General features: G+C 65.8%; 209 protein-coding genes, 1 tRNA gene and 1 pseudogene (1 of these 211 only partly in view). 114 read left to right on the forward strand and 97 right to left on the reverse strand.

Translation table 11 applies throughout. The annotated features are described in order from the left end of the window. Positions 1–181: 181 nt before the first annotated feature. The 3 genes from cgtA to rplU all read right to left on the reverse strand — a co-directional run bounded on the left by cgtA (position 182) and on the right by rplU (position 2018). Positions 182–1240, reverse strand: a complete 1059-nt coding sequence (gene cgtA / locus H4O11_RS07830) for an Obg family GTPase CgtA (protein ID WP_182338868.1) — start codon at positions 1238–1240, stop codon at positions 182–184. A gap of 185 nt (positions 1241–1425) precedes the next feature. Further along, positions 1426–1689 (reverse strand): 50S ribosomal protein L27, encoded by a 264-nt coding sequence (gene rpmA, locus H4O11_RS07835; RefSeq protein WP_042615145.1) that lies wholly within the window; start codon positions 1687–1689, stop codon positions 1426–1428. 11 nt (positions 1690–1700) lie between these two features. Continuing rightward, positions 1701–2018: a 50S ribosomal protein L21 gene (gene rplU / locus H4O11_RS07840; protein WP_182338869.1), complete on the reverse strand. Its 318-nt coding sequence runs from the start codon at positions 2016–2018 to the stop codon at positions 1701–1703. Between the two features lie 338 nt (positions 2019–2356). On the opposite strand from rplU, the gene uvrA reads away from it, so the two are divergent. Together uvrA and H4O11_RS07850 are read left to right on the forward strand one after the other, a co-directional pair. Next, entirely contained in the window at positions 2357–5350 is a 2994-nt protein-coding gene (uvrA, locus tag H4O11_RS07845) for an excinuclease ABC subunit UvrA (RefSeq protein WP_182338870.1), read from the forward strand. Continuing rightward, entirely contained in the window at positions 5350–5757 is a 408-nt protein-coding gene (locus H4O11_RS07850) for an acyl-CoA thioesterase (protein ID WP_182338871.1), read from the forward strand. Before uvrA ends, H4O11_RS07850 begins: the two co-directional genes overlap by 1 nt. A 315-nt stretch (positions 5758–6072) precedes the next feature. Here the strand turns inward: H4O11_RS07850 and H4O11_RS07855 are convergent, their stop codons facing one another. Next, entirely contained in the window at positions 6073–6519 is a 447-nt protein-coding gene (locus tag H4O11_RS07855; RefSeq protein WP_182338872.1) for a copper chaperone PCu(A)C, read from the reverse strand. Positions 6520–6553: 34 nt separating this feature from the next. Between H4O11_RS07855 and H4O11_RS07860 the strand changes: the two genes are divergently transcribed. The 6 genes from H4O11_RS07860 to H4O11_RS07885 all read left to right on the forward strand — a co-directional run bounded on the left by H4O11_RS07860 (position 6554) and on the right by H4O11_RS07885 (position 13511). After that, positions 6554–7333: an enoyl-CoA hydratase/isomerase family protein gene (locus H4O11_RS07860; RefSeq protein ID WP_182338873.1), complete on the forward strand. Its 780-nt coding sequence runs from the start codon at positions 6554–6556 to the stop codon at positions 7331–7333. An 81-nt stretch (positions 7334–7414) separates the two neighbouring features. After that, positions 7415–8323, forward strand: coding sequence for an acyl-CoA thioesterase II (gene tesB, locus H4O11_RS07865; protein WP_182338874.1), 909 nt, complete (start codon positions 7415–7417; stop codon positions 8321–8323). A 13-nt stretch (positions 8324–8336) separates the two neighbouring features. Next, positions 8337–8831: a pathogenicity-like protein gene (locus H4O11_RS07870; protein ID WP_182338875.1), complete on the forward strand. Its 495-nt coding sequence runs from the start codon at positions 8337–8339 to the stop codon at positions 8829–8831. 292 nt (positions 8832–9123) lie between these two features. After that, positions 9124–11550: a S9 family peptidase gene (locus tag H4O11_RS07875; protein WP_425506026.1), complete on the forward strand. Its 2427-nt coding sequence runs from the start codon at positions 9124–9126 to the stop codon at positions 11548–11550. Between the two features lie 96 nt (positions 11551–11646). Continuing rightward, positions 11647–12867, forward strand: a complete 1221-nt coding sequence (locus tag H4O11_RS07880; RefSeq protein WP_182338876.1) for an RNA polymerase sigma factor — start codon at positions 11647–11649, stop codon at positions 12865–12867. Positions 12868–13130: 263 nt separating this feature from the next. After that, positions 13131–13511 carry a hypothetical protein gene (locus tag H4O11_RS07885; RefSeq protein ID WP_182338877.1) on the forward strand — a complete coding sequence of 127 codons (381 nt, stop codon included), beginning with the start codon at positions 13131–13133 and terminating at the stop codon, positions 13509–13511. A gap of 49 nt (positions 13512–13560) precedes the next feature. On the opposite strand, the gene H4O11_RS07890 is transcribed toward H4O11_RS07885, so the two are convergent. After that, positions 13561–14139, reverse strand: coding sequence for an EF-hand domain-containing protein (locus tag H4O11_RS07890; RefSeq protein ID WP_182338878.1), 579 nt, complete (start codon positions 14137–14139; stop codon positions 13561–13563). A 154-nt stretch (positions 14140–14293) separates the two neighbouring features. Here H4O11_RS07890 and H4O11_RS07895 point away from each other — a divergent pair, with 154 nt between their 5' ends. Beyond that, a complete protein-coding gene (locus tag H4O11_RS07895; protein ID WP_182338879.1) occupies positions 14294–15049 on the forward strand; it encodes an arginyltransferase in 756 nt (251 codons plus the stop codon). 38 nt (positions 15050–15087) lie between these two features. Next, a complete protein-coding gene (locus tag H4O11_RS07900) occupies positions 15088–16293 on the forward strand; it encodes an endonuclease/exonuclease/phosphatase family protein (RefSeq protein ID WP_182338880.1) in 1206 nt (401 codons plus the stop codon). Between the two features lie 78 nt (positions 16294–16371). Here the strand turns inward: H4O11_RS07900 and purT are convergent, their stop codons facing one another. Beyond that, a complete protein-coding gene (purT, locus tag H4O11_RS07905; protein WP_182338881.1) occupies positions 16372–17559 on the reverse strand; it encodes a formate-dependent phosphoribosylglycinamide formyltransferase in 1188 nt (395 codons plus the stop codon). Positions 17560–17687: 128 nt separating this feature from the next. On the opposite strand from purT, the gene H4O11_RS07910 reads away from it, so the two are divergent. The 6 genes from H4O11_RS07910 (at position 17688) to H4O11_RS07935 (ending at position 21816) form a co-directional block, all read left to right on the forward strand. After that, complete coding sequence (locus tag H4O11_RS07910) at positions 17688–18569, forward strand: SPFH domain-containing protein (protein ID WP_182338882.1); 882 nt, start codon at positions 17688–17690, stop codon at positions 18567–18569. 74 nt (positions 18570–18643) lie between these two features. Further along, complete coding sequence (locus H4O11_RS07915) at positions 18644–18823, forward strand: type II toxin-antitoxin system antitoxin (protein ID WP_182338883.1); 180 nt, start codon at positions 18644–18646, stop codon at positions 18821–18823. Further along, complete coding sequence (locus H4O11_RS07920; protein ID WP_182338884.1) at positions 18820–18999, forward strand: DUF4177 domain-containing protein; 180 nt, start codon at positions 18820–18822, stop codon at positions 18997–18999. The genes H4O11_RS07915 and H4O11_RS07920 overlap by 4 nt, the downstream gene beginning before the upstream one ends. A 2-nt stretch (positions 19000–19001) precedes the next feature. Next, the gene (locus tag H4O11_RS07925; protein WP_246333368.1) at positions 19002–20288 is read left to right on the forward strand and encodes an alpha/beta hydrolase; all 1287 of its coding nucleotides are present in this window, start codon (positions 19002–19004) and stop codon (positions 20286–20288) included. Further along, positions 20285–20866 (forward strand): PH domain-containing protein, encoded by a 582-nt coding sequence (locus tag H4O11_RS07930; RefSeq protein WP_182338885.1) that lies wholly within the window; start codon positions 20285–20287, stop codon positions 20864–20866. Before H4O11_RS07925 ends, H4O11_RS07930 begins: the two co-directional genes overlap by 4 nt. A gap of 146 nt (positions 20867–21012) precedes the next feature. Continuing rightward, the gene (locus H4O11_RS07935; protein ID WP_182338886.1) at positions 21013–21816 is read left to right on the forward strand and encodes a M15 family metallopeptidase; all 804 of its coding nucleotides are present in this window, start codon (positions 21013–21015) and stop codon (positions 21814–21816) included. A gap of 69 nt (positions 21817–21885) precedes the next feature. Here H4O11_RS07935 and H4O11_RS07940 read toward each other — a convergent pair whose 3' ends face one another. From H4O11_RS07940 to H4O11_RS07960, 5 genes are all read right to left on the reverse strand, one after another. Then, entirely contained in the window at positions 21886–22560 is a 675-nt protein-coding gene (locus H4O11_RS07940; protein WP_182338887.1) for a DNA-3-methyladenine glycosylase family protein, read from the reverse strand. Next, entirely contained in the window at positions 22561–22932 is a 372-nt protein-coding gene (locus H4O11_RS07945) for a DUF423 domain-containing protein (RefSeq protein ID WP_182338888.1), read from the reverse strand. An 88-nt stretch (positions 22933–23020) separates the two neighbouring features. After that, positions 23021–24100: a polyketide cyclase gene (locus tag H4O11_RS07950; RefSeq protein ID WP_182338889.1), complete on the reverse strand. Its 1080-nt coding sequence runs from the start codon at positions 24098–24100 to the stop codon at positions 23021–23023. A 229-nt stretch (positions 24101–24329) separates the two neighbouring features. Continuing rightward, positions 24330–24971 carry a response regulator gene (locus H4O11_RS07955; RefSeq protein WP_182338890.1) on the reverse strand — a complete coding sequence of 214 codons (642 nt, stop codon included), beginning with the start codon at positions 24969–24971 and terminating at the stop codon, positions 24330–24332. Beyond that, the gene (locus H4O11_RS07960; protein WP_182338891.1) at positions 24971–26161 is read right to left on the reverse strand and encodes a sensor histidine kinase; all 1191 of its coding nucleotides are present in this window, start codon (positions 26159–26161) and stop codon (positions 24971–24973) included. Before H4O11_RS07960 ends, H4O11_RS07955 begins: the two co-directional genes overlap by 1 nt. Positions 26162–26301: 140 nt before the next feature. On the opposite strand from H4O11_RS07960, the gene H4O11_RS07965 reads away from it, so the two are divergent. The 5 genes from H4O11_RS07965 to H4O11_RS07985 are packed head-to-tail and all read left to right on the forward strand — an operon-like array spanning position 26302 to position 29323. Continuing rightward, positions 26302–26898 carry a GNAT family N-acetyltransferase gene (locus H4O11_RS07965; RefSeq protein WP_182338892.1) on the forward strand — a complete coding sequence of 199 codons (597 nt, stop codon included), beginning with the start codon at positions 26302–26304 and terminating at the stop codon, positions 26896–26898. A 13-nt stretch (positions 26899–26911) separates the two neighbouring features. Further along, a complete protein-coding gene (minC, locus tag H4O11_RS07970) occupies positions 26912–27691 on the forward strand; it encodes a septum site-determining protein MinC (RefSeq protein WP_182338893.1) in 780 nt (259 codons plus the stop codon). Between the two features lie 36 nt (positions 27692–27727). Beyond that, the gene (minD, locus tag H4O11_RS07975; protein WP_182338894.1) at positions 27728–28537 is read left to right on the forward strand and encodes a septum site-determining protein MinD; all 810 of its coding nucleotides are present in this window, start codon (positions 27728–27730) and stop codon (positions 28535–28537) included. Positions 28538–28539: 2 nt separating this feature from the next. After that, on the forward strand, positions 28540–28800 hold the full coding sequence (gene minE / locus H4O11_RS07980; RefSeq protein WP_182338895.1) for a cell division topological specificity factor MinE: 261 nt from the start codon (positions 28540–28542) through the stop codon (positions 28798–28800). A 55-nt stretch (positions 28801–28855) separates the two neighbouring features. After that, positions 28856–29323 (forward strand): hypothetical protein, encoded by a 468-nt coding sequence (locus tag H4O11_RS07985; protein ID WP_246333369.1) that lies wholly within the window; start codon positions 28856–28858, stop codon positions 29321–29323. A 123-nt stretch (positions 29324–29446) separates the two neighbouring features. On the opposite strand, the gene H4O11_RS07990 is transcribed toward H4O11_RS07985, so the two are convergent. After that, on the reverse strand, positions 29447–31525 hold the full coding sequence (locus tag H4O11_RS07990) for an alpha/beta hydrolase family protein (RefSeq protein WP_182338897.1): 2079 nt from the start codon (positions 31523–31525) through the stop codon (positions 29447–29449). 210 nt (positions 31526–31735) lie between these two features. Next, positions 31736–33703 (reverse strand): OPT family oligopeptide transporter, encoded by a 1968-nt coding sequence (locus H4O11_RS07995; protein WP_182338898.1) that lies wholly within the window; start codon positions 33701–33703, stop codon positions 31736–31738. A gap of 143 nt (positions 33704–33846) precedes the next feature. Here H4O11_RS07995 and H4O11_RS08000 point away from each other — a divergent pair, with 143 nt between their 5' ends. Both H4O11_RS08000 and H4O11_RS08005 read left to right on the forward strand, forming a co-directional pair. Further along, positions 33847–34998: an acetyltransferase domain-containing protein gene (locus H4O11_RS08000; RefSeq protein WP_182338899.1), complete on the forward strand. Its 1152-nt coding sequence runs from the start codon at positions 33847–33849 to the stop codon at positions 34996–34998. 101 nt (positions 34999–35099) lie between these two features. After that, the gene (locus H4O11_RS08005; RefSeq protein WP_182338900.1) at positions 35100–36848 is read left to right on the forward strand and encodes a peptide MFS transporter; all 1749 of its coding nucleotides are present in this window, start codon (positions 35100–35102) and stop codon (positions 36846–36848) included. Positions 36849–36899: 51 nt separating this feature from the next. Here H4O11_RS08005 and H4O11_RS08010 read toward each other — a convergent pair whose 3' ends face one another. The 3 genes from H4O11_RS08010 to H4O11_RS08020 all read right to left on the reverse strand — a co-directional run bounded on the left by H4O11_RS08010 (position 36900) and on the right by H4O11_RS08020 (position 41692). Further along, the gene (locus tag H4O11_RS08010) at positions 36900–38843 is read right to left on the reverse strand and encodes an alpha/beta hydrolase family protein (RefSeq protein ID WP_182338901.1); all 1944 of its coding nucleotides are present in this window, start codon (positions 38841–38843) and stop codon (positions 36900–36902) included. Between the two features lie 81 nt (positions 38844–38924). Beyond that, positions 38925–40904: an alpha/beta hydrolase family protein gene (locus H4O11_RS08015; RefSeq protein ID WP_182338902.1), complete on the reverse strand. Its 1980-nt coding sequence runs from the start codon at positions 40902–40904 to the stop codon at positions 38925–38927. A 152-nt stretch (positions 40905–41056) separates the two neighbouring features. After that, positions 41057–41692, reverse strand: a complete 636-nt coding sequence (locus H4O11_RS08020; RefSeq protein WP_182338903.1) for a LysE/ArgO family amino acid transporter — start codon at positions 41690–41692, stop codon at positions 41057–41059. 139 nt (positions 41693–41831) lie between these two features. On the opposite strand from H4O11_RS08020, the gene H4O11_RS08025 reads away from it, so the two are divergent. From H4O11_RS08025 to H4O11_RS08040, 4 genes are all read left to right on the forward strand, one after another. Then, complete coding sequence (locus tag H4O11_RS08025; RefSeq protein ID WP_182339168.1) at positions 41832–42737, forward strand: LysR family transcriptional regulator ArgP; 906 nt, start codon at positions 41832–41834, stop codon at positions 42735–42737. 191 nt (positions 42738–42928) lie between these two features. Continuing rightward, positions 42929–44635 (forward strand): malate dehydrogenase (quinone), encoded by a 1707-nt coding sequence (mqo, locus tag H4O11_RS08030; RefSeq protein ID WP_182338904.1) that lies wholly within the window; start codon positions 42929–42931, stop codon positions 44633–44635. A gap of 271 nt (positions 44636–44906) precedes the next feature. Further along, positions 44907–47075, forward strand: coding sequence for a TonB-dependent siderophore receptor (locus H4O11_RS08035; protein ID WP_182338905.1), 2169 nt, complete (start codon positions 44907–44909; stop codon positions 47073–47075). A gap of 112 nt (positions 47076–47187) precedes the next feature. Beyond that, positions 47188–48135, forward strand: coding sequence for a nucleoside hydrolase (locus tag H4O11_RS08040; protein WP_182338906.1), 948 nt, complete (start codon positions 47188–47190; stop codon positions 48133–48135). Between the two features lie 130 nt (positions 48136–48265). Here H4O11_RS08040 and H4O11_RS08045 read toward each other — a convergent pair whose 3' ends face one another. Next, positions 48266–49168, reverse strand: a complete 903-nt coding sequence (locus tag H4O11_RS08045) for a LysR family transcriptional regulator (protein ID WP_182338907.1) — start codon at positions 49166–49168, stop codon at positions 48266–48268. Between the two features lie 98 nt (positions 49169–49266). Between H4O11_RS08045 and H4O11_RS08050 the strand changes: the two genes are divergently transcribed. Continuing rightward, entirely contained in the window at positions 49267–50115 is an 849-nt protein-coding gene (locus H4O11_RS08050; protein WP_182338908.1) for a type 1 glutamine amidotransferase domain-containing protein, read from the forward strand. A gap of 35 nt (positions 50116–50150) precedes the next feature. Here the strand turns inward: H4O11_RS08050 and H4O11_RS08055 are convergent, their stop codons facing one another. The 5 genes from H4O11_RS08055 to H4O11_RS08075 all read right to left on the reverse strand — a co-directional run bounded on the left by H4O11_RS08055 (position 50151) and on the right by H4O11_RS08075 (position 55002). After that, positions 50151–51407, reverse strand: a complete 1257-nt coding sequence (locus H4O11_RS08055; RefSeq protein ID WP_220466658.1) for an MFS transporter — start codon at positions 51405–51407, stop codon at positions 50151–50153. A gap of 108 nt (positions 51408–51515) precedes the next feature. Beyond that, positions 51516–52862, reverse strand: a complete 1347-nt coding sequence (locus H4O11_RS08060) for a sensor histidine kinase (RefSeq protein WP_343042801.1) — start codon at positions 52860–52862, stop codon at positions 51516–51518. After that, positions 52859–53599, reverse strand: coding sequence for a response regulator (locus H4O11_RS08065; RefSeq protein WP_182338909.1), 741 nt, complete (start codon positions 53597–53599; stop codon positions 52859–52861). The genes H4O11_RS08060 and H4O11_RS08065 overlap by 4 nt, the downstream gene beginning before the upstream one ends. 61 nt (positions 53600–53660) lie before the next feature. Further along, complete coding sequence (locus tag H4O11_RS08070) at positions 53661–54206, reverse strand: redoxin family protein (RefSeq protein WP_182338910.1); 546 nt, start codon at positions 54204–54206, stop codon at positions 53661–53663. Position 54207: 1 nt separating this feature from the next. After that, positions 54208–55002 carry an alpha/beta hydrolase gene (locus tag H4O11_RS08075; protein WP_182338911.1) on the reverse strand — a complete coding sequence of 265 codons (795 nt, stop codon included), beginning with the start codon at positions 55000–55002 and terminating at the stop codon, positions 54208–54210. Positions 55003–55299: 297 nt separating this feature from the next. Here H4O11_RS08075 and H4O11_RS08080 point away from each other — a divergent pair, with 297 nt between their 5' ends. The 6 genes from H4O11_RS08080 to H4O11_RS08105 all read left to right on the forward strand — a co-directional run bounded on the left by H4O11_RS08080 (position 55300) and on the right by H4O11_RS08105 (position 59830). Next, positions 55300–55950, forward strand: coding sequence for an HvfX family Cu-binding RiPP maturation protein (locus H4O11_RS08080; RefSeq protein WP_182338912.1), 651 nt, complete (start codon positions 55300–55302; stop codon positions 55948–55950). Positions 55951–56036: 86 nt separating this feature from the next. Beyond that, positions 56037–56510, forward strand: a complete 474-nt coding sequence (locus H4O11_RS08085) for an HvfA family oxazolone/thioamide-modified RiPP metallophore (protein WP_182338913.1) — start codon at positions 56037–56039, stop codon at positions 56508–56510. Positions 56511–56565: 55 nt separating this feature from the next. Beyond that, positions 56566–57420 carry an HvfB family MNIO-type RiPP peptide maturase gene (locus tag H4O11_RS08090; protein WP_182338914.1) on the forward strand — a complete coding sequence of 285 codons (855 nt, stop codon included), beginning with the start codon at positions 56566–56568 and terminating at the stop codon, positions 57418–57420. Continuing rightward, on the forward strand, positions 57413–58174 hold the full coding sequence (locus H4O11_RS08095; RefSeq protein WP_182338915.1) for an HvfC family RiPP maturation protein: 762 nt from the start codon (positions 57413–57415) through the stop codon (positions 58172–58174). Before H4O11_RS08090 ends, H4O11_RS08095 begins: the two co-directional genes overlap by 8 nt. Then, entirely contained in the window at positions 58171–58824 is a 654-nt protein-coding gene (locus tag H4O11_RS08100) for a cytochrome b family protein (RefSeq protein WP_182338916.1), read from the forward strand. Before H4O11_RS08095 ends, H4O11_RS08100 begins: the two co-directional genes overlap by 4 nt. A gap of 58 nt (positions 58825–58882) precedes the next feature. After that, the gene (locus H4O11_RS08105; protein WP_343042802.1) at positions 58883–59830 is read left to right on the forward strand and encodes a TIGR03571 family LLM class oxidoreductase; all 948 of its coding nucleotides are present in this window, start codon (positions 58883–58885) and stop codon (positions 59828–59830) included. A gap of 56 nt (positions 59831–59886) precedes the next feature. On the opposite strand, the gene H4O11_RS08110 is transcribed toward H4O11_RS08105, so the two are convergent. Further along, positions 59887–61017 (reverse strand): metallophosphoesterase, encoded by a 1131-nt coding sequence (locus H4O11_RS08110; RefSeq protein ID WP_182338918.1) that lies wholly within the window; start codon positions 61015–61017, stop codon positions 59887–59889. 173 nt (positions 61018–61190) lie between these two features. Between H4O11_RS08110 and H4O11_RS08115 the strand changes: the two genes are divergently transcribed. Beyond that, positions 61191–61850 (forward strand): NAD(P)H-binding protein, encoded by a 660-nt coding sequence (locus H4O11_RS08115; RefSeq protein ID WP_182338919.1) that lies wholly within the window; start codon positions 61191–61193, stop codon positions 61848–61850. 55 nt (positions 61851–61905) lie between these two features. Here H4O11_RS08115 and H4O11_RS08120 read toward each other — a convergent pair whose 3' ends face one another. The 8 genes and pseudogenes from H4O11_RS08120 to H4O11_RS08150 all read right to left on the reverse strand — a co-directional run bounded on the left by H4O11_RS08120 (position 61906) and on the right by H4O11_RS08150 (position 69084). After that, positions 61906–62436, reverse strand: coding sequence for an energy transducer TonB (locus H4O11_RS08120; RefSeq protein WP_182338920.1), 531 nt, complete (start codon positions 62434–62436; stop codon positions 61906–61908). Positions 62437–62626: 190 nt separating this feature from the next. Next, positions 62627–63619 (reverse strand): aldo/keto reductase, encoded by a 993-nt coding sequence (locus H4O11_RS08125; RefSeq protein ID WP_182338921.1) that lies wholly within the window; start codon positions 63617–63619, stop codon positions 62627–62629. 10 nt (positions 63620–63629) lie between these two features. Further along, positions 63630–64190 carry a flavodoxin gene (locus tag H4O11_RS08130; RefSeq protein ID WP_343042803.1) on the reverse strand — a complete coding sequence of 187 codons (561 nt, stop codon included), beginning with the start codon at positions 64188–64190 and terminating at the stop codon, positions 63630–63632. Positions 64191–64380: 190 nt separating this feature from the next. Next, positions 64381–65550, reverse strand: coding sequence for an aldo/keto reductase (locus tag H4O11_RS08135; RefSeq protein ID WP_343042804.1), 1170 nt, complete (start codon positions 65548–65550; stop codon positions 64381–64383). A 52-nt stretch (positions 65551–65602) separates the two neighbouring features. Beyond that, the gene (locus H4O11_RS19550; protein WP_425506027.1) at positions 65603–66190 is read right to left on the reverse strand and encodes a carboxymuconolactone decarboxylase family protein; all 588 of its coding nucleotides are present in this window, start codon (positions 66188–66190) and stop codon (positions 65603–65605) included. Positions 66191–66268: 78 nt separating this feature from the next. Beyond that, positions 66269–66721 (reverse strand): annotated as a pseudogene (locus H4O11_RS19555) ((R)-mandelonitrile lyase); the annotation flags it as partial. A 32-nt stretch (positions 66722–66753) separates the two neighbouring features. Further along, the gene (locus H4O11_RS08145; protein ID WP_182338924.1) at positions 66754–67812 is read right to left on the reverse strand and encodes an alpha/beta hydrolase; all 1059 of its coding nucleotides are present in this window, start codon (positions 67810–67812) and stop codon (positions 66754–66756) included. A 264-nt stretch (positions 67813–68076) separates the two neighbouring features. After that, a complete protein-coding gene (locus tag H4O11_RS08150; RefSeq protein WP_182338925.1) occupies positions 68077–69084 on the reverse strand; it encodes a LacI family DNA-binding transcriptional regulator in 1008 nt (335 codons plus the stop codon). A gap of 95 nt (positions 69085–69179) precedes the next feature. Between H4O11_RS08150 and H4O11_RS08155 the strand changes: the two genes are divergently transcribed. The 5 genes from H4O11_RS08155 to H4O11_RS08175 are packed head-to-tail and all read left to right on the forward strand — an operon-like array spanning position 69180 to position 73827. Then, a complete protein-coding gene (locus tag H4O11_RS08155; protein ID WP_182338926.1) occupies positions 69180–70232 on the forward strand; it encodes a sugar phosphate isomerase/epimerase family protein in 1053 nt (350 codons plus the stop codon). Between the two features lie 27 nt (positions 70233–70259). Next, a complete protein-coding gene (locus H4O11_RS08160; protein WP_182338927.1) occupies positions 70260–71477 on the forward strand; it encodes a nucleoside permease in 1218 nt (405 codons plus the stop codon). A 12-nt stretch (positions 71478–71489) separates the two neighbouring features. Further along, a complete protein-coding gene (locus tag H4O11_RS08165; protein ID WP_182338928.1) occupies positions 71490–72614 on the forward strand; it encodes a Gfo/Idh/MocA family protein in 1125 nt (374 codons plus the stop codon). A gap of 19 nt (positions 72615–72633) precedes the next feature. After that, a complete protein-coding gene (locus tag H4O11_RS08170) occupies positions 72634–73500 on the forward strand; it encodes a sugar phosphate isomerase/epimerase family protein (RefSeq protein WP_182338929.1) in 867 nt (288 codons plus the stop codon). A 30-nt stretch (positions 73501–73530) separates the two neighbouring features. Continuing rightward, entirely contained in the window at positions 73531–73827 is a 297-nt protein-coding gene (locus H4O11_RS08175; RefSeq protein ID WP_182339172.1) for a c-type cytochrome, read from the forward strand. Positions 73828–73929: 102 nt separating this feature from the next. Here the strand turns inward: H4O11_RS08175 and H4O11_RS08180 are convergent, their stop codons facing one another. From H4O11_RS08180 to H4O11_RS08205, 6 genes are all read right to left on the reverse strand, one after another. Beyond that, positions 73930–74673, reverse strand: a complete 744-nt coding sequence (locus H4O11_RS08180; protein WP_182338930.1) for a 3-keto-disaccharide hydrolase — start codon at positions 74671–74673, stop codon at positions 73930–73932. Between the two features lie 14 nt (positions 74674–74687). Further along, the gene (locus H4O11_RS08185; protein WP_182338931.1) at positions 74688–75263 is read right to left on the reverse strand and encodes a gluconate 2-dehydrogenase subunit 3 family protein; all 576 of its coding nucleotides are present in this window, start codon (positions 75261–75263) and stop codon (positions 74688–74690) included. Further along, positions 75263–76951, reverse strand: a complete 1689-nt coding sequence (locus H4O11_RS08190; RefSeq protein ID WP_182338932.1) for a GMC oxidoreductase — start codon at positions 76949–76951, stop codon at positions 75263–75265. Before H4O11_RS08190 ends, H4O11_RS08185 begins: the two co-directional genes overlap by 1 nt. A 30-nt stretch (positions 76952–76981) precedes the next feature. Beyond that, a complete protein-coding gene (locus H4O11_RS08195) occupies positions 76982–77884 on the reverse strand; it encodes a hydroxypyruvate isomerase family protein (RefSeq protein ID WP_182338933.1) in 903 nt (300 codons plus the stop codon). A gap of 199 nt (positions 77885–78083) precedes the next feature. Further along, positions 78084–78629 carry a single-stranded DNA-binding protein gene (locus H4O11_RS08200; RefSeq protein WP_182338934.1) on the reverse strand — a complete coding sequence of 182 codons (546 nt, stop codon included), beginning with the start codon at positions 78627–78629 and terminating at the stop codon, positions 78084–78086. A gap of 242 nt (positions 78630–78871) precedes the next feature. After that, positions 78872–79405 (reverse strand): hypothetical protein, encoded by a 534-nt coding sequence (locus tag H4O11_RS08205; RefSeq protein ID WP_182338935.1) that lies wholly within the window; start codon positions 79403–79405, stop codon positions 78872–78874. 473 nt (positions 79406–79878) lie between these two features. Between H4O11_RS08205 and H4O11_RS08210 the strand changes: the two genes are divergently transcribed. Beyond that, the gene (locus tag H4O11_RS08210) at positions 79879–80910 is read left to right on the forward strand and encodes a LacI family DNA-binding transcriptional regulator (protein WP_182338936.1); all 1032 of its coding nucleotides are present in this window, start codon (positions 79879–79881) and stop codon (positions 80908–80910) included. A gap of 25 nt (positions 80911–80935) precedes the next feature. On the opposite strand, the gene H4O11_RS08215 is transcribed toward H4O11_RS08210, so the two are convergent. From H4O11_RS08215 to H4O11_RS08230, 4 genes are all read right to left on the reverse strand, one after another. Next, complete coding sequence (locus H4O11_RS08215) at positions 80936–81316, reverse strand: SseB family protein (protein WP_182338937.1); 381 nt, start codon at positions 81314–81316, stop codon at positions 80936–80938. Between the two features lie 83 nt (positions 81317–81399). Then, positions 81400–83115: an alpha-amylase family glycosyl hydrolase gene (locus tag H4O11_RS08220; RefSeq protein ID WP_182338938.1), complete on the reverse strand. Its 1716-nt coding sequence runs from the start codon at positions 83113–83115 to the stop codon at positions 81400–81402. Continuing rightward, a complete protein-coding gene (locus tag H4O11_RS08225; RefSeq protein ID WP_182338939.1) occupies positions 83115–84599 on the reverse strand; it encodes an MFS transporter in 1485 nt (494 codons plus the stop codon). The genes H4O11_RS08220 and H4O11_RS08225 overlap by 1 nt, the downstream gene beginning before the upstream one ends. Next, a complete protein-coding gene (locus tag H4O11_RS08230; RefSeq protein WP_246333370.1) occupies positions 84596–86962 on the reverse strand; it encodes a glucosidase family protein in 2367 nt (788 codons plus the stop codon). The genes H4O11_RS08225 and H4O11_RS08230 overlap by 4 nt, the downstream gene beginning before the upstream one ends. Positions 86963–87199: 237 nt before the next feature. On the opposite strand from H4O11_RS08230, the gene H4O11_RS08235 reads away from it, so the two are divergent. Together H4O11_RS08235 and H4O11_RS08240 are read left to right on the forward strand one after the other, a co-directional pair. Continuing rightward, complete coding sequence (locus H4O11_RS08235; RefSeq protein ID WP_182338940.1) at positions 87200–89254, forward strand: glycoside hydrolase family 97 protein; 2055 nt, start codon at positions 87200–87202, stop codon at positions 89252–89254. Between the two features lie 238 nt (positions 89255–89492). Further along, entirely contained in the window at positions 89493–92246 is a 2754-nt protein-coding gene (locus H4O11_RS08240) for a TonB-dependent receptor (RefSeq protein WP_182338941.1), read from the forward strand. Positions 92247–92305: 59 nt separating this feature from the next. Here H4O11_RS08240 and H4O11_RS08245 read toward each other — a convergent pair whose 3' ends face one another. Together H4O11_RS08245 and H4O11_RS08250 are read right to left on the reverse strand one after the other, a co-directional pair. Beyond that, the gene (locus H4O11_RS08245; protein ID WP_182338942.1) at positions 92306–92623 is read right to left on the reverse strand and encodes a hypothetical protein; all 318 of its coding nucleotides are present in this window, start codon (positions 92621–92623) and stop codon (positions 92306–92308) included. 211 nt (positions 92624–92834) lie between these two features. Then, positions 92835–94451, reverse strand: a complete 1617-nt coding sequence (locus H4O11_RS08250; protein WP_182338943.1) for an alpha-glucosidase family protein — start codon at positions 94449–94451, stop codon at positions 92835–92837. Between the two features lie 222 nt (positions 94452–94673). Between H4O11_RS08250 and H4O11_RS08255 the strand changes: the two genes are divergently transcribed. Continuing rightward, positions 94674–95672: a polyprenyl synthetase family protein gene (locus H4O11_RS08255; RefSeq protein ID WP_182338944.1), complete on the forward strand. Its 999-nt coding sequence runs from the start codon at positions 94674–94676 to the stop codon at positions 95670–95672. A gap of 75 nt (positions 95673–95747) precedes the next feature. On the opposite strand, the gene murD is transcribed toward H4O11_RS08255, so the two are convergent. From murD to H4O11_RS08270, 3 genes are all read right to left on the reverse strand, one after another. Next, positions 95748–97157 carry a UDP-N-acetylmuramoyl-L-alanine--D-glutamate ligase gene (gene murD, locus H4O11_RS08260; RefSeq protein WP_182338945.1) on the reverse strand — a complete coding sequence of 470 codons (1410 nt, stop codon included), beginning with the start codon at positions 97155–97157 and terminating at the stop codon, positions 95748–95750. Next, complete coding sequence (murL, locus tag H4O11_RS08265) at positions 97138–98490, reverse strand: UDP-N-acetyl-alpha-D-muramoyl-L-alanyl-L-glutamate epimerase (protein ID WP_182338946.1); 1353 nt, start codon at positions 98488–98490, stop codon at positions 97138–97140. Before murL ends, murD begins: the two co-directional genes overlap by 20 nt. A gap of 68 nt (positions 98491–98558) precedes the next feature. Continuing rightward, complete coding sequence (locus tag H4O11_RS08270; protein WP_182338947.1) at positions 98559–101153, reverse strand: bifunctional aspartate kinase/diaminopimelate decarboxylase; 2595 nt, start codon at positions 101151–101153, stop codon at positions 98559–98561. Positions 101154–101231: 78 nt separating this feature from the next. On the opposite strand from H4O11_RS08270, the gene H4O11_RS08275 reads away from it, so the two are divergent. Together H4O11_RS08275 and H4O11_RS08280 are read left to right on the forward strand one after the other, a co-directional pair. Next, entirely contained in the window at positions 101232–102104 is an 873-nt protein-coding gene (locus H4O11_RS08275; protein WP_182338948.1) for a PhzF family phenazine biosynthesis protein, read from the forward strand. A gap of 93 nt (positions 102105–102197) precedes the next feature. Further along, positions 102198–103073, forward strand: a complete 876-nt coding sequence (locus H4O11_RS08280) for a PhzF family phenazine biosynthesis protein (protein WP_182338949.1) — start codon at positions 102198–102200, stop codon at positions 103071–103073. 12 nt (positions 103074–103085) lie between these two features. On the opposite strand, the gene H4O11_RS08285 is transcribed toward H4O11_RS08280, so the two are convergent. Both H4O11_RS08285 and H4O11_RS08290 read right to left on the reverse strand, forming a co-directional pair. Then, on the reverse strand, positions 103086–104759 hold the full coding sequence (locus tag H4O11_RS08285; protein WP_182338950.1) for an amidohydrolase: 1674 nt from the start codon (positions 104757–104759) through the stop codon (positions 103086–103088). Positions 104760–104845: 86 nt separating this feature from the next. Beyond that, complete coding sequence (locus H4O11_RS08290; RefSeq protein WP_182338951.1) at positions 104846–105280, reverse strand: OsmC family protein; 435 nt, start codon at positions 105278–105280, stop codon at positions 104846–104848. Positions 105281–105629: 349 nt separating this feature from the next. Between H4O11_RS08290 and H4O11_RS08295 the strand changes: the two genes are divergently transcribed. The 4 genes from H4O11_RS08295 (at position 105630) to H4O11_RS08310 (ending at position 107851) form a co-directional block, all read left to right on the forward strand. Next, on the forward strand, positions 105630–106028 hold the full coding sequence (locus tag H4O11_RS08295) for an HU family DNA-binding protein (RefSeq protein WP_182338952.1): 399 nt from the start codon (positions 105630–105632) through the stop codon (positions 106026–106028). A gap of 264 nt (positions 106029–106292) precedes the next feature. Next, positions 106293–106601, forward strand: a complete 309-nt coding sequence (locus tag H4O11_RS08300) for a DUF3861 family protein (protein ID WP_182338953.1) — start codon at positions 106293–106295, stop codon at positions 106599–106601. A 45-nt stretch (positions 106602–106646) separates the two neighbouring features. Then, the gene (locus tag H4O11_RS08305; protein WP_182338954.1) at positions 106647–107174 is read left to right on the forward strand and encodes a hypothetical protein; all 528 of its coding nucleotides are present in this window, start codon (positions 106647–106649) and stop codon (positions 107172–107174) included. 80 nt (positions 107175–107254) lie between these two features. Next, a complete protein-coding gene (locus tag H4O11_RS08310) occupies positions 107255–107851 on the forward strand; it encodes a DUF1439 domain-containing protein (protein ID WP_182339173.1) in 597 nt (198 codons plus the stop codon). A gap of 45 nt (positions 107852–107896) precedes the next feature. On the opposite strand, the gene H4O11_RS08315 is transcribed toward H4O11_RS08310, so the two are convergent. Beyond that, the gene (locus H4O11_RS08315) at positions 107897–108364 is read right to left on the reverse strand and encodes an SET domain-containing protein (RefSeq protein WP_182338955.1); all 468 of its coding nucleotides are present in this window, start codon (positions 108362–108364) and stop codon (positions 107897–107899) included. A gap of 185 nt (positions 108365–108549) precedes the next feature. Between H4O11_RS08315 and H4O11_RS08320 the strand changes: the two genes are divergently transcribed. The 7 genes from H4O11_RS08320 (at position 108550) to H4O11_RS08350 (ending at position 114866) form a co-directional block, all read left to right on the forward strand. Further along, positions 108550–109005: an SUF system Fe-S cluster assembly regulator gene (locus H4O11_RS08320; RefSeq protein WP_182338956.1), complete on the forward strand. Its 456-nt coding sequence runs from the start codon at positions 108550–108552 to the stop codon at positions 109003–109005. A 16-nt stretch (positions 109006–109021) separates the two neighbouring features. Further along, on the forward strand, positions 109022–110497 hold the full coding sequence (sufB, locus tag H4O11_RS08325) for a Fe-S cluster assembly protein SufB (RefSeq protein WP_182338957.1): 1476 nt from the start codon (positions 109022–109024) through the stop codon (positions 110495–110497). Between the two features lie 71 nt (positions 110498–110568). Then, positions 110569–111333, forward strand: a complete 765-nt coding sequence (gene sufC, locus H4O11_RS08330) for a Fe-S cluster assembly ATPase SufC (protein WP_182338958.1) — start codon at positions 110569–110571, stop codon at positions 111331–111333. Further along, complete coding sequence (gene sufD / locus H4O11_RS08335; protein WP_182338959.1) at positions 111333–112595, forward strand: Fe-S cluster assembly protein SufD; 1263 nt, start codon at positions 111333–111335, stop codon at positions 112593–112595. The genes sufC and sufD overlap by 1 nt, the downstream gene beginning before the upstream one ends. Beyond that, positions 112592–113848: a cysteine desulfurase gene (locus tag H4O11_RS08340; protein ID WP_182338960.1), complete on the forward strand. Its 1257-nt coding sequence runs from the start codon at positions 112592–112594 to the stop codon at positions 113846–113848. Before sufD ends, H4O11_RS08340 begins: the two co-directional genes overlap by 4 nt. A 149-nt stretch (positions 113849–113997) precedes the next feature. Continuing rightward, positions 113998–114537, forward strand: a complete 540-nt coding sequence (locus H4O11_RS08345; RefSeq protein WP_182338961.1) for a GNAT family N-acetyltransferase — start codon at positions 113998–114000, stop codon at positions 114535–114537. Further along, positions 114534–114866: a Rieske 2Fe-2S domain-containing protein gene (locus tag H4O11_RS08350; protein WP_182338962.1), complete on the forward strand. Its 333-nt coding sequence runs from the start codon at positions 114534–114536 to the stop codon at positions 114864–114866. Before H4O11_RS08345 ends, H4O11_RS08350 begins: the two co-directional genes overlap by 4 nt. Here H4O11_RS08350 and H4O11_RS08355 read toward each other — a convergent pair. Next, positions 114863–115951 (reverse strand): ornithine cyclodeaminase, encoded by a 1089-nt coding sequence (locus tag H4O11_RS08355; RefSeq protein ID WP_182338963.1) that lies wholly within the window; start codon positions 115949–115951, stop codon positions 114863–114865. The two genes, H4O11_RS08350 and H4O11_RS08355, sit on opposite strands and share 4 nt — an antisense overlap. 283 nt (positions 115952–116234) lie before the next feature. Here H4O11_RS08355 and H4O11_RS08360 point away from each other — a divergent pair, with 283 nt between their 5' ends. From H4O11_RS08360 to H4O11_RS08410, 11 genes are all read left to right on the forward strand, one after another. Continuing rightward, positions 116235–116561, forward strand: coding sequence for a hypothetical protein (locus H4O11_RS08360; protein ID WP_182338964.1), 327 nt, complete (start codon positions 116235–116237; stop codon positions 116559–116561). A 113-nt stretch (positions 116562–116674) separates the two neighbouring features. Then, positions 116675–118999 carry a catecholate siderophore receptor Fiu gene (locus tag H4O11_RS08365; RefSeq protein WP_182338965.1) on the forward strand — a complete coding sequence of 775 codons (2325 nt, stop codon included), beginning with the start codon at positions 116675–116677 and terminating at the stop codon, positions 118997–118999. A 55-nt stretch (positions 119000–119054) separates the two neighbouring features. Then, entirely contained in the window at positions 119055–119732 is a 678-nt protein-coding gene (locus tag H4O11_RS08370) for a Fe2+-dependent dioxygenase (RefSeq protein WP_182338966.1), read from the forward strand. A 255-nt stretch (positions 119733–119987) separates the two neighbouring features. Next, positions 119988–121646 (forward strand): phosphoinositide-specific phospholipase C-related protein, encoded by a 1659-nt coding sequence (locus tag H4O11_RS08375; protein ID WP_182338967.1) that lies wholly within the window; start codon positions 119988–119990, stop codon positions 121644–121646. Positions 121647–121874: 228 nt separating this feature from the next. Further along, positions 121875–122279 (forward strand): hypothetical protein, encoded by a 405-nt coding sequence (locus tag H4O11_RS08380; protein ID WP_182339174.1) that lies wholly within the window; start codon positions 121875–121877, stop codon positions 122277–122279. A gap of 150 nt (positions 122280–122429) precedes the next feature. Beyond that, positions 122430–124811 (forward strand): TonB-dependent receptor domain-containing protein, encoded by a 2382-nt coding sequence (locus H4O11_RS08385; protein WP_182338968.1) that lies wholly within the window; start codon positions 122430–122432, stop codon positions 124809–124811. A 175-nt stretch (positions 124812–124986) separates the two neighbouring features. Beyond that, positions 124987–125625, forward strand: a complete 639-nt coding sequence (locus H4O11_RS08390) for a PepSY-associated TM helix domain-containing protein (RefSeq protein WP_182338969.1) — start codon at positions 124987–124989, stop codon at positions 125623–125625. Between the two features lie 31 nt (positions 125626–125656). After that, positions 125657–126175 carry a DUF2271 domain-containing protein gene (locus tag H4O11_RS08395; protein WP_182338970.1) on the forward strand — a complete coding sequence of 173 codons (519 nt, stop codon included), beginning with the start codon at positions 125657–125659 and terminating at the stop codon, positions 126173–126175. Positions 126176–126257: 82 nt separating this feature from the next. After that, positions 126258–127061, forward strand: a complete 804-nt coding sequence (locus H4O11_RS08400) for a DUF4198 domain-containing protein (RefSeq protein WP_182338971.1) — start codon at positions 126258–126260, stop codon at positions 127059–127061. A gap of 58 nt (positions 127062–127119) precedes the next feature. After that, positions 127120–128079, forward strand: coding sequence for an FAD:protein FMN transferase (locus H4O11_RS08405; RefSeq protein ID WP_182338972.1), 960 nt, complete (start codon positions 127120–127122; stop codon positions 128077–128079). After that, positions 128076–129680 carry a sulfite reductase subunit alpha gene (locus tag H4O11_RS08410; protein ID WP_182338973.1) on the forward strand — a complete coding sequence of 535 codons (1605 nt, stop codon included), beginning with the start codon at positions 128076–128078 and terminating at the stop codon, positions 129678–129680. The genes H4O11_RS08405 and H4O11_RS08410 overlap by 4 nt, the downstream gene beginning before the upstream one ends. Positions 129681–129725: 45 nt before the next feature. Here H4O11_RS08410 and H4O11_RS08415 read toward each other — a convergent pair whose 3' ends face one another. The 4 genes from H4O11_RS08415 to H4O11_RS08430 form a co-directional block, all read right to left on the reverse strand. After that, complete coding sequence (locus H4O11_RS08415; protein ID WP_182338974.1) at positions 129726–130352, reverse strand: HutD/Ves family protein; 627 nt, start codon at positions 130350–130352, stop codon at positions 129726–129728. 123 nt (positions 130353–130475) lie between these two features. Then, complete coding sequence (locus H4O11_RS08420; protein WP_182338975.1) at positions 130476–131174, reverse strand: murein L,D-transpeptidase catalytic domain family protein; 699 nt, start codon at positions 131172–131174, stop codon at positions 130476–130478. Between the two features lie 28 nt (positions 131175–131202). Beyond that, on the reverse strand, positions 131203–132279 hold the full coding sequence (locus H4O11_RS08425; RefSeq protein WP_182338976.1) for a L,D-transpeptidase: 1077 nt from the start codon (positions 132277–132279) through the stop codon (positions 131203–131205). Positions 132280–132618: 339 nt separating this feature from the next. Beyond that, positions 132619–132975 carry a ComEA family DNA-binding protein gene (locus H4O11_RS08430; RefSeq protein WP_220466660.1) on the reverse strand — a complete coding sequence of 119 codons (357 nt, stop codon included), beginning with the start codon at positions 132973–132975 and terminating at the stop codon, positions 132619–132621. 305 nt (positions 132976–133280) lie between these two features. On the opposite strand from H4O11_RS08430, the gene H4O11_RS08435 reads away from it, so the two are divergent. From H4O11_RS08435 to murU, 4 genes are all read left to right on the forward strand, one after another. Then, positions 133281–134774, forward strand: a complete 1494-nt coding sequence (locus H4O11_RS08435) for a M20 family metallopeptidase (RefSeq protein WP_182338977.1) — start codon at positions 133281–133283, stop codon at positions 134772–134774. 69 nt (positions 134775–134843) lie between these two features. Beyond that, positions 134844–135116, forward strand: a complete 273-nt coding sequence (locus tag H4O11_RS08440) for a GlsB/YeaQ/YmgE family stress response membrane protein (protein ID WP_182338978.1) — start codon at positions 134844–134846, stop codon at positions 135114–135116. A gap of 52 nt (positions 135117–135168) precedes the next feature. Next, positions 135169–136191 (forward strand): aminoglycoside phosphotransferase family protein, encoded by a 1023-nt coding sequence (locus tag H4O11_RS08445; RefSeq protein ID WP_182338979.1) that lies wholly within the window; start codon positions 135169–135171, stop codon positions 136189–136191. Then, entirely contained in the window at positions 136188–136898 is a 711-nt protein-coding gene (gene murU / locus H4O11_RS08450; RefSeq protein ID WP_182338980.1) for an N-acetylmuramate alpha-1-phosphate uridylyltransferase MurU, read from the forward strand. The genes H4O11_RS08445 and murU overlap by 4 nt, the downstream gene beginning before the upstream one ends. A gap of 930 nt (positions 136899–137828) precedes the next feature. Here murU and hda read toward each other — a convergent pair. Genes hda through H4O11_RS08465 form a run of 3 tightly spaced genes read right to left on the reverse strand, consistent with a single transcriptional unit; the run spans position 137829 to position 140838 of the window. Then, positions 137829–138539, reverse strand: coding sequence for a DnaA regulatory inactivator Hda (gene hda / locus H4O11_RS08455; RefSeq protein WP_182338981.1), 711 nt, complete (start codon positions 138537–138539; stop codon positions 137829–137831). Next, complete coding sequence (locus H4O11_RS08460; RefSeq protein ID WP_182338982.1) at positions 138536–139705, reverse strand: AI-2E family transporter; 1170 nt, start codon at positions 139703–139705, stop codon at positions 138536–138538. Before H4O11_RS08460 ends, hda begins: the two co-directional genes overlap by 4 nt. Continuing rightward, entirely contained in the window at positions 139702–140838 is a 1137-nt protein-coding gene (locus H4O11_RS08465) for a DUF2066 domain-containing protein (RefSeq protein WP_182338983.1), read from the reverse strand. The genes H4O11_RS08460 and H4O11_RS08465 overlap by 4 nt, the downstream gene beginning before the upstream one ends. Before the next feature lie 98 nt (positions 140839–140936). Between H4O11_RS08465 and purM the strand changes: the two genes are divergently transcribed. The 5 genes from purM (at position 140937) to H4O11_RS08490 (ending at position 144769) form a co-directional block, all read left to right on the forward strand. Next, positions 140937–141998: a phosphoribosylformylglycinamidine cyclo-ligase gene (purM, locus tag H4O11_RS08470; protein WP_182338984.1), complete on the forward strand. Its 1062-nt coding sequence runs from the start codon at positions 140937–140939 to the stop codon at positions 141996–141998. A gap of 94 nt (positions 141999–142092) precedes the next feature. Next, the gene (locus H4O11_RS08475; RefSeq protein ID WP_246333371.1) at positions 142093–142530 is read left to right on the forward strand and encodes a hypothetical protein; all 438 of its coding nucleotides are present in this window, start codon (positions 142093–142095) and stop codon (positions 142528–142530) included. After that, positions 142527–143180, forward strand: coding sequence for a phosphoribosylglycinamide formyltransferase (gene purN, locus H4O11_RS08480; RefSeq protein WP_182338986.1), 654 nt, complete (start codon positions 142527–142529; stop codon positions 143178–143180). Before H4O11_RS08475 ends, purN begins: the two co-directional genes overlap by 4 nt. 66 nt (positions 143181–143246) lie before the next feature. Next, positions 143247–144083: a DUF3108 domain-containing protein gene (locus H4O11_RS08485; protein ID WP_182338987.1), complete on the forward strand. Its 837-nt coding sequence runs from the start codon at positions 143247–143249 to the stop codon at positions 144081–144083. 2 nt (positions 144084–144085) lie between these two features. Further along, the gene (locus H4O11_RS08490) at positions 144086–144769 is read left to right on the forward strand and encodes a DUF3108 domain-containing protein (RefSeq protein WP_182338988.1); all 684 of its coding nucleotides are present in this window, start codon (positions 144086–144088) and stop codon (positions 144767–144769) included. A 115-nt stretch (positions 144770–144884) separates the two neighbouring features. Here the strand turns inward: H4O11_RS08490 and H4O11_RS08495 are convergent, their stop codons facing one another. Genes H4O11_RS08495 through H4O11_RS08505 form a run of 3 tightly spaced genes read right to left on the reverse strand, consistent with a single transcriptional unit; the run spans position 144885 to position 146704 of the window. After that, complete coding sequence (locus H4O11_RS08495; protein ID WP_182338989.1) at positions 144885–145184, reverse strand: EF-hand domain-containing protein; 300 nt, start codon at positions 145182–145184, stop codon at positions 144885–144887. Continuing rightward, positions 145181–146452 carry a UDP-N-acetylglucosamine 1-carboxyvinyltransferase gene (gene murA / locus H4O11_RS08500; protein ID WP_182338990.1) on the reverse strand — a complete coding sequence of 424 codons (1272 nt, stop codon included), beginning with the start codon at positions 146450–146452 and terminating at the stop codon, positions 145181–145183. The genes H4O11_RS08495 and murA overlap by 4 nt, the downstream gene beginning before the upstream one ends. Before the next feature lie 21 nt (positions 146453–146473). Further along, positions 146474–146704 (reverse strand): BolA family protein, encoded by a 231-nt coding sequence (locus H4O11_RS08505; RefSeq protein WP_182338991.1) that lies wholly within the window; start codon positions 146702–146704, stop codon positions 146474–146476. 53 nt (positions 146705–146757) lie between these two features. Between H4O11_RS08505 and H4O11_RS08510 the strand changes: the two genes are divergently transcribed. From H4O11_RS08510 to H4O11_RS08585, 16 genes are all read left to right on the forward strand, one after another. After that, entirely contained in the window at positions 146758–147771 is a 1014-nt protein-coding gene (locus tag H4O11_RS08510; RefSeq protein ID WP_182338992.1) for a KpsF/GutQ family sugar-phosphate isomerase, read from the forward strand. A 77-nt stretch (positions 147772–147848) separates the two neighbouring features. Beyond that, positions 147849–148400 (forward strand): KdsC family phosphatase, encoded by a 552-nt coding sequence (locus H4O11_RS08515; RefSeq protein WP_246333372.1) that lies wholly within the window; start codon positions 147849–147851, stop codon positions 148398–148400. Continuing rightward, positions 148397–148957 carry an LPS export ABC transporter periplasmic protein LptC gene (lptC, locus tag H4O11_RS08520; RefSeq protein ID WP_182338994.1) on the forward strand — a complete coding sequence of 187 codons (561 nt, stop codon included), beginning with the start codon at positions 148397–148399 and terminating at the stop codon, positions 148955–148957. Before H4O11_RS08515 ends, lptC begins: the two co-directional genes overlap by 4 nt. A gap of 65 nt (positions 148958–149022) precedes the next feature. After that, positions 149023–149532, forward strand: coding sequence for a lipopolysaccharide transport periplasmic protein LptA (gene lptA / locus H4O11_RS08525; protein ID WP_182338995.1), 510 nt, complete (start codon positions 149023–149025; stop codon positions 149530–149532). After that, positions 149532–150251 carry an LPS export ABC transporter ATP-binding protein gene (gene lptB, locus H4O11_RS08530; protein WP_182338996.1) on the forward strand — a complete coding sequence of 240 codons (720 nt, stop codon included), beginning with the start codon at positions 149532–149534 and terminating at the stop codon, positions 150249–150251. The genes lptA and lptB overlap by 1 nt, the downstream gene beginning before the upstream one ends. A 40-nt stretch (positions 150252–150291) precedes the next feature. Then, positions 150292–151746: an RNA polymerase factor sigma-54 gene (locus tag H4O11_RS08535; protein WP_182338997.1), complete on the forward strand. Its 1455-nt coding sequence runs from the start codon at positions 150292–150294 to the stop codon at positions 151744–151746. Between the two features lie 55 nt (positions 151747–151801). After that, on the forward strand, positions 151802–152140 hold the full coding sequence (hpf, locus tag H4O11_RS08540) for a ribosome hibernation-promoting factor, HPF/YfiA family (protein WP_182338998.1): 339 nt from the start codon (positions 151802–151804) through the stop codon (positions 152138–152140). A 21-nt stretch (positions 152141–152161) separates the two neighbouring features. Next, the gene (locus tag H4O11_RS08545; RefSeq protein WP_182338999.1) at positions 152162–152614 is read left to right on the forward strand and encodes a PTS sugar transporter subunit IIA; all 453 of its coding nucleotides are present in this window, start codon (positions 152162–152164) and stop codon (positions 152612–152614) included. Then, positions 152611–153561: an HPr(Ser) kinase/phosphatase gene (hprK, locus tag H4O11_RS08550; protein WP_182339000.1), complete on the forward strand. Its 951-nt coding sequence runs from the start codon at positions 152611–152613 to the stop codon at positions 153559–153561. Before H4O11_RS08545 ends, hprK begins: the two co-directional genes overlap by 4 nt. A gap of 110 nt (positions 153562–153671) precedes the next feature. Continuing rightward, positions 153672–154553, forward strand: a complete 882-nt coding sequence (rapZ, locus tag H4O11_RS08555) for an RNase adapter RapZ (protein ID WP_182339001.1) — start codon at positions 153672–153674, stop codon at positions 154551–154553. Positions 154554–154711: 158 nt separating this feature from the next. Next, positions 154712–155104 carry a PTS sugar transporter subunit IIA gene (locus H4O11_RS08560; protein ID WP_182339002.1) on the forward strand — a complete coding sequence of 131 codons (393 nt, stop codon included), beginning with the start codon at positions 154712–154714 and terminating at the stop codon, positions 155102–155104. Then, positions 155097–155366: an HPr family phosphocarrier protein gene (locus tag H4O11_RS08565; RefSeq protein ID WP_166925165.1), complete on the forward strand. Its 270-nt coding sequence runs from the start codon at positions 155097–155099 to the stop codon at positions 155364–155366. The genes H4O11_RS08560 and H4O11_RS08565 overlap by 8 nt, the downstream gene beginning before the upstream one ends. Positions 155367–155368: 2 nt before the next feature. Then, complete coding sequence (gene ptsP / locus H4O11_RS08570; RefSeq protein WP_182339003.1) at positions 155369–157123, forward strand: phosphoenolpyruvate--protein phosphotransferase; 1755 nt, start codon at positions 155369–155371, stop codon at positions 157121–157123. 192 nt (positions 157124–157315) lie between these two features. Further along, positions 157316–158677, forward strand: a complete 1362-nt coding sequence (gene mgtE / locus H4O11_RS08575) for a magnesium transporter (RefSeq protein ID WP_182339004.1) — start codon at positions 157316–157318, stop codon at positions 158675–158677. Positions 158678–158744: 67 nt separating this feature from the next. Further along, positions 158745–159011, forward strand: a complete 267-nt coding sequence (locus tag H4O11_RS08580; protein WP_182339005.1) for a hypothetical protein — start codon at positions 158745–158747, stop codon at positions 159009–159011. A 70-nt stretch (positions 159012–159081) separates the two neighbouring features. Continuing rightward, positions 159082–159882, forward strand: coding sequence for a carboxylesterase family protein (locus H4O11_RS08585; RefSeq protein ID WP_182339006.1), 801 nt, complete (start codon positions 159082–159084; stop codon positions 159880–159882). Between the two features lie 88 nt (positions 159883–159970). Here H4O11_RS08585 and H4O11_RS08590 read toward each other — a convergent pair whose 3' ends face one another. The 3 genes from H4O11_RS08590 to H4O11_RS08600 are packed head-to-tail and all read right to left on the reverse strand — an operon-like array spanning position 159971 to position 161967. Further along, positions 159971–160921, reverse strand: coding sequence for an aspartate carbamoyltransferase catalytic subunit (locus H4O11_RS08590; RefSeq protein WP_182339007.1), 951 nt, complete (start codon positions 160919–160921; stop codon positions 159971–159973). 19 nt (positions 160922–160940) lie between these two features. Beyond that, a complete protein-coding gene (gene ruvX, locus H4O11_RS08595; RefSeq protein WP_182339008.1) occupies positions 160941–161408 on the reverse strand; it encodes a Holliday junction resolvase RuvX in 468 nt (155 codons plus the stop codon). Next, the gene (locus H4O11_RS08600; RefSeq protein ID WP_182339009.1) at positions 161401–161967 is read right to left on the reverse strand and encodes a YqgE/AlgH family protein; all 567 of its coding nucleotides are present in this window, start codon (positions 161965–161967) and stop codon (positions 161401–161403) included. Before H4O11_RS08600 ends, ruvX begins: the two co-directional genes overlap by 8 nt. Before the next feature lie 75 nt (positions 161968–162042). Here H4O11_RS08600 and H4O11_RS08605 point away from each other — a divergent pair, with 75 nt between their 5' ends. After that, positions 162043–163839: a DUF4153 domain-containing protein gene (locus H4O11_RS08605; RefSeq protein WP_182339010.1), complete on the forward strand. Its 1797-nt coding sequence runs from the start codon at positions 162043–162045 to the stop codon at positions 163837–163839. Further along, a complete protein-coding gene (locus H4O11_RS08610) occupies positions 163836–164372 on the forward strand; it encodes a DNA-3-methyladenine glycosylase I (protein ID WP_182339011.1) in 537 nt (178 codons plus the stop codon). Before H4O11_RS08605 ends, H4O11_RS08610 begins: the two co-directional genes overlap by 4 nt. Positions 164373–164443: 71 nt before the next feature. Here the strand turns inward: H4O11_RS08610 and H4O11_RS08615 are convergent, their stop codons facing one another. The 6 genes from H4O11_RS08615 to H4O11_RS08640 all read right to left on the reverse strand — a co-directional run bounded on the left by H4O11_RS08615 (position 164444) and on the right by H4O11_RS08640 (position 173254). Next, positions 164444–165151: a YitT family protein gene (locus H4O11_RS08615; RefSeq protein WP_182339012.1), complete on the reverse strand. Its 708-nt coding sequence runs from the start codon at positions 165149–165151 to the stop codon at positions 164444–164446. Positions 165152–165243: 92 nt separating this feature from the next. Next, positions 165244–166968 carry a type IV-A pilus assembly ATPase PilB gene (gene pilB, locus H4O11_RS08620; RefSeq protein ID WP_182339013.1) on the reverse strand — a complete coding sequence of 575 codons (1725 nt, stop codon included), beginning with the start codon at positions 166966–166968 and terminating at the stop codon, positions 165244–165246. A 149-nt stretch (positions 166969–167117) separates the two neighbouring features. Next, the gene (locus H4O11_RS08625; RefSeq protein ID WP_182339014.1) at positions 167118–168701 is read right to left on the reverse strand and encodes an N-acetylmuramoyl-L-alanine amidase family protein; all 1584 of its coding nucleotides are present in this window, start codon (positions 168699–168701) and stop codon (positions 167118–167120) included. 224 nt (positions 168702–168925) lie between these two features. After that, positions 168926–172075, reverse strand: a complete 3150-nt coding sequence (locus H4O11_RS08630; RefSeq protein WP_182339015.1) for a fused MFS/spermidine synthase — start codon at positions 172073–172075, stop codon at positions 168926–168928. Positions 172076–172254: 179 nt separating this feature from the next. Next, positions 172255–172671, reverse strand: coding sequence for a pilin (locus tag H4O11_RS08635; protein WP_182339016.1), 417 nt, complete (start codon positions 172669–172671; stop codon positions 172255–172257). A gap of 157 nt (positions 172672–172828) precedes the next feature. Next, a complete protein-coding gene (locus tag H4O11_RS08640; protein ID WP_182339017.1) occupies positions 172829–173254 on the reverse strand; it encodes a pilin in 426 nt (141 codons plus the stop codon). Positions 173255–173604: 350 nt separating this feature from the next. On the opposite strand from H4O11_RS08640, the gene H4O11_RS08645 reads away from it, so the two are divergent. The 4 genes from H4O11_RS08645 to H4O11_RS08660 all read left to right on the forward strand — a co-directional run bounded on the left by H4O11_RS08645 (position 173605) and on the right by H4O11_RS08660 (position 178131). Next, positions 173605–174864, forward strand: a complete 1260-nt coding sequence (locus tag H4O11_RS08645; protein WP_182339018.1) for a type II secretion system F family protein — start codon at positions 173605–173607, stop codon at positions 174862–174864. A 3-nt stretch (positions 174865–174867) separates the two neighbouring features. Further along, positions 174868–175731, forward strand: a complete 864-nt coding sequence (locus H4O11_RS08650; RefSeq protein WP_182339019.1) for a prepilin peptidase — start codon at positions 174868–174870, stop codon at positions 175729–175731. After that, on the forward strand, positions 175728–176336 hold the full coding sequence (gene coaE, locus H4O11_RS08655) for a dephospho-CoA kinase (RefSeq protein ID WP_182339020.1): 609 nt from the start codon (positions 175728–175730) through the stop codon (positions 176334–176336). The genes H4O11_RS08650 and coaE overlap by 4 nt, the downstream gene beginning before the upstream one ends. 697 nt (positions 176337–177033) lie before the next feature. Further along, positions 177034–178131 carry a PDDEXK nuclease domain-containing protein gene (locus H4O11_RS08660; protein WP_182339021.1) on the forward strand — a complete coding sequence of 366 codons (1098 nt, stop codon included), beginning with the start codon at positions 177034–177036 and terminating at the stop codon, positions 178129–178131. A gap of 62 nt (positions 178132–178193) precedes the next feature. Here the strand turns inward: H4O11_RS08660 and H4O11_RS08665 are convergent, their stop codons facing one another. The 6 genes from H4O11_RS08665 to H4O11_RS08690 all read right to left on the reverse strand — a co-directional run bounded on the left by H4O11_RS08665 (position 178194) and on the right by H4O11_RS08690 (position 184726). Next, entirely contained in the window at positions 178194–179540 is a 1347-nt protein-coding gene (locus H4O11_RS08665) for a sensor histidine kinase (protein ID WP_182339022.1), read from the reverse strand. Further along, entirely contained in the window at positions 179533–180210 is a 678-nt protein-coding gene (locus H4O11_RS08670; protein ID WP_057687381.1) for a response regulator transcription factor, read from the reverse strand. Before H4O11_RS08670 ends, H4O11_RS08665 begins: the two co-directional genes overlap by 8 nt. A 146-nt stretch (positions 180211–180356) precedes the next feature. Further along, positions 180357–180851 carry a hypothetical protein gene (locus tag H4O11_RS08675; RefSeq protein ID WP_182339023.1) on the reverse strand — a complete coding sequence of 165 codons (495 nt, stop codon included), beginning with the start codon at positions 180849–180851 and terminating at the stop codon, positions 180357–180359. 250 nt (positions 180852–181101) lie between these two features. Next, entirely contained in the window at positions 181102–181980 is an 879-nt protein-coding gene (gene rimK / locus H4O11_RS08680; RefSeq protein WP_182339024.1) for a 30S ribosomal protein S6--L-glutamate ligase, read from the reverse strand. Positions 181981–182134: 154 nt separating this feature from the next. Beyond that, on the reverse strand, positions 182135–183634 hold the full coding sequence (locus H4O11_RS08685; RefSeq protein WP_182339025.1) for an OprO/OprP family phosphate-selective porin: 1500 nt from the start codon (positions 183632–183634) through the stop codon (positions 182135–182137). A 54-nt stretch (positions 183635–183688) separates the two neighbouring features. After that, complete coding sequence (locus H4O11_RS08690; protein WP_182339026.1) at positions 183689–184726, reverse strand: alpha/beta hydrolase; 1038 nt, start codon at positions 184724–184726, stop codon at positions 183689–183691. 274 nt (positions 184727–185000) lie between these two features. Between H4O11_RS08690 and H4O11_RS08695 the strand changes: the two genes are divergently transcribed. After that, positions 185001–186482, forward strand: a complete 1482-nt coding sequence (locus H4O11_RS08695; RefSeq protein ID WP_182339027.1) for a serine hydrolase domain-containing protein — start codon at positions 185001–185003, stop codon at positions 186480–186482. A 35-nt stretch (positions 186483–186517) separates the two neighbouring features. Here H4O11_RS08695 and H4O11_RS08700 read toward each other — a convergent pair. Both H4O11_RS08700 and H4O11_RS08705 read right to left on the reverse strand, forming a co-directional pair. Next, positions 186518–186591 (reverse strand) — tRNA-Gly (locus H4O11_RS08700). A 112-nt stretch (positions 186592–186703) separates the two neighbouring features. Next, the gene (locus tag H4O11_RS08705; RefSeq protein ID WP_182339028.1) at positions 186704–188518 is read right to left on the reverse strand and encodes an autotransporter outer membrane beta-barrel domain-containing protein; all 1815 of its coding nucleotides are present in this window, start codon (positions 188516–188518) and stop codon (positions 186704–186706) included. Positions 188519–188705: 187 nt separating this feature from the next. Here H4O11_RS08705 and thiS point away from each other — a divergent pair, with 187 nt between their 5' ends. The 4 genes from thiS to H4O11_RS08725 all read left to right on the forward strand — a co-directional run bounded on the left by thiS (position 188706) and on the right by H4O11_RS08725 (position 192382). Next, positions 188706–188906: a sulfur carrier protein ThiS gene (gene thiS, locus H4O11_RS08710; protein ID WP_182339176.1), complete on the forward strand. Its 201-nt coding sequence runs from the start codon at positions 188706–188708 to the stop codon at positions 188904–188906. A gap of 64 nt (positions 188907–188970) precedes the next feature. Next, on the forward strand, positions 188971–189765 hold the full coding sequence (locus H4O11_RS08715; RefSeq protein ID WP_182339029.1) for a thiazole synthase: 795 nt from the start codon (positions 188971–188973) through the stop codon (positions 189763–189765). Beyond that, a complete protein-coding gene (trmB, locus tag H4O11_RS08720) occupies positions 189765–190499 on the forward strand; it encodes a tRNA (guanosine(46)-N7)-methyltransferase TrmB (RefSeq protein WP_182339030.1) in 735 nt (244 codons plus the stop codon). The genes H4O11_RS08715 and trmB overlap by 1 nt, the downstream gene beginning before the upstream one ends. A 35-nt stretch (positions 190500–190534) precedes the next feature. Further along, positions 190535–192382, forward strand: a complete 1848-nt coding sequence (locus H4O11_RS08725; protein ID WP_182339031.1) for an SLC13 family permease — start codon at positions 190535–190537, stop codon at positions 192380–192382. An 87-nt stretch (positions 192383–192469) separates the two neighbouring features. Here the strand turns inward: H4O11_RS08725 and H4O11_RS08730 are convergent, their stop codons facing one another. Beyond that, complete coding sequence (locus tag H4O11_RS08730; protein ID WP_182339032.1) at positions 192470–192802, reverse strand: Rieske (2Fe-2S) protein; 333 nt, start codon at positions 192800–192802, stop codon at positions 192470–192472. 180 nt (positions 192803–192982) lie between these two features. On the opposite strand from H4O11_RS08730, the gene H4O11_RS08735 reads away from it, so the two are divergent. The 4 genes from H4O11_RS08735 to H4O11_RS08750 all read left to right on the forward strand — a co-directional run bounded on the left by H4O11_RS08735 (position 192983) and on the right by H4O11_RS08750 (position 196162). Beyond that, positions 192983–193258, forward strand: coding sequence for a hypothetical protein (locus H4O11_RS08735; protein WP_182339033.1), 276 nt, complete (start codon positions 192983–192985; stop codon positions 193256–193258). 112 nt (positions 193259–193370) lie between these two features. Further along, complete coding sequence (locus H4O11_RS08740; RefSeq protein WP_182339034.1) at positions 193371–194078, forward strand: fumarylacetoacetate hydrolase family protein; 708 nt, start codon at positions 193371–193373, stop codon at positions 194076–194078. A 54-nt stretch (positions 194079–194132) separates the two neighbouring features. After that, complete coding sequence (gene mscL / locus H4O11_RS08745) at positions 194133–194546, forward strand: large-conductance mechanosensitive channel protein MscL (protein WP_182339035.1); 414 nt, start codon at positions 194133–194135, stop codon at positions 194544–194546. Between the two features lie 194 nt (positions 194547–194740). Next, a complete protein-coding gene (locus tag H4O11_RS08750) occupies positions 194741–196162 on the forward strand; it encodes a M28 family peptidase (protein ID WP_182339036.1) in 1422 nt (473 codons plus the stop codon). Between the two features lie 307 nt (positions 196163–196469). Here the strand turns inward: H4O11_RS08750 and H4O11_RS08755 are convergent, their stop codons facing one another. Together H4O11_RS08755 and H4O11_RS08760 are read right to left on the reverse strand one after the other, a co-directional pair. Beyond that, positions 196470–197936 (reverse strand): alanine/glycine:cation symporter family protein, encoded by a 1467-nt coding sequence (locus H4O11_RS08755; protein WP_182339037.1) that lies wholly within the window; start codon positions 197934–197936, stop codon positions 196470–196472. Between the two features lie 124 nt (positions 197937–198060). Beyond that, entirely contained in the window at positions 198061–198480 is a 420-nt protein-coding gene (locus H4O11_RS08760; protein ID WP_220466661.1) for a hypothetical protein, read from the reverse strand. On the opposite strand from H4O11_RS08760, the gene H4O11_RS08765 reads away from it, so the two are divergent. Further along, positions 198479–199720: a YcaO-like family protein gene (locus H4O11_RS08765; RefSeq protein WP_220466662.1), complete on the forward strand. Its 1242-nt coding sequence runs from the start codon at positions 198479–198481 to the stop codon at positions 199718–199720. The two genes, H4O11_RS08760 and H4O11_RS08765, sit on opposite strands and share 2 nt — an antisense overlap. Positions 199721–199733: 13 nt before the next feature. Then, complete coding sequence (locus H4O11_RS08770; protein WP_182339040.1) at positions 199734–199877, forward strand: hypothetical protein; 144 nt, start codon at positions 199734–199736, stop codon at positions 199875–199877. A 227-nt stretch (positions 199878–200104) separates the two neighbouring features. On the opposite strand, the gene H4O11_RS08775 is transcribed toward H4O11_RS08770, so the two are convergent. The 8 genes from H4O11_RS08775 to H4O11_RS08810 all read right to left on the reverse strand — a co-directional run bounded on the left by H4O11_RS08775 (position 200105) and on the right by H4O11_RS08810 (position 211266). Beyond that, the gene (locus H4O11_RS08775; RefSeq protein WP_182339041.1) at positions 200105–200932 is read right to left on the reverse strand and encodes a TrmH family RNA methyltransferase; all 828 of its coding nucleotides are present in this window, start codon (positions 200930–200932) and stop codon (positions 200105–200107) included. Further along, positions 200933–202438 (reverse strand): amino acid carrier protein, encoded by a 1506-nt coding sequence (locus tag H4O11_RS08780; RefSeq protein WP_182339042.1) that lies wholly within the window; start codon positions 202436–202438, stop codon positions 200933–200935. It abuts the gene before it with no gap. A 165-nt stretch (positions 202439–202603) separates the two neighbouring features. Beyond that, positions 202604–203149: a GNAT family N-acetyltransferase gene (locus tag H4O11_RS08785; protein ID WP_182339043.1), complete on the reverse strand. Its 546-nt coding sequence runs from the start codon at positions 203147–203149 to the stop codon at positions 202604–202606. Continuing rightward, complete coding sequence (locus H4O11_RS08790; RefSeq protein WP_182339044.1) at positions 203142–206267, reverse strand: efflux RND transporter permease subunit; 3126 nt, start codon at positions 206265–206267, stop codon at positions 203142–203144. The genes H4O11_RS08785 and H4O11_RS08790 overlap by 8 nt, the downstream gene beginning before the upstream one ends. Continuing rightward, positions 206267–207406 carry an efflux RND transporter periplasmic adaptor subunit gene (locus H4O11_RS08795; RefSeq protein WP_182339045.1) on the reverse strand — a complete coding sequence of 380 codons (1140 nt, stop codon included), beginning with the start codon at positions 207404–207406 and terminating at the stop codon, positions 206267–206269. Before H4O11_RS08795 ends, H4O11_RS08790 begins: the two co-directional genes overlap by 1 nt. 211 nt (positions 207407–207617) lie before the next feature. After that, positions 207618–209690 carry a TonB-dependent copper receptor gene (locus H4O11_RS08800; protein WP_182339046.1) on the reverse strand — a complete coding sequence of 691 codons (2073 nt, stop codon included), beginning with the start codon at positions 209688–209690 and terminating at the stop codon, positions 207618–207620. 68 nt (positions 209691–209758) lie between these two features. Next, positions 209759–210187, reverse strand: coding sequence for a DUF2946 family protein (locus H4O11_RS08805; RefSeq protein ID WP_182339047.1), 429 nt, complete (start codon positions 210185–210187; stop codon positions 209759–209761). 95 nt (positions 210188–210282) lie between these two features. Further along, positions 210283–211266 carry a LysR family transcriptional regulator gene (locus H4O11_RS08810; protein WP_182339048.1) on the reverse strand — a complete coding sequence of 328 codons (984 nt, stop codon included), beginning with the start codon at positions 211264–211266 and terminating at the stop codon, positions 210283–210285. A gap of 205 nt (positions 211267–211471) precedes the next feature. Between H4O11_RS08810 and cysK the strand changes: the two genes are divergently transcribed. Both cysK and H4O11_RS08820 read left to right on the forward strand, forming a co-directional pair. Continuing rightward, complete coding sequence (cysK, locus tag H4O11_RS08815; protein WP_182339049.1) at positions 211472–212431, forward strand: cysteine synthase A; 960 nt, start codon at positions 211472–211474, stop codon at positions 212429–212431. Positions 212432–212637: 206 nt separating this feature from the next. Continuing rightward, positions 212638–213234 carry an O-acetyl-ADP-ribose deacetylase gene (locus H4O11_RS08820; RefSeq protein ID WP_182339050.1) on the forward strand — a complete coding sequence of 199 codons (597 nt, stop codon included), beginning with the start codon at positions 212638–212640 and terminating at the stop codon, positions 213232–213234. A gap of 58 nt (positions 213235–213292) precedes the next feature. Here H4O11_RS08820 and H4O11_RS08825 read toward each other — a convergent pair whose 3' ends face one another. The 8 genes from H4O11_RS08825 to gap form a co-directional block, all read right to left on the reverse strand. Then, the gene (locus H4O11_RS08825; RefSeq protein WP_182339051.1) at positions 213293–214297 is read right to left on the reverse strand and encodes a class I fructose-bisphosphate aldolase; all 1005 of its coding nucleotides are present in this window, start codon (positions 214295–214297) and stop codon (positions 213293–213295) included. 143 nt (positions 214298–214440) lie between these two features. Further along, the gene (pyk, locus tag H4O11_RS08830; protein ID WP_182339052.1) at positions 214441–215907 is read right to left on the reverse strand and encodes a pyruvate kinase; all 1467 of its coding nucleotides are present in this window, start codon (positions 215905–215907) and stop codon (positions 214441–214443) included. Between the two features lie 169 nt (positions 215908–216076). Continuing rightward, on the reverse strand, positions 216077–216721 hold the full coding sequence (locus H4O11_RS08835) for an HAD hydrolase-like protein (RefSeq protein ID WP_425506028.1): 645 nt from the start codon (positions 216719–216721) through the stop codon (positions 216077–216079). 66 nt (positions 216722–216787) lie between these two features. Beyond that, positions 216788–217963, reverse strand: a complete 1176-nt coding sequence (locus H4O11_RS08840; protein ID WP_182339054.1) for a phosphoglycerate kinase — start codon at positions 217961–217963, stop codon at positions 216788–216790. Between the two features lie 115 nt (positions 217964–218078). Further along, positions 218079–219431 carry a DUF3999 domain-containing protein gene (locus tag H4O11_RS08845; RefSeq protein ID WP_182339055.1) on the reverse strand — a complete coding sequence of 451 codons (1353 nt, stop codon included), beginning with the start codon at positions 219429–219431 and terminating at the stop codon, positions 218079–218081. Then, positions 219428–222037, reverse strand: coding sequence for a DUF2339 domain-containing protein (locus H4O11_RS08850; protein ID WP_182339056.1), 2610 nt, complete (start codon positions 222035–222037; stop codon positions 219428–219430). Before H4O11_RS08850 ends, H4O11_RS08845 begins: the two co-directional genes overlap by 4 nt. A 90-nt stretch (positions 222038–222127) precedes the next feature. Beyond that, positions 222128–223279, reverse strand: coding sequence for an N-acetylmuramoyl-L-alanine amidase family protein (locus H4O11_RS08855; protein ID WP_182339057.1), 1152 nt, complete (start codon positions 223277–223279; stop codon positions 222128–222130). A gap of 144 nt (positions 223280–223423) precedes the next feature. Further along, the gene (gene gap, locus H4O11_RS08860) at positions 223424–224428 is read right to left on the reverse strand and encodes a type I glyceraldehyde-3-phosphate dehydrogenase (protein WP_182339058.1); all 1005 of its coding nucleotides are present in this window, start codon (positions 224426–224428) and stop codon (positions 223424–223426) included. A 192-nt stretch (positions 224429–224620) separates the two neighbouring features. On the opposite strand from gap, the gene H4O11_RS08865 reads away from it, so the two are divergent. After that, positions 224621–225250: an OmpW/AlkL family protein gene (locus H4O11_RS08865; protein WP_182339059.1), complete on the forward strand. Its 630-nt coding sequence runs from the start codon at positions 224621–224623 to the stop codon at positions 225248–225250. A gap of 11 nt (positions 225251–225261) precedes the next feature. On the opposite strand, the gene soxR is transcribed toward H4O11_RS08865, so the two are convergent. Then, positions 225262–225696: a redox-sensitive transcriptional activator SoxR gene (gene soxR / locus H4O11_RS08870; RefSeq protein WP_182339060.1), complete on the reverse strand. Its 435-nt coding sequence runs from the start codon at positions 225694–225696 to the stop codon at positions 225262–225264. 66 nt (positions 225697–225762) lie between these two features. Here soxR and H4O11_RS08875 point away from each other — a divergent pair, with 66 nt between their 5' ends. Further along, positions 225763–226851 carry the 5' portion of an MFS transporter gene (locus tag H4O11_RS08875; RefSeq protein WP_182339061.1) on the forward strand. 273 nt of this gene lie beyond the right edge of the window, so only the first 1089 of its 1362 coding nucleotides appear in the window; the start codon lies at positions 225763–225765; the stop codon falls past the right edge of the window.

Raw genomic sequence — 226851 nt, forward strand, 5'->3', positions numbered from 1 at the left:
ACGAGGCCCGCAGGATGCGGCTCTTGCCGTCCCCCACGAACCCCTCCCGCCCGGCCCCAACCCAGAAATCCGGCTTTTCGCGCGACCCACCACGAGGGGCTTCGCCGTTCGCCGCCAACCACCAGCCAACAAAAAAACCCGGCCGAAGCCGGGCTTTTCGCGTCCAATCAAACGAAGACGATTACTCGCCAGCGGCGTGGCGCGCCTGCAGCTCGTCTTCCTTCTGCCGGTCGAAGAACGCCATGATCTTGCTCATGATCGGGAACGTGCCTTCCCGGCCCAGCGCGGATACCAGGAACCACGGCTCCTTCCAGCCCAGCTCGGCGACGATCTGCTCGGCAGCTGCCTGGGCCTCGTCCTCGAACATCAGGTCAGCCTTGTTCAACACCAGCCAGCGTGGCTTGGCCAGCAGTTCCGGATCATGCCGCTCCAGCTCGCGTTCGATGGCACGCACCTGCTCCACCGGCGAAATGCCCTCCACCCCACCTTCCATCGGCGAGATGTCGACCAGATGCAACAGCAGGCGGGTGCGCTGCAGGTGGCGCAGGAACTGCGCACCCAGGCCGGCGCCATCGGCAGCGCCTTCGATCAGGCCCGGAATGTCGGCGATCACGAAGCTGCGGTAGTTCTCCACCTTCACCACACCCAGGTTCGGGTACAGCGTGGTGAACGGGTAGTCGGCCACCTTCGGCGTGGCGGCGGACACGGCGCGGATCAGCGTGCTCTTGCCTGCGTTGGGGAAGCCCAGCAGGCCCACGTCGGCCAGCAGCTTCAGCTCCAGCTTCAACGAACGCTCTTCGCCCGGCTCGCCCGGCAGCGCCTGGCGCGGCGAGCGGTTGGTCGAACTCTTGAAATGCATGTTGCCCAGGCCGCCGCGGCCGCCCTTGGCCACCAGCAGGCGATCGCCATGCGCGGTCATGTCACCGATCACTTCATCGGTGGCCACGTTGATGACCGTGGTGCCGACCGGCACGGTGATGACCAGGTCTTCCCCGCCCTTGCCATAGGCCTGCCGGCCCATGCCGTTCTCGCCGCGCTGCGCCTTGAAGATGCGGTCATGGCGGAAGTCGACCAGGGTGTTGAGATTCTCGTCGGCGCGGATCCACACGCTGCCACCGCCGCCACCGTCGCCACCGTCGGGGCCACCGAGCGGGATGAACTTTTCGCGACGGAAGCCGACACAGCCATTGCCGCCGTTGCCAGCGAACACTTCGATTTCTGCTTCGTCTACCAGTTTCATTGTTTCGATGCCTGCGATGGGCGCGGCAGCCTGCCGTCGCCTTGGGATTCTACTGCCCCGACGTCGCCAGGGCTCGGCCACCTGTGCGGTGGACCGGGATGTACTTCATTCAACGAAAAGCCCCGCCGAAGCGGGGCTCTTCTGCAGCGTACCCATGACCGGCATGGGCGCCAGCCGCGCCGGGATCAGGCTTCGGCCGAAACCACGCTGACGGTGCGACGCTTCTTGGCGCCCTTGACCGAGAACTCCACCTTGCCGTCCACCAGGGCGAACAGGGTGTGGTCACGGCCGAGGCCAACGCCGGTACCCGGATGGAACTGGGTGCCACGCTGGCGCACGATGATGTTGCCGGCGTCGATGGCCTGGCCACCGAAGATCTTCACGCCGAGGTACTTCGGGTTGGAGTCGCGACCGTTGCGCGAAGAGCCTACGCCTTTTTTATGTGCCATGACCTATCTCCTTACTTGCTGCCACCGGCAATGCCGGTGATCTCGATTTCGGTGTAGTACTGACGGTGACCCTGACGCTTCATGTGGTGCTTGCGGCGACGGAACTTGATGATCCGGACCTTGTCGGCACGACCCTGGGACAGGACGGTGGCGGTGACCGAAGCGCCGCTCAGCGCGTCGCCGATCTTGATGCCATCGCTGTCGCCCAGCAGCAGGATGTTGTCGAACTTGATCTCGTTGCCGACTTCGGCTTCGAGCTTTTCCACGCGGAGCTTTTCGCCCTGCGCGACGCGGTATTGCTTACCGCCGGTGACCAGTACTGCGTACATGACCAGACTTCCTCTGTAGTTATTGTGGTCTATGGACTGTCGCCATCGAGGGCGGACAGAAGCGGGATTTTACCGGCTGACCCTGTCCCGGGTCAACCCACCCCTAGGTCGGGCAAAGCCAGGCCCGGCAAGGCCTTCAGGCCGGGGTCAGATCGCTTTTCCCGCCAGGAAAAGCGATCTGACCCCTATATGACCGCCAGTCTCAGCCGCTGCGACTCACCGCTGGCATTGTGGGCCATTGCCCCCATCTGATCAGCTCGGTAGGCTGACCGATTGCCGTTCCCGACGCCCTTCCTGCTGGCCGGGCCCCAGCCCAAGCCCCCACAACCGGATCCCCCATGGCGATGGATTTCATCCGCATCCGCGGCGCGCGGACGCACAATCTCAAGAATATCGACCTCGACCTGCCGCGCGACAAGCTGATCGTGATCACCGGCCTGTCCGGCTCGGGCAAGTCCTCGCTGGCGTTCGACACCATCTACGCCGAGGGACAGCGCCGTTACGTCGAATCGCTTTCGGCATACGCGCGGCAGTTCCTGAGCGTGATGGAAAAGCCTGACCTGGACCATATCGAAGGGCTGTCCCCGGCGATCTCCATCGAGCAGAAGTCGACCTCGCACAATCCCCGCTCGACCGTCGGCACCATCACCGAGATATACGACTACCTGCGCCTGCTGTATGCGCGCGTGGGCACCCCCCGCTGCCCGGACCACGGCTACCCGCTGGAAGCGCAGACGGTCAGCCAGATGGTCGACCATGTACTGGCGCTGGACCCGGAGCAGCGCTACATGCTGCTGGCCCCGGTGATCCGCGACCGCAAGGGCGAACATGCGCAGGTGTTCGACCAGTTGCGTGCGCAGGGCTTCGTGCGCGTGCGCGTGGATGGCGTGCTGCATGAGATCGATGCGGTGCCGCCGCTGGCGCTGCGCCAGAAGCACACCATCGAGGCCGTCATCGATCGCTTCCGCCCGCGCGAGGACATCAAGCAGCGCCTGGCCGAAAGCTTCGAGACCGCGCTGAAGCTGGGCGACGGCATGGCGTCGGTGCAGTCGCTGGACGCCGCGGACGCCGCCCCCTCGCTGTTCTCCTCGAAATACTCCTGCCCGGTCTGCGACTACTCGCTGCCGGAGCTGGAACCGCGGCTGTTCTCGTTCAACGCACCGATGGGCGCCTGCCCCGGCTGCGATGGCCTGGGCATGGCCGAATTCTTCGACCCGGCACGCGTCGTGGTGCACCCCGAGCTGCCGCTGTCGGCCGGCGCCGTGCGTGGCTGGGACCGCCGCAATGCCTATTATTTCCAGCTGATCGCCTCGCTGGCAAAGCACTACAAGTTCGATGTCGATGCCGCCTGGAACACGCTGCCGGCCAGCGTGCAGCAGGCCGTGCTGTACGGCAGTGGCGATGAGACCATCAGCTTCACCTACTTCACCGAAGCCGGCGGGCGCACCCAGCGCAAGCACCGCTTCGAGGGCATCATTCCGAACCTGGAACGCCGCTACAAGGAAACCGAATCATCGGCGGTGCAGGAAGAACTGGGCAAGTACATCAGCGAACAGAGCTGCCCGGAATGCAAGGGCGCGCGCCTGAACAAGGCCGCACGCAACGTGTTCGTCGCCGACCGTCCGCTGCCGGACCTGGTGGTGATGCCGATCGACGAGGCGCTGAAGTTCTTCAGCACCCTGAGCCTGCCGGGCTGGCGGGGCGAGATCGCCAGCAAGATCGTCAAGGAGATCGGCGAGCGGCTTGGCTTCCTGGTCGACGTCGGGCTGGATTACCTCACCCTGGAACGCAAGGCCGACACCCTGTCCGGTGGCGAAGCGCAGCGCATCCGCCTGGCCTCGCAGATCGGCGCAGGCCTGGTAGGCGTGATGTACGTGCTGGATGAGCCCTCCATCGGCCTGCACCAGCGCGACAACGAGCGCCTGCTGGGCACCCTGACCCGCCTGCGCGACCTCGGCAACACGGTGATCGTGGTCGAACATGACGAAGATGCGATCCGCCTGGCCGATTACGTGCTGGATATCGGCCCGGGGGCTGGCGTGCACGGTGGCGAGATCGTCGGCCAGGGCACGCTGCAGGACATCCTGGATGCGCCGCGCTCGCTGACCGGCCAGTACCTGTCGGGCAAGCGTGCGATCGAGATCCCGGCGCGCCGGCACCGCCCGAACCCGAAGATGACATTGCACCTGCGCGGTGCCAGCGGCAACAACCTGAAGAACGTCGACCTGGCCATTCCGTCAGGCCTGATGACCTGCATCACCGGCGTATCCGGTTCGGGCAAGTCGACGCTGATCAACGACACCCTTTACTCGCTGGCCGCCAACGAGATCAATGGGGCCTCGCACCAGATCGCGCCGTACAGGGAAATCGACGGACTGGACCTGTTCGACAAGGTGGTGGACATCGACCAGTCGCCGATCGGGCGTACGCCGCGCTCGAACCCGGCCACCTACACCGGCCTGTTCACGCCGCTGCGCGAACTGTACGCCCAGGTGCCCGAGGCGCGCGCGCGCGGTTATTCGCCGGGCCGTTTCAGTTTCAACGTGCGTGGTGGCCGCTGCGAAGCGTGCCAGGGCGATGGCCTGATCAAGGTGGAGATGCACTTCCTGCCGGATGTGTACGTGCCTTGCGACGTCTGCCACGGCAAGCGCTACAACCGCGAAACGCTGGAGATCCTGTACAAGGGCTACAACATCAACGACGTGCTGCAGATGACCGTCGAAGATGCGCTGAAGCTGTTCGAGCCGGTGCCGAGCATCGCGCGCAAGCTGGAAACGCTGGTCGACGTGGGCCTGAGCTACATCAAGCTGGGCCAGAGCGCGACCACCCTGTCCGGCGGTGAAGCGCAGCGCGTGAAACTGTCCAAGGAGCTGTCGCGGCGCGATACCGGCCGCACGCTGTATATCCTCGACGAGCCGACCACCGGCCTGCATTTCCACGACATCGAGGCGCTGCTGGGCGTGCTGCACAAGCTGCGCGACGAAGGCAACACGGTGGTGGTGATCGAGCACAACCTGGACGTGATCAAGACTGCGGACTGGATCGTCGACCTCGGGCCGGAAGGCGGCCATCGGGGTGGCACCGTCCTCGTCACCGGCACGCCCGAAGACGTGGCCGCGCATCCGGATTCGTATACCGGCCAGTTCCTGGCCAGGATGCTGCCCTCCACCAGCGCGCGCCCCGGGCAGCCGGCCGCGGTGGCCAACAAGCCCGATGCACGCCCACCCCGCAAGGTGAAGCCGGAGAAGCCGGCCAAGAAGGCCGCTGCTGCCCGGACCACCGACAAGGCCAGCAAGACCAGCACCGTCAGCAGGAAGAAAAAGGAAGCTTGATGAGCACCGAACACAGGATCCTCGCCCGCATCCCGATCAGCGTGCGCTGGCGCGACATGGACAGCATGGGCCACGTCAACAATGCCAAGTACATTTCCTATCTGGAAGAAGCGCGCGTGCGCTGGATGCTGGGCGTGGAAGGGGTGTCGATGACCGACCGGATTGCGCCGGTGGTGGCCGCCACCAACGTCAACTACCGCCTGCCGATCGTGTGGCCCAACGACATCCTGGTGGAGCTGTTCGTGGAACGCCTGGGCAACAGCAGCGTCACCATCGGCCACCGCATCGTCGACCAGCAGGACGAATCACGCCTGTACTCCGACGGCAACGTCGTGGTGGTGTGGATGGACACCCGGACCGGCAAGAGCGCCCCCCTGCCCGAAGCGATCCGCAGCGCCTCGAGCTGACCGTGGCGCCGGGCTATTCCCGGCCGCCGTTGCCGCTGCGCTCGCCGAGCATGGCTCGGCGCTACCAGCTCCTGCAGCGCCTCGAGCTGACCGTAGCGCCGGGCCATGCCCGGCGGCCGTTGCCGCTGCGCTCGCCGAGCATGGCTCGGCGCTACCAGCTCCTGCAGCGCCTCGAGCTGACCATGGCGCCGGGCCATGCCCGGCGGCCGTTGCCGCTGCGCTCGCCGAGCATGGCTCGGCGCTACCAGCTCCTGCAGCGCCTCGAGCTGACCGTAGCGCCGGGCCATGCCCGGCGGCTGTTGCCGTGCGCCCCCGTTACCGGTTGGGCGCGCGCACCTGCAGCGTGCCCTGCACTTCCTCGCCGCCTGCCAGTTCCAGCACCAGCGGCAGCGCCTGCCCTTCCGTCAATGCGCCCTTGCCCTGCATCAGCATCAGGTGCAGCCCGCCAGGCTTGAGCTCGACGCTGGCACCGGCCGCGATCGGCAGTTGATGCACGTGCTGCATCCGGCTCACGCCATCGGTCACGGTGGTTTCATGCAGCGACACGTCGCCGAAGCTACTGCTGCGTGCGCCGATGACAGTCACCGGCTGGTCGCAACCGTTGTGGACCGTCGCATAGCCGGCAGTCATCGGCATCGTGGCCACTGCGGGCAGGCGTGCCCAGCCCTCTTTCACCTGCACGCAACCAGCGCCTGCAGCGGCCACCGGTGCTGCAAATGCACATCCCGCCAACAGTACGCCAACGAATGGTTTGGTTATCATCGGTCCACGCTCCCTCCCTGCAAGAGACTGCAGCATGACTACGCTCATCGAGGTGTACAACCACGGCCCGATCCGCGAACTGCGGCTGGCGCGGCCACCGGTCAACGCGCTGGACACAGACCTCTGCCGCCAGCTGATCCATGCCATCGAACAGGCCATGGCCGAGGATGTGCACGGCCTGGTGTTGTCAGGCAACGAGCGGGTGTTCACCGGCGGCATGGACGTGCCGCACCTGCTCTCCCATGGCGATGACCGGCACGCGCTGCTGGACAGCTGGAATGCCTTCTTCGGCGCGGTGCGTACCCTGGCCGAAAGCCGCATCCCGGTGGTGGCGGCCTTGACCGGGCATGCGCCTGCAGGTGGCTGCGTGCTGGCATTGTGCTGCGATTACCGGGTGATGGCGCGCAGTACCGACCCCGCACAGCCCTTTGCCATCGGCCTGAACGAGGTGCAGGTCGGGCTGGTGGCGCCAGAAGGCATCCAACGCCTGCTGCGGCGGGCAGTCGGCGTGCATCGCGCTGGAATCCTGCTGTCCACCGGCGCGATGGTGCCGGCCGAACAGGCGTTGCAGATCGGCCTGGTGGACGAACTTGCCGACGGCGAACTGGTGGTCGCGCGCGCCGTGGCCTGGCTGCAGCGACTGCTGAAAATGCCGCAGCAGCCCATGTTGCTGACCCGTGCCATCGCCCGCGCCGACCTGCACGAAGCGCTGCATCCGGACCTGATCCGGCTCGACCGCTTCGTCGAGGCCTGGTACGCAGCTGACGCACAGCAGGCCCTGCACGCCTTGGTGGCGCGGCTGGGCAAAAGCTGAGCGCCAGCGTGCCCCTCCGAAAAGGGATCCGGCCCCACAGGTCCTATAATCACGGTCTGTCCCGACACCGGCTGCACCGCCTTGAACGACACGCCCGAACCCGTCGTCTCCGAACTGATCGACCTGCTCACCCTTGAGCGGCTGGAAGACAACCTGTTCCGCGGCCAGAGCCGCGACATCGGCACCAAGTACGTATTCGGCGGCCAGGTGCTGGGGCAGGCGCTTGCCGCTGCCCAGGCCACGGTGGAGAACGGCCGCCATGTGCACTCGCTGCATGCCTACTTCCTGCGTGCCGGCAACATCGACCACCCCATCGTCTACGACGTGGACCGCACCCGGGACGGCGGCAGCTTCTCCGTGCGCCGCGTCACCGCCATCCAGCATGGCAAGGTGATCTTCTTCTGCGCAGCCTCGTTCCAGCAGGTCGAAAGCGGTGCAGAGCACCAGCAGAAGATGCCCGAAGTACCACAGCCGGAAGACATCGAACCGAATCGTCCACTGCCGCCGGATGTACTGGAACGCCTGCCGATCAAGGTCCAGCGCTGGCTTTCGCGCGGTGGCCCGTTCGAATTCCGCCACGTCTACCCGCGCGATGAACTCAATCCGCCCAAGCGCCCGCCTTACCACCAGGTCTGGTTCCGCCTGACCGAGCCGGTTGGCGATGCTCCCGAGCTGCACCAGGCGCTGCTGGCTTATGCCTCGGATTTCCACCTGCTGGGCACCGCGACCTTCCCCCATGGCATCAGCTATTACCAGCCTCATGTGCAGATGGCCTCGCTGGACCATGCAATCTGGTTCCATCGTCCGTTCCGCGCCGACGATTGGTTGCTGTACTCGCTGGACAGCCCCAGTGCGCAGGATTCGCGCGGCCTGGCCCGCGGACAGTTCTTCACCCGCGATGGCGTGCTGGTGGCCAGCACGGCGCAGGAGGGCCTGATCCGCGTGGTCCATGACAGCGCGGCGGCGGCCGCCGTGCCGGCCAAGGATTGAAGGACAGCGAACGATGAGACAGATTTTCAGCAGCCAGCGCGTGGAAACCGTGGAAGGCGTGGCCGAGCTGCTGCGCAGCCACCAGATCGACGTGCGCGTGACCGACGGCCGTACCTACCACACCCGCCGCGGCGGGCAGTTCAGCTACCTCGACCCTGGCAAGGGCAAGCGCTTCCCCACGGTGTGGGTGGTGCGTGCCGACGACCAGCCACGCGCGCGTGAAATCCTGCGTGATGCCCGCCTGCTCGATACCACGCGTCGTGACCACCCCACTGCGGAGTTCGCCTTCGGTGACGTCGCCACCGCGCCGGCGAGCGGCCGCAGCTGGGCCTGGCGGATCCGCATCGCGCTGCTGGTGGTGATTGCCGCAGTGGCCCTGGTGATCGGCCTGCGCCATCGCGGCGCCCCGGCTCCGGCGGCCCCTGCCCCGGCACCGCAGGCGCAGCCAGCCCCGCCGGCCGCACCGGAAGAGGAAGAAGTGCGAGTCCGCATCCAACCCTCGAAGTAACCCAGGGGGTAGCGCCGGGTCAGGGGCGGTGGCGCCGGGCCAGAGGGGTAGCGCCGGGCCATGCCCGGCGGCTCTTCTTTCAGGCGTCGCGGCCGCTGATGCAGGCCGCTGCGCTCGCCGGGCATGGCCCGGCGCTACCGCGAAAAAATCAGCGTCGCCCCATGGGGGGACGCCGCATGCCGCCGTCCCGCCCCGGTTTGACCGCGTGGCGTCCTCGAAACAATACTCGGCGTCATCGCGCCGCCCTGACGACGGCGTGGCGACAGCGGAGGTCACATTGCGATTTCATGGCATCACCGGCACTTCGACGCGCCTCCTGTCCTGCGTACTCCTGGGAGGGAGCGTCATTTCCGCCCACGCAGCAACGCCCGACGCCACGGCCTACGCACGCGCCGAGCGCGTCCTCGACTACAACCTGCGCGGCAAGGTCCTCAATGCGAACGTCTCCCCACGCTGGCTTGCCGACGGGCGATTCTGGTATTCGCGGCAAGAGGCGTCGGGTACGACAAATGTACTGGTCAGCCCCAGCACCCGCTCGCGCAGCCTGCTGTTCGACGATGCCCGCCTGCGCCTGGCGATGCGTGAACTGGTTGATGCGGACACCTCCATGGCAACCCAGGCGGTCGAGACTGTGTGGAGCACGGAAGGTTCCGGCTTGCGGATCCGGCTGCGCCTGCCGCAAGGAAACGCGATCGACTGCGAGATTCCTGCCTACACATGCAGCCATGCCGACGCACTCCCGAACGACCCGCGCTTGCTCGCATCACCCGACGGCGGACACGCGGCGTTCGAGCGGGACAACAATCTCTGGCTGAGATCCACGGAATCAGGCCATGAGCATGCACTTACCAGTGACGGCACGGCTTCACATGGTTACGGGGTCCTGCCGGACTTCGCATTGCGCGGTATCCCCCGCAGGCAGGGGCGGATGCATATCCCACCGTTCGCGGTCACCTGGTCGCCGGATGGGCATCGCATGTTCGGTACCCGGTACGACGAGCGCAAGGTGGCGCCCTATCCTTACCTGGCGAACGCGCCGCGGGGTGCTTTTCGTCCCGTCGTGCACGAAGTGCGGCTGGGACTACTCGGCGATGCCGAACAGGTCCGCGATGCCTGGTTCACCCTCGATACGGGCGGCGCCGGCGCCAAGGAGATCCCCGTTCCGGAGGGCTGGAGCACCCTGCCCGAAGCAGGCGTGCTCGGCTGGTCGCCGTCGACCGACAAGGTCTACACGGCGATCGTCCGCTACGATCGGCCTGCCCGGCTTCGGCTGGTAGAAATCGACCTGCGCGGGGGGAGTGTCCGCACCGTCCTGGAGGAGCGCTCGGATACGCGCGTGCAGCTCAACTCCTACACCTATGGCCGGGCCGCAGTGAACATCCTGCAGGAGGCCCAGCAGGCGGTATGGTTCTCGGAACGTGACGGGTGGGGCCACCTGTACCTGGTCGATCTTCGCAACGGAAGCGTGGTGCGCCAATTGACCTCCGGGGCGTGGCTTGTGCGGGATGTCGTCGGGGTCAACGAAGCGCAACGCCAGGTGTTCTTTACCGCTGGCGGACGCGAGGAGGGCGATCCCTACCAGCGACGCTTGTACCGGGTTTCCCTTGACGGCGGCGATCCAGTCCTGCTGACACCGGAGCCCGGCGATCATGCCATCGACGGTGGCAGCGGCGCCCTCATGGGCGGCAAGCCTTCCAATCTGCTCTCACCCAATGCGGACTTCATCGTCGACAGCTACTCGACGCACGCGAATCCGCCGGTGACCGTGCTCCGCTCGACCACTGATGGTCGTGTACTGATGGAACTGGAACGCGCGGACGCTGCTGGCGTCCTCGCCGCTGGCTGGAGGGCCCCCAGGCGGGAACGCGTCACCGCGGCGGATGGCGAGACCACGCTCTACGCTACTGTCTATCTCCCGGCGGGCTATACACCGGACGGTCAGTATCCCGTCATCGACGCAATGTACGGCGGTCCGCATATCACGAATGCGCCGGTCGGCTTCGTAGAGGCAACGTCGGCGATGAATCCGGTATCGAAGTCGAGCCTGGCCGAACTCGGCTTCTTCGTTGTCGTGGTCGACGCGCGGGGCACCCCTGGACGATCAAAGGCCTTCCATGACACCAGTTTCCTGACCGCCGCGGATACCCAGCTGGAGGATCATGTCGTTGCGATCCGCGAACTGGCAGGCCGGTACCCGGGGATGGATCTCGACCGCGTCGGGATATATGGACACTCTTTCGGCGGATACAGTGCGACGCGCGCGCTTCTGCGGCATCCCGGGTTCTACAAGGTCGGCGTATCCTCGGCGGGCAGCCACAGTTTCCAGGGCATGTATGGCGGCGCGATCCACGGCATGGACCGGCTCGTGGGTGGCCAGCCGGTCTACGCGGACGGAGGGTCGATCCGTCCGGCGGCAAACCTCGTTCCGGAGACATTCCGGATGCTGGACAACAGTGCGCTCGTTGATCGTCTCACGGGCAAGTTGATGCTCGTATATGGCGATCTTGACGAGAACGCCATGCCCGCGCTGACGCTGCAGCTCGCTGCCGCGCTCACCGAGGCGAACAAGGACTACGACCTGCTCTATCTGCCGAATCAAGACCATGAGCTGTTCCGCAACGACACATACTTCACGCGGCGGCTCTGGGACTATTTCGTCCGTCACCTGATGGGCAGTACGCCACCGGCATATCGCATCGCCCCACCGACTGCGGGTTAGTGGTCGCTGCCGGCGATGCCGCACCGCAGCAGCATGGTTGGTCACATCCTGCACGCCACCTCGTCTTGGGACACAATCACTGCAGGAGCGCTGCCCATGACCGTTGTCGCCGCAAGCATCGATGAAACCCTGCACCGTGAACTGCGCGCCGCCGCAGGCGGATGCCAGCACGCCTACGGACGCATCGTGCTGGCGTGCCAGAACACGGTCACTGCCATTGCACTGGCCATCACCGGCGACCGCCAGGCCAGCGAGGACATCGCGCAGGACGCTTTCGTGCGCGGCTGGCAGCAACTGCACCAACTGCGCAACCCGTCCAGCTTCCTGCCCTGGCTGCGCCAGATCACCCGCAACCTGGCCCGCGACTGGCTGCGCTCGCAGCGGGGCCGGCCATTGTCCGGGGAGGCCGCCGAGCTGGCCATCAGCATGGCCGCCGACCCGGCACCCGACGCCGCCGATCGCTTGCAGCGCATAGAAGAAGAGGTCGCCGCCGAAGACATCATTTCCGCGCTGCCCGAGGACAGCCGCGAAGTGCTGCTGCTGTATTACCGCGAAGGCCAACGTTCGCAGCAGGTGGCGGGGCTGCTGGGGCTCAGCGACGCGGCGGTGCGCAAGCGCCTGTCGCGCGCACGTGGCATGGTCCGCGATGGCCTGCTGCAGCGCTTCGGTGAGTTCGCGCGCAGCACCGCACCCAGCGCAGCCTTCGCCACCACGGTGGTATCGATGCTGATGGTGGTCGCACCAGGCACGGCCAGCGCAGCCATCATCCTAGGTACCACCGTCGGCGTCGGCGGCAGCAAACTGGGACTGGGAGGAGCCAGCGCAACCGGCGGTACGGCGCTGGGGTCACTGACCGCTGCCGCCAGCCAGGTGCCGCTGCTGGCGGACAACGTCAACGTCGGTGGGATCGCCATCGCCGTGGTCGTCGGCACCGCGGCCGGTTATCTGGGCGGACGGTATCTGATGGCATTTGCCGAAACGCCGGAAGAACGCACGTGCATCCGCCGCTTCGTACACGTCAACACCTTCACTGCGCTGGCCGTATGCCTGAGCGTACTGCTGGTGACTTTGCTGGCGCTGCCGGTATGGATCGGCCTGACGGTACTGATAGCCGGGCTGGCGCTCGTCTGCTGGCAGTGCCTGGTACCGTTGCAGCGGATCATGGCGCCGCTGGTGGCACGCGATTCAGCGCGGCGCGGCCGTCGCGGGAAGAACTGGAAATATGAAGCGATGTACGGACGTCCCGCCGTATTTGCATCCGCTGTACTGGTGCTGCTGGGCATAGGATACGTCCTGTGGAAGAACGGCGTCCTGTAAACGCTGCGACCGGTCGCGGCCCCGCCCTGCGGCAACGCCGTCTTGCTGTTCCGGGCAGCACGCTGCTGCGCCTGCCCGGCTGAATCACGCCGGGCGCATTCGCCGTGGGCACAAGGGCACCTTCGTGCGGCTCTACAGCAGGACTGCCATGATTGCGATGGACCTCGCCGTGCTGCCACCGTAGTGCAAGCGTTGCATGGCGCTGGGCTGCGCTGGACAGGCACCATGAACAGGTCGGATGAGCCGCGCCAACAAACTATCCAATGACGAAAGATTTCTTCGATCTTCCTTTACAGCAACCTGTAGGGCGCGCCGGGAGGACGAGTCATATCGTGGATGCGTGCAGCAGTGCCGAACGCTGTCGCACGCATCCACACACCAATATGGAATCGCTCATGTCATTACGCATAACAACACTCGCCTTGTTATTGATCTCCTGTTCGGCTGCATCAGCCACTGAACGCGCATCACCCTACTCATGCTGGGACACCAAATACCTCTCTCTCAAGGTCGAGGTCCTGGCCGATTCCCTGGAAGACGCACGCGAGAAAGGATATCGCAGGCTTCTGGCAAGCCCAATGGGCTTCCCCATCGAAAAAAAACGCGTGGTATGCCAGCCGGGATCCATCTTCCCGTTGCCGTGAAACGTCTGACTCCCGTCGCCGCGCAGGCGACGGGAGTCAGAGGGGCGCGTTATTTCGTCAGCGGCGCCACACCGGGGCGGCCTTCATGGCCTTCACGGCCATGGCGTGGCCCGTGCATCGGGCCCTTCGCGGCATCGAACTCGGCCTTGCTCAGCTGGCCATCCTTGTTGGTATCGGCAGCTGCAAACCACGCATCACGATGCTGCTTCATGCGCAGCTCGCGGTCGGCCTTGTCCAGGAAGCCGTCCTTGTTGAGGTCCATCTGATCGAAACGCTCGGCCAAGCGCGGATCAGCCTTGGCTTCCTCCCGGCTGATGCGACCGTCCTTGTTGACGTCCAGCTTCGCCAGCTGCTCGCCGTGGCCACGGCCCGGGCCACGATGCCCGTGCTTGCCGCGCGGCATTTCCTCGCGTGACAGCTTGCCGTCCTTGTTGGTGTCCAGCTGGTCGAACTTCGCCAGCAGGCGTGGCGACGAAGCAGCTTCGGTACGGTCGATGAAACCATCGTTGTTGCTGTCCAGCTTGGCTGGACGCTGGGGCGCGGCGGTCGGGGCATCAGCGGCCAGCGCGATACCGGTGGCGGAAGTGCCCAACAGCAGGGCCAGCAGCAGGGGGGTACGCAGGGTCATGGTGTCACTCCAGTAGAAGGGATACGCCGGGGTGATTCGATCACCCACGGGTAACAACAACGCCCGGCTGCAGCGACGGTTTACCGCCCTGCCCGCCGCGTTCATCGGGCAGACAGTCGCGGCCGCTGAGACACCCAGCCGCTATGCTGTGCACATGGCGATCCACAGCGACCGAGACGACGACCTGCGACTGTTCCAGACCGGCGAGCACCCCTGCGGTTACTGGCCAGACCGGACCGCGCGCGACCTGGTGCTGGATCCCCACGACCGGCGCCTGGGCGGGCTGTATCCGATGGCCCTGGGCTGGGGCTTCCGGCGCAGTGGCGACCTGGTCTACCGGCCGCACTGTGCACAGTGCCATGCCTGCGTGGCCGTACGCATCCCGGTGCAGCGCTTTGCCGCTGACCGCAGCCAGCGCCGCTGTGCTGTCCGCAATGCGGATCTGGAAGTACGCATCACCGCGGCAGCCGCCAGCGACGAGCTGTTCGCCCTGTATCACCGCTACCTCGCCCATCGGCATGCCGATGGCGGCATGGACGACCATGGTCCGCACGAGTTCGAGCAGTTCCTGATCGGCAGCTGGTCGCATACGCGGTTCATGGAAATGCGCCTGCCGCCAACGCACGGTGGGCCGGGTGAACTGATCGGCGTGGCGGTCACCGATGTCACCGACAGCGGCCTGTCGGCGGTGTATACGTTCTTCGACCCTGACCATGCCCAGCGTGGCCTGGGCACCTTCGCGATCCTGCAGCAGATCGCCTGGGCCCATCGCGAGGGCCTGCCCCACCTGTACCTGGGTTACTGGATCCGCGACCACCGCAAGATGGACTACAAGCGCCGGTTTCATCCGCTGGAGGCATACGACGGCCGCCGCTGGATCGATTTCGACCCCGAACAGGCCGGGCGCTGACAAACCACTGACACCGGCGCCAGTGCACAATATCGCGCATGAACGCTAAAGCCCTGATCACCGCCCTGGCCCTGCTGTGCAGCGCCTGCGCGCAGATACCCGAACGGACCGCCGCAATGGCCGAATCCACTCCTGCCACGCTGCGGCTGGCCACCTACAACACCTCGCTGTATTCGGACGAAAGCGGTGGGTTGATCACCGAACTGCAGGGCGACAGCGCGCATGCGCGCAAGATCGCCGCGGTATTGCAACAGGTCCGCCCGGACCTGGTCCTGCTGAACGAATTCGACTACGACGATGCGCACCGGGCTGCCGATCTCTTCCAGCAGCGGTATCTGGAAGTGGCCCAGCCGGGCGGCGGCGAGCCCCTGCATTTCGCCTACCGCTATCTCGCACCGGTAAACACCGGCGTGCAGAGCGGACTGGACCTGGACAACAACGGCGAGATCGGCGGCGAAGGCCGCAACCGCGGCAACGATGCCTGGGGCTACGGGTTGCACCCCGGCCAATACGGCATGCTGGTACTGTCGCGCTACCCGATCGACGAAGCCCAGGTGCGCAGCTTCCAGTTGCTGAAGTGGAACACGCTGCCGGGTGCGATCCGGCCGCTGGACCCGCGTACCGGCAAGAGTTTCTACAGCGACGAAGTGTGGTCGCAGCTGCGCCTGTCGTCCAAGTCGCATTGGGATGTCCCGGTGCGCACGCCGTCCGGCGTGGTGCATGCACTGGTGTCCCACCCCACCCCGCCCGTCTTCGATGGCCCGGAAAAGCGCAATGCCGCACGTAACCACGACGAACTGCGGCTGTGGCAGGAATACCTGTCGGCAGGCGACAAGCCCTGGCTGTGCGATGACCAGCAGCGTTGCGGCGGGCTGGCCCAGGATGCGCGCTTCGTGATCCTGGGTGACCTCAACAACGACCCGGTGGACGGCGACGGCCGCCACGAGGGCATCCTCGAACTGATCGAGAACCCGCGCGTGCTGCGCCATGCCACGCCCTCCAGCGTCGGTGGTGAGCAGACCAGCCAGGCCTATGCAGCCAAGGGCATCGCCCGTCGCGGCGCGCCGCAGCATGCGACCGGCGATTTCGGCCCGAAATCCGGCACCATGCGGCTGGATTACGTGCTGCCCTCGGTCGGCTTCGACTACGTCGGCGGCGGCGTGTTCTGGCCGGCTGAAGGCACCGCCGAAGCGAAGATTGCCGACGGCAGCGACCACCACCTCGTCTGGGCCGACGTCAAATAAGAAAAGGAGACGGAGGGGATCAAGGCGTTCTTGGCCAACTCTGGCCAAGAACGCCTTGATCCCCTCCGTCTCCTTTTTTCAGGAGCGCAGTTCCACGCCGATGATGGCGGCGGCATCGCGTGCGGTGGCGCGTGCCTGGTCGACATCTTCACCGCGTGCCAGCGTTACCCCGACGCGGCGGTGGCCGTGCACGCTGGGCTTGCCGAACAGCCTGACGGCCGTGTCGGGCACCTGCAGCGCCGCCGCCACGTTGTTGAAGTACGGTACGCCCTCGCCATGCGCCAGCAGTGCGCAGGATGCCGACGGTCCCTGCTGGCGGATCACCGGGATCGGCAGCCCCAGGATCGCGCGCGCATGCAGCGCGAACTCACTCAGTTCCTGCGATACCAAAGTCACCAGGCCGGTATCGTGCGGGCGCGGCGACACCTCGCTGAACCAGACCTCGTCGCCCTTGACGAACAATTCCACTCCGAACAATCCCCAGCCGCCCAGGTCATCGGTGATGGCTCGGGATATCTGCTGCGCACGCTCCAGCGCCTTGGCCGACATCGCCTGCGGCTGCCAGCTTTCGCGATAATCACCATCCTTCTGCAGGTGCCCGATGGGGTCGCAGAATGACGTGCCACCCGCATGGCGCACGGTCAGCAGGGTGATCTCGTAATCGAAATCGATGAAGCCCTCGACGATGCAGCGCCCTGCACCGGCACGGCCACCGGTCTGCGCGTATTCCCAGGCGGGCCCGATATCGGCGTCCCGGCGCAGCGTGCTCTGGCCCTTGCCTGAAGAGGACATCACCGGCTTGACCACGCAGGGCACGCCGATAGCCTTCACCGCGTCGCGGTATTCCGCTTCGGTATCAACGAACCGGTAGGCCGATGTCGGCAGGCCAAGCGTCTCGGCCGCCAGCCGACGGATGCCTTCGCGATCCATGGTCAAGCGGGCCGCGCGCGCGGTTGGAATGACCCGCAGGCCCTGTTCCTGTTCCAGCTGGACCAGCGTTTCGGTGTGGATGGCCTCGATCTCCGGGACGACCAGGTGCGGCTTCTCCAGCGCGATCAACTCGCGCAGCGCCATCGCATCGAGCATGTCGATGACGTGCGCGCGATGGGCTACCTGCATCGCCGGCGCATCGGCGTAGCGGTCGGCCGCGATCACTTCCACCCCCAACCGCTGCAGTTCGATGGCCACTTCCTTGCCGAGTTCGCCCGAGCCCAGCAGCAACACGCGGGTGGCGGAGGGGGACAACGGGGTTCCGAATGCAGGCATGGCAGCGATCCAACGGCAATGTGAAGGCGGGTGGGCATTCTATCCGCTCAGCCGCGAGCCGACGGACGGTACTTGCCATGTGATATCACTTTGATATCTTCATATTGGACCCTCAAGGACGTATCGCCATGAAAGAGAAGCCCATCCGCTCCCTCAACGGCCTCGGCGTGGTTGCTGCGGCACTGGCCGCCGGCGCCGTCGCCGCCCTGCTTTTCCTGTATGCGGTCAGCACCACCGGGGGCACCCGCGCGGCCGCCCTGGTGGTGATACTGGCGATGATCGTGCTGGCCGCCGTCGCCGTGTTCGCCCTGGCGGGCCTCTACACCGTCCAGCCCAACCAGGCTGCCGTGCTGAGCCTGTTCGGCAAGTACGTGGGTACGGTGAAAGACAACGGCCTGCGCTGGAACAACCCCTTCTATGCCAAGCGCCGGGTCAGCCAGCGCGTGCGCAATTTCGAGAGCGGCAAGTTGAAGGTCAACGAGCTGGACGGCAGCCCGATCGAGATCGCCGCCGTGATCGTGTGGCAGGTCGTCGACGCCTCCGAAGCGGTCTACAACGTGGACGATTATGAAAGCTTCGTGCACATCCAGTCCGAGTCCGCCCTGCGTGCGATGGCCACCAGCTACCCCTACGACCAGCACGAAGAGGGCCAGCTTGCCCTGCGCAGCCATGCCAGCGAGATTTCCCTGCACCTGAAGAACGAGCTGGCCGAACGCCTGGCCGATGCGGGCGTACAGATCATCGATGCACGCATCAGCCACCTCGCCTACGCCGCCGAGATCGCCCAGGCGATGCTGCAGCGCCAGCAGGCCAATGCGGTGATCGCCGCGCGTACCCGCATCGTCGCCGGTGCGGTAGGCATGGTCGAAATGGCGCTGGCCGAACTGCAGAAGAACGGCGTGGTGCAACTGGATGAAGAGCGCAAGGCACACATGGTCAGCAACCTGCTTACCGTGCTGTGCTCGGACCGCGGCACCCAGCCGGTGGTCAACACCGGATCGTTGTACTGATATTGATTGGACGATGACAGGCACGCCCCGGCCCATGGCTGGGGCGCACTGGAACCGTCGCCGCAGGAGTTTTCATGAGCGAGAAGAAAGCCTACCCGCTACGCATCAACGCCGATGTCCTGGCCGCGGCGCAGCGCTGGGCCGACGACGAGCTGCGCAGCCTCAATGCCCAGATCGAATACGTGCTGCGCGATGCGCTGCGCAAGGCCGGGCGTCTGCCAAAACCCACTCCATCGCAGGAGAGCAAGGAATGAGCAAGCGTTGGAATTACCTCAGCATCGAGATCAAGCCCGGGATGATGGGCGGCTTCAAGAACGAAGAAGTGCAGGCGGAACTGACCCGCCAGGGGCAACTGGGCTGGGAACTGGTGAACATCGTCTTCGCCGCGCCGCTGACCCCGGCGATCCTTGTGTTCAAGAAGGAGGCCTGAGCATGGATGCGATGAGGACGATGATGGGCGCCGCGCTATGCCTGCTGGGCGGGATGGCCGGGGCGGCCGAGCCCACCCAGGTTGCCACCCGGCTGCTGGAGCACCTGCAGGCCGGACGTGTGGATGCGGCCGAAGCCATGCTCACCCCGCAGATGGCCCAGGCGGTGCCTGCCGACAAGCTGCACGGCATCTGGCAGTCGCTGGGCGAGCTGCAGCAGCGCGGTGAGCCGCGCGTCAGTGCGCAGCAGGGCATGCAGCTGGTGGAAGTTCCGCTGCAATTCGCCAGTGGTGCGGTGGTGGCGCAGGTAGCCGTGGATGCCCAGGACAAGGTGGCAGGCCTGTTGCTGCGTCCGGCACCGGCAGGGAAAGCTCCGCCGCCGCCCACCGACGCGACGTACACCGAAAACGACTTCAGCGTGCCCGAGGCCCGCGGCGCGCTTCCGGGAACGCTGGCCCTGCCCAAGGGCAAGGGCCCTTTCCCGGCCGTGGTGCTGGTGCACGGTTCCGGCCCGCAGGATCGCGACGAAAGCATCGGCGGCAACCGCCCGTTCCTTGACCTGGCACGCGGCCTGGCCGCACGCGGCATCGCGGTCCTGCGCTATGACAAGCGCACCTTCGCCCGCCCGCAGGACTTCCAGCAACCGTTCGACGTGGACGATGAAACCACCGACGATGCCGTGGCCGCGCTGGCGGCCCTGGCAGCCGATCCGCGCATCGACGGCAGCCGTGTGTTCGTGCTCGGCCACAGCCAGGGCGGCATGTTGGCGCCCCGCATCGCCTCGCGCTGGCCACAGGCGCGCGGCGCCGTGCTGTGGGCAGCCCCCTCGCGCGGGCTGCTGGACCTGCTACCGGAACAGAACCGCTATCTGTTCCAGCTGGATGGCACCATCAGCGCGGAGGAACAGGCATTCCTGGATACGCTGGATCGCCAGATCGCCGCCGCCCGGGGGGACGCTGCCGTCGCTGCCAGCGAGTTGCCGTTGGGCGTGCCGCAAGGCTTCTGGAAGAGCATTGAAGCCGTGGATGCCCGTGCCGATGCCAAGGCGCTGCGCAAGCCACTGCTGATGCTGCATGGCGGGCGGGACTTCCAGGTCCCCGATACGGACTGGATGTTGTGGCAACAGGCGCTCCAGGGCCGCGAGGATGTGCAGTGGAAGTCCTATCCGGCGCTCAACCACATCGGCATCGCCGGCGATGGCCCCGGGTCGCTGAAGGAATACGCCCAGCCCGGGCATGTCGATGCGCGGCTGGTCGATGACGTGGCGTCCTGGGTGGAGTCGCAGCGGTGAGGGGCGCAAGCGATCCACGCCGTTTCGAGGTCAGCGAGACCTCCACGCTGCGGCTGCTGTGGATCCTCCTGCCGATGCTGTCGTTCCTTGCGCTGACCGCTTACTACGCCCGCGATAGGGCCCAGCCTGCGGCAGGACCGTTCAGCCTCAGCCTGTCCCCGCCCTACTTCACCATGGGCGGTTCGGTCGGTTGGAGCGTGCTGGTCGTGGTCGTGCTGGCCGTGGTGCTGGCATGGAAGTTCTTCAACCGCAGGGTGCAACTGGATGGCGACATGCTGGAAGTGCGCTCCACGCTGTATCGCCGCCGTACGCCGGTCGCGCAGATGGATCTGGACCGGGCCGAGGTGGTGGATCTCAAAGGTGATCGCCACCATGGCCTGCGTTACAAGACCAATGCTTACAGCGTCCCCGGATTCCATTCCGGCCACTACCGCCTGAGTGGCGGCGGCAAGGGTTTTGCACTGGTCACCGATACCCGTCGGGTGCTGGTCATCCCGGTGCGTGGCGGACCGACGCTGCTGCTCAGCCTGGTCCAGCCGCAGGCCCTGCTGGCGGCCCTGCGCAAGGCCATCGGCTAGCGACGGAAGGTAGCGCCGAGCCATGCCCGGCGAACGCACCAGCGCAACCCGCACCGGTTCCATGGCGCGGCAATGAACAGCCGCCGGGCATGGCCCGGCGCTACCTCCGCTGCCGCAACCACCTGCCAGCACGCTAAGCTGCACGCATGCACCGAACCGCTCCCCTGCTGCTCAACACCGACGCCATCGAACTGTGGCCGGCCGCCCTGCTGCGCGCCCGCGGCAATACCGATGCCCGCCTGCTGGCACGCGCCCGCTGGGTGTTGCGGCGCAAGCGCGATGGCCGCTACCTGGCCACCGTACTCGACCACGGCGTGCATTCGCTGGTGCCCCGCCTGCCGCAGGAGCCCGGCGTGGTCGATGCGCTGGATGCCTTGTCCTGGTTGCGCCCGGGCACTGCGTCCAGTCCGCTGGAAGATCGCCTGCTGTCGCCCGATGGCCTGCAGCAACGGCTGCAGCAACTGGGACTGGATGCCGATGAGTACGCCGACAGCAGTGGACTGGCACTGGAAGCCGAGCCCGTCCTGCTGCATGGCGCCGGGCGCGACCGGTTCGGCCGGCCACTGTGGCTGCGTCGCCCTGCCGCACAGGCCTGGCGCCGGCTGCGCCTGCACGCCGCCCGCGCAGGCATCGCGCTGGATGCGATCTCCGGCTACCGCAGCCACGCCTACCAGTTGGGAATTTTCGAGCGCAAGCTGGCACGCGGGCAGAGCGTAGCGGAGATCCTCAAGGTCAACGCGGCGCCGGGTTTCAGTGAACACCACACCGGGCTGGCGCTGGACATCGGTACGCCAGGGGAGCCGCCTGCCGAGGCGTCCTTTGAACACACCGCAGCGTTCGCATGGCTGCAGGAAAGCGCGGCAGCACATGGTTTCCAGTTGAGTTACCCGCGCGACAACCCACACGGCATCGTGTACGAGCCATGGCATTGGCGCTACACCGCCCTGTAGCGCCGAGCCGTGCTCGGCGAGCGTGGAGCACGCGGGCAGCCGCCGCCGAGCATGGCTCGGCGCTGCACCTCAATCCTGCGAACGGTTGGTCTTCAATATCGGACTTTCGCTGAAATCGGCGATGCGCCACAGGTACAGGCTGGCATAGGTGCGGTAAGGCCCCCACTTCTCGCCACGCAGCGCCAGCGCTTTCGGCGCCAGCATGTCAGCGGCCTTGTCCACGCGCTGGGCGCCCTTGCGGATGCCCAGGTCGTCCACCGGCAGGATGTCCGGCCGGCCAAGACGGAACATCAGCATCATTTCCACCGTCCAGCGCCCAATGCCGCGGATCGGCACCAGCGCTTCGATGATGGCGTCATGCTCCATCACCGCCATCCGCCGCAGGCTGGGGATCTCGCCGGCAGCTTCGCGCCGGGCCAGGTCGCGCAGCGCGAGCAGTTTGTTGCCCGACACGCCGCAGGCGCGCAGCACCGCATCATCCGCCCGTCCCAACGTATCGGCGTGCAGGCGCGCACTGCCGATGGCCACTTCCACCCGCCCGACGATCGTCGAGGCGGCCTTGCCACTCAGCTGCTGGAACAGGATTGCCCGCGCCAGCGCATCCACCGGATCGAAACGGCGTGCCCACCCTTCCGGGGCCGGCAGGGGCCCAAGCCGGCGCATCCATGCCGCCAGCCGACGATCACGTCGCGCCAGCCACGCATGTGCCTGCTCCACGTTGAAGCCCCGCGCGAACCTGGGCATTCAGCGCCTCAGCGCGTCGATGGCCACCAGCACCCAACCCAGCATCAGCGCGCTGCCGCCGAAGGGCGCCAGCCGCGTGGGCCATTGCCATAACGCGTTGCCAGCCAGGCTGCCCGCGAACAACAGCGTGCCCAGCAACACCACGCACAGGGCAATCCGGCCGAAGGCAGTCGTCGCCCGCGGTCCCAGCGCCACCAGCACCGCCCCATGCGCGAACGCGTACAGCGCCGCCATGTTCAGGTGCTGCTGCGCCGCAGGCTCGCTGACACCATGCGAGGCGTAGGCAGACAGGCCGATGGCTGCGGCGGCCAACAGCGCCCCCAGGCTGGCCAGCAGCGAGGGCCTGCGCGCGCGACGATCCGTAGTGAACATGGCGACTCCTTCAGCGTGTGCGTGCCAAAAAAAACGCGCCGCAGTGAGCGGCGCGTTTTCATTCATGCGTTACATCCAGCGTCCGGCCTTACCTGACGGACCAGTAGATGTCGTACGTGCCTTCCGGGGAGAAGGACTTCTGCACGCCACCGTTCCAGGTCTCATACGGACGATCGATAACTTCGTTGCCGTTGGTCACCGACCAGGCACGCAGGGCATTGCGGGCAATGTCCAGGCCTGCCATGTGGCCGGAGAAGGTCGCATGCGCCGAACGGTGCGGAGCCACGCGGACATACTTCACCGGTGCATCGCCATCGATCTTGACGGCCAGTTCTTCGGCCGGCACGCCCTCCGTACCCTTCTTCTTGACCGGCTGGGCCACGTCGAAGGCGTACTTTTCCGCACCGAAATCGGTGGTGATGATGCGGAACGGGCCAGCAGCTTCCAGGCCGTTGGCATCCATCACGCGCTTGATCCATTCCTGGTTGTCGGCGATGGACTTGGTGATGGTGGCTTCGCCGCGGTCCACGTTGCCGGCGGTGACGACCAGCAGGTCCTCGGCCGGAACGTCGACGATGGCCAGGTCGTTGAGCGGCGCTTCCGCGGTGCGGTAGTCGACGTTCGGCACGGTGGCCAGCATGTTCGCCAGGCGCGACAGGCCCAGCTTCAGGTCATCGCCGATGTGGCGGCTGACGTAGAGGCCGGCATAACGACCGAACAGGTCGAAACCATACTTGACGCTGTAGTCCTGGGTGATCTTGACGTTGCGCCCACCCTTGCCGGTCGGCTCCAGGGTGAAGCTGGTGACCTTGTCATGGCCCTTGGTGATGTCGTCGATGGCGATGGCAACGCGCTTGTTTTCTTCGCTCTCGGTGATCTTCCAGGTGCCGTTGCCCAGCGAACCTTCCTTGGAGGAATAGTCCAGCGTGGCGCCCACGCCGGAGGCGGGGCCGGACAGCTTGAGGTCGGCAGCGGGATCACGCAGCAGGAGTGGGTTCCAATCCTTGAAGCGACGCAGGCTGTTGACCGTGTCGTACACGATCGTCATCTTGCGGTTGGTCTCGATGCTTTCCGAAATATGGCGCTCGCCCGGGAGGCATACGCCAATGATGACGAACAGGCCAGCCACGATCCCCAAGGCGATCAGGAACTCGATAATACGGGTCATTCAGGAGTCTCCGGGGCCGATCCCACGGCCGGGTTGATTGAAGCGAAGCGCCAATCCTAGCAGGCTTCGCTGGCATTGTTCATCTCGATTGGCGCACCGGTTTCCGTGCCGGCTGCGGATTTGTACAGGCAAGGGGCCGAAGGGTAACGCATCAGGGCCAGCCACCAGTAGGGGGGCGTTACCGATGCGGGATTCAGTTACCGCGCAACTCCTTGGCTTTCAACGGTTTTCACACCAGCTGCAGCTCGAATGCCTTGAGCACCGCGCGCGTGCGGTCGCGCACGCCCAGCTTGGAGAGAATGTTTGAAACATGGTTCTTGATGGTGCCTTCGGCCACGCCCAGCGAGTTGGCGATCTCCTTGTTGGAGAAACCGCTGGCCATCAGGCGCAGGATTTCGGTTTCACGGTCGGTCAGCGGGTCCGGCCGATCCAGGCTGACGAACTCGTTGCGCATGTGTTCCAGCCCGGACAGCAGCCGCTGGGTGACCGCAGGCTGCACCAGCGAGCCGCCCTCCGAAACCGTCCGGATCGCGCCCACCAGCTGCTCCAGGGTCACATCCTTGAGCAGATACCCCTTGGCACCGGCCTTCAGGCCTGCCAGCACCAGCTGGTCATCGTCGAAGGTGGTCAGGATGATGGTTGGCGGCAGCTGTTCCAGTTTCGACAGCATCTGCAGCGCCTCCAGCCCGGACATCACCGGCATGCGCATGTCCATCAGCACCACGTCCGGCTTCACCTGCGGCATGATCTCCACCGCCTGCCGGCCATCGGCCGCCTCGGCGACCACCTCGATTCCATCATCGAGCGCCAGCAGCGAGCGGATTCCCTGCCGCACCAGGGTTTGGTCGTCGACCAGGCACACGCGAATCATCAACGAACTCCTTCAGGTGCGGTGCTCAGCGCCAACGCCGGTACACCGGGAACCGTGGCGCGCAGGCAGAAGCCCTCGCCACGGCGGGTTTGAATCTGTAGGTCGCCGCCACATTGTTGCAGGCGTTCACGCATTCCGCGCAAGCCATTGCCCACTACGATGCCATCATTGCCCTCTCCATCATCGCGCGCTTCCAGGCTGACGCCCCCTTCTTCACGCCGTACCTTGATCCACAGGTTACGCGCACCGGCGTGGCGCACCGCGTTGGTGATGATTTCCTGGGTGCAGCGCAACAACACGTGGGCGCGCTCCGGATCTTCCACGTTCAGCGGACTGGGAACGTCCAGATGGATGTCCAGCGCCGGCACCTGCTGGGTCAAGGGCCGCAGGGCCGCTGCCAGGTCGATGGCGCCGCTGTCGCGCAACTGGCTGACCGCCTCGCGCACATCGGTCAGCAGCAGCTTGGCCAGCGTATGGGCCTGGTGCACATGCTCCTGCGCACGGCCCTCGGTTATATGCCCGGCCACTTCCAGGTTCAGGCTCAACGCCGTCAGGTGGTGGCCCAGCAGGTCGTGCAGCTCGCGGGAAATCCGCGTGCGCTCGTTCACCCGCGCACTTTCAGCCAACAGCACCCGGGTCGCGCGCAGCTCGGTATTGAGCCGGCGCTGCTCTTCGCGTGCGTCGGTCTGCTGGCGGGCGACCAAGCTGGTCACGAAGATGAACATCGAGAATCCGCCATACAGCAGCGACTGCATGATCGCCTCGAACAGCGGGAACCGCAGCAGCACGTAGTACACCGGTGCGACCGCCAGCTGGCTGAGCAGCAGCCAGATCACGCCATAGCGCGCTGGCAGCATCCAGGGGATGACACCCGCGGCGACCATCATCAGGATGCTGCCCAGTCCCGACCCGCTGAGGAAACTGACCCCGAGCGCGGAAATGGTCAGCAGCACCAGCATGCCGCGGTCGGGCCAACTGGCGTGGCCACCGCTGCGCAGGTCGCGAGTCAGCAGGAAATACGCCCCACCGAATACCAGGTAGGCAGCAAACAGCAGCAATGCCCAGCCGCTGTCTCCGCCCGGGCGTTGCAGGTTCTCCACCTGTGAATAGACCAGCGGCAAGCCGACCATGACCCAGGTGAACAGGCCGGCCAAGCGGAGGACGCGGGTATGACTGAGAGCTCCCAACATCCCTGCATCTTAGGCTGAACCTGACCTGCGTCACTCCTACGGAAGTCATGCCCCGGTTTCCCCCGGTGGCGGTCCCCCCATGCAATAATCCCAACGAAGGGCCCGGCGACGGGCCGCACGCACCACCCCACGGAGTCACAATGTCGATTGTCATCCGCGACGTGCGCGAGCATGAGCTCGATTCCGTCCTGGCCTTGAACAACAATGCGGGCCTGGCGATCCTGCCGTTGGACGCGCACCGGCTACACCTGTTCTACGATACCGCCGAGTATTTCCGCGTCGCCGAGCGCGACGGCAACCTGGCCGGCTTCCTGATCGGCTTCGGCAGCGAAAGCCAGCACGACAGCAGCAACTTCGCCTGGTTCAAACAGAACCTGGACAGCAGCTTCTTCTATATCGACCGCATCGTGGTCGCCAGCCGGCGGCGGGGCGGTGGTGTCGGTCGCGCGTTCTATGCCGACGCACAGAGCTATGCGGAACTGCGTTATCCGCAGATGACCTGCGAGGTGTTCCAGGACCACGGCGCCGACGCGGCGCTGCTGTTCCACGGCAGCTTCGGCTTCCGCGAACTGGGGCAGAACACGATGCCGCACGTGGATGTACGCGCCAGCATGCTGACCAAAGAGCTGTGCAGCTACCCATGGGTGGCCGAAACATATGCCGGCAAGCTGCCGGACGTGGCATGGGCGCGTGGCCGGCAGTTGCCGGCGCAGGCGCAGCGGCCGACGGGGACCTGAGGTGGCGGTGAACATGGATTATGAACAGGCCGGTGAACTGAAGATCGGCCAGGTGGGAATCGCCAACCTGCGCGTCCGCACCTTGGACGTACCGCGGCTGGTACAGGAAATGAACGAAAGGGTCACCCGCGCACCGAAGCTGTTCGGGCGCGCCGCGGTGATCCTCGATTTCGGTGGCCTCAGCCGCACCCCGGACGTGGCCAGCGCACAGGCGCTGCTGGACGGGTTGCGGGGCGCAGGCGTGCTGCCGGTTGCACTGGCCTATGGCACCAGCGAGATCGAACTGCTGTCGCAGCAACTTGGCCTGCCGCTGCTGGCCAAGTTCCGCGCCCAGTACGAGCCTGCAGATGCGGGCGAGTCCGTGGCACCCAGGGCCGCCCCCGCCGCCCCGGTACGCGAGGTCCGCCGGTCCGCTCCTGCAGCGGCTGCACTGGCGGCGAAACCTGCCCCGGCGGCCGTGCCCAAGCCCGGCCGCATGCAACTGGCCAACGTGCGTTCGGGGCAGCAGTTGTATGCGGAAAACTGCGACCTGACCGTGATGGCGACGGTCGGCGCCGGTGCCGAAGTCATCGCCGACGGCAGCATCCATATCTATGGCACCCTGCGCGGTCGCGCGCTGGCCGGTGCACAGGGCAATACCGCGGCACGTATATTCTGCCGCGATTTCCATGCAGAACTGGTGGCCATCGCCGGCCACTACAAAGTGCTGGATGATGTACCGGACAACCTGCGCGGCAAGGCCGTCCAGGTGTGGCTGGAACAGGACCAGATCAAGATCGCTGCGCTGGATTGACGCAGCTCCAACCAGAACAAGAGCAGGAGAAGTCCTTTGGCTGAAATCATCGTAGTCACCTCCGGCAAGGGTGGCGTCGGCAAGACCACCAGCAGCGCCAGCCTTGCCTGCGGCCTGGCACGTCGTGGCAAGAAGGTGGCCGTGATCGACTTCGACGTCGGCCTGCGCAACCTCGACCTGATCATGGGCTGCGAGCGGCGCGTGGTGTACGACTTCGTCAACGTCGTGCATGGCGAAGCCACCCTCAAGCAGGCCCTGATCAAGGACAAGCGCTTCGACAACCTGTACGTGCTGGCTGCCTCGCAGACCCGCGACAAGGATGCGCTGACCCAGGAGGGCGTGCGCAAGGTGCTCGACGACCTGGCCGCCGATGGCTTCGAATACATCATCTGCGATTCGCCGGCCGGCATCGAAAAGGGCGCCTTCCTGGCCATGTATTACGCCGACCGCGCGGTGGTGGTGGTCAATCCGGAAGTGTCGTCGGTGCGCGACTCCGACCGCATCATCGGCCTGCTGGATTCCAAGACCCACAAGGCCGAAACGGGCCATGACGTGCCAGCGTTCCTGTTGCTGACCCGCTATACGCCGGTGCGCGTGGAATCGGGCGAGATGCTCAGCATCACCGACGTGGAAGAGGTGCTTGGATTGAAGGCGATCGGTGTCATCCCCGAATCGGGCGATGTACTCAACGCCTCCAACAAGGGCGAACCGGTGATCCTGGATGGCGAATCTGCGGCCGGGCAGGCCTATGACGACGCCGTCGCACGCATCCTCGGCGAAGATCGGCCGATGCGATTCACCACCGTGGAGAAGAAGGGCTTCTTCAGCAAGCTGTTCGGAGGGTAAGCATGGGCCTGTTTGATTTCCTGAAAGCCAAGAAGACGACCGCCGAAACCGCGAAGAACCGCCTGCAGATCATCATCGCGCAGGAACGCAGCCACCGCGGTGGTCCGGACTACCTGCCGCTGTTGCAGCGCGAGCTGCTGGAAGTGATCAAGAAGTACGTCAACATCGATGCCGAGGCGGTCAAGGTCGACCTGGTCAAGGATGGACAGCACGACGTGCTGGATATTTCCGTGGCCTTGCCGGAAGGGCCCGACAAACCCTGATCCTGCCCTGCCCGTGCCAGCCACGGGCGGGGTCGTGCCTGCGATGAACGATCCCATGCCAGCATCCCATGTCACCTGCGTCGGCGATATCGCCTTCGCCGATGCCGCATGCCTGCTCTCCGCGCATGGCCTGCAACTGCACCATGTGGCCGCCGGCGAATCGATTCCGGGAAGCTACTGGGGTGAGCCCGAGGCCGGGATCATCGCCAGCAACGTGTATGTGCGCGATGACACGCCGGTGCATTCGATGCTGCATGAAGCCTGCCATCTGATCGTACTGCCGCCGGAGCGGCGTGCGCAGGTGCACACCGATGCCACTGATTCAGTGCCGGAAGAAGATGCCACCTGCTACCTGCAGATCGTGCTGGCTGGCCAGTTGCCCGGCGTGGGCAGCGACCGCCTGATGGCGGACATGGATGCCTGGGGCTACACCTACCGGCTGGGTTCCACCCGGGCCTGGTTCGAACAGGATGCCGAAGACGCGAAGGCGTGGTTGATCGAACGCGGGTTGCCGGTGGCGTAACGCCGGTAGCGCCGGGCCATGCCCGGCGGCGGTTGGCAGGGAAATGGTGCGCGAAAAGCCGCCGGGCGTGGCTCGGCGCTACAGAAGATGAAGACGCCGCCCCGGAGGGCGGCGCCTGGTCTGTCAGTTGCCGATGTGCTGTTTCAACCAGGCATTGACCGTGTCATGCCACAGCACGCTGTTGGCCGGCTTGAGCACCCAGTGGTTCTCGTCCGGGAAGTACAGGAACTTCGACTCGATACCCTGGCGCTGCGCGGCGGTGAACGCCGCCAGGCCCTGCTCCACCGGAATGCGGAAATCCTGCTGGCCGTGGATGATCAGGATCGGCTTCTTCCAGTCCGCCACGTGGTTGACCGGGTTGAACTTCTCGTAGTTCGCAGGCTTGGCGAACGGCGTACCGCCCTGCTCCCATTCGGTGAACCACAGCTCTTCGGTGGCATAGCCCATCATGCGCTGGTCGAACACACCATCGTGGTTGACCAGGCACTTGAACGGGCTGTTCCAGTTGCCGGCGATCCAGTTGACCATGAAGCCGCCGTAGCTGGCGCCCAGTGCGCAGGCCTTGTCGCCATCCAGGAACGCATACTGCTTCAGCGCCGAATCCCATCCCTTCTGCAGGTCTTCCAGCGGGCGATCGCCCCAGTGTTGGCTGATCGCATCGGTGAACGCCTGGCCGTAACCGGTGGAGCCGTGGAAATCGATCATCACCACCGCGTAGCCCTGGCCGGTGTAGGTCTGCGGGTTCCAACGGTAGCTCCAGCCATTGCCGAAACTGCCCTGCGGACCGCCGTGGATCAGGAACGCCACCGGATAACGCTTGCCTTCCTGGTAGTCATGCGGCTTGACCACGTAACCATGCACGGTGTCGTTGTTCCAGCCCTTGAACGAAAACTGCTCGTAGTCGCCGAACTGCACGTCCTTCAGCACCTCATCGGCTGCCGGGGTCAGCGCGCGCAGGGCGCCCATCGTCCCACCTGCCGCCGGCAGCATGCCGACCAGCACCTGATCGTTGCTCTTCAGGCTGTTGCGGGTGATGGCTACGCTGTCGCCGGCCACGTCCACAGCGGTCACGCTGCCATCGCCGATCAGCTTGTCCACCTTGCCGCTGGCCACGTCCACGGCGAACAGCGGGTGCTCGCCCATGTCATCGGCGGTGGTATAGATCGTGCCGCCGTCGGCGGACAGCACGATGCCACCCGCCGAACGGTCCCAGTCCGCGGCGATCTCACGGCTGTTGCCGCTGGCCAGGTCCATCGCCATCAGGGCAAAGCGGTCAGCCTCGAAGCCCGGGCGCTTCATCGCGCGGTAGAACAGGGTCTTGCCGTCTGCACTGAACACCGGGCCCGCATCCCACGCCTTGTTGGCGGCGGTGAGGTTCACCGGTGCCTGCGTGCCTGCGGCATCGAAGCGGTACAGATCGAAGTTGGTCGACCACGGCTCCTCGTGCCCGGCCACGCGGATGCTGGCAACCACGCTGGCGCCATCCGGCGACCAGGCGAAATCATCGTTGCCGCCGAACGGCTTGGACGGTGCATCGCCAGCCAGCATGGCGCTCAGTGCCGAAGCACCCTTGACCGCAGCAGCCTTGCCGGCCGGCAGCGGCGCAACGAACAAGGTGTTGCGGCGACCATCGTTCCAGGTATCCCAATGGCGCACGAACATCGAATCGAACACCTGGCCGCTGGCCTTGGCATCCTTCCTGTCCGCCAGCTTCCTGCTGGTGCAGGCCAGGTCGGAGGCGCAATCCTGGAACACGCCTGCGCTGAACAGTACGCGGTCATCCTGCGGCGACACATGGTAGCTGTCCACATCCACCGGGAAATCGGTCAGCTGGCGCGGCACGGCACCGTCCAGGGCCTGGGCGTACAACTGCTGGCTGCCATTCTTCGCGCTCAGGAAGTAGACGGTACGGCCATCGGCCGACAGCGACGCCGAATTGACGTTCCAGCCGGCCGGGGTGAGCTGCTTCGGCGGGGCAGCGTCACGGGTGCGCAGGTTACGCACGTACAGCGCGCTGCTTGCCTTGTGGGCGGTGTCCACGCTGCGCTTGGCGAATACCACGGTGCCGCCATCGGCACTGAGTACCGGCGAAGAAACGCGGTCCATGGCGATCATGTCGCGGACATCCAGTCCACGGGCAGCCGCCACGGACGGCAGCGCCGCGAGCAGGCTCAACGGCAACAGGGCATGACGCAGTTTCATCGGGTTCTCCGCAGGACGGCAAAACGTCGATGGTAGGCCTGCTTGCAGCACCCTGCCAAGGCCATCGGTCATGCCCCCGGACCGGGTAGCGCCAAGCCATGCCCGGTGGATGTCGTCATCTCCCCGGACCGGTAGCGCCGAGCCATGCTCGGCGGCCTCGACAGGGCGCAACGCCGAGCATGGCCCGGCGCCGCCCCAATACCGCATCGATCAGCCGGCGCTGGCGCGCTTGCCGGTGCGGTAGATCAGCCAGCCGACCAGGAACAGCACGGCCAGGCCAATCCACTGCGCGGCAGGCAGGTGGAATGGCACGGCCAGCACGTCGGCGCGGCTGCTGACCACGATCGGCACCGCAATGGCGATGCCCATCAGTGCCTCGCCGGTGATCAGGCCGGCGGCGAACAGCACGCCCGGCTTGTGCACGCGGTCGCGGCCTTCTTCGTCATCGGCGCGGACCTTGTGGAAGCGCTCGACCAGATAGGAGATCAGGCCACCGAGGAAGATCGGCACCATCAGCTCCAGTGGCAGGTAGATGCCGATCGCTGCCGCCAGCACCGGCACGCGGAAACGGGAATCGCGCGACTTCAGCCAGCTGTCGAAAGCAATGATGGCCGCACCCACGACGGCACCGATGCCGATGAAGGTCCACGGCAGTTCACCACCGAACAGGCCCTTGGCCACCGAGGCCATCAGGTTGGCCTGCGGCGCAGCCAGCGCATTCGGATGCAGCTCGGACTTCACGCCGATGCCGTAGGCGGTCGCCAGCAGGTTCAGCACCGGTGCCATGATCAGCGCGCACGAGAACGCGCCGATGCCCAGCATCAGCTGCTGCTTCCAAGGCGTCGCACCCACGATGTAACCGGCCTTGAGGTCCTGCAGGTTGTCACCACCGACGGCGGCAGCGCAGCAGACCACCGCGCCGATCATGATCGCGGCCACCGCACCCAGCGGCGCGCCGAAGGCACCGACCGGGGTCAGTCCATCCTCGCCCAGCAGCAGCACCAGCACCGCCGAAGCGAACAGGATGGTGGAGATGGTGATGCCTGAAACCGGGTTGTTCGACGAACCGATCAGGCCCGCCAGGTAGGCCGACACCGAGACGAACAGGAAGCCGGCGACGATCATGATGATGGTCATCGGGATCGATACGTGCCACTGCCCGACGATGGCCTGGTACAGCGCCAGCAACGGCAGCGTGAACACCACCAGCGCAACCAGCATCCACTTCATGGGCAGGTCGCGTTCGGTATGCGCCAACACCGGGCCACCGCTCTTGCGCGCGGCAGCGAAGCCACTCTTGACGCCATTGAGCAGCGACTTGCGCAGCGAGACCAGCGTCCAGATGCCGCCTATCAGCATCGCGCCGACACCCAGGTAACGCATCTTCGCGCCCCAGATGGCAAATGCCGCTTCGGTAGACGACGCCGTGGCGATCGATGCCGCCAGCGCCGGGTCTGAGTTCATGAAGAACGCCTGGTAGATCGGGATGGCGATGTGCCAGGTCAGGATCGAACCGGACACCACCACGATGCCCACGTTGAGCCCGACGATGTAGCCCACGCCCAGCAGCGCCGGCGACAGGTTGGTGCCGATGAAGGCGGTGATCTTGGAGCTGCCGACATAGGCCGAGGTGGCCCAGGCATCGGGGATCAGGCGCATGCCGCTTTCCGCGGCGAGCTTCACGAACGCGCCGATCACCGCCGACAGGCCGAGGATCTTCAGGCCCGGGCCGGGGTTCTCGCCGGCCTTGAGCACTTCGGCGGCAGCCTTGCCTTCCGGGAAGGGAAGCGGGTCTTCGACGATCATCGAACGCCGCAGCGGCACCGAAAACAGCACGCCCAGCAGTCCGCCCAGGCCGGCAATACCCAGCACCCACCAGTACTTGAAGTCCGGCCAGTAACCCATGATGACCAGTGCCGGGATGGTGAAGATCACACCGGCGGCAATCGACGAGCCGGCCGAAGCGCCGGTCTGGACGATGTTGTTTTCAAGGATGGAGCCACCGCCGAGCAGGCGCAGCACGCCCATGGAAATGACCGCCGCGGGAATGGCGGTGGCGATGGTCAGGCCTGCGAACAGGCCAAGGTAGGCGTTGGCGGCAGACAGCACCACGGCCAGCACGATGGCAAGCACCACCGCGCGGAACGTGAGCTGCTTGGGCGCAGCGTCGTGGTTCATGGAAACCCCTGATGGGAAAAAAATCCCTGCAACGCTAGCGTCCGGGATGCGGCAAGTCCAGCACGCACCACGTGGCCGGCTCGCCCCGGCCGGCTGTAAAATGATATGTTATATCCTTTCCGCCGTACCCACGCCCCCTCCGAATGCCCCCCATCGCCTCGACCCGGCTGGCCTCCATCGACCAGTTGCGCGGCACCGTGATGCTGCTGATGCTGCTCGACCACGTGCGCGAAACCTTCTTCCTGCAACACCAGGTTGGCGATCCGATGGACGTGTCCAGCGTATCCCCCGCCCTGTTCGCCTGCCGTCTGTTGGCGCACCTGTGCGCGCCGGTGTTCGTGCTGCTGACCGGCCTGTCGGCCTGGCTGTACGGCCAGCGCCACGCCGATCCGCGCCGGGCCATCGCCGCCTTCCTGTTCAAGCGCGGCCTGTTCCTGGTATTGCTGGAACTGACCCTGGTCAACTTCGCGTGGACCTTCCAGTTCCCCCCGGACACGATCTACCTGCAGGTGATCTGGGCCATCGGCCTGAGCATGCTCGCGCTGGCCGGGTTGCTGTGGCTGCCGCGTGCCGTGCTGCTGCCGCTGGCGGTGCTGCTGGTGGCTGGCCACAACCTGCTCGATGGCCTGCACGTGGAGGGCGACGGTGCACTGGCGATCCTGTGGAAGGTGCTGCACCAGCGTGACTGGATCGTCTTCGGCGACACGCTGCGCCTGCGCACTTCCTATCCGCTGCTGCCCTGGGTCGGCGTCATCCTGCTGGGCTACCTGATGGGACCGTGGTTCGCCCGTGGGCGGGCCGCGACGCAGCGGCAGCGCTGGCTGCTGCTGGCCGGCCTCGGCGCGCTTGGCGGATTCATGCTGTTGCGCGCGCTCAACGTCTATGGCGATGCGCCGTGGCAGTTGCAGGCCACTGCGTTACGGACGCTGATGAGCCTCCTCAACATCACCAAGTACCCGCCCTCGCTGCTGTTCCTGCTGGCCACGCTGGGCGTGGGCCTGCTGCTGCTGCGGCTGTACGAAGCGCCCGCCGTCGCCGTCGCGCTGGACCCGTTGGCACGGATCGGCGCGGCGCCGATGCTCTTCTACCTGCTGCACCTGTATGTACTGAAAGCCCTGTACCTGGCTGCATTGGCCGCCTGGGGACCGACGCATGGCCAATGGTTCGCCGTGGAATCGGTGGCCGCCCTGCTGCTGGTGAGCATGGTGCTGGCGGTGGTCCTGTATCCGCCGACCAAGGCATTCGCCGCACTGAAGGCACGCCGGAAAGACGTGGCATGGCTGCGCTACCTGTGACACCTGCAAAAGGCCCGGATCCCCTTCGCGGCGCGAAAGGAACCTGACCCGATGACCGCCGGGCCTATAATCCCCGGCCTCCCTGGTCCGCCTTTCCCTCCATGACCACCACTGCCTCCGACGACTTCCTTGGCCACCCCAAGGGCGTCTATGTCTGCTTCTTCACCGAAATGTGGGAGCGTTTCTCCTTCTACGGGATGAAGGCGCTGCTTCTGCTTTACCTCACCAAGTACCACCTGTTCGGCGACAAGGCCGGCCTGGACCTGCTGGGGGCCTACGGTGGCCTGGTGTATTGCATCCCGGTGTTCGGCGGCATGCTCGCCGACCGCTGGCTGGGCATGCGCCGGGCAGTGCTGTTCGGTGGCGTGCTGCTGGTGCTCGGCCACCTCGGCATGGCCTTCGAAGGACATGCCGCCTATATCCGCGACGGCCAGGTGGTGCGTGATACCGGCGCGCTGGCCATCACCTACCTTTCGCTGGCGTTGATCATCATGGGCGTGGGTTTCCTCAAGCCCAACATCTCCACCATCGTCGGCAAGCTGTATGCCGAAGATGATCCGCGCCGTGACTCCGGGTTCTCGCTGTTCTATGCCGGCATCAACCTGGGCGCGCTGTTCGCCTCGCTGGTCTGCGGTTTCCTCGGTGAAGCCTACGGCTGGAAGTATGGCTTCGGCGCAGCAGGCATCGGCATGCTGGTCGGGCTGGGCATGTTCCTGTGGGGACAGAAGTACCTGCACGGCCATGCCGAACCGCGCGATCCGGCATCATTGAGGGAGAGCGTGCTGGGACTGCCGCGCGAGTGGCTGATCTACGCAGCTGCGGTCCTCGCCGTGCTGCCGGTGGCGTGGCTGATGTGGGCGGCGGGCAATGGCGCCTTCGCGCTTGGCGGCGAAATCAGCCTGGCATTGCTGCTGATGATCGTGGTGCTGGGTGGCGTGCTGCTGTGGTTCGCCTGGTTCACCGGCACCCGCTGCACACCGGTGCAGCGCCAGCAGATGATCGCGCTGATGGCGCTGATCCTGATGGCACTGGTGTTCTTCACCCTGTACGAGCAGACCTACGGCTCATGGGTCACCTTTACCGACCGCCTGCTGACCAAGGACATCGTTCCATCGCTGGTGGTCCGCGACGGCATGCCGTTGCCGTGGTCGATCCTCTCGCTGCTGCTGGCACCGCTGGGCTTTGTGGTCAGTGCACGGCTGTCCGAACGCGCACCCGGCTCGCCGTTGCCGCGTCGCATGTTCATCGCCATCGTGCTGGTGATGCTGGTACTGCTGGTGCGCGACTGCCTGGTGATCCCACAGACCGCCGGCTCGCTGACGTACCTGGGCGGCCTGTTCCTGGTGGTGCTCGCCCCCCTGTTCGCCCTGCTGTGGGCGTGGCTGGACCGCCGCAATGCGGAACCGGGCAAGCCGGTGAAGTCCGCCATCGGCCTGGTACTCGGCGCGCTGTCGTTCGTGCCGCTGGCCCTGGCTGCACAGCAGGTCGGCGTCACCGGGGAGATGGCCAGCGTATGGTGGCTGGTGCTGGCCTACTTCCTGCTGGCCAGCGGTGAGATGTGCCTGTCGCCAGTCGGCCTGTCCGCGGTGACCCAGTTGGCGGTGCCGCGCGTGGTGAGCCTGATGATGGGCACCTGGTTCCTCGCCACTGCATTTTCGGAAACGCTGGCCGCGTTGTTCGGCAAGCTGGCCGCCATCGAAGTACCCGAAGGTGAAACGCTGGACATCGTCAGCGCCTCGGCCAGCTACGCCCATCTGTTCTGGCTGATGATGTGGATCGGCCTGGGTTGCGCCGTGCTGGCCTTCGCCTGCGCACCGCTGCTGCGCCGGATGATGCACGGCGTGAAGTAAAAAAGGGGACGGAGGGGATTAAAGCGACTTAATCCCCTCCGTCCCCATTTCTTACGGTGCCGCCGGCTTGGGTGGGGCGGCCTTGTCACCGCCCAGGTTCTGCGACAGGAAGGCGAGCAGCTTGCCGTAGTATTCGCGGCGGTTCGCATCGACGTAGAAGCCATGGCCCTCGCGTGGGTAATACAGGCTTTCCACCGGTACGCCGGCCTTCTTCAGCGCGGCCTCCATGCGCTCGGTGTGCTGCACCGGGGCGCGTTCGTCTTCGCGGCCGGCCGCCAGGAATACCGGCACCTTGATGTTCGCGGCCAAGTTGACCGGCGATACGTCGCGCACCTTGTCCGCCGGCCCCAGCCATTCGCGCAGGTAGGTCGTACCTGAGCTTCTGTCCTGGATATCGCCGCGCGTGTGCATCATCGGCAGGTCATAGACCCCGACATAGCCCGCAGCACAACGGTACAGGTCCGGCTCCTTGGCTACGCCCATCAGCGCGGCGTACGCGCCATAACTGGCGCCGTAGATGCAGATTTTTTCGCGATCGGCGATGCCCTCTGCAATCGCCCAACGGGTTGCGTCGGTCACGTCATCCTGCATGTTGCCGCCCCATTGGCGCTTGCCCGCCTCCTTGTAGGCCCGGCCGTAGTTGCCGGAACCGCGGAAATTGAGCTGCAACACGGCATAGCCGGCGGCCGCCAGCAACTGGGACTCTTCGTCGTACGCACCGGAGTCGAACACGCCGAAGGGGCCGCCGTGCGGCACCACCACCATCGGCAGATCCTTCGCTTCGCGGCCATGCGGCGTCGTCAGGAATCCGTGCAGTTGCATGCCATCGCGTGACTGCAACGTCACCGAGCGTACCGGTGCGGCGAGAGCAGGCTCCACCCATGCGCTCCGGCTGATCAGGTGCTGGGCCGACTTGGCCTTCTGGTCGTAGATGAAGAAATCGCCAGGATTTCGTGCCGAGAATGTCTGTACCAGCACCTTGCTGCCGTCGCGCGTGCTGGACGTGACGTAGACCGCGTCGCCGCCGAAAGCCGCTTCCAGGCTGCGGTACAATCTGGCGTCCTCGGAGGCCTCATCGAAGAAACGGGTACGTGGTGTGTCGCCCATGTACAGCGCCCCCACCGGAATGGACGTTCCAGGCCGGAGTATGATCCGTGAGACATCCACCAGGGGATCGCGAAGCACCTCCCTGCGCTCGTCCGTTGCCGGGTCCCAGCTGACGATGCTGTCCGGGCCATCGGTCTGCTCGACGACCAGGTAGGCCAGTGTGCCATCTGCAGAGAAGCCCACTGCACCTTCGACGCGCGAGGTCACCGCCTCGTCATTGATCAGCCGCCAGTCCTGCTTGTTGCGGTCGCGGTAGTACAGCTTGTTGATGTTGTCCGTGCCGGCCCCTATCACGAAGCGGCCCTGGCCCTGGTCATCGGTGGTGAAGCTGGCACGGCGAACCGGAGAGCGCGCCACGGTCCAGCGTTGGCCGTTCATCAGGTTCATGCGCTCCAGCCGTGTGTACGGTTCAGCGCCGAACGTGGACACGGCGACCAGCACATGCCGCTCGTCCTTGGGCAGCTCATCGGCGAGGAAAGCAGCAATCCATTCCCGCTTGCGTTGGCCCACCAGCAGGTCGCCACCGCTGGGAGAATTGGCCTTCAGCGAATACAGTTCACCGGTCAACTGTGGCTGGTCCAGCGAACCGAATTTCATGGCCAACTCGATCAGCACGCGATCATCGCTGACCCAATCGAAGTCGACGGCATGATTGTTCAGTGGCGGCAGGAAGCGGGCCACGATCTCGTTGTCGGCAACCCGCAGGATGACAACACCGGTCTGCTTCTCGAACGGTACGGTAGCGGCGAAGTACTCGCCGCTCGGCGATATCTTCAGATCAGTGAAGGTATCCCGCCGCAGGTATTTTTCCAGGTCCACCTCCGCAGCGGCCAATACCGCCGGCAACCCCATGACAGCGAGCATCGCCGCCAACAACGTCGTGCGCATCCTTATCTCCTTACACGGACAGCTTGTCCTGCAATGCGGTCAAGAAAAAAAAGCGGCACCGTCACCGATGCCGCCCTTCGGTCACGGTGCCGCCGGCTTGGGTGGGGCGGCCTTGTCACCGCCCAGGTTCTGCGACAGGAAGGCGAGCAGCTTGCCGTAGTATTCACGGCGGTTCGCATCGACGTAGAAGCCATGGCCCTCGCGCGGGTAATACAGGCTTTCCACCGGTACGCCGGCCTTCTTCAGCGCGGCCTCCATGCGCTCGGTGTGCTGCACCGGGGCGCGTTCGTCTTCGCGGCCGGCTGCCAGGAATACCGGCACCTTGATGTTCGCGGCCAGGTTGACCGGAGACACGTTGCGTACCTTGTCCGCCGGCCCCAGCCATTCGCGCAGGAAGGTTTCCCCCCAGGCCACGGTCTGGATGTCACCACGGCTGTGCATCATCGGCAGGTCATAGACCCCGACATAGCCCGCGGCACAACGGTACAGACCCGGCTCCTTGGCTACGCCCATCAGCGCGGCGTACGCGCCATAACTGGCGCCGTAGATGCAGATCCTGGCCTTGTTGGCGATGCCTTCGCTGATCGCCCAACGGGTAGCGTCGGTCAGGTCGTCCTGCATCGCCAGGCCCCATTGTTGGGCACCTGCCTGGTGGAACGCGCGGCCATAGTTGCCCGAACCACGGAAGTTCAACTGCAGCACTGCATAACCGGCTGCGGCCAGCATCTGCGCTTCAACGTCGTAGGTGCCATCGTCGAACACATTGAACGGACCGCCGTGCGGCAGGATCACTGTCGGCAGGTTCTTTGCTTCCTGCCCATGCGGGCTGGTCAGGAAACCATGCAACGGCACTCCATCGCGCGCCTCCACCGTGATCGCACGGACCTGCGCAGACTGCGCCGGATCGATCCAGCTGCTGCGGCTGACCACGTGCTGGGCTGCCTTGGCCTTCTGGTCATAGATGAAGAAATCACCCGGGTTGCTGGCGGAGAAGGTCTCGACGAGAACCTTGTTGCCATCCTGCGTGCTGGAGGTGATGAATATCGCATCACCCCCAAAGGCCGATTCGAGACTGCGATACAGGCGCGCGTCGGCGGATGCTTCATCGAAGAAGCGGGTCCGTGGCGTCTCGCCCAGGTACAGCGCACCCACGGGGATGGCGGTGCCGGGCCGGCGGATGATGCGGGCTGCGTCCACCAGTGGATCACGCAATACATCCTTGCGTTCATCGGTCAGCGGATTCCAGCTCACGATCTTGTCCGGCCCTTTCCGCTGCTGCACCTGCAGGTACGCCAGCGTGCCGTCCTCGGAGAAGCCGATCGCGTTTTCGATGCGAAAAGTGACCGCCTCATCGTTGACCAGCCTCCAGGTCTCGTTGTTGCGGTCGCGGTAGTACAGCTTGTTGACGTTGTCCGAGCCTGCGCCCAACGCGAAGCGTGCCTGGCCCTCGCGGTCGGTGGTGAAACCCGCCCGCTGTACCGGCGAACGCGTGACAGGGATGCGGCGCCCACTGGTCACGTCCATGCGTTCCAGCCGGGTATATGGATCACTGTTGAACGACGACACCGCAATCAACACATGCTTGTCATCATCCGGCAGGTCATCGGTGAGGAAGGCAGCCACCGCTTCGGCCTTCTTGCCGGAGATGCGTGTACCGGTATGGCCTCCGGTTACTCGATAACCCACCAGCAACTCGCCACTGCTTGTATTGGCACGCAGCGAATACAGCTCGCCGGTTGGTCGCGGCTCGTCCAGCGAGCCCAGCTTCTGGCCCAGTTCGATCAGCACGCGGTCGGTGCTGACCCAGTCGAAGCGCCGTGCATGGTTGTTCTCCGGCGGCACGAAGCGTCCTACGATCTGGCCGTCGTCCACGCGCAGGATCGCCACCGCCGTCGACTTCTCCAGCGGCACGGTGGCCGCGTAGTACTCACCGCCCGGTGAAAGCTTGATATCGGTGAAGGCATCCCGCCGCAGGAATTTGTCCAGGTCCACGTCCGCCGCACCGGCCACGCCCGGCAGCCCCATGGCGGCGAGCATCGCCGCCAGCATCGTCTTGCGCATCCTTTTCCCCTGCAATCCGCGGACACCATGTCCGCTACAGGCAGATTGTAAACACGGGATGAATAAGGAAGGGAAGAGGAGTTCCGGCAAAAAGAAGGGCGACATCGTCACCGATGCCGCCCTGCACACCACACCTTGGAGAGAGAGTGGAATCAGTTCACGCCACGGACCGCCAGGGTCAGGGCGAGGATGCTCAGAATCACCGCGATGGTGCCGTCCAGCACCCGCCAGGTGCCGGGCTTGTTGAACAGCGGCGCCAGCAGGCGCGCCCCCAGGCCCTGCGCGGTCAGCCACAGGCAACTGGCGGTAACCACGCCGGCCGCATAAGCCATGCGGGCATTGCCGAAGTTTTCCGCGATGGAGCCGATCACCATCATGTCCAGCCAGAAATGTGGATTGATCAGCGAAAAGCCGACCGCCGCCATCAGCACCGCGCGCCGGCTGCCGTCATCGCTGTCCGCTTCGCCCATGCCACCACCGCCGGCAATCGCACGGCGCGCGGACTTCAGCGCATACCAGGCCAGGAAGGCGACACCCGTCCACAGCACCGCACCGGTCAGCCACGGCGCTGCCTGGATCAGGGTGCGCAGTCCGGCCACGCTGGCGAAGATGAACACCGCATCGATAGCCGCGCAGGTCGCCACGACCGGCACGATGTGCTTGCGCAGGATGCCCTGGCGCAGGATGAAGGCGCTCTGCGCACCGACCACGGCGAACAGGCCGATGCCGGTGGCGGCACCACTGAACCAGGCCGCAAGGCCGGTGCTGGCGGAAATGATGGAGAACATGGTGTCTACTGCCTTGTGATGCAGGGGGAGCGGTGCCTCGCGGAGGCGGACAGCACCGGGTACGGCGAGCATTGTCGCGTTGCACCATTAAGAAGAACAGCTAAACTTACTAAAGCGTCTTTAGAGAAACTTAATCATGATGCGAGTCGACCATGCACAGCTGCGGGCCTTGGCCGCCGTCATCCGCGAGGGCAGTTTCGACCGCGCCGCACAGTCTCTGAATGTCACGGCCTCTGCCGTTTCGCAGCGAGTGAAGGCGCTGGAGGACCGTGTCGGCCGCCTGCTGGTCAAACGTGGCACGCCGGCCACCGCCACGGCAGAAGGCCAGGTGCTGGTGCAACTGGCCGAACAGACCGCCCTGCTGGAGCATGACGCGCTGCATCGAATGGGCATGGCCGACGGCGAGCTGCCGCATGCCAGCATTCCGGTAGCGGTGAACCATGACAGCCTGGAGACCTGGTTCCCGGAGGCAGCGCATCAGTTCGCACAGGTCACCGGCACCACGCTGGACCTGCGCGTGGACGACCAGGACCATACTGCGGAGCTGCTGCGCCAAGGCACCGTGCTGGGCGCGGTAACTACGCTGGACGAGCCAGTGCAGGGCTGCCAGATCCACACCCTGGGCAGCATCCGCTATGCCGCGACCTGCACCCCGGAATTCCGCGACCGCCATTTCGGCAAGGGCGTCACGGCCCAGGCGCTGGCCCAGGCCCCGGTGCTGGTGTTCAACCGCAAGGACGACATGCAGGCCCGCTTCGCCCGCCGGCTGGCCGGTGATGAAGTGCCCAACACCGCCCCGACCTGGTGGATCCCTTCCACCCGCGCCTTCGTGCAGGCCAACCTGGGCGGACTGGGCTGGACCATGAACCCCCTTCCCCTGGTCAAAAGGCACCTTGATGCAGGCCGCCTGGTCTATGTCCGCCAGCGCGCGTGGGAGGACGTGCCCCTGTACTGGCAGCACTGGAAGGGCGATGTGCAGACCATGGCCCTGCTGACCCGCGCGGTGCTGGGCGCTTCATCGGCGCTGATACGCCACAAGCGCTGATGGAAATGGCCGCGGTGGCTGGCGGCCGTTGCTGGCCGCGAGCCAAGCAGGATGCTGCGTCGCACCAAAACAGTACCGGAAACGGGTAAAATACGCTCCTGGACGCCGTGGGCGGCTACATCATGACGCGTTTTCACGCGCCGTATCTGTCCGGTACGCATCCTGATCCCCTCCCCAAGCGAATCCTTCCCATGAAGAAATTTGGCAAGGCCCTGCTCGCCCTGCTCGTGCTGCTGCTGGTGGCTTCGGTACTGTTCCTGTACTGGCCCCTGACCCAGCGTTCGGTGCCTGCGGCCAGCAACGACAAGCCCGTGGACGTGGTCCTGGTCGGCGCCGGCATCATGAGCGTCACCCTGGCCACCTACCTGCAGGAACTGCAGCCGGACTGGAACATCCAGGTCTACGAACGCCGCGACGGCGTCGCCGAAGAAAGCTCGGACGGCTGGAACAACGCCGGCACCGGCCACTCCGCATTCGCCGAACTGAACTACACCCCGGAGCTGCCCGATGGCAGCATCGAGACCAAGCGCGCGGTCGGCATCGCCGAACAGTTCGAGATCTCGCGCCAGTTCTGGTCGCACCAGGTGCGCGAAGGCCGGCTGAGCCAGCCCAGCGATTTCATCAACCCCACCCCGCACATGAGCTTCGTGTGGGGCGATGACAACATCAACTTCCTGCACAAGCGCCAGCAGGCGCTGGTGAAGAACCCGCTGTTCTACGGCATGCAGTACTCCGAAGACCCCGCGCAGATCAAGGCATGGGCGCCGCTGCTGATGGAAGGACGCGCCCCGGACCAGAAGGTCGCCGCCACCTGGATGCCGCTGGGTACCGACGTGAACTTCGGCGTCATCACCCGCCAGCTCACCGATGGCCTCAAGCACAGCCCGAACTTCGGCCTGCACCTGGGCCACGAAGTGACCGCGCTGCGCCAGAACGACGACAAGACCTGGAACGTGACCGTCAAGGACCTGAAGTCCGGCAACGAGACCACCACCCACTCGCGCTTCGTCTTCATCGGTGCCGGCGGCGCCGCGCTGAAGCTGCTGCAGCTGTCGGGCATCCCGGAATCGAAGAACTATGGCGGCTTCCCGGTCGGCGGACAGTTCCTCGCCTTCCAGGGCCAGGACGTCGCCTCCCGGCACAAGGTGAAGGCTTACGGCATGGCCGAAACCGGTTCGCCGCCGATGTCGGTGCCGCATCTGGACGCGCGCAAGCTGGATGGCAAGCCGGTCGTGCTGTTCGGACCTTTCGCGCTGTTCAGCACCAAGTTCCTCAAGCACGGCTCGTGGTTCGATCTGTATTCGTCGGTCACTCACAACAACGTGGCCCCGATGCTGGACGTGGGCGCGGAGAACCTGGACCTGGTGAAGTACCTGATGAGCCAGGCACAGTTGAACGACGATGACCGCCAGGCCGAACTGGTCAAGTACTTCCCCAACGCCAAGCGCGAAGACTGGACGCTGGTCACCGCCGGCCAGCGCGTGCAGATCATCAAGCGCGACCCGGAAAAGGGGCCGGTGCTGCAGTTCGGTACCGAGATCGTCACCGACAAGGACCACACCCTGGCCGCGCTGCTGGGCGCCTCGCCGGGCGCGTCGACCTCGCCGCCGATCATGCTCGAGCTGATGGCCAAGGCCTTCCCGGAACAGATGAAGGCAGGCTGGGAAGCGCGCCTGCGCGAGATCGTGCCGTCCTACGGCCGCAAGCTCAACGAGAGCCCGGCGCTGACCAACCAGATCCGCACGCTGACCAGCCAGACGCTGCAGCTGCCGTTCCTGGAAGTGCCGGCAGACGTCGTTTCGCCGGCAGCGATCCCGGCCACCCTGCAACGCCCCGAACCTGCCCCGGCACCCGTGCAGGAAAAGCGCAACGCCAACGAGGAACTGCAGGCACTGTAAGCCTGCCCCTGCCGGTATTGCATGGACGGCCACCTTCGGGTGGCCGTTTTCGTTTGGCTCGTCGCGCACGGCTCGCCGCATCAGCGGCATATCGCGAATTGTAAAGTTTTCGATAATCATTTACATTTGCGACCCGCGCGAGGATGCATGACGCGCGACGCCCGCCTGCAGACCGGACGCTGCAGGCCAGCCCTGATCGATACCGCCTGGCCGCTGCGTCGGGCGACGCCTGTCCGCCCTCCTTTCCTGCCTTTGCCTGCGAACCCCCACCATGACCGCACCGTTCCCGTTCCGTTCGACGTTCCGCCCTGCACCACTGGCCGTCGCCCTGCTCGCCGCACTGGCGGCTGCACCAGGCTTTGCCATGGCCACGGCCGATGCCAATGGCGCAGCCGATGCCAAGACCCTGGACCAGGTGAGCGTGCATGGCAGCAAGGCCGCACCGTCCAGCACCACGCGCCTGCCGATCAGCCTGCAGGAGACGCCGCAGTCGTCCACGGTCATCGGCCTGGCGCGCCTGCAGGACGAATCACTCTTCAGCATCAACGACGTGCTGCGCAACGTCACCGGCGTCAATGTGTCCTTCTACGACACCCAGCGCCCGTTGTATTACGCACGCGGCTTCGCCATCACCGATTTCCAGGTGGACGGCCTGCCGACGTACAGCGGATCGACCAACCAGGAATACGACACCGCGTTCTACGACCGCATCGAAGTGATCCGCGGGGCCAACGGCCTGCTCAGCGGTGCCGGCGTGCCATCTGCCACGGTGAACCTGCTGCGCAAACGCCCGGGCAAGGACTTCGACGCCTCGTTCTCGGTCAGCGCCGGCAGCTGGGATTTCCGCCGCATGCAGGCCGACGTCAACGCGCCGCTGACCGCCGATGGTCGCTTCCGCAGCCGCGTGGTCGCCGCCTGGCAGGACAAGGATTTCTATTACGACCGCTACAGCGAAGACAAGATGTCCGGCATGGCGGTGCTGGAAGGTGACCTGACAGACTCCACCACGGTAACCGTCGGCTTCCAGACCCAGGACAACAACCCGACGGGCTCGACCTGGGGCACGGTGCCATTCTTCAACAGTGATGGCAGCTTCGCGCACCTGCCGCGCAGCACCAACCTGGCGCCCGACTGGGCCCGGTGGCAGCGCCAGACCAGCACCGCTTTCGCCAACCTGGAACAACGCTTCGGCGACAACTGGCTGCTGAAGGTCAACACCGCCTACACCCGCGGCAACGTGCAGAACGTGCGTGTCTACGGCAGCGGTTATCCGGATCCGGCCACCGGCTCAGGCGTGTACCTGCTTGGCTCGGCCGGCGAGACCGACGACACCCGCAAGGGCGTGGACGTCTACCTGTCCGGCACCTTCGCATTGTTCGGGCGCGAGCATGACGTGGTGGTCGGCGGCAGCTTCTCCGACCTGCAATCCACCGCCTGGACCATGACCCCGACCGCCGGCTGGCGCTATGACATTCCGGACATCCGTCGCTGGAACGGCGATGCGCCGGAACTGATCGTGGGCCGCACCGGTGCGCGGCGCGATGCACGTACCACCCAGCGCGGGGTCTACGCCTCTACCCGCCTGCGCCTGGCCGATCCACTGGCGCTGATCGCCGGTGCGCGCTTGAGCTCCTGGGAAACCCGTACCCGCGCCTACGATGTGGCAGGCACGTATACCGCCACCAGTGGCGCCTACAAGGTGGACGACGAGGTCACGCCGTATGTCGGCCTGGTGTACGACGTCACGCCAAACGTATCGGCCTATGCCAGCTACACCGAGATATTCAACCCGCAGAACTACAAGGATCGCAACGAGAACCTGCTGGCGCCGGTGGAAGGCTCGAACATCGAAGCGGGCATCAAGTCGCAGTGGCTCGATGGCCGCGTCACTGCCAATGCCGCCGTCTTCGAAGCCAAGCAGGACAACTATGCGGTGCGTGACATCGGCGTACCGGAAGGTTCCCTCAGCGATGGCAGCTCGGCCTACATCGGCATCAACGGCACCAAGGCGCGCGGTTGGGAACTGGATGTCAACGGCGAGATCCTGCCGGGCTGGACGGTCAATGCCGGCTTCACGCATGTAAAAGTGACCCGTGCCGCCACCGACCTGCTGTATGCCAACCTGCCCGAAGACCTGCTGCAGTTGAACACCCAGGTGCAGCTGCGCGGTGCGCTGGAACGGATCAGCCTTGGTGGCGGCGTCCAATGGCAGAGCAAGGTGCAGGGCTTCAACGTGCCCCACCCGGTGGCCGGCGCAGTCACCGTCAACCAGCCTGCGTACTCACTGGTGCAGTTCAACGCGAACTACCGCATCAGCGACAACTGGATGGCCACGCTGAGCGTGCGCAATGCGCTGGACAAAACGTACTGGGCGAACCTGGACTACAACAACTACGGCGAGCCGCGTTTCGTGGCCTTCAGCCTGCGCTGGAAATACTGACAGGGCGGGTACCCATTGGTGCGCCTTGCCCCCTTGGTAGCGACGGGCCCTGCCCGTCAACCCGGGAGAGCGTGACACAATGGCGGGCGCACCACGGAAGAAGAACGACAACATGCACAAAGTGATTTTCGATACCGACCCGGGCGTGGACGACGCCCTGGCCCTGCTGTACCTGCACAAGCACCCGCAGGTGGAACTGCTGGCGGTCACCACCGTGTTCGGCAATGCCGCAGTGGAATCCACTACCCACAATGCGCTGTACCTGAAGCAGGCCTGGGGCCTTGAAGCGCCGGTGGCGCGCGGCGCCAGCGGGCCATTGCAGCCCGATGCGGAACCAGAGGCCTGGCCGGTACACATCCATGGCGACAACGGACTGGGCAACCATCCCGTGCCCGAACAACTGGAGGTTGCCGTCGATCCCCGCCCGGCGCACCAGCTGATCATCGACCTGGTACGCGCCAACCCGGGCCAGGTCACCCTGCTGGCCGTGGGCCGCATGACCAACCTGGCGCTGGCCCTGCGCGATGCCCCGGACATCGCCGCGCTGGTGCGTAGCGTGGTGATCATGGGCGGCGCCTTCCACGTCAACGGCAACATCACGCCGGCGGCTGAAGCCAACATCTGGGGCGATGCGCTGGCAGCAGATCTTGTATTCACCGCAAGCTGGCCGGTCATCGCCATCGGCCTGGACGTCACCACCCAGGTGGAGATGGACCGCCATGGTCTGGATGCGCTGGCGCATGCAGGCGGTGCCGACGCCGACCTGGTGCGTGCGCTGTCGCAGGATTACGTGGACTTCTACCTGCAGGCCGGCCACAAGGGCATGGTGGTACATGACTGCTGCGCCTGCATCGCCTTGACCCGTCCGGAACTATTCCAGTTCGAACAGGCCAGCGTACGCGTGGCCACCGATGGCGTGGCGCGTGGCATGACCATTCCCAAGCCGGCTGGCATGGCCTTCGGCCCCAGCCTGTGGGACGGCCAGGCAATGCAGTCGATCGCCATCGGCGTGGACGCCAAGGCGGTGCTGGCTGACATCGAGAAAACGCTGGCCGCTTGAACCGGTTGAGCGGGTCCATGACCCGCTGCGGCGGTACCGCCGGGCACGGCCCGGCGACATCGGGTAGAGCGGGGCCATGCCCCGCTGCGCTCGCCGGACACAGCGCTGTGCCTCCTATGGGCCACGTTGGTTACCTGCAACCATCTACCAGCACTTCGATCAGCGCCCGCGTCGCCGCAGACTGGCGCCGATGCGGGGCATACAGCAGCGAGAACACACGGTGGCGCCCGCGCAGTTGGGGCAGCACTTCAACCAATGCACCCGCATCGATGCGACTGGCCACGATGAAGTCGTAACTCTGGCAGATGCCCAGTCCCTGCCCGGCCAGGGTAACCACGCCGAGCACATCGTCGGATACCTCCACCGCACCATGCGGTGTCCAGTCCACGTCCTTGCCATCCACCACAAATGCCCACGGCGCGATGCGCCCGGTACGCGGCATCACGAAGGGCAGGCACGCGTGCTGCTGCAACGCCTCCAACGACGCCGGCACACCGGCCTGCCGCAAGTACCCGGGCGAAGCCACCAGGCAAAGCGGCGCATGCTCCAGCGTCCGTGCCACCAACCCGCTGTCCGGTGGCACGCCGAGGCGGACCGCGAGGTCCACGCCCTCGGCGACCAGGTCGACGTTGCGGTTGCTGACATGCAGTTCCACCGACACCCGCGGGTGCTGCGCACGAAAGCGCATGAGCAGCGGCGGCAGGCGATGATGGCCCCAGGTGGTCGGCACGCTCAACCGCACCCGCCCCACCAGTTCGCCGCTGCTGCCCTGCACGTCACGCTCGGCATCGTCGAGCAGGGCAAACGCGGCCCGTGCCTGCTCCAGGTACTGGCGTCCCGCGTCGGTAAGTGCCAACCGACGCGTTGTCCGTTGCAGCAATTGCTGGCCCAGCCGCGCTTCCAGGCGGCTGAGGGCACGACTGAGCACTGAAGGCGTAGTCGCCAGTTCGACCGCCGCAGCGGTGAACGAGCCGCGCTCGACCACGCGGATGAAGACTTCCACGTCCGCCAGGTACTCGAAGCGTCGCGCCATTACACCCCCCCAGGGAACAGATATTATTCGTGAGGATATATTTATTGCTCCGCAAGGCAACAATAAAGTGACGTTCTTCCTTGCCAATGGTCCCTGCCATGACACGTCGCACCGCGCTCCCGCTTGCCCTTGCCCTCGCCCTGCTGTCCGGCAGCGGCGTCGCCCACGCCGACAACGTGCTGGTGGTGCTGTCCGATGCCGACCACCTGGACCTGAAGGACGGCAAAGTCTTTTCCACCGGCTTTTACCTCAATGAACTGATGCAGCCGGTAAAGCGCCTGATCGACGCCGGACACATCCTGACCTTTGCCACCCCGCAGGGCCGCGCGCCGAGCGTGGATGCCTCCTCGGTGGACATGCAGTACTTCGGTGGCGATGCGGCGGCACTGCAGGTCCACCAGCAGCTGCTGGCAGAACTCGCACTGACCGATGCGGCTCATTCGCCGGTGGTCAGCCTGGCGAGGGTGGAGCAGATCGGCGTCGATCACTACGACGCGGTCTATATCCCCGGTGGCCATGCACCGATGCAGGACCTGCTGTCATCACCGGTGCTGGGTCGCGTGCTGCACCGGTTCCATCAGGCAGGCAAGCCGACCGCGCTGGTCTGCCACGGGCCCATCGCCCTGCTGTCCACGCTGGCCGATGCCGCGGGATTCAGCGCGCGCCTGGAAACAGGCCAGCGCAGCGCCGCCGACGGCTGGATCTATCGCGGATACCGGATGACCGTGATCAGCAATGTCGAGGAGGAGCAGGCCAAGGGACTGCTGGACGGGGGCGAGATGAAGTTCTATCCGCAGACTGCATTGCAGTTGGCCGGTGGCGACTACCACGGCAACAGCACCGCATGGCAGCCGAACGTGGTGGTGGACCGCGAGCTGATCACCGGACAGAACCCCGCCTCGGCCAATGCCGTGGCCGACGAGCTGCTGCAGCGCCTGCAGCACTGAAGCAATCATGCCGCCGGGCACGGCACGGCCCGGCGCTACGGGCGAGGTGGCCGTGTTTCCGGCAGTGTCCACAACACCGGCAATACCAGCACCGCCACCAGTGCGATCATCGCGCCCGGCGCCGCATTCCAGCCGCTGCGTTCCACCCACCACTGCGCCAGCCACGGGGTGGCGCCGCCGAACACCGCCGTGGCCATGGTCACGCCCAGCGCCAGTCCACTCAGGCGGCCTTCGCCGGGGAACTGTTCGGCCGTGGCCGATGCGGCCACCGCGCTGATGCCACCGGCCACGCAGGCCAGCACCGCCGCCGCCAGCACCACCCCGACGGCGGTGGTATCGGCCATCCATGCAAACATCGACAGCGGCAGCAAGGCCGACAGTGCCGTCAGCACCAACAGCAGCGGGCGACGGCCGATGCGATCGGACAGCGCGCCGCACAGCGGCGTCACCACGATGACCGCCACCGCAGCCAATGTGGACAGCCACAGCGCCTCGCCCTCGGCCCGGCCATTGGCATGCAGGAACGCCGGCACGTAGGTGATGCCGACGTAGTAGGTGATCGAGCCCAGCGCCGAGATCGCGAAGGTGCGCGCCACGGCCCCGGGATGCGCACGCAGGATCTGCAGGATCGGCGCACTGGGCACGCTGCCCTCGCGTTGCTGGCGCTCGAATTCCGGTGACTCGTGCATCGTCGAGCGGGCCAGCAGGATCACGATGGCCAGCGCGGCCCCCACGAAGAACGGGATCCGCCAGCCCCAGGCATCCAGCGACGGCTGCGGCAGCAGGGCCACCGTCAATGCCGACAGCGCCACCGCCAGCAGCGCGCCGACTTCACTTGCCGCCGACGCCAGCGAGGTCACCAGGCCACGCCTGCGTAGCGGAGCGGTTTCCAGCAGGTAAGCCACAACACCGGTGTACTCGCCGCCGACGGAGAACGCCATCACGCAGCGCAGTACCAGCAACAGCACCCCCGCGCTGGCCCCTGCCTGCGCATGCGTGGGCAACAGCGCCGTGGCCAGCATCGCCGCGGCCATCAAGGCCATGGATGCCAGCAGCATCCAGCGCCGGCCGAACCGGTCGCCCAGGTGGCCGAAGCACAGCGCGCCCAGCGGACGCATCAGGTAGGACACCGCAAACCCGCCCAGGGTCGCCAGCAGGGCCTGCTCGCCACCGCCAAAAAACACCCGCGACAGCACGCTGGCGAAATACAGGTACAGGGTGAAGTCGTACCACTCCACCACCGTGGAGAGCCCAGCCACGAGCATCGAACGACGGCGTATCGCTTCGCTCATCCCATCATCGCCAATGCCGGCATCCGCCCACTCCCACGGTAAAGCGCCGCACCGTAACGCAGGCCAGGTGAAGGCCGCGCGCGCGGCAGTTGCATCGTCCTGCGATGCTCACCCCGGCTTGTCCGCTTCCAATGCTGGCAGGTGCACCCATGCCGACAGGCCCCCCTCCTGCCGGTTGCGCAGTTCGATGTTGCCGCCCAGCGATTGCGCCAGTTGGGCGGCAATGGCAAGTCCCAATCCAGTGCCCCCCGTTTCGCGGCTGCGCGAGGACTCCAGGCGGTGGAAAGGGCTCAGTACCCGCTCCAGTTCCTGCTCCGGGATACCCGGCCCGTGGTCGGACACGCATAGCCATGCACCGCGCCCTGCGCGGCCAATGCTTACCTCCGCGCTGCCGCCATAACGCAGGGCGTTGTCCACCAGGTTGCCCACGATGCGGCGGAGTGGCTGCGGCCATGTCTTCACCGCGATCGCCTCGCAGCGGCCGATGAGCACAGGTTTGCCCATGTCCTGGTAATCAGCGGCCAGGCTGTCCACGAAGGCCCGCAGGTCCAGCCGCACCGGCTCTCCACTGGCCACGTGGCTGCTGCGCGCGTATGCCAGGCCTTCGCGTACCAGTTGGCCGAGCTGGTCCAGGTCGTCGACCAGCCGCTGCGGCACCGGACCGTCCGGCAACGATTCCACGCGCAGCTTCATCCGCGTGATCGGGGTCTGCAGGTCATGCGAGATGGCTGCCAGGATCTGCATCCGTTCATTCACGTGCCCCTGTATCCGGGCCTGCAGGGCATTGAGTGCAGCAGCGGCCCTGGCGGTCTCCAGTGGCCCCGCCTCCGGCAAGGATACTGCCTGCACCTTGCCTGGCTGCAGGCCCTCTACCGCGTCCGACAACAACGACAGCGGGCGCAGGGCCAATCGCCCCACCCACCACGCGCACGCCAGCAGCAGCAGCAACTGTGCAACGAGTACCGCAGGAAGCCAGGTGGCCAACGGCAGCATCGCCGGGGTCACTTCGATCGTCAGTGGCTGGCCATCGTGCAGTCGCAGTTCCACCTCGAACCGCTCCGGCGTGCGCGAAACCTGCCGTGGATCCAGCACGTAATGGCGCTGCAGGCTTTCATCGATGAGCTCGGTCACCTGCTTCGCACGCCGGCTGTGCAACGGCTCGCCCGGGGCCGCCGGGCGCAGCAGGTAGCGATAGGTGCGACGCTCCAGCCTTGGCACCCAGGCCGCGCGTTCGGCCGGGGACAGGTGCTCCAGCAACGCCACGCTCAGGCCAACGTCCTCGTCCAGGTTGCGCAGCATCATCGAACGGGTGGCTTCGTAACGCTCGAAGAACAGCAGGGAAAATGACAGCGCATGGGAGACCAGCATGCCGGCCAGCAGGACCAGCAGCACGCGCGCCGACAGCGTCCGTGGCCAGCTGCCGCGGATCGGCGGTGCCACGTCGGCGATGCTCACTCGTCCGGCCCCAGCAGCGTCACCGGCTGCGAGAAAACGTAGCCTTCACTGCGCACGGTCTTGATGTAGGCCTGTCCACGCGCATCATCGTGCAGGCGTTGGCGCAGCCGGCTGACCAGCAGGTCGATGGAACGATCGAACAGTTCCGCCTCCCGGCCCTGGGTAAGGCTGAGCAGCTGGTCGCGGCTGAGCACCCGGTTGGCGTGGTCAAGGAATACGCGAAGCAGGCGGAACTCCGCCCCGCTGAGCGGATAGGCCGTGTCCTGCGCATCGAGCAGGTGGCGGGCGGTGGTATCCAGCCGCCACGCGCCGAAGGCGAGCAGGCGGCCGCTTTCGGTCACCTGCAGGTTCGGCGGCAACATCTGCGTCCGCCGTATCACCGCGGTGATGCGTGCCAGCAGCTCGCGCGAAGAGAAGGGTTTGGTGACGTAGTCATCAGCCCCCATCTCCAGGCCGATGATGCGATCGGTCTCGTCATCGCGTGCGGTCAACAGCACCACCGGCACCGCGCGATGCTTGCCGGCGCGCAGGTTGCGGCACAGGCTCAGCCCATCCTCGCCGGGCATCATCACGTCCAGCACGACCAGGTCCACCGCGTTGGCCTCCATCACCGTCCGCATGGCGCGGCCGTCGGCGGCCAGGCTCACGCGCAGGCCGTTGCGCTGCAGGTAATCGCCCAACATCTGGCGGATCTCGCTGTCGTCGTCGACGACCAGTATGTGCGGTACGTGGTTCATCTCGATCTCACTGGGGCGGGTACAGGCAGGCAGCGGCGCGATGCGCCCATGGTAGCGCTACTCACGACTCGGCCAGCAGGCGCATGATCTCTGAGCCGGTACGCGCATAGCCACCCTCGCCGTAATGGCGGTAGACGACCTGCCCCTTCCGGTCGATCAGGTACAGCGCCGGCCAGAAGCGGTTGCCCCATGCGTTCCAGATCCGGTACTGGTTGTCCTGTACCACCGGATACGTGATGCCCAGGCGCGTCACCGCATCCTGCACGTTCGACGCAAGGCCTTCATGCGCGAACTCCGGCGTGTGCACGCCCACCACCACCAGTCCTCCTGCAGCGTGCTGCTCATGCCAGCGCTGCACATACGGCGCCACGCGCAGGCAGTTGATGCAACCGTAGGCCCAGAACTCCACCAGCACGACCTTTCCGCGCAGTTGCGGCATCGCCAGCGGCGGGCTGTTGAACCAGCTCCCGCCCCCGTCGAAGCCCGCCGCCGGAGCGGCGACAGCCACGTGCTCCCCGGCTTCAGTGGACGCCCATGCCGCCAGCAGCACCGCCACGCTGGCCAGCGCCAGCAGCAACGGCAACATGCAGCTCCGCAGACGTCCCATCTCAGCCTCCCTGCTCGGCCAGTGGCAGTTCGGCCGGCTTGACTCCGGCTGCTTCCAGGATGGTGTCGGCGACCTGCGCGGGGCGCGACAGCAGGGACACGTGGCTGGCTCCCAGCGACTGCACCTGCGCACCGATGCGGCGTGCGGTGGCGGCCTGCAGCTGCGGCGACAGCATGCGGTCATCGCGGCTGATCACATACCAGCTTGGCTTGTTGCGCCATGCCGCAGTAGTCACTGCTTCACCCAGTGCGCTGGCTTTCAACGGGACCTGGGTGCTGTACAGCAGCGCTGCGGTCTTCTTCATCAGGTCCGGGGCGAAGTCCTCCGCCACCGCGTCGGCTGGCAGCCACAGGTAGCCATCCTTCTCCTGCAGGCGGGACAGGCCCGGCCCCACCGGGAAGCCTTCGCCCTGCTGCGCCGAACTCTGTCCCCGGTCGGGTGCAAAGGCGGCCACGTAGACCAGCGACTGTACCTTGGGGTCATCGCCGGCCTCGGTGATCACCGTACCGCCCCAGGAATGGCCGACGAGCACCACCTTGCCCGGTGCGGCGGCGATGGCACGGCGGGTGGCGGCGACATCGTCCTCCAGCGAACTGAGCGGGTTCTGCACCGCGATGGCCGGCACGTGCCAGGCCTGCAGGGTGGCAATGACCTTGTTCCAGCTCGAGCCATCGGCAAACGCGCCGTGCACGAGGATGACGGTGGGCGGGGCCTCGGCATCGGCCGGGGCCGCCAGCACGGGGGAAGCAACACCGGCCAGGGCGAGGGCGGTGGCAAGCAGCGAGGTGCGGAACATGTGGGCGTACTCCAAAGGTAGGAGCCGCCATTTCCGCCCATCGGTGTATCGGTGCTGTTTCCGCCTGCCGGCGCGGTTGTAACGAACTGTAGCCGGCGCTGCGGCGGCTACGTTCGGATACACGGCCGCCACGCGCCGGGCCCGCCGACGGCTGCCGTGCACGGCGGTTTGTATCCCAGTGTAGGCAATCCCGGTATTGGCCACGTTTGCTGACAAAACCACGGCACGCGGCACACGCTGCCGATACCTGCCTGCCCTGGAATGGCCACACCGACCACTGGCCCGCAGGACCCACCCATGATCCGCTCCGCTTCCTCGTTGTACATGCCACGCCTTGATGCCACCGGCCGCTGGCTGTCCCCGCTCGCCCTGCGCACCCTGCTTGCCTGGGAGTTCTTCGAATCCGGACGCGAAAAACTGCTGGGCGACAACTGGTTTGCCGATCTGTCCGGCAGTTTTCCCTTTCCCTTCTCCGTGCTGCCCGCCTCGCTGAACTGGCAGTTGGCCACCTGGCTGGAACTGGTCGGCAGCATTGCCCTGCTGCTGGGACTGGCTACGCGATCTGTTGCCTATGTGTTCTGGGTGCTGACCATCGTCGCCATCGCGGCCGTGCATTGGCCGACGGAGTGGCACGGCCTGGCCGAGCTCTGGCAGGGCTACGCGATCACCGACCATGGTTTCGGCAACTTCAAGCTGCCGCTGCTGTTCCTGGTGATGCTGCTGCCGCTGATCCTCGGCGGTGGTGGTGCCCTCAGCATCGACCGGCTGATCGCCGGCCCGGCTGCACCGGCACGCGGTGGCGACGGCCTGGGCTGGGGCACCGCCCTGTTCGCCCTGTGCCTGCCACTGGCCGCGCTGTTGCCCGCCGTTGGCCTGGGTGGCGCGCTGTTCGGACTGTTGCTGCTCGCCCGGCACGCCTGGCGCCGACGTCGCGTGCACCTGTCCTGATCCTGCCCCTTGTTCGTCCCCGTTTCTGTCGCCTGTCGGCGGCATCTACCCCGCACGCCCGTCGTGCCAACCCTGGAGTCACCACCATGTCCGTTTCCCATGATGTTTCCCGTCCGTCCCGCCTGCCGCGCATCGGCGCGCTGGGTGTCGCCCTCGCCGGTGGCCTGCTGCTGACCGGCCAGGCCCTGGCCATGCAACCCCTGGCCACCGCACTGGTCTCGGCCAGCGCCACCGCCGAAGGCAAGTGTGGCGAGGGCAAGTGCGGCAGCAGCAAGGCCGCTTCTCCGTCCAGGGCCGATGCCGGCGTGGCCGAAGGCCAGTGCGGTGAAGGCAAGTGCGGCGATGCCTCCTTCGCCCGCACCGATACCAACCACGACGGCAAGGTTTCGCGCGCCGAGTTCAATGCCGTGGCAGGCGAACGCGCCGCCGAGTTCGACCGCATCGACGGCGACCACGACGGCTTCATCACCGAACTGGAAGCACACGAATACCTGCGCAGCGTGTACCAGGCCAACGGCAAGCCGATGCCCAAGGGCCTGTTCTCGCACATCGCCGACTGACCCCATGGCGCCGCCGTGGATGCGGCGGCGCCCTTCATTTCCCGGAGCCCCTGACATGTCCCTGCCAATTTCCCGTGCCAGCGCAGGTCTCGGCCTGCGTCGTGGCCTGATCGATGAGCTGCTGGCGATGCCGACGAACGCGGTCGATTTCCTGGAGTGCGCGCCGGACAACTGGATCGGTGTCGGCGGCACTTACGGCGCCGCACTGCGCCAGCTGTCCGAGCGCATGCCACTGAGTTGCCATGGCCTGTCGCTGTCGCTGGGCGGTCCCGATCCGCTGGACAGGACATTGCTGGCTCAGACCCGGGCCTTCCTCGACCAGCACCAGGTGGGCCTGTACAGCGAGCACCTGAGCTACTGCGCCGCCGGTGGCCACGTCTACGAACTGCTGCCGCTGCCGTTCACCGCCGAAGCCGTGCGCCACGTTGCCGGGCGCATCGCCCAGGTACAGGACGCCCTGGGGCGCCGCATCGCAGTGGAGAACATTTCCTACTACGCCGTGCCGGGCGCCGACATGAGCGAGATCGACTTCATCAACGCCGTGCTGGCAGAGGCGGACTGCGACTTCCTGCTCGACGTCAACAACGTGTTCGTCAACGCCTGCAACAACGGCTATGACGCGCTTGCCTTCCTGGACCGGGTGATCCCGGAACGCGTCGCCTCGCTGCACGTGGCCGGCCACTTCGATGAGAGCGACGGCTTCAAGATAGACACCCACGGCGCACCGGTGAAAGGCGTGGTGTGGGCCTTGCTTCGCCATGCCTATGCGCGTGTCGGCGTGCGCCCCACCCTGCTAGAGCGCGACTTCAATTTCCCGCCGCTTGCCGAACTGCTTGACGAGATCGCGCAGATCCGCATGGCCCAGGCCGACGCGATGGCACCTGTGCCGCTGGAGGTGGCCCATGGCTGACACCCTGGCCACCCTGCAGCAGCGCTGGGCCGACCATGTGCGCGATCCGTCGCGGCCGGCACCGGCAGGCATCGAGCCGCGCAGGCTGGCCGTATACCGTCGGCTGTGCATCGACAGCCTGGACAGCCTGCTCACCGGCAGCCTGCCGCGCCTGCATGCCCGCCTGGGTCCGCAGGCGTGGCGACATGCGGTGGAACGCTACTACGCCGTGCATGCATGCCGTACCCCGCTGTTCCCCCGGATCGCCGCCGAATTCGCCGCATGGCTCGGCGAGGCACCGCTGGCACTGCCAGCCTGGGCAGCCGAACTTGCGCACTTCGAATGCCAGCAACTGGCACTGCGGATCGCGGAGGAAAGCCCGCCCGCGGCCATTGCCGCATTTGACGACCACACCGTGCTTGCCGTGGCGCCGCTGGTACGGGTGCTCGGCTATCGCTGGCCCGTGCATGACGACGGTGGCTGGGCCGATACCGCGCCGGAAGCACCCACCCTGCTGCTGCTCCAGCGCGATGCACACCATGCGTTGCAGGCACAGGCGCTGACCGTGCCCGCCTACACCCTGCTGCTGGCCTTCGGCCCGGCGGGCACCACGCTCGCCCGGGCACTGGAGCAGGTCGCCGATGAGCATGGGCAGGCGCGTGCCTCCATCGATGCCCTGTGCCGGCCATTGATCCCGGCCCTGGTCGCCGCCGGTGTCCTGTACGCAGCACCTGGCCACCGCCCCTCCGGCACCCCGATGAGACCTGCCCCATGAATACCATGACCCAACGATCCACCCTGCATGGATGGCGCCTGTTCCTGCTGCTTGCCGTGACCCTGGTTGCACTCGCGCTTGCAGCCTTCGCCACGGTCCCGGATGCCGCCGAAGCCACCCGCGCGGCGATCCGGGTGACCGCACGCACCTCGTTCCTGCTGTTCCTGGCTGCGTTCACCGCCTCCTCGTTCGCCATCCTGCTGCCGATGCCCGCCACGCAATGGCTGCTGCGCGAACGCCGCGTCATCGGTCTGTCGTTCGCCTTCTCCCACCTGCTGCACGCCATCGCCATCACCACGTTCGGCGTGCTCAATCCCGCGTTCTGGCCGGAACGTACGGCACTGGGCAACCTGCCCGGCAGCATCGGCTATGTCGCCATCCTCGTCCTGGCGGTCACCTCGCATCGGGGCATCGCCCGGCGCATGGGGCCGACCGCCTGGCGCCGCGTGCACCTGGCCGGCATGTGGATCATCGCTGCGGTGTTCGCCTATTCGTATTTCAAGCGCGTGCCGGCCAACTTCTGGTACGCGGTGCCATCGGCGATGTTGTTCACGGCCTTCGTCGTGCGCTGGATCGCCAAGGGCGCACAGAAACTCCGCAGGCAGCAGCGTACGGGTCAGCGACCTGCTTCCGCTCATTCCGCCCGATAAAGCCCACGGACGCACGGCGCGGTACCCTGCGTGCATGAAAGGCAACGGAAACAGCACCGTGACGTCCCGCAACACAGCCCACCGTACCGTGTTCGTCCCGGGGCAGCTCACCCTGGGCCTGATGACACCCCTGGATACCCGGGCTGGCGAACTGGCGGACATGGAAGCCGCCGTGCGCCTGGCACGGCATGCCGAAACTGCAGGATTCTCGGCATTGTGGGCACGCGATGTACCGTTGATGATTCCCCAGGGCTCGCCATCGAACGACGCGCCACCCCAGGCCAGTGCGGTGGATGACCCATTCGTGTGGCTGTCGCTGCTGGCGGGCGCCACATCACGCATCGCCATCGGTGTCGCCGCCGCCGTGCTGCCACTGCGCCATCCGCTGCACCTGGCCAAGGCGGCGTTGAGCCTGGACCGGTTGTCGGCGGGGCGCTTCATCCTCGGCCTGGGCTCGGGTGACCGGCCGGAGGAATTCGCCGCATTCGGTGCCAACCTGGACCAGCGCGCGCAGGCATTCCGCACGCGTTGGCCGCTGCTGCGCGCCGCGCTTTCTGCCGACTCCCTGCAGCGGCAGGTACTGCTGGAGCAGGTGGGTTACCCGGTGCTGCCGCCGCCAGCGGCCAGCGTTCCAATGCTGGTGGTCGGTTCGGCGCGGCAGTCATTGCAGTGGATTGCCGAACATGCCGACGGCTGGGCGACCTACCACCGCGAAGAAGCAACCCAGCAAGGCCGCATCGGGCTATGGCAGCAGGCACAGCAGCAGAAGCTGGGAACGCTGCGCAAGCCGTTCGTGCAATCGGCACAACTACAGTTGCTGGAGGATGCCAGCGCACCTGCCACGCCATTGGATCTCGGCCTGCGCGGCGACAGCCAAGCCGTGGCAGCTTACCTGGCGCGCATGCAGGCGCTGGGCGTGGACCACGTCATGTTCAACCTGGGCGGCGAACGACCCGCCACCGAGGTGATCGAGCAGATCGCCACGGAGATAATCCCCCAACTGTAGTGACGGGCCATGCCCGTCACGAACAAGCCATGCCCGCCGCAAGCAGGCCATGCCGATCACGAACGGCGCGCCTTCAAGGTAACCAGCGTGATCTCCGATGGCACCCCGATGCGCGCGGCGAAACCCGGCCACAGCCCTGCGCCATTGCTCACGTACAGGGTCATGTCGCCGACCTGGTAGCGCCCCGACACGAATCCACCGTTGGCCTGCTTTACCAGCCGATCCATGCCCACGATATGGCCGCCATGCGTGTGCCCGGACAGCTGCAGCTTTACCCCGCGCGCGGCATTGGCCGCAGCCTGCAGCGGACGATGGTCGAGCAGGATCACCGGTGCACGCGGGTCAGCCCCCAGCAGCGCGGCATCCAGGTCCGGCATTGGCAGCCCGTAGCGTGCCGCCACCGGGTCGGTCACGCCGGCGATGGTCAGCGTTGCACCGTCGCGTCGCACTTCGGCATGCGTGTTCTCCAGTACCTGCATGCCCAGCCCGCGGAAGGCCTGCATCCAGTCGGCATACTGTGCGTAATACTCATGGTTTCCCGTAATGGCGATGACACCGTCCGGTGCCTGCAGTTCGCCCAGCGGACGATAGTCGTTGGCGCGCGCGGCCACCGTGCCATCGATCAGATCGCCGGTGATCACCACCAGGTCCGGGTGCAGCGCATTGCTCTCGGCCACCACCTTTTCCACCCAGTCACCGGTCAACTGGCGGCTGGCATGGATGTCGGTGAGCTGCAGCACACGGTAGCCATCGAACGCAGCAGGCAGGCCGGCAATCTCCACTTCGATGCTGCGCGGCTTCGGTACGGCCATGCCCTGGTTGACACCGAAGGCGCCCAGGCCCAGGGCCAGCACACCCGCAACCGGGCGCGGCCAGCGGCTGCGCAGCACGGCCACGCCCTTGGTCGAACGCAGCAGCCGCGCCACCAGCAAGGCGCCATCCAGCAGCAGCAGGAACAACGCGCCCAGCAGCAGCGCGGTGAAGCCGGTGGCCAGCGCGGCAATGGCCATCTTCGGGATTTCCGGCGACGCCATGGTGCCGGCGAACTGGGCGACGATGCGGTGATGCAGTGCCATCGCGAACACCAGCACGGACAGGACCAGGCGGACAGCCAGCGGCAGGCGCAATGGCCAGACCAGGCGCAGCACGACATACAGCGCAAGCAGGGAAGCAATGACACTCAGCACGGGAGAGGTTCCAGCGAAGGGGCGGAAGGACGCTAGCCGCCCATCGTGACTGAAAAAGCAGCCCCAGGTGCATGGCGGAATGCACTGTCCTGTTGCGTGCACCCAATGGCCGCGCACGCTTTCACAACATGCCCCCGTGCACGATGGAACAACTTCCTGACGGACATGCCCCCATGAGCCATGTTTTCATCATCGGCGCCGCCGGCCAGGTTGGCCGCCACCTGGTCAAGCAGCTTGCCGCGCGCGGGCATCGCGTACGTGCCCTGCATCGCAAGCCGGAACAGGCCGGGACGCTGCAGCAGGACGGGGCCACGCCGGTTGCAGGCGATCTGCTGCAACTGGATGCCGATGCACTGGCAGCCCTGCTGGCGGGCAGCGAAACCATGGTGTTCACCGCCGGAGCTGGCGGCAAAGGCGGCGAAGAGATGACCCGCGCCATCGACGGGCGCGGACTGGAGCTGGCGGTGGATGCGGCGCGCCGTGCCGGGGTCCGCCGGGTGCTGCTGGTTTCGGCGTTCCCGGAGGCCGGCCGCGCACAGCACCTGTCGGACACCTTCGAAACCTACATGGCGGTGAAGAAGCAGGCCGACGTCCATCTGGCCACTTCAGGATTGGACTGGGTCATCCTGCGCCCCGGCACGTTGACCGATTCGGCTGGAACCGGCCGGATCACCGCCGGCCCCGCCATTGCGTATGGCGACATTCCCCGCGAGGACGTTGCGGCCACGCTGGTGGCACTGGTGGAGCGTCCGCAGGTATCCCGGCAGATCATCGAGGTCACCGCCGGGCACACCGACATCCGTGAAGCGCTGGCGTACTGCAGCGGAACGTGATCGCCACGCGATTACCCGGCCTGCCCGGAAGTACCCGGTCAGTGCTTTACGTGCATCACGGCCTGCCCACCCCAGGCCCACCTGGTGCAGCCACATCGGCATCGGCGCTGGGCTGCAGCTTCAGGCCAAGCACCAGCGGCTGCAGCATGTCCGGCGGAGGTGCCTGCGGCAACGGCTCGGCAGCCAGCAACGCCCGCAGATCGGCATCGACCCGGGCGTCGCCCAGACTGTCGAAGTCGCTGCGCGTAATCTTTCCGTCGTCGGCAATCCATAGCCGTACCACCAGTTGGCGTGCCGCCTCGCCCGTGTGCGCGGCGTCCGTCCGCTGCTGCAGGCGCGCAATCAATGTGTCCGGTGCGCTGCCCAGCCGTGCCTGCAGATGCTCCCCCGCCATCGTTGCAAAGCTGATCCAGTGTTCAGGTACCTGCGCCTGCACGGGCAAGGTGCCTGCGGCCGCGGCCATCGCCGCGCCGGCAAACAGGCGCAGCCGCAGCCGCGCCAGCCAGCCCTGCTTCTGCGTTGCCGGACCTGCGTCGATACCCGGGTTCCCGTTCCTCTGCCTGCTGCCGCCCTGCATGTCGCTCACGCATCCTCCTTCCGCTGTCGGTCGCCCCCTTGCCTGCGGGTCAATGCGCAGGCAGGGCAATCGGACATTCGAGTGCAAGATCGTGACAACCTCGCGACAGGCGGGCGTGGCCGTGTTGGAACGCTGCGATCACGGCACCATTGAGCCAGCAACGGACACCACCCCGCTTCCCTACTGATCCAGCAGCCGTCTACTTACCCGTCATCTTCAGCGCAGCTTCCGGCAGCCGCTCGCCCTGCGTGCGAATCTGCGCGAGTTCTCTGTCGATCCGCTCGAGATCACCTCCATCCAACACCAACTCCGTGGCACCCAGGTTCTCATCCAGGCGATGCAGCTTCGTCGTACCCGGAATAGGCGATATCCACCGCTTCTGCGCCAGCAGCCATGCCAAGGCGACCTGCGCAGGCGTGGCCCCCTTCTCCGCTGCCATCGCCTTGACCACATCGACCAGGACCATGTTGGCCCGCCGCGCCTCGGCAGAGAACCGCGGCACCACGTTGCGGAAGTCGCTCGCATCAAACTGCGTGTGCTCATCGATCTTGCCGGTCAGGAACCCCGCGCCCAGCGGACTGAACGGCACGAAGCCAATCCCCAGTTCCTCCAACAAGGGCAGCAGCTCGTTTTCCGGTTCTCGCCAGAACAGCGAGTATTCGCTCTGCACGGCCGTCAGCGGCTGCACCGCATGTGCCCTGCGGATGGTCTGCACACCCGCTTCGGACAAGCCGAAGTGCGCCACCTTCCCTTCCGCAACAAGCTCCTTCACTGCACCAGCCACGTCTTCAATCGACACAGCCGGATCCACCCGGTGCTGGTACAGCAGGTCGATGCGTTCGATTCGCAGGCGCTTGAGGCTGGCTTCCACCGCCGCCTTGATGTGCGCCGGCTGGCTGTTGGTGCCTGGCCCCCGCGCACCAGTCACCGCGTCGATATCAAAGCCGAACTTGGTGGCAATCACCACCTCATCGCGCACCGGCGCCAACGCCTCACCCACCAGCGCCTCGTTGGCGAATGGGCCATAGGCTTCCGCGGTATCGAAGTGGGTAATGCCACGCTCCACCGCCGTGCGGATCAGCGAGATCATCTCCTGCTTGTCGGCTGCCGGGCCGTAGGCCGAGCTCATGCCCATGCAACCCAGGCCGAGCGCGGAGACTTCAAGGTCTTGTCCAAGAATGCGGGTCTTCATTGCGGGTTCCTTATCGAACAGTGGGTGGAGTGGCCAACCAGGCGTTGACGCTCTCCATGGTTTTCCGCTCCTGGTCGGCCTGCATGGTGAAGGCCTCAAGAATGCGTGCCTTGGGCGCATGGCTGGCGAGAACGCGCAGGCTGTTGCCGATGCCGTACCCGCCGTGGGTAATGAACGGCACGATGGTCTTTCCGCTCATGTCGTGCCGTGACAGCAGCGAACGGATGACCGGCGGTGCGGTTTCGCCCCATATGGGGAAGCCAAGGTAGACGGTGTCGTAGCGGGCGATGTCGGCAATGGTCGCGCGCAATACGGGCTCAATGGCGCTGTCGCGTTCCTCTCGGGCCTGCGCCACCGTTTCCAGGTAGTCGGCCGGGTAGTCCGTCGCAGGCTGGATCTCGAACAGATCACTCTGCATGCCGCGATGGATCACCCCGGCAATCACCCGGGTGTTGCCCGAGCGCGAGAAGTAAGCGACCAGCATCCGCGCGCTCGACTGCCCGGCAACCACCTGCGCATCCGGCTCCGCAGCAGAGCGTCCCAAGGGCAGCGAGGCCAGCGCGGCAACCACCGCCCGACGGCCCTGATCAGGCGATGGAATCGTCATGAAGCCAATCTACGCCGTCACCGCACATACTTGCAGAGGCATGATCGAATATCGCTTATATCCGGAGCGCATCAATGAGCATCGAGAACCATGGCCAACCGGCGATGTTCACCCTGCGGCGCGATGCGATGCGCTGCGGTACCGGGGTCGAGCGCTACCGCAATGGTGCTTCCACGCCACTGTAAGCCTGCACCGCCGGGGGCAACCGCTCGCCCTGCACGACCACCGCGGCCACGGCGGCATTGAGCTCCCGCAGCTCGCTGCCGTGGAAGCTCACGCCGGCCGCACCCATGTTGTCCAGCAGGTGCGCCATCTGCGTGGTGCCGGGAATCGGCACGATCCACGGCTGCTGTGCCATCAGCCAGGCCAACGCAATCCGCGCAGGCGTGGCCTGCTTGCGCTCAGCCCAGGCAGCGAGCAGCTTCACCAGTGCCAGATTGTGCTCGATGTTGTCCGGGTTGAAACGTGTTTCGATCGCGCGGATATCTCCCTCGGCAAAGCGCGTCCTGCCATCGATCGCGCCAGTGAGGAAACCCACGCCCAGCGGACTCCAGGGCACGAAACCAATGCCAAGTTCTCCACAGACGGACAGCACCTCCTGCTCCGGCCCACGCCACAGCATCGAGTACTCGCTCTGCACTGCCGTCAGCGGCAGCGCGGCATGGGCACGGCGCAGGGTCTTCAGGCCCATTTCGCACAGGCCCCAGTGCAACACCTTGCCTTCGGTCATCAGATCCTTGATCGCGCCGGCCACGTCCTCGATCGGCACCTGTGGGTCCACCCGGTGCTGGTACAGCAGGTCGATGCGGTCGGTGCGCAGGCGCTTGAGCATGCCTTCCACCGCCAGTTTGATGTGCGCTGGCCGGCTGACCAGGCCAGGCCCACGTGCCCCGCTTTCAAGGTCGATGTTCCAGCCGAACTTGGTGGCGATCACCACCTCGTTGCGGAACGACGCCACCCCCTCCCCCAGGATCCGCTCCACCTCGTGCGGGCCGTAGGCTTCGGCCGCGTCATAGAAAGTCAGGCCATGGTCGAATGCCGTGCGGATGATGCGGTGCATCCCGGCGCGCGAGGGAATGGTGGTCTGGTAGGTGCGGCTCATGTTCTGCACACCCAGCCCCAAGCTGGATACCTCCAGCTTCCCCAGCAGGCGGCGGCTGGCCAACGTGGCCGATGCATCGGTGGCAGCCACGCCACCCGGCGCAGGGTGGGGGGTGGCAGCTGCAGTAGAAGCGGCCAGGGCCCCTGTCAGCGGCAGGGCCGCCAGTGTGGCCGCGCCCATCAGCAGGGAGCGGCGTTGTGCATTGCTGGGCAGGTTGCTCACGGGGTCTCCGGGATGGTGGGCGCAACAGTCGGAAGGAAACAGCAGTGCGGTATCAGGGCGAAGGTCGCGGGGTCTGTTCCAGTGCCTGTACGGCGCGGGCAGATGCCGCGGCGTTGCCGCTGTGGGCCAGCAGTTGGGCCAGGTGCTGCAATTGCGCGCGGGTCAGCCCGACCCGTTGGCTGGCCGCCATGTGCGAGCGCAGTTGGGCCTCCACCCCGGGCATGGCGGCCAGTGCGCCCACCGTGGCCAGTTCGCGGCTTTGCCAGTCCAGGTTGTCGCGCTCGAAGATGTCGCCGAACAAGTGCGTCTGCAGGTACTGGTTGATGACCGGGGCAAACTCCATCACCGGCCCTTTCACCGGTGCACCGGAAATGCGGGTCTGGTTGGCCGTGCCCACTGCGCGCAGTGCATCGCCCACCGGAATCTCGCCGCGCGGCGGATGCCCGGGTGCGTCGGTGATGCCCTGCGCCTTGCGCGCCTCCACCACCGCCATCAGTTCACCGAGTCCATTGAGGCTCTTCGGAAAGCCGGCATAGGCGTAAAGCTGCACCAGGATTTCCGTCGCCTCACTGATGCTCAGCCCGGCATCCAGACCGTGGTCCAGGGCAGCGTTGAGCTGGGGCATGTTGCTGCTGGCCATGGCAGCGGCAATCAAGGGGATTGCCTGTTGCCTGGCCGACAGCGCACCGGCCACCGGCACGTCGATGCTGGCCTTGGCCTCGCCATACTGTGCGTCGCTGACCTGCTCCAGCCATGTCACTGTCTTGCCGTCTGCCACGCCGGTCACCGCCAGGTGGGTCATTGCGCTGTGAGGCGCCGCACCGTGCCAGTGCTTCACACCGGGCGGGCACACCACCACGTCGTCAGCGCGGATCTGCTGCACCGGCTTGCCCCACTCCTGGGTAAGCCCCACGCCGGATGTCACCACCAGGCGTTGGCCGGCCGGATGGGTGTGCCATGCCGAATGCGCGCCGGCCTCGAAGCTGACATACGCAGCGGAGGCCTGCACGTCCGCGTCGGACGCAAACAGCGGATCCACGCGCACCTGGCCGACAAAGTTTTCTGCGGCGCCGGCGAAGGAAGACTGCGTTCCAGCGCGGGTGATCTGCTGCGTTGAAGTTTCAGCCGCACCAGCAAACGGAGCCGCAACGCCCAGCGCAAGGCCCAGCATCGTATTGCGGCCAGAGGACCTGCGCAGGCGGGTCATGGCGTCAGCGTCCGGGCGTAGAACGTGGTCAGCTTGCCCACTGCGGCGTCCACGTAACGCGGCACCCAGTAGGTTTCGATGTGGGTTGCACCGTCCAGCAGCACCAGCTCCTTGTCGGTGGTGCCGGTCGCCTTGGCGAAGGCGTCTTCGGTCATGTACAGGCTGTCGGCCTTGCTGCCTGCAATCATCAGCAACGGCTGGTTGATCAGTTCGATCTGGTCGGTGGCATCGAACCGCATCAGGTCCAACAGGCTGCTGGTGGTGTAGCGGAAGGTGGAACCGGGGTGGGCGTGGGTCTTCCAGTAGTATTCGTAGCCCTGCCGGTACAGGTCATACGGTAGTTTGGCAACCTGTTCATCGGTGAGGTTGGCATCGCCCGAGTACGGCACCTCGCCGCCGGCCGCCTCCTGCGCACGCGCATCCGAGGCCTGCTGCAGGCGCTGCTGGATCGTCTGCAACTGTGAATCCACGTAGCCATTGCGGCGCACGCGGCCGGAGTTGAACATGCTGATGGTTGCCACGGCCTTGAAGCGCTTGTCGGTCTGCGCCGCCGCGAGCGAGTAGCCACCACCGCCACAGATGCCCAGCAGGCCCACGCGCGTGGTATCCACGCCGGGATAGCGGGCGATGTAGTCGGCCATGCCGTGGATGTCTTCGATGCGCAGTGCCGGCTTGTCCACGCTGCGCGGCTGCCCGCCACTTGCTCCCTGGTAGGCGGCATCGGCGGCGATGGTGATGTAGCCCTGCCCAGCCAAGCGCTGCGCGTACAACCCGGCCACCTGTTCCTTCACTCCGCCATTGGGGTGGGCCACCACGACGGCCGGGTACGTTTTCGCCGGATCATAGTTGGCCGGCGTGTACACATTGGCCGCGATCCGGATGCCGTGCAGGCTGTAGGCAACCGGGTGGATGTTGACCTCACCCGGCGCGTTGTGGGTGATCGCGCCTTCGTAGGCCAGTGTGTACGGGTTGAGCCGGTAATCGGCGGCCACCGCGTTGCCGGTAGCCAGGGCGAGAGTCAGCGCCAACAGCGTGGCGTGCACGACGTGCTTCATTCAAGGATTCTCCAGTCTGGATCGACCCCTGACGGCGCACGTGGCGCGCCGACGTAGGCGGGGGCAGGACTCAAAACTAACCGCCGCAGACTGATAGAAAAAGTGCATCAGCTGGATATCACTCATGCGCCACAGATATGAATCAGGCACAGGGGCGCCGATGCGTGTCCAACACCGCCCCAGGAGTGATGCTGGGGTTTTATTTACAACGGGGAATCATTGAAAATCAAAACGGTTGTGCACCTGTGCCGGACGCCCCTGCCGTCACCTCCCCCCCGGCGCACCCGTCGAGCCCCGCAACATCAGGCTGAAATCCAGTGTCTGCTGAAGCGGCACATCCACGCGTTCGATGATGGCGAGCAGCAGGTTCACCGCGCGGACACCGATCTCGCGCATGGGTTGCCTGATGGTCGTCAACGGGGGGGTGAGGTAACTGGATGACGCGAGGTCGTCGAAACCGACGATGGACAACTCATCCGGCACGCGGACGCCCAGATCCCGGCAGGCCGCCAGCGCGCCCAGCGCCATCTGGTCGCTGAAGCAGAAGATCGCGGTCGGCACGGGCGCGCGGGACAACAGCGCCAGCGCGGCCGCATGGCCGGATTCCACGGAGAAGTCGCCCGGCACCACGCTCAGGCTGCGCAGGCGGCCACGCGCCTTGCCGGCGGCCCGGGCCCCTTCCAGCCGCTGCTGGTGCAGGGGGTTGTCGGGCGGTCCGCCCACCACGGCGATCCGCTCATGTCCCAGTCCGTACAGGTGTTCCATCACAGCGCGCGCGGCGGCCGCGTTGTCGATGTGTACGCTGGGGATGCCCAGCGCGGGGTCGAACTCGCATCCATTGACCACCGGCGCGGCGTCGCCCAACTGCTGGACGATTTCGCGCGCCGTCGGCGGCAGGCGATGCCCCAGCACGATCAGGCCGTCGGCCTCGTTGCGCCGGAGCATCTGCGCGTAGCGCTCCTCGCGGTCGGGTTGATGCTGGGTATCGCCCAGCAGGACGGCGTAGCCGACGGCCTGCGCGGCTTCCTCCGCGCCCTGCAGGATCTGGGCGAAGAACGGATTGGCGATGTCCGGCACGGTGACCAGGATCTTGCCGCTGCGCTGGGTCTTGAGCGTCCTGGCAACCGTGTTGGGGACATAGCCCAGCGCGGCGGCGGCCTGCTCGATGCGCGCACGCGTGGCCGGCAGCACCTTCTCTGGCCGGGAAAGCGCCCGCGACACCGTGCCAGCGGAAACGCCGACGTGCCTAGCGATGTCGTAGATGGTGGCCATGGCGTCAGGTCTCCTTTGCGCTGTGCAGTGCACAACAGGTCTTGCGGGAGGCCCTGCTAGGATAATGCAATCGATTGCATCGAGGGCGAATCGCGTTGAAAACGCTCAAGGGTCCAGCGCTGTTCCTGGCGCAGTTCATCGGTGACACACCTCCTTTTGATCGGCTGGACACGCTGGCCGGGTGGGCTGCGGGGCTGGGGTATTCTGGCGTACAAGTACCGACCAGCGCGCCCCATCTGTTCGATCTGGCCGAGGCGGCGCGAAGCCAGGCGTACTGCGATGACGTCGCCGGCATGCTGGCCGGGCATGGCCTGCAGATCACCGAGCTGTCCACCCACCTGCAAGGACAACTGGTCGCGGTCCATCCTGCCTATGACAGCCTGTTCGACGGATTCGCGCCGCCGGACAAGCGCGGCGATCCCGCCGCTCGACAGGCCTGGGCGGTGGAGCAGCTGATGCTGGCCGCCAAGGCCAGCCAGCGCCTGGGGCTGACGGCGCATGCCACCTTCTCCGGCGCGCTGGCCTGGCCTTACTTCTATCCCTGGCCACAACGCCGGCCCGGCCTGGTGGAAGAAGCCTTCGCCGAACTCGGCCGCCGCTGGCGCCCCATCCTGGATGCGTTCGACGCGTGCGGCGTGGACCTGTGCTTCGAAATCCACCCGGGCGAGGACCTGCATGACGGCACGACCTTCGAACGCTTCCTCGACGTGGTGGACCACCATCCCCGCGCGAAGATCCTGTACGACCCCAGCCATATGCTGCTGCAGCAGATGGACTACCTCGGCTTCATCGACCGGTACCACGCGCGCATCGGCATCTTCCACGTCAAGGACGCGGAGTTTCGCGCCAGTGCGCGCAGCGGCGTCTATGGCGGATACCAGGACTGGATCGATCGTCCGGGGCGGTTCCGATCGCTCGGCGACGGGCAGATCGACTTCAAGGCGATCTTCTCCAAATTCGCGCAATACGATTTCCCGGGCTGGGCGGTCGTGGAGTGGGAGTGCTGCCTGAAACACCCGGAAGACGGCGCGCGGGAGGGTGCCGCCTTCGTCCGCGACCACATCATCCGCGTCACCGAACACGCCTTCGACGACTTTGCCGACAGCGGCACGGACCCTGGATCACTGCGCCGCATGCTGGGAATCTGAGCCAACACTGCCCCGGGAGGGCAAGCCATGACGCACACCATGTCGCGCTTGGGCGCGATGATGTTTCTGCAGTTCTTCATCTGGGGGGCATGGTTCGTCACCCTGGGGACGTACCTGGTGCAGGGCCCGCTCCAGGCCACCGCGAGCCAGGTAGCGACGGCCTTCCTCAGCCAATCCATCGGCGCCATCGTAGCGCCCTTCCTGGTTGGCCTGATCGCGGATCGCTACTTCGCGGCGCAGCGCATCCTCGCGGTACTGCACCTGGCCGGTGCGGCACTCATGTGGCTGGCGTCCACGGCCACGGACTTCAACACGTTCTTCGTCTGCGTCATGGGGTACATGCTGCTGTTCATGCCGACGCTGGCACTGGCCAACAGCGTGGCGATGCGCCACATGCAATCGCCTGAAAAACAGTTTCCGCTCGTGCGGGTGGCCGGCAGCGTCGGCTGGATCGTGGCCGGCGTGCTGATCGGCTGGCTGGGCTGGGAACAGGCGCATCGGCTCGAGCAGACCTTCCGGATGGCGGCGATGGCGTCGCTGGCCCTGGGCCTGTATGCCTTCACCCTGCCGCACACGCCGCCGCTGGCGCAGCAGCGCGACGCCGGGCTGGGGCAGATTCTGGGGCTGGACTCGCTGCGGCTGCTGAAGTCGCGCTCCTACCTGGTGTTCTTCCTGGCATCCATCGCCATCTGCATCCCGCTGGCGTTCTACTACAACTTCACCAACCCGTATCTCAACGATCTGGGCGTGCAGGGCGCGGCGGGCCTGCAATCGCTGGGCCAGGTATCCGAAGTCCTGCTGATGCTGGCCATGCCGTTCCTGTTCGTGCGGCTGGGGGTCAAGACCATGCTGGCGGTGGGCATGGCCGCGTGGGTGGTGCGCTACGCCATGTTCGCCTTCGGCGATGCAGGCGGCGGCTTCTCCCTGCTGGTGATCGGCATCGTGCTGCATGGCATCTGCTACGACTTCTTCTTCGTCACCGGCCAGATCTACACCGACGCGCATGCCGGCCCCGACGCGCGAAGCAGCGCGCAGGGCTTCATCACCCTGGCCACGTACGGCGTGGGCATGTTGATCGGCACGTTCCTGTCCGGTGCGGTGGTGGAGCACTACACCACCGCGGCGGGTCCGGACTGGCAGCAGATCTGGCTGTTCCCGGCAGGCGTCGCGTTGGTCGTGCTGATCGCTTTCCTGTTGCTGTTCCGCGACCGGCCGGTGGTCGCCGTCGCTCCTTCCACGCCCTGAGAACCCCACCCGATGCGCAAGCTTGGAATCGCCATTGTCGGCACAGGCATGATCGGTGCGGTGCATCGCCGCGCGGCACTGCTGGCCGGTGCCGAGGTCCGCGGCGTCGCCGCCTCTTCCCCGCAACGCGCACACGACGTGGCGCAGTCATGGAATGTCCCGCGCGCCTACCGTGACATCGAGGAGGTAGTCGGCGATCCGCAGGTACAGGTCGTGCACGTCTGCACGCCCAATCATCTGCACCGCGCCATGGCACAGGCAGCACTGCAAGCCGGCAAACACGTGATCTGCGAGAAGCCGCTGGCCACCACGCTCGAAGACGCCCGGGCACTGGCTGCACTGGCCGCCTCGACCGGGCTGGTCGCCACGATCCCCTTCGTCTACCGCTACCACCCGGTGGTCCGCGAGGCGCGCGCACGCATCGCGCAGGGCGAACTGGGGCCGCTGCACCTGATCCACGGCAGCTACCTGCAGAACTGGCTGCTGGACCCTGCCAGCAACAACTGGCGCGTGGACCCGGCGCAGGGTGGCGCGTCGCGCGTGTTCGCCGACATCGGCTCGCACTGGTGCGACCTGGTGGAATGGGTCGGCGGCGAACGCTTCGTCGACGTCACCGCGGCGTTCGCCACCGTGATCGCCGAGCGCGGCACCCTCACCGGACAGAGCTTCACCACGCCGGCGGCAGGCGGCGCGATGCAGGCGGTATCGAGCGAGGACGTGGCCGCGGCGATGTTCAGGACCAGCGCGGGTACGCTGGCTTCATTGACGGTCAGCCAGGTATCGGCGGGACGCCACAATCGCCTCTGGTTCGAGATCGACGGCGCCAAGGCCAGCGTGGCCTTCAACCAGGAAGATGCCGAGCGGCTGTGGATCGGCCGGCCCGACCAGCGCGAGGAAGTCTTCGTGCGCGGGCCCGGTGCCGGCAGCGCCGAACAACGTCGGCTGTCGGTGTTGCCGGCCGGACATGCGCAGGGCTACGGCCATTGCTTCGAGGCATTTGTCGCCGACACCTATCGCGCCATCGAAGGCGAGCGGCCGCAGGGCCTGCCCACCTTCGAAGACGGCCTGCGCTCGGCGCGGATCGTCGATCGCGTCATCGCATCGGCCAGGACGCGCGCCTGGACACCCATCGATTGAATCCCGGGAGGATTTTCTGATGAACCCCTCTACACGCACCACCGCGACCCTCGCACTGCTGTTCCTCGTTGCCCTGCCCGCCTTCGCACACGAAGCCGTTGGCCCGCAGAAACCCATCGCGGTGCAGATGTACACGCTGCGCAACGCCGGCCCGCTCGACCAGCAGTTGAAGATCGTGCACGACGCGGGTGTGGACGCGGTGGAAACGGTCGGTACGCAGGACGTCAGCGCCGTGGAGCTCAAGCAGCTGCTGGACAGGTATTCGATCAAGGCGATTTCGTCCCACGTGCAACTGGCCGATCTGCGCAAGGATCTGGATGGCGTGGTGGCCTTCAACCGCTCGATCGGCAACACGATGCTGGTGGTGCCTTACCTGGACGAAAAGGATCGGCCGACCGATGCCGCAGGCTGGACGGCATTGGGCCAGGAACTGGGCCGGATCTCGACGCGGGCGCGGGCCAAGGGCATGCACCTGGCCTACCACAACCACGACTTCGAGCTGGTCGACTTCAATGGCAGGACCGGCCTGGAACTGCTGTTCGCAGCAGCCGGTCCCGACCTGCAGACCGAGCTGGACCTGGCCTGGGTCGCGCGTGCGGGCTACGACCCGGCGATGATGCTGGGAAAATTCCGCGGCCGCTTGTTCGCAGTACACGCCAAGGACAACGCACCGAAAGGCCAGGCCGAAGACGAGGAGGGTTTCGCCGCGGTGGGCCAGGGCGTGCTGGACTGGAGCGCGATCCTGCCTGCCGCGGCGGCTGCCGGCGTGCACTGGTACATCATCGAGCACGACCATCCGCGTGATCCGGCAAAGGCCATCCAGACCGGGGCGGACTACCTGCGTGAACACCTGACCGCCCGCCTGCCCGCCCGCGCACAGCGCTAGCCCGCGAAGGAGCCCTGCTTGGACACCCGCTTGAAATTGATCCTCACAGTGGCCGTGGTTCTCTCCGGCGCGACGTTTACAACGGCGGCATGGTCCAAGGACGACCCGGCGGCCGGCGCGCAGCTCTACACAATGCACTGCACGGCCTGCCACGGCGCGGATCGGGCCGGCGTCCCGCCCACGTTCCCTGCGCTCACCGACGTCAGCAAGCGGCTGGAGCCTGCGCAGATCAAGGACAAGATCAAACAGGGCGGTGGCTTGATGCCGCCCTTCTCCCAGCTGTCCCCACAGGAGATCGACGATATCGCCAGCTACCTGGCGAAATAGGATACCGGCGCCGGTGCCAACCGCGCGCCGCGCGTCAGGCATCCGCCGACCACAGGTCGGCGCTACGGATCACCTGCGGTAGCACCTGGCCGTGCTCGGCGTTTACAGCTCGCGCACCCAGATGTTGCGGTAGCTGACCTTGGCACCATGCTCCTGCAGGTAGATCGGGGCGCATGCATGTGGCGCGTACGAAGGCGCACCGATGTACTCGGTCTTGCCCGACAGCACGGTGTCGTCCTGCACCAGGACGCCGTTGTGCAGGACGGTGATGCGGGCCGGTGAGGTGAGCCCGCCCCCCTGCGAGAAGCGCGGTGCCTTCCAGATGATGTCGTAGGCCTGCCATTCGCCCGGCGCACGCGAGGCATTCACCAGCGGAATGGCCTGCTTGTAGAGCGAGCCGGCCTGGCCGTTGGCATAGGTCGGGTTGTTGTAACTGTCGAGCACCTGCAGCTCATACAGTTCCTGCAGGAAGATGCCGCTGTTGCCCCGATCCTGGCCGTCGAACCCTGCGGTCGCGGTGGGCGTGCGCCACTCGACATGCAGCTGGATATCGCAGAAATCCTGTTTGGTGCGGATCCCCTTGCTACCCGGAACCACGGTCATCGCACCGTCGGCGACGGTCCACGGCACGCGCCCGCCCTGCTCCGCCTCCCAGGCGGAGAGATCCTTGCCATCGAACAGCACGATCGCGTCGGAGGGCGCGCCGTTGGAGGGCGTGGCCACGATCGCTGGCACGGGCTTCCACACCTCGGTTTTCGTTGGATCACGCGCGGGGTCGCCGCTGGTCTGTGCGAATGCAGGCGCGGTGGCCAGCAGGCAGGCCGCCGTCAGTAGCGTTCTGGTCATCGTGTTCCTCATCATCAGCTGGTCCCCCACGCCGGCGTGCCGGGGGCATAGGCCAGGTCGCCGTCATAGCGACCCGGCACGGCGACGTACTGCAGCGCTTCGGTCGCGCCGGCCTTCGAGGTGAAGAAGCCGAAGATGGCCAGTTGCTTGATCATCGTGAAGTAATGCGGCGTCGCCTTCGCCGCTTCGGCAGTGCCGGTGTCGTCCACGTCGACGACGTGTTTCCTGGCTTCCGCATCCAGGACCCGCAGCAGCTCGGTGCGGGCCTGCGGCGTGAGCGACACGAATCGGCCACCGGCGCGTTTGTCGATATCGACCAGGCCGGCACGGAACGTCGCCTGCTGCGGGGCGGTGTAGCAGTCGGTGACGAATCGCGCCATGAACGCGCCGGCGCCGGCGTCCTTCGCCCCCGGCGTTTTTGTCCGCGGCAGGATGGTCTCGGCGATCTCGTCCAGCGTGCCGACGTCGGCGGCAGAGAAGGTCGCCTTCGCCCCAGCGGCCGGCGCCTGTCCCTGCACGAGCGCGGGCAGGCCGACCATGGCCGCACCGGTGGCGGCGACGATCATCTTCAGGAGTTCGCGGCGTTCCATCACAGGTTCCCCGCTTTCAGCTCGCGCACGGCATGGTCGGCTGCCCGCGCCGTCAGCGCCATGTAGGTCAGCGAGGGATTCACGCAGGCGCTGGAGGTCATGCAGGCGCCATCGGTCACATAGACGTTGGGCGCATCCCAGACCTGGTTGTGCTGGTTCAGTACGGAGTTGCTGCGGTCACGGCCCATGCGGGCGGTCCCCATTTCGTGGATGCCCTTGCCCGGGGCGTAGTCGTCATCGTGCATCTTCACGTCCTTGATACCGGCGGCCTCCAGCATCTCGGCGGCATCGGCGGCCATGTCCTTGCGCATGGCGGTTTCGTTCGCGCGCAGGGAAACGTCCATCGCCAACACCGGCAACCCCCATTTGTCCTTGCGCTGCGGGTCCAGGCGAATCGTATTGTCGTGGTGAGGCAGCATTTCGCCGAATCCGGTCATGCCGATGTGCCAGTCGCCCGGCAAGGTCAGTGCGTCCTTCAGATCGGCGCCGATGTTCAGCTCGGCGATCTCGCGCGACCACCCGTTGCGGCTGGCACCGCCCTGGTAGCCGAACCCGCGCCGATAACCACGCTTGTCATCCGTGGCGACATTGCGGAAACGGGGAATGTAGAAACCACAGGGACGGCGGCCGAAATAGTACTTGTCGTCGTAGCCCTCGACCCGGCCGGAGGCACCGGCGCCGAAATGATGATCCATCACGTTGTGCCCGAGCTCGCCGGACGAAGAACCCAGCCCGCCTTCCCAGACATCGGTGGCCGAATTCATCAGCAGCCAGCTCGAGTTGAAGGAAGAGGCGTTGAGGAAGATGACGTTGGCCGTGTACTGGTAGGTCTGTCCGCTCTCGGCATCGATGACCTCCACGCCCCGCGCACGCTTGCGGTCCTTGTCGTACAGCACTTCCTTGACGATCGAGAACGGCCGCAACGTCAGGTTGCCCGTCTTCATGGCCGCCGGCAGCGTCGCCGACTGGGTCGAGAAATAGGCGCCGAAGGGACAGCCCAGGATGCACTTGTTGCGATACTGGCAGTTGACGCGGCCCTGCTCGACCTTGGGCTGGGTGATGTTCGCGGTGCGCGAATGGATCATGTGCCGTGTGCCGCCAAAGGCCTTCTTGATGCGCGCGGCCACGTCCTTCTCGACGATGTTCAACGGGATCGGCGGCAGGAACTCGCCATCCGGCAACACGTCCAGCCCCTCACGCGTGCCGGCGATGCCGGCGAACTTCTCCACGTGGTCGTACCAGGGCGCGATGTCGGCGTAACGGATCGGCCAGTCGGTGGCGATGCCGTCCTTGAGGTTCGCCTCGAAATCCAGGTCCGACAGGCGATAACTCTGCCGCCCCCACATCAGCGAGCGGCCACCCACGTGATAGCCGCGGAACCAATCGAATCGCTTGGTTTCGATGTAGGGCGATTCCTTTTCATTGGCCCACATTCCTTCGAGGTTCTCGGCCAGGCCGTAATCGCGCATCAACACCGGAAAGTCGGCCTTCATCGCCTGGGTGGGCCGGTTGCGGTGTGGGAAATCCCACGACTCCTTCATCGCATTGACGTAGTCCTTGACGTGCTCGATGTTGCGTCCGCGTTCCAGCATCAGGACCTTGAGGCCTTTCTCGGTCAGTTCCTTCGCCGCCCAACCGCCACTGATTCCCGAGCCAACGACGATCGCGTCGTAATGATTGTCTGCCATGGGTTCTACTTCACCTTGGTGGATATCGTTTCAGACGTCGCAGAGGCGGATCGCCTCGCGCAGCGAACCGACGGGATCCGGCGCCGCAGGCATGAATTCCTGTGCCAGATAACCATCGAAACCGGTGTCGCGGATCGCGCGACAGATGGCGGGATAGTGGAGTTCCTGCTGGTCTCCGATCTCGTGCCGGCCAGGCACGCCCGCGGTGTGGTAATGCTTGAAGAACGCGTGATGCCTGCCGATGGTGGCGATGATGTCGCCCTCCATGATCTGCATGTGGTAGATGTCGTACAGCAGGCCGAAATTTTCCGAGCCGATCCGGCGGCACAGCTCGACGCCCCATGCGGAGTGGTCGCACAGGTAGTCGGGATGATCGACCTTGGAATTCAGCAGTTCCATCACCAGCACGACGCCGCGCTTCTCGGCATGGCCGAGGACGCGCTTGAGCCCTGCTTCGGCATGGGCCATGCCTTCCTGGGGATCCATGCCGCTGCGATTGCCGGAGAAGCAGATGAGATTGCGATAGCCGGCATCGGCCACCAGGTCGATGTGCCGCGTGTAGCGCTCCACCAGTTGGTCGTGGAACTGGCTGCCGGCAAAGCCCTTGTCCAGGCCCAGCTCGGCGCCGTTGCACATCGAGCTGTACACGCCATGCGCCTTCAGCGTGGGCCAGTCCTCCGGGCCAACCAGATCGATGGCGGCGAAGCCGATGCCCTTCACCGTCTGGCACAGCTGGGCGATGGACTGCTGCGGGAACGTCCAACGGGCGACGGAATGCTTCAGGTTGCCCTTGAGCGGCGCGGTGGTGGCAAGCGCAGGCAGCACGCCGGCCGCAGCCGCACCCAGGCCAAGGCTCCCGGCGACAGCCATGCGCAGCGCATCGCGCCGCGTGAGCCGTGAACCTTGGATCGATCCAATCGAGTGGATGGACATCCGCGTTCCGGCCTCCCAACCGGTGTCAAATGCTGACGGGTTTGCCACGATGCAATCGATTGCACCATAGAGGAGGGAATCGTTTTTTTGCAAGACGCAGTGCACGAAAATCTATGCTGCAGGGCACAACGCCTGTTCGGGATGAAAAAAAAGCCCGCTGGAAAGCGGGCTTTCTGATCAAACGCGGGGCAGGTGCGAATCAGAACGGGATATCGTCATCAGCGAAGTCGTCCATCGGCGGCGCCTGCTGCGGCTGCTGCTGGGGACGCTGCTGGCCGTAGCCGCCGCCCTGCCCGCCTTGACCACCCTGGCGCTGACCGCCGCCACCGCCACCGTATTCCTGACGCGGGGCCTGCTGGCGCTGCGGACGATCGCCGCCACCGCCACCGCCACCGCCACCGCCGCCTTCACCACGGCCGCCCAGCATCTGCATTTCGTCGGCAATGATGTCCGTGGAGTACTTCTCCACGCCATCCTGACCGGTGTACTTGTCGTAACGCAGGCTGCCTTCGACGTAGACCGAGCTGCCCTTGCGCAGGTATTCGCCGGCGATTTCGCCGAGCTTGCCGAAGAACACCACGCGGTGCCATTCGGTGCGCTCCTGCTGGTTGCCGTCCTTGTCCTTGCGGACACTGGTGGTGGCCAGGCTGATGCGGGTGATCGCCATGCCGCCCTGGGTGTACTTCACGTCCGGGTCGTTGCCGAGGTTGCCGACCAGGATGACTTTATTGATGCCACGCGCCATAGGAGTGTTCTTCTGTTGTCCGGGGACAGGCTCCAGCGCGGGCTGCCGGGAAGGCGCCACCTGCAGGATCTGTCCCTCATGGTGTCAAAGGGGTCCGAACGGCTCATATTAGCATCCCCCCGGGGCCCTCGCTCCCGGGATCCCGGACAGCTTGGGTCGGGTTTCGCCCCCTGTCACCGCGGGAACCTGGACGGACTGTCCGGTGGGCCGTCAGTTGGCTGGTCTTGCCTGCAGCCCCGGAATCAACGGGGTACCTTGCAGCGGCGCATCACCCAGCCCCATGACCAGGCAAACAGCCTGGCCGAGGCGATGAAGATGCATAACGCGATGATTCCGAAAAACGTCGGCCATTGCTGCGCCAAGGGAATCCTGAACACCAGAACGAAAAGCGCATGTCCCTCGGCAGCGATCAGCGGTGCGCCAATCATCCATCCTGCAATAAGCCAACGATCGCGGCGGCCAAAGACCTTGGCGAAATCGCGATGATAGGCGAGGCGTGTGACGTAATAGGTCAGCACCGCGGTGAGGAACAGGAGGGTGTAACCCGCCAGCGTAAAATCCTCCGTTACGCGGATCTTGTGCCAGCCGCTCAACATTGCATCGCCGATAAGGATCCACTGCCCTGCGGGTGGATCGTAGTGCAGGATCGGAACAATCCCGACGCTTAGTGCAAGCCACACCAATCCGTGGAAGCAGCACCAGGCAAAAACGATCGCCACCGCGCCCGCCAGATAGAAGCGCAGATTGACGAAGCCGGTTGGCTCGGAAGATCCCATGCGCGTCACATCTCGAAGTCGGGAAGTCGCTGCCTGCTTCAAAATACCTAGTCCGCGTCAGGCTTGGCAACTCTACTTCTGGGCCGGGCGCGCTGCCGGATGAGCGACCTGCTCGGCACCAGCCAAATTCAACATTTCCTCATGGCGCAAAGCCCACCTGCCGCGCAGGATGACGGTGCTGGTCCAGCAGGGCCAGCGGGGATCACAGTCCCCACCTGAGCAGTACCCCCCGCGCTTTGCCTATGTTTGCCATCAGGGCAGAGTATGCATCGACTCGTCGGTTCCATGGCGGGCGGTGCGCGGGGATCTCCGGATCCGCCGGATCATTGGGGGTTATGCTCAGCCGGTACTGTGACCCGCACCGTCCGCCACCTTGCGCTCCGGCGCAGGTGGTTCGGGGTCGTGCACGCGTTCAGCCAGCGACCTGCGACAGCCCATGGCATCATGCAGGCCGTCACCCCAACGCTGCTGTCATGACCATCAAAGGCAAAGCCACCTCCCTGGACATCGCCCACCTGGCCGGGGTTTCCCAGCCCACGGTGTCGCGTGCCCTGCGCGGCAGCCCGATGGTCAATGCGGAAACCCGCGAACGCATCCTGCGCATCGCCCGCGAGCTCAATTACAAGGTGGACAAGAATGCGTCCAACCTGCGCCTGCGCAACGCGGGCACGCTGGCGCTGCTGTTCTTCGAAGACCCCACGCCGGACGATTCATTGATCAACCCGTTCTTCCATTCGATGCTGGGCTCGATCACCCGCGCCTGCGCGCTGCACGGGCATGACCTGCTGGTGTCGTTCCAGCAGCTGTCCACCGACTGGCAGGCCGACTACGAAGACAGCTACAAGGCCAACGGCATCATCCTGTTGGGCTATGGCGATTACCACGAATCGCGCGAGCGGCTGCAGCGGCTGGTCGAACAGGGCACGCACTTCGTGCGTTGGGGGGCGGCACTGCCCGACCAGCCCGGCGTGTCCATCGGCAGCGACAACTTCCAGGGAGGCTTCGACGTCACCTCCCACCTGTTGGACCAGGGCTGCCGCCGGATCGCCTTCCTGGGCCATGCCTCCAGCCACTATCCCGAGTTCGAAGAGCGCTATCGTGGCCACGTTGCCGCACTCCGCGAACGCGGCCTGGCAACGGACCCGACGCTACAGCACGATGCGATCACCACCGAAGATTCCGGCCATGCCGCGTGCCAGGCGCTGCTGGCCCAGGGCACCCCGTTCGATGCCATCTGCGCAGCCAGCGACCTGATCGCCATCGGCGCGCTGCGCGCCCTGCGCGAACAGGGCCTGCGCGTGCCACAGGACGTACTGGTCACCGGCTTCGACGACATTCCGTTGGCCGCGTCCATGTCACCGGCGCTGACCACCGTGCAGCAGGACACCAAGCAGGCCGGCCAGTTGCTGGTGGAGAAACTGCTGGCGCAGATCGCACGCGAACCGGTGGAAGGAATGAGCATTCCGGTGAAGCTGGTGCTGCGGGAATCGTCGCGGCGGGGATGACGGGCATGGCCCGTCACTACCGGGTTCAGGCGAAGTCTTTCAGGATCTCGCCCACGCCGGTCGGGGATATCTCGAAGCCCAGCGTGGTGCCCGGGTTGATCACCACGCCATAGCCGCCCGGCACGCGGCGCAGCACGTCCAGCATCAGCCAGCGGATCTGGTGCGGGGCCTGTTCGGAATGGAACCCCACACGCGCCGGGTCGGTGAACACCGCCACGTGCAGCACGCCCTGCTTGTCGAACAGCAGCGGGTCGAAGCCGCTGCCGTCCGGGGTGACCAGGCTGCCGGTCAGCAGCACCACCTCGGAGGCCACGAAGGCCTGCATGAAGGCCTTGATCGGCAACTGGCCGTTCATCGCGGTCTGCAGCAGGGTTTCAATCGGGGACTGGGGTGGCAGATCGGTCATGGTTCAGCGGTACCAGAGGGGTCCGATAGTGTATCGCGACGCCGGGCATGGCCCGGCGCTACCTGTCCCACCCGGCCTGCCTGTCAGCGCTTCAACCGCTGATCGCGCGCCCGCTGCTCGGCCATCGCCTTGTCCAGCTCGGCCTGCAGCGCCGGCTGCTGTACGGCGGCATCCAGCACGAACACCTTGATGCCGTGCGCCGGCACGTCGGTCTGCAGCGAACCGGCCACTTTCAAGGTGCCGCCATCCAGTGCATCGCGCCACGTACCTGCCTGCACGAATCGCTTCACCTCGAAACTCGACGCCGCGTCGCCCTTGTTCAACAGCACCAGCACGGTCTGTGCCACCCCGCCATGCTGCAGCACCCGGAAAAACACCGCCTCATCGCCCTGCAGCCGCTCGTTCACCTGCAACCCACGCTGCAGCGCGGGCGTGGCCGCACGCAGCCTGGCGACCCGTTGCAACGGCGCGAAGATCGGGCTCTCCGGTGCAGCATCCACGCGCGCCTGGCCGAAGTAGGCGCGGTTGCCGGCGTGCTCGGCGCGGCCACGCATGAAGCCGGTTTCCGAACCGTAGTACAGCACCGGGATGCCGCGCGCGGTAAACAGCCAGTTGTTGGCATCGATGAAGCCGGCATCGCTGGCATCCAGGCGCGGCATGTCGTGGTTGTCATAGAAACTCATCAGCTCGTACGGATTGGCGTACGGGCCTCCGATAAGGTGCAGCGGCTCGGCCAGCGTTTCGAAGCCTTTGCCTTTCAGCCCGAAGGTTTCTTCCATCGCACCGCGCGAAGGGAAATCCAGCACGCTGACATTCGCGTTCGACGGCCAGGTGTGTTCGGCGATCTTCGCCGCGTCGTAGTCGAACGCTTCGCCGAACATGAACATGCCCGGGTGCTCGGCACGGATGCGCCCCACGAACTCGTGCCACCACGAATGCGGCAGCCAGCCGATGGTATCGATGCGCAGCGCGTCCACGCCCTGCGCCGTCCATTGCAGGTAGGCGCCCACCAGGTAGTCCATCACGGCCGGATTGTGCTGGTTGAAGTCGCCCAGCTCGGCCAGGTTGCCGTCGAAGATCGATCCGTCCGCCGCGTCCACCGGCCCGATGTTGTTGTAGAACGCATGCAGCGGATTACGCTTCGGGTCCAGTTGCTGCGGCGCCAGGTTCTGGTGGTCGGCCACCAGCTTGCCGTCCTTGTCGAAGATCTGCCCGAACTGCGGCTGGCGCGTAGGCATGGTCCAGGCCGGCGAACCATGGTTGCCGACGATATCCAGCACTACCTTCAGCTGCGCGTCGTGCAGGCCCTGGGTGAACGCGGCAAAATCCAGCCCTGCGCTCGGCAGGTGCTCGTCCACTTTGTAGAAATTGATGCCCCAGTAGCCGTGGTAACCGGTCTTGCCGCGATCGGTCAGCGTGCTGGTGCAGCTGATCGGCTTGCTGCCAGTAAAGGCCTGGTCCGGGTTGTCGACGATGGGGGTGATCCACACCGCGCCGAAACCCAGGTTGCGGATGTAGTCCGCATTATCGAGCACGCCCTTGAAGTCACCGCCAAGGTAGCCGATGTTGCCGTCCACCTTGTCCGGGCATGGAACCGGGATGTCGAAGGTAGGGTGCTCGCCGCCCTGGTCGCGGTGGTCGTTCGACGGGTCACCGTTGACGAAGCGGTCGGTCACCACGAAGTACACCGCATCGTTGGCGAACGGTTCGGTGGTGCCTACGTAATCCGGGCGTGGCGCGGCGCTGGCCTGGCCAGCGAACAGGGCGAAACCTACGGCAACACAAAGACCCACACGCATCACACCACCTCCGGACGGGACGGAACCCGCAGCACGCACAGCCCGGCCACCAGCAGGCTTGCGCCGCCCAGTACCAGCACATGCATCGGTTGGCCACCCAACCACGCGCGCAGGGCAAAGCCAAGCGCGCTGGCGGCAACCAGCTGCGGGATCACGATGAAGAAATTGAAGATGCCCATGTACACGCCCATCTTCGCGGCGGGCACGCTGTCCGACAGCAGGGCATAAGGCAGCGACAGGATCGACGCCCAGGCAAAGCCGATGCCGACCATCGACAGCAGCAGCCACCTGGGATCATCGATGAACATCATCGACACCAGGCCAGCACCGCCCAGCCACAGGTTGACCAGGTGGCTCCAGCGCAGGCCGATGGCCCGCACCATCAGCGGGATCAGCAACGCGGCCAGTGCGGCAAAGCCGTTGTAGGCACCGAACAGCACGCCGACCCAGTTGGCACCTTCGTTGTAGGCCGCCGACTGTGGATCCGTGGACCCGAAATGGGTGCCGGCCACCGCTGCGGTGGTGTAGATCCACATCGCGAACAGCGCGAACCACGAGAAGAACTGCACCCAGGCCAGCCGGCGCATGGTGCCGGGCATGTTGCGCAGGTCATCGACGATGGTGGCCAGCATGTGCGTGCCGGGCAGCGCGCGTGCCACGGCCAGCAGCACGCCATAGGCCACGCACAGGCCGGCCAGCACGTACAGCATCCTGTCGCCACCGCGCCAGGCGATCAGCACGGCCAGCACGCTGCCGACCAGAAGCCAAAGCACGATCTGCGCCCACGGCGGCACGCCGCGTGCGGCAACGGCGTGGGCCTGCGGCGGTTCGGCATCGGCAAAGCCCGCCAGTTCGGTGGGCGAGTATTCGCGCGTGCTCAGCACGGTCCAGGTGATCGCCGCCAGCAGCACCACCGCACCGAAGTAGAACGCATAGCGCACGGTGTCCGGCACTTCTCCCGGTGCCGCCGTATTGGCCACGCCGAAGTGCGCCAGGATGAAAGGCAGGAAGCTGGCGACGATGGCGCCGATACCAATGAAGAAGCTCTGCATGGCGAAGCCGGTGGGGCGCTGGCGCGGTGCCAGCTGGTCACCCACGAATGCCCGGAACGGCTCCATCGAAATGTTGATCGAAGCATCCAGCACCCACAACGTACCGGCGGCGATCCACAACGTGGGCGAATTCGGCATCACCAGCAGCGCCAGCGTGGTCAGCACCGCACCGATCATGAAGAACGGCCGGCGCCGGCCCCAGCGGGTCCAGGTGCGGTCGGACAGGTAGCCGACGATCGGCTGCACCAGCAGGCCAGTCAGCGGCGCGGCGATCCATAATCCCGGCACCGCCTCCATCGACGCACCCAGCGTCTCGAAAATGCGGCTGGCGTTGGCGTTCTGCAGTGCGAACCCGAACTGGATGCCAAGGAAGCCGAAGCACATGTTCCAGATCTGCCAGAACGACAGCTGCGGCTTGTCCGGCCGACTCATCGGACGTGCTCCAGCGCCGGCACCGGCGACAGCAGCAACGCCTTGACCTCGGCCTGGTTACGCACGCCCTCGCGCCCGCCCTTGCCACCGGTATAGTGCGCGAAGTGCTCCAGCGCACTCATGTTGAAGCCCTCCTGCAGCTGGAATTCGCAGCGTCCAGCGGGCAGGTCGAACTCGGCGGCAGTGGATTCCTGCACCGCCACGCTGTGCGGCATCACCACGGTGTGCTGCTGCAGCGGCTGGCCGTCGCAGTGGACGGACAACTGCTTCACCGCAGCGGTGACGCCCGTGTTGATCGGGCCGTTCGGGTTCCGGTACTGCAGGCGAAGGCGTACCCGGCTGGCTTCCGGCGCGGTCCATTGCCACGCGGCGGCGCCCGGCAGGCGATGCCGTGGGCCGATGCAGGTGGTCGGACTGTGCAGGGATTCCAGTCCATTTTCCTGCCGGGTCAGGCTCAGGCAGTGTTGCAGGCCATCGTCGGCGAGCCGCGCCTGGCCGTTGGCCACGTCGGTGGCAACACCATCGCGCCACAGTACGTGCGCGGCGGGGACGCTGATGGTCCAGTCGCTGCCTTGCCTACGGGCGGCGGGCGCTGCCGGCGTGGCCGGCGCATAGGCGGCGGCGTTGCCGCCGTTCCGGTGGAGCGGGGCCATGCCCCGCTGATGGGCCGATGACACCTGATCCGAAGGCAGCGGGGCATGGCCCCGCTCTACCGAGGTGACTGACGCCTGATCCGAAGGCAGCGGGGCATGGCCCCGCTCTACCGGGGTGACTGACGCCTGGTCCGAAGGCAGCGGGGCATGGCCCCGCTCTACCGGGGTTGCCGATGGCGACGGCACCAGCTGCACCGTGGTGGTGCGCCCATCGCGCTGCACCGTGCCAGCCACCAGCAGTTCGCCCTGCAGCGAGGCAGGTTTCAACAGCACATAGCGCTGCCCGCCGTCATCCAGCACGATCCGTTCGCGCTCGCCGAACAACTCCGGCACCAGCGCCGTCGGCAGCTTCGGCGACACCTTGCCGTCGGCGTCCACGCCGAACACCCCTTCCAGCACCATCGCCAGGTAGCCGGCCACCGACCACAGTTGGCGCTCGGAATTGACCACCGGCCCGCTCAGCACGCCTTCGTCCACGTGCACGGCCTGGGTCAGCAGCTCGTAGTTTTCCATGTTGGAGCCGGCCAGCGCGGCACCGCGCATCAGCGAACGGATTTCCAGCGTGATCCGCGGCGCGTCATCCAGCGCGCGTGCCGCACGCAGCGAGTACGCGCTTACGAATGGCCAGATGCCACGATTGTGGTAAACGGGCTGGCGGGCTTCCTGCGGCCATACCACCGGGCTGCCGGCGTCGCTGGCCGGGTAGGCCGCCAGTGCACGTCGCGCGCGCTCGGCCGGCAGCACGCCAGCCAGCACACCCAGCGAGGTCGCCAGCAGGTCGTACTTGGCATAGGGCACCGGATGCGCCGCTTCGCCGATGTAGCTCATGTACTGTCCGGCGTCCTCGCGCCAGAAACGGGCATCGATGTCTTCCTGCAGCGCATCCGCCCAGGCCTTGTACTGCGTCGCGCGCGCACTATCGCCATGCTCGCCGGCCAGTTGTTCACCCAGGCGCAGCGCCTGGTAGTGCAGCACGTTGGTCGACAGCGCGAAGGAGTCGCCGATGAACCGCACGTCTTCGCGCGTCCAGTCCGGATAGGTCTGCTCGCGCCAGTCCAGGAACGAGGTCTCGCCGCGGTACAGCCCGGTGCGCGCGTCGAACACCATCGCGCGGTCCTGCGCCAGCGTGCCCTGCAACGCCTGCCACACCTGCCCGGCGAATGCCTTGTCGTCCAGCAGGTGGCGCGCCGCAAGGAACCACACCACGCGGTCGCTGCTGATCGGCCAGCTGCCGCCGGAGCCGGTATCCTGCGCCACGAACAGCCCTGGCGTATGCCCATCGCGTGCCTGCGACAGCTTGAACTGCAGCGATTGCCGGGTGCGCCGTGGATCCAGCCGCGCCAGCGCCAGGTCGGCGGCGAAGCTGACATCGCGCGTCCACACATAGGGCCACTTGGCACCGGTCTTGAAGCATTCGCAGGGCACCGGGCGTCCTTCGTCGAAGGCCGGATCGCGGATCGCATCCACGCGGTCTTGGTCCATCTCCTGCTGCGCCAGCGCGAACAGTGCATCGAACATCGGGCTGGCGGTTTCGGTGCGCATCGGCTGCGCGGCTATGCGCACCTCGGCGTTGGGCGCATGCAGCACGAAGCCCCCCTGGGCCACGGATTCAGCACGCGCATGGCGGCCGTCGAATTGCAGGTCGGCCGCACTCGCGGTCGAACCCAGTGCCGCGACGATGGCGGCGGACAGGCAGATCATCTTCAGCATCGAAGCGGCGAACCGGCTTGCGCCCGTCGGCCTCCCTCCCTCTTTGCTCGTTGTGGGTCCCTGCCCGCCTTGCGGCCGCCAGGGGCGCAATGCCTCCCTCAAGGCACCGTCCGGACATGGTAGACGGCAGGCGACGGGGGCGGCCTGCCTGCATACGTATTCATGCCAGGCAAGGCCGGATGCGGCTGGCACGTGGGCTATGGTCCGGGCAGATCCTGCGATGCCCTGGGAGGGGAAATGCCGTTGTTCTCATCGTTCGTGCGCGGTGCTGCCGCGTCCTGGCTGGGCCTGGTCCTGCTGATGGCCAGTCCGGCATTGTTGGCAGCGCCACTCCGCACCGCCAGCGTGGCCTCGCCCGGCAACATCCTCTCGGTCACCCTGGAGGTGGACGGTGGCACGGCGCGCTATCGGGTGCAGCGGCTTGGCGACACGGTAGTGGAAGATTCGAAACTGGGTTTCGAGCTGCGTGACGGGCGCCTGGACCGGGATTTCGAGATCATCGAAACCACCCGGCGCAGCGTCGATGAGAGTTGGGAGCAGCCCTGGGGCGAACGCCGGCTGACCCGCGACCATTACAACGAACTGACCGTTGCGCTGCGCCAGGCCACGGCCGGGCAGCGACGGCTGGACGTGGTGTTCCGCGTATACGACGACGGCGTCGGACTGCGCTACGTTTTCCCGGAACAATCCGGGCTGCGCGAAGCCATCATCGACGAGGAGCTGACCGAGTTCGCCATTGCGCCCGATTCCACCGCCTGGTGGATCCCGGCGGGCGAACCGATCCATTACGAGTACCTGTACCAGCGCACGCCACTGCGCGAAGTGCCTACGGTGCATACACCGGTCACCCTGCGCAGCCACGACGGCCTGCATGTGGCGATCCACGAGGCGGCGCTTGTCGACTACGCCGGCATGTGGCTGCGCCGCACCGAAGGCCAGCGCCTGCGCGCGCAGCTGTCGCCGTCCGCCGAAGGCTGGAAGGTACGGCGCACCCTGCCCTTCAGCACGCCGTGGCGTACGCTGCAGATCGCCGACCGCGCCGGCGGGCTGGTGGAATCGGACCTGATCCTCAACCTCAACGAGCCCAACGCGCTCGGTGACGTGAGCTGGGTGAAGCCATCCAAGTATCTCGGCGTGTGGTGGTCGATGCACCTGGACGAGGAGAGCTGGGCCACCGGTGCGCGCCATGCCGCCACCACGGCAAAGACCAGGAAAGTGATCGACTTCGCTGCGGCCAATGGCTTCCGCGGCGTGCTGGTGGAAGGCTGGAATCCCGGCTGGGACGGCAACTGGGTCGGCAACGGCTACGACTTTGATTTCACCCGCCCCACCGCCGATTTCGACATCGAAGCGCTGTCTGCCTACGGTGCGAAGAAAGGCGTGCACCTGGTCGGCCACCATGAAACCGGCTGCGCCATCGAGCACTACGAGGACCAGCTGGACGCCGCACTGGACCTGTATGCACGGCTGGGGGTGGATTCGTTCAAGACCGGCTACGTCTGCGATGACGGCCAGGTGGATCGCCGCAACCCTGCTGGCGGGCCGCTTTGGCGCGAGTGGCATGACGGGCAGTTCATGGCCCGCCACCACCTGAAGGTGGTGCAGGAAGCCGCGCGCCGGCACCTGTCGGTCAATCCGCACGAGCCGATCAAGGACACCGGCCTGCGCCGCACGTATCCGAACTGGATTTCCCGCGAAGGGGCGCGCGGCATGGAATACAACGCGTGGGGCCAGCCACCGAATCCACCCGAGCACGAGGTCAACCTGGTGTTCACCCGCATGCTGTCCGGGCCAATGGATTACACGCCCGGCATCCTGTCGCTGAAGGGACGCCACGGGCAGGCCATCCCCAGCACGCTGGCCCGGCAGCTGGCGTTGTACGTGGTGCTGTACAGCCCGATCCAGATGGCCGCCGACCTGCCCGAACATTATCTGCAGCACCGCGACGCGTTCCAGTTCATCAAGGACGTGGCGGTGGACTGGGAACAGACCCGCGTGCTCGACGGCGAAGTCGGCGACTTCGTCACCATCGTGCGCCGCGACCGCAACAGCCGCGACTGGTTCCTGGGCAGCATCACCGACGAGCAGGGCCGCGTGCTGCCGATATCACTGGGTTTCCTGGAGCCTGGCGTGCGCTACCGCGCCGAGATTTACCGTGACGGCAAGGATGCCGATTACCGCAGCAACCCGTTCGCATTCGCCCGCGAAACACGCGAGGTCACCAGCGCCGACCAACTGACCGTCGTACTGGCACCGGGGGGCGGCCAGGCGATCCGCTTCACCCCGTTGTGAAAAAAGGGGACGGAGGGAATTAATTTCGATTAATCCCCTCCGTCCCCTTTTCTCCGTCCCCTTTTCTGTAATCGCTTACAGCGCAGGCATCTGCATTGAATACGTATGCAGGCCGATTCCAGCGGCCGATGCGCTGCATACCATAGCCACGCAGTCAGCGGCCACCGTGCCGCGACCCGAATCGGCAATGCCGGCGCGGACCACAATCAGATTCGGCAATATTGCCTGGGAGGGGAAAATGTCGAAGCACAAACGCAGCGCGTTGTCTTTGGCGCTGGCCGTCGCACTGTCACCGGTGCTTGCATCCGCGCAGTCCACCACAGCATCCGGCCAGGCCGGCAGCACCGCGACCAACCTGGATGCGGTGCAGGTCACCGGCATCCGCCGCGGCATCGAGAACGCCATCGCGGTGAAGCAGGACGCCACCTCCGTGGTCGAAGTGATCTCGGCCGAGGACATCGGCAAACTGCCCGACGTGAGCATCGCTGAATCGCTCGCACGCCTGCCCGGCCTGGCCGCCCAGCGCGTTGCCGGCCGTGCGCAGGTGATCAGCGTGCGCGGGCTGTCGCCGGATTTCGCCACCACCCTGCTCAACGGCCGCGAGGTGGTCAGCACCGGCGACAACCGCAGCGTGGAGTTTGACCAGTACCCATCCGAGCTGGTCAACGGCGTCACCGTGTACAAGACGCCGGACGCCGCGCTGGTGGGCCAGGGCCTGTCAGGCACCATCGACATGCAGACCGCACGCCCGCTGAGCTTCCCCGACCGCGTGATCGCCATCAGCGGCCGCTACCAGAAGAGTTCGCTGGGTGACGCGGCCGGCGTGGATGAGTTCGGCAATCGCTTCAGCGCCAGCTACATCGACCAGTTCCGCGACAACACCCTGGGCATCTCCATCGGTTATGCGCACAGCGACATGCCGATCCAGGAAAACCAGGTCGGCCTGTACGAACCATGGACCACTGAACACACCGATGCCGGCAACCGTCCCGGCCTTGCCGCCGGCACCGTGTTCACCGACGGCATCAAGGCCCTGCGCCGCACCGGCAACAACAAGCGCGATGGCGTGATGGCGACCGTGCAGTTCCGCCCGTCAAACGCATGGACCAGCACGCTGGATGCGTTCCATACCGAAGCCGAGCAGATCGACACGGCAAACCAGTTCGAGGTCAACCTCAGCAACTTCAACGGCGGCTATACGCCCGGCCTGCAGATCAACAATCCGCAGCTCAACGCCGATGGCACCTTCACCGGCGGCACGGCCACCGGCGTGTATCCGCTGGTGCGCGGCATGTACAACAAGCGCGAAGACAAGATCGATGCGTTCGGCTGGAACAACGAGTTCAACTTTGGTGGCGTCAAGCTGGTCGCCGACGTGAATTACTCCAAGGCCACGCGTGAAGAGCTGAACCTGGAAAACAACCTGCAGCTCACGCCGATGCCACAGCTGGACACGGTTGGCATCGTGGTCAATCCGAACGGCTTTTCGCAGATCAGCCCGGGGCTGGATTATTCCAATCCGGATACGCTGTTCCTGACCAATACCATCTATGGTTCCGGCTACGGCAAGGTACCGGTGGTCGAAGACCGCCTGAAGGGCGCACGCCTGGCCGCTACGCTGCCGGTACCTGAAGCCATGTCGTCGTGGTTCTCCGATGTCGACGTTGGCGTGAACTATGCCGACCGCCGCAAGCAGAAGAGCCAGGCCGAAGGCAACATCCTGCTCGGCGCACAGGGCGATGCGAACATCGCCTCGGACCTGCAACGCGACCGGGTGAACCTCGGCTTTGCCGGCATAGGCTATATCCCGGCCTGGAACGTGCCGGCGGCGGTGGGCCGCTACATGGAGTTCAACCCGGTCACCGACCTGGACTACCTGATCCCGAAATCGTGGACGGTGCAGGAGAAGACCACCACGGCCTGGTTGCGCGCCAACATCAACACCGACATCGGCGTGGTCGGCGTGCGCGGCAACATCGGCGTGCAGATGCAGCACACCGACCAGAGTTCCCAGTCCAGCTACTTCGACAGCTCGCGTCCGGCCGGACAGAACGTGCTGCCGATCGACGCGGGCAAGACCTACAACGACTGGCTGCCCAGCTTGAACCTGGCCTTCATGTTCCCGCACCAGCAGACGCTGCGCTTCGCTGCAGCCAAGCAGGTCGCGCGCCCACGCGTGGACCAGATGCGCGCCGGCCTGGAGTTCGGCGTGGATACGGCCACCGGCAAGCCTGGCGGCAGCGGCGGCAACCCGCTGCTGGACCCTTGGCGGGCGACCGCGCTGGATCTCTCGTATGAGAAGTATTTCGGCGAGCGTGCCTACGTGGCCGCCGCCATCTTCTACAAGGACCTGAAGAGCTACGTCTATACCCAGTCGGTCGATGACTATGACTTCAGCGACTTCATCGCCAGCTACGTGCCGCCGCCGGGCATGACCGTGCCGGTGCTGCCGGTAGGTACGTTCTCCTCGCCGCAGAACGGCAAGGGCGGCACGCTGCGTGGCCTGGAGCTGACCGCCTCGCTGCCGCTGGACATGTTCAGCGACGTGCTGCGCGGCTTTGGCGTGCAGGCCAGCGCGACGTTCAACGACAGCGACATCAAGATCCTGGATCCGGAAAGCGCCTCCAGCGTCGGCAGCGATCCCATCGACCTGCCAGGCCTGTCCGATCGCGTGTACAACTTCACGGCCTACTATGAGCGCAGTGGGTTCGAGGCACGCGTCAGCCAGCGTCGTCGTTCGGACTTCATCGGCGAAATCGGCAACTTCAATGGCAACCGCACGCTGCGTTACGTGGTCGGCGAGAACGTGACCGACGCGCAGGTGAGCTACACCTTCAGCGACAGCAGCAGCCTGGCCGGCCTGACCCTGCTGCTGCAGGGTACCAACCTGACCAACGAGCCGTACCGTACGTATGCCGGCACCACGGATCGTCCGCTGGAATATATTGAATGGGGCCGTACCTACATGCTGGGTGTGAACTACAAGTTCTGACCCGGTCGCAGTGATTGAAGGAACGGGGCGCCCTGGCGCCCCGTTTCCATTTCAGCGGTTCAACAGATGAAGCCCAGCCGCCCGTCGCAATTCTTCAGCAGCGGAACATTCGGCAGCCGCGTCTGCGTCTCGTCGGGATTCACGCCGCCATCCGCGGCCCTGCAGTCGACGCCAAGCTTGCAGAAGTCAGCGGGGAAAAAATACACGAAGCGAAGACTGCAACTGCTGGACGCTTCCGATTGATGCCATGCGTCACTGCAGGCCTGCGCGCTGCTCCGTGGGCGCTCTCCGTCGGCCCTTGCGGGTGCGGCCGACAGGCCTGACGATGCTGCTGCAAAGAGGATTGCACTGATGGTCAAGGTCCTGGACGTCTTCATGGGTCGCGCCTCACTTTCCTGGATGGAGTAAGGCAACAGTGGGCTTGACGACTGACACAGGTCTGTCAGGCCATCCCGTGCCATGTCGGCGAATAGTTCCCGGCCTGCCGTAAGCCACAAGCCGTGGGCCTGGCCCCGAGGTAACAGCCGCACAGAAAAAAGGACGGGGCCTGTCGGCCCCGCCCTCAAGTACCACCAACGGAGAAATCGATCAGCCGACGTGGCGGCCGCAGTACACGGCATGCGCCGGCAGCACCAGCTCGCCGTCTTCGGCGGTGCCGGCGTCCGGTCCAGGCACGACGACGGCCTGCCACTCGCCCTCGGGCAATGCATGCCGTACCGGCTCGCCAGACAGGTTGAACGCCAGCAGCAGGGTCTCATCACCCAGGGTACGTTCAAACAGCAGTACCGGCTCGACGCTGTCCAGGAAGCGGATTGCCCCCTGCAGCAGGATCTGCTGCGTGCGCCGCCAGGCCAGGAAGCTGCGGAATGCGGACAGCACCGAACCGGGATCGGCTTCCTGCACCGCCACCGCGTGCGCCTGGTGATCCGCCGGAATCGGCAACCACGGCTGGCCCTGGGTGAAGCCCGCCAGCGGCGCGTCGGTCCACGGCATCGGCGTGCGACAGCCGTCACGGCCCTTGAAGTTCGGCCAGAAGGTAATGCCATACGGGTCCTGCAACGCCTCGAACGGCACATCGGCCTCGCCCAGCCCCAGCTCTTCGCCCTGGTACAGGCAGATGGAACCGCGCAGCGAGCACAGCATCGCCACCAGCATCCGCGCCAGGCGCGGATTGGCCGGATGGCCGCCCCAGCGGGTCACTGCCCGCTCCACGTCATGGTTGGAGATGGCCCAGCATGGCCAGCCCTCGGTCATCGCCGCTTCCAGCCGCGATACGGTGTCGCGGATGTAGCTGGCGCTGTAATCCTTCACCAGCAGTTCGAAGCTGTATCCCATGTGCAGGCGGCCCGGCGCGGTGTATTCGGCCGTGGTTGCCAGTGAATCCTCGGCCGATATCTCACCCAGGCTGACCGCACCGGGATACTCGTCCAGCAGGCCGCGCAGGCGCTCGATGAAGGGAAGGTTTTCCGGCTGGGTATTGTTGTAGAGGTGGTACTGGTACGCGTATGGATTATCCGTGCTGAAACCACGGCCGAGGCGCTTTTCCAGCGGCTTTGCCGGGTTGTCGCGCAGTTGCCGGTCATGGAAACAGAAGTTGATCGAATCCAGGCGGAAACCGTCCACGCCACGGTCCAGCCAGAACCGCACGTAATCCAGCGTGGCCTGCTGCACCGCCGGATTATGGAAATCCAGGTCTGGCTGGTCGGCCAGGAAATTGTGCAGGTAATACTGCTCGCGGCGCGGCTCCCACTGCCATGCCACGCCGCCGAACAACGACATCCAGTTGTTCGGTGCCGTGCCGTCTTCGCGCGGATCGGCCCATACGTACCAGTCGGCCTTCGGGTTGGTGCGGTCCTGCCGGCTTTCGCGGAACCACGCGTGTTCGACCGAGGTATGGCTGAACACCTGGTCGACCATCACCTTCAAGCCGAGCGCATGCGCCTTGGCCAACAGGCGATCGAAATCGGCCAGGGTGCCGAACAGCGGATCGACATCGCGGTGGTCGGCGATGTCGTAGCCGAAGTCGGCCATCGGTGAAGTGAAGAACGGCGAAATCCAGATCGCGTCCACGCCCAGCGCGGCCACGTAGTCCAGCCGCTCGATGATGCCGGGCAGGTCACCCACGCCGTCGCCGTTGGCATCCAGGAAGCTGCGCGGGTAGATCTGGTAGATGATGGCACCGCGCCACCAGGGTGTATTGGACATGAGGCCCCCCTCCGGGCTCTGTTGGCCCGTGGAAACATGGGCCGGAAACTAGCCCGCAAAGCTTAGCGGCGCGCCCTGCGGCGTGGTGCCACCTGCATACGTATTCACGGCCAGCCGCCTGTCGCGGCACGCCCGCAGCGCGGGCCGGCTGGGCTGGAAAGGCGGTGCGCCCCATTTCACGGCCAGCCCCTATAATTGGGGGGAGCCTTGAAGCCAGACCGCATGACCATTCTCGAAGATTCCCGTGCCGCCCTGGGCCTGCCCCAGATCCAGTCGCTTGCCGCTGCCGACATGGCGGCCGTCGATGCCCTGATCCGGCGCCGGCTTTCTTCGGACGTGGTGCTGATCAACCAGATTGCCGACCACATCATCTCCGCCGGCGGCAAGCGGCTGCGCCCGATGCTGGTGATGCTGGCTGGCCACGCGGTCGGTACGGCAGGTCCGGAACACCACCAGCTGGCGGCAATCATCGAGTTCATCCACACCTCCACGCTGCTGCATGACGACGTGGTGGACGAATCCAGCCTGCGCCGCGGGCGCAGCACCGCCAATGCATTGTGGGGCAACGCCCCCAGCGTGCTGGTCGGCGATTTCCTGTATTCGCGAAGCTTCCAGTTGATGGTCGAACTGGACCGCATGCCGGTCATGCAGATCCTGGCCGACACCACCAACCGCATCGCCGAAGGCGAGGTGCTGCAGCTGCTGCACGTGCATAACCCCGACACCGACGAGGCGGCGTACCTGCGGGTGATCGAGCGCAAGACCGCGGTGCTGTTCGCCGCGGGCACGCGCCTGGGGGCACTGGCCAGCGGCGTCGATGAAACCATCCAGCAAGCGCTGTACGACTACGGCATGCACCTGGGCTACGCATTCCAGATCGCCGACGACGTGCTGGATTACTCGGCAAACGCCGACGAACTGGGCAAGAACCTGGGCGACGACCTGGCCGAAGGCAAGGCGACGCTGCCGCTGATCCATGCCATGGCGCGCTCCGACGAAGCCACCCGCCAGCGCCTGCGCAGCATCGTGCAGGATGGCGACGCCTCGGCAATGCCGGAGGTACTGGCAGCCATCCACGCCACCGGCGGGCTGGACTACAGCCGCCGCCGCGCGGAGGAATACGCGCAGAAGGCCGAACGCGCGCTGGACGGCCTGGCCGACAACGACGCGGTCGCCGCCCTGCGCGGCCTGGCCCGCTACGCCGTGCAGCGCAGCCACTAAGTCGCATCGGTAGCGCCGAGCCATGCTCGGCGGACGATCGGCGCCGCGCACGCCGAGCCTGGCTCGGCGCTACAGTTACTGGAGGCCGATGCCGGGGATGGCGCTGATGAGGTCGGGGTCGAAGCCAGCCAGTTCGGCGAAATGGCGGCCGCGCGCCACGTAGTCGCGGTAGGCGCCGTAGCTCGGCGCGCCGGGCGACAACAGCACCACCCCACCCTCCCCGCCCAGCGCCGAACGCGCCAGCACCATGGCGTCGGGCAGGTCGCACGCCGCATGCAGGCCGAAGCGGCCTGCATCGGCCAGCGGCTGCAACATCGCATGGATCCGCGGGCCATTGCTGCCCATGGTGACGATCTCCAGTGGCGGCACGTCATCGGCCATGTGCCGGACGAAACCGCTCCAGTCCAGGCCACGGTCATGCCCGCCCACCAGTAGCGCGATGCGTTGCCCTGCAAAACATTCCAGCGCCGCCAGGCTGGCATGCGGGGTGGTGCTGATCGAATCATTGACGTAGGCCACGCCATCGCGCTCGCCTATCCGCTGCAGCCGGTTGGGCAATGGGCGGAACGTCTGCACCGCCGGTGCCAACGCCACCGCATCCAGCCCCAACGCTTCCAGGGCAGCCAGCACCGCGCACAGGTTGCCGCGGTTATGCCGGCCCGGCAGCGGCGTATTGCGGGTATCGAACACTGCCTGTCCGCCCCGGTGCACGACCTCGCCACGCATGTGCCAGCCCTGCGCCTGGTTGAACCACACCACCTCGCTGCCGGGGAGCGACAGCGCGGCCAGGTGCGGGTCGGCAGCGTTCAGTACCGCGATCCGCGGCGCCGCTTCGGTGACCAGTTTCAGCTTGTCCTCGAGGTAACGCTGCTCGCTGCCATGCCAGTCCAGGTGTTCGGGAAACAGGTTCAGCACCACCGCCACCTGCGGATGGGCACCGCTGCGTGCCACCTCGCCGGTCTGGTAACTGGACAGCTCCACCGCCCAGTAGGCCGGCGCCGGTTGCCGATCCAATACCTCCAGCAACGGCAGGCCGATGTTGCCGACCAACCCGGTGCGATGCCCGCCCGCACGCAGCAGGTGCGCCAGCAGCGCGGTCGTGGTGCTCTTGCCCTTGGTGCCCGTCACGCAGATCGTGTCATGCACCGTGCCGTCGGCAGCGGCATGCTCGGCGAACCACAGCGCGGTGCCACCGATGAACAGCGTGCCGCGTTCGGCCGCGGCCACCGCCACCGGCAGGTACGGGCTGATCCCCGGCGACTTGATCACCACCTCGAACCCCGCCAATGCCTCGGCCGTGGGTTCACCGCGCACGTCCAGTGCGCCGGCCATTTCAACACGTGCCGATTCGACCTCCGCCGCCGGACAGAACAGGCTCAGCGACAGGGTCGGCAGCCGTTGGCGCAGGACAGTGAAAGCCGCACGGCCTTCGCGTCCCCAGCCCCACAGCGCGACCCGCTTTCCCTCAAGCTGCGAAATCTTCACGCACCCGCTCCCACAACGCGGCCGGAATGCGGTGCTCGCCCTGCAGCTCCAGCAGCGGCGCCAGCGCCAGTTCCGCGGCATCCAGCTGCGGCAGGATCTCGTTGCAGAAGCGCTTCACCAACGCGTCTTCGTTCCACTCCGCGCGCGTTGCCAGGGTGGCCATCGCCGCACGTGATTCGCGGCCTTCGCCCACGCATTCGAACGGCTTGTGGTCCTGGAACTCCAGCAGCGCGTCGAAGCCCCCCGCCTGCTCGGCATCGTCCAGCAGGTTGCGCCCGAAGATGCGCACCAGCCGCGGCTTGGGCATGAACGGCGCCAGCGCCAGGAACACGAAGTGGCACTTCGGGCATACGCCGCACCAGCGGTTCACCGGGCGCTCGCCAAGGATGTGGAAGTTGCGGTTGCAGCTGGAAAAATGTGCGTCGTAGAAGTCGATCTTGGCGAACTGCCGCGCCACTGCCAGCTCCGACATCGGCCGCAGCAGCGAGTAGTACTGCAGGTCGGCGGCGACGAAGCGCTGCACGTGGTTGCCGAAGGCCTGCTCGAATGCCCACCCCTTGGACCACTGGTGGTTGACCTCGCCGGTGCCCGGGATCTGGCTGCCGTAGCTGGCCGATCGCTCGTTGGAAAACACCACCTGGTCCACGCCCTGCAGCAATGCAGCCAACACCATGATCGCCGAGTTCACCGCGGTGACCGGGATATGGCCGTTCCACGCGCCCTGGCGATTCAACTCGAACAGCTCCGGCGCCAGCGCACGGCCCAGGTTCAAGGTCGGCAGGCCGGTGCGCTCGGCACAGGCGCGGATCAACTGCGAACCGCCGATCCAGGTCACGGTCTCCTCCACGCCAGCACGGCGCAGCGCTTCGATGCTGACCAGCGAGTCCTTGCCGCCGCCGATGGCGACCAGCGCATGGGTGCGCAGGCCCAGCGACGGTGCCTGCATCGCTTCCCCATCCACCGGCAGGCGGAAACGTCCGCGCAGGTTCAGGCCGTTGCGGTAGGCAAACTCCCCCAGCCCGTTGAGGTAGATGGTCTCCACCAGCGCCGCGGTTTCCGCGTCGATGGCATAGCTGTCGATGACCACCGTCTCCGGCACTGCAGCCTTGTAATAGCTCACGCCGGCGATGAGGTGCAACAACTGCAGCGCACGCTGCACGGCGGCCGCACGCCCGGTGTCCAGCTCGAACGGTGCACCCGGCACGCTGACGGTCTCCACCATCTCCGGGCCATCATCGAAGGCATAGACCAGGCGGGCCACGCCGGTATCCGCGGCGAAATCGCAGCGGACGAAGCGGAAGCGGGAAACCTGGTGTTTGTCGAAAGCAGTCATTGATATTCCGGGTCAGGCACGTGGACGCGCAACGGCGCGGGCAGTGTCGGTGGGCGGGCGCTGGACGGTCATTCGATCACGTCCTCGCGCGGCAGCGCCCGTTGATTGTAGGTGCTGGCCATGACGTAACCGTAGGCACCGGCGTCGGCCACCAGCATCACATCATCCGGCGCAGTGGAGGCCGGCAGCTTGCGCCGCTTGCCGAACACATCGCTGGATTCACAGATCGGCCCGACCACGTCGAACACCGCTTCGGAGTAACCGCCAAGGCGGCTCAGGTTCTCGATGTCGTGCCACGCGTCGTACAGCGCCGGACGGATCAGGGTATTCATGCCCGCGTCCAGGCCGACGCGGCGCACCCCGTCCTTCTCCACCACCTGGGTGGTGCGGGTCAGCAGCACGCCGGATTCGGCCACCAGGTAGCGGCCCGGCTCGATCGCCAGGCGGAACGCCGGATGGACCGCCTTGACCTCGGCCAGGCCCTCGGCCCACGCCTCCAGGTCGAACGGTTCGTCCTCCTCGCTGTAGGGAATGGGCATGCCACCCCCGATGTCGATGGTCTGCACGCTGCCGATGCGCCGGGCAAAGCCGGCCAGCTCATCGCACATCAACCGCCAATGCTGCGCGGTCTCCACGCCGCTGCCCAGGTGCGCGTGCAGCCCGACTACATGGCTGCCCAGGTCGGTGGCCACCTGCACGAACTCATCGACGCGGGCCATCGGCAGGCCGAACTTGGACTCCTTGCCACCGGTACGCACCTTGGCATGGTGGCCTTCGCCGCGGCCCAGGTCCACGCGCAGCCACAGTTCGCGGTTGCGGAACAGGTCCGGCCAACGCTGCAGCGCTTCGACGTTGTCCACGGTGACGGTAACGCCAAGTGCGAAGGCCGCTTCGAATTCCTCTCGCGGGCAGAAGCTGGGGGTGAACAGCACGCGCTTGGGCGACAGTCCCGGCAGCACGCTGAACACATGCTTGAGCTCGCCATGCGAAACACACTCCAGCCCGAAACCTTCCGCTTCCAGCGTTTCCAGGATGGCCGGATGGCTGTTGGCCTTGATGGCGTAGTAGCGCTGGTCGATCGGTTTGATCGCTGCAAGCGCGCGCGCGCGGGCGCGCACCGTGGGCAGGTGGTAGACATAGCGCGGCGTACCGGCCTCGGCCAGTTGCAGCAGGTGTGCACGCTGGCCGCGCCACCAGGGCGTGCCGCGCGGACGCACCGTGCCGGCGATTTCGCGCCAGCGCGGACCGAAGACCTCGGTCTCTTCCACCGGCATCGCACCGCTGTCGATCAGCTCGGCGTGCAGGATCGGCAGCAGGCCATCGGCGTCGGCCTCGTCGATGACGAAGGTCAGGTTGAGGTCGTTGGACGACTGCGAAATCATGTGCACGCGCTCGCGGCCGAACGTGGCCCACACATCGGACAGCTTGTGCAGGAGCGAACGCATGCCGCGCCCGACCAGGGTGATCGCCGCGCATGGCACGATGATCTTGACCTTGCAGATCTGCGACAGGTCCGCCGACAGCGCGGCCAGCACATCGGTGCTGACCAGGTTCTCGGACGGGTCCAGCGATACGGTCACGTTGGTTTCGGCCGAACCGATCAGGTCCACCGACAACCCATGCTTCTTGAACAAGCCGAACACATCGGCCAGGAAGCCGACCTGCTGCCACATGCCGATGCCTTCCATCGACACCAGCACGATGCCGTTGCGGCGGCTGATCGCCTTCACCCCCGGCACCGACGCCGCATTGCCGTCGATGCTGGTACCCGGCAGTTCGGGACGTTCGGTGTCCAGGATCGCCATCGGCACGCCTGCATCGCGGCAGGGCTTGATCGAACGCGGATGCAGCACCTTGGCGCCGGTGGTGGCGATTTCCTGCGCCTCGTAATAATCCAGCCGGGTCAGCAGGCGCGCATCCGGCACGTCCTTCGGGTTGGCGCTGAACATGCCCGGCACGTCGGTCCAGATTTCAACACGGCTGGCACCCAGCAGCGCACCGAAGTAGGCAGCCGAGGTATCCGAGCCACCACGGCCGAGGATGGCGGTACCGCCATCGGCATGCCGCGAGATGAAGCCCTGGGTGATCAGCATGCGCGTGGGCTGGGCGCGGAAACGCGCGGTCCAGCCGGCGTCGGCACGCCACTGGCAGTTCACCGAAAGGCGCTGCGACCAGTCGCTCTGGTTGGGCTGCGGCGGCAGCGCATCCAGCCACCCGCGCGCATCCATCCAGCCGAAATCCAGGCCGCTGGCGTGCAGGTAGGCAGCGCCCACGGTGGAGGACAGCAGTTCGCCCTGGCCGAGCACCTCGGCCTGCCAGTCCAGCGGACGCGCGCCGGCACGCGGGTCGTCGAGCAGGTCGACCAGCCCGGCCAGGCGCACGTCCAGCGTGTTCGCCGGCAGCTCCAGTTCGACCAGGAATTCGCGATGGCGGGCCACCAGCGCGTCCACCCGGGCGCGGCTGTCGGCGGCCCCGTCAGCGATCGCGGTCAGTTCATTTGTCACCCCCGACAGCGCCGATACCACCACCAGTACACGCGCACCGGTTTCTTCGCCCCGTTTTTTCGCCAGCTTGCCGATCGTGTCCCAGCGATGACGACGCGACACGGACGTGCCGCCGAACTTCAGTACGATCCAACGATCGACAGGGGAAGAAGCTGACATGGAGGTATTCTGGTTGAAGTGGGGGAAAAGCCGCCCGCGAGCAGCAGAACCCCTGATTCTAAGCCCAAGACGCCATCCATGACTGCCCGCCGCTATCTCCAGCTCGATGTCTTCGCTCCGCGTCCCGGCACCGGCAACCCGCTGGGCGTGGTATTCGACGCCGACGACCTGTCCGGCAACGACATGCAGGCACTGGCCGCGTGGCTGAACCTGTCCGAGACCGTGTTCTTCGTCGCGCCCAGCGCCGCCGGTGCTGATTACCACATCCGCATATTCACCCCGGCCAGCGAACTGCCCTTCGCAGGCCACCCCAGCGTGGGGGCGGCATGGGCAGCGGTGACCACCGGCCTCGTCCGGCCGCGTGGCGGCGCGCTGCTGCAGCAATGCGCCGCCGGCCTGCTGCCGGTGCGCGTGGACGGCCCGGCCAGTGCGCCGGCGATACGGCTGGCCAGTCCTCCGGCGCGCCATTGCCCGGCCCCGCCCGGTCCGCTCCCGGCCCAGCTGCAGGGCGTGATCGCGCCATCGCAACAGGCCGAACTGTGGGAAAACGGCCCGCGCTGGTGGCTGCTGGCCGCACGCGATGCCGCCAGCGTGCGCGGACTTCGTCCGGACATGGCCGCGCTGCGCGACTGGACCAACGCCACCACCGCTACCGGCGTGGCCATCTTCGCGCCGGAACTGGCCGACGGCCACGCACTGGTGGTGCGTGCCTTCTGCCCCGGCGATTCGGTCAACGTGCCCGAAGATCCGGTCACCGGCAGCGCCAATGCATTGATCGCCAGCCTGCTGGCCCGGCGTGGCCAGCTGCCGGGCCGCGACGGGGCCTACATCGCCAGCCAGGGGCGCGAAGTCGGCCGCGACGGCCGTGTCCACCTGCGGGTGGATGCCGATGGCGTGGCCTGGGTGGGTGGCCAGGTGCAGCAGGTCATCGATGGCCACATTCACTGGTAACGCAGGCATTCACCGGTAGCGCCGGGCCATGCCCGGCGGCCTTGCCGCGCCGCGCGCTACCCTATGCCGCTTGTCTCCTGGAGTTCCTGCCCGATGTCCGCACGCCGTTTCCTGCAGTTGGATGTGTTCTCCCCGTACCCCGGCGCCGGCAATCCGCTGGCCGTGGTACTCGATGCCGAGGGCCTGGACGATGCCGCCATGCAGGCCATCGCCCGCTGGACCCGGTTGCCGGAAACCACCTTCGTCTCGGCACCGCAGGCGCCGGGCGCGAGCTACCGGATCCGCATGTTCAGCCCGCAGAAGGAAGTGCCCTTCGCCGGGCATCCCAGCGTCGGTACGGCGCACGCGGTACTGGAGGCCGGGCTGGCCGTGGCAACCGACGGGATGCTGGTGCAGGACGGCATTGCCGGCACGCTGCCGCTGCGGGTGGAAGGCCACGGTGCCGCGCGCACCATCGCCATCCGCACCCCACGCGCACAGGTGGCTGAAACCACTACCGCCGACGACCCGCGCCTGCGGCAGGCGCTGGACGGCTGGACACTGGGCGCGTTGCCGCCGGCGCGCATGGCCGGAGGCCGCAGCTGGTGGGTGGTGGAGGTGTCCGACGAGGCGACGCTGCGCGCACTGGCACCGCAGTGGGATGCCATCGCCACGCTGGCCGAGACCACCGACAGCATGGGTGTATTTGCCTACGCGCGCAGCAGCGGGCAACCGTACGACCTGGCAGTGCGCGCGTTCGTGGGCAACGGGCGGCGCTTTGAAGATGCCGCTTCCGGCGCCGCCAATGCGGTGCTGGCGGCATGGCTGGACAGCCGCCACGCGCTACCCGGCAGCGGCCGCGGTTACGTGGTCAGCCAGGGCCGCGAAGTCGGCCACGACGCACGGCTGGCCCTGCATATCGACGCCGTGGGCGATGTGTGGTCCGGCGGCCAGGTGCAGACCGTCATCCGCGGCACGCTGGACTGGTAAACCGCCGCCGCTTCAGCGCGCCGCTTCGTACACCGGCTGGCCGTCCACCCAGGTCGAGCGCACCTGCAGCGTGGACAGCTGCGCCGACGGCACCGCCAACGGGTCACGGTCAAGCACCACGAAGTCCGCGCGCAGCCCTGGCTGCAGGCGACCGACCTGGGCTTCGTCGTGCCCCGCCCAGGCCGCATCGGTGGTGAACCCACGCAGCGCCTCCACCGCGGTCAACCGCTGCCCTGGCTGCCAGCCTCCCGGCGGCTGCCCGGCGTGGTCCTGGCGTGTCACGGCGGCATGCAGGCCCAGCCGTGGGTCCACCTGTTCCACCGGGAAATCCGAGCCCAGCGCGATATGCGCGCCGGAATCCAGCATCCGCCGCCATGCGTAGGCGCCAAGGATGCGTTCAGGACCCACGCGCTCCTCTGCCCAGCCCATGTCCGAAGTGGCATGGGTGGGTTGCATCGAAGCGACTACCCCAAGCTGCGCGAAACGCGGAATGTCCTCCAACGAAACCACCTGGGCATGTTCGATGCGCCAGCGATGGTCGCTGCCGCTGCGCTCGCCCAGCACGCGCGCATACGTATCCAGCGCGATGCGGTTGCCGCGGTCACCGATGGCATGCGTAGCCACCTGCAGGTGGCAGCCATCCGCCTTGCGCACGGCCGTTTCGAAGTCCTCCGGCGAGGTCACCAACAGGCCACGGTTGTGCGGATCATCACTGTAATCGGCCAACAGCGCGGCGCCGCGGCTGCCCAGCGCGCCGTCCATGAACAGCTTGACCCCGCGCATCTGCAGCCGCCCGCCCGCATGCCGGTAGGCACCCTGCGCGCAGAGGTCGGCAAGTGCGTCGCCATTGCCATCGGCATAAGCATCGATGCGCAAAGGAAGCTTTCCAGCATCGGCGAACTGGCGCATCAGGGCCAGGTCCTGGCGCGATACCCCCATGTCGTGCACGCCTGTCAGTCCCTGGCTGACCGCCTTGTCCAACGCGCGCGACAGCATCTGCCCACGCACCGCTGCCGTCGGTGCCGGAATCGCCGCACGTACGATCTGCATCGCCTCATCGATGAACACCCCGCTCGGCTCGCCCGTCGCATCACGCACGATCCGGCCGCCTTCAGGCTGCCATGCGCCCTGCAGGGCACGCTGGCCGTCCTGCCGGGCCACGGCGCGCAGCGCAGCGCTGTTGCCCCAGCCAGCGTGCCCGTCGATGCGCCCCAGCCAGACTGGCCGGTCCGGGAATGCGGCATCCAGTTCGGCCGTGCCGGGGAATTGTTTTCCTGGCCACAGGTTCTGGTCCCAGCCACTGCCGAGCAGCCAGCCATCCGGATTGTCCGCGGCGAAGCGCTGCAGTCGCGCCACGATGTCCTGCCGGCTGGTTGCGCCGGTCAGGTCGGCCTGCATCAACGTAGCGCCCAGGAACATCAGGTGCGCGTGTGCATCGATCAGGCCGGGCACGACGCTGGCCTGTCCGAAATCGGTCACCGCTGCCTGCGGATAGGCCATGCGCAGCGCTTGGCGGTCCCCCACTGCCACCACCCGGCCATCATCGGTTTCCCAGGCCAGCGCGGTGGCTGCAGGCGCATCGGGCTGGCCAGAGTGGACGCTGGCGGCGGTCAGCAGGCGCACTTCGGCATCGACAGTGCCAGCGAGCAGGCAGGAGAACAGCACGGCAGAAGCAGCGGCACGCATGCAGGCACCCCATCGGCAGGAAAGCAGCGACTATGCGGCCGCCGCTGCCCTGCCACAATCTGCCGTGCAGCAATCAGCGCACCGGATCAACTGGCCAGTTCGGCTTCCAGGCTGATCGGCACCGCGCTGAGCGCCTTGGATACCGGGCAGTTCTGCTTGGCGTCCTCGGCGACCGCACGGAACTTTTCCGCCTCGATGCCCGGCACCACCGCCTTGACCTTCAGGGTGATCTGGGAAAGCTGCGGACCGCCTTCCATCGACAGGTCGACCTTCGCTTCGGTATCCAGCGAGGTCGGCGCGAAACCGGCTTCGGTAAGCTTGGCCGACAGCGCCATGGTGAAGCAGCCCGCATGCGCGGCAGCAATCAGCTCTTCCGGGTTGGTGCCCTTTTCATCGCCGAAACGGCTGCTGAAGGCATAACGGGTCTTGTCCATCAAGCCGCTCTGGGGCGTGCTCAATTGTCCCTTGCCTGTCTTCAGGTCACCTTCCCAGTGCGCGGTGGCATGGCGCGAAATGCCCATTGCGTGTCTCCCTTGGTTGGAATGCAGACCACCCTACGCAGGCTCCCGTTAGCGCCATGTCGCCCTGCTGCGATGCAGTGCCAGCGCCCGGCCCGACGAACGGCGCGTTCCCGGTTGCCGCTGCGCCCGACACTTCCCCGAGGCTGTTTTTTCGAGGAAAACCCGCAGGTTTCCTCGCATCAGCCGAGGCAAAACAGCAGGCCTGCCCCCTGACCAGGATCTCGTTGCAGGGAAAAAAGCAGACTTTTCCGCGTATAACCTATTGGCGCAGCCCCGCAGTTGCCCTACATTGCGATTGCCGACGGGGTCGGCATGACCACACAACCAACCGTTCACGGAACAGGAAACCATGGCAAAGACCGCTAAGAAGGCTGCCCCGAAGAAGGCAGTAAAGAAAGTCGCTACCAAGGCAGCCGCAAAGCCGGCCGCGCCGAAGCCGATCAAGGACGTACTGACCAAGTCCGGCCTGGTTGCCCACATCGCTGAAGCCTCCGGCGTCGTCGCCAAGGACGTCCGCGCCGTACTCGCCTCGCTGGAAAACGCCGTGGCTGCCTCGGTGCACAAGAAGGGCGCAGGCAGCTTCACCCTGCCGGGCCTGCTGAAGATCTCCACGGTCAGCGTTGCCGCCAAGCCGAAGCGCAAGGGCATCAACCCGTTCACCAAGGAAGAGCAGTGGTTCGCCGCCAAGCCGGCCACCACCAAGCTCAAGGTGCGCCCGCTGAAGAAGCTCAAGGACGCCGCGCTGTAATCGCGTCGGCAACCGGGTAACTCCTGCGAACGGGACGGCCTTTGCCGTCCCGTTCGCGCATGCGACATGGGCAATGGCCCGCAACACTGTGTGCCATGGCCGTCCTGGTGCGCCGGCAGATGCTGCACTCCCTTGCCGTGCAAGGGGCTGCCGACGGCACTACGTCCACGCACCGGGGACGATGGAACACTGCGTGCGGCCCCACCCGTCGCGGCCCGCGCATCGTGCCCCTATGGTGGCTGCACCCCCAGATGGATGCCCGCCATGGCCAGCCCCTCCACCCGCTACCGCCTCACCGTTGCCCCGATCGAGAAGGACGGACTGCCATGCAGTGGCCGCTGCACGATCGAACTGGAGCATCGCGCCCAGCAGGACTGGATGCGCCTGCTGGAAGGTGCCCCGCGCCTGGCCGGGTTCAGCGGTGACGAGCGCGCTGCAGTCCTGATCGCCAGCCAGATCCTGCGTGACGTACTTCACCGCCATGCCGATGAAGCCGCGCACCCGCTGGTTGCCCACCAGCAGGCACTCAGCACGGCATTGGATGCGCTGGACACGCTGCATCGACCCACCTGACCCGGAGCTGGCTACACTGCGCACGGATCCTGGGGAGGACGGACGATGCGCGGATGTTCCTGGTTGTTGCCTTTGCTGTTGATCGGGTGTTCCTGCCAACGGGCACCGGAGCCGGAGCCCGCCACGACTGCTCCACCCGCAGTCCCGTCGCAGGCAAAGGACAGCCCGTCCGATGCAACAGGACCGCACGTCGATGTTCCACCTCCGCTACTGGCGGCGGTCAGCGCCGGTGCCGAGCATCCGGGCGCGGTCATCCATGGCTATGTCGGCCAACTGCTGCGCCGCGACTTTGCCGCAGCGGACGCCGCCTGGCGGACTGCCCCGCGTGGCAACCACGCCGATGATGCGGTACTGCGTGCGTTGCAGGACGTCGTCGCCCTGCGCGTCAACACGGGTTCGCCGGTGGCCCGCGATACCCGGCAGCCCTCGCAGCTGATCGAAGTTCCCGTGCAGGTGCGCGCCACCACCGGCGCCGGGACGCTCCGCTACAGCGGCTGGTACCGGTTGGTCCCGGACCCGGAAGGACGCGCCTGGCAGATCCATTCGGCCCAGGTGCAACCGGTACTGGATTGACGCCTGCTGCAGCCGTGCACGCGCCATTCAGTGCAAGCGGCTATCTTCTTTGCCATATCCTTCCTACATTGGCCATGACCATGCGTCTTCGTCCCATGCTTACCCGTCTTGCCGCCACCTCCGTACTGGTCGCGGCCGCCATTGGCGCGCAGGCCGCCCCTTCCATCGACGGGCGGCAGTTGTCGGTCGAAGCGGGTGATGTCCAGCAGTACCTGGATGGCAGTTTCCCGCGTACCCAGGATGCGCTCGGCGGGCTGGTCGCCTTGACCATGAGCGACCCGAAGCTCAGCCTGCCGGCCGGCGAGCGCCTGGACCTGGGCATGGACATCGCGCTGGCCACCGCCGGTGGCGCACCGACCAGACTGGGCACGGTGAAGCTCAGCAGCGGCCTGCGCTACGACCAGCAGACCCAGGGCTTCCACCTGCAGCAGCCGACCATGGATGAGTTCACCCCGGCCCGGCAGGGCGCGAAGCTGGATTCGCGCACGCGTTCACTGCTCAATGCGTGGCTCTCCGATTATGCCCAGCGCGAGCCGATCTACCGCATCGACCCGGCCGTGGCCGGACTGCTCGGTGCGCTGCAGGTGCAGTCCGCGCAGGTGAAGGACGGCCGCCTGCAGGTGACCTTCAACCAGGACCTGGGAACGATGATCCCGGCAGGGTTGCTGGGGAAATGACCCCGGCAGGGTGACGGTGGCGCCGGGCAGGGCTCGGCGCCATGTTCAGCGCTTGGGCTGCAGCATCGTCCCGGTGCACTTCTTCGAACCGCAGCGGCATTCCCAGATCTTCTTCAGGCGCGCGGTGTGGCGCTCCGCCAGGGTGATCCCGTAGTTGTAGACCAGCTCTTCGCCCGGTTTGATATCGCGGATCGCCTCGATGAACACCTTGTCCTCGCGCGGATTTCCGTCCGCGCTCTCTTCGATCACCGCCTCGCAGTTCGGCGCGCAGCTGTGGTTCATCCAGCGCGCGTCATTGCCCTTGTAGTTGGCATCAAGTACGTAGTCGTCGTTCAGCGTGAACAGGAACGTATGGCCACTCTCCACATCGCCGGTATCGTCGGCGTCCACGTCGGCATGGCTGCGCAGCAGGCCCTTGTACTGGATCACCCGTTCGCCCTTCTTCAGTGGTGCGATGGCGAACACGCCGTTGCCATGGATGGCGGACTTGCGGGCTTTGATCTTCTTCGGCATGGGCACACGGGCGTTCTGGGCAAGAGGAACGTTGATTCTCGCTTAATCTTCGTGATTGCCAAAATCATGGCGACAACGCAGGATTGCGGCCCTTGGTGCCGGCACCATTGGAAAGCCATGGGTTGGATGCTGGACGATAAAAGCGTACAATTTCGGTCCGCTTTGAACAATCGCTGCGTACCGCCATGCTCCGTGTCACCAAGCTCACCGATTACGCCACCGTCGTGCTGACCGTGCTTGCCGCCCGTCCGGGCGAAGTGCTCAGTGCGACCGAGCTGGCCGAATTCACCGGCCTGGAACCGCCCACCGTCAGCAAGGTGCTCAAGCCACTGGCCCAGGCCGGGTTGGTGGAAGGCCTGCGCGGCGTGCGTGGCGGCTACCGGCTTACCCGCGCGCCCGGCCAGATCTCGCTGTTCGAGGTGGTCGAGGCGATGGAAGGCCCGTTGGCGCTGACCGAATGCAGCCACGACAACCACCAGTGCGGCATGGCACCCAAATGCGGCGTGCGCAGCAGCTGGCGGCTGATCAACGACGTGGTCTCCGAAGCGCTGCGCAACGTCACCCTGGCGCAGATCCTGTCCCCCCTTCCCCTTGTCGACGACAACCAGCGCCGTGCCATCGCGGCCGCTGTCGTCTCCTGATCCTTAGGCAGCCCCCATGGCCACCGACATCATCGAAACCCCCGCCACCGACGACACGCCCAACCGCGAGATCCACGAGCAGCTCGGCCGCAAGTATTCGGCCGGCTTCATCACGGACATCGAATCGGACTCCCTTCCGCCCGGCCTGGACGAGGACACCATCCGTGCCCTGTCGGCAAAGAAGGAAGAGCCCGAGTGGATGACGCAGTGGCGGCTGGACGCCTACCGCCATTTCCTGACCATGCCGATGCCGGACTGGGCCAAGCTGCAGATCGCCCCGATCGACCTGCAGGGCCTGAGCTACTACTCCGCGCCCAAGGGCCCGAAGTACGCCTCGCTGGACGACGTGCCCAAGGAACTGCTGGATACCTACGACAAGCTGGGCGTGCCGCTGCACGAGCGCGCCAGGCTGGCCGGCGTGGCCGTCGATGCGGTGTTCGATTCGGTCTCCGTCGGCACCACCTTCCGCAAGGAACTGGCCGAGAAGGGCGTGGTCTTCTGCTCGATGTCCGAAGCGATCAAGGAATACCCGGACCTGGTGCGCCAGTACCTGGGCAGCGTGGTGCCGGTTGGCGACAACTACTTCGCCGCGCTCAACTCGGCGGTGTTCTCCGATGGCAGCTTCGTGTTCATCCCCAAGGGCGTGCGCTGCCCGATGGAACTGAGCACCTACTTCCGCATCAATGCCGGCCACACCGGCCAGTTCGAGCGCACGCTGATCATCTGCGAAGACCAGGCCTACGTGTCCTACCTGGAAGGCTGCACCGCACCGATGCGCGATGAGAACCAGCTGCACGCCGCGGTGGTGGAGCTGGTGGCGCTGGAAGACGCGGAGATCAAGTACTCCACGGTGCAGAACTGGTACCCGGGCGACGAGAACGGCGTCGGTGGCATCTACAACTTCGTCACCAAGCGTGCCGAATGCCGCGGCGCGCGCAGCAAGGTCACCTGGACCCAGGTCGAAACCGGTTCGGCGATCACCTGGAAGTACCCGTCCTGCGTGCTGCTGGGCGACGATTCGGTGGGCGAATTCCATTCGGTCGCGCTGACCCACCACCGTCAGCAGGCCGACACCGGCACCAAGATGATCCACGTCGGCAAGCGCACCAAGAGCAAGATCATCAGCAAGGGCATCAGCGCGGGGCGTGGCCAGAACACCTACCGCGGCCTGGTGCGCGTGGACCGCGGTGCCGATGGCGCGCGCAACTACACCCAGTGCGACTCGCTGCTGATCGGCAAGCAGTGCGGCGCGCACACCTTCCCGTACATCGAGGTCAAGAACCCCGGCGCGACGGTGGAGCACGAAGCCACCACCTCCAAGATCTCCGATGACCAGCTGTTCTATTGCCGTGCCCGCGGCATCAGCCAGGAAGATGCGGTGTCGCTGATCGTCGATGGCTTCTGCAAGCAGGTGTTCCGCGAGCTGCCGATGGAGTTCGCGGTGGAAGCCAAGAAGCTGCTGGAAGTCTCGCTGGAAGGCTCGGTGGGCTGACCCCGCCTTTGCCGCCGTACAACGAATCTACTTTTTTGGCAGGCGCGCGCCTGCCCACGGAAATCCCCACCATGCTGAAGATCGAAAACCTCCACGCCCGTATCGGCGACAAGGAAATCCTCAAGGGCCTGTCGCTGGACGTCAAACCCGGCCAGGTGCACGCCATCATGGGCCCCAACGGCGCCGGCAAGTCCACCCTGGGCAACGTGCTGGCCGGCCGCGAAGGCTATGACGTGAGCGAAGGCAGCGTGCAGTTCGAAGACGCCGACCTGCTGCAGTTGGCGCCCGAAGAACGCGCTGCGGCCGGCCTGTTCCTCGCCTTCCAGTACCCGGTGGAGATTCCCGGCGTCAACAACACCTACTTCCTGCGCGCCGCGCTCAATGCGCAGCGCAAGGCGCGCGGACAGGAAGAACTGGACTCGATGCAGTTCCTGAAGCTGGTGCGGCAGAAGCTGGCCGTGCTGCACCTGAAGGACGAACTGCTGCACCGTGGCGTCAACGAAGGCTTCTCCGGCGGCGAGAAGAAGCGCAACGAGATCTTCCAGCTGGCCGTGCTGGAACCGAAGCTGGCGATCCTGGACGAAACCGATTCCGGCCTGGACATCGATGCGTTGAAGAGCGTCGCCGACGGCGTCAACGCGCTGCGCGATGCCGATCGTTCGTTCCTGGTCATCACCCATTACCAGCGCCTGCTCGACTACATCAAGCCGGACTTCGTGCATGTGCTGGCCGACGGCCGCATCGTGCAGTCCGGCGGCCCGGAACTGGCCCTGCAGCTGGAAGAGCACGGCTATGATTTCCTCAAGAACCGGGTCGTGCCGGAGGCAGCGGTCTGATGAGTGCGCTGCTGGATTCCCTGGCCAACGCTTTCTGCGGCAGCGATGCACGCCGCGAAGTGCTCGATGCCGCCCTGCGTGATGGCCTGCCCGGCCCGCGCACCGAGGCATGGAAATACACCTCGCTGCGCCAGCTGGAGCGTCGCGCTTTCAGCCCCGCGCCGCTGGTGCCCTCGCTGCTGGATGCCACGCTGCTGGCCGACATTCCCGCGCCGCGGCTGGTATTCGTCAATGGCCGCCTGCATGACGGGCTGAGCGATACGCACGGCCTGCCCCCGGGCGTGCAGCTGGAAGCACTATCGGCCGCGCTGGCCGCCGGCGAAGATGCAGCGCGCCTGCTCGCCCGCCGCTATGACCGCGCCGACGAGGTATTCGCCCGTTTCAATACCGCGCTTGCCGATGAAGGCGTGGTGCTGCGGGTGGACCAGGGCGTACAGGTCGAGGTGCCGGTGCAACTGGTATTCGCCAGCGTGGCCGGCGACGCCGACCTGGCCTGGCACCATCGCCACCTGGTGGAGCTTGGCGCTGGCGCGAGCCTCGGGCTGGTCGAACACCGCCTGCTGGTCGGCGAAGTGGCACACCTGGACAACACCGTGGTGCAGGTGCAACTGGCCGACGAAGCGGTGCTGAAACATGCCCGCGTGCAGTCTGGCAGCGCCCGCCAGACCAGCCTGCTGCGTACCGACGCGGTACTGGCACGCGATGCGCGGTACCACCGCGTGGACCTGGAGCTGGGTGCCGCGCTGAGCCGCCATGAACTCAACGTCCGGCTGGACGGCGACAACGCCCACCTGACGGCCAACGGCGTGCTGCTCGGCACCGGCCGCCGCCATGTCGATACCCGCCTGGGCATCGAGCATGTCGCGCGCGATACCAGCGCCGAACTGCTGTGGCGCGGCGTTGCAGCCAACCGCAGCCGCGTCGTCTTCCACGGCGGCATCCACATCCACGAAGGCGCCGATGGCACCGACGCCAACCTGTCCAACAAGAACCTGCTGCTGTCGGCCGACGCGGAAATCGATACCCAGCCGACGCTGGTGATCGACGCCGAAGAGGTCAAGGCTGCACATGGCGCCACGGTCGGCCAGCTCGACGCCAATGCGCTGTTCTACCTGCGTTCGCGCGGGTTGCCGCAACAGCAGGCCGAAGCACTGCTCAGCGCGGCGTTCTGCCACGAGCCGCTGAAAGTACTGCCCGACGCCCTGCGCGAACAGCTGGGGCGCCAGCTCGACCGTGCACTGGTCGAGGCCGGCGTGGCATGAACCTGTCCACGCCCCGGCCGCAGGCCGCCACTTCCGACGTTCCCGACTGGGAGCGCGTGCGGCTGGATTTCCCTCTGCTGATGCGCGAAGTACACGGCAAGCCACTGGTGTACTTCGACAACGCCAACACCGGCCAGAAGCCGGTGCAGGTGATCGGCGCACTGGACGAGTTCTATCGCCGCTACAACGCCAATGTCAGCCGCGCGGTGCATGCGCTGGGCACCGAAGCCACCGACGCCTATGAGGGCGCACGCAACAAGCTGGCGCGCTTCCTCAACGTACGCGCCAACGAACTGGTGCTGTGCAGTGGCACCACCTTCGCGCTGAACCTGGTGGCCTATTCCTGGGCCCTGCCACGGCTGAAGGCCGGCGACGTGATCCTCGTCTCGCGCATGGAGCACCACGCCAACATCGTGCCGTGGCAGCTGGTCGCCGAACGCACCGGCGCCACCCTCCGCGTGGCCGAGATCACCCCGGATGGCGCACTGGACCTGGAGGCGCTGCGCACGGCCATGACCGCCGAGGTCAAGCTGCTGGCGGTAGCCCATGTCTCCAACGTGCTCGGCACGGTCAATCCGGTGCGCGAGATCTGCCGCGAAGCACGCCGGCGCGGCATCATCACGGTGGTCGACGGTTCGCAGGCGGTACCGCACCGCAAGGTCGATGTCGCCGCCATCGGCTGCGACTTCTATGCCATCACCGGCCACAAGATGTGCGGCCCGACCGGCACCGGCGCGCTGTGGGCCCGTCGCGAGCACCTGGATGCCATGCCACCGTTCCTCGGTGGCGGCGAGATGATCAAGGAAGTCAGCTTCGACGGCACGGTGTTCAATGAAGCCCCGCACAAGTTCGAGGCCGGCACCCCGAACATCGCCGGATTCATCGGCCTGGGCGTGGCGGTGGATTACCTGGAAGGACTGGGCCTGGCACATGTGGAAGCACGCGAGGCCGAGCTCCTTCTGCACTTCACCGAAGAACTGCAGAAGGTCGAGGGCCTGCGCATCTTCGGCACCACGCCCGACAAGGCCGCCGTGGTGTCGTTCCTGATCGACGGCGCGCATGCGCACGACCTGGCCACGCTGCTCGACCTGGAAGGCGTGGCCGTCCGTTCCGGCCAGCACTGCGCGCACCCGTTGCTGCAGTATTACGGCGTTGCCGCCACCTGCCGTGCCTCGCTGGCGTTCTACAACACGCACGCGGAAATCGAGCGCTTCATGGCCGCGCTGCACAAAGTACGCAGGCTCCTGGGCTGACCGCACCCCGGTAAAGCGGGGCCCTGCCCCGCTGGACCTTCCAGGATGCAACGGCACGACGGCCAACGGTCATCACCCACGAAGCCCGCTGCCCGCCAGGGTCCGTTGGCCTGGCGGGATCCGGCGCCGATGGATTTACAATAGCGGCCATGACCACGTTGACCTTCCGGGCCGCCACGCCGGCCGACATCCCTGCCCTGATTGCCCTGGTGACATCGGCCTATCGGGGTGATGCCAGCCGTGTTGGCTGGACCACCGAAGCGGACATCCTGGACGGCGCCCGTATTGATGCCGAAGGCCTGCAGGCCGATCTCGACCGGCCGCGCTCGACCATCCTGGTGGCCGAAGACGCTGGACGGCTGCTGGCCTGCGCGCATGTAGCCGATGGCGGCGAGCATGGCTACTTCGGCATGTTTGCCGTCGACCCCGGCCAACAAGGCAGCGGGATCGGCAAGCAGATGATCACCGAGGCCGAGGCGCATGGCGTCCGTGAGTGGGGCCTGCGCAGCATGCTGATGACGGTCATCGACATCCGTGAGGAGTTGATCGCCTTCTACGAGCGTCGCGGTTACCAGCGCACCGGGATCAAGAAGCCCTTCCCCTACGGCGACGAACGCTTCGGCATACCCAGGCGCGACGACCTACAGTTCGAAGTGCTGGAAAAGCATCTGCCGGGAACCGTGCCGTGAGCCATGCATGGACCTTCGTCTGTGCCAGCGACGCGCTGCTGCCGGGCGAGATGAAAAGCGTCTTCGACGAAGTAACCGGTACCCCGATCGTGGTCTTCAACCTGGACGGGGACCTGTATGCGCTGGAAGACCAGTGCACGCATGAGGAATTCGAACTGTCCGCTGGCGAGTTCAACACCAGCGAAGGCAGCATCGAGTGCGTACTGCATGGCGCACGATTCGATGTCCGCGATGGTCAGGCACTGTGCGCTCCAGCCTACAGCCCTGCGCCGAAGTTCCCGGTCAAGCGCGAACACGATGCGGTGTGGACACGCGACGACCGCGATTAGTCCCTCCAGGGCAACGCCAGTCGGGTGACCGCCGGCCCGGCGCCAGTGGATGGCTGCTCATGCAGCCATTGGGCGAGATAGAGATCCAGCACCGGCAGCCCGACACAGGTGAACAATGCGGGGCGACGCAACGACACGGCGGGGCGGCCGGCCAGTTCATGCAGGTTTCGAATGCCGTATTGGCTGGCCATATCTCCCAGCCGCCGGCCCTGGCGCGAAAAATACAGTGGCAGGCTCTGCGAATTGCGATGGCACACGGTGGCCACGTCGTCGCAGACCACCGATCCCTGGTCAAGCACCCGTTCGATGAACCGTGCAGGCAGCTCGTCGCCGCCCAGATGCAGGACCACGACCCTTTCATCCAGCATCTGCGGCGCCACCACCGGAGTGCCTGCATTGGTAGCGGTGATGACCAGATCGGCCCGGCCCTCGGAAGCCGCCGCTACGGCCCGTACATCCAGCCCGGTACGTCGTGCGGCGGCGGCGGCGAACTGCACGGCTGATTCGTGCCGACGGCTGCGCACGTCGATCCGGCCGATACGGAACGGATGGTGCGCGTGCAGGTCGTCGATCACGCAATCAGCAATGGGCCCGGCCCCATACAGGGCGACGGTCAGCTCGGAACTGTCGCCCAGCGCAGCTTCCACCACCATCGAGGCATAGGCGCCGGTCCTGCGCGCCGATACTTCGGTGCCGTCGAAGAGCGCCAGCGGTCGCATGGTCAGCTTGTCGTACAGCACGATCAGCGACTGCGAGCGGGGTTGGCCGAACGCCCGGTTACAGGCGTTGGAGCCCACGATCTTCACCGCGCAGTAGCGTGCGTTGGCGCTGACCAACGCATTCAATTTCCAGTTCAGCCGCTCGGCGGCAGGACAGAGTTCGCCCATCGTGCGGTCCGTCAGCTCCATCAACTCCTCGTCGCGGGGCTGCAGCACCGCTTTGCTGCCATAGGCGATACCCGCGCCCATGTCGGCCACGGCACGCCGTGCCAGCGCCCCCACTTTCCGCGCGTCCAGCCGGTCCGCAGTGGCGCCATAGCGCAGCGTACCGGCCCCACCTGCGTTGCGTTCGCGAACCTGCCACATCGTTGCCACCTGCCGCTATCGGAATGAGGTGGCGGCACGGTACGTCCAACGATGGCGCCGGTTACCGACGCAGCGCACAGCGGGATCAAGGCGCTTCGGATCCCTACAGACGTTTCCGCCGCGCCCCTACCCCGCTCGGACAGAGAGCGCCAGAATTGTATATGCGAATAGTTCGCATCACCGTTACCATTTGTAACACTCCGCTGCGGTTATTCCTCGCATGGCCCTGCCTGTGCCCTCACCTGCCCACCGTCGCTCCGCCCTGCAAGGGTGGCCGATACTCGTGGCAGGCCTGTTGGCCCTGCTGCTGGGATGGTGCGCCCTGCACGACGGGCAGGCCTCGCCTGCGCGGGCAGGAGGCCACTGGGCGCTGGACGCCGGAATGCCGGCCCCGCAGGGAACCCCACCGGCCGAGCGGATCGCCACGGTGGCCGAAGCCGAGGCCGGGCCTGCGCATGGTGGGAAGCCAGCCGCCCTGACCTGTGCCGCCCGACCCGGCATGCAAGCCACCCTGGTGGCGAAAGCAACGGCCTGGCCCCTGCAGGCGCTGCGCCTGCGTGCAGGCATTCCGCGACGTCCGCCAGGACAGGCCCCACCGCCGCGCGCGTGATGTTGCCTGCCGGGCCTGGTCCGGCGTTGCCGCCTCCCTCGATCTGCCGGGCCGCGCCCGGCACCACCGCATCTGCCTGCCGGGCCCGCCCCGGCATTACCGAAGCCATGCCCATGACCCCGATCAAGAGCCGCAAGCATCCCTCTCCTTTCCGCACCCTGCCGCTGGCCAGCGCCCGTCTGGCAGCCGGCCTCGGCTTCGCCGTACTGCCCGTGCTGGCCCATGCCGAAGCGCCCGACAACGCACGCACGCTGGACAAGGTCGATGTGCACGCCATCGCCGGCTACAAGGCCGACAAGCTGTCCTCGCCCAAGTTCACCCAGTCCCTGCAGGACACGCCGCAGACCATCCAGGTGATCACCAGCGACCTGTTCAACCAGCAGGGCGCCACCACGCTGACCGAAGCACTGCGCAACAGCCCGGGCGTCGGTACGTTCTACGTCGGCGAAAATGGCAATACCGCCACCGGCGACAGCCTGTACATGCGCGGCTTCGATACGTCCAGCAGCCTGTTCGTCGATGGTGTCCGCGACCTCGGCTCCATTTCGCGCGATGTGTTCAACACCGACCAGGTGGAAATCACCAAGGGACCGGCTGGCACCGACAATGGCCGTTCTGCACCGACCGGCGCGATCAACATGGTCAGCAAGCAGGCCAACCTGCACGATGCGGTCGCCGCCAGCGCCAGCCTGGGCAGCGATCAGCAACGCCGCGCCACCGCCGATTGGAACCAGACGCTGGGCACGACCAGCGCGCTGCGGCTGAATGCGATGTGGCAGGACAGCGACCAGCCCGGTCGCGACCACGTCGCCAACAAGCGCTGGGGCATCGCACCGTCGCTGGCCTTCGGGTTGGGCACCAATACCCGCTACGTACTGAACCTGCTGTACGTCGACCAGGACAACGTTCCCGATGGCGGCGTGCCGACCCTCGGCCTGCCCGGCTGGACGCCACAGCCGACACTGGAAAACCTGGCCGGCCATCCGGTCGATCCGGAGAACTTCTACGGCACCCGCGCCGACCATGACGAGGTCACCGCGAAGATGGCCACCTTCCGCATCGAGCACGATTTCAACGATGCCGTGCGCCTGACCAATACCGCGCGCTGGGGACGGACCGAACAGGATTACCTGCTCACCGCCTTCATGGGAACCGGCGTGCGCGGTACCGATGGTGCCCCGACCGGTAATATCCGTTACAGCGACCGCAATGACCTGTCCACGTACAGCATCGCGCGCAGCCTGCCCACCCTGAAAGACCAGCGCAACACGCTGCTGACCGACCAGTTGAACCTGCGCGCCGATTTCAGCACCGGCCGTATCGTGCACAACCTCAGCACCGGCCTGGAGTTCACCCGCGAGGAGATGGACAGCTTCGGCCAGGCCGTCACCGCCGGCAGCGCCTGGCCGGCAGCCAGCCTTTACGATCCTGACTGGAACGTCGGCGGGCTGGACTGGGCACATAATGGTGCCGACGCGCACGGAAAAACCACTACGTCCTCGCTGTATGTGTTCGACACGCTGCACTTCGGCGACAGCTTCCTGCTGACCGCAGGCGTACGTGCCGACCACTACGACACCGACTACGCCAGTTCGGTGGTGTGTGGCGGACGCGGCGGCCCGGACTGCGGCAGCAACCCGGCCGGCACGGTGCTGCGCAACCCAACGCTGGAAGCATCCGACACCCTGTTGAACTGGAAGCTGGGCGCGCTCTACAAGGTGGGCGACGCCGTGAGCGTATACGCGAACTACGCGCTGTCGCAGCAGCCTCCGGGTGGCAGCAACTTCGCCCTGAGCAGTTCGGCCAGCAGCCTGGACAATCCGCGCCTGGATCCACAGGAAGCCAGGACGTTCGAGGTCGGCAGCAAGTGGGCCTTCCTCGACGATGCGCTGGCGGTGAACCTGGCGCTGTTCCAGACCGACGTGGAGAACGAGATCAACACCCAGGTGCTGGATGACGCCGGCAACCCGACCCAGACCGGCAGCAAGCGGGTCAAGGGCGTGGAACTCTCCGCAGTGGGCCGCATCACCGACAATTGGTCGCTGTCGGCTGGTTACAGCCATCTGGACACCGAAGTGAAGGAAGGTGCGAACGTCGCCGCCGATGGCACCAGCAACCTCACCTATACCCCGGACGACGCATTCACCGCATGGAGCACCTACCAGTTGCCGTTCGGGCTGACTGTCGGCGGTGGCGTCCGCTATAGCAGCGCGATGCATCGTGGCACCGATGGTGCGGTCGGCACGCCGTCGTACACGAAGTCATACACGGTGTACGACGCAGTGGTTTCCTATGCGGTGAACGATACGCTGGTGCTGCGCTTGAACGGCTACAACCTGTTCGACAAGCAATACGTAGCCGCGATCAACAAGAGCGGCTACCGTTACACCCCGGGTGCCCCGCGCACCTTCCTGCTCAGCGCGGACTTCCGCTTCTGAGATGGCTGGCGCGGGCAGCCCGTGGCCGCCCGCGCCTCCCTCACCGGACACGATCATGTTGCTGCATATCCCGGACGTACTCAGCACCGAAGAACTGGGCACCCTGCGCAACCGCCTCGACGCGGCCGACTGGACCGATGGCCGCGAGACGGTCGGCAGGCAGGGAGCGCAGGTGAAACGCAACGAACAGCTTGCCGACACATCACCGCTGAAGGCGGAACTGGGGGCCCTGGTGCTGGCCGCATTGCAGCGCAATCCGCTGTTCTTCGCAGCTGCACTGCCGGCCCGGATCCTGCCCCCACGTTTCAACCGTTACCAGGGGGGTGGCAGCTACGGCTTCCATGTCGACGGTGCGGTGATGGCCAACGGCGTGCACGGGCACCTGCGTTCGGATATCTCCTGCACGCTGTTCCTGTCCGCGCCTGAAGACTATGAAGGCGGCGAACTGGTGATCAGCGATACCTACGGCGAACACGAAGTGAAGCTGCCTGCCGGCGACCTGATCGTATATCCCTCCAGCAGCCTGCACCAGGTCAACCCGGTGACGCGCGGTGCGCGCCAGGCAGCGTTCTTCTGGGTGCAGAGCATGGTCCGCGACGACGCGCAGCGGCGCCTGCTGTGGGAAATGGATACATCCATCGAACGCCTGCGCCAGAGCCAGGCCGATGCCAGCGCAGTGCTGCAGTTGAGTGGCGTGTATCACAATCTGCTGCGACGATGGAGCGAAGTCTGAGCGGGCCAGCCGCGCTGTAATTCCCTGCCGGTTTCCACACAGAGCGACTGGGCCATGCGCCTGCCATCGCTGCTGCGGGTTGTTATCGATCCAGCACCGATGTCGCTACTGACGTCAAAGACTTTTCCTCTTTGTGCAGGGCATCCAGTTTCGGCTGTATTGCGCCACTCATTTTCCAGATCCACAGCCACGCTTTGGCCTGAAATCCCCATTCGGTGCACATGCTGGAAATCCTGAACAACTGAGGATTCCACCATGCTCACGCGATTAATTCATGCATCGCATCACTCATTACTGACCCCGCTGTGCAGCGCTATCATCGCGCTTGCTGCTTCGGCGCCAGCGCACGCCGAACTGGCCCGACCGGATCATATCAATGACTACACCAGGACACTTGACGAATTGGTCATGATCATGGGCCACAACGCCTTCAATCACGATGGGTTCCTCCCCAACCAGCGCCTGACCATCGAGGAACAGCTTGGGCGTGGCGTACGCGGATTCATGCTGGACATATACAAGCACAATGGCGAACTGCATGTATGCCACGGAAGCTGCAACATATTGGCGTCCCGCGTCGCGCCTCTGGAGCGCGACCTCCGTACTATCCACGACTTTCTCACCACGCATCCCACAGCGATCATCGCGATCCACATCGAGTCATATATCCAGCGCAAGGACCTTGAGGATTTCCACAGCACGCATCCGGAGCTGTTCCAGCATGCATTCGACCCAACCCATAAATTATGGTCGCGCCATAAAAACTGGCCTGACATCGGCGAGCTCATGGGGGCCGACCAGCGTCTTCTGCTCATCGCACAGGACAGCAGCCTCGCCGGCCGCATTGGAGGCTCATCGGCCCACGTGATGTTCGACCAGGACATCCTGGTCCAGAACACCTACAACATTGGCGACACCATCGGGCAGCATGACTTCAGCTGTTCTTCCCGCTGGGATGACATCCCTCTGGACACGGCAACGGGCGTGAATGGTTGGAAACGCCTGTTCCTCATGAATCACTTCCACAAGGTTCCGGAACTGATCCATGGAGACTACGACAATCACTGGGAGTACATCGAAGCGCGCGAGATGGACCGCTGCAAGCGCATGCCGAACTTCATCGCCGTCGACTCGGTTGAACGCGGTGATGCCCTGGAATACGTTGAGCACCGGAATAATGGCGGCGTGGTGGCTTACGAAGGAAATGATGCCAAACAGAACGTCGTCTGTGGCTTCAGCTCAGCAGTCCAGCGCGACTGGAGCATGCAGGATGGTGAAAGGCTGGGTTGCGAGAACGATGAAATGCGCTCGCTCCGGCTGCGGGGCATGAAGAAGGGCCAGCGGATCACACTCCATGACCACCCGGGCGGGACACGGGATGATGACTTCGGCATCCTCAACATTGACCGTGACATACCGTGGAATTCACCATTGGTACTCAAAGACCTGGATCAGACGCAATACAGCGACCACTTCCGCTACCTCTACTCGGGTGGAAACGGATTGGCGGGAAAGGTATCGCATATAAAAGTCGAACCATCCCCCGTACCCCACAGCGAATCTGCCGCGGTGTTGCTGAGAGGAAATAACGGCACCCAGCGCATCTCCTGCACATTTGGCCTTACCCGCAGCGACTTCTGGAATATCAAGAAGGAATCGGGCTGCCATAACGACGATGCTCGATCCATGAATATTCTTTCGGCCAAAGAGGGAACGATCATTACCGTCTACGATTCGCCCAGTGGCTCGGAAAAGGATGACTACACTGTCATCCGGGTCAAACGGGACCTGGACACTGTGCGGACCGTGCCGACGTTCGAGGGTGATTCGGAGGACGAATACCTGGTCATTGACCACCATCATGTGAATGGACTCGATGGAAAAGTATCAGCGGTACGAGTAGAAACACCTTGATTCTGAATGTGCGCCAGCACGGCGAGCCGTGCTGGTGCCGGCTGCACAGGCAGCATGCGGCAGAGGGCGCACGATCCCGCTCGACGCCCACACCTGCGAATGGCTCTCATTTGCTATTCAGAATAATTATCAATACACTTCCGCCAGATCCACGCCACGTCGTTCGACCATCAGGCCCCAGGGGACATCTTGCGTCATCCGCACCGCCACCATCAGCTCGGCGCCGCCATGCGCGGCCAGCGTCCTGCGCTGGCCAGCCTGCTGGCGTGGGTGGCGATGCTGGCGTTGCTGCTCGGCTCCCTGCCGTTGCTGGCGCCTTCCAGCGACGGCCATGCAGCCTCGGCGCTGCTGCAAAGTCCGCTGGAAGAGCGTGGCGGTGGTGGTGAAGGCAGCCTGCATGAACAGGCACCGGCCAAGCTGCGCCGCGTTGCCCTGAAGGCCGACGTCCCCCTCCAGGCCAGCATGCCGGACACCGCACTGGTGCCACTGGCCGCGTGCTGGGTTGCACTGGCACAGCCTGCCGCCGGCATCGATTTCCAATCCCGTGACTGGCGCGACGCCAGCATGCAGCCTCCGCGTGCCGACCCACCCGGGCGTCGCCAGCAGCGTGGCCAGGCGCCCCCGCTGGCCTGATCCGTCTTCCGTGCCCGCCCGCCGGCGCGCACGTCGAAGCAGCTTCCTGTTGTAGTTCCCTGCTGCCCCTGACCGGGCTCCCTGCGCTGCACTCCGCCGCTCGCTGGCGCCTGGTGCGGCATTTTCCTGCATTTCTTCGAGGTTACCGCCATGGCCCAGCGCCATCGTTTCCGTTCGCCTGTCATCCGTACCGCCCTGTCCAGCGCCCTGCTGTGCGCGCTCGCCGCCCCCGCCCTGGCCGACGTCGCCGCGCCGCGCACCCTGGACCAGGTGGTGGTCACCGCCTCCGGTTTCGAACAGAAGATCACCGATGCACCCGCCAGCATCTCGGTCATCACCCGCGAAGAACTGGCCAAGCGCCCGTACATGACCCTGCTCGATGCGGTGCGTGACCTGGAAGGCGTGGACGTCGGCGAGACCCGCGACAAGACCGGCCAGGGCAGCATCTCGATGCGCGGCATGGGCTCGGATTACACCCTGCTGCTGGTCAATGGCCGCCGGCAGAACAACCACGGCGACATCTATCCGAACAACTTCGGCGGCAACCAGTTCAACCATATCCCGCCGCTGGATGCGATCGAACGCATCGAGGTGATACGTGGACCGGCATCCACCCTGTACGGCGCCGACGCGATGGGCGGGGTGATCAACGTGATCACCAAGCGCAACCTGGACAGCTGGCACGGCTCGGCCACCATTGGCCGCACCTTCGAAACCGACGATGAGTTCGGCGATGACAGCACCTTCGATGCCTTCATCACCGGCCCGCTGGTGCCGGGCGTACTCAACCTCAGCGCGCGCGCCAGCTGGTATGACCGCAAGGCGTCCAACCCGGTGTACGCGCCAGCCACGGACCCGGCCGGCCAGCCACATGACCGCTCACTGGGCTTTGGCGGCGGCGGCAAGACCGTGGACAACACCAACAAGGCCGGTGGCGTCAGCCTGGAATGGAATGCCAGCGATGCGCAGCGCCTGACCCTGGACTTCGATACCTCGCGCCAGGAATACGACAACTCGATCAAGATCAACGACGACGGCGAGGAAGAGTATCCGGTCGGCACGGTGGATGGGATCGCCTCCATCTGGCGCGGCAACACCACCACCTGCATCCCCCGCCTCAACTGCACCCGTGCCGATCCACGCGTGGGATACAGCCCGGCGCAGGAGTTCACCCGTGACGCATGGGCGCTGACCCACGAAGGCGACTGGAGCTTCGGCCGTAGCCTGGTGTCGCTGGCCCACGTGGCCACCAACAATGATGGCCGCACGATGCCCTTCACGGTGGCCGAGCGTCGCCAGTTGCTGGAGATGCTCAACGCCACCGGTGCCTACGCCGGGCAGACCGAAGCGCAACGCCGTGCAGCGGCTGAAGCCGCCTTCCTCCCGCGTCCCAAGCGCACGCTGGAGAGCGCCCAGTACACCCTGGATGCGAAACTGGACATCCCGTTCCAGGCCGCCGGCCAGCACATGGCGGTGATCGGTGCGCAGGTGATCCGCGGGGAGCTCACCGACGGGGTGTTCGGCATGGAAACCGGCAACCCGGGCCAGACGCAGGACCACAACATGTACTCGGTGTTCGCCGAAGACACCTGGAACATCACCGCACCGTTTGCCCTCACCTACGGCCTGCGCTTCGATGACCACGAAGTGTTCGGCAACCACCTGAGCCCGCGCCTGTACGGCGTATACACGTTCAACGATGCGTGGACCGTCAAGGGTGGTGTCAGCACCGGCTTCAAGACCCCCAAGACCACCCAGCTGTATGACGGCGTGACCGGTTTCGGTGGCCAGGGCACCTCGCCCATGTACGGCAACCCGGACCTGCAGCCTGAAACCAGCACCAGCACCGAGCTGGCCGTGTACTGGCAACATCCCGATGGCCACAGCGCCAATGCCACCGTGTTCCACAACAAGTTCGACGACAAGATCGCCTCGCAGCCCTGCGGCCCCGGCCTGACGCTGGCCTGCACCAGCAGTGGCGAGTACGCCGAGCTGGGCTATGCCAGCAGCAGCCGCACGGTGAACATCGACGAAGTGGTGATCCAGGGCGTGGAAGTCGCCGGCCGCTGGGAAATCAGCGATCGCTTCGCATTGCGCGCCAACTACACCTACACCGACAGCGAGCAGAAGAGTGGTGCGGAGAAGGGCCTGCCGCTGGGCAACAGCGCCAAGCACATGGCCAACGCCACCTTCGACTGGCAGGCCAGCGAGCGCTTCAACGTATTCCTGACTGGCGAAATGCGTTCCAAGCGCTACCGTGGCGTCAGCTCGATCACCAACCAGCCGCTTTACTACAAGGACTACACCGTGCTGCACCTGGGCGCGTCCTTCGAAGCCACGCAATGGCTGACCGTCAATGCGCGCATCAACAACCTGCTGGACCGTGATTTCACCACCTACCACGCCAGCTTCGTCGACCTGGATGGCGACGGCGCCTATGCCGATGGCACCAGCGAGGTGCTGTTCGAGGATGACTACAACAACAAGGACAAGGCACGCAGCGTGTGGGTCAGCCTGAACTTCAAGTTCTGAGGTGATCATCCGGTAGCGCCGGGCCATGCCCGGCGCACGTGGACGGCAGCCCCATCCTGAAAACCGCCGAGCATGGCTCGGCGCTGCCACCAGGGCAGATACATTCCGACACCTAATTGCGAACTATTCTCATCAATGATGTAATGCGCCGTCATCTCCTGTTTCCCTCCGTGCCGTGAGCCGTTCCGTACCTTCCACCGTGCAGCAACAGCAGAGCCGCGGTTTCTGGCTGCGTACGCTGCACCAATGGCATTGGATCAGCTCGGCGGTCTGCCTGATCGGCATGCTGCTGTTTGCCGCCACCGGCATCACCTTGAACCACGCGGCGAAGATCGAAGCCACCCCGCAGGTGCAGAACCGCCAACTGCAACTGCCCGCAGGAATGCTGGGCCAACTGGGCGACCGCGAGGAGGGCAACGCACCGATTCCCCGCAGCGCGCGGCAATGGCTGGACCAACAGCTGGATGTCTCCATCGGCGGGCGTGCAGCGGAGTGGTCGCCGGAGGAGATCTACCTGTCATTGCCACGGCCTGGCGGCGATGCCTGGTTGAGCATCGATCGCCAAAGCGGTGCGGTGGAGTACGAATCCACTTCGCGCGGGGCGGTTTCCTATTTCAACGACCTGCACAAGGGCCGCAATGCCGGGCCCGCCTGGGGCTGGTTCCTGGACCTGTTCGCCGTGGCCTGCCTGGTGTTCTGCATCACCGGCCTGTTCCTGCTGCACCTGCATGCGCGGCAGCGGCGCATGACCTGGCCGCTGGTCGGCCTGGGACTGATGATCCCGCTGCTGATCGCCCTGCTGTTGATCCACTGACCTTCTTCGACCTTCCCTGCTGGAGCCGTCCATGCGCGTCACCCTAACCATCGCCCTCAGCGGCCTGCTGGCCACCTCGCCCGCCTATGCGGCCACGCTGGACATCAATGTCGAGGTGCCCAAGCTCAACGTCGCCGAATACCACCGGCCATACGTGGCCGTTTGGCTGGAGGGCGCCGACCAGAAAGTCGCCGCCAACCTGTCGGTGTGGTACCAGCAGACCGGCAACAGCGAAGGCCACGGCACCAAGTGGCTGCCGGACCTGCGCCAGTGGTGGCGCAAGAGTGGGCGCACGCTGGACGTTCCGGTGGACGGCGTGACCGGCCCGACCCGCCCGGTCGGCAAGCACGCGCTGTCCTTCGATGACCGCCAGCCGGCACTGAAGCAGCTGGCACCGGGCAGCTACACCCTGGTCGTGGAAGCGGTACGCGAAGTCGGCGGCCGCGAACTGCTGAAGATCCCCTTCACCTGGCCGGCCAAGGCCGCCCAGAACGGCTCGGCCCAGGGCAGCACCGAACTGGGCCAGGTCACCCTCGCCGTCAAACCATGAAAAGGGGACGGAGGGGATTAAGTCGTAATCGCCGCCGTCCTGTCGCACACCAACCTGTCCACTTTCCCGGAGTTACATGTCCATGAAGCGCACGCTCGTCCTCGCCGCCGCCCTGGCTGCTGCCCTTCCCTTCTCCGCCCTCGCCCACAAGGCTTGGCTGTTGCCATCGCAGACCGTGATCGCCGGCACCAACCCATGGATCACCGTGGACGGTGCGGTGTCCAACGACCTGTTCTATTTCAACCATGTGCCACTACGCTTGGAATCGCTGGTCATCACCGCACCGGACGGCAGCGCCGTACAGCCGCAGAACCCGGCCAGCGGCAAGTTCCGCAGCGTGTTCGACATCGAACTGAAGCAGCAGGGCACCTACCGCATCGCCTCGGTCAACGATGGCCTGTTCGCAACCTACGAGCAGAACGGTGAACGCAAGCGCTGGCGCGGCAACGCAGCCAGTTTCGGCGAGCTGCCGAAGGACGCGGAAAACCTGCAGGTATCGCAGTCGGTGGGCCGGGTGGAAACCTTCGTCACCAACGGTGCGCCCAATGGCACCGCACTGAAGCCGACCAACAAGGGCATCGAGCTGATCGCCAACGCCCACCCCAATGATCTGTTCGCGGGCGAGGAAGCGACCTTCCATGTGCTGGTCGACGGCAAGCCCACCGCCGGGCTGGAGTTCGAGATCGTGCGTGGCGCGACGCGTTACCGCAATGCGCAGGACGAGATCAAAGTCACCAGCGATGCAAAGGGCGAGATCAAGGTGACCTGGCCGGAAGCCGGCATGTATTGGCTGGAAACCGGCACCGAGGACGACAAGACGTCGGTGAAGCAGGCTACCAAGCGCCGCCTGAGCTACGTGGCCACGCTGGAAGTGCTGCCGCAATGATTCCCCGGGGCCGGGCATCGCCCGGCTCCAGCGGAAACCGGCACCACCCGGAACGGACATGACCAACGCCTCATTCGACATCGCCAACCTGGGCGGCACCACCATGGGCACCACGTGGAGCGTCAAGCTGGTGGTGCCGCGCAGGCGCGAACTGCACGCGCTGCATGCCGGCATCCAGGCACGGCTGGACCGCGTGGTCGCCCAGATGAGCACCTGGGAGCCGGATTCCGACCTGAGCGCCTACAACCGCGCAGCAACAGGCAGCTGGTGCACGCTGCCGGAGGAAACCCGTCGTGTGCTGCACTGTGCACAGCAGGTGGCGGCCGCCAGCGAGGGGGCATTCGATCCCACCATCGGGCCGTTGGTGGCGCTGTGGGGATTCGGTGCCCATGCAGGACCGCGTGGCGTGCCCGACGACGCGCGGCTGGCGGCAACGCGCGCACGCTGCGGTTGGCAACGCCTGCAATGGCAACACGATGCGTTGCTGCAACCGGGTGGCCTGGAGCTGGATCTTTCGGCGATCGCCAAGGGATTCGGCGTGGATGACGTGGCGCGCTGGCTGCAGGCACAGGACGTCGCGGCGGCGCTGGTGGAAGTCGGCGGCGAACTGCACGGCTACGGTCGCAAACCGGATGGCCAACCATGGCGCGTGCTGGTCGAATCAGCGCCGGAAGACGATGCAGGCACGCCTGGCCCACCACGCGTGCTGGCGCTGGATGGACACGCCGTCGCCACCTCTGGCGATCGCTGGCACCGTTACCAGCAGCATGGGGAACAACTGAGCCACAGCCTGGATCCGCGCAGCGGCCGGCCGGTGCAACGTGCTGCGGCAGCGGTGACGGTCGTGGCGGCCGAGGCGATGCTGGCAGATGCCTGGGCCACGGCATTGACCGTGCTGGGCAGCACGGCGGGGTTGGTGCTGGCCACGCGGCTGGGACTGGCGGCACGCTTCCTGGAACGCGGGGAACACGCCCCGATCGAGACAGTGAGCCCTGCATTCCAGGCGTTGCTGCCTTGAGCCTTCGTCCCTCACCTGCCGCGCTGGGCAACCTGCTGGTACTGCTGGGATTGGCGCTGGTGGCGTGGCTGTTGCTGCGCCTGCAACTGGGCGATAGCGGATGGGAAGTCGCGGCGCGCGGACGCGACTGGCAGATCGCGGCAGCCAGCGTGCTGGGCTATGCCGCGCTGTGTACCTGCATCTGGTGGCGTGCGCGCCCGCGCGATGAACAAGGCGATCCGGCGCAACGCCCCATCCTGGTGGTGTGGGCCAGCCAGACCGGGTTCGCCCTGCAACTGGCCGAGCGCAGCGCCGATGCCCTGCGTAACGCAGGGGTGGCGGTCCGGCTGCGCAGCATCGAGCAGTTGGATGCGGCAACGCTTGCCGGCAGCGAACGGGCCGTGTTCATCGCAAGCACCACCGGCGAAGGCGACCCGCCTGATCATGCCTTGCCGTTCCTGCGCCGGTTGATGCCGGCCACCCCTTCGCTGGCGCACCTGCGCTACGCCGTGCTCGCCCTGGGTGATCGCAGCTACGATCATTTCTGCGCATTCGGCCAGCAACTGGATGGCTGGCTGCGGCAGCACGGCGCGCATGCGCTGTTCGATACCGTGCAGGTGGACAATGCCGACCCGGCCAGCCTGCGCCACTGGCAGCAGCTGCTCGGCCAGTTGGGTGGCCAGGCCAGCGAACAACCCGACTGGAGTCCGGCCGACTACCAGGCATGGACACTACGGCAACGCACGCAGCTCAATCGCGGCAGCGTGGGAGGACCGGTGCACTGGTTGCGCCTGCTGCCACCCGCTGAAGGCGACGCACGTTGGCAGGCCGGCGACATTGCTGAAATCGGCCCCCGCCATGCGCCGGAAACGGTGGATGCGTGGCTGGCCACGCATGGCTTCGACGGCACCGCATTGCTGGGCGATGGGCAGACCCTGCACCAGCGCTTGTCGCGCTCGCACCTGCCGGAAACCGAATTCGAAGGGGATCGCGATGCCTTGGTCGGGGCACTGCAACCCTTGCCACACCGCGAATATTCCATTGCCTCGGCCATGCACGATGGCACGCTGGACCTGGTGCTGAGGCGCCAGCTGCGGGCCGACGGTACGCCCGGCATCGGCAGCGGCTGGCTGTGCGACGTGGTTCCAGTCGGTGCGATCGTCGACCTGCGGCTGCGCCGCAATCCTGGCTTCCATGGCGTGGCGGTCGCTGTTCCACTGATCCTGATCGGCAATGGCACCGGCATCGCCGGCCTGCGCGCGCACCTGCATGAACGCGTAGCGGCTGGTGCCCACCGCAACTGGCTGCTGTTCGGCGAACGCAACGCGGCGCATGACTTCCACTTCGCCGACGAACTGCAGGCGATGCGGCAACAGGGAACACTGGAGCGCCTGGATGCGGTGTTCAGCCGGGATGGCGGGGAACATCGCTACGTCCAGCATCGGCTGCAGGCGGAGGCGATGCAGCTGCGCAGCTGGGTGGATGCCGGCGCGGCCATCCTGGTCTGCGGCAGCCTGCAGGGCATGGCACCGGCAGTGGATGCGGTACTGGAACAGGTGCTCGGCGCGGACGGCAAGGAAGCACTGCTGTTGGCCGGCCGCTACCGGCGTGATGTGTACTGACCCTTGTCGCCAGGTCTTGCCCTGATGGATGCAGGCCGCTGGGCGTCACGCACCAGAAGCCGCGCCCGCCACGGCAGGCGTCAGCCGGATCGCCAGCAGCTCTCCCCCCCCATGCAGCGCATGCCGTTGCCGTTCGCCGGCCGCCAGCCATGCCGTGTCGCCCGCTTCCAGCGCTGGCAGTGCGCTGCCTGCTTCGAACCGGGCCTGGCCAGCAAGCAGGTGGATCGCCCAGGCCACCCCTGGTTCGCTGAAGAAATACATCGGCCCCACCAGCGGTCGGTGCAGCAGTTCTGCATGCACAGCCTCGCGCCGCCACATCAGGTTGAAGTCATGGGTGACGCCATCCAGCAGTTCGCCGTGCACCGCCGCTTCGCCTGCGAAACGCACGCGTCCATACGGTGACAGGACGTCGGCCACGCGGCCATCGTCGAAACGCAGTCGCACGCCGTTGCCCTGCAACAGCACCAGTTCGCGCTCTACGCCCGGGAACGCGGAGAACGCGGCATCGCGCTCGATCTCCGCGATGGACAGGCGCAGCGCCCAGTCCACATCGTGGTCGGGCAGGCGCAGGATTTCCCGGGTCCAGCCAAGGCCATTGCGCCAACGCACGCGCCGGTAGCCGCTGCTTGCGACGACATGGCTGGAATGTTGCAGGGTGTCGGTGATATCCATGCACCCATTGTGCCGATGGCCGCGCGCAAACGCACAGGCGCCGGCTAGAGCGGGGCCATGCCCCGCGGCCTTTCGCGCGATGCCGGAAACAAGGGCAGCGGGTCATGGACCCGCTCTACCTGATCATCCGCAGTCGGTGCCCAGCAACTGCGAATGCGCCAGCCAGGCCTGGTCCGGGTAGTAGGCGAACACCATCGTTCCCCCGCGCAACGCGTCGATCAGTGGCTTGGCCACGCTCAGGCGCACGGCCGGGCAGCCCAGGCTGCGGCCCAGCCGGCCCTGCAACCGCGCCGCGGCAGGATTCACATACGGCGCGCCGTGGATCACGATCGCCCGCTCGCGTGCATGGTCGTTGAAGCCCGGCTCCAGCCCATCCAGGCGCAGCGAGTAACCGTTGCCACCCACGTAGGTCTCCTGTGCGGTGAATGCACCAAGGCTGGACATGTAGCTGCCTTCCCGGTTGGAAAAATGCTCGGTCAGGTCCGCGCCACTGTTGCGCCCATGCGCCACCCATTCCTCGAACAGCAATCGCTGCCGGCGCAGGTCGAACACCCACAGGCGCGGTTCGGTGGAAGGACGCGAGTAATCGATCACCCCCAGCCGCTCCGGCACGATGCCCAGTTCCGGGCGCCGCAGCGCACAGCGCATCGCACCGGCAGCCATCTGCAGCACCTTCCGGTCAGCATTCGGCGCGGCCCTGGCAAGGATGGCAGCCAGGTCCGGGCTGGACACCGCCGCAGGCGGAGCCTGCGCGAACGCGGGCTGGCAGCAGGCAGCAAGCAGGCCAATGGCAGCCATCCAGCGCAGGCGGAACCGGGTCATGGGCGCAGATCAGGGACAGGCATGAAGCTCACAGGGTGGACCCGTCCGGCTCGGATTCCAACACTGGCTGCAGGCCCGGTTCAGCCGCGCTTGGGCGCACCGCCGGCAGCATCGTCACCAGCAGGGTGGTGCCTGGAACCAGCGCCGCATACAGGTGGCGGGCGAATTCCTCCGGCAGCGCCATCGGCAACGACGGCGTGGCCAGCAGGTCCGGCGTGGCCTGCGTTTCGGCCTGTCCAAGCAGCGGGTAGGCAGTCCAGCGATGCAGCCGCTGATGGCTGTCCAGGGGGCTGGGAATGTCGGTGTAGCCCTCTCCCATCACGAACAACGTGGTGCCCTGGAACGCAGGCAATGCCGCGGCTGCCAGTGGCGATTCGCCGATCAGGACGCCGTCGCGCAGCACGTAGACACGCTGGTCATGCAGGCTGACCAGCACCCCGACCTGGCCAGCCGGTGCGGCGTCTTCGTTCCAGTAGGCTGCGGCCGGGTCACTTGCCGGCACTTCAGGCAGGGCCTGGCCGCGGCTGGTCACCGGTGCCAGCACCGACGGATAGGCCAGGGTCATCGGCGAGCTCTTGGCATCGGCCACGACCACGGTATCGCCGCGTTGGGTCGCGCCGAACAGCTTCTGCGCGAATGCCTGCGGCAGCCGCACGCACCCATGCGAAGCCGGGTGCCCGGGCAGCGCGCCGCCGTGCAGGGCAATGCCATCCCAGGTCAACCGCTGCATATAGGGCATCGGCGCGCTGTTATAGAGGTTGGAACGGTGGTCCTTGTCCTTCTGCAGGATGGTGAACACACCGGTTGGCGTTTCGTGCCCGGCCTTGCCCGAACTGATGGTGCTCAGGCCAATCGCGATGCCATTGCGGTATACGTAGGCGCGCTGCTCGTCCAGGCTCACCACCAATACGATGGGGCCCGATGGGGAAATCTCCGGATGCCAGAGGAACTGGCCGGGCTTCAGATCGGTCGGGCCACGTACCTCGGCACTGGCGGTGTCCACGGGGGAACCCGGGATGCTGGCAGATGGCCGCGCATGCAGCGACAGCGGGGCCGCCAGCAACACGCTGGTGGCAAGCAGCAGGGACAGGGGCAACGATCGCATCGGTGCGGTCATCCATCGCGTGGGAAAGGCCACGCTACCGTTTCCCGGCTCCATAAAACAGCAGGCCCAAAAACAGATTGCCCGGCGACACGGCCTTGTGTCGTACCGGGCAACAGTCACGTCCCTGTCAGCCTCCTGCCGCCCATCGCATCCTGCGAATGGGGCGGTGCGCTCCGTGCACGGAGGCCGCGGTCATCCCTGGTTGTCTATCCCAGCCCCTTCCACAGGTCTGTGATGCCACCCTCCTGGTGCTGTCGACGCCTCCCTGCGCCGGTCGCTGCCACCTCTTCCGTTGGCTGGCGGTGACCCGCATCCTGCGGGCCGCGACGAATCCCGATATCAGCGCCTTGGCACGGGTCGAACCGGTACCGTTCCTGGTACCGGATCCATCGAGGGCTTCCCACCTTCGATCATGATCCGCTGTCGATTCCGTTCGACGATGGCTTTCCCTATGCCCTTCACCTGCGTCAGGTCCTCGACGCGTCTGAAAGGCCCGTGCTGCTGCCTGTGCTCGACGATCGCAGCTGCCCGGCTGGGCCCCACCATCGTCAATCCCTGCTGCAGTGCAGAGGCATCGGCCCGGTTGATGTCGATCCGCTCGGCAGCAAGTGCCTGCGTGACCCCCACCCCCAGAAGCAGTGCCCACAACACGATCCGCCAAGGCACGACGTACTTCTCCTTGTGATCCAGACCCATTCCGACCGGCAGTCCCGTCGGTGGAAACAGTGTCCGTCACCACATGTGCACAGCCTATCGTCCGCTGACATTTCTAACAGCCAGCTAAATACCCGACGCCTTGTAGGAAAAACCCTACACAAATGAGCGCAGGACGAAAGCCCATTTGCGTCAGGCTGAACCGATGTCGGCAGGCCGCCCGGGGCGCGCCGTTCCCCCTTCCACACCGGTGAAAACCGGACCGCATGTCCCTCCACACCGCCGTGCGACACGGTGCTCCGGCGTAGAATGGGCGGATCAGTCACACATGCAACCGGAGTTTCCAGATGGACAGCGCCAAGCTCGGCCAATTCGTCAATCAGAAGTGGGACAACGAGATCGTTCCGCAACTGGTCGACTACATCCGCATTCCCAACAAGTCGCCGATGTTCGACGCCAACTGGGTGCAGAACGGCTACATGGAGCAGGCCGTTGTCCTGATGGAAACCTGGGCCAGGGCCCAGGACATCCCCGGCCTGCAGGTCGAAGTCGTGCGTCTGGAAGGCCGTACCCCGCTGATCCTGCTGGAAATCCCGGCCAGCGGCAGCGAAACCGGCGATGACACCGTGCTGCTGTACGGCCATCTGGACAAGCAGCCGGAAATGACCGGCTGGGACGACGACCTTGGCCCGTGGATCCCGGTGCTGCGCGATGACAAGCTCTATGGTCGCGGTGGCGCAGATGATGGCTATGCAATCTTCGGTTCGCTGGCCGCCGTGCTGGCGCTGCAGGCACAGGGCCTGCCGCACGCCCGTTGCGTGATCCTGATCGAGGCCTGCGAAGAGTCCGGCAGTTACGACCTGCCCGCCTACGTCGACCACCTGGCCGACCGCATCGGCAAGCCCTCGCTGGTGGTGTGCCTGGATTCGGGCTGCGCCAACTACGACCAGCTGTGGTGCACCACCTCGCTGCGCGGCCTGACCGGCGGCAACTTCTCGGTGAAGGTACTCAACGAAGGCGTGCACTCCGGCGATGCCTCCGGCGTGGTGCCGTCCAGCTTCCGCCTGCTGCGCCAGCTGCTGTCGCGCATCGAGGACCAGGACACTGGCCGCATCCTCGTCGATGGCATGCAGGTCGAGATCCCGGCCGAGCGCCTGGAGCAGGCCAAGCGTGCCGCCGAGGTTGTCGATACCGCCATCTTCGACAAATTCCCGTTGGTCGACGGCCTGGTGCCGATGAACGACGACCTGACCGAGCTGGTGCTCAATCGCACCTGGCGCCCGGCATTGTCCGTGACCGGCATCGGTGGCATGCCGCCGCTGGAATCGGCCGGCAACGTGCTGCGCCCGCATACCGCGGTGAAGCTGTCGCTGCGCCTGCCGCCCACCGCCGATGGCAAGGCCTGCGGTGAACTGCTGAAGGAAGCGCTGCTGCGCGATCCGCCGAACGGCGCCGAAGTCACCCTGGACCTGGAAAAGGCCTCCAGCGGCTGGAACGCACCGGCGATGTCCCCGTGGCTGACCCAGGCCATCGACGAGGCCAGCCAGATGTTCTTCGGCAAGCCGGCCATGTACATGGGCGAAGGCGGCTCGATCCCGTTCATGGGCATGCTGGGCGAGAAATTCCCCGGTGCACAGTTCATGATCACCGGCGTGCTGGGCCCGCACTCCAATGCACATGGCCCGAACGAGTTCCTGCACATCCCGATGGGCAAGAAGGTGACCGCCTGCGTGTCCAAGGTGATCAGCGAACACCACGCCGCCAGCCTGCGCGGGGAGACCAGCGGCTCGCCGGTCGCCGCCGACAGCGGCACCCGCCACGGCGACCACGGCTGCTGCTGATCTGGGTAAAGTGAGCGCCGCAGCCGGGCCTGTCCGGCTGCGCCCCTCATCGCAAAGGATTCCATGCCCATGAATGGCCTGTTCGGCAGCAGCAGCTGGCTTTACATCATCCTGGTCGGCTTCGTGGTCGGCCTGCTCGGTCGCTTCTTCATGCCCGGCAACAACCGCATGGGCTGCCTGCTGACCATCGTGCTCGGCATCGTCGGCGCGCTGCTGGCCGGTTGGTTTGGCCAGTACATGGGCTGGTACGCCCGCGGTGAACCGGCCGGATTCGTCGGTGCCGTGCTGGGTGCCATCGTCGTGCTGGCGTTGCTGCGTCTGGTCAGCGGCGGCCGGCGCTGACCCCTCCCCTCCTCCTGACGTCGGCGCCTGCGGGCGCCCGGATGCTGCCTGCATGAACGATCCTGCTTCCCACCCCGAACGCGCGGCCCAGCGCCTGCAATGGGTGCGTGCGCACCTGGATGATGCCGATGCACGGCTCGAGCGTGCCTCGGTGGATGCTGGCATGCGCAGCTACTGGCGGGCGACCAGCCGCCACGGCAGCCACGTGGTGATGGATTCGCCACCGGGCCTGGAAGACGTGCGTCCCTGGCTGCGCATGCGCACCCTGCTGGCTGACCACGGCCTGCGCGTCCCGGCCGTGCTGGCGCAGGACATCGACGCAGGCCTGCTGCTGCTGGAGGACCTGGGCGGGCCGACCCTGGCGCGGGTGATCGACGCCGACAACGCCGACGCCTGGTTCGACCGCGCGATGGACCAGTTGCTGGCCCTGCAGGGTATGCCGGTACCGGAAGGTTTCGGCAGCTTCGGCGAGGCCTTGTTGCAGCGCGATGCCGGGCTGTTCGACGAATGGTTCCTGCAGCGCCACCTCGGTATCCACCTTGGCTGCGAAGCAGCCGAGAACCTGCAGCTGGCGCAGCGCCGCCTGATGGACAACGCACTGGGCCAGGCACAGGTGATGACCCATCGCGACTTCATGCCGCGCAACCTGATGCCGGTATCGGATGGGCCGGCCGTACTGGATTTCCAGGACCTGGTGCGCGGCCCCATCGCCTACGATCCGGTCAGCCTGTTCAAGGACGCCTTCCTGAGCTGGCCGTTGCAGCGCGTGGACGAATGGCTGGCGCGATACCACGAACGCGCCCGCGCCGCTGGCCTGCCGGTGCCGGACCGCGCCACCTTCCTGCGCGACGCCGACTGGATGGGCATCCAGCGCCACGTCAAGATCCTGGGGCTGTTCTGCCGGCTGCGCTACCGCGATGGCAAAGGCCACTACCTGGACGATGCGCCGCGCTTCATCGCCTACCTGGATGAAGTGCTGCCGCGCTACCCGCTGCTGGACGGGCTGCGCCGGGTGCTGGAAGAACAGGTCAAGCCGGCGATGGCCGCGCAGTCCGAACCGGTGCTGCCACGATGAAGGCGCTGGTCTTCGCCGCCGGGCTCGGCGAGCGCATGCGCCCGCTCACCCTGCATACCCCCAAGCCGCTGCTGTCGGTGGCGGGCAAGCCACTGATCGTTTGGCACCTGGAGCGGCTGGCCGCCATCGGCGTGCGCGAGGTGGTGGTCAACATCGCCTGGCTGGCCGAATGCTTCGCCCCCACCCTGGGCGATGGCAGCAGATGGGGCTTGACCCTGCATTTCGTGCATGAAGGCGATACGCCACTGGAAACCGGCGGCGGCATCCTCAACGCGCTGCCGGTGCTGGGCGGGCAGCCGTTCCTGGTCGTCAACGGCGATATCTGGACCGACTTCGACTTTGCCACCCTGCCACGCGAACCGGCCGGGCAGGCGCACCTGGTAATGGTGGACAACCCCGCGCAGCATCCGCATGGCGATTACCGGCTGGACGCCGACGGACTGTTGCACCATGACCGCGAAGGCGCATGCCTGACCTACGCCGGCATCGGTATATACCGGCCCTCCATCGTGGCCGAATGGCAGGAAACAATCGGCGATGCGCCCGGCAGCGAATGCACGCCGCCGCGTTTTTCAGTGGTGCCGCTGCAGAAGCATTTCATGGCGCGCGGACAGGTCACCGGCCAGCACCATCGCGGCCGCTGGACCGACGTCGGCACCGTCGAACGCCTGCAGGCACTGGACGCCGAATTGGCAGCGAACGGCTGAGCCCCTCGCGGCGGGCGGCGGTTCACGCTGGATACGGGGTGGCGACGGGCCGGTGGCCGCCAACCACGTATGAAGAAAATGGTAGAGCGGGGCCATGCCCCGCTGCCGTTCGCGCCATGCCGGAAACAAGGGCAGCGGGTCATGGACCCGCTCTACCCATCTCCATCACCCCATTCCGCCGGGCATGGCCCGGCGCTACCTGACACCGCATGGACCTGTCGAAGGTGGGGCGGATGGCGTATGCCCAAGAACGAATCGGTAGAGCGGGGCCATGCCCCGCTGCCGTTCGCGCGATGCCGGAAACAAGGGCAGCGGGTCATGGACCCGCTCTACCCATCTCCATCACCCCATTCCGCCGGGCATGGCCCGGCGTTACCCGACGCCGCATGCACCTGTCGAAGGGGGGCAGATGGCGTATGCGCAAGAACGAATTGGTAGAGCGGGGCCATGCCCCGCTGCCGTTCGCGCGATACCGGAAACAAGAGCAGCGGGTCATGGACCCGCCTACCCATCACCCCATTCCGCCGGGCATGGCCCGGCGTTACCCGACGCCGCATGCACCTGTCGAAGGTGGGGCGGATGGGGTATGCCCAAGAACGAACTGGTAGAGCGGGGCCATGCCCCGCTGCCGTGTGCGCGATGCCGGAAACAAGAGCAGCGGGTCATGGACCCGCCTACCCATCACCCCATTCCGCCGGGCATCGCCCGGCGCTACCTGACACCGCATGGACCTGTCGAAGGTGGGGCGGGGTGGGTTGGCGGGACCTTGTGAGGCAGGAGCCGAACAGGAGCCCCCATGGATGGGTTCACGGCGCGTCCCGCCAACCCACCCCGCCCCACCCACACACAGCCCTGCAGCTGTTGCCGTTGCTGTTGCCGTTGCTGTTGCTTCGGCGGGCGCCGGGCAGCCGCCCGGCAAACAACACGCCCTCAGTACCGCGGGCGGCCGTCTTCCAGTACCTGGCGCAGGAACGGCACGGTAATGCGCCGCTTGGCCGCCAGCGACTCGCGGTCCAGCCAATCCAACAGCGTGATCAATCCACCCAGTTCGCGACCGGAGTGCGACAGCAGCCATTCAATGGCGGCCTCATCGATGGCCAGCCCACGCCGCAGCGCGCGTTCGCGCAACACCGCCGCACGCCCCTCTTCGTCCAGCGCTTCCAGCACTACCCGCACGCATTGGCCCAGCCGCGAACGCAGGTCCGGCAGCACCAGCCCCAGCTCGCCCGGCGCCTTCTGCGCGGTATACAGCACCGCCGCCCCCGCCGCGCGCGCGCGGTTGTGGAAATCGAACAGCGCCACTTCGTCGTCGCGGTTGCCCGCGACTGCATCCAATCCGTCCAGTGCCACCAGTTCGCGCTGTTCCAGTCCCTCCAACGCCGCATGCAGGCGCCCGGCCACGCTGGCCAGCGGCACGTAGGTGGGTGTCCGCCCGGCCTGTTCGGCGCTGGAACACATCGCCAACGCCTGGTGGGTCTTGCCGGTGCCGGATGTGCCTTGCAGGTAGATCCAGTCATGGCTGGCACCCACCGCGATCGCACGCAGCTGTGCCAGCGCGCCGTCAGGCGCGCCGATGAAGGTCTCCAGCCGCTGGTCCTGCGGATAATGCAGGGCCAGCGGCAGCTGCGGCACCGCGCTCACTTCGGCTCCGGCCCCTTTGGCGGGGTGGCGACGATGGCCGGCTTGTCGATGTAGGAATCCAGCACGATCGAACGTTTCTCGCCCGCATACAGTTCGCTTTCGCGATAGCGCTGGTGCGCGTAACGCAGCAACACGTTGCTCACTGCCGCCACCGGCAACGCCAGCAGCATGCCCAGGAAACCGAACAGCTGGCCGCCAGCCATCACCGCGAAGATCACCGCCACCGGATGCAGGCCGATCTTGTCGCCGACGATGCGCGGGGTCAGTACGTAGCTTTCCAGCAACTGGCCAACGGTAAACACCACGCCGACCAGGATCAGCAGCTTCAGGTCAAAACCCTGCGCCTGCACCAGCGCGGCCACCACGGCCAACAGGATGCCGGTGGTGGCACCCAGGTACGGAATGAAGCTGATCAGGCCGGCAATCAGCCCGATCAACAGGCCCAGCTTCAGTCCCACCAGCGACAGGCCACCGGCATAGATCACGCCCAGCGCCACCATCACCAGGAACTGGCCGCGGATGAACGCACCCAGCACATCGTTGGATTCACGCGCCAGCTGGCTGATGGTACCGATCCGGTTGCGCGGGATCACCGAGGCCACGCGCTCCACCAGCTTGTCCCAATCGCGCAGGAAATAGAACGCCAGGATTGGCAGCAGCAGGATGTTGACCACCCAGGTCACCATCGCAAAGCCCGAACGCTGCACGTAGCCGAAGAACGAACGCGCAACGCCGCCAGCCTGCTGCCAGTGGCTGCGGATCCACTCCATCACCCGCGCCGGGTCCAGCCACTGCATGATCTCCAGTCCGGTCTTCTGCTCGAACCAGGGAATACCCTTCTGCATCAGCCATTCCTGGGCCTGCGGCGCCGAGGCGATGAGCGTGGTGATCTGGCGCTCGATCATCGGCACCAGGATCACCATCAGCGCGGTGATCACCAGCACCATGGCCACGAACACCAGGATTACCCCGGTAATCCGCGAACGTCCCTTGGCTTCGATGCGATCCACCAGCGGATCGCCCAGCCAGGCCAACGCAAGCGCCAGCACGAACGGAGTCAGGATCGGGGCCAGCAGCCAGACGATCCAGCCAATCAACATGGCAACCGCGACGAACTTCACGCGGCGCAGGAACTGGGCGATTTCCGCCTCGGGAGACAGCATCATCGCAGGCGATACTCGTTGCTGGCCGGAGCCGGGTTCTGTTCATCGCCGTCCAGGATGATCGATACCGGCGCCACCGGCTCCAGCACGCCGCCGTCGCCCAGCATCCGGTTCAGCCCGGCCAGGCCGGTGGTCATTTCCAGGTTCAGCTCCAGCCGGTCGCCCAGCGCGCGCAGCGGGATCACGTTGCGCACCACCGGCACCTGGCGCAGCCCGGCAGCCAGGCGCATGTAGGCATCGGCACTGTTCACCCCGGTGACCACCACGCGATAAGTACCCGCCTGCCCGGTCGCCGCGCCGGCCTTGGCATAACGCCGTACCAGCGCATCGGCCGCACCGTCGGCGCCGGCCGCCATCGCCCGCATGGCGTTGGGGTCCTTGGTGGTCCACTTGTCCAGCTCACGGCCGTTGTCGACGAAAACCCAGTCTGCCGTCCAGCCACCATCGGCGCGGTACAGCTTGCCGATCAGCTGCATCGGCGGCGCATAACGGGATGAGGCACGGGCCACGGCCGCGCTGTCCTGGCGCCAGATCGCCCCGACCAGCGCCTGTTCGGCGGTACTGCCCGACGGCAGGCCCAGCTTGTAGCCGCGCTCCACCGCGCGCGCCAGCACCGGACGTACCGCGTTTGCCTGCTGCACGCTGACCAGCCGCGGGCCGCTGCCATCATCGATGGCCAGCCACAGCACCGGCTTCGGGCGCGGCTGCGGCCAGACCGGCAGGCCCAGCGCGGTGATCAGTGCATCCACGTCATCTTCGCGGAAACGGGCGACCAGCAGGGTGCGGAAGCTCGGCGCACCACTGGCCGCCGTGCTCTGGTCCTGCTTGTAGTCGTAGCTCTCCACGTAATCCTTGGCGTTGCGCAACGCCTGCACCACGCCAGGACGGGCGGTGATGTTGCGGTCGCCGGACAGTTTGGCCAGTACTTCGGCCAGGGCGCGCGACAACCCGCCATTGCGGTCGGCGTCGCTTTGGCCACGTACCGGCACCTCGGCGTCGTAGCTGCCGCTGGCCGTGGCGACGTCGCCCTCGGTGCGCAGGCCGCTCTGGGCCTGGGCCACGGCAGGCAGGCACAACGCCAGGAGCATCATGAGGAACACGGTCCGAAGGGGGCTGCGGGGCATCTGGACTTCCATTGGCTCGACGTATCCAGGGAGATTGTTGCCCGAATAGGGTCTTTGCGCCAACGTGGCCTGTTAAAATCGGCGTCTCACCCCAGCAAGCGCCGACGCCCGTGACCAACAGCCCGTCCTCCGCCCCTACGCCCCTCACCTACCGTGACGCGGGTGTCGACATCGATGCCGGCAATGAACTGGTCGAGCGCATCAAGCCGCTGGTCAAGCGCAGCTTCCGCCCCGAGGTGATGGGCGGACTGGGCGGTTTCGGCGCCCTGTTCGACCTGTCCGGCAAGTACCGCGAGCCGGTGCTGGTATCGGGTACCGACGGCGTGGGCACCAAACTGAAGCTGGCCCAGCAGCTGGGCCGCCACGACACCATCGGCATCGACCTGGTCGCCATGTGCGTGAACGACGTGCTGGTCCAAGGCGCCGAACCGCTGTTCTTCCTCGACTACTTCGCCACCGGCAAGCTGGACATCGACACCGCCGCAGCGGTGGTGGGTGGCATCGCCAATGGCTGTACCGAGGCCGGCTGCGCGCTGATCGGCGGCGAGACCGCCGAAATGCCCGACATGTACGCCCCGGGCGAATACGACCTGGCCGGTTTCACCGTGGCCGGCGTGGAAAAGAGCGAACTGAAGGACGGTGCCAGCGTTGCCGAAGGCGACGTATTGATCGGCATCGCCTCTTCTGGCCCGCACTCCAACGGCTATTCACTGGTGCGCCGCATCTACGACCGTGCCGGTCGCCCGGCCGACCTGGAACTGGAAGGCGGCGTCAAGCTGGTCGATGCACTGATGGCGCCAACCCGCCTGTACGTGAAGCCGATCCTGGCGCTGCTGAAATCGCATGGCCAGGCCATCCACGGCATGGCCCATGTCACCGGTGGCGGCCTGACCGAAAACATCATCCGCGTGGTGCCGGAAGGCCTCGGCCTGGACATCGACGCCGCCAGCTGGACCCTGCCGCCGGTGTTCCAGTGGCTGCAGCGCGAAGGCGCCGTGGCCGATGCCGAAATGTGGCGCACCTTCAACTGCGGCATCGGCTTCGTGCTGATCGTCGCGCCGGACCAGGCCGCCGCCGTGGCCGGGGCGGTCGAGGCACTGGGCCTGCAGCACTGGACCATCGGCAAGGTGGTGGACGCTGCCGACGGCACCGAGCGCGTGCATATCGGCTGATTTTCCGTAGCGCCGGGCCATGCTCGGCGGATCTACCCGATGGAACCTACCGCCGAGCCTGGCTCGGCGCTACAGAACGCTCATGGAGACCGCCATGTCGACCCCGATGCTGACCGAACAGGACGCCAGCCACCTGCGCCTGCTGTCGATCTTCCACTACGTGGTCGCCGCCATGACCGCGCTGTTTTCGCTGATCTTCATCATCCACGTAGTGATCGGGATCGGCGTGTTGAGCGGCAGGTTGCCGATGAACCCGGCCCCCGGCCAAGCGGGACCGCCGTTCGATGAGCGCCTGTACGGCTGGATGTTCGTCGCCATCGGCAGCGCCATCGTGCTGGGGGGACTTACCCTGGCCGGTTTCATGGCATACGCCGGACGCTGCCTGGCCCATCGTCGTCGCCACCTGCTGTGCCTGATCGTGGCCGGTGCCTCCTGCTGCGTGACGCCGTTTGGCACCGTGTTGGGGGTGTTCACCCTGCTGGTGCTGCTGCGGCCGTCGGTGAAGCAGGCGTTCAACCCGGTACAGGCATGAGCGTGCGCATCGCAGTACTCGCATCCGGACGCGGCAGCAACCTGCAGGCCATCCTTGATGCCATTGCACACGGACAGCTGCAGGCCGACGTGGTTGGCGTGTTCTCCGACCGCGTCGATGCAGCCGCGCTGCAGCGGGTACCAGCGCCACGGCGCTGGGCTGCCTCACCCCGTGATTTCGCCGACCGCGTTGCCTTCGACACTGCACTGGGCGATGCACTGGCAGCCTGCACCCCGGACTGGATCATCTGCGCCGGCTACATGCGCATCCTCGGCGCGGCTTTCGTCGCCCGCTTCGAAGGCCGGCTGGTCAACATCCACCCTTCGCTGCTGCCGCTGTACAAAGGCCTGAACACCCACGCGCGCGCACTGGAAGCCGGCGATGCCGAACATGGCGCCAGCGTGCACTTCGTGGTTCCCGAACTGGATGCCGGCACCGTACTGGCGCAGGCACGCGTGCCGATCCTGCCCGGCGACAGCCCCGAATCCCTGGCCCAGCGCGTGCTGGCGGTGGAGCACCCGCTGCTGCTGGCCAGCCTGGCGCTGCTGGCCAGCGGACGCATAACTGAACAGGGCGGTCAGGTCCAGCTCGACGGTCACCCCCTTTTCAGCCCGCTGGCCCTAGATTCGGCCGGAACGCTGCAACGATGATGTACTGAACACGCGCCGACGACCGTGGCGCTGGCACCCTTCCCTCTCCCTTCGCCCTTGTCCGGTATGAAAACGACGCTGCTGCACCATCCCGCGCTGTGGTTGTCCGCCGTGTTCTGCATGGCGGCGCTGCCGGTGTCCGCACGGCAGGCCACCGAGACGGCCGCAGTTCCCCAGGACCCTGCGCTGCCAGCGCAGCAGGCCGAGGCACCGCCGGCAGTACCTGCATTGCCGGCGATGGCATGGGAACCACCGCCGCTGCAGCCGTTCACGGCCACCTACCAAGCGTTCTACAAGGGCAAGGAGGCGGGCGATGCGACCATGCGCGTCACCCACACCGGCGGCACCCAATGGCGGGTCGACATGCAGGTGGTCGGACGCCGCGGCTTCGCCAGCGTGCTCGGCCTGAACCTGGAACAGAGCACCGTCTTCGAGGACCGGGAGGGCCAGTACGTGCCGCTGAGCCAGAGCACCGTGCGCAAGGGCCTGTTCCTGGGCAAGAAGGTTACCGGCACCTATGACTGGCAGGCCGGTACCGCACGCTGGCTGGGCGACCTGAAAAAGGCGCGCACCCAGCCGATTCCATTGCAGCCAGGCGACCAGAGCGCCCTGCTGCTGAACCTGGCGATCATGCGTGATGCCCGTCCCGGCAGTGTGCTGCATTACCGCTATGTCGACGTCGGCCGTGTCCGCCAGCACGACTACCAGGCCGCCCCGGAGACCGCCAGCGTGCAGGTGGGCGATCTGTCCTACGACGCGCTTCGCGTTTCCCGCATCAATGGCGGCAACGACGAAACCATCCTCTGGATCGCCGATGGCGTACCCACGCCGGTGCGGATCCTGCAACGCAAAGACGGCGAGGACTACATCGACCTGCGCCTGATCGAATACCAAGGAGTCTGACCATGACCACATTCCAACGTCCGCTGACCTGGATCGCCGCTGCCGCATTGTCGGTGGCCAGCCTGCCCGCCATGGCACTGCAGCCGTTCAAGGCCGATTACCTGGCCAGCTACATGGGCATGCAGGCCAACGGCACCATGACCCTGGCCAGCGAGGGAGCCAACAAGTGGCGCTACACGCTGCAGGTGAAGAACCAGTTGGCCGACCTCAGCCAGAGCACCGTGTTCGATGAGGCCAACGGCAGCCTGCGTCCGCTCAGCAGCCAGGACCGTTCGGTACTGCTGGTGAAGAAACGCAACGTGCAGGCCACCTACAACTGGACCAGTAACCAGGCCACGTGGACCGGCGACATCAAGGGCGACCGCGCCGGGCCGGTGGCGCTGAAAGCCGGTGACATGGATGCGCTGCTGATCAACCTGGCCATCGCCCGCGACCTGGCGGCCGGCAAGCCGCTGACCTATCGCATGGTCGACGAAGGCCGGATCAAGCCCATGAACTACAAGGTGGTCGGCAAGGAAACGGTCACGGTGGCCGGCAAGAGCTATGAAGCGACCAAGGTATCGCGCACCGATGGCAACAAGGAGCTGATCGCCTGGATCGTGCCGGAGTTCCCGGTGCCGGCGCGCCTGTTGCAGCGCGAGGGCGGCAAGGACGCGCTGGACCTGACCATCAAGGGTTTGAACTGACGGGTTGCTGTGGTGACGGGCATGGCCCGTCACTACCCGGTGGGCTGGGTGTCCTGGTGACGGGCATGGCCCGTCACTACCGGTAGAGCGGGTCCATGACCCGCTGCCGTTGATGTCATTCGGCCTGGAATACCGTGCGGCAATCCACGCGGATCTGTTCGCCGGACTTGCGCCACGCGAACGTGCGGCACTCGCGGTTGCCTTCCTTGGTGGTGGTCACCCCGACGGCATGGAAGGCCTGGATGATCTCGTCACGGGTCACCGTGCCGTCAGCGTTCCAGTCCATGTCCTTCTGTTCGATGCCCTGGGTAATGGCGATGCCGGCGAACCAGGCATACCCCAGCCATGCCAGCACGATCAGCACCAGTGCCAGCAGCGCCTTGCGGCGGCGGGTGAACCTGCCGCGCAGGATCATGGCACCCGCCTGATGGTGGCGCCCAGCGCGGACAGCTTCTCTTCGATGTTTTCGTAGCCGCGGTCCAGGTGGTAGATGCGGTCGATGGTGGTGTCACCATCGGCCATCAGCCCAGCCAGGATCAGCGACGCCGAAGCACGCAGGTCGGTGGCCATCACCGGTGCACCGCTCAGGCGCTCGGCACCGCGCACGATGGCGGTGTGGCCTTCGACCTGGATGTCCGCGCCCACGCGCAACAGTTCGTTGACGTGCATGAAGCGGTTTTCAAAGATCGTTTCGTTGATCACGCCAACGCCGTCGGCCACGCAGTTGAGCGCCATGAACTGCGCCTGCATGTCGGTCGGGAACGCCGGGTACGGCGCAGTGGTCAGGTTGACCGCCTTCGGCCGCTTGCCCTGCATGTCCAGGCGGATGCTGTCCTCGGTGGTGGTGATGCTGGCACCGGCTTCGATCAGCTTGCCCAGCACCGCATCCAGCGTATCCGGGCGCGCGCGGTTCACCGTCACGCTGCCGCCAGTCATCGCCGCTGCCACCAGGAAGGTGCCGGTCTCGATGCGGTCCGGCAGCACTTCATGGCGCCCACCGCCCAACCGTTCCACGCCTTCGATCACCAGCCGGGCCGTGCCCAGGCCTTCGATCTTCGCGCCCAGCGCGATCAGGCAATGTGCCAGGTCGGTGACTTCAGGCTCCATCGCGCAGTTGTCCAGCACGCTGGTGCCTTCGGCCAGCACTGCGGCCATCAGCACGTTCTCGGTGCCGGTAACGCTGACCATGTCGAAGGTGAAGTGGGCCCCCTTCAGGCGCTTGGCGCTGGCCTTGATGAAGCCGTTCTCCACCACGATGTCCGCACCCAGCGCCTGCAGGCCCTTGATGTGCTGGTCCACCGGCCGCGAACCGATCGCGCAACCGCCGGGCAGCGATACTTCGGCCGCACCGAAGCGGGCCAGCAGCGGGCCCAGCACCAGGATCGAGGCACGCATGGTCCTGACCAGTTCATACGGCGCCACGTGCTGGTTCACCGAACGCGGGTCGACCACGATCGCGCTGCCGCGCGACAGCGTGCCCTGGTCGATGGTGACCTTGGCCCCCAGTTCGCCCAGCAGCTTCACCGTGGTCACCACGTCGTGCAGATGCGGCACGTTGGTGATTTCCACCGGCTCGTCGGCCAGCAGGGTGGCGCACAGGATGGGGAGGACGGCGTTCTTGGCGCCGGAGATACTTACTTCACCGTGCAGCGCGCGGCCGCCGGTAACAACGATCTTGGCCATGTATCGGGGTCTTTTTCGGGTTCAGCCGGCTTCGGCCGGGGTCACGGTCTTCAGCGCCAGCGCATGGATCGCGCCGCCCATCAGATCGCCGAGGGTGGCATACACCATGCGGTGGCGGGCCAGCGGCAGCTTGCCGGCGAAGGCCTCGCAGACCACCGTCGCTTCGAAGTGCACGCCATCGTCGCCCTGTACCTGCGCACGGGCGCCGGGCAGGCCGGTTTCGATCAGGTTGCGGATGGTGTCAGCGTCCAACGGGCTTTCCTAATAAAATGTCGGTTCATTCTACCCCGCTGCGTGGCGTCCGCATGGCCGATCCCAACCTGCCCATCCCCCCTGCCGGCCTGCCGGCCGAGCCATCGGCGCTGGTCGCCAGCGGCAAACGCGTGTTCGCGATCGAACAGCAGGCGCTGGACGCCGTTGCCGCGCGCCTGGGCGAGGCCTTCCAGCAGGCCTGCCAGCACATCCTGGCCAGCCGCGGACGGGTGGTGGCCACCGGAATGGGCAAGTCCGGGCATATCGCGCGCAAGATCGCCGCCACCCTCGCCTCCACCGGCACTCCTGCCTTCTACGTGCACCCGGGCGAAGCCGGCCACGGCGACCTGGGCATGATCACCGAGGCCGACGTGGTGCTGGCGTTGTCGTATTCGGGCGAATCGGACGAAGTGCTGATGCTGCTGCCGGTGCTCAAGCGCCAAGGCAACGTGCTGATCTCGATGACCGGCAAACCGCAGTCCAGCCTGGCCCGCGCCGCCGACGTGCACCTGGACGTCAGCGTGCCGGCCGAAGCCTGCCCGCTGGCGCTGGCGCCTACCTCCAGCACCACCGCCTCGCTGGCGATGGGCGATGCGCTGGCCGTCGCCCTGCTGGACGCACGCGGCTTCACTGCCGATGATTTCGCCCGCTCGCATCCGGCCGGCAGCCTCGGCCGCCGGCTGCTGCTGCACATCACCGACGTCATGCATGGCGGCGACGAACTGCCGCGCGTGGATGTCGGCGCCACCCTCAGCCAGGCGCTGGTGGAGATGAGCCGCAAGCGGCTTGGCATGACGGCCGTGGTCGACGCCGATGGCGTGTTGATCGGCCTGTTCACCGATGGTGACCTGCGCCGTGCCTTGGACAGCGAGCTGGATGTGCGCAGCGCGAAGATCGCCGAGGTGATGACCCGCAACCCGCGTACCATCGGCACCGACCAACTGGCGGTGGAAGCGGCGCGCCTGATGGAAATGCACCAGATCAACGGCCTGATCGTGGTCGACGCCGCTGGCCGTGCCGTCGGCGCGCTGAACATTCATGACCTGTTGCGGGCGCGGGTGGTTTAACCGACTCCTGCCCGCCCCCATTCATGCAGTATCGCCCGGCCATGCCCGGCGGCCCCACACAACCGGATGACAGCCACTTGACGCCCTGGTCTCCCCTGCCCGCTTTTCCTGCCCACCTGCATGCCGCCGCGGCGCACATCCGGCTGGCCTGTTTCGACGTGGACGGCACCCTCACCGACGGTCGGCTCTACTACGACCGGGAAGGCAACGAGAGCAAGGCATATTTCGTGCACGACGGCCTGGGACTGAAACTGCTGCAGAAGCACGGCATCCATCCGGTGCTGATCACTGCGCGCAACAGCCAGTCCGCGCTCAAGCGCGGCGCCGACCTGGGCATCGACACCCAGATCGCCGTTGGCGACAAGCTGGCCAGCGTGCAGGCGCTGTGCGCCCAGCATGGCATCGGCCTTGACCAGGTAGCGTTCATGGGTGACGACCTGCCCGACCTGGCGCCGCTGTGCCACGTCGGCCTGGCGGTCGCCCCGGCCAACGCGCACCCGTGGGTGGCCGAACGCGTGCACTGGCAGACCCGCGCCGAAGGCGGGCGTGGCGCCGCGCGCGAGCTGTGCGACGTGCTGCTGGCGGCGCAGGGCCGCATTGACGCCGTGCTGGCTGGATTCGGCGCATGAACTGGCGTACCGCCATCGGCGCCATCCTGCTGGTCGTGGCCGTGCTCAGCGGCTGGTCGCTGCTGCGCGATCGCAACAAGGGCACCCAGGCCACGGCCGACGACGGCAGCGTGGATTACGTGCTGCACGATTTCCAGATCGTCGTACTGGACGACCAGGGCAAGGAATCCACCACCCTGCGCGCGCCGAAGCTGGAGCGCAGCCGCGCCGACCAGACCCTGGACATCGCCACGCCGGTATTCGAAATGCCCGGCCAGGATGGCAACCACTGGACGCTGCGTTCGGAAACCGGCTGGGTCAGCGCCAAGGGCGATGAAATGCGCCTGCGCGGCAACGTCGCCGGTGACAGCCCCACCCAGGGCAACACCCCGCCGACGACCTTCCGCACCACCCACCTGAACGTTTTCCCCAAGGAAAACCGTGCCCGCACCGATGCGCTGGTGACCATGACCCGTCCCGGCATGGAACAGAGCGGCGTCGGGTTCGAGCTGGATTCCAAGAACAACACGTATCATTTCCTCAGCCAGTCCAAGGGCCGCTACATGCCCCGGAGATGACCCTGCGGCACGCCCCCCTTTTCCGCCTGGCGCGACCAGGCCACCATCCGGCAGAAACGGACACGATGAAAATCCACCTTGCAGCCCTTTGCGTGCTCAGCCTGATGCTTCCGCTGTTCGCCAGCGCGAAGTCCGCCGATCGCAACGAACCGATGAACATCGATGCCGGCGCCCAGTCCGGCACCCTGACCGGTGACGGCAAGACGACGCTGTCCGGCGGCGTGGTGATCACCCAGGGCACGCTGGACCTGCGCTCGGCGAACGCGGAAATCCAGATCAAGGACGGCGAAGCGGTCCGTGCGATCTTCACCGGCAAGCAGGCCACGATGCGCCAGCAGATGGATGACGGCAGCTGGATGGATGCCAAGGCGGACCGGATCGACTACGACATCACCGGCGAGATCATCACCCTGACCGGCAACTACACGGTCACCAGCGCGCGTGGCACCAATGCAGGACAGCGCATGGTCTACAACACCCGCAGCGGGGAAATGAACAGCGGTGGTGATGGCAGCCGCGTGCGCACCGTCATCCAGCCCAAGAACAAGGCGCCGGCCGCAGGGAGCGACAAGTAATGCTCGTTGCCAATGGCCTGCGCAAGCGCTACAAGCAGCGCGAAGTCGTCAAGGACTTCGGCCTGACCCTGGACGCGGGCGAAGTGGTCGGCCTGCTGGGCCCGAACGGCGCCGGCAAGACCACCTGCTTCTACATGATCGTCGGCCTGGTGGCCGCCGATGCCGGCAGCATCGTGCTTGATGGCAAGGACATCACCGGCGACCCGATGTATACCCGCGCCAAGCAGGGCGTGGGCTACCTCCCGCAGGAGCCCTCGGTGTTCCGCAAGCTCTCCGTGGCCGACAACATCCGCCTGGTGCTGGAACTGCGCGAGGACCTGGACCGTGCCGGGCGCGAGCGCGAACTGGGCAGCCTGCTGGACGAACTGCAACTGGGCCACGTCGCCGACCAGTTGGGCGCCAGCCTGTCGGGTGGCGAACGCCGCCGCTGCGAGATCGCCCGCGCGCTGGCTGCGCAGCCGCGCCTGATCCTGCTCGATGAACCCTTTGCCGGCGTGGACCCGATTTCGGTCGGAGAAATCCAGCGCATCGTCACCCACCTCAAGCAGCGCGGCATCGGCGTGCTGATCACCGACCACAATGTCCGCGAGACCTTGGGAATCTGCGACCGGGCGTATATCCTCGCCGAGGGTACGGTGCTGGCCCAGGGCGCGCCTGCGGACCTGCTGGAAAATGCAGACGTCCGCCGCGTCTACCTGGGGGATTCCTTCAAGCTGTGAAGCTGGCCGCCGGACCCTTCCTTTTTCGTCGGGCGGTGGCATGAAGACGCGGTTGCAGACATCGCTGGGGCAACAGCTGGTCATGACGCCACAGTTGCGCCAGGCCATCAGGCTGCTGCAGATGTCCAGCGTCGAGCTGGATGCGGAACTCGCCGAAGCGGTGGAAACCAATCCCCTGCTGGACTGGGACGACACCGCCGAGGCATTGCCCGGCGATGCCCCCGCCGAACCAGGCACGGGCCCGGACGACAGCGCCCCTGATGCCTTCGCCCACGACGAAGGCCAGGCGCCGTCACCGCAGGCCGACGATGACTGGGCCCCGGCCGAGGTCGACTGGAGCGGTGGGGGCAGTGGAGGCTCCTTCGACGATGACGACCTGGGCAGCGCGGCTGAACGCGTAGCCGAGCCGGAAACCCTGGCCGACCACCTGCTGTGGCAGCTGCACCTGTCGCCGCTGTCCGCGCGCGACCGCAGTATCGGCGCCGCGTTGATCGACGCGCTGGAAGACGATGGCTACCTGCGCGAACCGTTGTCCGGCATTGCCGAGACCCTGTTGCCGGCCATCCATGCCGGCGACGATGAAATCCTGACGGTACTGCACCAGATCCAGCGGTTCGACCCGGTGGGCATCGGCGCGCGCAGCCTGGGCGAGTGCCTGCAGTTGCAACTGGACGTACTGCCTGCCGACACCCCGGCGCTGGCGCTGGCGCGGGTGATTGCCGGCGGCCCATTGGAGCGCCTGCCCCGCAGCGGCGTGGCGGGAATCGCCCACGAGCTGAAACAACCCATGGCCGACGTGGAGGCCGCCGTTGCCCTGCTGCGTTCACTGGATCCACGCCCCGGCACCCAGATCGCCCCGTTTTCACAGGACACCTACGTGGTGCCCGACGTGGTCATCTGGCGCCAGAACGGCATCTGGCGTGCGGCACTGGCCAGCCATGCCGGGCCCAAGGTGGTCATCCACCGTGGTTACGAACAGATGATCCGCCACTGTGGCGAGGCCGACGCGGGCTACCTGAAAGCACAGCTGCAGGAGGCACGTTGGCTGCTGAAGGGATTGGAGGCGCGTGGCGAAACCCTGCTGCGCGTGGTCCACAGCCTGCTGCACCAGCAGGCGGGCTTCCTGGAGTTCGGGGCACAGGCGCTGCGCCCGCTGACGCTGCGCGAGATCGCCGGCGAACTCGGCCTGCACGAATCCACCGTTTCACGCGCCATTGCACGCAAGCATGTGCGCACCCCGCGCGGCACCATCCCGCTGCGCGCCTTCTTTGCCTCCGGCATCGACACCGACGGCGGCGGGGAGGCTTCCAGCACGGCCATCCAGAGCATGATCCGCCGGCTCATCGACGACGAAAACCCACGCAAGCCGCTTTCTGACGCCAAGCTGGCTGACCTGCTCAAGACCTCCGGCATTCCAGTGGCGCGCCGGACCGTGGCGAAGTATCGTGAAGCCATGAACATTTCCGCCTCGCACGAAAGAGTCCGGATCGCCTGACGCATGCCGCGCCCGGCGGAAAGGTTCATTGGCAAATCCATAAAGGAGAAACCCGATGCGCATTGAAACGTTTGGCAAAGACGTCGAAGTCACCCCGGCCCTGAAGGAGTATGTGGAAACCAAACTCTCCCGGGCGGGCAAGCATTTCGGCGAGCACTGCGAAACTCGGGTTACGTTGAAGCTGCAGAACAAGAACGAGCACCACGTCGACGCCAGCGTGAACATCCCGGGACAGACACTGCATGCCGAGGCCACAGGCCAGACCATGTATGCCGCGATCGACATCCTGGCCGACAAGCTGGACCGCCTGGTGGTCAAGCACAAGGAAAAGAAACAGCAGAAGAGCCACCAGTCCGCTGCGCTTCCGCTCGCGGTGGGCGACAATGAAGGCTGATGCCACCACTTTCCCCCCGACATGCCCCTGACTGATCTGATGGCGGCCGTGCAGACCCAGGTCTGCACGGCGACCGACCGCGACAGCGTGTTGCTGGCCGCCGCGCGGCTGCTGTCCTGCCGCCAGGCAAACACCGAACAGATCCATCGCAACCTGTGCGAACGCGAAGCACTGGGCAGCACCGCCATCGGCCATGGCATCGCCATTCCGCACGGCCGCGCACCGGCGCTGGAACGTCCACGCGGTGCCCTGCTGAAACTGGAAAAACCCGTAGATTTCGGCGCGGACGAGCCGGTTGACCTGGTGTTCGCCATCGCCGTACCCGCCCACTACACCCACCAGCACCTGATGCTGCTGTCCGAACTGGCCGAACTGTTTTCCGAGCCGTCCATCCGCCAGGCGCTGCGCGAAGCCAGGGACGCCGCCGCGCTGCGCGCCATCATCGACTTCCCGCCACCGGCCAGTGCCGCATGAATACCAGCATCACCGCACGCGAACTGTTCGACCAGCAACGCGACCGGCTGGCCCTGCGCTGGGTTGCCGGGCAGAAGGGCGAAAAACGCGAACTGGAGGCCGGCAACACGGTCTCGCGACGACCGTCGCTGGCCGGTTACCTCAACGCGATCTACCCCAACAAGGTGCAGATCCTCGGCACCGAAGAGCTGGCCTGGCTGGACTCGCTGGATTCGCGGCTGCGCTGGGAAACCATCGAAAAGATCATGCAGTCGCACCCGCTGGCGCTGGTGATCACCCGCAACCAGCCATGCCCGGAAGACCTGCGCGCGGCGGCCGACGAATCGCACACGCCGTTGTGGCTATCACCCAAGCGCGGGCACGAACTGCTCAACCACCTGTCCTACCACCTGGCACGTACGCTGGCGCCGCGGGTGATCCTGCATGGCGTGTTCATGGAGATCTACTCCATCGGCGTGCTGGTCACCGGCGAGGCCGGGTCGGGCAAGAGCGAACTGGCGCTGGAACTGCTCAGCCGCGGCCACCGCCTGGTCGCCGACGATGCACCGGAGTTCACCCAGATCGCCCCCGACGTGCTGGACGGCACCTGCCCCGAACTGCTGCAGGACCTGCTGGAAGTGCGGGGGCTGGGCGTGCTGAACGTGCGCGAGATGTTCGGTGACACCGCTGTAAAGAAGAACAAGTACCTTCGGCTGATCGTCCACCTGACCAAGCCGATGACCGAACCCAGCGCCTATGGCTATGAACGCCTGACCGGCGATTCAGGCACCCGCCACGTGCTGGACCTGGACGTGCCGCTGATCACCCTGCCGGTGATGCCCGGCCGCAACCTGTCGGTGCTGACCGAGGCGGCCACGCGCCTGCACATCCTGCGCACCAAGGGCATCGACCCCGCGGCGATGTTCATCGCCCGCCACAGCAACCTGCTGGAACGCCGCAGCCCATGAAATATCCAGGCGGCAACCGCTGAACGCCGTCATGTTTACCCATGGAGGCCGGCTGCCGGCCGGCATGGCCCCACCCCACCCACCGCCCGCCAACCCTCTGTGAGCCCGCCATGACCCGCCCTGCCCCGCCCGCCCCGGCCCTGATCATCGTCAGCGGCCTGTCCGGTTCCGGAAAGTCCGTGGCCTTGAAAACCTTCGAAGACCAGGACTACTACTGCACCGACAACCTGCCGATCGACCTGCTGCCGTCCTTCGTCCGCAGTGTGCTGGACGACGCCGTCGCGGTACCAAGGCGGTTGGCGGTGGGCATCGACGTGCGCGGCCAGAGCGACCTGAGCCAACTGGCCAAGTGGCGCCAGCAGGCCGATGAAGCGGGCGTACAGGCGCAGGTGCTGTTCTTCGAAGCCGACGACGAAACACTGCTCAAGCGCTACGCCGACACCCGCCGCCGGCATCCCTTGAGCCAGCTCGGCCTGTCGCTGCCGGAAGCCATCGCCCGCGAGCGCGAGCTTGCCGCCCCGCTGCGGCAGGCCGCCGACGCCATCATCGATACCACCACGCTCAACGTGCACCAGCTGCGCCGCCGGGTCCTCACCGAGTTCGCGCTCGGCCATGCCACGCCCCTGTCGCTGCTGTTCGAATCGTTCGCCTACAAGCACGGGGTGCCGGCCGAGGCCGACTTCATGTTCGACGCACGGGTACTGCCCAATCCGCACTGGGACCCGGACCTGCGCCCGCTGAGCGGACGCGAGGGCGGCGTACGCGATTACCTGGAAGCACAGCCTGAGGTGCAGCGCTACGTGGGCCAGCTGACTGATTTCCTCGACACCTGGCTACCGAAGCTGGGCAACGACACCCGCAGCTACGTCACCGTGGCGTTCGGCTGCACCGGCGGCAAGCACCGTTCGGTGTTCCTGGCCGAACGCATGGCCCGCCACGCACGCGAACAAGGCTGGGAAGACGTCGCCACCTTCCACCGCGAACTGGACTGAAAAAGGGGACGGAGGGGATTAAGTCGCATCCGGCCGCATGCCTGCCGGATGCGACTTAATCCCCTCCGTCCCCTTTTTTCTTATCCAGATGAATACGGAACACTGAAAGGCTCTCTACCCGCTATCGCAGCTTCATGCCGACCTGTTAACGTTTGGCAATGACCTGTGGCATTCTCCTCGTAACACATCCTGGCGTCGGGCCCGCCCTGCTTGACGTGGCGACCCGGCTCCTGCGGCATCTGCCGTTGAAGACTGAAGCGTTCGAAGTACCGTTCGATGCCGACCTGGACACCCTGCTTCCGCTCGCCTCGGCCGCCATGCGCCGGGTGGATGGCGGCAACGGCGTGCTGATCCTGACCGACCTGTACGGCGCCAGCCCCAGCAACCTGGCCGCGCAACTGGCCCGGTTGGGGACGCCGGCCCGGCGGGTGGCCGCGCTGAGCCTGCCGATGTTGTTGCGGGTCATGAATTATCCGGAACAGGAACTGGATCAACTGCCCGCCACTGCGGCGGCGGGCACCCGCAATGGAGCGATAGTCGACGATGCTTGAACGAGAACTCACCGTAACCAACCGCCTGGGCCTGCATGCCCGCGCCACTGCGAAGCTGGTGCAGGAGCTGGCGCCTTTCCGGTGCAATGTCACCATGGCCGCCAAGGGCCGCGAGATCAACGCCAAGAGCATCATGGGCGTGATGCTGCTCGCCGCCGGCCAGGGCACCCCGGTGACCATCCGGATCAGCGGCGACGACGAGCAGGCCGCGATGGATGCCGTGGTTTCGCTGTTCGAGCGCCGCTTCGACGAGGACAGCTGAGCATGCCGCGCGCCCGCGCTGGACTGTCACCTGCCGGCCCACGTCCGGTGCAGTTGCTGTCCGGCCACGGCGCATCGCGCGGTACCGCACTGGGCCGGGCCCGGGTCCGCTTGCCGCACGCGCTGGAAGTGGCCGAACAACGGGTACCAGCGCAGCAGGTGGACAAGGAACTCAAGCGCCTGCATGCCGCCCTCGATGCCGCACGCGTGGAAATGCACGACCTGCGGCAGCGGCTGCAGGGCGCCCTGAACCAGGAAGCCGGCGAATTCCTCGACCTGCATGCCCTGCTGCTGGATGACCCCGAACTGCTGTTCGGCCTGGATGAACTGATCCGCAGCGGCCCCTTCAGCGCCAGCTATGCGCTGAGGCTGCAGCGCGACCGGCTGGCCAAAGTCTTCGATGGCATGGACGATGCCTACCTGAAGAGCCGCATGGACGACCTGGACCATGTGATCGGCCGCATCCACGCCTTCCTGCAGCCGGTGCTTCCGCCGTCGGTGAAGGGGCTGGCCGGCGAGATCCTGGTCTGCGAAAACATCGCCCCCTCTGAAATGGCGCAGCTGCAATCGCAGGGCGTGGTGGCGATCATCACCTCGGCCGGCAGCGCGCTCTCGCACAGTGCCATCCTGGCGCGCAGCCTGCACCTGCCGCTGATCGTCAACGTGCCCACCCTGCTGCAGCGGATCAGCGACGGCGACGTGCTGATCGTCGATGGCAGCGACGGCAGCATCACCGTCAACCCGCAGGCAGAGAACCTGCGCGACTACCGTGTGCGGCTGAAGGAGCACGCGCGCGAACAGCGTGAACTTGGCCGCCTGCGCAGCAAACCCAGCCGCACCCGTGACCAGGTGGACATCGCGCTGCTGGCCAATGCCGAATCGCTGGAAGATGTCACCCAGGCGCACGCACTCGGCGCGCAGGGCCTGGGCCTGTACCGCACCGAATTCCTGTTCCTGCAGCGCAACGAACTGCCCGATGAAGAAGAGCAGTTCCAGGCTTACCGCGACGCGGCATTGGGCATGGCCGGCCGGCTGGTCACCATCCGTACCCTGGACCTGGGCGCGGACAAGGCAGACCGCACCGGACTGACCCTGAGCAACGAGGACAACCCGGCACTGGGACTGCGCGGCGTGCGCCTGTCGCTGGCGCGGCCAAAGGTCGCCGATACCCAGTTGCGCGCGATATTGCGGGCCAGCGCCTACGGCAAGATCCGCATCCTCGTCCCGATGGTCAGTACGCGCGATGAACTGCTTGCGGTACGTCGGCGCATGACCCGGCTGACCGCGCAGCTGCGTGCCGAAGGCCATGCCATCAGCGAGCGGGTGCCGCTGGGCGCGATGATCGAGGTCCCTGCTGCCGCGTTCGCACTGGAAAGCTTCATCGACCTGGTCGACTTCCTGTCCATCGGCACCAACGACCTGGTGCAGTACCTGCTGGCCGCCGACCGCAACAACGAAGCACTGGGCGAACTGTATTCGCCACTGCATCCGGCAGTACTGCGCTTGCTGGCGCTGGTCATCGAAACCGGAGCACGGCATCGCATCCCGGTGGCGGTGTGTGGCGAGATCGCTGGCGATGCACGGCTCGCACCGCTGTTGCTGGCACTGGGGCTGACGGAGTTCAGCCTGCATCCCGGCACGTTGCTGGAAGTGCGCCGTGCGATCCGCGACAGCGACCTGGGCGCCTTGCGCGCACGCGCGCCGAAGCTGCTGGCCGCACGCGACCGCCGCGGTATCGAACGCTGGATCACCGGCTGACCGGATAGCACCACGTCCAGCCCCGCGGATTTCCACGCACCCGACGCCCTGCCAGCCACACGCCGCCATGCTCGCCCGACCTCGCCGGGCGCTATCGTTCGGACACATCCGCGCGCGATAATGACGCGCTGACTACCCTCGATGCCGCATCCTACGCTGGATAGCGGCCTTTTCATTCCTGCGGGAGCCCTGATGGCCGAAGCCATACGCCACGACAAGACCTCACGCCAGCTGCGCCTGCTGTCCGATGCGCTGGACAGTGGCCGCCTGGGGCCGGTGCGCCGGTTGGTCAACACGCTTGCACCGGCCGAGATCGGCAACCTGCTGGAATCGTTGCCGCCCGGCAAGCGCGAAGTGGTGTGGGGCCTGGTCGATCCCGAGGACGATGGCGAGGTGCTGGTCCACGTCGGCGATGAAGTGCGCGAAAGCCTGCTGGCCGACATGGACCCCGACGAGATCATCGCCGCGGTCGAAGACCTGGACATCGATGACCTGGCCGACCTCGTCGAAGACCTGCCCGACACGGTCATCGACGAGGTCCTCAAGTCGATGGACCGCGAGAACCGCGAGCGCCTGGAGCAGGTGCTGTCCTATCCGGAGGACACCGCCGGCCGCCTGATGAACCCCGACGTGGTGACCGTGCGCGCCGACGTCAACGTCGACGTGGTGCTGCGGTACCTGCGCCTGCGCGGCGAACTGCCCGACCACACCGATCACCTGTTCGTGGTCAGCCGGCGCCACCAGTACCTGGGCCGCGTGTCGCTGGCCGCGCTGGTGACGCATGAGGACACCACGCCGATCAACCGCCTGATCGACGACGAGCAGCCGGCGATCGACGTCGGCGAGAGCGACCAGGAAGTGGCCCGGCAGTTCTCTGACCATGACTGGGTCTCCGCGCCAGTGGTGGACGACAACAACATCCTGCTCGGCCGCATCACCATCGATGACGTGGTCGACATCATCCGATCGCAGGCCGAGCACCAGGCATTGGGCGCGGCCGGCCTGGATGAAGAGGAAGATCTGTTCTCGCCGATCAAGCGCGCCGTACGCGGTCGCGTGGTCTGGCTGGGCATCAACCTGTGCACCGCATTCCTGGCGGCCAGCGTGATCGGCCAGTTCGAGCTGACCCTGCAGAAAGTGGTCGCACTGGCGGTATTGATGCCGATCGTGGCCGGCGTAGGCGGCAACGCTGCCGTGCAGGTGCTGACCTTGATGGTGCGCGGCATCGCGCTCGGCCAGGTTGGCCCCAGCAACGCACGCATCCTGCTGTGGAAGGAATCACGGGTGGCGCTGATCAACGGCACGCTCATCGGCCTGCTGGTCGGCATCATCGCGTTCGTGTGGTTCCACAGTTTCCTGCTGTCGGTGGTCATCACCCTGGCGCTGATCATCAATTTCTGCGCAGCTGCATTGGCCGGCGTACTGCTTCCGCTGCTGCTCAAGCGGATGAATGTCGACCCCGCCGTGGCCGGTACCGTGGTGGTGACTGCGGTGACCGATGTGATGGGCTTCTTCAGCTTCCTCGGCCTGGCCACCCTGATCCTGCTGCATTGACCACGGCGCCCCCTGCAACGCCGGCGCTGTCCGCAGTGGCAGGCCTCACCCGCTTACCGGAATACCCATGGCCACTACCGTAGACAATTACTTCCAGCCGGACTGGCGCGACCAGCAGCATGCCTGCGCAGCCTGCGATTGGCAGGGCACCTCACGCACGATGGTGATGGAACTGCATGACGATGTGACCGAGTACGACTGCCCCGCCTGCGAAAATCCACTGCTGATCGTCGTCCACCCGGACATCGAACAGGTGCAGGCAGCCGCCGCGGCCGGTAATGCCGAGGCACAGGAACAACTGGACATCATCGCCAGTTTCCCGCGTCCTGGCTGATGCATCGCACGATGCCATGGATGGCAAAGGTGGCTAGGATGAAAGCGATTGCATCCCTCCAGGATCCGCCATGCTCCGCTCATTGCTGCGCTGCTGTGTCGCCGTCACCGTGCTGATGTTCTTCGCCGGCTGTGCCAGCACGCCCGATCCCACGGCCGGCCGTTTCGAATCGCGCAGCGTTACCGTGGACGGCCATGCTTCCCGTTACCAGGTCTTCGTCCCCGCCGATGCGCTGCGCGCCGCGGGCTCGCTGCCGGTCGTGCTGTTCCTGCACGGGTCCGGTGAACGTGGACGCGATGGAGTGAAACAGACCACGGCGGGCCTTGGCCCTTACCTGCGCGCGCACGCTGCCGATTTTCCCGCCCTGGTCGTACTGCCCCAGGTGCCCGACCACGAAGAATGGACCGGCCACAACAACCGCGTCGCGCTGGCGGCGCTGGATGCAGCCAGCGCCGAGTTCGGTGCCGACCCGTCGCGCCAGTACCTGACCGGCATGTCGATGGGAGGCTACGGGAGCTGGAACATCGCCCTCGCCTTGCCGGATCGTTTCGCTGCGATCGTACCCGTATGTGGCGCAGTGCTGGCCCCCCGCCTGGAACGCGGGAGCCTGTTGGTGGAATCCGTGGCCGCCGAATCCGACCCGTACCGCGCGATTGCACAGCGCCTGAAGCAGACGCCGGTCTGGATGTTCCATGGCGCGCTGGACGACGTGGTACTCCCCGACGACGACCGCAAACTGCACGCAGCCTTCAAGGCCGCCGGTGCAGCCGACGCCCGCTATACCGAGTATCCCCAGGGAAACCACAACGCATGGGATGCCACCTATGCCGACCCCGCCATGTGGCAATGGCTGTTCGCGCAGCATCGCTGACCGCGCCCCAACAATCCCGGCCCCCTGATCGGTGACGACCGTTGGTCGTCCGCACCAAGACAGGCACCGGCCACATCGCGGACCACGGTCAGCCGAGCAGGGTTTCCAGCACGGCCATGCGCACGGCGACGCCGTTGGCGACCTGGCGCAGCACCCACGACTGCGGGCCGTCGGCCACCTCGTCGGTCACTTCCACGCCACGGTTGATCGGGCCCGGGTGCAGCACCGCTGCATCCTTGCCGGCACGCGCCAGGCGTGCAGCATGCAGCCCGTACTGCGCGTGGTACTGCTCCAACGAGGGCACCAGGCCTTCTTCCATGCGCTCGCGCTGCAGGCGCAGCATCATCAACGCATCGACGCCTTCCAGCATGGCATCGAAATCATCACCCACCACGCAGCCTTTCAGCGTGTCGTCCTCCGGCAGCAGCGACTGCGGGCCGCATACCCGGATCTCGCCCACGCCCAGCGTACGCAGTGCATGCAGGTCGGTACGGGCCACGCGCGAGTGCTTCACGTCGCCGACGATCACCACCTTCATCTTCGAAAAATCGCTGCCCTTGGCCTGGCGCAGGGTCAGCATGTCCAGCAGGCCCTGGGTCGGGTGTGCGCTGCGTCCGTCACCGGCGTTGACCAGCGCCGTGCCCTCGCCCGCCGCCGCCGCCAGCGCGGCCACCGCACCATCGTCGGGATGGCGTACCACGAAGCCACGCACGCCCATCGCTTCCAGGTTCTTCAGCGTATCGGTGGCCGTTTCGCCCTTGCGCGTGGACGAAGTGGATGCATCGAAGTTCAGCACGTCCGCGCCCAACCGCTGCGCAGCCAGCTGGAACGAACTGCGGGTGCGCGTGGACGGTTCGAAGAACAGCGTGCACACCGCCGATCCGGCCAGCACCGAGCGCTTGTTGCCTACCCGGCCAACGGCCGCATCGCGGATCTGCCCCGCGCGGTCCAGCAGCTGCAGCAGGGTTTCGCGCGGCAGGCCTTCCAGGGTGAGCAGGTGGCGCAGGCGTCCGGAGGAATCGAGTTGCGAAGCAGTCATGGGCAGGGGATCAGGCTGGTCAGGGAATGGGAATGGCATCGTCCGGCGAGGACAGCCAGCGGTCGATGATCACCGCGGCGGCCACCGCATCCAGCGCGGCGGCATCACGGCGGCGCTTGCGCCCTTCGGCGCGCTCGACGGCGAAACGGCGGGCGGCTTCGACCGAACTGGAACGTTCGTCGATCATCTCCACCGGCAGCTTGAAACGTTCCCGCAGCTGGCGGGCAAAGCCCTGCGCGCGCTTGCGGTTGGGCTGGTCCTTGCCGTCCAGGGTAAGCGGATCGCCCACCACCAGGCCGTCGGGCCGCCATTCTTTCAACAGGCGTTCGATCGCCGCCCAGTCCGGTCCGTTGCCGTGCACGTCGACCACCGCCACCGCACGCGCATGCGCGGCGAACGCACTGCCTATGGCCACGCCGATCCGCCGCGATCCGACATCGAAGCCGAGCACGGTGCCGTCGCGACGGATACCGGTCGTCTCAGACATGACCGCTGTAGTCGGTCAGCCGGAACAGATCCACGCCAATGCGCGCGGCGGCGCCCTGCCAGCGCTGCTCGAACGGGGTACGGAACAACAGCTCGGCATCGGCCGGCACGGTCAGCCAGCTGTTGTCGGCCAGTTCGCCTTCCAGTTGGCTTTCCGCCCAGCCGGCACAGCCGAGGGTGACCAGGGCGTTGGCCGGGCCTTCACCACGTGCCATCGCCTCGAGGATATCGCGCGAGGTAGTCAGGTACAGGCCTTCGCCGACGGCCAGGCTGGAATCCCAGGCCCGCGCATCATCATGGATGACAAAGCCGCGTTCGGGATGCACCGGCCCACCGTTGAGCACCGCGCGCGAGCGCAGGTCCTCGTCGTCGGTGGCGATGTCCATCTGCGCCAGCACCTCGCCGATGGTGTAGTCCGAAGGCTGGTTGACCACCACCCCCATCGCCCCGTTCTGGTCGTGCTGGCAGATCAGCGCGACGCTGCGGGCGAAGGGCGCGTCGGCCAACGAAGGCAGCGCGACGATCAGGTGATGGGCAAGGGAAGTGGAGGTCACAGGCATGGCATGCATTCTACCTGCTGGGCAGCATGCGGGCGTGAGACGGTACGATGGCGGGCATTCCAGCAGGAGCCCGCGATGCCCACCCGCCCGCCGCTGTCCCCGATGACCCGCAGCGCCATCGTGCTCATTGCCCTGCTGCAGGGCCTGATGCTGTACGTGGCGCAGCAGCTGGCCGACAGCTGGCCCTTGCAGGATATCGGCTGGCGTTACCGCTGGTATGCCTGGGTACTGACGGTGCCCACGGCCGTCGCCCTGACCGTGGTGGACCTGCGTGACCGCCGCCTGTGGCTGCATGCACTGGCCGCCTCGCTGGTGGTGATCGCGCTGGCCAGCTGGATCGGCTGGAACCTGCAGGGCGCGACCGGGCTGCGGTCGGCGTCGCTGCGGTTGCCGTTCTCGCTGGCGATGGCGGTGGCTACCTTCATCAGCCTGCCGTGGTGGCAGCACCGGTTGCAGCAGGGCCATTGGCGCGCGGGTTACGACGCGCTGTTCGAACGTGCCTGGCAGAACGGCCTGACGCTGGCGCTGGCCGTTCTGTTCACCGGCCTCACCTGGCTGCTGCTGTGGCTATGGGCAGCGTTGTTCGGGCTGCTGAAGATCGACTTCTTCACCGAACTGTTCCGCCAGGACGCCTTCATCGCGCTCGTCACCGGCACGCTGGCGGGCTTTGGCGTGCTGATCGGCCGCACCCAGCAGCGCGCCATCCAGATCACCCGCCAGATCCTGTTCGCCATATGCAGGGGCCTGCTGCCACTGCTGTCCTTCATCACCGTGATCTTTACCCTCAGCCTGCCCTTCACCGGCTTGCAATCGCTGTGGGAAACCCGTTCGGCCGCCTCGCTGCTGCTGGTGCTGACCCTGTTGATGGTGGGCTTCGCCAACGCGGTCTACCAGCACGACAGTGACCAGCCGCCCTACCCTGCGTGGCTGCGGCGGCTGGTGGAGGCCAGCCTGTTCGCCCTGCCAGTGCTGGCCGCGCTGGCGCTGTATGCGATGGCACTGCGCATCGGCCAGTATGGCTGGACGCTGGACCGCTTCTGGGCGGTGCTGGTGGCCGTGCTGGCGGCCGGCTATGCACTGGGCTATGCGTTGGCCCCGCTGCGTAGTGGCGGCCGCTGGCTGCAACAGCTGGAGCCGGTCAACCGGCTGATGTGCTGGGCCGTACTGGCTGCAGCACTGCTGGCCAGCTCGCCGCTGCTGGATCCGGTGCGCATCACCCTGGCCAGCCAGCACGCGCGCCTGCTGGCGAACCCCGCCGCCATAACCGCCGCCGATGCCTCGATGCTGCGTTTCGATGTCGGCCGGCGTGGCGTGGACACCCTGCGCACGTTGCAGGGCGAGCCGCCCATCCAGGCCGACCCACGCGCCACCAGCGTGGTCACCCAGGCGCTGGCACGCACCACGGCATGGGGCAGCGGCGAGCCCCCCATCGACGATGGCATCCGCGACCTGACGACGCTGCGCGCGCGTGTGCGGCTGGCCGAAGGTTCTCCTTCACCCCCGGAAAGCTGGTGGCAGGCGCTGCTGGCGCGCAAGCTCGAAGCCAGCGGTTGCCTGGATGACGACGGCAGCTGCGTCGTGCTGCTTCGCGATTTCGACGACGACGGACATGACGAGGTGCTGCTGTGCTCGCTGCCACCCCAGTCGGGCGCCTACTGCCAATTGCATGCACCGGGGAAACAGGGCTGGTGGACGGCAGGCAGCTTTGCCTTCCCGCGCGGCGAATCACGGTCAGACAGCGCGCGCATCCAGGCAGCGATACGCGCCGGCAAACTGGCCCTGCGGCGCCCCCGCTGGCCGGACCTTTTGCTGGATGGCCAGGCGCCAGCCAGCATCGACAACCTTTCTGAAGAACCCTTGGAAACACCATGAGCGGATACTGCAGCATCGCCCCGGGCCACCCCGTGCATGGCCATTACCATGACCAGGAATACGGATTTCCACAGCGCGAGGAACGCGAACTGTTCGAGCGCCTGCTGCTGGAAATCAACCAGGCCGGACTGAGCTGGGAAACCATCCTGAAGAAGCGCGAGGGATTCCGCCGCGCCTACGATGGCTTCGACGTGGATACCGTGGCCGGTTATGGGCAGCCCGATATCGACCGCCTGCTGGCCGACCCGGGCATCATCCGCAACCGGCTGAAAGTACTGGCGGCGATCCACAACGCGCAGGTCATCCAGGGGCTGCGCGACAGCCATGGCGGCTTCGTGCAGTGGCTGGACGCGCACCATCCGCTGGACAAGGCCGACTGGGTGAAGCTGTTCAAGAATACCTTCCGCTTCACCGGCGGAGAAATCACCGGCGAGTTCCTGATGAGCCTGGGTTACCTGCGCGGCGCACACGCTGACGACTGTCCGGTGCAGAAGCGCATCGCAAAACTGAAACCGGCGTGGTCCACACAGTAGTGCCGAGCCATGCTCGGCGAGCGCAGCGGTCGCTGGACCGCACCGCCATTGCCGGACATATCAACGAAGCATCAAACGCCCATGTAACGCCCGGGCCGGTGGTTGAACATCAGCACCAGGCTGAGCACCACCGCGCCGATGGCCGAGTACAGCACCTGCATCGGCGACAGCACCGAGAACGCCACCAGCATCAACATCGCATCGAAGCTCATCTGCACCTTCCCGGCGCTCCAGCCGCGGGTGCGCTGCAGGTAGACGGCCAGGATGCCGATACCCCCCAGGCTGGCCCGGTGGCGGATGAAGAACAGGATGCCCAACCCGGCCAGCGCACCGCCGACCACCGCCGAATACAGCGGATCGATATGCGCGAAATCCGCCCAGCGCGGCAGCAGATCGGTAAGGATGCCGCAGGCGGTGACTGCCGCGAACGTCTTCAGCGTGAACTCCCAGCCCATGCGGCGCACGCCTACCCAATAGAACGGCAGGTTGACCAGCACGAACACCAGGCCGAAGTTCCAGCCGGCGGCATAGTGGACCAGGAAGGCCAGCCCGGCCATGCCCCCGATCATCAGCCCACCTTTGGCAAAGATGGCCAGGCCCAGCGAAGCCACCAGCGTGGCCAGCACCATGCCCTGCATGTCTTCGGCGTGGGAATGGCGCAGCGCGCGGGCATCCTGGACGGTACCGGCACTGTCGGGCGGCGGGGTCAACGGACCGGCGGTGACAAGGTGGCCGTCAGCGTCGTCGCACGGCGCGGGGCCATGGGATTGAAGGGACATGGGGGTGGGTGCGGCGTGTGGGGAGCCGTATTAGACACGAACACGGCGACGGTTGCAGGTGAAATCTATTCAGGGTGGGGGTCAGCCCCCCATCAATCCTTGGTGACGCGGTTGATCTCGGCCAGGCTGGTGATGCCCTTGCTGGCCTTGATCAGCGCCGATTGCCGCAGGTCATTCACCCCGATCGCCTGCGCCGCCTCGGCGATCTGCAGCGCATTGCCGCCGGCCAGGATGATCGTCGAGATTTCATCGGTCATCGGCATCACCTGATAGATGCCGGTACGGCCTTTGTAGCCTTCGGTGCAGTCATCGCACCCCACCGCCTCGTACAGCTCGATGCCTGCGTCCAGCTGCGCCTGGGTGAAGCCTTCGGCCAGCAGCGCATGCGTCGGCAGCTCGGTCTGGCGCCTGCACTGCTTGCACAGCCGGCGTGCCAGCCGCTGGGCAATCACCAGCGTTACCGAACTGGTGATGTTGTACGGCGCGATCCCCATGTTCATCAGGCGCGCGATGGTCTGCGGCGCATCGTTGGTATGCAGGGTGGACAGCACCATGTGACCGGTCTGCGCCGCCTTGATCGCGATTTCCGCCGTTTCCAGGTCGCGGATTTCGCCCACCATGATGATGTCTGGATCCTGGCGCAGGAACGAGCGCAGCGCCGCGGCGAAGGTCATGCCGCGCTTGTTGTTCTGCTGTACCTGGTTCACGCCCGGCAGGCGGATTTCCACCGGATCCTCGGCGGTGGAGATGTTGCGCGTTTCATCGTTGAGGATGCCCAGCGCGGTATACAGCGATACCGTCTTGCCCGAACCGGTCGGGCCGGTCACCAGCACCATGCCGTACGGTTTGTGGATCGCATCGGTGAACAGCTTCTGCTGCTCGGGCTCATAGCCCAGCTTGTCGATGCCCAGTTTGGCCGCACTGCCATCCAGGATACGCAGCACCACTTTTTCGCCAAACAGGGTTGGCAGCGTGCTGACGCGGAAATCGATCTGGCGGGTCTTGGACAGGTTGAGCTTGATGCGTCCGTCCTGCGGCACGCGCTTTTCAGCGATATCCAGCTGCGCCATCACCTTCAGGCGCGCCGCGATGCGCTGGTTCAACTTCACCGGTGCCCGGGCAACCATCTTCAACAGGCCGTCGATGCGCAGGCGCACCCGGTAATCGTCCTCGTAAGGTTCAAAGTGGATATCAGACGCCCCCTTGCGGATGGCATCGACCAGCACCTTGTTGACGAACTTCACCACGGGCGTGTCATCGCCCTTGGCATCGATGCCCGAATCGGATCCAGCGCCCTCGTCGTCGGTACCCACCTCCAGGTTGGCCATGCCCTCGTCGTCGCCGCCCAGCGAATCGGTCATCGAGTCATGGCTGGTCTGCCACTGCTCCAGCGTGCGACGGATCTGGTCTTCATCCACCAGGATCGGCTCCACCACCAGGTTGGTGTGGAACTTGATCTCGTCCAGTGAATGGGTCGGGTTGCTGGTACCGATGTAAAGCTTGCCGCCGCGCTTGAACAGCGGCAGCACATGGTGCTTGCGCAACAGTTCTTCACTGACCAGGCTCATGGCGTTCTGGTTGACGTCGAACACGCTGACATCGAACAGCGGCATGCCGAATTCCAGCGCATTGGCCGCCGCCAGTTGCGGGGCGCTGACCACCTTGTGCTGCGCAAACCACTGCGGCAAGGGCAGCCGCGCGGCCGTGGCCTTGTCCATCGCATCGCGGGCGCCGGACTCATCCAGCGCGCCATCCTGGACCAGGCGGCGCGCAATGCCGGTGATACCGACAAGGTTGGCGGTGGCGATGGCGTTCATGCGGTTCCTCGATCTGAGTGCCCACGGCGCATCCCGCCCCGCTGGCCTACTGTGTTGGTCCGCTGCTGGCTCCCCCTGCAGCACCACGCATCTTAACGCAGCTGGGGGCCGATGCCCGGCCCCAGCGCATTCCAGTGCGTGCTCGCCAACTACCGCTTCGCGGGTATCGCCGCCGGAAGCAGTCCCTGATTGGCCCGCTTGCGTCGCGCTGACGTCGCTGTGCACTCCAGCGTGTGCTCCAGGGGCTCAGTCTTCACCCCGTCTGCATCAACGAGCCAGCGCTTCCATCGGAATACACCAGACTGCCAAGGCTTGCTGCGGCATATATACGGTCGAATGATTGGCGAATCCTGGGGGCTATCCAGCTTGATTTGATGGTCCTGGCAAATCCACCCCGACGGACATTTCACCCACTGCGCATATATGGTTACCGGAAAGGTCGGATTCCCCGAATATCCGATACTGTATGTAAACGGCATATTGACTGGACTGCTGACATCGGGCATGTCATCGATCTTGAACTTCTCACACCGCTTCCCTTCGCTATAGAGTCTGATTCCTTTTGCCATGCCGGCAGAGGCAGCGATACGGAAATCCGCACTCTGAAGCGCTGCGGCATCGTTCGCATTGCTGTGGAACCCGACCTCGATCAAAGCGGCCCTTCTGTCAGGAAGCGTAAGGCGCAGCTCACCGTAGTTACCTGGGCGAGGGACGGTGTCGACTCTCCAATCCGAATAACGAGGAATCGACTGAATGATTTCCTCCATGGAGCAGAGCATGCGCTGGGCGTACTCCGCGTCCTCAGGCCTCCCGCTTTGATAAATCCCGACTGTTCCTCGCGCGCTTTCATTGGCTGCGCCATTCGTATGGATATGAAGGGAATACGCTGCACCTACGTGATTTGCGAATAGAGGCCGGGCGCGGATGTCATCATCCTCCTCTCCATCCGGGTCATTTTCATTAGGCAAGGAATCCCATATCACCGAATTATCCGGAAACTGGCTCTGCAGCCATGTTCGCGCTGACATCTTCCACCATGGATGCCCGCTTTCGATATGGGCATCCATACGATCGCTACGCGCCATGACCACAGGAAAATGCAGCCTGTCAATGACATTCTGCGCCGCAGTCCAAGCATAAAATGGAGTAGTAAAGTCCTCCTGCATTCCGTTCATGACAGGCCGGCGGGTTTCCCAGTTTTGGCTGATGCGATTGAAAAAATATCCATGCCCAGCTGAAATCATGACAATACGCGGCGGATCCTCCCCATGGGGACGGGCAATGCCCCCGGACGGAGATGTGAGAGCCGGGTCCGGATGGTAGAAATTGATATCCTTACCCCCGTAGGTGCACTGGATGTCAGGTACTGATATGAAATCCCGCAGCAGCACGTAGGCCTCCATCGTCAGCGCATGACACTGATCTTCCGACGCTTCCGCGCTTGATGTAATGGCGTCAGGACCAAGCTCTATGCGCATCCGTCCATCGTGTACAGACAGGGAGGTCGATATCTGGACAGCCGTCTGTCCGGATGCCAGCCCTCTCCTATCTATCACGTCTTGTAGAACACGGGTAACAAGGGTTTCCAGCTCCTGTTCGTCAACGCTCGCGGTCGCTGAGAGAAGCTGGGTCTGCGAGGGAGGTTCACCTGCGTACACGTAGAGTGTGAGGGCAGTCCAGATGCAGGACATCGCCACTCCCCCAATCAAATGATGGAAAAGTTTCCGGTTCATTGTTTGACTCCCCATGTATGGAGGCTCTCAGCCACTTGAGGGCTCTCGAGCCATACCTCAGGAAATCGAAGTTTCCGAGGCCATTACAATCTGCACGCTATTGGTGGCGCTGCATGTAGGGGGAATCGCCAAGAATGCGTCCGCCTTGGCATCCGCCGTCATGCCAAGGATTCTGATGTGCAACAGATATCCTAAGAGGCCAATCTGAAGCGATCCATGGGTACCTACGGGTCAGATCCCTCGCGGGAACCAGACCCCAACGCGGCCATGTAAGTGATCAGACGCAGCCGGCCACTCGCCCGTGCATCCGGTCCCAGCGCATTCCAGTGCGTGTCCGCCAGTTCCCGCGCCAAACGGGTGTCGCCGGTGGACCACGCCGCATATTGCAGCGCCCCGAACAGGTAGTAGCCCGAACGCGCATCAGCCAGCAGGCCTGCAGAATGTGGCCCTTCCAGCAGGCGCTGGCCCGCAGCGAGCACCTGCGCATGGTCGTCAGCGGCGGCCGCCGCAACCAGCCCTAATGCGTCGATCACCGTGGGATCGTGCAACGCGCATGGCCGCCATTGTGGCGTGACCCACAGCGCGTCGCGTTCGGCCGGCGGCAGGAAAGGTATGGTCTCCCCGGCCAGGAAGAACGCCAGCCCAGCGGTTTCCAGCGGCGTCACCTCCAGTTCGCAGCGTGCGCCCAGCAACCGCAACGCATCGGCCAGTGCATGGTCGCCGCCACCGGGCAGGTCCGCGCCATGTTGCAACCGCTGCGACAGCAAGTGCGCCGTGGTACGCCGCTGCAGCACCTGCAGGTTCAATTGGCTCCCCTGCGCCGGCGGCACGCGCGACTCCGGCGCACCCCATGCGCGGGTCAGTGGCCATGGAGCCGTCATCATCGATTCCACGTCACCGACATACGCCTGCTCGAAGCGCGCGACCGGCGCACGCAAGGTCAGTATGGGGTGGTAATCGGAATGGCGCGGAGAGGGATACAGCGGCGGAAATGCACGCAGCGCGGCATCCCCCAGCACCAGGGTATCGCCCAGGTCATCCAGTCCATGCACGCCGATCCGTGCCAGTTCCCCACGCAGCGCCGGCTGCGCGAAGACCCCGTCATTGAGAGGTGGCAGATGGCCTTTGGGCGTAGCGACGATGATCAGGTCCGAGTCGTTGGCCAGGTAAGCGCGCACGTCGCTGAAGTGATCGACCAGCCCATCCAGCACCGATGACACCAGTTCCGGGGTGATTTCATACAGCTGCAGCCACTGTACGAACAGACCACCGTCATTGAGCTGGCGTGGCACGAAGGCGTAGAACTCATCGCTGAACAACGACGCCGTGCCGCCTACCCAAGGATTGGACGGCTCGGAAATGATCAGGTCGTAGCGCTGGCCGCTGCCGGCGAAATGTGCCTTGGCATCGTCGATGACGAGGTGCGAACGCGGATCATCGAACGCCCGCGCAACCCGGTCGCCAAACAGCCTGGCGCCCTCGATCATCGCCGGCTCGATCTCCACCGTATCCACCCGCCCAACCCGCGCATCGCCCAGCAGCGTATGCGTGGTGAGGCCGGAGCCGAAACCGATCACGCCAATGCGCTCGAAGCCATTGCCCAGCGCCAGCGGCAGCGCGCCCAGCAGCACCATGGTGGATTCATCACCGCTGGGCTCCTGCTCCAGGCTGACGGTCATGCCCGCATCCACCTTGCCATTGGTGGCAATGGAGCGCACCGGCCCACCGCCGCGGTCAGTCTCGAACACGGACACCGTGGCGGTCTGCCCATCGCGGAAGAACAGCATCTTCGCGCTGTCGTGCAGCCGCGCCCCGCCATGGCGATACACCGAGGAACTGAGCACCAACGGATCGAAGTGCACCAGTCCGACCGCGATGACCACACCCGCCACACTCAGCCCCGTGGCAATCGCCACCGGTCCCCGGCCTTGTCGACCACCATCCACCTGCCGTCGGTGGGTGCCGGCCGCTGGCCGGCGCGATTCCTGCGGCGCCGGCCACAACAACCATATCCCCAAGCCCAGATCCACCACCGCCGCCACCAACAACGCGTACTTCAACCCCAGCAACGGCATCAACAGGTGCACCGCCGCCAGCACACCGATGATCGCGCCCACCGTATTGAACGCATACACCTGCCCGATTGCCCGCTCGCCCCGGCCCTGCCGCAGCAGCGCCAACGTCAGCAAAGGCAGCGTCATGCCCGCGAAGAACGCCGCCGGGAACATCACCGCCACCGCGATGACCGCACTGGCCACGCTGTACAACCCGTAGCCATCGGCGCTGCGCACGATCACCCTCATCAGCCAGCCGACCCACTCGAATGCCTGTGCGTAGACAAACATCGACGCCAACGCGGCCAGCCCCATCAGCACCTGCGCCCAGCCGGCCACGCGCAACGGCGATGCCATGCGATCCGCGCGATGGCGCAGCCACAGCCCACCGAACGCGATACCGGCAATAAATGCCGCCAGCATCAACTCGAACGAATGCAGCGTGGTCCCCAACGCCAGCGACAGCATGCGCACCCAAGTGATTTCATAGACGAACGAGGTCGCCCCCGTGAGCAATGCGATGCACAGCACCGCCATCACCGGCATCGCGCTGGCGCCCCCTGTCGCGCCTGGTTCGCCGATGGGCGCGCTGGAAACCTCGTCACCCACCTCGTTGACCGCCGCCACACGGACCGCGTGCGCCGCCTCGGTAGAGCGGGGCCACGCCCCGCTCACGGGCACCCCATGCCCGCCCCCTCGCGCCAAAGGAAAAACCAACACCGCCACCAGGATATTCAACCCACCGGCCACCATCACCGTGCCCGGCAACCCAAGCGCAGGCAGCAACAGATATGTAGACGCCAGCGCACCCGCCGCCGCACCGATGCTGTTGGCGAAATACAGGCCCGCCAGCACCTCCCCCTGCGCCTGCGGCTGCACGCGCAGGTAACCGGCACTCATCAGCGGAAAGGTTGCGCCGAGCAGGACGCATTGCGGCAGTACCAGCACCGTAGCCAGCAGCCAGCGCAGGCCGGTGGCCCCGTTACCCTGCAGGCCAGGAAGCAGATGGGTATAGGCCCAACCGGTGATGCCCTGGAATACCCCATCGAAAGCGAGGCCAAGCAGGCCAATCAGCAGTTCGATGGCGGCGTACGCCAGCAGCGGCCAGCGCCAGTCAATGCTGCGCCGGCTGGCCCACCACGCGCCAATGGCCATGCCTCCCATGAACAGCATGAGGACCAGGGACTGGGCGTGCGAAGAGTGGCCGAGGAACAGGCCGAGGTACTGGCTCCAGATGGACTGGTAGATCAGCCCGGAGAAGCCGGAGAGGATGAAGATGGGGAGGAGGTAGAGGCTGAGGCGGTGTGCTGGCAAAGACACGGCGGATTGGTCTCCCTCACAAGGCAAGGGGCCAACGTGGCCCCTGCTGGTTCAGGTCATGCAGGTATCGGCGTTGACCGTACCGCGAGTGCCGTGGCCGCTCGCGTGATGGATTTCAAGACTAGCCGAAGAATGCCAGGGCGGGAACTGCGGTAGGTCGGCGCCAAAGAAGCGACGGATCAGGAACCGGTGCAGCCAGAGGGACGGATTTCTGCGTCGAAGGCGCTTGCGTCGCAGGTCCACGTACCGTCAATCGTTCGGCGCAGTACCAGGTCGCGACCATCCACGGCACTGTTGCCTTCCATCGTGCACGTGATAGTGCCCACCCCGTCTGCCGCCAGCTCTGCGTCGATAATCGGGCAGCGTGTGGTAACGCTCAAGCCAATGTAATTGGCATCGACGATGGATGCGTCGCGGCTGTCCTGCGCTACCGATTCCATCGTGGTCTTACCCGGCCGGATATCCGCCAATGCGGCGCCCAACTGCGCCTTGGACACATAGCCTTGGTACTGAGGAAGGGCGATTGCCGCGAGGATGGCGATGATGGCAACCACGATCATCAACTCGATAAGCGTGAAGCCCTGGGTCTTGCGCATGTGGGATCCCCTGAAGGTTTCTTGATTGACAGCTCCCCGCTGTCATCCGTACTTCCAAGCAGTAATCGTGCCAAAAAGTAAATTCCGTTGCCCATACGGGTGGAGAAGAACAAAAAAAAAGCCCCGCAGAGCGGGGCTCTTTTTCATCAAGCACTAATCAGGGGGCAGCAGCGCCACAGCCCGTCGGAACGAACTGATCTTCAATATCGCCTGCTGCGGCGCAGGACCACTCACCAGAGTCACCGTCGCGGGTAAGCGTCAGGCTGCTACCGGCCACCTTAGCGTTACCCTTCAGCTCGCAGACAATGGTTGCTTCGCCGTCCGCGGCGGTACCGGTACCGGTGATGTCACAGCGGTCAGTTTCTGCCTTGAGGCCGATTTCAGTCACATTAGCGTAGCCCTTGCCCTCATTCAACAGCACTTCGGCCTGGGTCTTTCCGGGGGTGATTTCAGCCAGACCAGCAGTCGCCTGCGACTTGGCAACGTAGTTCTGGTACTGCGGCAACGCGATGGCGGCCAGGATGGCGATGATCGCGACGACGATCATCAGCTCGATAAGGGTAAAGCCCTTCTGGTTCTTCATTTGGTACATCCCCAAGTAAGAGTGGTGTGGAAAAAGACACTGCTGCCGGAGCCGGTGGTCCCACCGGATGAGCGGGCCGCAGCACCTTGCAGGGGAAACTTCGCAGGTTGCGTGCCAATTTCCCCGGCACGATTCCCCCGTTCCCCGGCGCCAATGATGGCAGTATTTACGGGATTGGGAACCCCCCGCCCTCTGTTCTGCGACGAATCCGACAATGTGACGCACTGCGTCACCTTTGGCCCCTCACGGCACATGCTGACGCGCCGCCCAGGCCCCGCACTGCCCAGATGCTCAGGAATCCGCTAGCATCCACGGATTGCCTGCTGGGGATGGCAGGCTGGGGAGCCAAAATGTCCGTTAGTCGCAGTGCGATGAAGAAAGAGCCCGTGGCGCGAAGCACCATGGAAATGGCACCGTTTGTCTGGGAGGGGACCGACAAGCGTGGCGTCAAGATGAAAGGCGAGCAGATGGCCAAGAGTGCCAATCTGGTCAAGGCCGAATTGCGCCGTCAAGGCATCACGCCCAAGGTGGTGAAACCGAAGGCCAAGCCACTGTTCGGCTCAGCTGGCAGCACGATCAAACCGAAGGACATCGCGTTCTTCAGTCGCCAGATGGCGACCATGATGAAGTCTGGCGTGCCTATTGTGGCAGCGCTGGAGATCATCGGCAGCGGACACAAAAATCCGCGCATGAAGAAGCTGGTTGATACCGTCCGCACGGATATTGAAGGCGGCTCCTCGTTGCATGAGGCGATCAGCAAGCACCCGCTGCAATTCGACGAGCTGTATCGCAACCTCATTCGTGCAGGCGAAGGTGCTGGCGTGCTGGAAACAGTGCTGGAGACCATCGCCAGTTACAAAGAGAACATCGAAGGGCTGAAAGGCAAGATCAAGAAGGCACTCTTCTATCCCGTGATGGTGATAGTGGTTGCCTTGCTGGTTAGTGCCATCATGCTCGTCTTCGTTGTTCCGCAGTTTGAGGATGTGTTCAGGGGCTTTGGTGCCGAGCTCCCCGCCTTCACACAATTCATCGTCAACTTGTCCAGATTCATGGTGAGCTGGTGGTGGCTGATGCTGATCGTTATCGGCGGTGCCGTGGCCGGTTTCACCATGGCCTATAAACGCTCCTCCAAGATGCAGCACGCCATGGACCGCATCATTCTCAAGGTACCCGTGATCGGCAATATCATGCACAACAGCTCGATCGCCCGCTTCGCCCGCACCACCGCCGTCACCTTCAAAGCAGGCGTACCGCTCGTGGAAGCCTTGGGCATCGTCGCCGGCGCTACCGGCAACAAGGTCTACGAGGAAGCCGTCCTGCGCATGCGTGACGACGTCTCGGTAGGCTATCCGGTTAACATGGCGATGAAGCAGGTCAACATCTTCCCGCACATGGTGGTGCAGATGACCAATATCGGCGAAGAGGCCGGTGCCCTGGACACCATGCTGTTCAAGGTAGCCGAGTACTTCGAGCAGGAAGTCAATAATGCGGTCGATGCACTGAGCAGCCTGCTGGAGCCCATGATCATGGTCTTCATCGGCGTGGTGGTTGGCGGTATGGTGATCGGCATGTACCTGCCCATCTTCAAACTCGGCGCGGTGGTTGGATGAACAATGGCATTTCTTGACCAGCATCCCGGACTCGGCTACCCCGCCGCAGCCGGCCTGGGGTTGCTGCTCGGCAGCTTCCTCAACGTAGTCATCCTCCGGCTGCCCAAGCGGCTGGAGTGGCAGTGGAAGCGCGATGCGCACGAGGTGCTGGAGCAGGAGGACGTCTATGAGCCACCGCCGCCGGGCATCGTGGTGGAGCCGTCGCACTGCCCGCACTGCAAGCACAAGCTGTCGTGGTACGAGAACATCCCGCTGTTCAGCTGGCTGATCCAGCGCGGGAAATGTCGGCATTGCCATGCGCCGATCTCCATCCAGTATCCGCTGGTCGAGCTGCTGACTGCCGTGCTGGTACTGGCCAGCGTGTGGCAGTTCGGCTTCGGCTGGCAGGGCTTCGGTGCCATCGTGCTGTCGTGCTTCCTGGTGGCATTGTCGGGCATCGACATGCGCACGCAGTTGCTACCGGACCAGCTGACCCTGCCGCTGATGTGGCTGGGGCTTATCGGCGCGATGGACAATCTGTACATGCCCGCCAAGCCCGCCCTGCTGGGTGCTGCGGTCGGCTACCTGTCGCTGTGGTCAGTGTGGTGGATCTTCAAGCAGCTGACCGGCAAGGAAGGCATGGGCCACGGCGATTTCAAGCTGCTGGCCGCGCTGGGCGCCTGGTGCGGACTGAAAGGCATCCTGCCGATCATCCTGCTGTCGTCGGTGGTCGGTGCCATCGTGGGTTCGATCTGGCTGTACAGCCGCGGCCGTGACCGCGCCACGCCCATCCCGTTCGGACCCTACCTGGCCATCGCCGGCTGGCTGGTCTTCATGTGGGGCGATCCTCTGATCGATGCCTACCTGAGATACGCACACCTGCGATGAGCCGGTTCGTCGTCGGCCTGACCGGGGGCATCGCCTCCGGCAAGAGCGAAGTCACCCGCCGCTTCGAGGCGCTGGGCATCACCGTGGCCGACGCCGATGTGGCCGCGCGCGCGGTGGTGGCGGCAGGCAGTCCGGCGCTGGCGATGATTTCCGAGCGCTTTGGCGCGGCCATGCTGCTGGACGACGGCGGCCTGGACCGCGCGCGGCTGCGGGCACATGTGTTCGCCGATGTGGCCGAGCGCAAGGCGCTGGAGGCCATCACCCACCCGGCCATCCGCGAGCTGCTGCGCACCCAGTGCGCCCAGGCCGAGAGCCCTTACGCCATTGCCGCGATTCCGCTGCTGACCGAGGCAGGCGGCCGCGAGGTATATGGCTGGCTGGACCGGGTGCTGGTAGTGGACGCGCCGGAGGCACTGCAACTGGCACGGCTGATGCAGCGTGATGGCAACGACGCGGTACTGGCCCAGCAGATGATCGATGCGCAGGCCAGCCGCGCACAGCGCCTGGCGCTGGCCGATGACGTGGTGGTCAACGATGCACATCCCGATGTGCTGCAGGCACAGGTGGAGCGGCTGCATGCCGCGTATCTGAAGATGGCCGCGTAGCGCCTGGGTAGGGACGAGCCATGCTCGTCACCCACCTAAAGCAAGGCAGCAGCGTGACAGCCCACGTGCAACCGCCACCCAAAAGCACGCGCAGTCGGTCGCAAACTGCAACTTTCCTGATTTACGCGTGTGGCGGCATTGCACAGGATGGTCAGGTCGGGACCCCTTAGATTCCGGCCGGGATTGGCGTCCCGTTTTGCGTTCCACCTGATCTCTGTTGTAGCCCTCTTGGGCACGGCGGAGAATGCATCGTCCCGTTGGTTCTGCGGCGGGCGGTGCGTGGGGATTCCCATATCCGCCGGTTTCACTTGTCAGGTTGAACGCGCCGGTACGCCAACCCGCATCGTCCGCCACCTTAGTCTTTCGACAGGTGGCTCCACGACCATGCGAGGGCATTCATGGCGGCCGCGCGAATTCCCAGGTAGTGACGGCCCATGCCCGTCACCAACCCATGGCAAGAACGGACGCAACAACTGCCGACTGCCATCTGCAATTTTCCTGATGTACGGCACCGCCCACGGCGCTCACGATGTCCGTGCTGGAACCGTTTGGTCCAGCCGGGAACAGCTTACCTCGCAGGGCTGCTTCTCGTTTTGCCCCTTTTTGGGCGCGGCGGAGAAGGGAACGTGTTGCCGGGCGATGCGCAAAACGTTGCTGTATTTCCCCTTCTCCGCCGTTTTTTCATTCCGGCGCCAGCATGACAAACAAGACACTCTCGGCTTCACAGAAGTCCCTCTCCTCGCCTTCCGGCTATGCCCTCATCCATGGCGGCATCGTCGAATTGCTCGATACTGCGCGCAAAGCAGCAGCCCGCAGCGTCAATGCGTTGATGACAGCGAGCTATTGGGACATTGGTCGCCGGATCGTCGAGGCCGAACAGAACGGCAATCAGCGCGCGGGTTATGGCGAGCAGTTGATGGAGCGGCTGTCCGCCGATTTGACCAGCCGGTTCGGGCGCGGCTTCGGGGTCAACAACCTTGAAAGCATGCGGCGATTTTTCCTCGCATATCCCAGCTCTGTGAATTCCCAGACACCGTCTGGGAAATTGGACCTCTCCGAACTGTCGCAGGCCTTCACCTTGCCATGGTCAGCCTACGTCCGGCTTCTGTCGGTCAAAGACCAACATGCCCGGCAGTTTTACGAGGCCGAGGCCCTGCGCGGTGGCTGGAGTGTGCGCCAGCTTGATCGACAGATCAGCAGCCAGTTTTATGAGCGCACGGCACTGTCGAAGGATAAGGCTGCCATGCTGAAAAAGGGCGCGGTTCCGAAGCCGGAAGATGTCGTTACGCCAGACGAAGCGATCAAGGACCCCTACGTGCTGGAGTTCCTTGACCTGAAGGACGAGTACTCGGAATCCGAGCTCGAAACGGCCTTGATCCAGCGGCTGGAGAGCTTCCTGCTCGAACTGGGTGAAGGATTCACCTTCGTTGGGCGGCAGCGCCGGCTGCGTATCGACCACACCTGGTATCGCGTGGATCTGCTGCTGTTCCACCGTCGGTTGCGCTGCCTGGTCATCGTCGATCTGAAGCTCGGCAGCCTGACCCATGCCGATGTGGGCCAGATGCACATGTACTGCAACTATGCGAAGGAGCACTGGGCATGCCCCGAGGAGAATCCGCCGGTGGGACTGATTCTTTGCGCCGACAAAGGGGCCGCCCTGGCACGCTATGCGCTGGAGGGTCTGCCTACCACGGTGATGGCGGCAAATTACCGCACGGTGCTACCGGAGGCGGAGTTGCTGCAGAGGGAGCTGGAACGTACGCGACGTTTGATCGAAGCGCGCACCCACCCGTAGCGCCGGGCCATGCCCGGCGGGCGCAGCGGCGTGCCGGCCAGCGGCCGGCACCTACCCGGATGTCAGGGCAGCAGTTTGGGGGCGAAGGTCAGCGTTGCGATGACGCCGCGGTCGCCCCCAGGGCGCACGCTCACCTGCCAGCCGTACAGGTCGCACAACCGGCTGACGATGGACAGGCCGATACCGCCGCCTTGTGAGTGCCCGGCGTGGGTACCGCGATAGCCGCGCTGGAACAGCTTGGCGGCATCTTCTTCGCTCAGGCCGGGGCCGCTGTCGGCCACCGATACGGCATTGTTGCCGACGTTCACCCGCACTTCGCCTTCCAGCGAATACTTCACCGCGTTGCCGATCAGGTTGCCCAACGCCACTGACAGTGCAGATTCCGGGGCATCCACCACCAGGTCACGCTGGCCTTCCAGGGTCAGGATGATGGGCTTGCCGCCCAGCTGGGCGCGGTGCGAGTCCAGCAGTTGTTCGGCCACGCGGGCGACGTTGCTGGTGCCCTGTCCGCGCTCGTTGCGCGACAGCAGCAGCAAGGCACCAATCAGGTCGCTGCACTGCTGTTCGGCACGCTGGATGCGTTGCAGGCGCTGCAGCACCTTTTCCTCCAGGTCCGGCCGGGTCAATAGCAGTTCGGTGGCGCCACGAATCACCGCCAGCGGCGTACGCAGCTCGTGGCTGACGTCGGCGTTGAACTCGCGGTCACGCTGCACCACCTCGGTCAGCCTTGCGGAATAATCATCCAGCGCCTGTGCCAGCTGCCCCACTTCATCGTCGTCCGGGAAGCGCGGCGCCAACGGCTCCGGATCACTGGTGCCGCCACGATAGGCACGCAGGCGCTTGGCCAGGTCGGACACCGGCTTCATCACTTTCGACGCCGACCACCAGCCCAGCACCAGCGACAGCAGGCTGAACACCAGCACCGACAGGAACAGCGCGCGCTTGAGCTGCTTCTCGCCGGTAATGCTCTGGGTCATGTCATAGGCAAGGAAAAACCAGGCCTGCGGCGTCTTGCGCACCGCCAACTTGTAAGAATAGGGTTGGCCGCTATCATCCTGGCCGCTGACACCGTGGATGCCGTCAGTGAACTCGTACCAGTCCGGCTCTTCCTGCCGCAGCGCTTCAAAGCGGTCTGGCTTCACCAGGCGCGCGAACATCTGCTGCACCGGCAGGTCCGGATTACGGCTGGGATCGGCGGCGTAGCGACGTGCGAACTCGTTGATGTTGCGGTTCATCACGTCTTCGACGAGCTGGTTTTCCACCCGCAGCCGCGCCCAGTTGGTGGCGAACGCGAACAGCGTGGTGAGGCAAAAGCCCAACACCACGAACGACACGATGATGCGGCTGCGCAGCCGGCGGCGGTAGGGTCCGCGCCGGCGCTGCGCCCTGCGTACGGCTTTTTCAGGCATCCGGTGCAGCGATCCGATAGCCGATGCCATGACGGGTCTGGATCATTGGCACCTCGAACGGTTTATCCACCACGGCACGCAGGCCATGGATATGCACGCGCAGGGAATCCGAATCCGGCAGCTCTTCGCCCCATACGCGGGTTTCCAGCTCCTGGCGGGTCACCACCGCCGGCGACGCCTCCATCAGCGCCTGCAGGATCTTCAGCGCGGTCGGGTTCAGTTGCAGCAGCTTGCCCTGGCGGCGCACTTCCAGCGTGTCCAGGTTGTATTCCAGGTCGCCGGTTTCCAGCACGCGGGTCTGCACGCCCTTGCCGCGACGGGACAGCGCGTTCAAGCGGACTTCCACTTCCTGCAGGGCGAACGGCTTGATCAGGTAATCATCCGCGCCGGAATCGAAGCCGGCCAGCTTGTTGTCCAGCGAGTCGCGTGCGGTGAGCATCAGCACCGGGGTCTGCTTGCGCGCTTCGTTGCGCAGCTTGCGGCAGACTTCGATACCGTCCATGCCCGGCAGGTTCAGGTCAAGCACGATCGCGTCGAACTCATGTACCACGGCCAGGTGCAGCCCGGTCACGCCGTCGGCCGCGAAGTCCACCGTGTGCCCGCGGTCCTCGAGGTAGTCGCCGAGGTTGGCGGCAATATCACTGTTGTCTTCGATGACGAGAATTCGCACTGGGACCTCTGTTTCAATAAGGGGTGCCTGGAAAGGCACGGCCGCAACCGGGGTGGTTACGGCCCGGGCCTGTCGCGGGCTGTCGCCAACGATACAGACCCGAGCATTAACATTTCACACGAAGTGGCGCGTACAGGGTGTCAAGGTCAGGGCGTGCCAGCCGGTGGATTGACCCGGTTGTAGTTGCGCAGCACATCGCGCGAGTTTTCCATCGCTTCACGGCGCTGGGCCACGGTCATGCACACCTGCTGCGGCCGATTGCTGCCGGTGGCGCGCTCGCGGCGGCAAACCATCCGGCTGTCGGCATGGGCGCGGGACAGAATGGTGTTGACCAGTTCCTGGTCATTGTAGATCTCGGTGCGGGCCAGCGGATTGGCCTGTTCGACCGTCTCGTGGTCCCCCAGCTTGGTGCGGATACGGTCGATGGCCGCGCTTACCTTGCTTTTTTCCTCAAGGCCAATCTCGCTGTACTGCTCGCTCTGCAGTGCGCGTTCTACCCGTACCAGTTGATCACGGACCGACTCTTTCACGTCCAGCTGAACCAGCGGCGCATCCTTGTCGGGTTTGGCGTTGATCTTGGCGTGAGCTGCACCAGAGATGCCCAAGGCAACGACAAAACCAGCAATCAAAACGGACTTCATACGTAGTTCCTCCATGAATGAAACCCAACTGTACGAGCCATGTGATGGCTGAATCAAGGGACTGTGGTCATGCCTGAGCGCTGGACATAAAAAAGGCCCAGACGTTTCCGTCTGGGCCTGAAGTCATATCCCGATACCGATCCTGCTGATGAGGCAGAGCTGCGGTTCGAAGGACGATACGACAGGGGCGATTAAACCCATGTTAAAAGCAGCGTCTCACCGATAAAGAGAACGACAATTTCTTTTAATTTCATTTACTTACTATCTTTTCCACGTGCGCGATGATGCGCCCGGCGATATCCACCTTGCAGGCAGCCTCCACCCCTTCCAGCCCAGGCGTGGAGTTCACCTCCAGCACCAGCGGCCCACGCGCCGAACGGATCAGGTCCACGCCGGCCACGCTGAGCCCCAGTGCCTTGGCCGAGCGCACGGCCACCTGCGCCTCTGCACGGCTGGCCTTGGCGGGGTGAGCGCTGCCGCCGGCATGCAGGTTGGAGCGGAAATCGCCTTCCGGCGCCTGCCGCTGCATCGCCGCCACCACCTGGTCGCCCACCACCAGGCAGCGCAGGTCCGCCCCCTGGGCCTCGCCGATGAACTCCTGCATGAGGAAATTGGCATACAGCCCGCGCAGCGCCTCGACGATGCCACGCGATGCGCTGGCCTTTTCGGTCAGGATCACGCCACGCCCTTGGGTACCCTCGTTCAGCTTCACCACGTGTGGCGGTGGCCCCAGCATCGACAGCAGGTCCACGGTGTCGTCCGGGTTGTCACCGAACACCGTCACCGGCATGTCGATGCCTTTGGCAGCCAGCAACTGGTGCGCACGCAGCTTGTCGCGCGAACGCAGGATGGCATCGGAGGGGTTGGGCGTGCGCGCGCCCATCAGTTCGAACTGGCGCAGCACGGCGGTGCCATAGCGCGTCACGGAGGCACCGATACGCGGGATGACCGCATCCACGCCGGTCATTGGGCGCCCCTTGTAATGCATGCTGAAACCGTCTGCCGCGATGCGCATGTAACAGCGCAGCGGGTCGAGTACACGCACGGTATGGCCACGGCTGCGGGCCGCCTCCACCAGCCGGCGGGTGGAATACAGCTTGCTGTTGCGGGAGAGGATGGCGAGTTTCATCGGGGCAGCCCGGACGTGGGCGGGCAGCATAACGCGCAGCGTGTGACCAGCGGTTGCGCGGCAGGTGACGGGCATGGCCGGTCATCGCCGCCGTTTACCGGGGTGACGGGCATGGCCCGTCACTACGGTAGAGCGGGGCTATGCCTCGCTGCCCTCAGAAGACCACCTGGGCGCGCACCCCGACGGTGTTGCCCGAATCCGGCCCCTGGAAACTGCCCACCTTGTTCTCGGTCTTCCAATGCACGTAGTTCACCATCAGGCGCGACCAGTTGTTGAGATACCAGTTCATGCCCAACGTCCAGGCATTGCCTTCGCCGCCGCGCGCAGCATCAAGGAAGTCGTAACGGTCGTAGCGCGCAGCCAGCTCGAAGGCGCCAATACCGCCCTCGTCCACCGGGCGCAGCACCTTGGTGGTGCCCCATACGCCGGAACGCGCGCTGAAACCGGGGCGTTCGCCGGTGATCAGCCAGCCGGCGTAGATGGAGGTTGCCTTCTGGTCCACCGATTCCACCGTGCTGGATTCAATGGTCCGCACGGTGTGCTCGCCGAAGGCCCACAGGCTGCGATAGGTGCCGCCCAGCTCCAGGCCATAGGCATGGTTGTCGGTGACGTTGGCGATGGAACTGGCCGAGACGCGGACGTTGCCGTTCCAGCCCAGCGCCACCGGCGAGGTCTTGTTGATGCTGGTGACGTCGTTGCCAAGGTCTTCATACCAGTACCAGCCGCCGACGTGGATGAAACCATCCTTGCTCTTGACCGGGTTCCAGTGCGCGCGCGCCAGGTAGGCGATGGTATCGCTGGCGGAGCTGTCATTGCCGATGTCATCGCCGGTGACGGCCAGGCTGGCATGCCAGTTGTTGCCGATCACCTTGGCGGTCAGGCCCAGGCCGTAGTAGCCACTCTGCTGTGCCCCCACCGATGCCACGGCATTGCGCGTCATGAACGGCGTACGCACCCCGCTGGTGCCACCGTCCAGGCCGCGGTCCTTCAGCTTGTTGCCCACGTAGAACTCGGTCGGCAGGCCACCCAGCCGGGTATCGTAGGACAGGTAAGTGTCCTTCAACGACACGTCGTTGCCAGCGAAATCGGCATCGATCTTGTAGCCCAGCGCGCCCATCTGGCCTTCGGCGCCCAGGCGCCCGCTGACCAGGTCGGTGCCGGTAATGTTGCGCGCATCGAAGCCCGAGCCGTGCGTGCTGCTGAAGTCGGCGACGATGCGTCCACGCGGGTGGAAGGTGAAACGGCCGTCGCTGCTGCGGAACTCGGGCCCACCCTTGTTCCAACGCACGTTGCCACCGCCACCGCCACCGCCTGTGGCGGCCAGCTGGGCAACCTGTGCCTGCAGGATCGCCATGTCGTCCTGCCGGGTGTCGGCAACGGCAGCGGCCACCTGCGCCTGGAAAGGATCAGCGGCCACGCCGGTGCTGGCGGCCCCTTGGCCGCCCTGCCCGCCCTGCCCGCCCTCCAGCGCGGCCAGGCGCTGGCTCAGTGCCTGCATCTGGGCGGCCTGCTGGCGCAACTGTTCGGCCTGCTGCTGCACCAGCGCGCGCAGCTCGGTTTCACTATCGGTATCTGCCGCCTGTGCCTGCGGCGCAGCGACGGCCAGAACGGTTCCCACGGCCGCGGCAAGCGCGGCATGGTGAATGGATTTCATCGGTTTCTCTCCCGGTATTCGTGCGTAAGGTTCAGGACAAGGAAAGACGCAGGCTCAGTCGCCGCTGTCGTCTTCGTCGTCCACTGCAGGCGCTGCCTGGCGGGGTGCGGCCGTTGCGTTGGACGCACCAGCCAAGGGCACCAGTCCTGCCGGCGGCGCGCCAAGGAACTGGTGGCTGCGTGCCCAGTTGGCGAACAGGCGCGGCCATTGCGCTACCAGGGTTCCCGGCTTCCCCAGGCCCCAGCTGTGGCCTCCCTTTTCGAACAGATGCATCTCCACCGGCACGCCAGCGGCATGTGCGGCCTGGTACATCGCCACGCTGTGGCCGATGTCCACGATGGGGTCGTCCACGGCCTGTGCCAGGAAGACCGGCGGCATGTCCTTGCGCACGTGTGCTTCGACCGAATAGGCCGCCACTGCATCGGGTTGGGTAGCCAATTCACGACGTGACCGGGTCTGGTCCAGCGGTGCTTGCAGCGACACTACCGGATAGATCATGCCCAGGAAGTCCGGACGCGCTGACAACTGGTCAGCCGCGTCCACGGCGGGATAGAACGCCGCATCGAAGCGCGTGCCGACCACGCCGGCAACATTCGCGCCAGCGGAGAACCCGATGACACCGATCCGCTCCGGATCCAGCGAAAGCTCGGCTGCCTTCGAACGCATCAGCCGCATCGCGCGCTGGCCATCCTGGAACGGCGACACCGCGCTCCAGCCATCGGCCGGCAGCCGGTAATAGACCACTGCGGCGGTGACCCCCAGCGACTGCAGCCATTGCGCCGCTGGACGCGCCGCGCCGCCAATCTGGATACGGAAATAGCCGCCACCACCGAAAATCACCACCGCCGAACCATTCGGATGCTCGGGCCGGTAGATTTCCATGCGTGCGTCGCTGACGTTGGATACCGCGCCGCGGGCGCTTCCATCAGCACCCACTCTCTCCGGGCCCTGCGTGGCCTGCGGCCAATGGCCATCTGGCCACAGGTGCACCACTTCCGGGCCGGCCTCCTGTGCGTACGCGCTGGCACTGGCGAAAATGCCAGCCAACAACCATAGCGCCAGCCGGCGGCCAGCTGCTCTGTCGATATTCATCGTTCCCCTCCCAGGGTGCCGAGTTACTTCTGGTCTTCTACGTCGGTTGCATGCGCATGACACATGCGTCACCACGCATTCTTGACCAGACCCGCCCCCGATCCGATAACCCATTCCTACTAGTCCACCCGCTACGGGCCACCGCCAGCGGCCCAGCGTTCCCGGGGCAATGGCCGCGGCTGCCCGTTTGCCCTGCTCCGCCACAGGCGGCTGCAACCGGTTTTACCCTTCACGCGTCCATATGCAGGCCAGCCTTTTCCTGCAAGGACACCGCATGAACCGCGTGCCGATCTGCCTGTTGTCTGCAGCGCTCACCTTCGCGCCCTGCGCAGTTGCCGGGCCCGCGAAGGACTTCACCTCATTGGACCTGAACATCGAACGGGTACATCGTGCACTGCAGTTGCCAGGTGGCATCGCCGTCGCCGTGGTACACGAAGACCAGGTCATCCACACGTTGTATGTGGGCATGGCCGACCAGGCAACCACTACCCCGGTCAGTGCCGATACCGTGTTCTACATTGCCTCGGCCACCAAGCCGATGTTTGCCCTGCAGACCCTGCTGGCCGAACAACGGGGGGAACTGGATAGCGCCATGACACTGCGGCAGATGTTTCCCCATCTGCATGCAGATGGCATCGATGCCGATGCGGTACGCCTGCGCGACCTGCTGGTGCACACCTCAGGCATATCAAATCCAGAACTCGGCTGGGCAACGGCCTACACCGGAGTACAGGACGCCCGCTCACGTCGCGCCCTCGCTTACCGGTCCAGCGCAGACCCTACAGTGCACCACGGGCAGTTCCGCTATACCAACATCGGCTACAACCTTGTCGGCGCCTGGCTGACGCAGCAGCCTGGCCCATCCTGGCGAGACCGGTTGGCACTATGGATCTTCGCCCCATTGAAAATGCAGCACACCACCGCATCGGTCCGGTACGCGCAGGATGCCCACTGGCCCCTGGCGCGCCCCTATTCGTGGGCCAGCCCAGATCCCATGAGACCGCTATACCTGGTCAAGACCGACAACACGATGCATGAAGCCGGTGGCGTGCTGTCCACCGCACCGGACCTCGCGCGCTTCCTCGCTGCACAGTTCAGCGCTTCGGCATTGCCGCGCGCGGCCATCGAACGCTCCCACCAGGTACAGGCCCGCGTGGATTCAAGCTGGTTGGATTTTGCGCGTGAAGGCTACGCCTGGGGCTGGTACAGCGGACGCTACCAGGGGCATCGCCTGTTGCACCATTTCGGCGGCTTCCCCGGCTTTCATGCACATCTGTCCTTCATGCCGGATGAGAGGGTGGCGCTGGTGGTTCTGGTCAACGAAGACGTGACAGGACCCAAGCTGGCCAACCTGATTGCCGACCAGGTGTATGCCACGCTGTTGGGACAAGCCGACGTGGATACGCGGATGGCAGCACGGTTTGCGCAGTTGCAGGAACAGGCCGGCGGGTTCAGGGCGCGGCTGGCCGAACAGCGCGCAGCCATCCAGATGCGTCCGTGGACACTGACATTGCCACGCGCCGCCTATGCCGGGCGCTATCGTCATGCCCTGCTGGGCACGATGGAGGTGTCGATCGGCGCTGACGGGGAAATGCAGCTGCGGTGGGGCCCACTGCACGCACATGCAACCGGCGCAGAGCAGGCCGACCACGTACGGGTGGAATTCGTGCCGGGCTCGGGGCAGTTCCTGGTATTCCATCGCGAGGGCGACCACGTCGACGCACTTGCGCTGGACGGGATGCGGTTCGAACGGTGACCCGGCCGAGGACGCCGGCAAGCCATGACGCGGCATGGAGCGGGTGAAGGGAATCGAACCCTCGTCAGTAGCTTGGGAAGCTACAGCTCTACCATTGAGCTACACCCGCGTTGCGAGGCGACAGTTTATGCGGGCGGTGCCACGGAGCGCAATGCACAGGCCGGGTAGCCAGCCGCTGCCCCCTCGGACAGGTGCCGGCCAGCGGCCGGCACCTTCGTTCATCAGAACGTGCCGCTGAAGCTGGCGAAGATCGAGGTGTCCATCGCGCGCTTCTGCATCGTGGTCGCGCTCAGGCCGACATTGCTCTGCAGCCCGAACAGTTCCATGCGCGCGCCGATGATGGCCGTTGCATAGTCCTTGTCGAACTTCAGGCCGGGCACGCGATAGCTGCCCACGCCCGGCAGGCTCTGCAGGAACGCACTGCCTTCCTGGCGGTCTTCGAACTCGTGGTCGTAGGTCACCTGCACGTACGGCTTGACGCTGCCGCCATCCAGCCGTGCCTGCCAGCCCAGGCGGCCAACGGTGGAATCTGCATCCTGGTCGTTGTAACCCAGCGCGGTGGCACTGGTGTTGCTCTCCAGATAACCGTCCAGCTTGACCTTCTGCCAGATCACCGCGGCCACCGGACCATGGCGGAAGCCGCCTTCCTGGCCGAACTCGTAACCGGCGTTCAGCGCGGCGGTCAGGTTGCTGCCATCCGGTGAACCCTTGTGTTCGCGCGTAGCCGGGCCGAGCTGCACCTTGCGGGTCACGTCATAGTCCAGCCAGCTGTAGCTGACCTGGCCGTTGACCCATACACGCTCGCCATACCAGCCGGCGAACAGGCCCAGGGTGGTGTCGGACTGGGTGAAATCGCCCTGGCTGTTGCCGAAATCGGCATCCATGCGGCCATAGCCGGCGAAGCCACCGACGACCACGCCATTACGTGCCCAGTCGATGCCGAACAGGCCGGCCGGGGCCAGGCCGTCATACAGATCGGCGTGGTCATAGCGCTGCATGTCGCCGCGCACGCCACCCCACCAGGACAGGCCATCGGCCGGTGCGCCGCCCAGGTGCAGGCTGACCTGGTCGGCGCGCGAACGGCCTACGGTCTGCGCCGAATGGGTCAGCACCTGCTGCAGGCGCGGCGCTTCCAGCACCGATACCGCATAGGCACCCAGCATGGCGTGGGTGGCGGAGGTCGGGTGCACGCCATCGGCGAACACGTAGCTGTTGGCAGCATCGGCAGCCGCCAAGCTGGTCGGGTTGCAGGTCAGCGACGAATCGCTGGTGCAGCCCATGTCGGTGACGTTGCTGAAGCCGTAGGTGGACGGGCTGGCAACGATCTCCTGCAGGATGCCGAAGGTATCCAGCGGGATGAACTCGATCCCGGCCTGGGTCAGGCCACCATACAGCGCGTCGTTGTACGCCTGGGCAACGGCGGTGTACTGGGCCATGGCCGCCGGGCCACCCGCGCGCGCCATCGGGGTCAGGCCGATGTCGGGCAGGTTCGGCACCAGCACGTACTTGGCGCCAGCCTGCTGCAGGGCACCGACGATGCCGACCTGGTTGGTCACTGCCGCACCGATGATGGCCGGCGCCTGGGCCGGATCGGTGATGCCGAACAGGTCGTTCGGGCCACCCCACACGCTGTACAGCGCGTTGGCATCGGCCTTGCCGCCATTGGCGGCCAGGTAAGCAGCGGCCTGGGTCTTCAGCGATGGCGTCGGTCCCAGCGCGCCCACCACGTCGGTCGCCACGGTGGCCCCGCCAGCGGAATAGTTGTCACCGGTCTGGCCATTGCCGTTGGGGCTGGCGTTGGTGCCGTAGTGGTTGGCCACGTGTTCGGCCCAGACCCAGCCGGGGTTGGTGGTGAACTTGCCGGTCACCGGCTGCACCGAAGGCGGCAGCAGGGGACGGAAGTAGCCGCTGTCGGTCAGGCTGTCGCCGAAGAACACCGTGCGGTTGAAGGCCGATTCGGCGGCCATCGCCGGCAAGGCCGCCAGGGCGACTGCCGCGGCGATCAAGGTGCGGACGGGGCGTTTGCTGAACAGCATGTGGGACTCCTGTAGGGGTGGACCGCCGGACGTACGCCGGCGCACGGTGCAATGGTTTCATCCGTGCGGACAAAGTCACGCTGCGCCGCGACATGGATTGTCGTGGTCTGCGACATCGATGCCCCCCATGCGCGATGGATGGCAGGCACCGGCTGCCTTCGCCGAACGCTTGGGCGACAATGACGACATGAACATCCAGCTCAACGGCGAAGCCCGCACCCTGCCCGATCCGTCCACCCTCCTCGACCTGCTGCAGGCCGAGCAACTGCTTGAACGCCGCGTCGCGGTGGAGGTGAACGGCGAGATCGTCACCCGCAGCCTGCACGCCAGCCATGTACTGGCCGATGGCGATGTGGTTGAGATCGTGCATGCGCTGGGCGGTGGGTGACCGGCACGGGGTAGCGCCGAGCATGGCTCGGCGCTCCGCCCCTCCATAGGCGATAATGTGTCCCATGACCGCACATGCCCCCTCTGATTCGCTGGTGATCGCCGGCAAGACCTACGCCTCACGCCTGCTGACCGGCACCGGCAAGTTCAAGGATCTGGAAGAAACCCGCGTGGCCACCGAGGCCGCCGGCGCGCAGATCGTCACCGTCGCCATCCGCCGCACCAACATCGGCCAGAACCCGGGCGAACCCAACCTGCTGGACGTGCTGCCGCCGGATCGTTTCACCATCCTGCCCAACACCGCCGGCTGTTACACCGCCGAAGACGCGGTGCGTACCTGCCGCCTGGCGCGTGAACTGCTGGACGGCCACAACCTGACCAAGCTGGAAGTACTGGGCGACCAGAAGTCGCTGTATCCGGACGTGGTGCAGACCCTGAAAGCGGCCGAGCAGCTGGTCAAGGATGGCTTCGCGGTGATGGTCTACACCTCCGATGACCCGATCCTGGCCAAGCGCCTGGAAGAGATCGGCTGCGCGGCGGTGATGCCGCTGGCCGCGCCGATCGGCTCCGGGCTGGGCATCCAGAACAAATACAACCTGCTGCAGATCATCGAAGACGCCAAGGTGCCGATCATCGTCGATGCCGGCGTGGGCACCGCTTCGGACGCGGCGATCGCTATGGAACTGGGCTGCGACGGCGTGCTGATGAACACCGCGATCGCGGGTGCGCGCAACCCGGTGCTGATGGCCAGTGCGATGCGCAAGGCGGTGGAGGCCGGACGCGAAGCATTCCTGGCTGGCCGTATCCCACGCAAGCGCTATGCCAGCGCTTCCTCGCCGATCGATGGATTGATCGGCTGATGACCGATCCCTTTTCCAGCACCGGTTCGAAGGCACCGCCCAAGCCGTTCACCGTCAATGAAGGCCGCCGCGAGGTGCGCAGCTTCGTGCTGCGCCAGGGCCGCTTCACGCCGGCGCAGCAGCGCGCGTTCGATGAGCGCTGGCCCCGCTTCGGCTTGGACTTCACCGGCCAGCCGCGTGATCTCGATACCACCTTCGGCCGTGATGCCGGCAAGGTGATGGAGATCGGCTTCGGCAATGGCACCGCGCTGCGCTTTGCTGCCCAGCAGGATCCCACGCGCGATTACATCGGCATGGAAGTGCACGCCCCCGGCGTTGGCCGCCTGTTGAACGCGCTGGCCGACGACGACGCCGGCAACGTGCGCCTGTACCACCACGATGCGGTGGAAGTGCTGGAGCAGGAAATCGCCGATGGCGCACTGGATGAAGTACGCATCTACTTCCCGGATCCCTGGCACAAGAAGCGCCATAACAAGCGCCGCCTGCTGCAGCCGGCCTTCGCCGAACTGCTGGTGCGCAAGCTGCGCCCGGGTGGCCGCCTGCATTGCGCCACCGATTGGGAAGACTACGCCGAGCAGATGTGGGACGTGCTGGACGCCACCGCCGGGCTGGTCAACCGCGCCGGTCCGCGTGGCCACGTGCCGCGCCCGGAATGGCGCCCGCAGACCCATTTCGAGACCCGTGGCCAGAAACTCGGCCATGGCGTCTGGGACCTTCTGTATGACCGCACCTGACCTGACCCCCTGACGCCAAACGGATCGCGCCCACCATGGAAACCGCGCTGACGCTGACCACCGATATGAAGCTCGTCCTCGGGCTGGTCGGTTTCACGATGGCGATGTTCCTGTTCGAGCGCATCCGTGCCGACGTGGTGGCGCTGGTGGTGCTGGTGGTGCTGGGCGTGACCGGCCTGATCGCGCCGGAGGAAATCTTCGGCGGCTTTTCCGGTAACGCGGTGATGAGCATCATCGCCACCACCATCCTGGGGGCGGGCCTGGACCGCACGGGAGCGCTGAACCGGCTGGCGGCATGGTTGTTGCGGCGCGGCCACGGCGTGGAGCAGCGGCTGCTGATCATGACCACGGCGATCGCCGGTTTGAACTCATCGTTCATGCAGAACCCGTCGGTGATGGCGCTGTACCTGCCGGTCGCCTCGCGCCTGGCGGCACGCACCGGGCTGACCCTGCAGCGCCTGCTGCTGCCGATCGCCGCGGCCATCGTGATGGGCGGTGCGCTGACCATGGTCGGCAATTCACCGCTGATCCTGCTCAACGACCTGCTGGCCTCGGCCAACAACAACCTGCCCTCCGGCCTGGCCACCATCGAACCGCTGCGCATGTTCGCGCCACTGCCGATCGGCGTCGCCCTGCTGGTGGCCTCGCTGCTGTACTTCCGCTATTTCGGCGACCGCAAGCTGGTGGAAGAGGAAACCCTGGCCAATGACGGGGTGACCCCTGCGCGGACCGAAAGCTATTTCGCCAAGACCTACGGCATCGAAGGCGACGTGTTCGAGCTGGTGGTCACCGCCGAGAGCCCACTGGTGGGCATGACCCTGGGCGAGGCTGAAACCCTGCACGATTCCCCGCTGCTGCTGGCACTGAAGACCGGCAACGACACCCGCCTGGCACCACCGGCGGAGATGCGCATCTGGGTGGGCAGCGTGCTGGGCGTGATGGGCGCGCGGCAACTGGTGAACGATTTCGCACAGAACCAGTTCCTGCGCATGTCCTCGCGCCTGAAACACCTGGGCGACCTGTTCAATCCCAGTCGCGCGGGCATCTCCGAAGCCGTGGTGCCGCCCACTTCGGACGTGATCGGCAAGAGTGCAGCCGACCTGCGCCTGCGCAAGGAACGCGGCTTGAGCCTGCTGGCGATCAACCGCGACAAGCAGGTCATCCGCGATGACGTGCGCAAGGTCCAGCTGCGCGCAGGCGACATGCTGGTCTTCCACAGCATCTGGTCGGACCTGGCGCAGGCTGCGCGCGGCCGTGATTTCGTCATCGTCACTGACTACCCGAAGGGCGAACAGCGCCCGCACAAATTCAAGATGGCGATGTTCATCTTTGCGCTGACCATCCTGATCGCGCTGACCTCCAAGCTGCCGGTGGCCCTGACCCTGATGACCGGCGTGGCCGGCATGCTGCTGACCGGCGTGCTGCGCATGGACGAGGCCTATGCGTCGATCAACTGGAAGACCGTCTTCATGATGGCCGGGCTGATTCCGCTGGGCTGGGCGATGGATTCCAGCGGTGCAGCGGCATGGGTCGCCGGGCACACCATCGACAAGCTGCCCGAAGGCATCCCGGTATGGGTGCTGGAAGTCGCGCTGGCCTTGCTGACCACTGCGTTCTCGCTGGTGATCAGCCACGTGGGGGCGACCATCGTGATGGTGCCGATCGCGGTGAACCTGGCGTTGGCCGCAGGCGGCAATCCAACCGCATTCGCGCTGATCGTGGCGCTGTCGGCATCCAACAACCTGATGACGGCCTCCAATCCGGTCATTTCGATGATCACCGGCCCCGCCAACTACACTCCGCGCGAGCTGTGGCGCGTCGGCGCACCGCTGTCGCTGATCTACACCCTGGTGGTGGTGGCGATGATCAACCTGATGTTCTGATCCCTCAGGGTAGCGCCGAGCCATGCTCGGCGAGCGCAGCGGCGCGTCCGGAAATCCGCCGGGCATGGCTCGGCGCTACCGCTTTGGTCAGGCCAGGAACACGTTTCCGTCGCGTACCTGCACCGGCACCGCGCGCAGGCGGTCGCCCTTGCAGGGACCGGCCACGCACTCCCCGCTGTCCAGTGCGAACGAGGCACCATGCGCTGCGCAGACCAGGTGGCCCTCGCGGCTTTTCAGGAACTGGCCGGGTGCCCAGTCCAGTCGCCGGCCCGCGTGCGGGCAGATGTTGAGAAAGCCGCGCACGGCATCGCCCTGGCGGTACAGCAGCAGCGATTCGGCATCGCCATCGATCACCACTTCTGCTTCGGCAAAGCCACCGTCGGCAATGCCATGCAGGGAGATCAATGCGTTGTCAGTCATCTCTGACCCATTAGCGTGGGAAAACCCGATTGTCGCATGCCTGCCTCCGTGGCTGGCTGCGGCATGAACGTAAGTCATTGATATCAAATGAACGACCCACGCGTTTAACGTTTTTTTCACTCAGTAACACATCGCCATGCTGATACTGGGCCTCGCTGATGTCAGCCGAGTGAGTTACCGATGATCAACCGCACCTTCCAGTTTGGCCAGTTCCGCACCTTGTTTGCGCCGCGCAAGCCGCGTCATCCGTTGGTTCGCGTGGCTGTGGGCCTGCTCGGCTTGGCCATCCTGGGTGTCATGGTGTTCGTCGGCGTGTTCGTCGGCGCGGCGATGATCCTGGTCGGCGTGGCCTGGAAGCTGCTTGCACAGCGCAAGTCGCCAGCACGTGGCGCGGCGGCGCAGGTCGTCGAGGGCGAATACCGCGTCGTGCGCAAGTCGGCACTGCCGACGCACTGAGTCCACCCGGGTAGGGCCGAGCCCTGCTCGGCGGATGCCAGGCGATGCCAGGCCGCGTTCACCGAGCATGGCTCGGCGCTACACTGCGACGACCTGATCCAAGGACGTCCGCATGACCGATGTAATCCCGACCCCATCCATCCCGCGTGTCCCGGTAGCAGGTGGCGGCACCTTTCCGGTGCATCGCATTTATTGCGTGGGCCGCAACTTCGCCGACCACGCCCGCGAGATGGGTGCCAGCGTCCCCGACGCCGCCGAACGCGGCCGCCCGATGTTCTTCAGCAAGCCGGCCGATGCCATCGTGGTCGGCCATGACGATGTCATCCCCTATCCGCCGTCCACCAGCGACCTGCACCACGAGGTGGAACTGGTGGTGGCGATCGGTACCGATGCGCCCGAAGGCGTGCTCCCCATCGACCAGGCCCAGGCACTGGTTTACGGCTACGCCGTGGGCCTGGACCTGACCCGCCGCGACCTGCAGGCAGCCGCCAAGCAGAAAGGACACCCCTGGGATGCGGCCAAGGGCTTCGATGCATCAGCCCCGATCAGCGAAATCGTGCACGCTGCTGAAGTGGGCGACCTGGCCGCGCTCAACCTGTCGCTGGAAATCAACGGCGAAGTGCGCCAGCAATCGCTGCTGGACCAGATGATCTGGAACGTGCCGGAGATCCTGCATGAGCTGTCACGGCTTTGGCGCCTGCGTGCCGGCGACCTTGTGTTCATGGGTACGCCCTCTGGCGTGGCCGCCTTGAAGCCCGGGGATCGTTTCAGTGCTCGACTGGAAAACGTTGGCGAGCGTCACGGCGTCATCGCTGGATGACACCGGCTGCGTTACCCTTCTGCGCGAACAACAACCCACCTTCAGGAGATTTCGATGGGATTCATGACTGAGTTCAAGGAATTTGCCACCCGCGGCAATGTGATGGATCTGGCCGTTGGTGTGGTGATTGGTGCCGCCTTCGGCAAGATCGTTACCTCACTGGTGGAAAAGATCATCATGCCGCCATTGGGTTGGGTGATCGGCCAGGTGGATTTTTCCGATCTTGCCTTGACCCTGTCACCTGCCCGGTTGGCGGCCGATGGAACGGAGATTCCTGCGGTGGTGATCGGCTATGGCGACTTCATCAACACCATCATCCAGTTCGTGATCGTGGCCTTCGCCATCTTCCTGGTGATCAAGGGCATCAACCGCCTGTCGCGCAAGAAGGCAGCCGAACCGGCAGCGCCGAGCGAAGAAGTCCTGCTGCTGCGCGAGATCCGCGACAAGCTTTCCCCTCACCAAGGGTGAGCTGTGCGTGCCAACTGCAGCGGGGCATGGCCCCGCTCTACCGGGACGCCAGTTCCTGCGGGCAGTGACGGGCCATGCCCGTCAACTGCCCTTGTCCGGATCTGGCCATTTCCAATGGCCATGACCTCGGGCCCATGCGAACGACGGTGACGCTGCTAAGCTCGGACGCTTATGCCCCTTTGCTGGAGTCGTCCATGCGCCGCCGCGTCCTTGCCATCGCCTCTTCCCTCGCCCTGCTCGCCTCGCCGGCCTTTGCCGCACCCCGTGCCACGACACTGCCGCCGGCGTCGCTGGATACCGCCGCACAATTGCGCGAGCAGGCACTGGGCGACGACACGGGCTGGAAAGTCGTCGAATCATTGACCACCGAGATCGGGCCGCGCATCGCCGGCAGCGAAGCGGACGCGCGCGCCGTGGCCTGGGCAGAGGCCAAGTTCAAGGCACTGGGCTTCGACAAGGTATGGAAAGAGCCGGTCAATTTCCCGAAGTGGGAACGTCGCAGCGAGCATGCCGCCGTGGTCGGCCAGAATGCCCAGCCCCTGACCATCACCGCGCTGGGCGGCAGCCCGGGCGGCACGGTCAAGGCCGAAGTGGTGCGTTTCGCCGACCTGGCCGCGCTGCAGGCAGCACCGGAGGGATCGCTGAAGGGAAAGATCGCATTCGTCGATTACCAGATGCTGCCGTTCCGCGATGGCCGTGACTATGGCCGCGGTGGCGCCATCCGCAGCAAGGGCCCGTCCGAAGCGATCCGCAAGGGCGCGGTGGGCTTTCTCATGCGCTCGGCCGGCACCGATTCGCACCGCGTGCCGCACACCGGCATCACCCGTTACGACGAAGGCCTGAGCCCGGTGCCGTCGGCCGCGCTGTCGGTACCCGATGCCGACCAGTTGGCACGGCTGGTCGCGCGTGGCAGCACCCAGGTCAGCCTGACGCTGGATTGTGGCTGGGACGGCACGGCTACGTCGTACAACGTCATCGGCGAGATCACCGGACGCTCGTTGCCGAAAGAAGTGGTGGTGATCGGCGGGCACCTGGATTCGTGGGACCTGGGTACCGGTGCGATCGACGATGCCGCCGGCGTGGGCATCACCATGGCGGCCGGCCACCTGATCGGCCAGCTGAAGCAGGCGCCCAAGCGCACCATCCGCGTGGTGGCGTTCGCCAACGAGGAACAGGGCCTGTATGGCGGCAAGGCCTATGCCGAAGCCCATGCCAAGGACATCACGCTGCACCAGCTTGCTGCCGAGAGTGACTTCGGCGCTGGCCGCATCTATGCATTCAACACCGGTTCGCCGAATCCGGAAGGGTCGCGCGACGCAACCCGGCAGATCGCCGAAGTGCTCAAGCCGCTCGGTATCGAGTACGCCGCCGACAAGGGCGGCCCCGGCCCGGACATCGGCCCGCTGGCGTCCAAGGGCGGTGCATGGGCATGGCTGGCCCAGGACGGGACCGACTACTTCGACCTGCACCACACCGCCGACGACACGCTGGACAAGATCGACCCGAAGGCACTGGCCCAGAACGTGGCCGCCTATACGGTGTTTGCCTACCTGGCCGCCGATGCCGACGGCAGCTTCGGCAGCGAAGCCAAAGCCACCGTCCCGCCGAGCGAATGATCCCGGCGCATGACCTGGTAGAGCGGGGCCATGCCCCGCTGCACGTTGCGTGGGTGACGGGCATGGCCCGTCACTACCCGGCGCGGAGCCAAAGCCACCGTCCCGCCGAGCGAATGATCCCGGCGCATGACCTGGTAGAGCGGGGCCATGCCCCGCTGCGCGTTGCGTGGGTGACGGGCATGGCCCGTCACTACCCGGCGCGAAGCCAAAGCCACCATTCCGCCGAGCGAATGATCCAGGTGCATGACCTGGTAGAGCGGGGCCATGCCCCGCTGCGCGTTGCGTGGGTGACGGGCATGGCCCGTCACTACCCGGCGCGGGGCCGGGCTGGCCACAATCCTGCGTTGCGGATGCCCATCGCAGCGGGGTCGAAGTCCGCGGCGACGCCCGCATTGCGGCTCTTTTCATAATCGCGCAGCGCCGCCAGGGCGGGCTTCTGCAGCAACAGGATGGCGATGATGTTCAACCAGCTCATCACGCCCACGCCGATGTCGCCCAACGACCAGGCGATCGTCGCACTGTGCAGTGCCGAATAGGCCACCAGCGACAGGAACAGCACCTGGAACATCCGGACGACCCACGGCGCCGGCTTGTTGCGGCACAGGTAGCTGATGTTGGTGTCGCCCATGTAGTACAACGCCAGGATGGTGGTGAAGGCAAACGGCAGGATGGCCAGCGCCACGAATGATCTGCCGAACCCCGGCAGTGCTGACTCCACCGCGTGCTGCACGAAGCGCGGGCCTGCTTCCACGCCCGGCAGGTTGGCGACGATCATCCGTGCATCGTCGGGGATCCCGCTCACCGACGGGTCGTAGACGTTGTACAGGCCGGTGGAAAGGATCAGGAAGGCAGTGGCGCTGCACACCACCATGGTGTCGATATAGACCGAAAACGCCTGCACCAGCCCCTGCTTGACCGGGTGTGATACTTCCGCCGCCGCCGCCGGGTGCGCGCCGCTGCCCATGCCCGCTTCGTTGGACAGCACCCCGCGGCGCACGCCCCACTGGATGGCCACGCCGATCATCGCGCCGAAGGCGGCATCCATGCCGAAGGCACTGCGCACGACAAGGCTGATCACGGCAGGAATCCGTTCGTAGCTGATCAACATGACCACCAGCGCCACCAGCAGGTAGGCGATGGCCATCAACGGCACGATCCACTGGGTCACCGCTGCAATCCGACGCACGCCACCGAAGATGATCAATGCCAGCAGCGTGACCACGACCGTCGCCGAGACCTCGGCCGGAACCTGCCAGGCCTCGTCCAGGGCTCCGGCGATGGCGTTGGATTGCGTGCCGGCCAGCATCGCGGCGGCGGCGACGGTGCTCAGCGCGAACACCCAGGCGTACCAGCGCTGCCCCAGGCCCTTCTCCATGTAATAGGCCGGGCCACCGCGATACTGGCCATTGGCGTCGCGCTCCTTGTAGATCTGTGCCAGCGTGGATTCCACGAAGGCACTGGACGCGCCGAAGAACGCCACGACCCACATCCACAGGATGGCGCCAGGGCCGCCAAAGGCGATGGCCATCGCCACGCCGGCGATATTGCCCACGCCGACGCGGCTGGACAGGGAAATGTTCAATGCCTGGAACGGTGACAGCCCAGACTCCGAGCTGCGGTGCTTGAACATCAGGCGAAGCATTTCCGGCAGCGCGCGAAGCTGGATGAAGCGCGTGCGGATGCTGAAGTACAACCCTGCCAGCAGGCACAGGGCGACCAGGTAAGGACTCCAGACGATCGCCAGGATCGTGCTGATGACCGATTCGATACTCATTGCTCTGCTCCATCAGGCGGGTGCAGCTCACACTGCCCAGCCCCGTTCGCGCCAACAATGAGGAAAAAACGAAACGTCCTCCTGGCTTCGTCGCCATGGTTTCCCTGCACGGATGACGCTTCTTTCAATCGGCGGCGCGTGTGTGGTCGGAATCCGCATCAGCACTACATGAAATCTTCTGTGGGATTTTTCTGACTTGACCGCCTCTTTTGTGGGCCTTCGGGAAAGCCATCGACGCGATGTGTTCGTTGACGTCGTCGACATTCGCCAACACGCGGTGAACCATCCGTCCGTGGGCTCCCTGCGACACCACTTCGCCGCCAGCATCGTCCTTGCCAGCCGCAGCCGAGCTGCCTGCCTGGCAACGGACCGACACCACGCGACCGCACCGGAAGCGGGCGGAACCGTTCAATGCAGCGCTGAAGCATCTACAGGAGCACCTAACGATGAATGCACGCCCCTTGCCGATGACATCGTCGCCGATTGCAGACGTAGCCTCGCTGGAATGCGAGATTCCGTATGCTGCGGCGATCACCGCGGGCATGAGCCTTATCCGGGCCATGCAACTGGAAGTCGAAGACGTCCCGCTCGCCGAGCGGGGCATCCACCTGCACCTGACCCGCCTGGCGACCGCTTCACGCATCGGCCATGACATCGAAACCTGTGGCATGGGCAAAACCTCACCGCAGGCCATCCGATCCGGCCTGTACCCGGCCATCGCACATCTGCTGCATGCCGATTACGCCCACTGCCTGGAGACCGTCAGCCTGCCGGTTGCCGACTACCTGAAGATGCCGGAAGTGAACCAGGCATTTCCCGACCTGATGCCGGTCATGGCCGAACAGACCCGGCGTACGCTGGCCACCATCGAATTCAAGCAGCTTTCGGGCAGCCGCGCATTGAGTGTCCCGTTGGCCCTGGTCAATCCTGCCTACCTGCAGGATGTCGAAAACGGCAATGCACCCGACAAGATCAAGGATGATTTCGATTACAGCGTGCTGCGCAAATACAGCAGCAACGTCGGCATCGCTGCCGGTGCGACACGGGACGAGGCGCTGTTGCAGGGAATGCTGGCGATACAGGAGCAGATTGCCGCTGGCAGGTTTGCCGTACAGGGCATCGCGCTACGCCAGCAACGTTACCTGCGCCAGGTTGATGTCGCCACGCTGCCCCCGCAGATCGCGCAGTTGCGGGAGATCGTGACGACGCGCTGCAGCCAGTTCGTGCACCTGTTCGACATCGCGGGCAGCGGTTCGATACCGACTTACCTGGCCTGTGTCGAAGGGGCCATGGAAGGCGAGTGGAAGGTGGCTGCCGGCGCAGGATTCACCCCCGAGCATGCGGCCACCCGCGCCCTGCGCAACCTGCTGCAGTTCCACGAACTGTGCGAATGGAAACGCAACGAACATGGCGAAGACATGCAGGAAGCGAACCGCCTGCGCCAGCAGGACCTGCTCACCGAACACCAGGGCCAGTACCGCCACTTTGCGCTGCAGAACCTGCAGCAGATCCTGCGCGACGGAGCAGTGGACACCGTTCCTTTCGCCATCAGCAGCGTCGGGATACCGGAAACACTGGCCGGCCGCATCGAGCAGTTGCAGGCACACTTCAAGCAGCGTGGGCTGACGCTCTGGTTTGCGCAGTACCAGAAGCCGGGCATCAAGAAGGAGGTTACCTGCGTGCAGGTGCTGCTGGCTCCGTTCGATGCCAGTTTCCTGCTGCTGCAGGGCGTGCCCGTGGGCATCTCCGTGGCGTCGCTTGAAGACGCCGCCAACGAAGAATAAGAGGACCAGGCCGATGAATAACAAAGTTGTCGCCGTACAGGTCACGCCGCTGAGGCTTGCGCGCTGGAAGGCACCCTACCGGTATACGCAAAGCGAGATCGTTTCACTGGATCGCTTTGCCCGCATCGCCCGGAGCACCAGCACGCCCAAGCGTTGAGGAACCACAGGCCATCCCGCCCGTGGGATAGGCCTGCCTCGCAAAAGAAAGCACCCGGTCGCAACCACGACCGGGCTGCCGCAATCGACCCATCCCACGCGGTGGGTCTCATGCACCTGGCATATCGGCCAACACCACCGCCTGCGTTGAGGCACAACGCGGTGGCATGACGTTACTCTGCGCCGGGCGGATCAGCCCGGCCATCGGGAAAACCCGCTACTGGCCTGTCAACTGTTCCGCGCACGCGCCCATTGCGCCAACAGCACGGCCGTAGCCGACGCGACATTCAGGCTTTCCACCGCGCCAGTTCCAGGGATCGACACCTGCTGCTCGCACTGCGGCGCCAGCGTGCGGTCCATGCCTTCGGCTTCAGCCCCCATCACGTAGACCAGCCGTTCCGGCAGCGTGGCAGCAAAGACATTCTCGCCACCATCCACCAGCGTAGCGGCCAGCCTGAAGCCGGCCTGGCGCAATTGCGCCATCGCCTGCGCCACGTCCGGCAAGCGCACCAACGGCACCGCTTCGGCACCGCCTTCGGCCACCCGTGCTGCGGCACCCGAAATTCCCAGGGTGCTGTCTTCGGGCAGCAGCAGGCCAGCCACGCCGAAATGCGCCGCCGAGCGGAGGATCGCGCCCAGGTTGTGCGGGTTGCCGACGCCATCCAGCCACAGCGCCAGTACCGGCCCCTCGGGCAGCTGCTGCAGCCATTGCACCAGCGGCATCACCGGCTCGCGCTGCACGTCGGCCACCACCCCTTCGTGGTGGGTGGTGCCTGACAGCTTGTTGAGGTCGCCGTCCTCCACTACCCGGTAGCCCACGCGGTTGGCCACGCACCACTTCAGCAGCGGCTGCATGCGTGGGATCTGCGCCTCCAGCAGGTACAGCTTGCGCAGTGCCTGCGGACGCTGGTTGAACGCAGCCAGCACGGCGTTGACGCCGAACAGGCGCAGCTCATCGCCATTGTTGCGGCCGGCCGTCGGGGCATCCGCGCGGGGTAGCGGGGTGGCACGCGGCGGGCGGGCGGAGGGGCGCCGCGAGTTCCAGGGATTGTTCACTTAAACGGTTTCCTGCTTCTTCTGCCAGAAATCGGCATTCTTGATGCCCAGGGCAACGGGGTCGAAGGTCGGGTCCAGGCCGAGCTTCTTCTGGCGTTCGTAATCGCGCAGCGCCAGCATCGCCGGCTTCTGCACGATCAGGATCGCAACGATGTTCAACCACGCCATCAAGCCCACCCCGATGTCACCCAGCGCCCAAGCGATCTGCGCGTTGTGGGCGGCACCGAAGATGACCATGCCCAGGATGCCCAGGCGCAGCACCAGCACGGTCATCGGCCGCTTGGCGTTGTGGTTGAGGTAGCTGAGATTGGTTTCGGCCATGTAGTAATAGGCCATGATGGTGGTGAAGGCGAAGAAGAAGATCGCGATCGCCACGAAGCCTGCACCCCAGCCCGGTATCGCACTTTCCACGGCAGCCTGCGCATAGCCCGCGCCTTCGGCGATGCCGGCCAGGCCCATGAATACCGGCTCGGCCCCTTCCACCGGCGAGTACACGTTGTAGGTGCCCGCAGCCAGGATCAGGAACGCGGTGGCGGTGCACACCATCATGGTGTCGAAGTAGACGGCAAAGGCCTGTACGTAGCCCTGCTTGGCCGGGTGCGAGACTTCCGAGGCAGCTGCCGCATGAGGGCCGGTACCCTGGCCGGCTTCGTTGGCATAGATGCCACGCTTGACGCCCCACTCCACCGCCAGGCCCATCATCGCGCCGAACGCTGCATGGGTACCGAAAGCACTGTTGAAGATGATGCCGAACATCTCGGGCACCCGGTCGGCGTTGATGATCATGATCACGATCGCCATGATGATGAAGCCGGCAGCCATGAACGGCACCACGATCTCGGCAAACGTGGCGATACGCTTGACGCCACCGAAGATCACCACGCCCAGCAGCAGGGCCACCACGATGCCGATGCCCAGCTTCAGCGCCTCCACCGATGCCATGCCGAAAGCCTGGCCATCGAGCGGCCCGCACAACGCGGTGCCGCGGCAGGAATTGATGATGCTGTCGGCGATCGCATTGGCCTGCACGCCCGGCATCAGGAAGCCGGCGGCAATGATCGTGGCCAGTGCGAAGGCCATCGCGTACCACTTCAGGCCCATCGCCTTTTCGATGTAGTACGCCGGGCCACCACGGTAACGGCCTTCGGCATCCTTGGTCTTGTAGATCTGCGCCAGGGTGCACTCGATGTACGAGGTGGATGCGCCCAGGAAGCCCATCACCCACATCCAGAAGATCGCACCGGGGCCACCGAAAGCGATGGCGGTGGCGACACCGGCAATGTTGCCGATGCCCATGCGTCCGGCCATCGACATGGCCAGCGCCTGGAACGAGGACACGCCGGCTTCGGACTTTTCGCCTGCAACGGTCAGGCGACACATCTCGACGAAGCCACGGATCTGCATGAAGCGGGTGCGGATGCTGAAGAACAGTCCGGCACCCAGGCACATCACGATCAGTGCCTTGCTCCAGATGATGCTGTTGATGAAATGTACGGTTGCTTCCACGCGCTCTCTCCAGTCGGCGGAAAATCAAGGACGTCCCGTCGGCTGAAGGGAACCGCTCCGATTCTCGCTGATACCGGGCGCCGGCGGTAGGGCCGCATCATGCTGGATCTGGCGGTCAGCCCGCCTTGCAGGGGCACGAACAGGTACCGGCCCCGCACCGGCGGATCAATCCGGCAGGCTCGTCCGCACCCGCGCGTAGCGCAGCAGGTCGTGCAGCTGGCCGCGCTTGTAGACCGCACAGCGCTCCACGCCCTCCTGCACGAACCCATTCTTTTCCAGCACCCGCGCCGAACCCAGGTTGAAATCGGCAACGGTGGCCTGCACCCGGTACAGCCGCAGGTGGTCCATCACCCAGGGTACGAACACGCCCGCAACACGGGTCATGTGACCATTGCCCCAATGGGCCCGCCCCAGCCAATAGCCCAGCTCGGCCCCATGGGCCCGCTCGGCCGTGCCCTGCTGGGCACCGATGCTGCCGCAGGCGTGGCCGTCGATCTCGATGGCCAGGTTCAGCGTGCCCGGTGCCAGCACCCTGCCGGCGAGGAATGCCTCGCCGTCTGCACGCCCATAGGGGAACGGGAACCGGTCGCGCAGGCCGCGCGACACCTGTTCATCATTGGCATGCAGCAACAGGTCGTCCAGGTCCCCGTCACGCCAAGGGCGGAGCAGGAACCCGTTGCCCTGCAGGCATGGGCCGCCGCCATCAGGCATGACCGCCCACCGACGGGGTGTCCTTCTCCTGCTTCTCCAGCTCGCGCGCCACCGCTTCGGGCGAACGCGTGAACGGCGCAAGGCGGGCATAGAACGCCGGCACCACGAACAGCGACAGGAAGGTCGACAGGGTGACGCCGAAGATGATCACCACGCCGATGGTGCCACGGCTGGCCGAACCCGGGCCGCCGGCCACCACCAGTGGAATGGCACCCACCACGGTGGCGATGGAGGTCATCAGGATCGGCCGCAGGCGTACCCGCGCCGATTCGATGATCGCCTCGCGCACGCTACGGCCTTCGTCGCGGAGCTGGTTGGCGAACTCGACGATCAGGATGCCATTCTTCGCCGCCAGGCCGACCAGCATCACGATGCCGATCTGGCTGAACAGGTTCACCGTTCCGCCGCTCACCCACAGCCCGACCAGCGCGCCCAGTACCCCCAGCGGCACGGTCAGCATGATCGTCAGCGGGTGGATGAAGCTTTCGAACTGCGCAGCCAGCACCAGGTACACCACCAGCAGCGCCATCGCGAAGGTCAGCAGTACGGCACTGCCCGAGCTCTGGTACTCGCGCGATTCGCCCTTCCAGTTGATCTGTGCATGTTGCGGCAGCTCTTCGCGGGCCACTTCCTGCGCCCACGCGATGGCCTCGCCCAGCGGGTAGCCGGGTGCAAGGCCGGCACTGATGGTGATCGAGCGCAGGCGGTTGAAGCGGTTCAGCGTGCCGGCCTCGGCGACCTCGCTCAGCGTGACCAGGTTCGACAGCGGCACCAGTTCGCCAGAGCTGGAACGTACCCGGATCGCCGCCAGGTCGGCAGGACTGGCGCGCCCGTCGCGGCCAGCCTGCACCAGCACGTCGTATTCCTCGCCGTTGTCGACGAAGGTGGTGACGCGACGCGACCCCATCATCGTTTCCAGCGCCGAACCGATTTCGGTGACCGACACGCCCAGGTCCGCCGCACGCTGGCGATCGATGTTCACCCGCATCTGCGGGCGGGTTTCCTTGTAGTCCGAATCAGCCCCGACCAGGCCCGGATTGTCGGCCATGCGCAACAACAAGCGGTCGCGCCATTGGGCGATCTCCGCATACTCGGGGCCACCCAGCACGATCTGGAACGGCTGCCCGCCACTGCGTACCAGCCCGCCGCCCACCTGGGTACGCACGCGCACCCCGCTGATGGTGTCCAGCTCCTGCTGCAGCTCATTGGCCACGTCAGGCGTGGCCTCGCTGCGCTGGCGCCACGGCTGCAGGAAGACACTGATGCGACCGGTGTGCATTTCCTCGCTGGAACCCCAGCCACCGGGGATGCGCGGGTTGGCGCGGATGATCGATCTGTCATCGCCGACATGGCGCGCGACGATCGCTTCCACCTGCTGCACCTGGCCGACCGTGTAATCGAAACCGGCACCTTCCGGCCCGTCGATCATGATCTGGAACGAACCGCGATCCTCGGCCGGGGCCAGTTCGGAAGGCAGGTACCTGATCAGCAGCCAGCTCGCCACCAGCGCTGCCGCCATCACCAGCAGGTAGATCCAGGTGCGGTCGACATGCCGCTCCAGCACGTGGCCATAGCCGTTGGCGAGCTTCTCCAGGTTACGGTTGATCAGGCCATACAGGCCGCGCGGTGCGCGCCCGGTATGTGGCTTGAGCAGCTTGGAGGCCATCATCGGGGTCAGGGTGAGGGCGACGAAGGCCGACAATGCCACCGCCGCGGCCAGCGCCACCGCCAGTTCCCGGAACAACCGCCCGGTATTGCCCTCCAGGAAACCGACCGGCAGGAACACCGCCACCAGCACGGCCGTGGTGGCGATCACCGCGAACGCCACCTGCGCGGTGCCGCGCTTGGACGCCACCAGCGGCGGCTCGCCCAGGTCGATGCGACGCTGCACGTTCTCCACCACCACGATGGCATCATCCACCACCAGGCCGATGCACAGCACCAGGGCCAGCAGGGTCAGCAGGTTGATCGAGAAATCGAAGGCATACAGGGCGATGAACGCCGCCACCAGGCATACCGGCACCGTCACGGCGGGAATCAACGCAGCACGGAAACTGCCCAGGAACAGCCAGATCACCACCAGCACCAGCAGCATCGCTTCCACCAGCGTGGCATACACCCGGTCCACCGCTGCTTCGATGAAAGTGGTGTTGTCGAAGCCGACGAATATCCGCGTGCCTTCGGGCAGCGACTGTGCGACGCGCTCGGCTTCGGCACGTGCAGCACGCGCCACGTCCAGCGAGTTGGCCGTGGAGGTCTTCACGATGCCCAGGCCGATGCCGGGCTCGCTGTTGCTGCGGTAGTAAGCGCGCCGTTCAGCCGAGGCCAGCTCGATCTTCGCCACGTCGCCCAGGCGCACCACGTAACCGTCATTGCCCTTGCCCAGCGGAATGGTGGCGAAGTCTTCCGGCTTTACGTAGTTGCGCTCGACGCGCAGGGTGAAATCGCGGTCGGCCGATTCGATGCGCCCGGCCGGCAGCTCCACGTTCTCGTTGCGCAGCGCGGTTTCCACGTCGCCGGTGGTCAGCCCGCGTGCCGCCAGCTGGTCGCGTTCCAGCCAGACCCGCATCGCATAGCGCTGGCGGCCGCCGATCCGCACCTGCGCCACGCCATCCAGGCTGGAAAAGCGGTCGACCACGTAGCGGTCGGCGTAGTCGCTCAGCTCCAGCGTGTCCATGGTCGAGGACACCATGTTGAACCAGATGATCGGGTCGGCATCGCTTTCGACCTTTGCGATTTCCGGCGGGCGCGCTTCCTCTGGCATGCGGTCGGCAACACGGCTGACCGCATCGCGCACGTCATTGGCAGCTGCCTCGATGTCGCGATTGGAGGTGAACTCGATGCTGACCTGCGAACGCCCGTTGGAGCTGCGCGCGTTGATGGTGTCGATGCCTTCAATGCCGGCAAGCGCGTCTTCGAGCACCTGGGTGATGCGGCTTTCGATGACCGCCGCCGACGCGCCGGTGTAATCGACCGATACCGAAACGATCGGCGGGTCGATGGCCGGCAACTCACGCAGCGTCAACCGGGTGAACGACATCACGCCCAGGACGATGAGCAGCAGGCTCATCACCACGGCGAATACCGGCCGCTGGATGGAGACGTTCGAAAGTTTCATCAGCCGCGACCTGCGTCAGGAAGGGCCGCCGCCGGTGCCGCCGGAGGTTCCGGCACGGCCGGCGGTGGTGGCAGTTTTTCCGGTTCCGGCGCTTCCACCGGCGCAACGGGGCGCGCGTCTACCTTCAGCCCGGGGCGCAGCTTGCCGGTGCCGTCGACGACGATGCGTTCACCGGCCTTGATGCCCTGCTTCAGCTCCACCACGCCGGCACGCCGTGCGCCGGACACCACGTCCACGCGCTCCACCGTGCTGTCCGCCTTGAGGCGGTAGACGAACGTATCGCGGCCGACCTGCACGACGGCGATCTCCGGCACCACCAGCGCCTGGCGGGATGGACGGAAGATCCGTACTTCCAGCAGCATGCCCGGACGCAGCGCATGGTCGCCATTGGCGAAATCAGCGCGCACGGTCACCGCGCGCGTGGCCGGATCGATGCGCGCATCAACGGTGGTGACCTCACCCTCGAACGTACGGCCCGGCCAGGCCACGCTGGTGGCTTCGACCTTGTTGCCGTTGGCCAGCGATGCCAGTTCGGCCTCGGGGACCTGGAAGTCCACGTGCATGCGTTCGATGTCGTCCAGCGTGGCGATGGGCGTGGTGGGCGTGACCAGCGACCCCGGGCTGACCTGGCGGATACCCAGTACGCCGGAGAACGGCGCGCGCACGTTGCGGTCGCCTATCTCCGACTGCATCTCGGCCACACGGGCCTCGGCCGTATCGCGGATGGCCTTCTGCGTATCCAGCGTGGAGCTGGCGACCAGTTGCTGCTGCGCCAGTTCGCGTTGGCGACGGTACAACTGGTCGGCTTCGGCGAACGTGGCCTGGGCCTGGGTGAGCGCGGCCTGCTGGGCAAGCCCACGCAGGGTCACCAGCGGCGCACCGGCACGCACCTGCTGGCCACTGTCGAAGTGCACCTGCTCGATGATTTCGCTGACCTTGGCGGTGATGGTGACCGACTCACGCGCCTTGGCCGTACCCAGCGCCTGCAACGTATCGCTCCACGCGGACGGCTCGACGACCTGCGCGGTGACCGGTACATCGGCGCCCTGGCCACGCGCGGCCTCCGGTTCAGCCTTGCACCCAGCCAGGAGAAACAGGGCCAGTCCTGCGACCGTGCCCGCTGCGATACGTCCCAACATGTAAGATCCCGCCTTCTGCATGACCGGCGAGTGTAGGGCCGCTGATGCGAAGGCCGTATGTGCCAAGCGTTTACCACCGCAGGACAAGCCTGCGGTGGTAGCCGGAACCCTTTCCGTGCAAGGGATTGCGCGGCGGTATCGCCATGTGTCGACATGTGTCGGCGTGGACCGCGGCGCAGGATGCGTCGCGCCGGCGCCCGGCCGCGCAGGCTCAGTACCGGTAATTCACCTTCATCCACACCGTCCGGCCCGGCTCGTTGATGCGTACCGGGTCGGCAGGGAAGCCGAAATCGGCGCTGCCCGCCAGGTTCAGGTGTTCGCTGTAGGTGCGGTCAAACAGGTTGTCCACGCCCAGGCTGGCCTGCAGCAACGGCGTGAAACGATACGCCGCGTTCAGTGCCAGCGTGGCAAAGCCCGCACTGGGCCCCAGGTCCTGGGCCACCACGTTGCCCTGCCCTGCGGCCACGCGGTGCTGGTGGGTAACCGCGCGCAGCAGCGCCCCGGCACTCCAGCGTTCGCCTTGCCAGTCCGCGCTGATGCGGGCTTCCAACGGCGGCATCTGCGGCAACGGGCGGTCATCGGCACGGTTTTCGCCCCAGGCGTAGGCCAGCGTCCCACCCAGCGCCCACTGGTCATCCAGTTGCAGTTGCAGCCCTGCTTCGGCGCCGGCGATGCGCGCATCCACGTTGGTCGCCTGGCTGCTGCTGCCCATCATGCCGCCGCTGCGGTAGGTAAACAGGATGTAGTCGTCGATACGGCCGGCATAGGCGGACACCCAGGCCTTCACCCACGCGGTGCGGTACTGCAGGCCGAGATCCAGCTGGGTGGTGCGCTCGGGCTGGATCCCGGCGAAGGCATTGACCGAACCGACCGGCCCCACGTCCGGGGAGAACAGTTCCCAGTAATCCGGCATGCGCTCGCTGTGGCCCAGTCCCGCATAGACCTCCAGGCCATCGCGCAGGTCCCGCTCCCAGCGCAGGAAACCACTGCCCAGCCATTCGCGCCGCTGCGCGCCGAAGGTCGGGTTGGGCATCGCCATCATGCCGCCGCTTTGTCGGCGATGATCATCGGCCTGTGCACGGTCCAGCCGCAGGCCACCGATCCAGCGCTGCCTGGTATCCACGCCCACGGTAAGTTCGCTGAAGACGCCCTGGCGACGGAACTGTGCGTCGCTGGTCTTCGGCAGTTGCTGGTAGGTGCCCCGCCCCATCGCACTGCGCCCGCGGTGACGCGAATCATCAGCATCCACGCCGGCCACCAGGCCCACGCCCTGCCATTGCCATTCACTGCTGATGCGGCCGCCACGGGTGCGTCGGTCGACATTGGATGCCATCGGCATCGGCATGCTGCTGGAAGGGTTGGGCGTGCGCAGCGTGTAGTTGTCCATCACGTGGTCGGCCTCGTTGTAATACACGTTGGCCTGCAACGTGTCCCATGCGCCGGGCAGGTTGTGCTTTTCGAAGCGTGCGGCGTAGCTGGTGCGTTCGAACGCGGCACCGTCCATGCCGCGCCCTGCATACCGTGCGATGGCATCACCGGCCCCCGCCGATACCTCCAGCAGCGTATCGGCGTCCGGGGTCCAGCCCACGGCCACGTCGCCATTCCATTTGCGCCACTTCGATGGCACGACCTGCCCGTCACCGTCCTTGTAATCGTCGGCTTCGGAGCGGTTGCCACTGGCACGCACGTAGAAGTCGGGCGTGCCGGCGGTGAGGTCCAGCACTTGGTCATTGCGGTTGCGTGAACCGACCAGCACGCTGCCTCCGGCACGCACGCCGGGCGCGTCGAAACGCGGCGTATCGCGTTCGAAGCGCACCGTACCGGCCGATGCACCTGCCCCCCAGCGGACGCTTTGCGGCCCCTTGATGATGGTCAAGCGGTCATAGGTTTCCGGCGCGATGTAGGAAAGGGGGTTGTCCATCCGTGACGGGCAGGCACCGATCAGGTTGCCATCGTTGCTGAGGATGTTCAGGCGCGAGCCGAACATGCCGCGCAACACCGGGTCGCCGTTGGTGCCGCCATTACGGACGGTGGAAAAGCCGGGAACGGTCTTCAGGTAATCGGCACCGTCGCTGGCTGGCACCGGCTGCCGCGGAAGACGCGGATCGGTCACCCAAAGCAATGGCGAGACGGGGGCGCTGGCGGTGACCACCAGCGGATCCAGGGTGATGGCGGGGTCGCCATGCTGGTGTTCGTCGGCCTGGGCAGCCAGGCTGGCCATGGCCAGTGCAAGGCATGCCGACAGGCGCGGCTGTGCGCCCGCCATGCGGGAACGGGTCATCATGGGTGAATCTCCAAAGTACGCGTGCGCGCACGCCGCCGTCGCAGGCGTCGCGCGCTTGGATAGTGGAATCAGCGGACTTCGAAACGCTTCGGAGGACCACGCACGGCATGGGCCGGCCAACGTCGTGCGACCAGTCGCAGTGGCGACGGTGCGCCAGCGGGAACCACACGCCAGTGCAGTGCGGGCACCAGCACCAGGGCGGCGGCCAGCCACGGCAGCAGCCGCGCCGACAGCACGCAGTATTCGCAGGCCTCGCCATGCAGGGCATGCGGGTCGGCGGGGACCTTCGGCGTACTGTCCGGCGCAGGTGCCGGCGTGGCATGGCCTGCATGCGCGTGGTGCGCGTGCTGTGCATCAGGCCGCTCCATGGCATGGCCTGCATGGCCTGCGGCAGGCTGCGCGGCATGCGCCGCGTGCGCGCCCTGATCCTGCAGTACCCGGCTTGCCAGGGGCGCAAGCAGCATCAGCAGCGTCGCCAGCAGGGCGAGCCGGATCATGGAACGATGCAGGCGCAGGGAGCGGATCACCGGCCCAGTGTAGGAGCAGGTGCCGGGTTTGCCCGTGCGACGTACCGTCGCAGGGCCACGCAGGCTCAGGAGGTGATGGTCTGGGTCAATGATTCCCACGTGGGCGGCAACGGCCATGCCGCCGCCTGGTTGCCTTCCAGCACGCGGCGCAGGTCGCGCGGATCAATCTGCGGGGCCAGCACGTGCACCAGTTCCAGCGCGTAATCACGCAGCACGCGGTCACGCGGCAACACCGCCCAGGCGATGCACTCGGCGATCGGCTCCGGTGCCACCCAGGCGCGCAGGTCATGGTCGGCGGCGCTGACCGCCATCTCCGCCAGCAGGCCTACGCCTACCCCGCTGCGCACGTAGGTCTTGATCAGATCGGCGTCCAGCGCGGTCAGTGCGATATCCGGCGTCAGCCCCGAACCGGCGAACGCCCGCTGCAATGACGAACCGGCACGGGTGGACGATTCATAGCTGACCAGCGGCTGGGTGGACAGCGCAGCCAGGTCCGGTGCACGCCCGGCACGGTCAAGCGGATGCCCCTTGGGCACCAGCACCAGGCGCCGCCACCGGTACAGCGGCACGGCGATCCCCGCCGTGGGCTCGCTCCCTGCGGTACTGATGATCGCGATGTCCGCATCCCCCTGGCTGAGCAGGTCCAGCGCATCGCTTTCAGCAGCCTGCTGCAGGTGCACGCTGACCTGCGGGTAGGCCTGCTTGATCCGCGCCACCGCTGGCGGCAGCACGAACCGCGCCTGGGTGTGGGTGGTGGTCAGCACCAGTTGCCCCTGGCTTTCGCGGCGCTGGTTGGCCGCATAGGTGCGGATGTTGTTGGCCTCGGCCAGCACCCCGCGTGCACGGCTGATGACCTCCACGCCCGCCGGGGTCACCGATTCCAGGCTGCGGCCGCGGCGCACGAACAACAGGAATCCAAGCTCGTCCTCCAGCTGCTTGAGCTGCTTGGACAGGCCGGGCTGGGTGGCGTGCACGCGCGAGGCAGCCAGAGTGATGTTCAACTCGGCGTCGGCGATCGCCACCAGGTAGCGGAGCTGGGTCAGCGTCATGTCGGACCGGGGCTGGACGGGGAAGGGGCATTCCACTCTAGGTCAAATACCGTCACCAGCTTATAACCAAACGTTGTTTAAGAAAGGTATCTGGTCATTTCCTGCTGTCATATGGCAGCGCTACGGTCAGCCGGTCAGGGCGGATGGCCGCGACCACCGCCTTCCTTTCCTCCGCGTCCCGCGCGGCATAGCCCCGGAGTGCCCCATGGCCCTGTACGACTCCATCCTCGACACCATCGGCAATACCCCCATCGTCAAGCTGCAGCGGCTGGCGCCCGAGCACGTCACCCTTTATGCCAAGGTGGAATCGTTCAACCCAGGTGGCTCGGTCAAGGACCGGCTGGCGCTGGCGATCATCCTCGATGCCGAACAGCGCGGCCTGCTCAAGCCTGGCGACACCATCGTCGAGGCTACCTCGGGCAATACCGGCGTGGCGCTGGCGATGGTGGCCGCTGCGCGTGGCTACAAGTTCGTCGCCACCATGGTGGAAACCTTCTCGGTGGAGCGCCGCAAGCTGATGCGCGCCTACGGCGCAAAGGTGATCCTGACACCCGCGGCCGAGCGCGGCAGCGGCATGGTGCGCAAGGCGGCGGAACTGGCTGAACAGCATGGCTGGTTCCTGGCCAGCCAGTTCACCAACCCGGCCAATCCGGCCTATCACCGCAACACCACGGCGGCGGAGATCCTGCGTGATTTCGCCGGCAAGCGGCTGGATTATTTCGTCAGCGGCTGGGGCACAGGCGGCACCCTGACCGGGGTCGGCGAAGTGCTGAAGCTGGCCCGCCCGGAGACCCGCGTCATTGCCACCGAGCCGGCCGGCGCGGCCCTGCTGAAGGGCAATGACTGGAAGCCGCACAAGATCCAGGGCTGGACCCCGGACTTCGTGCCGGACGTGCTCAACCGCGATGTCGTGGATGAACTGCTTGGCGTGGAAGATGACCGCGCGATCGCTACCGCGCACCGCCTGGCAGCAGAAGAAGGAATATTCGTCGGCATCTCCGCTGGCGCCACCGTAGCCAGCGCGCTGGACGTTGCCAGCCGTGCCGCGCCCGGATCGGTGATCCTGGCGATGCTGCCCGACACAGGGGAGCGCTACTTCTCCACGCCATTGTTCGCAGAAGTGAACGAAGGCTCCGACGACGACTGGCTGGCCGGCATCCCGTGAGCGCCAGCCAAGGGTCAGGTCCCTTTCCCGGCAAGGGGACCTGAGCCCCGGCAAGGGCACGCCTACCGGGCCACGGCGGGAGCCGCCGCCCTTGCATTCGCATCCTGTGAGACGGTCATGACGCAGCATGCATGCCCCACCGATTAGGGTGGCGCATGCAACGCACCGCGTTGTGGCGTTTGAACCGTCAGCCAGGAGCAGAACGCATGAAGATCGAAGTTTGGCAGGGGGATATCACCACCCTGGCGGTGGATGCGATCGTGAATGCGGCCAATGAAACCCTGCTGGGCGGGGGGGGCGTGGATGGCGCGATCCATCGCGCGGCTGGCCCGGAACTGCGGGACGCCTGCGAACGACTGGCGCTGGTGCGTCCGGGTGTTCGTTGCCCGACCGGCGAAGTACTCGCCACGGAAGCGTTCGCCCTGCCGGCGCGCCATGTGTTCCATACGGTCGGTCCGGTGTGGCACGACGGCCATCGTGACGAGCCCGCCCTGCTGGCCAACTGCTACTGGAAATCACTGCAGCTGGCCGAAAAACTCGAGGTGCGCTCGATCGCCTTTCCTGCCATCAGCTGCGGGGTCTACGGCTATCCGCTGTACCAAGCCGCGCAGATTGCCGCCACCGAAACGATCGCCTGGCAGCGTGGTCATCGCGAACCGCGCCGGATCATCCTGGTGGCTTACAACAGCGCCACCTTCAAGGCCTACCAGCAGGCCCTGCTGGCGGCAGGCCAGCCGGTGGAGGAAGCCTGCCCTGCCGAGCGCTCCGCGCAGGACATGCGGATCGCTACCGCACTGGAATGATGCAGAAAAAACGCCGGCACTGGGCCGGCGTCCGTTTTCCTTCAGCAGACGGCAACGATCAGCCGTTCCACTTGCCCAGCGCGGCCAGGCCGTTTTCCTTGGCACGCTCGTACACGGTCTTCTGTGCAGCGGCATGGTTGGCCTTCATGTCCTTGGCCCACAGCTTCAGCGCGGCCTGCTGCATCGCACGGCCATAGGAGAAGCTCAGCGGCCACGGCAGCTGGCCCAGCTGGTTCATCGCATTGAGGTGCTCGGTGGACTGCTCGTCGCTCTGCCCGCCGGACAGGAACACCACGCCCGGCAGGATCGCCGGCACGGTGCTCTTCAGGCACATCACGGTGGACTCGGCCACTTCCTCGGCGTCGGCCTGCTCATCGCAGCCCTTGCCGGAGATGACCATCGAGGCCTTCAGGATGGTGCCTTCCAGCAGCACGTTCTGCTGGTACAGCGCATCGAACAGAGAACGCAGGGTGGCTTCGGTGACTTCGTAGCAGGTCTCGATGTCGTGGTCGCCGTCCATGATCACTTCCGGCTCGACCATCGGCACCAGACCGCATTCCTGGCACAGCGCGGCATAACGGGCCAGCGCGTGGGCATTGGATTCGATGCAGGTGCCCGACGGAATGCTCTCGCCGATGTTGATGACCGCACGCCACTTGGCGAAGCGCGCACCCAGCTTGTAGTACTCCTGCAGGCGCTCGCGCAGGCCGTCCAGGCCTTCGGTGACCAGTTCACCCGGGCAGCCGGCCAGCGGATGTGCACCCTTGTCGACCTTGATGCCCGGGATCATGCCGTTGTCGGCCATGTACTTGGCAAACGGCACGCCATCCTTGGTCGACTGGCGGATGGTCTCGTCGAACAGGATCGCGCCGGAAATATGCTCGTTGAGCTTCGGCGTGGTCAGCAGCAGTTCGCGGTAGGCGCGACGATTCTCCTCGGTGTTTTCGATGCCAACGCTGGCGAAGCGCTTGGCGATGGTACCGGTGGATTCGTCGATCGCGATGATGCCCTTGCCCGGGGCGACCATGGCCTGGGCGGTTTCAGCCAGCTGTTCGATGCTCATGTACTTCCTGTGGCGGGTGCGGGAAAACCGGGATTATAGCCCGCGCACCGTGTTACCTCGACGTGGAGGTCGATTGGAAACGATTCCAACAGGCGGCCCCGGTAGAGCGGGCCATGGGCCCGCTCTACCGGGGCATCCGCTGCTTACAGCTCGCCCAGGCCGCTGGCGCTGCCGTTGGCGCCCACTTCCAGCAGGCGCAGCGTGTTGGTGGCGCCATGGGTTTCCATGTGCTCGCCGCTGGTGAACACCACGCGGTCGCCGGCCTCCAGCAACCCCACTTCGGCCAGCAGGCGGATGCTGCCACGCGCCGCCTCGCGCGGGGTCAGGCCGCGGCTGTCGAAGTTGATCGGAAACACATCGCGCATCAACGCCATCTGCCGGCGCGCCCCATCGTGGCGGGTCACCGCGAAAACCGGTGCCGATGCGCGGAAACGCGACAGATAGCGCGCGGTGCCGCCGGACTCGGTCATCGCAACGATGGCGCGCACGCCGACGTGCTGTGACAGGAACATGGTCGCCATGGCGATGGCCTGGTCGGCACGCTCCAGGTTGCGCGGCGAGGTACCGAAGTCGGTCTCGGTCTGGAACTGGCGCTCGGCCCCCAGGCAGATGCGCGCCATCGCTTCGACGGCCTTCACCGGGTAGGCACCGGCGGCGGTCTCGGCCGACAGCATCACCGCGTCGGTGCCATCGATGACCGAATTGGCCACGTCCAGCACTTCGGCACGGGTCGGGATCGGGCTTTCAACCATCGACTGCAGCATCTGGGTGGCGGTGATCACCACCTTGTTCTGCGCCAGCGACGCCTTGATGATCTTCTTCTGCAGGCCGGGCAGTTCGGCATCGCCGATTTCCACGCCCAGGTCGCCACGGGCCACCATCACCACGTCGCTGGCATCGACGATTTCTTCCAGGTTCTCGATGGCTTCGGTGCGCTCGATCTTGGAGACCAGCGCGGCGTAGCAACCGTGCGATTCGGCGATCTCGCGCGCATCGTTCATGTCCTGTGCGTTGCGGCAGAACGACACGGCGATGAAGTCCACGCCGATCTTGGCAACGATGCCGATCAGCTCCTTGTCGCGCTCGGTCAGCGCGCCCAGCGACAAGCCCCCGCCCTGCTTGTTCAGGCCCTTGCGGTCGGACAGCACGCCGTCGTTGAGCACGGTGTTGATGATGCGCTCGCCCTGCACTTCCACCACCTGCAGCTGCATCAGCCCATCATCGAGCAGCAGCACATCGCCCGGACCCACGTCCTGCGGCAGGCCCAGGTAGCTCACGCCCACCTGGGACGTATCGCCGGGCGGAACGTCGGGGGCCGCGACGAGGTCGAAGCGGTCGCCGGCCTTGAGCTGGATCTTGCCTTCGGCGAAGCGCTCGATGCGGATCTTCGGACCAGGCAGATCGGCCAGGATGCCTACTTCCACGCCCACGCGCGCCGCTGCCGCACGGACTTCGGCAGCACGTTTGGCCTGCCCCGACGGATCGCCGTGGCTGAAGTTCAGGCGCACCACGTTGACACCGGCGCGCAGCAGCTCCTCCAGGACGCCCGGCGGGTCGGTGGCCGGACCTAGGGTGGCAAGGATCTTGGTGCGACGCTGACGTTCGAACATGGTGGATGGGCTCCCGTTAAAGAAGGGAAACTAGCACATCCTTCACACCCCATGTACACGGTTACAGCCTTGCGCCGCCTTGTTCTTGCCGTTGTCTGCAGGACATCGGCGACAAAAAAGGGGACGGAGGTAATTAAGTCGCCTTAATTACCTCCGTCCCCTTTTTTTGTCATATCAGGGCCAGCAGGTCCGTGGGGCGCTCGGCCAGTGCTCCGGCGCCGGCCTGGCGCAGCTCTTCGGCACCGCCAAAGCCCCACAGCACGCCGATGTTGCGCAGGCCGTGGTGGCGCGCACCCTCGATGTCCATCCGGCGGTCGCCGATCATCCAGCATTGCGCAAGCCGCAACGACAGCCGCGACAGCGCCTCGGCCACCAGTTGCGGCTTGCTGCTGCGCGAACCGTCCGGGGTTGCACCGATGACGTCATCGAAGCAATCGCCGAACGGCAGGTGTTCGACGATCCGCCGTGCATGGGGTTCGTTCTTCGCCGTGACCACTGCCAGGCGGTGGCCACGCGCCTTCAGCGTGCGCACGGTGTCTTCGATATCGTCGAAGACGTCGTGCTCGCGCCAACCGTCGGTATCGAATCGTTCCCGGTAGAACTCCACCGCCTGCTCAACCTTATCGGCGTCGTTGAACACCGGGCCGAAGCTCGTCCGCAGCGAAGGACCGATCCAGCTGCGCAGCGCCTCCAGTGGAGGCGCCACCTGTTGCATCCGCTCAAAGGCGTGCGTGATGCAGCGGGTGATGCCCACGGCAGAATCGATCAGCGTGCCGTCAAGGTCGAAGAACAGCACGTCATGGGCAGTGGACAGGCCTGCAATGCTGGACGAAGAAGCCGCCGGGCATGGCTCGGCGTTCCCGGGGACCATGGCGGGCACTCAGGCACCCCGCGCTTCCAGCGCCGCCACCGCCGGCAGCGTCTTGCCTTCAAGGAATTCGAGGAACGCGCCGCCACCTGTGGAGATGTAGCTGACTTCATTGGCGATATCGAACTTGTCGACCGCCGCCAAGGTGTCGCCGCCACCGGCGATGGAGAATGCCGGCGAGCTGGCGATGGCCTTTGCCAGCGCCTCGGTGCCGTGGCTGAAGGCTTCGAATTCGAATACGCCGACCGGACCGTTCCAGACCACCGTGCCGGCCTTCTGGATCAGTGCTGCATACTGCGTGGCGGTCTGCGGGCCGATATCCAGGATCAGGTCGTCGTCGTCCACTTCGTTGACCGCCTTCACCGTGGCCGGCGAGTCCGGCAGGAACTGCTTGGCCACCACGACGTCGACAGGCAGCGGAATATCGGCACCGCGCACCTTGGCATCGGCGACGATCTTCTTCGCGGTATCCAGCAGGTCCGGTTCGTACAACGACTTGCCCACCCCATGCCCGGCCGCGGCGATGAACGTGTTGGCGATGCCGCCACCGACGATCAACTGGTCAACCTTGCCGACCAGGTTGGCCAGCAATTCCAGCTTGGTGCTGACCTTGCTGCCGGCGACGATGGCCAGCAACGGCTTGGCAGGCTCCTTCAACGCCTTGGCCAGCGCGTCCAGCTCGGCCATCAGCAGCGGGCCACCGGCGGCAACCGGAGCGAAGCGGATGACGCCATGCGTGGAAGCCTGCGCGCGGTGCGCGGTGCCGAAGGCGTCCATCACGAACACATCGCACAGCGCGGCGTACTTCTTCGCCAGCGCCTCGTCGTCCTTGCCCTCGCCCACGTTCATGCGGCAGTTTTCCAGCAGCACGATCTCCCCGGGCTGCACCTGCACACCGTCCACCCAGTCGCGCACCAGCGGTACCTCGCGGCCCAGCAGCTGCGACAGGCGGCTGGCGACCAGCTGCAGCGATTCCGCCTCACTCCATACGCCTTCCTTCGGGCGCCCCAGGTGCGAGGTGACCAGCACCGCCGCGCCCTTTTCCAGCGCCAGCTTCAGCGTCGGCAATGAAGCGGTGATGCGCTGTTCGGAGGTGATCTGGCCGTTTTCGATCGGCACGTTCAGATCCTGCCGGATCAGCACGCGCTTGCCGGAGAGATCGAGATCGGTCATGCGGATGATGGACATGGGCAACTCTTTGTCGAGGGAAGGAAGCGCGCCGCCTGCGGCGCAGACCGCCATTGTCCGGGCTGCAGCGACGCATCGCAAACGCGGATACCCGCATCCTGCCGTGGCCTCGCGATCAGGCGTCGGTGGGCTTCTGGCGCAGCACGCCCAGCGCCAGGATGCCCACCACCAGTACGCCCAGCACCAGCAGCGACCACAACAGCCAGCGTTTCCAGTCACGCGGCGGCTGCAGTGCGGCATCACCGGCGAGCCGTTCCGAAGGCCCCTCCAGGCGGGCCAGGGTAGGCTGCCAGGCCGGGCCGTTGCGCTGCCGCAGGTCGTCGATCAGCACGCCCACCGGCGCATCATGGCGGACTGCGGTTGCACTGCCTGCCGCCAGCGCATACGGCGCCGCGCCCTGGCTGAGGAACACCAGCACCTCGGGCTGGTAACCCAGCAACAAGGTCGGCGTGCCGACGGTGGACGCCGGTTCGGCGACCAACTTCCAATAGCGGTCGCGATGTATCGTCGCCAGTTCACGCGGTGGCGACTGTTGGCGTGCGGATTGTGCACCCTCTACCTGGTAAGCCACCCAGGGCGCGATGCGCCGCTGCCAGTCCGCGCTGCGATCATCGCGGCTGTAGGCGGTCCACTGCACCAGGCTGTTGTCGGTGGTCGACACATCCAGCCGCTTCACCGGAAAGCGTCCATCCAGTTCGAACTCGAAGCTCCCCTGCCCCTGTGCGGTCGGTTGCAGCGACAGCCATTCCCAGGGAATGGTGGCTGGTGCGGGCGGCAGTTCGGCCAGCACGCGGCGCAGCACCGGCAGTTGCTGCCCTGCATTGGGCAGCACGCGCAGGTAACGAACGGTACGGTCTATGCCGATACGACGCTGCAGCAGGCGCTTGCCCGCGCGCTGCAGGTCGACCAGCGGCAGCGCCGCATCGATCCGCTGCCAGTTGCGCAGGTCGTCGCTGGCATCCACCTGTACCGTCGCCTGCAAGGGCTGCTGGCGATCGGCCCAGTCCAGCACCACCGTAGCCAGTGGCTGCTGGCCCAGCACGCTGGCATCGACCAGCCAGCCGCCCGCCTGCTGCCCTGCATCGGATGCACCCAGCCGTGCTTCGACCCGGCGTACGCGCCCATCGCTGTCACGCTCGGTCAACAACTGCAGATCGTCGCGACGGCGCGCATCCAGTGGCGGCAGCACGAACCACGGCAACTCGCGCTGCACCGGAGGTTGCGCCAACGGCTGGTCGGGTGCCAACAATGCCGAAGGCAGCGCCTGGCCGGCCGCGTTGTAGGCCTGCACGTCGGCCAGTGCCGGCGACTGCGCGCGGCGATAGACCTGCGGCTCCAGCACCACCCGGTACGCACCGGACTGCACGCTGGACAGGCTCAATGGCCATTGCTCGGCATATTGCTGCCGGTAGTCCTGCGCGACCGCCGGAGCCGCCAGCAACACCAGCAGCACCATCCACTTCTTCATTCACCCTCCTCCACGAGAGACGCCGGACGCGGTGGCGCCGGCGCGAAGTATCCCACTACCGTGCACAACAGGCCGTAGGCGATGAACGAGGCGATGCCCAGCAGGTTACCCAGGTGCTGGCGATCGATCAGGATCAGCTTGGCCAGCACCACCGCCATCAGCACCGCGCCCACGGTCCACAACACACGCTGGCCACGGCGCGATCCCCACACCCAGGCGATCACCCCCAATACGCTCCACACCACGGTCAGGCTGGTCTGGGCCAGCGTGGACCGCCACAGCGCGCCATCCCATGCCACCTGCCCCCAATGGTGCACCGCATGCAGGGTCAGGCTGGTCAGTGCGATGAATCCGGCGATGGCCAGCAACGGTATCCGGCCGCGACGCAACGGCAGTGGCGCCTGCTCCGAATACAGCCAGCGCGCTGCCAGCAGCAACGCCGCCCACTGCATCAGCTCGGCCGGATTGACCAGGGGCAACCATGGCAACGGCGAAGCGTCCCCCGGCAGGACGTGCGCCCACAGCCAGGCCAGGCCCAGCACCACGAACAACAGGCACTGGAAAGCCGGCCGCGCGGCGTCGAATGCGGTCCCAAGCGGCAAGCTGATCCAACGCCAGCGTCGTATCGTCAGCGCTGCCAGCAGCAGCCAAGGCAGCGCCAGCGCCAATACCATCCAGCCTTGCCCCAGCCCGGCATGACGCGCCAGCTGCTGCAGCGTCAACGACAGCACCGTCGGCCACAGCAGCCACCACAGGAACTGCGCGATGCTGGCTGCCATGCCAGCACCTTGGCGCAGCGCATGCAACGCGCGGCTGCCGAGCAGCAACATCGCCAGCCAGGCCAGCCCCCCCATGCCACCGAAAGGCTGCGTATGCGCGTGCTGTTGCCACAGCAGCAACGGGAAACCGGCAGCCAGCATGCACAGCGTGGTCAGTGCCAGCACCTGCGCCGGCTGGCGGCGATGCACTTCGGCAACGATCCACGCGGTGACTGCCGCAAGCACCAGCAACGCATCGGGTTCATGCCGATCAGGCAGGAAGCGGACGCATTCATGCACCAGCCCGCCCAGCCACCACAACAGGCCCCACAGGTAATACACCAGCCCGACGCTGCCGCGGCCTGCGCGGCGGCAACTCCATGCGGAAGCAAAGCCAGCAATCGCCAACAGCAGTGCCCCCATCGCGGTTGCGTTGAGCAGCAACCGGGCGTCGCCCTGCCAGTAGTCGGCGCCAACGACAAAAGCGAATGCCGCGGCAACCTGCAGCAGCGCACCGCTGGCCTGCGGCAACCAGCGCCGCTGGCGCAGGCCCAGCCAGACCAGCCCGGCGCCTTCCAGCGCAAACACCGCCCCGGTCGCCCGCGCGGACAGCGCCAGCGGTATCGCCAGCGTGGCAAATCCCACCGCCAGCACGGCATGCGATTGCGCCAGCACCCTGTACGACGCCCGTGCCACCAGCGCCCGGGCCAGCACTGCATAGAGCGCCGCCAGGCCCACCGCGATGCCGGCCAGCAGCATCGGTTGGTCGTGCAGCATGGCGGCCTGCAGCGAAAATGCCACCAGTGGCGTGCCGAATACCAGGCTGCCATCGACCAGGTCGCGCTTGGCGGCAGGCTGCCGGCGCGCATACAGCAACGGGATCAGCAGGTAAAACGCAAAGAACAATGCCAGGAACGGCTGCGTGGTGGCCAGGTCTTCGGCCCGATACTGCAGCACGCCCCATGCCATGCCGATACCGAAGGTAAAGACAAAGCCGAGCAGGTTGAGCGCGCGCCACGGCCGGAACCAGGCGATGGCGAAGACACCTGCGTTGAGGACTGCGTAATAGCTGAAAAGACCGACGTGGTTGTTGCTTCCGGTGGACAGCCACAGCGGCGCCATGAAACCGGCAAGGATGCCCAGCACCGCCAGCGTGCGCGAGTTCTGCACCACTGCCAGCACGCATAGCCCGGCTACCAGGGCGATGCTGGCAATGAAGGCCAGGGCCGGATCCAGCATGTCGTAGCGCTTGAACGCAGCAAAAATGGTCAGCAGCAGCACGCCGATGGCCCCGCCCTGCAATGCAAGCGCGAACAGGCGACGATGATCGCGCTGCTGCCAGCCGAATCCCAGCAGCGCCAGCGCAGCGACGGTAATGCCGGCCAATCGTAGCTCGATCGGAACATCCAGCAGCCCCTGGTCACTGACATATTTCAGCAGCGCCGCGACGCCGGCCAACAACACCAGCATGCCGATCTTCACTGGCACGTTGCCTTCGGTGAACCAGCGTTTGGCGGCTGCGATACCGCGCTCCAGCAACCCGGGACCGGCCGATACCGGGGTGGGTCCGGCCGGCAGTGGCGGGGGGGCGATGGGCGGCGGGGTAGCCACCCACGCCGCTGGCGGCGGCGAGGCAGGCATAGGCGGCACAGGGGCAACAGCCTCGTCCACCGGCATGGCATGGCGTGGCACTTCACGCGACGTTGCAGCAGTCGCCGCGCCGTCGAACAACGCGCGTTCCAGCACGCCAATACGTCGGCGCAGCCCCGCGATCATCACCAACGCCACCACCAGCAACAACGGGATAGCCAGCGCGGCCAACACCAGCATCACGATCAACGCTTCCATTCAGAGGTTTCCTGGCGTTACGTCGGCGCCCCGGTGGCGCCGCTGCGACCATGCCATGCTACGTCATGCAGCGCCGACGGGCAGTTGCAGTCATTGGCAGACGGGCTCTCCTTCCGCCCCGGCCCCCAGCCGGAACTCGGCATAGCCCTGCCGCAGCCCTTGGGCCACGGCCTCCTGGAACACAGGATCCTGCAGCGCCGCCGCATCCTGCGGATTGGTATGGAAGCCCAGTTCAAGCAGGATCGACGGTGCAAGTGCCAGCCTGTTTTCCCCATAGTTCCCGCCCATCGGCTGAACCCGGACCCGATAATCGTGATACTGCGGCAGCGCCTGGATCGCGTCGCGCATGGCGCACAACAACACATGCCCGAGACGCTGGTCTTCGCCGCGCCCCGGCTGATGGAAGCCCATCGCGCCGGTGGCTGCCGCACTGGCTGCCGCGTTCGTATGCAGGTGTACCAGGGCACCGGCGCCGATTTCGTTGGCCATCAACGGGCGGGTGCGGATATCGTCGTTGTATTCGCGCAGGGGGGTATCGCGGTCAGCATAGCTTTGCCAGATGTCCGGCCGGGCCGGGTACAGGGCCTGCGCGTTGTAACGCGCGGCCATCTGCCACCAGGGCTGTCCAGCCACGGGGTGCAACACCAGCTGTCGTGATCGTGACAACGCCACCTGGTACCCATCACCCTGCAGCGCAGCCACCAGGCGGTCTGCGAACCGTGGCGTCACCAGGTCCTCCACCATCCCGTTGCTGAGCGGCCGCTGCAGCTGCCAACCGAGCTTGCCGTGCAGGTAGTAGCCATGGCTGGCCGATACGAACACATCGGTCACCTCCGTCGCGACGCGCGTGGCCGGTCGCGGACGTTCCGGGTAATGCGCTTCCAGACTGTGTCCATCGAAGCGGAATTCCAGCGCCTGCGCTGGCGCACCCTGACGCTCGCGTTGCAGCATGACTTCCAGCCGGATCGCCTGCAGCCGCGCATCGAGTTCGGCCGGAATCTGCGGGCCACGCTGGCCTTCCAGGAACTGTCCGCCAAGTTCCACGCTCCAGCTGCCATCGGACGACAAGGTGGTGCGCGGCAGGCCGTCAGCCCGCGCCAGGGGCTGGTCCATCTGCCGCACGATGGCGGCAATGCGATACGCGTCATCCTGATGGGGTTGCATGGCGATCGTTGCAGCGTGCGCCATCGGCACGGACAACAGGATCGAGGTAGGCAGCAGTCGAATGAATGCAACAGGCATGGCGGTGGTCCTGAAGGGCAGGACCCCAGATGTAGCACCCGGCTGCGGCGCGGCCCATCCGGGAAACGCTCATCGACACGTACGCTGAAACGACGAACCCCGGCCGGAGCCGGGGTTCGCGATGCCACAGCAGGTGCAGGCAGGTTACTTCGCCGCCACTACCCGGGCCATTTCAAGGCACTTGTTGGAATAGCCCCACTCGTTGTCGTACCACGACACCAGCTTGACGAAGGTGCCATCCAGCGCGATGCCGGCTTCGGCGTCGAACACCGAGGTATGGGTCTCACCGCGGAAGTCGGTGGCCACCACCTTGTCTTCGGTGTAGCCGAGGATGCCCTTCAGCGCGCCTTCGCTCTGTGCCTTCACTTCGGCGCAGATCTCGGCGTAGGTGGCTTCCTTCTCCAGTTCGACGGTCAGGTCGACCACCGATACGTCCGAGGTGGGCACGCGGAAGCTCATGCCGGTCAACTTCTTGTTGAGCTCCGGGATGACCACGCCGACGGCCTTGGCCGCACCGGTGGACGAGGGAATGATGTTTTCCAGGATGCCACGGCCACCGCGCCAGTCCTTGTTGGACGGGCCATCCACGGTCTTCTGGGTGGCGGTTGCCGCATGCACGGTGGTCATCAGGCCACGCTTGATGCCCCACTTGTCATTGATGACCTTGGCCAGCGGCGCCAGGCAGTTGGTGGTGCACGAGGCGTTGGAAATGATTGCCTGGCCGGCATAGGTCTTGTCGTTCACGCCGTAGACGAACATCGGCGTGTCGTCCTTGGACGGTGCCGACAGGATCACCTTCTTCGCGCCGGCATCGATATGCTTCTGCGCGGTTTCCTTGGTCAGGAACAGGCCGGTGGATTCGATCACCACGTCCACGCCCACTTCGTCCCACTTCAGGTTGGCCGGGTCACGCTCCTGGGTCAGGCGCACCTTCTTGCCGTTGACCAGCAGGTTGCCGCCGTCGACGGACACATCGGCCTTGAAACGACCGTGCACGGAATCGTACTTCAGCATGTAGGCCAGGTAATCCGGCTCCAGCAGATCGTTGATGGCCACGATTTCGATGTCGTCGCCGAAGTTCAGCACCGCCGAGCGCAGGACGTTGCGCCCGATGCGACCGAAACCGTTGATACCAACCTTGATTGCCATGTTGACGAACTCCTGCAGCCGCGCACGATGCGGCGGGATGGATAGGGCCCATAAGTCTAGCAAACCGACCTGGCCACTGGCGGCCAAGCCGGTGAAGCGCCGGCCTGGCGGCCAGGATTTGATCCGGATCAAGGCGTTGCGGGGGCCGGCGGCAGAGACTTCGTCCATCAACCCCGCAACGAGACCTGCACCATGCGCACCTCCCCCTCCCTGCTGGCAGCCACCCTGGCCACCGCGTTGTCCCTCGCCGCCCCCACCGCCATGGCCCAGTCCAAGGGCGACTGGACGGTGTCGGCCGGCGTCCACCAGGTGGCACCGAAATCCAACAATGGCGCGCTGGCTGGCGGCACGCTGAAGGTCGACGTGGACAGCGACATCAAGCCGACCATCACCGGTGAGTACTTCATCGCCGACAACCTGGGCATCGAACTGCTGGCGGCCCTGCCGTTCAAGCATGACATCGACATCGCCGGGCTGGGCCGGGTGGGCAGCACCAAGCACCTGCCGCCGGTGGTGACCCTGCAGTACCACTTCAACAGCCAGGGCAAGGTCTCGCCCTTCCTGGGCGCGGGCATCAACTACACCACGTTCTTCAGCGAAAGCACCGGCGGCGCATTGGCAGGCAGCAAGCTGAAGCTGCAGGATTCATGGGGCCTGGCCGCGCATGCAGGCGTGGATTTCGCCGTCAGCGAGAACGGCGCGCTGCGCGTGGACCTGCGCTGGATGGACATCGACAGCAAGGTCAAGCTGGATGGCGAGAAGCTGGGGACGGTGAACATCGATCCGCTCGCCTACGGCGTGTCTTACGTGTTCGCGTTCTGATCGACCAGCGGCTACTCCCAGCGCTGCGGGCCATCGCCCTGCTCGGCCAGCATATCGTCCGGATTGGCCAGCCGGCAGCGCTTCAGGGACAGGCAGCCGCAGCCGATGCACCCGGTCAGCTGGTCGCGCAGGAAGCCAAGCAACCGGATCCGCTCATCGAGCTCGGCACGCCAGCGCGCGGACATCTTCGCCCATTCGGCCTTGGTCGGGGTGCGTCCTTCCGGCAGCTCGGCCAAGGCGGCCCCGACCGCCTCCAGCGGCATGCCCACGCGTTGTGCAACACGGATGACCGCCAGCCTGCGCAGCACATCGCGCGAATAGCGCCGCTGGTTGCCTGCGGTACGCAGGCTGCGGACCAGTCCCTTGCGCTCATAGAAATGCAGCGCCGAGACCGCCACGCCGCTGCGCCTGGCCACTTCACCCACACTGAGTTCCTGCATCGCCATCGCTTGACCTGAACCATGGTTGAGGTGTGATGCTGCCGTTCCCGCTTCGGCAACACAAGTATTCCCATGAACATCGACGCCCCTGCCGCCCTGGCCTTGCCGGACGAAACCTCCATCCTGTCGCCACGCTACCGGGCTACGACGCTGGGCATGGTCGCGCTTGTAGCACTGGTCGCCTTCGAGGCACTGGCCGTAGCCGCCGCGATGCCCACCGTGGCCCAGGCGCTGGATGGGCTGCGCCTGTATGCACTGGCCTTCGGTGGCGCGCTGGCGACCAGCGTGATCGGCATGACCGTGGCAGGGCGCCTGTGCGACCAGCAGGGTCCCGCGCGCCCGCTCTGGTTGGGGCTGGCTTTCTTCCTGTCCGGCCTGGTGCTGGCCGGGCTGGCGCCACGCATGGGGGTGCTGGTTGCCGGGCGCCTGCTGCAGGGCATCGGCATCGGTGCCATCTCGGTGTCGTTGTACGTGCTGGTGGCACGCACCTTTCCCGAGCCGCTGCGTCCCAAGGTATTCGCTGCATTCTCGGCCGGCTGGGTGGTGCCATCGTTGATCGGGCCGGGACTCAGCGGCCTGATCGTGCAGTACGTGGGCTGGCGCTGGGTGTTCCTGGCCGTGCCGGTGCTGGCGTTGCCGGCCGCACTGCTGCTGGTGCCTGCCCTGCGCGCCAGCCGCCAGGACGTGCGCAAGGACGCGGCGACCCGGCCGGTGGTGCGCTGGGCCGTGGGTGCCGCGCTGGCGGCCCTGCTGCTGTACCTGGGAGGCCAGCAGCAGGGCGCGGCAGCCGCGCTGCCGATGACGTTCGCACTGGTCGCCCTGCTGGCCTGCGGCCAGCGCCTGCTCCCCCCCGGCACGCTGCGGCTGCGTAGCGGACTGCCCAGCGTCATCGCCCTGCGTGGCATCGCCGCCTCCGCGTTCTTCGGCGCAGAGGCCTTCCTGCCGCTGCTGCTGCAGCGCCAACGCGGCTTGTCGCCGCTATGGGCAGGGGTCGCACTCAGTCTCGGCGCACTGGGCTGGTTCTCCGGCTCATGGCTGCAGGGCCACCAGCGCCATGGCTGGTCGCGCGGGCAACTGCTGCAGGCGGGAAGCTGGATGATGTGCAGCGGCCTGCTGGTCACCTCGCTCACCCTGCAGGATGGCGTGCCGCTGCCGTTGGCC

This window comes from Stenotrophomonas tumulicola, from assembly GCF_014117215.1.
GTDB lineage: Bacteria > Pseudomonadota > Gammaproteobacteria > Xanthomonadales > Xanthomonadaceae > Stenotrophomonas > Stenotrophomonas tumulicola.

Bases quoted from the DNA above. Each gene is read 5' to 3' on its own strand.
- purN (WP_182338986.1), top strand. From the start codon at position 142,527: ATGAGCGTGCGCATCGCAGTACTCGCATCCGGACGCGGCAGCAACCTG.
- H4O11_RS08615 (WP_182339012.1), bottom strand. From the start codon at position 165,151: ATGTCCCTTCAATCCCATGGCCCCGCGCCGTGCGACGACGCTGACGGC.
- H4O11_RS07890 (WP_182338878.1), bottom strand. From the start codon at position 14,139: ATGACCCTGCGTACCCCCCTGCTGCTGGCCCTGCTGTTGGGCACTTCC.
- cysK (WP_182339049.1), top strand. From the start codon at position 211,472: ATGGCCCTGTACGACTCCATCCTCGACACCATCGGCAATACCCCCATC.
- thiS (WP_182339176.1), top strand. From the start codon at position 188,706: ATGAACATCCAGCTCAACGGCGAAGCCCGCACCCTGCCCGATCCGTCC.
- H4O11_RS08280 (WP_182338949.1), top strand. From the start codon at position 102,198: ATGTCCGCACGCCGTTTCCTGCAGTTGGATGTGTTCTCCCCGTACCCC.
- H4O11_RS08645 (WP_182339018.1), top strand. From the start codon at position 173,605: ATGTCCGTTAGTCGCAGTGCGATGAAGAAAGAGCCCGTGGCGCGAAGC.
- H4O11_RS08405 (WP_182338972.1), top strand. From the start codon at position 127,120: ATGACCAACGCCTCATTCGACATCGCCAACCTGGGCGGCACCACCATG.
- H4O11_RS08020 (WP_182338903.1), bottom strand. From the start codon at position 41,692: ATGTTCTCCATCATTTCCGCCAGCACCGGCCTTGCGGCCTGGTTCAGT.
- H4O11_RS07860 (WP_182338873.1), top strand. From the start codon at position 6,554: ATGACTACGCTCATCGAGGTGTACAACCACGGCCCGATCCGCGAACTG.
- H4O11_RS08675 (WP_182339023.1), bottom strand. From the start codon at position 180,851: ATGAAGTCCGTTTTGATTGCTGGTTTTGTCGTTGCCTTGGGCATCTCT.
- H4O11_RS08225 (WP_182338939.1), bottom strand. From the start codon at position 84,599: ATGAGTCGGCCGGACAAGCCGCAGCTGTCGTTCTGGCAGATCTGGAAC.
- H4O11_RS08665 (WP_182339022.1), bottom strand. From the start codon at position 179,540: ATGCCTGAAAAAGCCGTACGCAGGGCGCAGCGCCGGCGCGGACCCTAC.
- H4O11_RS07855 (WP_182338872.1), bottom strand. From the start codon at position 6,519: ATGATAACCAAACCATTCGTTGGCGTACTGTTGGCGGGATGTGCATTT.
- H4O11_RS08010 (WP_182338901.1), bottom strand. From the start codon at position 38,843: ATGCGCACGACGTTGTTGGCGGCGATGCTCGCTGTCATGGGGTTGCCG.
- H4O11_RS08825 (WP_182339051.1), bottom strand. From the start codon at position 214,297: ATGAGCATCGAACAGCTGGCTGAAACCGCCCAGGCCATGGTCGCCCCG.
- H4O11_RS08080 (WP_182338912.1), top strand. From the start codon at position 55,300: ATGATCCGCTCCGCTTCCTCGTTGTACATGCCACGCCTTGATGCCACC.
- H4O11_RS08085 (WP_182338913.1), top strand. From the start codon at position 56,037: ATGTCCGTTTCCCATGATGTTTCCCGTCCGTCCCGCCTGCCGCGCATC.
- H4O11_RS07945 (WP_182338888.1), bottom strand. From the start codon at position 22,932: ATGTTCACTACGGATCGTCGCGCGCGCAGGCCCTCGCTGCTGGCCAGC.
- H4O11_RS08580 (WP_182339005.1), top strand. From the start codon at position 158,745: ATGGCCACTACCGTAGACAATTACTTCCAGCCGGACTGGCGCGACCAG.
- H4O11_RS08355 (WP_182338963.1), bottom strand. From the start codon at position 115,951: ATGTGGCAGGTTCGCGAACGCAACGCAGGTGGGGCCGGTACGCTGCGC.
- lptA (WP_182338995.1), top strand. From the start codon at position 149,023: ATGAAAATCCACCTTGCAGCCCTTTGCGTGCTCAGCCTGATGCTTCCG.
- H4O11_RS08705 (WP_182339028.1), bottom strand. From the start codon at position 188,518: ATGCTGTTCAGCAAACGCCCCGTCCGCACCTTGATCGCCGCGGCAGTC.
- H4O11_RS08785 (WP_182339043.1), bottom strand. From the start codon at position 203,149: ATGCCTGATGGCGGCGGCCCATGCCTGCAGGGCAACGGGTTCCTGCTC.
- cgtA (WP_182338868.1), bottom strand. From the start codon at position 1,240: ATGAAACTGGTAGACGAAGCAGAAATCGAAGTGTTCGCTGGCAACGGC.
- H4O11_RS08150 (WP_182338925.1), bottom strand. From the start codon at position 69,084: ATGGCCACCATCTACGACATCGCTAGGCACGTCGGCGTTTCCGCTGGC.
- H4O11_RS08195 (WP_182338933.1), bottom strand. From the start codon at position 77,884: ATGTCCATCCACTCGATTGGATCGATCCAAGGTTCACGGCTCACGCGG.
- H4O11_RS08730 (WP_182339032.1), bottom strand. From the start codon at position 192,802: ATGACTGACAACGCATTGATCTCCCTGCATGGCATTGCCGACGGTGGC.
- minC (WP_182338893.1), top strand. From the start codon at position 26,912: ATGGATTATGAACAGGCCGGTGAACTGAAGATCGGCCAGGTGGGAATC.
- H4O11_RS07910 (WP_182338882.1), top strand. From the start codon at position 17,688: ATGAAAGAGAAGCCCATCCGCTCCCTCAACGGCCTCGGCGTGGTTGCT.
- H4O11_RS07955 (WP_182338890.1), bottom strand. From the start codon at position 24,971: ATGATTCGCGTGTGCCTGGTCGACGACCAAACCCTGGTGCGGCAGGGA.
- mqo (WP_182338904.1), top strand. From the start codon at position 42,929: ATGAAGAAATTTGGCAAGGCCCTGCTCGCCCTGCTCGTGCTGCTGCTG.
- murA (WP_182338990.1), bottom strand. From the start codon at position 146,452: ATGGCCAAGATCGTTGTTACCGGCGGCCGCGCGCTGCACGGTGAAGTA.
- H4O11_RS08340 (WP_182338960.1), top strand. From the start codon at position 112,592: ATGAACCTGTCCACGCCCCGGCCGCAGGCCGCCACTTCCGACGTTCCC.
- H4O11_RS08855 (WP_182339057.1), bottom strand. From the start codon at position 223,279: ATGCCTGTTGCATTCATTCGACTGCTGCCTACCTCGATCCTGTTGTCC.
- rapZ (WP_182339001.1), top strand. From the start codon at position 153,672: ATGACCCGCCCTGCCCCGCCCGCCCCGGCCCTGATCATCGTCAGCGGC.
- H4O11_RS08255 (WP_182338944.1), top strand. From the start codon at position 94,674: ATGACCATTCTCGAAGATTCCCGTGCCGCCCTGGGCCTGCCCCAGATC.
- H4O11_RS07950 (WP_182338889.1), bottom strand. From the start codon at position 24,100: ATGACCCGTATTATCGAGTTCCTGATCGCCTTGGGGATCGTGGCTGGC.
- H4O11_RS08715 (WP_182339029.1), top strand. From the start codon at position 188,971: ATGACCGCACATGCCCCCTCTGATTCGCTGGTGATCGCCGGCAAGACC.
- H4O11_RS07915 (WP_182338883.1), top strand. From the start codon at position 18,644: ATGAGCGAGAAGAAAGCCTACCCGCTACGCATCAACGCCGATGTCCTG.
- H4O11_RS08865 (WP_182339059.1), top strand. From the start codon at position 224,621: ATGCGCACCTCCCCCTCCCTGCTGGCAGCCACCCTGGCCACCGCGTTG.
- minE (WP_182338895.1), top strand. From the start codon at position 28,540: ATGGGCCTGTTTGATTTCCTGAAAGCCAAGAAGACGACCGCCGAAACC.
- H4O11_RS08465 (WP_182338983.1), bottom strand. From the start codon at position 140,838: ATGGAAGTCCAGATGCCCCGCAGCCCCCTTCGGACCGTGTTCCTCATG.
- H4O11_RS08850 (WP_182339056.1), bottom strand. From the start codon at position 222,037: ATGGAAGCGTTGATCGTGATGCTGGTGTTGGCCGCGCTGGCTATCCCG.
- H4O11_RS08365 (WP_182338965.1), top strand. From the start codon at position 116,675: ATGACCCCGATCAAGAGCCGCAAGCATCCCTCTCCTTTCCGCACCCTG.
- H4O11_RS08170 (WP_182338929.1), top strand. From the start codon at position 72,634: ATGAACCCCTCTACACGCACCACCGCGACCCTCGCACTGCTGTTCCTC.
- H4O11_RS07990 (WP_182338897.1), bottom strand. From the start codon at position 31,525: ATGAAACTGCGTCATGCCCTGTTGCCGTTGAGCCTGCTCGCGGCGCTG.
- H4O11_RS08420 (WP_182338975.1), bottom strand. From the start codon at position 131,174: ATGACCCGGTTCCGCCTGCGCTGGATGGCTGCCATTGGCCTGCTTGCT.
- H4O11_RS08585 (WP_182339006.1), top strand. From the start codon at position 159,082: ATGCTCCGCTCATTGCTGCGCTGCTGTGTCGCCGTCACCGTGCTGATG.
- H4O11_RS07895 (WP_182338879.1), top strand. From the start codon at position 14,294: ATGGCGATCCACAGCGACCGAGACGACGACCTGCGACTGTTCCAGACC.
- H4O11_RS07960 (WP_182338891.1), bottom strand. From the start codon at position 26,161: ATGTTGGGAGCTCTCAGTCATACCCGCGTCCTCCGCTTGGCCGGCCTG.
- H4O11_RS07995 (WP_182338898.1), bottom strand. From the start codon at position 33,703: ATGAACCACGACGCTGCGCCCAAGCAGCTCACGTTCCGCGCGGTGGTG.
- murL (WP_182338946.1), bottom strand. From the start codon at position 98,490: ATGACTGCTTTCGACAAACACCAGGTTTCCCGCTTCCGCTTCGTCCGC.
- H4O11_RS08640 (WP_182339017.1), bottom strand. From the start codon at position 173,254: ATGAAGAACCAGAAGGGCTTTACCCTTATCGAGCTGATGATCGTCGTC.
- H4O11_RS08845 (WP_182339055.1), bottom strand. From the start codon at position 219,431: ATGAAGAAGTGGATGGTGCTGCTGGTGTTGCTGGCGGCTCCGGCGGTC.
- hprK (WP_182339000.1), top strand. From the start codon at position 152,611: ATGAATACCAGCATCACCGCACGCGAACTGTTCGACCAGCAACGCGAC.
- H4O11_RS08625 (WP_182339014.1), bottom strand. From the start codon at position 168,701: ATGAACCGGAAACTTTTCCATCATTTGATTGGGGGAGTGGCGATGTCC.
- H4O11_RS08300 (WP_182338953.1), top strand. From the start codon at position 106,293: ATGGCCAGCCCCTCCACCCGCTACCGCCTCACCGTTGCCCCGATCGAG.
- H4O11_RS08220 (WP_182338938.1), bottom strand. From the start codon at position 83,115: ATGCGTGTGGGTCTTTGTGTTGCCGTAGGTTTCGCCCTGTTCGCTGGC.
- H4O11_RS08395 (WP_182338970.1), top strand. From the start codon at position 125,657: ATGCGCGTCACCCTAACCATCGCCCTCAGCGGCCTGCTGGCCACCTCG.
- gap (WP_182339058.1), bottom strand. From the start codon at position 224,428: ATGGCAATCAAGGTTGGTATCAACGGTTTCGGTCGCATCGGGCGCAAC.
- uvrA (WP_182338870.1), top strand. From the start codon at position 2,357: ATGGCGATGGATTTCATCCGCATCCGCGGCGCGCGGACGCACAATCTC.
- H4O11_RS08695 (WP_182339027.1), top strand. From the start codon at position 185,001: ATGAACCGCGTGCCGATCTGCCTGTTGTCTGCAGCGCTCACCTTCGCG.
- H4O11_RS07870 (WP_182338875.1), top strand. From the start codon at position 8,337: ATGAGACAGATTTTCAGCAGCCAGCGCGTGGAAACCGTGGAAGGCGTG.
- H4O11_RS08270 (WP_182338947.1), bottom strand. From the start codon at position 101,153: ATGTCAGCTTCTTCCCCTGTCGATCGTTGGATCGTACTGAAGTTCGGC.
- H4O11_RS08375 (WP_182338967.1), top strand. From the start codon at position 119,988: ATGCTCACGCGATTAATTCATGCATCGCATCACTCATTACTGACCCCG.
- H4O11_RS08185 (WP_182338931.1), bottom strand. From the start codon at position 75,263: ATGGAACGCCGCGAACTCCTGAAGATGATCGTCGCCGCCACCGGTGCG.
- H4O11_RS08165 (WP_182338928.1), top strand. From the start codon at position 71,490: ATGCGCAAGCTTGGAATCGCCATTGTCGGCACAGGCATGATCGGTGCG.
- H4O11_RS08755 (WP_182339037.1), bottom strand. From the start codon at position 197,936: ATGAGTATCGAATCGGTCATCAGCACGATCCTGGCGATCGTCTGGAGT.
- H4O11_RS08650 (WP_182339019.1), top strand. From the start codon at position 174,868: ATGGCATTTCTTGACCAGCATCCCGGACTCGGCTACCCCGCCGCAGCC.
- H4O11_RS08160 (WP_182338927.1), top strand. From the start codon at position 70,260: ATGACGCACACCATGTCGCGCTTGGGCGCGATGATGTTTCTGCAGTTC.
- H4O11_RS08045 (WP_182338907.1), bottom strand. From the start codon at position 49,168: ATGGCGCGACGCTTCGAGTACCTGGCGGACGTGGAAGTCTTCATCCGC.
- rplU (WP_182338869.1), bottom strand. From the start codon at position 2,018: ATGTACGCAGTACTGGTCACCGGCGGTAAGCAATACCGCGTCGCGCAG.
- H4O11_RS08025 (WP_182339168.1), top strand. From the start codon at position 41,832: ATGCGAGTCGACCATGCACAGCTGCGGGCCTTGGCCGCCGTCATCCGC.
- H4O11_RS08050 (WP_182338908.1), top strand. From the start codon at position 49,267: ATGACACGTCGCACCGCGCTCCCGCTTGCCCTTGCCCTCGCCCTGCTG.
- H4O11_RS08235 (WP_182338940.1), top strand. From the start codon at position 87,200: ATGCCGTTGTTCTCATCGTTCGTGCGCGGTGCTGCCGCGTCCTGGCTG.
- H4O11_RS08610 (WP_182339011.1), top strand. From the start codon at position 163,836: ATGAGCGGATACTGCAGCATCGCCCCGGGCCACCCCGTGCATGGCCAT.
- H4O11_RS08065 (WP_182338909.1), bottom strand. From the start codon at position 53,599: ATGAACCACGTACCGCACATACTGGTCGTCGACGACGACAGCGAGATC.
- H4O11_RS08605 (WP_182339010.1), top strand. From the start codon at position 162,043: ATGCCCACCCGCCCGCCGCTGTCCCCGATGACCCGCAGCGCCATCGTG.
- H4O11_RS07850 (WP_182338871.1), top strand. From the start codon at position 5,350: ATGAGCACCGAACACAGGATCCTCGCCCGCATCCCGATCAGCGTGCGC.
- H4O11_RS08560 (WP_182339002.1), top strand. From the start codon at position 154,712: ATGACCTGTGGCATTCTCCTCGTAACACATCCTGGCGTCGGGCCCGCC.
- rimK (WP_182339024.1), bottom strand. From the start codon at position 181,980: ATGAAACTCGCCATCCTCTCCCGCAACAGCAAGCTGTATTCCACCCGC.
- H4O11_RS08000 (WP_182338899.1), top strand. From the start codon at position 33,847: ATGCCCCCCATCGCCTCGACCCGGCTGGCCTCCATCGACCAGTTGCGC.
- H4O11_RS08685 (WP_182339025.1), bottom strand. From the start codon at position 183,634: ATGAAATCCATTCACCATGCCGCGCTTGCCGCGGCCGTGGGAACCGTT.
- H4O11_RS07935 (WP_182338886.1), top strand. From the start codon at position 21,013: ATGCACCGAACCGCTCCCCTGCTGCTCAACACCGACGCCATCGAACTG.
- H4O11_RS08115 (WP_182338919.1), top strand. From the start codon at position 61,191: ATGAGCCATGTTTTCATCATCGGCGCCGCCGGCCAGGTTGGCCGCCAC.
- H4O11_RS08290 (WP_182338951.1), bottom strand. From the start codon at position 105,280: ATGGGCATTTCGCGCCATGCCACCGCGCACTGGGAAGGTGACCTGAAG.
- purT (WP_182338881.1), bottom strand. From the start codon at position 17,559: ATGCCTGCATTCGGAACCCCGTTGTCCCCCTCCGCCACCCGCGTGTTG.
- H4O11_RS08820 (WP_182339050.1), top strand. From the start codon at position 212,638: ATGAAGATCGAAGTTTGGCAGGGGGATATCACCACCCTGGCGGTGGAT.
- H4O11_RS08075 (WP_182338911.1), bottom strand. From the start codon at position 55,002: ATGTTCCGCACCTCGCTGCTTGCCACCGCCCTCGCCCTGGCCGGTGTT.
- lptB (WP_182338996.1), top strand. From the start codon at position 149,532: ATGCTCGTTGCCAATGGCCTGCGCAAGCGCTACAAGCAGCGCGAAGTC.
- H4O11_RS08440 (WP_182338978.1), top strand. From the start codon at position 134,844: ATGAATGGCCTGTTCGGCAGCAGCAGCTGGCTTTACATCATCCTGGTC.
- H4O11_RS08015 (WP_182338902.1), bottom strand. From the start codon at position 40,904: ATGCGCAAGACGATGCTGGCGGCGATGCTCGCCGCCATGGGGCTGCCG.
- sufB (WP_182338957.1), top strand. From the start codon at position 109,022: ATGGCCACCGACATCATCGAAACCCCCGCCACCGACGACACGCCCAAC.
- sufC (WP_182338958.1), top strand. From the start codon at position 110,569: ATGCTGAAGATCGAAAACCTCCACGCCCGTATCGGCGACAAGGAAATC.
- H4O11_RS19550 (WP_425506027.1), bottom strand. From the start codon at position 66,190: ATGGCCAGCAGCAACATGCCCCAGCTCAACGCTGCCCTGGACCACGGT.
- mgtE (WP_182339004.1), top strand. From the start codon at position 157,316: ATGGCCGAAGCCATACGCCACGACAAGACCTCACGCCAGCTGCGCCTG.
- ruvX (WP_182339008.1), bottom strand. From the start codon at position 161,408: ATGTCTGAGACGACCGGTATCCGTCGCGACGGCACCGTGCTCGGCTTC.
- H4O11_RS08790 (WP_182339044.1), bottom strand. From the start codon at position 206,267: ATGAAACTTTCGAACGTCTCCATCCAGCGGCCGGTATTCGCCGTGGTG.
- H4O11_RS08245 (WP_182338942.1), bottom strand. From the start codon at position 92,623: ATGAAGACGTCCAGGACCTTGACCATCAGTGCAATCCTCTTTGCAGCA.
- H4O11_RS08100 (WP_182338916.1), top strand. From the start codon at position 58,171: ATGAATACCATGACCCAACGATCCACCCTGCATGGATGGCGCCTGTTC.
- H4O11_RS08495 (WP_182338989.1), bottom strand. From the start codon at position 145,184: ATGATCCTGCGCGGCAGGTTCACCCGCCGCCGCAAGGCGCTGCTGGCA.
- H4O11_RS08545 (WP_182338999.1), top strand. From the start codon at position 152,162: ATGCCCCTGACTGATCTGATGGCGGCCGTGCAGACCCAGGTCTGCACG.
- H4O11_RS08380 (WP_182339174.1), top strand. From the start codon at position 121,875: ATGCGCGGCCAGCGTCCTGCGCTGGCCAGCCTGCTGGCGTGGGTGGCG.
- H4O11_RS08510 (WP_182338992.1), top strand. From the start codon at position 146,758: ATGGCCGATCCCAACCTGCCCATCCCCCCTGCCGGCCTGCCGGCCGAG.
- H4O11_RS08320 (WP_182338956.1), top strand. From the start codon at position 108,550: ATGCTCCGTGTCACCAAGCTCACCGATTACGCCACCGTCGTGCTGACC.
- pyk (WP_182339052.1), bottom strand. From the start codon at position 215,907: ATGTTCGAACGTCAGCGTCGCACCAAGATCCTTGCCACCCTAGGTCCG.
- H4O11_RS08055 (WP_220466658.1), bottom strand. From the start codon at position 51,407: ATGAGCGAAGCGATACGCCGTCGTTCGATGCTCGTGGCTGGGCTCTCC.
- sufD (WP_182338959.1), top strand. From the start codon at position 111,333: ATGAGTGCGCTGCTGGATTCCCTGGCCAACGCTTTCTGCGGCAGCGAT.
- rpmA (WP_042615145.1), bottom strand. From the start codon at position 1,689: ATGGCACATAAAAAAGGCGTAGGCTCTTCGCGCAACGGTCGCGACTCC.
- H4O11_RS08795 (WP_182339045.1), bottom strand. From the start codon at position 207,406: ATGTTGGGACGTATCGCAGCGGGCACGGTCGCAGGACTGGCCCTGTTT.
- H4O11_RS08765 (WP_220466662.1), top strand. From the start codon at position 198,479: ATGAGCCTTATCCGGGCCATGCAACTGGAAGTCGAAGACGTCCCGCTC.
- H4O11_RS08840 (WP_182339054.1), bottom strand. From the start codon at position 217,963: ATGTCCATCATCCGCATGACCGATCTCGATCTCTCCGGCAAGCGCGTG.
- soxR (WP_182339060.1), bottom strand. From the start codon at position 225,696: ATGGCGATGCAGGAACTCAGTGTGGGTGAAGTGGCCAGGCGCAGCGGC.
- H4O11_RS07920 (WP_182338884.1), top strand. From the start codon at position 18,820: ATGAGCAAGCGTTGGAATTACCTCAGCATCGAGATCAAGCCCGGGATG.
- H4O11_RS08250 (WP_182338943.1), bottom strand. From the start codon at position 94,451: ATGTCCAATACACCCTGGTGGCGCGGTGCCATCATCTACCAGATCTAC.
- H4O11_RS08415 (WP_182338974.1), bottom strand. From the start codon at position 130,352: ATGGATATCACCGACACCCTGCAACATTCCAGCCATGTCGTCGCAAGC.
- H4O11_RS08305 (WP_182338954.1), top strand. From the start codon at position 106,647: ATGCGCGGATGTTCCTGGTTGTTGCCTTTGCTGTTGATCGGGTGTTCC.
- H4O11_RS08345 (WP_182338961.1), top strand. From the start codon at position 113,998: ATGACCACGTTGACCTTCCGGGCCGCCACGCCGGCCGACATCCCTGCC.
- H4O11_RS08535 (WP_182338997.1), top strand. From the start codon at position 150,292: ATGAAGACGCGGTTGCAGACATCGCTGGGGCAACAGCTGGTCATGACG.
- H4O11_RS08800 (WP_182339046.1), bottom strand. From the start codon at position 209,690: ATGATGACCCGTTCCCGCATGGCGGGCGCACAGCCGCGCCTGTCGGCA.
- H4O11_RS08090 (WP_182338914.1), top strand. From the start codon at position 56,566: ATGTCCCTGCCAATTTCCCGTGCCAGCGCAGGTCTCGGCCTGCGTCGT.
- H4O11_RS07885 (WP_182338877.1), top strand. From the start codon at position 13,131: ATGACGAAAGATTTCTTCGATCTTCCTTTACAGCAACCTGTAGGGCGC.
- H4O11_RS08485 (WP_182338987.1), top strand. From the start codon at position 143,247: ATGAAAACGACGCTGCTGCACCATCCCGCGCTGTGGTTGTCCGCCGTG.
- pilB (WP_182339013.1), bottom strand. From the start codon at position 166,968: ATGAACGCCATCGCCACCGCCAACCTTGTCGGTATCACCGGCATTGCG.
- H4O11_RS08070 (WP_182338910.1), bottom strand. From the start codon at position 54,206: ATGGGACGTCTGCGGAGCTGCATGTTGCCGTTGCTGCTGGCGCTGGCC.
- H4O11_RS08370 (WP_182338966.1), top strand. From the start codon at position 119,055: ATGTTGCTGCATATCCCGGACGTACTCAGCACCGAAGAACTGGGCACC.
- H4O11_RS08425 (WP_182338976.1), bottom strand. From the start codon at position 132,279: ATGCGATCGTTGCCCCTGTCCCTGCTGCTTGCCACCAGCGTGTTGCTG.
- H4O11_RS08205 (WP_182338935.1), bottom strand. From the start codon at position 79,405: ATGGGATCTTCCGAGCCAACCGGCTTCGTCAATCTGCGCTTCTATCTG.
- H4O11_RS08295 (WP_182338952.1), top strand. From the start codon at position 105,630: ATGGCAAAGACCGCTAAGAAGGCTGCCCCGAAGAAGGCAGTAAAGAAA.
- H4O11_RS07940 (WP_182338887.1), bottom strand. From the start codon at position 22,560: ATGCCCAGGTTCGCGCGGGGCTTCAACGTGGAGCAGGCACATGCGTGG.
- H4O11_RS08275 (WP_182338948.1), top strand. From the start codon at position 101,232: ATGACTGCCCGCCGCTATCTCCAGCTCGATGTCTTCGCTCCGCGTCCC.
- H4O11_RS08660 (WP_182339021.1), top strand. From the start codon at position 177,034: ATGACAAACAAGACACTCTCGGCTTCACAGAAGTCCCTCTCCTCGCCT.
- H4O11_RS08590 (WP_182339007.1), bottom strand. From the start codon at position 160,921: ATGACTGCTTCGCAACTCGATTCCTCCGGACGCCTGCGCCACCTGCTC.
- H4O11_RS08315 (WP_182338955.1), bottom strand. From the start codon at position 108,364: ATGCCGAAGAAGATCAAAGCCCGCAAGTCCGCCATCCATGGCAACGGC.
- H4O11_RS08385 (WP_182338968.1), top strand. From the start codon at position 122,430: ATGGCCCAGCGCCATCGTTTCCGTTCGCCTGTCATCCGTACCGCCCTG.
- H4O11_RS08040 (WP_182338906.1), top strand. From the start codon at position 47,188: ATGCACAAAGTGATTTTCGATACCGACCCGGGCGTGGACGACGCCCTG.
- H4O11_RS08285 (WP_182338950.1), bottom strand. From the start codon at position 104,759: ATGCGTGCCGCTGCTTCTGCCGTGCTGTTCTCCTGCCTGCTCGCTGGC.
- hpf (WP_182338998.1), top strand. From the start codon at position 151,802: ATGCGCATTGAAACGTTTGGCAAAGACGTCGAAGTCACCCCGGCCCTG.
- H4O11_RS08565 (WP_166925165.1), top strand. From the start codon at position 155,097: ATGCTTGAACGAGAACTCACCGTAACCAACCGCCTGGGCCTGCATGCC.
- H4O11_RS08435 (WP_182338977.1), top strand. From the start codon at position 133,281: ATGGACAGCGCCAAGCTCGGCCAATTCGTCAATCAGAAGTGGGACAAC.
- H4O11_RS08805 (WP_182339047.1), bottom strand. From the start codon at position 210,187: ATGATCCGGCTCGCCCTGCTGGCGACGCTGCTGATGCTGCTTGCGCCC.
- H4O11_RS08725 (WP_182339031.1), top strand. From the start codon at position 190,535: ATGGAAACCGCGCTGACGCTGACCACCGATATGAAGCTCGTCCTCGGG.
- H4O11_RS08430 (WP_220466660.1), bottom strand. From the start codon at position 132,975: ATGGGTCTGGATCACAAGGAGAAGTACGTCGTGCCTTGGCGGATCGTG.
- H4O11_RS07925 (WP_246333368.1), top strand. From the start codon at position 19,002: ATGGATGCGATGAGGACGATGATGGGCGCCGCGCTATGCCTGCTGGGC.
- H4O11_RS08600 (WP_182339009.1), bottom strand. From the start codon at position 161,967: ATGCCTGTGACCTCCACTTCCCTTGCCCATCACCTGATCGTCGCGCTG.
- mscL (WP_182339035.1), top strand. From the start codon at position 194,133: ATGGGATTCATGACTGAGTTCAAGGAATTTGCCACCCGCGGCAATGTG.
- murU (WP_182338980.1), top strand. From the start codon at position 136,188: ATGAAGGCGCTGGTCTTCGCCGCCGGGCTCGGCGAGCGCATGCGCCCG.
- H4O11_RS07985 (WP_246333369.1), top strand. From the start codon at position 28,856: ATGCCAGCATCCCATGTCACCTGCGTCGGCGATATCGCCTTCGCCGAT.
- H4O11_RS08005 (WP_182338900.1), top strand. From the start codon at position 35,100: ATGACCACCACTGCCTCCGACGACTTCCTTGGCCACCCCAAGGGCGTC.
- H4O11_RS08230 (WP_246333370.1), bottom strand. From the start codon at position 86,962: ATGCTGAAGATGATCTGCCTGTCCGCCGCCATCGTCGCGGCACTGGGT.
- H4O11_RS08095 (WP_182338915.1), top strand. From the start codon at position 57,413: ATGGCTGACACCCTGGCCACCCTGCAGCAGCGCTGGGCCGACCATGTG.
- H4O11_RS08445 (WP_182338979.1), top strand. From the start codon at position 135,169: ATGAACGATCCTGCTTCCCACCCCGAACGCGCGGCCCAGCGCCTGCAA.
- H4O11_RS07880 (WP_182338876.1), top strand. From the start codon at position 11,647: ATGACCGTTGTCGCCGCAAGCATCGATGAAACCCTGCACCGTGAACTG.
- H4O11_RS08750 (WP_182339036.1), top strand. From the start codon at position 194,741: ATGCGCCGCCGCGTCCTTGCCATCGCCTCTTCCCTCGCCCTGCTCGCC.
- H4O11_RS08145 (WP_182338924.1), bottom strand. From the start codon at position 67,812: ATGAAGCACGTCGTGCACGCCACGCTGTTGGCGCTGACTCTCGCCCTG.
- H4O11_RS08635 (WP_182339016.1), bottom strand. From the start codon at position 172,671: ATGCGCAAGACCCAGGGCTTCACGCTTATCGAGTTGATGATCGTGGTT.
- H4O11_RS08475 (WP_246333371.1), top strand. From the start codon at position 142,093: ATGTCGACCCCGATGCTGACCGAACAGGACGCCAGCCACCTGCGCCTG.
- H4O11_RS08180 (WP_182338930.1), bottom strand. From the start codon at position 74,673: ATGACCAGAACGCTACTGACGGCGGCCTGCCTGCTGGCCACCGCGCCT.
- trmB (WP_182339030.1), top strand. From the start codon at position 189,765: ATGACCGATCCCTTTTCCAGCACCGGTTCGAAGGCACCGCCCAAGCCG.
- H4O11_RS08740 (WP_182339034.1), top strand. From the start codon at position 193,371: ATGACCGATGTAATCCCGACCCCATCCATCCCGCGTGTCCCGGTAGCA.
- H4O11_RS07900 (WP_182338880.1), top strand. From the start codon at position 15,088: ATGAACGCTAAAGCCCTGATCACCGCCCTGGCCCTGCTGTGCAGCGCC.
- H4O11_RS08215 (WP_182338937.1), bottom strand. From the start codon at position 81,316: ATGACCGATCTGCCACCCCAGTCCCCGATTGAAACCCTGCTGCAGACC.
- H4O11_RS08210 (WP_182338936.1), top strand. From the start codon at position 79,879: ATGACCATCAAAGGCAAAGCCACCTCCCTGGACATCGCCCACCTGGCC.
- H4O11_RS08125 (WP_182338921.1), bottom strand. From the start codon at position 63,619: ATGAAGACCCGCATTCTTGGACAAGACCTTGAAGTCTCCGCGCTCGGC.
- H4O11_RS08310 (WP_182339173.1), top strand. From the start codon at position 107,255: ATGCGTCTTCGTCCCATGCTTACCCGTCTTGCCGCCACCTCCGTACTG.
- H4O11_RS08400 (WP_182338971.1), top strand. From the start codon at position 126,258: ATGAAGCGCACGCTCGTCCTCGCCGCCGCCCTGGCTGCTGCCCTTCCC.
- H4O11_RS08490 (WP_182338988.1), top strand. From the start codon at position 144,086: ATGACCACATTCCAACGTCCGCTGACCTGGATCGCCGCTGCCGCATTG.
- ptsP (WP_182339003.1), top strand. From the start codon at position 155,369: ATGCCGCGCGCCCGCGCTGGACTGTCACCTGCCGGCCCACGTCCGGTG.
- H4O11_RS08460 (WP_182338982.1), bottom strand. From the start codon at position 139,705: ATGATGCTGTCTCCCGAGGCGGAAATCGCCCAGTTCCTGCGCCGCGTG.
- H4O11_RS08770 (WP_182339040.1), top strand. From the start codon at position 199,734: ATGAATAACAAAGTTGTCGCCGTACAGGTCACGCCGCTGAGGCTTGCG.
- lptC (WP_182338994.1), top strand. From the start codon at position 148,397: ATGAACTGGCGTACCGCCATCGGCGCCATCCTGCTGGTCGTGGCCGTG.
- H4O11_RS08690 (WP_182339026.1), bottom strand. From the start codon at position 184,726: ATGAATATCGACAGAGCAGCTGGCCGCCGGCTGGCGCTATGGTTGTTG.
- H4O11_RS08200 (WP_182338934.1), bottom strand. From the start codon at position 78,629: ATGGCGCGTGGCATCAATAAAGTCATCCTGGTCGGCAACCTCGGCAAC.
- H4O11_RS08240 (WP_182338941.1), top strand. From the start codon at position 89,493: ATGTCGAAGCACAAACGCAGCGCGTTGTCTTTGGCGCTGGCCGTCGCA.
- H4O11_RS08735 (WP_182339033.1), top strand. From the start codon at position 192,983: ATGATCAACCGCACCTTCCAGTTTGGCCAGTTCCGCACCTTGTTTGCG.
- coaE (WP_182339020.1), top strand. From the start codon at position 175,728: ATGAGCCGGTTCGTCGTCGGCCTGACCGGGGGCATCGCCTCCGGCAAG.
- H4O11_RS08760 (WP_220466661.1), bottom strand. From the start codon at position 198,480: ATGCCCGCGGTGATCGCCGCAGCATACGGAATCTCGCATTCCAGCGAG.
- H4O11_RS08810 (WP_182339048.1), bottom strand. From the start codon at position 211,266: ATGACGCTGACCCAGCTCCGCTACCTGGTGGCGATCGCCGACGCCGAG.
- H4O11_RS08035 (WP_182338905.1), top strand. From the start codon at position 44,907: ATGACCGCACCGTTCCCGTTCCGTTCGACGTTCCGCCCTGCACCACTG.
- H4O11_RS07965 (WP_182338892.1), top strand. From the start codon at position 26,302: ATGTCGATTGTCATCCGCGACGTGCGCGAGCATGAGCTCGATTCCGTC.
- H4O11_RS08190 (WP_182338932.1), bottom strand. From the start codon at position 76,951: ATGGCAGACAATCATTACGACGCGATCGTCGTTGGCTCGGGAATCAGT.